General features: G+C 32.7%; 197 protein-coding genes, 7 tRNA genes, 1 rRNA gene and 4 pseudogenes (1 of these 209 running past the window's edge). 73 read left to right on the top strand and 136 right to left on the bottom strand.

What is annotated here, in order from left to right:
• The first annotated feature begins 462 nt into the window (after positions 1-462).
• Positions 463-597: a hypothetical protein gene (locus tag GKC53_05955; GenBank protein QRN41646.1), complete on the top strand. Its 135-nt coding sequence runs from the start codon at positions 463-465 to the stop codon at positions 595-597.
• 397 nt (positions 598-994) lie between these two features.
• On the opposite strand, the gene GKC53_05950 is transcribed toward GKC53_05955, so the two are convergent.
• The 10 genes from GKC53_05950 to GKC53_05905 form a co-directional block, all read right to left on the bottom strand.
• Positions 995-2,194 (bottom strand): hypothetical protein, encoded by a 1,200-nt coding sequence (locus GKC53_05950; protein QRN41645.1) that lies wholly within the window; start codon positions 2,192-2,194, stop codon positions 995-997.
• On the bottom strand, positions 2,185-2,526 hold the full coding sequence (locus GKC53_05945; GenBank protein QRN41644.1) for a hypothetical protein: 342 nt from the start codon (positions 2,524-2,526) through the stop codon (positions 2,185-2,187). The genes GKC53_05950 and GKC53_05945 overlap by 10 nt, the downstream gene beginning before the upstream one ends.
• Positions 2,527-3,172: 646 nt before the next feature.
• A tRNA-Ile gene (locus GKC53_05940) sits at positions 3,173-3,248 on the bottom strand.
• A 1,065-nt stretch (positions 3,249-4,313) separates the two neighbouring features.
• Positions 4,314-5,231, bottom strand: coding sequence for an ATP-binding cassette domain-containing protein (locus tag GKC53_05935; protein ID QRN41643.1), 918 nt, complete (start codon positions 5,229-5,231; stop codon positions 4,314-4,316).
• A gap of 89 nt (positions 5,232-5,320) precedes the next feature.
• Complete coding sequence (locus GKC53_05930) at positions 5,321-6,028, bottom strand: hypothetical protein (protein QRN41642.1); 708 nt, start codon at positions 6,026-6,028, stop codon at positions 5,321-5,323.
• Between the two features lie 512 nt (positions 6,029-6,540).
• Positions 6,541-7,314 (bottom strand): AAA family ATPase, encoded by a 774-nt coding sequence (locus GKC53_05925; GenBank protein ID QRN41641.1) that lies wholly within the window; start codon positions 7,312-7,314, stop codon positions 6,541-6,543.
• Positions 7,304-7,519, bottom strand: coding sequence for a hypothetical protein (locus GKC53_05920; protein ID QRN41640.1), 216 nt, complete (start codon positions 7,517-7,519; stop codon positions 7,304-7,306). Before GKC53_05920 ends, GKC53_05925 begins: the two co-directional genes overlap by 11 nt.
• Positions 7,520-8,371: 852 nt before the next feature.
• Positions 8,372-9,067: a hypothetical protein gene (locus GKC53_05915; GenBank protein ID QRN41639.1), complete on the bottom strand. Its 696-nt coding sequence runs from the start codon at positions 9,065-9,067 to the stop codon at positions 8,372-8,374.
• Positions 9,064-9,855, bottom strand: coding sequence for a hypothetical protein (locus GKC53_05910; protein QRN41638.1), 792 nt, complete (start codon positions 9,853-9,855; stop codon positions 9,064-9,066). Before GKC53_05910 ends, GKC53_05915 begins: the two co-directional genes overlap by 4 nt.
• A gap of 10 nt (positions 9,856-9,865) precedes the next feature.
• Positions 9,866-10,558: an ATP-binding cassette domain-containing protein gene (locus GKC53_05905; protein QRN41637.1), complete on the bottom strand. Its 693-nt coding sequence runs from the start codon at positions 10,556-10,558 to the stop codon at positions 9,866-9,868.
• Positions 10,559-10,642: 84 nt separating this feature from the next.
• On the opposite strand from GKC53_05905, the gene GKC53_05900 reads away from it, so the two are divergent.
• Positions 10,643-10,873, top strand: a complete 231-nt coding sequence (locus tag GKC53_05900) for a hypothetical protein (GenBank protein ID QRN41636.1) — start codon at positions 10,643-10,645, stop codon at positions 10,871-10,873.
• A gap of 327 nt (positions 10,874-11,200) precedes the next feature.
• Here GKC53_05900 and rpoD read toward each other — a convergent pair whose 3' ends face one another.
• The 10 genes from rpoD to speA all read right to left on the bottom strand — a co-directional run bounded on the left by rpoD (position 11,201) and on the right by speA (position 22,182).
• Positions 11,201-13,132: an RNA polymerase sigma factor RpoD gene (gene rpoD, locus GKC53_05895; protein ID QRN41635.1), complete on the bottom strand. Its 1,932-nt coding sequence runs from the start codon at positions 13,130-13,132 to the stop codon at positions 11,201-11,203.
• Between the two features lie 33 nt (positions 13,133-13,165).
• Entirely contained in the window at positions 13,166-14,929 is a 1,764-nt protein-coding gene (locus tag GKC53_05890) for a DNA primase (protein QRN41634.1), read from the bottom strand.
• Between the two features lie 527 nt (positions 14,930-15,456).
• Positions 15,457-15,669: a 30S ribosomal protein S21 gene (rpsU, locus tag GKC53_05885; GenBank protein ID QRN41633.1), complete on the bottom strand. Its 213-nt coding sequence runs from the start codon at positions 15,667-15,669 to the stop codon at positions 15,457-15,459.
• 170 nt (positions 15,670-15,839) lie between these two features.
• Positions 15,840-16,949 (bottom strand): glutamate 5-kinase, encoded by a 1,110-nt coding sequence (locus GKC53_05880; protein QRN41632.1) that lies wholly within the window; start codon positions 16,947-16,949, stop codon positions 15,840-15,842.
• A 301-nt stretch (positions 16,950-17,250) separates the two neighbouring features.
• Positions 17,251-17,616 (bottom strand): 50S ribosomal protein L19, encoded by a 366-nt coding sequence (rplS, locus tag GKC53_05875; GenBank protein ID QRN41631.1) that lies wholly within the window; start codon positions 17,614-17,616, stop codon positions 17,251-17,253.
• A gap of 24 nt (positions 17,617-17,640) precedes the next feature.
• On the bottom strand, positions 17,641-18,384 hold the full coding sequence (trmD, locus tag GKC53_05870) for a tRNA (guanosine(37)-N1)-methyltransferase TrmD (protein QRN41630.1): 744 nt from the start codon (positions 18,382-18,384) through the stop codon (positions 17,641-17,643).
• Positions 18,385-18,876, bottom strand: a complete 492-nt coding sequence (gene rimM / locus GKC53_05865; GenBank protein ID QRN41853.1) for a ribosome maturation factor RimM — start codon at positions 18,874-18,876, stop codon at positions 18,385-18,387.
• Between the two features lie 53 nt (positions 18,877-18,929).
• Positions 18,930-19,184, bottom strand: a complete 255-nt coding sequence (rpsP, locus tag GKC53_05860; protein ID QRN41629.1) for a 30S ribosomal protein S16 — start codon at positions 19,182-19,184, stop codon at positions 18,930-18,932.
• Between the two features lie 195 nt (positions 19,185-19,379).
• A complete protein-coding gene (speB, locus tag GKC53_05855; protein QRN41628.1) occupies positions 19,380-20,300 on the bottom strand; it encodes an agmatinase in 921 nt (306 codons plus the stop codon).
• Between the two features lies 1 nt (position 20,301).
• Positions 20,302-22,182, bottom strand: a complete 1,881-nt coding sequence (gene speA, locus GKC53_05850; GenBank protein QRN41852.1) for a biosynthetic arginine decarboxylase — start codon at positions 22,180-22,182, stop codon at positions 20,302-20,304.
• 679 nt (positions 22,183-22,861) lie between these two features.
• Between speA and GKC53_05845 the strand changes: the two are divergent.
• The 3 genes and pseudogenes from GKC53_05845 (at position 22,862) to GKC53_05835 (ending at position 25,209) form a co-directional block, all read left to right on the top strand.
• Positions 22,862-23,879 (top strand): annotated as a pseudogene (locus GKC53_05845) (aminodeoxychorismate synthase component I).
• A gap of 8 nt (positions 23,880-23,887) precedes the next feature.
• Entirely contained in the window at positions 23,888-24,475 is a 588-nt protein-coding gene (locus tag GKC53_05840) for a hypothetical protein (protein QRN41627.1), read from the top strand.
• 530 nt (positions 24,476-25,005) lie between these two features.
• Positions 25,006-25,209, top strand: coding sequence for a cold-shock protein (locus GKC53_05835; GenBank protein QRN41626.1), 204 nt, complete (start codon positions 25,006-25,008; stop codon positions 25,207-25,209).
• A 362-nt stretch (positions 25,210-25,571) separates the two neighbouring features.
• Here the strand turns inward: GKC53_05835 and GKC53_05830 are convergent, their stop codons facing one another.
• Positions 25,572-26,366 (bottom strand): inositol monophosphatase, encoded by a 795-nt coding sequence (locus GKC53_05830; protein ID QRN41625.1) that lies wholly within the window; start codon positions 26,364-26,366, stop codon positions 25,572-25,574.
• 79 nt (positions 26,367-26,445) lie between these two features.
• Between GKC53_05830 and GKC53_05825 the strand changes: the two genes are divergently transcribed.
• Positions 26,446-27,258, top strand: coding sequence for an RNA methyltransferase (locus GKC53_05825; protein ID QRN41851.1), 813 nt, complete (start codon positions 26,446-26,448; stop codon positions 27,256-27,258).
• On the opposite strand, the gene GKC53_05820 is transcribed toward GKC53_05825, so the two are convergent.
• Genes GKC53_05820 through GKC53_05810 form a run of 3 tightly spaced genes read right to left on the bottom strand, consistent with a single transcriptional unit; the run spans position 27,253 to position 28,598 of the window.
• Positions 27,253-27,900, bottom strand: a complete 648-nt coding sequence (locus tag GKC53_05820; protein QRN41624.1) for an aminoacyl-tRNA hydrolase — start codon at positions 27,898-27,900, stop codon at positions 27,253-27,255. The genes GKC53_05825 and GKC53_05820 overlap by 6 nt on opposite strands.
• Positions 27,887-28,177: an RnfH family protein gene (locus tag GKC53_05815; GenBank protein ID QRN41623.1), complete on the bottom strand. Its 291-nt coding sequence runs from the start codon at positions 28,175-28,177 to the stop codon at positions 27,887-27,889. The genes GKC53_05820 and GKC53_05815 overlap by 14 nt, the downstream gene beginning before the upstream one ends.
• Complete coding sequence (locus GKC53_05810; GenBank protein QRN41622.1) at positions 28,158-28,598, bottom strand: ubiquinone-binding protein; 441 nt, start codon at positions 28,596-28,598, stop codon at positions 28,158-28,160. The genes GKC53_05815 and GKC53_05810 overlap by 20 nt, the downstream gene beginning before the upstream one ends.
• 84 nt (positions 28,599-28,682) lie before the next feature.
• Here GKC53_05810 and GKC53_05805 point away from each other — a divergent pair, with 84 nt between their 5' ends.
• Complete coding sequence (locus GKC53_05805) at positions 28,683-29,225, top strand: DJ-1 family protein (protein ID QRN41850.1); 543 nt, start codon at positions 28,683-28,685, stop codon at positions 29,223-29,225.
• 73 nt (positions 29,226-29,298) lie between these two features.
• Here the strand turns inward: GKC53_05805 and secA are convergent, their stop codons facing one another.
• From secA to GKC53_05780, 5 genes are all read right to left on the bottom strand, one after another.
• A complete protein-coding gene (gene secA, locus GKC53_05800; GenBank protein QRN41621.1) occupies positions 29,299-32,073 on the bottom strand; it encodes a preprotein translocase subunit SecA in 2,775 nt (924 codons plus the stop codon).
• Between the two features lie 533 nt (positions 32,074-32,606).
• Positions 32,607-34,091, bottom strand: a complete 1,485-nt coding sequence (gene prpD, locus GKC53_05795) for a 2-methylcitrate dehydratase (protein QRN41620.1) — start codon at positions 34,089-34,091, stop codon at positions 32,607-32,609.
• A 9-nt stretch (positions 34,092-34,100) separates the two neighbouring features.
• On the bottom strand, positions 34,101-35,228 hold the full coding sequence (prpC, locus tag GKC53_05790; protein ID QRN41619.1) for a 2-methylcitrate synthase: 1,128 nt from the start codon (positions 35,226-35,228) through the stop codon (positions 34,101-34,103).
• An 18-nt stretch (positions 35,229-35,246) separates the two neighbouring features.
• A complete protein-coding gene (gene prpB, locus GKC53_05785; protein QRN41849.1) occupies positions 35,247-36,128 on the bottom strand; it encodes a methylisocitrate lyase in 882 nt (293 codons plus the stop codon).
• Between the two features lie 441 nt (positions 36,129-36,569).
• Positions 36,570-36,737, bottom strand: coding sequence for a hypothetical protein (locus GKC53_05780; protein ID QRN41618.1), 168 nt, complete (start codon positions 36,735-36,737; stop codon positions 36,570-36,572).
• A 186-nt stretch (positions 36,738-36,923) separates the two neighbouring features.
• Here GKC53_05780 and GKC53_05775 point away from each other — a divergent pair, with 186 nt between their 5' ends.
• The 5 genes from GKC53_05775 (at position 36,924) to GKC53_05755 (ending at position 40,989) form a co-directional block, all read left to right on the top strand.
• Positions 36,924-37,889 (top strand): nucleoside hydrolase, encoded by a 966-nt coding sequence (locus GKC53_05775; protein ID QRN41617.1) that lies wholly within the window; start codon positions 36,924-36,926, stop codon positions 37,887-37,889.
• A 3-nt stretch (positions 37,890-37,892) separates the two neighbouring features.
• A complete protein-coding gene (locus tag GKC53_05770; protein QRN41616.1) occupies positions 37,893-38,144 on the top strand; it encodes a DUF1289 domain-containing protein in 252 nt (83 codons plus the stop codon).
• A 3-nt stretch (positions 38,145-38,147) separates the two neighbouring features.
• Positions 38,148-39,161 (top strand): dTDP-glucose 4,6-dehydratase, encoded by a 1,014-nt coding sequence (gene rfbB, locus GKC53_05765; GenBank protein ID QRN41615.1) that lies wholly within the window; start codon positions 38,148-38,150, stop codon positions 39,159-39,161.
• On the top strand, positions 39,146-39,703 hold the full coding sequence (gene rfbC, locus GKC53_05760) for a dTDP-4-dehydrorhamnose 3,5-epimerase (GenBank protein ID QRN41614.1): 558 nt from the start codon (positions 39,146-39,148) through the stop codon (positions 39,701-39,703). The genes rfbB and rfbC overlap by 16 nt, the downstream gene beginning before the upstream one ends.
• Positions 39,704-40,164: 461 nt before the next feature.
• Complete coding sequence (locus GKC53_05755) at positions 40,165-40,989, top strand: UDP-glucose--undecaprenyl-phosphate glucose-1-phosphate transferase (GenBank protein QRN41613.1); 825 nt, start codon at positions 40,165-40,167, stop codon at positions 40,987-40,989.
• A gap of 4 nt (positions 40,990-40,993) precedes the next feature.
• Here the strand turns inward: GKC53_05755 and GKC53_05750 are convergent, their stop codons facing one another.
• Entirely contained in the window at positions 40,994-43,036 is a 2,043-nt protein-coding gene (locus GKC53_05750; GenBank protein QRN41612.1) for an NAD(P)-binding protein, read from the bottom strand.
• A gap of 533 nt (positions 43,037-43,569) precedes the next feature.
• On the opposite strand from GKC53_05750, the gene GKC53_05745 reads away from it, so the two are divergent.
• Positions 43,570-44,154 carry a hypothetical protein gene (locus GKC53_05745; GenBank protein QRN41611.1) on the top strand — a complete coding sequence of 195 codons (585 nt, stop codon included), beginning with the start codon at positions 43,570-43,572 and terminating at the stop codon, positions 44,152-44,154.
• Positions 44,155-44,419: 265 nt separating this feature from the next.
• On the opposite strand, the gene hemN is transcribed toward GKC53_05745, so the two are convergent.
• Positions 44,420-45,787, bottom strand: coding sequence for an oxygen-independent coproporphyrinogen III oxidase (gene hemN, locus GKC53_05740; protein ID QRN41848.1), 1,368 nt, complete (start codon positions 45,785-45,787; stop codon positions 44,420-44,422).
• A gap of 1,176 nt (positions 45,788-46,963) precedes the next feature.
• Here hemN and GKC53_05735 point away from each other — a divergent pair.
• The 3 genes from GKC53_05735 (at position 46,964) to GKC53_05725 (ending at position 50,466) form a co-directional block, all read left to right on the top strand.
• Positions 46,964-48,835 (top strand): 1-deoxy-D-xylulose-5-phosphate synthase, encoded by a 1,872-nt coding sequence (locus GKC53_05735; protein QRN41610.1) that lies wholly within the window; start codon positions 46,964-46,966, stop codon positions 48,833-48,835.
• A 129-nt stretch (positions 48,836-48,964) separates the two neighbouring features.
• Positions 48,965-49,264 (top strand): hypothetical protein, encoded by a 300-nt coding sequence (locus tag GKC53_05730; GenBank protein ID QRN41609.1) that lies wholly within the window; start codon positions 48,965-48,967, stop codon positions 49,262-49,264.
• 137 nt (positions 49,265-49,401) lie between these two features.
• Positions 49,402-50,466 (top strand): fructose-bisphosphate aldolase class II, encoded by a 1,065-nt coding sequence (locus tag GKC53_05725; GenBank protein ID QRN41608.1) that lies wholly within the window; start codon positions 49,402-49,404, stop codon positions 50,464-50,466.
• A gap of 53 nt (positions 50,467-50,519) precedes the next feature.
• On the opposite strand, the gene GKC53_05720 is transcribed toward GKC53_05725, so the two are convergent.
• Genes GKC53_05720 through xth form a run of 3 tightly spaced genes read right to left on the bottom strand, consistent with a single transcriptional unit; the run spans position 50,520 to position 53,938 of the window.
• A complete protein-coding gene (locus GKC53_05720; protein QRN41607.1) occupies positions 50,520-51,770 on the bottom strand; it encodes a tryptophan permease in 1,251 nt (416 codons plus the stop codon).
• A gap of 18 nt (positions 51,771-51,788) precedes the next feature.
• A complete protein-coding gene (radA, locus tag GKC53_05715; GenBank protein QRN41606.1) occupies positions 51,789-53,165 on the bottom strand; it encodes a DNA repair protein RadA in 1,377 nt (458 codons plus the stop codon).
• A gap of 2 nt (positions 53,166-53,167) precedes the next feature.
• Positions 53,168-53,938 carry an exodeoxyribonuclease III gene (gene xth, locus GKC53_05710; protein ID QRN41605.1) on the bottom strand — a complete coding sequence of 257 codons (771 nt, stop codon included), beginning with the start codon at positions 53,936-53,938 and terminating at the stop codon, positions 53,168-53,170.
• A gap of 58 nt (positions 53,939-53,996) precedes the next feature.
• Here xth and pyrE point away from each other — a divergent pair, with 58 nt between their 5' ends.
• Positions 53,997-54,638, top strand: a complete 642-nt coding sequence (pyrE, locus tag GKC53_05705) for an orotate phosphoribosyltransferase (GenBank protein ID QRN41604.1) — start codon at positions 53,997-53,999, stop codon at positions 54,636-54,638.
• Between the two features lie 248 nt (positions 54,639-54,886).
• Here the strand turns inward: pyrE and GKC53_05700 are convergent, their stop codons facing one another.
• The 8 genes from GKC53_05700 to GKC53_05665 all read right to left on the bottom strand — a co-directional run bounded on the left by GKC53_05700 (position 54,887) and on the right by GKC53_05665 (position 62,954).
• A complete protein-coding gene (locus tag GKC53_05700; protein ID QRN41603.1) occupies positions 54,887-55,885 on the bottom strand; it encodes a hypothetical protein in 999 nt (332 codons plus the stop codon).
• On the bottom strand, positions 55,882-56,418 hold the full coding sequence (locus GKC53_05695; protein QRN41602.1) for a hypothetical protein: 537 nt from the start codon (positions 56,416-56,418) through the stop codon (positions 55,882-55,884). Before GKC53_05695 ends, GKC53_05700 begins: the two co-directional genes overlap by 4 nt.
• A gap of 1 nt (position 56,419) precedes the next feature.
• Positions 56,420-57,034 carry an RNA polymerase sigma factor RpoE gene (gene rpoE / locus GKC53_05690; GenBank protein ID QRN41601.1) on the bottom strand — a complete coding sequence of 205 codons (615 nt, stop codon included), beginning with the start codon at positions 57,032-57,034 and terminating at the stop codon, positions 56,420-56,422.
• Positions 57,035-57,087: 53 nt separating this feature from the next.
• The gene (tilS, locus tag GKC53_05685) at positions 57,088-58,395 is read right to left on the bottom strand and encodes a tRNA lysidine(34) synthetase TilS (protein QRN41600.1); all 1,308 of its coding nucleotides are present in this window, start codon (positions 58,393-58,395) and stop codon (positions 57,088-57,090) included.
• Entirely contained in the window at positions 58,373-59,332 is a 960-nt protein-coding gene (locus GKC53_05680; protein QRN41599.1) for an acetyl-CoA carboxylase carboxyltransferase subunit alpha, read from the bottom strand. The genes tilS and GKC53_05680 overlap by 23 nt, the downstream gene beginning before the upstream one ends.
• Before the next feature lie 92 nt (positions 59,333-59,424).
• A complete protein-coding gene (locus tag GKC53_05675) occupies positions 59,425-60,873 on the bottom strand; it encodes an aldehyde dehydrogenase family protein (protein ID QRN41598.1) in 1,449 nt (482 codons plus the stop codon).
• Positions 60,874-61,872: 999 nt separating this feature from the next.
• Positions 61,873-62,247, bottom strand: a complete 375-nt coding sequence (locus GKC53_05670; protein QRN41847.1) for a biopolymer transporter ExbD — start codon at positions 62,245-62,247, stop codon at positions 61,873-61,875.
• Positions 62,248-62,288: 41 nt separating this feature from the next.
• Positions 62,289-62,954: a biopolymer transporter ExbB gene (locus tag GKC53_05665; protein QRN41597.1), complete on the bottom strand. Its 666-nt coding sequence runs from the start codon at positions 62,952-62,954 to the stop codon at positions 62,289-62,291.
• 538 nt (positions 62,955-63,492) lie between these two features.
• On the opposite strand from GKC53_05665, the gene tkt reads away from it, so the two are divergent.
• Both tkt and GKC53_05655 read left to right on the top strand, forming a co-directional pair.
• Positions 63,493-65,481, top strand: coding sequence for a transketolase (tkt, locus tag GKC53_05660; protein ID QRN41596.1), 1,989 nt, complete (start codon positions 63,493-63,495; stop codon positions 65,479-65,481).
• Between the two features lie 739 nt (positions 65,482-66,220).
• Positions 66,221-68,341, top strand: coding sequence for an autotransporter domain-containing protein (locus GKC53_05655; protein QRN41595.1), 2,121 nt, complete (start codon positions 66,221-66,223; stop codon positions 68,339-68,341).
• Between the two features lie 837 nt (positions 68,342-69,178).
• On the opposite strand, the gene GKC53_05650 is transcribed toward GKC53_05655, so the two are convergent.
• The 13 genes from GKC53_05650 to GKC53_05590 form a co-directional block, all read right to left on the bottom strand.
• Positions 69,179-69,850 carry a GNAT family N-acetyltransferase gene (locus GKC53_05650; GenBank protein QRN41846.1) on the bottom strand — a complete coding sequence of 224 codons (672 nt, stop codon included), beginning with the start codon at positions 69,848-69,850 and terminating at the stop codon, positions 69,179-69,181.
• A 76-nt stretch (positions 69,851-69,926) separates the two neighbouring features.
• Entirely contained in the window at positions 69,927-70,328 is a 402-nt protein-coding gene (locus GKC53_05645) for a hypothetical protein (GenBank protein ID QRN41594.1), read from the bottom strand.
• A gap of 380 nt (positions 70,329-70,708) precedes the next feature.
• Positions 70,709-71,119, bottom strand: a complete 411-nt coding sequence (locus GKC53_05640) for a hypothetical protein (GenBank protein ID QRN41593.1) — start codon at positions 71,117-71,119, stop codon at positions 70,709-70,711.
• Positions 71,120-71,446: 327 nt separating this feature from the next.
• Entirely contained in the window at positions 71,447-72,316 is an 870-nt protein-coding gene (locus GKC53_05635; GenBank protein QRN41592.1) for a transposase, read from the bottom strand.
• A tRNA-Lys gene (locus GKC53_05630) sits at positions 72,278-72,353 on the bottom strand. Before GKC53_05630 ends, GKC53_05635 begins: the two co-directional genes overlap by 39 nt.
• A gap of 25 nt (positions 72,354-72,378) precedes the next feature.
• The gene (recJ, locus tag GKC53_05625) at positions 72,379-74,082 is read right to left on the bottom strand and encodes a single-stranded-DNA-specific exonuclease RecJ (GenBank protein ID QRN41591.1); all 1,704 of its coding nucleotides are present in this window, start codon (positions 74,080-74,082) and stop codon (positions 72,379-72,381) included.
• Positions 74,082-75,104: a hypothetical protein gene (locus GKC53_05620; protein ID QRN41590.1), complete on the bottom strand. Its 1,023-nt coding sequence runs from the start codon at positions 75,102-75,104 to the stop codon at positions 74,082-74,084. The genes recJ and GKC53_05620 overlap by 1 nt, the downstream gene beginning before the upstream one ends.
• 6 nt (positions 75,105-75,110) lie before the next feature.
• On the bottom strand, positions 75,111-76,463 hold the full coding sequence (locus tag GKC53_05615) for an aldehyde dehydrogenase family protein (GenBank protein ID QRN41589.1): 1,353 nt from the start codon (positions 76,461-76,463) through the stop codon (positions 75,111-75,113).
• Between the two features lie 637 nt (positions 76,464-77,100).
• Positions 77,101-77,589, bottom strand: a complete 489-nt coding sequence (locus GKC53_05610; GenBank protein ID QRN41588.1) for a prokaryotic membrane lipolipid attachment site family protein — start codon at positions 77,587-77,589, stop codon at positions 77,101-77,103.
• 73 nt (positions 77,590-77,662) lie between these two features.
• Complete coding sequence (gene cysK / locus GKC53_05605) at positions 77,663-78,598, bottom strand: cysteine synthase A (GenBank protein QRN41587.1); 936 nt, start codon at positions 78,596-78,598, stop codon at positions 77,663-77,665.
• A gap of 203 nt (positions 78,599-78,801) precedes the next feature.
• Positions 78,802-79,209, bottom strand: coding sequence for a hypothetical protein (locus GKC53_05600; protein QRN41586.1), 408 nt, complete (start codon positions 79,207-79,209; stop codon positions 78,802-78,804).
• 154 nt (positions 79,210-79,363) lie between these two features.
• Positions 79,364-79,795 carry a hypothetical protein gene (locus GKC53_05595; protein QRN41585.1) on the bottom strand — a complete coding sequence of 144 codons (432 nt, stop codon included), beginning with the start codon at positions 79,793-79,795 and terminating at the stop codon, positions 79,364-79,366.
• 48 nt (positions 79,796-79,843) lie between these two features.
• Positions 79,844-80,278 carry a hypothetical protein gene (locus GKC53_05590; protein ID QRN41584.1) on the bottom strand — a complete coding sequence of 145 codons (435 nt, stop codon included), beginning with the start codon at positions 80,276-80,278 and terminating at the stop codon, positions 79,844-79,846.
• A 184-nt stretch (positions 80,279-80,462) separates the two neighbouring features.
• Here GKC53_05590 and gshA point away from each other — a divergent pair, with 184 nt between their 5' ends.
• The 4 genes from gshA to GKC53_05570 all read left to right on the top strand — a co-directional run bounded on the left by gshA (position 80,463) and on the right by GKC53_05570 (position 83,928).
• A complete protein-coding gene (gshA, locus tag GKC53_05585) occupies positions 80,463-81,812 on the top strand; it encodes a glutamate--cysteine ligase (GenBank protein ID QRN41583.1) in 1,350 nt (449 codons plus the stop codon).
• A gap of 12 nt (positions 81,813-81,824) precedes the next feature.
• Complete coding sequence (gene recO / locus GKC53_05580; protein QRN41582.1) at positions 81,825-82,568, top strand: DNA repair protein RecO; 744 nt, start codon at positions 81,825-81,827, stop codon at positions 82,566-82,568.
• Positions 82,569-82,618: 50 nt separating this feature from the next.
• Complete coding sequence (locus tag GKC53_05575) at positions 82,619-83,344, top strand: pyridoxine 5'-phosphate synthase (GenBank protein ID QRN41581.1); 726 nt, start codon at positions 82,619-82,621, stop codon at positions 83,342-83,344.
• Between the two features lie 155 nt (positions 83,345-83,499).
• Positions 83,500-83,928, top strand: a complete 429-nt coding sequence (locus tag GKC53_05570; GenBank protein ID QRN41580.1) for a DUF2147 domain-containing protein — start codon at positions 83,500-83,502, stop codon at positions 83,926-83,928.
• 92 nt (positions 83,929-84,020) lie between these two features.
• On the opposite strand, the gene groL is transcribed toward GKC53_05570, so the two are convergent.
• The 3 genes from groL to serB all read right to left on the bottom strand — a co-directional run bounded on the left by groL (position 84,021) and on the right by serB (position 87,336).
• Positions 84,021-85,670 (bottom strand): chaperonin GroEL, encoded by a 1,650-nt coding sequence (groL, locus tag GKC53_05565; GenBank protein ID QRN41579.1) that lies wholly within the window; start codon positions 85,668-85,670, stop codon positions 84,021-84,023.
• 46 nt (positions 85,671-85,716) lie between these two features.
• On the bottom strand, positions 85,717-86,004 hold the full coding sequence (locus GKC53_05560) for a co-chaperone GroES (protein ID QRN41578.1): 288 nt from the start codon (positions 86,002-86,004) through the stop codon (positions 85,717-85,719).
• 492 nt (positions 86,005-86,496) lie between these two features.
• A complete protein-coding gene (gene serB, locus GKC53_05555; GenBank protein QRN41577.1) occupies positions 86,497-87,336 on the bottom strand; it encodes a phosphoserine phosphatase SerB in 840 nt (279 codons plus the stop codon).
• A 190-nt stretch (positions 87,337-87,526) separates the two neighbouring features.
• Here serB and GKC53_05550 point away from each other — a divergent pair, with 190 nt between their 5' ends.
• Positions 87,527-88,369 carry a phosphatidylcholine/phosphatidylserine synthase gene (locus tag GKC53_05550; protein QRN41576.1) on the top strand — a complete coding sequence of 281 codons (843 nt, stop codon included), beginning with the start codon at positions 87,527-87,529 and terminating at the stop codon, positions 88,367-88,369.
• Between the two features lie 51 nt (positions 88,370-88,420).
• On the opposite strand, the gene dusA is transcribed toward GKC53_05550, so the two are convergent.
• Positions 88,421-89,407, bottom strand: coding sequence for a tRNA dihydrouridine(20/20a) synthase DusA (gene dusA, locus GKC53_05545; GenBank protein QRN41575.1), 987 nt, complete (start codon positions 89,405-89,407; stop codon positions 88,421-88,423).
• A 57-nt stretch (positions 89,408-89,464) separates the two neighbouring features.
• The gene (locus GKC53_05540; GenBank protein ID QRN41574.1) at positions 89,465-90,616 is read right to left on the bottom strand and encodes a methionine adenosyltransferase; all 1,152 of its coding nucleotides are present in this window, start codon (positions 90,614-90,616) and stop codon (positions 89,465-89,467) included.
• Positions 90,617-90,759: 143 nt separating this feature from the next.
• On the opposite strand from GKC53_05540, the gene GKC53_05535 reads away from it, so the two are divergent.
• The 6 genes from GKC53_05535 to GKC53_05510 all read left to right on the top strand — a co-directional run bounded on the left by GKC53_05535 (position 90,760) and on the right by GKC53_05510 (position 96,764).
• Positions 90,760-91,632, top strand: coding sequence for a lysophospholipid acyltransferase family protein (locus GKC53_05535; protein QRN41573.1), 873 nt, complete (start codon positions 90,760-90,762; stop codon positions 91,630-91,632).
• Positions 91,632-92,510, top strand: a complete 879-nt coding sequence (locus GKC53_05530) for a lipid A biosynthesis lauroyl acyltransferase (protein ID QRN41572.1) — start codon at positions 91,632-91,634, stop codon at positions 92,508-92,510. The genes GKC53_05535 and GKC53_05530 overlap by 1 nt, the downstream gene beginning before the upstream one ends.
• A 53-nt stretch (positions 92,511-92,563) precedes the next feature.
• Complete coding sequence (locus GKC53_05525; protein ID QRN41571.1) at positions 92,564-93,304, top strand: peptidoglycan DD-metalloendopeptidase family protein; 741 nt, start codon at positions 92,564-92,566, stop codon at positions 93,302-93,304.
• A 103-nt stretch (positions 93,305-93,407) separates the two neighbouring features.
• Positions 93,408-93,671 (top strand): 30S ribosomal protein S20, encoded by a 264-nt coding sequence (gene rpsT / locus GKC53_05520; GenBank protein QRN41570.1) that lies wholly within the window; start codon positions 93,408-93,410, stop codon positions 93,669-93,671.
• Between the two features lie 689 nt (positions 93,672-94,360).
• Positions 94,361-96,169, top strand: a complete 1,809-nt coding sequence (aspS, locus tag GKC53_05515) for an aspartate--tRNA ligase (protein ID QRN41845.1) — start codon at positions 94,361-94,363, stop codon at positions 96,167-96,169.
• Between the two features lie 43 nt (positions 96,170-96,212).
• Positions 96,213-96,764, top strand: a complete 552-nt coding sequence (locus GKC53_05510; GenBank protein ID QRN41569.1) for an oligoribonuclease — start codon at positions 96,213-96,215, stop codon at positions 96,762-96,764.
• 1,841 nt (positions 96,765-98,605) lie between these two features.
• Here GKC53_05510 and GKC53_05505 read toward each other — a convergent pair.
• The 3 genes and pseudogenes from GKC53_05505 to GKC53_05495 all read right to left on the bottom strand — a co-directional run bounded on the left by GKC53_05505 (position 98,606) and on the right by GKC53_05495 (position 101,189).
• Positions 98,606-99,400, bottom strand: coding sequence for a nucleotidyl transferase AbiEii/AbiGii toxin family protein (locus GKC53_05505; protein ID QRN41568.1), 795 nt, complete (start codon positions 99,398-99,400; stop codon positions 98,606-98,608).
• Complete coding sequence (locus GKC53_05500; protein ID QRN41567.1) at positions 99,373-99,837, bottom strand: hypothetical protein; 465 nt, start codon at positions 99,835-99,837, stop codon at positions 99,373-99,375. Before GKC53_05500 ends, GKC53_05505 begins: the two co-directional genes overlap by 28 nt.
• A gap of 123 nt (positions 99,838-99,960) precedes the next feature.
• A pseudogene (locus GKC53_05495) lies at positions 99,961-101,189 on the bottom strand (transposase).
• Positions 101,190-101,496: 307 nt separating this feature from the next.
• Here GKC53_05495 and GKC53_05490 point away from each other — a divergent pair.
• Together GKC53_05490 and GKC53_05485 are read left to right on the top strand one after the other, a co-directional pair.
• Positions 101,497-102,312: a RepB family plasmid replication initiator protein gene (locus tag GKC53_05490; GenBank protein ID QRN41566.1), complete on the top strand. Its 816-nt coding sequence runs from the start codon at positions 101,497-101,499 to the stop codon at positions 102,310-102,312.
• A gap of 393 nt (positions 102,313-102,705) precedes the next feature.
• Positions 102,706-102,924: a helix-turn-helix domain-containing protein gene (locus tag GKC53_05485; GenBank protein QRN41844.1), complete on the top strand. Its 219-nt coding sequence runs from the start codon at positions 102,706-102,708 to the stop codon at positions 102,922-102,924.
• Positions 102,925-103,926: 1,002 nt separating this feature from the next.
• Here the strand turns inward: GKC53_05485 and GKC53_05480 are convergent.
• From GKC53_05480 to GKC53_05425, 12 genes are read right to left on the bottom strand one after another with little or no spacing between them, the layout of a single operon-like run.
• Entirely contained in the window at positions 103,927-104,349 is a 423-nt protein-coding gene (locus GKC53_05480; protein ID QRN41565.1) for a hypothetical protein, read from the bottom strand.
• On the bottom strand, positions 104,339-106,090 hold the full coding sequence (locus tag GKC53_05475) for a TraM recognition domain-containing protein (GenBank protein ID QRN41564.1): 1,752 nt from the start codon (positions 106,088-106,090) through the stop codon (positions 104,339-104,341). The genes GKC53_05480 and GKC53_05475 overlap by 11 nt, the downstream gene beginning before the upstream one ends.
• Positions 106,056-107,078, bottom strand: coding sequence for a P-type DNA transfer ATPase VirB11 (gene virB11, locus GKC53_05470; GenBank protein ID QRN41563.1), 1,023 nt, complete (start codon positions 107,076-107,078; stop codon positions 106,056-106,058). The genes GKC53_05475 and virB11 overlap by 35 nt, the downstream gene beginning before the upstream one ends.
• The gene (locus GKC53_05465; GenBank protein ID QRN41562.1) at positions 107,059-108,501 is read right to left on the bottom strand and encodes a hypothetical protein; all 1,443 of its coding nucleotides are present in this window, start codon (positions 108,499-108,501) and stop codon (positions 107,059-107,061) included. Before GKC53_05465 ends, virB11 begins: the two co-directional genes overlap by 20 nt.
• Positions 108,491-109,387, bottom strand: coding sequence for a hypothetical protein (locus tag GKC53_05460; protein QRN41561.1), 897 nt, complete (start codon positions 109,385-109,387; stop codon positions 108,491-108,493). The genes GKC53_05465 and GKC53_05460 overlap by 11 nt, the downstream gene beginning before the upstream one ends.
• Positions 109,371-110,039 (bottom strand): type IV secretion system protein, encoded by a 669-nt coding sequence (locus GKC53_05455; protein QRN41560.1) that lies wholly within the window; start codon positions 110,037-110,039, stop codon positions 109,371-109,373. The genes GKC53_05460 and GKC53_05455 overlap by 17 nt, the downstream gene beginning before the upstream one ends.
• 20 nt (positions 110,040-110,059) lie before the next feature.
• Positions 110,060-111,037, bottom strand: a complete 978-nt coding sequence (locus GKC53_05450; protein QRN41559.1) for a hypothetical protein — start codon at positions 111,035-111,037, stop codon at positions 110,060-110,062.
• The gene (locus tag GKC53_05445) at positions 111,037-111,264 is read right to left on the bottom strand and encodes an EexN family lipoprotein (protein ID QRN41558.1); all 228 of its coding nucleotides are present in this window, start codon (positions 111,262-111,264) and stop codon (positions 111,037-111,039) included. Before GKC53_05445 ends, GKC53_05450 begins: the two co-directional genes overlap by 1 nt.
• A gap of 21 nt (positions 111,265-111,285) precedes the next feature.
• Positions 111,286-111,963 carry a hypothetical protein gene (locus GKC53_05440; GenBank protein QRN41557.1) on the bottom strand — a complete coding sequence of 226 codons (678 nt, stop codon included), beginning with the start codon at positions 111,961-111,963 and terminating at the stop codon, positions 111,286-111,288.
• The gene (locus GKC53_05435; protein QRN41556.1) at positions 111,963-114,812 is read right to left on the bottom strand and encodes a hypothetical protein; all 2,850 of its coding nucleotides are present in this window, start codon (positions 114,810-114,812) and stop codon (positions 111,963-111,965) included. The genes GKC53_05440 and GKC53_05435 overlap by 1 nt, the downstream gene beginning before the upstream one ends.
• A 1-nt stretch (position 114,813) precedes the next feature.
• On the bottom strand, positions 114,814-115,089 hold the full coding sequence (locus tag GKC53_05430) for a type IV secretion protein A (GenBank protein ID QRN41555.1): 276 nt from the start codon (positions 115,087-115,089) through the stop codon (positions 114,814-114,816).
• A 12-nt stretch (positions 115,090-115,101) separates the two neighbouring features.
• Positions 115,102-115,779, bottom strand: coding sequence for a transglycosylase SLT domain-containing protein (locus tag GKC53_05425; protein ID QRN41554.1), 678 nt, complete (start codon positions 115,777-115,779; stop codon positions 115,102-115,104).
• A gap of 2,731 nt (positions 115,780-118,510) precedes the next feature.
• On the opposite strand from GKC53_05425, the gene GKC53_05420 reads away from it, so the two are divergent.
• The 4 genes from GKC53_05420 (at position 118,511) to GKC53_05405 (ending at position 122,201) form a co-directional block, all read left to right on the top strand.
• Entirely contained in the window at positions 118,511-118,876 is a 366-nt protein-coding gene (locus GKC53_05420) for a hypothetical protein (protein QRN41553.1), read from the top strand.
• An 890-nt stretch (positions 118,877-119,766) separates the two neighbouring features.
• The gene (locus GKC53_05415) at positions 119,767-119,982 is read left to right on the top strand and encodes a hypothetical protein (GenBank protein ID QRN41552.1); all 216 of its coding nucleotides are present in this window, start codon (positions 119,767-119,769) and stop codon (positions 119,980-119,982) included.
• Entirely contained in the window at positions 119,972-120,805 is an 834-nt protein-coding gene (locus GKC53_05410; protein ID QRN41551.1) for an AAA family ATPase, read from the top strand. The genes GKC53_05415 and GKC53_05410 overlap by 11 nt, the downstream gene beginning before the upstream one ends.
• A 1,192-nt stretch (positions 120,806-121,997) precedes the next feature.
• Positions 121,998-122,201: a hypothetical protein gene (locus tag GKC53_05405; protein ID QRN41550.1), complete on the top strand. Its 204-nt coding sequence runs from the start codon at positions 121,998-122,000 to the stop codon at positions 122,199-122,201.
• Between the two features lie 1,061 nt (positions 122,202-123,262).
• Here the strand turns inward: GKC53_05405 and GKC53_05400 are convergent.
• Positions 123,263-124,690 carry a transposase gene (locus GKC53_05400; GenBank protein ID QRN41549.1) on the bottom strand — a complete coding sequence of 476 codons (1,428 nt, stop codon included), beginning with the start codon at positions 124,688-124,690 and terminating at the stop codon, positions 123,263-123,265.
• A gap of 44 nt (positions 124,691-124,734) precedes the next feature.
• Here GKC53_05400 and tnpA point away from each other — a divergent pair, with 44 nt between their 5' ends.
• Positions 124,735-125,172, top strand: a complete 438-nt coding sequence (tnpA, locus tag GKC53_05395) for an IS200/IS605 family transposase (protein ID QRN41548.1) — start codon at positions 124,735-124,737, stop codon at positions 125,170-125,172.
• A gap of 505 nt (positions 125,173-125,677) precedes the next feature.
• Here the strand turns inward: tnpA and GKC53_05390 are convergent.
• Positions 125,678-125,983 (bottom strand): hypothetical protein, encoded by a 306-nt coding sequence (locus GKC53_05390; GenBank protein ID QRN41547.1) that lies wholly within the window; start codon positions 125,981-125,983, stop codon positions 125,678-125,680.
• 69 nt (positions 125,984-126,052) lie between these two features.
• Positions 126,053-126,802: an Eco47II family restriction endonuclease gene (locus GKC53_05385; GenBank protein ID QRN41546.1), complete on the bottom strand. Its 750-nt coding sequence runs from the start codon at positions 126,800-126,802 to the stop codon at positions 126,053-126,055.
• A gap of 86 nt (positions 126,803-126,888) precedes the next feature.
• Between GKC53_05385 and dcm the strand changes: the two genes are divergently transcribed.
• Positions 126,889-128,121 (top strand): DNA (cytosine-5-)-methyltransferase, encoded by a 1,233-nt coding sequence (gene dcm, locus GKC53_05380; protein ID QRN41545.1) that lies wholly within the window; start codon positions 126,889-126,891, stop codon positions 128,119-128,121.
• Between the two features lie 828 nt (positions 128,122-128,949).
• Complete coding sequence (locus tag GKC53_05375; GenBank protein QRN41544.1) at positions 128,950-129,162, top strand: hypothetical protein; 213 nt, start codon at positions 128,950-128,952, stop codon at positions 129,160-129,162.
• A gap of 156 nt (positions 129,163-129,318) precedes the next feature.
• On the opposite strand, the gene GKC53_05370 is transcribed toward GKC53_05375, so the two are convergent.
• Both GKC53_05370 and GKC53_05365 read right to left on the bottom strand, forming a co-directional pair.
• The gene (locus tag GKC53_05370) at positions 129,319-130,149 is read right to left on the bottom strand and encodes a RepB family plasmid replication initiator protein (protein QRN41543.1); all 831 of its coding nucleotides are present in this window, start codon (positions 130,147-130,149) and stop codon (positions 129,319-129,321) included.
• A gap of 1,931 nt (positions 130,150-132,080) precedes the next feature.
• Entirely contained in the window at positions 132,081-132,398 is a 318-nt protein-coding gene (locus GKC53_05365; GenBank protein ID QRN41542.1) for a hypothetical protein, read from the bottom strand.
• 1,954 nt (positions 132,399-134,352) lie between these two features.
• Between GKC53_05365 and GKC53_05360 the strand changes: the two are divergent.
• The 3 genes and pseudogenes from GKC53_05360 (at position 134,353) to GKC53_05350 (ending at position 136,559) form a co-directional block, all read left to right on the top strand.
• Positions 134,353-134,740: pseudogene (locus GKC53_05360) on the top strand (transposase).
• Between the two features lie 185 nt (positions 134,741-134,925).
• Complete coding sequence (locus tag GKC53_05355) at positions 134,926-135,474, top strand: hypothetical protein (protein QRN41541.1); 549 nt, start codon at positions 134,926-134,928, stop codon at positions 135,472-135,474.
• Between the two features lie 107 nt (positions 135,475-135,581).
• Entirely contained in the window at positions 135,582-136,559 is a 978-nt protein-coding gene (locus GKC53_05350; GenBank protein ID QRN41540.1) for a relaxase/mobilization nuclease domain-containing protein, read from the top strand.
• A gap of 708 nt (positions 136,560-137,267) precedes the next feature.
• Here GKC53_05350 and GKC53_05345 read toward each other — a convergent pair.
• From GKC53_05345 to GKC53_05315, 7 genes are all read right to left on the bottom strand, one after another.
• A tRNA-Ile gene (locus GKC53_05345) sits at positions 137,268-137,344 on the bottom strand.
• Between the two features lie 62 nt (positions 137,345-137,406).
• Positions 137,407-138,953, bottom strand: a 16S ribosomal RNA gene (locus tag GKC53_05340).
• Positions 138,954-139,359: 406 nt separating this feature from the next.
• Entirely contained in the window at positions 139,360-140,283 is a 924-nt protein-coding gene (locus GKC53_05335) for a hypothetical protein (GenBank protein QRN41539.1), read from the bottom strand.
• Positions 140,284-140,387: 104 nt separating this feature from the next.
• Positions 140,388-140,918 carry a menaquinone-dependent protoporphyrinogen IX dehydrogenase gene (gene hemG, locus GKC53_05330; GenBank protein ID QRN41538.1) on the bottom strand — a complete coding sequence of 177 codons (531 nt, stop codon included), beginning with the start codon at positions 140,916-140,918 and terminating at the stop codon, positions 140,388-140,390.
• Between the two features lie 6 nt (positions 140,919-140,924).
• Entirely contained in the window at positions 140,925-141,749 is an 825-nt protein-coding gene (gene cysE, locus GKC53_05325) for a serine O-acetyltransferase (GenBank protein ID QRN41537.1), read from the bottom strand.
• 14 nt (positions 141,750-141,763) lie between these two features.
• Entirely contained in the window at positions 141,764-143,260 is a 1,497-nt protein-coding gene (locus tag GKC53_05320; protein QRN41536.1) for an Rne/Rng family ribonuclease, read from the bottom strand.
• Positions 143,261-143,337: 77 nt separating this feature from the next.
• Entirely contained in the window at positions 143,338-144,441 is a 1,104-nt protein-coding gene (locus GKC53_05315; GenBank protein QRN41535.1) for a D-alanyl-D-alanine endopeptidase, read from the bottom strand.
• A gap of 296 nt (positions 144,442-144,737) precedes the next feature.
• On the opposite strand from GKC53_05315, the gene GKC53_05310 reads away from it, so the two are divergent.
• Positions 144,738-145,922 (top strand): acetylornithine/succinylornithine family transaminase, encoded by a 1,185-nt coding sequence (locus GKC53_05310; protein QRN41534.1) that lies wholly within the window; start codon positions 144,738-144,740, stop codon positions 145,920-145,922.
• The gene (locus tag GKC53_05305; GenBank protein QRN41533.1) at positions 145,923-146,834 is read left to right on the top strand and encodes a ribokinase; all 912 of its coding nucleotides are present in this window, start codon (positions 145,923-145,925) and stop codon (positions 146,832-146,834) included.
• Here the strand turns inward: GKC53_05305 and GKC53_05300 are convergent.
• Positions 146,831-149,155 carry a TonB-dependent receptor gene (locus tag GKC53_05300; GenBank protein ID QRN41532.1) on the bottom strand — a complete coding sequence of 775 codons (2,325 nt, stop codon included), beginning with the start codon at positions 149,153-149,155 and terminating at the stop codon, positions 146,831-146,833. The two genes, GKC53_05305 and GKC53_05300, sit on opposite strands and share 4 nt — an antisense overlap.
• Positions 149,156-149,445: 290 nt before the next feature.
• Here GKC53_05300 and GKC53_05295 point away from each other — a divergent pair.
• From GKC53_05295 to infC, 3 genes and pseudogenes are all read left to right on the top strand, one after another.
• A tRNA-Val gene (locus GKC53_05295) sits at positions 149,446-149,522 on the top strand.
• Positions 149,523-149,662: 140 nt separating this feature from the next.
• A pseudogene (gene thrS, locus GKC53_05290) lies at positions 149,663-151,568 on the top strand (threonine--tRNA ligase).
• A gap of 17 nt (positions 151,569-151,585) precedes the next feature.
• Complete coding sequence (infC, locus tag GKC53_05285) at positions 151,586-152,110, top strand: translation initiation factor IF-3 (protein ID QRN41531.1); 525 nt, start codon at positions 151,586-151,588, stop codon at positions 152,108-152,110.
• A 72-nt stretch (positions 152,111-152,182) separates the two neighbouring features.
• Here infC and GKC53_05280 read toward each other — a convergent pair whose 3' ends face one another.
• The 6 genes from GKC53_05280 to lptF form a co-directional block, all read right to left on the bottom strand.
• Positions 152,183-152,503, bottom strand: coding sequence for a DUF4282 domain-containing protein (locus tag GKC53_05280; GenBank protein QRN41530.1), 321 nt, complete (start codon positions 152,501-152,503; stop codon positions 152,183-152,185).
• Positions 152,504-152,586: 83 nt separating this feature from the next.
• Positions 152,587-152,712 carry a 50S ribosomal protein L36 gene (gene rpmJ / locus GKC53_05275; protein QRN41529.1) on the bottom strand — a complete coding sequence of 42 codons (126 nt, stop codon included), beginning with the start codon at positions 152,710-152,712 and terminating at the stop codon, positions 152,587-152,589.
• Complete coding sequence (locus GKC53_05270; GenBank protein ID QRN41528.1) at positions 152,713-152,988, bottom strand: type B 50S ribosomal protein L31; 276 nt, start codon at positions 152,986-152,988, stop codon at positions 152,713-152,715.
• Between the two features lie 77 nt (positions 152,989-153,065).
• On the bottom strand, positions 153,066-154,283 hold the full coding sequence (locus GKC53_05265; protein QRN41527.1) for an aminotransferase class I/II-fold pyridoxal phosphate-dependent enzyme: 1,218 nt from the start codon (positions 154,281-154,283) through the stop codon (positions 153,066-153,068).
• Positions 154,284-155,139: 856 nt separating this feature from the next.
• Positions 155,140-156,228, bottom strand: a complete 1,089-nt coding sequence (gene lptG / locus GKC53_05260; GenBank protein ID QRN41526.1) for an LPS export ABC transporter permease LptG — start codon at positions 156,226-156,228, stop codon at positions 155,140-155,142.
• Complete coding sequence (gene lptF, locus GKC53_05255) at positions 156,229-157,344, bottom strand: LPS export ABC transporter permease LptF (protein ID QRN41525.1); 1,116 nt, start codon at positions 157,342-157,344, stop codon at positions 156,229-156,231.
• 294 nt (positions 157,345-157,638) lie between these two features.
• On the opposite strand from lptF, the gene GKC53_05250 reads away from it, so the two are divergent.
• Both GKC53_05250 and GKC53_05245 read left to right on the top strand, forming a co-directional pair.
• Entirely contained in the window at positions 157,639-158,880 is a 1,242-nt protein-coding gene (locus GKC53_05250; GenBank protein ID QRN41843.1) for a leucyl aminopeptidase, read from the top strand.
• Positions 158,880-159,320 carry a hypothetical protein gene (locus tag GKC53_05245; protein ID QRN41524.1) on the top strand — a complete coding sequence of 147 codons (441 nt, stop codon included), beginning with the start codon at positions 158,880-158,882 and terminating at the stop codon, positions 159,318-159,320. The genes GKC53_05250 and GKC53_05245 overlap by 1 nt, the downstream gene beginning before the upstream one ends.
• Before the next feature lie 216 nt (positions 159,321-159,536).
• Here the strand turns inward: GKC53_05245 and GKC53_05240 are convergent, their stop codons facing one another.
• From GKC53_05240 to GKC53_05215, 6 genes are all read right to left on the bottom strand, one after another.
• A complete protein-coding gene (locus tag GKC53_05240) occupies positions 159,537-160,406 on the bottom strand; it encodes a hypothetical protein (GenBank protein QRN41523.1) in 870 nt (289 codons plus the stop codon).
• A gap of 25 nt (positions 160,407-160,431) precedes the next feature.
• A complete protein-coding gene (locus tag GKC53_05235) occupies positions 160,432-160,707 on the bottom strand; it encodes a BolA/IbaG family iron-sulfur metabolism protein (protein ID QRN41522.1) in 276 nt (91 codons plus the stop codon).
• A 2-nt stretch (positions 160,708-160,709) separates the two neighbouring features.
• Positions 160,710-161,258: a septation protein A gene (locus GKC53_05230; GenBank protein ID QRN41521.1), complete on the bottom strand. Its 549-nt coding sequence runs from the start codon at positions 161,256-161,258 to the stop codon at positions 160,710-160,712.
• Positions 161,259-161,284: 26 nt separating this feature from the next.
• Complete coding sequence (gene gap, locus GKC53_05225) at positions 161,285-162,313, bottom strand: type I glyceraldehyde-3-phosphate dehydrogenase (protein ID QRN41520.1); 1,029 nt, start codon at positions 162,311-162,313, stop codon at positions 161,285-161,287.
• A 264-nt stretch (positions 162,314-162,577) separates the two neighbouring features.
• A complete protein-coding gene (locus tag GKC53_05220) occupies positions 162,578-163,285 on the bottom strand; it encodes a tetrapyrrole methylase (GenBank protein ID QRN41519.1) in 708 nt (235 codons plus the stop codon).
• 4 nt (positions 163,286-163,289) lie between these two features.
• Complete coding sequence (locus GKC53_05215; GenBank protein ID QRN41518.1) at positions 163,290-163,913, bottom strand: septum formation inhibitor Maf; 624 nt, start codon at positions 163,911-163,913, stop codon at positions 163,290-163,292.
• Between the two features lie 47 nt (positions 163,914-163,960).
• Here GKC53_05215 and GKC53_05210 point away from each other — a divergent pair, with 47 nt between their 5' ends.
• From GKC53_05210 to GKC53_05185, 6 genes are all read left to right on the top strand, one after another.
• Positions 163,961-164,455, top strand: a complete 495-nt coding sequence (locus tag GKC53_05210; GenBank protein ID QRN41517.1) for a DUF177 domain-containing protein — start codon at positions 163,961-163,963, stop codon at positions 164,453-164,455.
• A gap of 31 nt (positions 164,456-164,486) precedes the next feature.
• Positions 164,487-164,657: a 50S ribosomal protein L32 gene (gene rpmF, locus GKC53_05205; GenBank protein ID QRN41516.1), complete on the top strand. Its 171-nt coding sequence runs from the start codon at positions 164,487-164,489 to the stop codon at positions 164,655-164,657.
• 134 nt (positions 164,658-164,791) lie between these two features.
• Complete coding sequence (gene plsX, locus GKC53_05200; GenBank protein ID QRN41515.1) at positions 164,792-165,832, top strand: phosphate acyltransferase PlsX; 1,041 nt, start codon at positions 164,792-164,794, stop codon at positions 165,830-165,832.
• Complete coding sequence (locus GKC53_05195; protein QRN41514.1) at positions 165,829-166,248, top strand: DUF721 domain-containing protein; 420 nt, start codon at positions 165,829-165,831, stop codon at positions 166,246-166,248. Before plsX ends, GKC53_05195 begins: the two co-directional genes overlap by 4 nt.
• Before the next feature lie 26 nt (positions 166,249-166,274).
• On the top strand, positions 166,275-167,429 hold the full coding sequence (locus GKC53_05190) for an aminotransferase class V-fold PLP-dependent enzyme (GenBank protein ID QRN41513.1): 1,155 nt from the start codon (positions 166,275-166,277) through the stop codon (positions 167,427-167,429).
• Between the two features lie 674 nt (positions 167,430-168,103).
• Positions 168,104-168,736, top strand: coding sequence for an MBL fold metallo-hydrolase (locus tag GKC53_05185; GenBank protein QRN41512.1), 633 nt, complete (start codon positions 168,104-168,106; stop codon positions 168,734-168,736).
• On the opposite strand, the gene GKC53_05180 is transcribed toward GKC53_05185, so the two are convergent.
• On the bottom strand, positions 168,733-169,617 hold the full coding sequence (locus GKC53_05180; GenBank protein QRN41511.1) for an NAD(P)H-hydrate dehydratase: 885 nt from the start codon (positions 169,615-169,617) through the stop codon (positions 168,733-168,735). The two genes, GKC53_05185 and GKC53_05180, sit on opposite strands and share 4 nt — an antisense overlap.
• Positions 169,618-171,166: 1,549 nt before the next feature.
• On the opposite strand from GKC53_05180, the gene GKC53_05175 reads away from it, so the two are divergent.
• The gene (locus GKC53_05175) at positions 171,167-171,400 is read left to right on the top strand and encodes an EexN family lipoprotein (protein QRN41510.1); all 234 of its coding nucleotides are present in this window, start codon (positions 171,167-171,169) and stop codon (positions 171,398-171,400) included.
• A gap of 677 nt (positions 171,401-172,077) precedes the next feature.
• On the opposite strand, the gene GKC53_05170 is transcribed toward GKC53_05175, so the two are convergent.
• The 4 genes from GKC53_05170 to rlmJ form a co-directional block, all read right to left on the bottom strand.
• The gene (locus GKC53_05170; protein QRN41509.1) at positions 172,078-172,572 is read right to left on the bottom strand and encodes a peptidylprolyl isomerase; all 495 of its coding nucleotides are present in this window, start codon (positions 172,570-172,572) and stop codon (positions 172,078-172,080) included.
• Between the two features lie 51 nt (positions 172,573-172,623).
• The gene (locus tag GKC53_05165) at positions 172,624-173,175 is read right to left on the bottom strand and encodes a peptidylprolyl isomerase A (protein QRN41508.1); all 552 of its coding nucleotides are present in this window, start codon (positions 173,173-173,175) and stop codon (positions 172,624-172,626) included.
• Positions 173,172-174,167 (bottom strand): class 1 fructose-bisphosphatase, encoded by a 996-nt coding sequence (locus tag GKC53_05160; protein ID QRN41507.1) that lies wholly within the window; start codon positions 174,165-174,167, stop codon positions 173,172-173,174. Before GKC53_05160 ends, GKC53_05165 begins: the two co-directional genes overlap by 4 nt.
• Before the next feature lie 68 nt (positions 174,168-174,235).
• On the bottom strand, positions 174,236-175,072 hold the full coding sequence (gene rlmJ / locus GKC53_05155; protein QRN41506.1) for a 23S rRNA (adenine(2030)-N(6))-methyltransferase RlmJ: 837 nt from the start codon (positions 175,070-175,072) through the stop codon (positions 174,236-174,238).
• Between the two features lie 128 nt (positions 175,073-175,200).
• On the opposite strand from rlmJ, the gene GKC53_05150 reads away from it, so the two are divergent.
• Together GKC53_05150 and GKC53_05145 are read left to right on the top strand one after the other, a co-directional pair.
• Positions 175,201-177,399, top strand: coding sequence for an AAA family ATPase (locus GKC53_05150; protein QRN41505.1), 2,199 nt, complete (start codon positions 175,201-175,203; stop codon positions 177,397-177,399).
• Positions 177,400-177,911: 512 nt separating this feature from the next.
• On the top strand, positions 177,912-178,535 hold the full coding sequence (locus tag GKC53_05145) for a hypothetical protein (GenBank protein QRN41504.1): 624 nt from the start codon (positions 177,912-177,914) through the stop codon (positions 178,533-178,535).
• 714 nt (positions 178,536-179,249) lie between these two features.
• Here GKC53_05145 and GKC53_05140 read toward each other — a convergent pair.
• The 6 genes from GKC53_05140 to GKC53_05115 form a co-directional block, all read right to left on the bottom strand.
• Entirely contained in the window at positions 179,250-180,410 is a 1,161-nt protein-coding gene (locus GKC53_05140) for an alpha/beta fold hydrolase (protein QRN41503.1), read from the bottom strand.
• Between the two features lie 542 nt (positions 180,411-180,952).
• Complete coding sequence (locus GKC53_05135; protein QRN41502.1) at positions 180,953-182,173, bottom strand: aspartate kinase; 1,221 nt, start codon at positions 182,171-182,173, stop codon at positions 180,953-180,955.
• A 73-nt stretch (positions 182,174-182,246) separates the two neighbouring features.
• Positions 182,247-183,605, bottom strand: a complete 1,359-nt coding sequence (locus tag GKC53_05130) for a deoxyguanosinetriphosphate triphosphohydrolase (GenBank protein ID QRN41501.1) — start codon at positions 183,603-183,605, stop codon at positions 182,247-182,249.
• Between the two features lie 167 nt (positions 183,606-183,772).
• Positions 183,773-183,848, bottom strand: a tRNA-His gene (locus tag GKC53_05125).
• Between the two features lie 3 nt (positions 183,849-183,851).
• A tRNA-Arg gene (locus GKC53_05120) sits at positions 183,852-183,928 on the bottom strand.
• A 46-nt stretch (positions 183,929-183,974) separates the two neighbouring features.
• Positions 183,975-184,052, bottom strand: a tRNA-Pro gene (locus tag GKC53_05115).
• An 819-nt stretch (positions 184,053-184,871) separates the two neighbouring features.
• Here GKC53_05115 and GKC53_05110 point away from each other — a divergent pair.
• The 3 genes from GKC53_05110 to typA all read left to right on the top strand — a co-directional run bounded on the left by GKC53_05110 (position 184,872) and on the right by typA (position 188,274).
• On the top strand, positions 184,872-185,681 hold the full coding sequence (locus GKC53_05110; GenBank protein QRN41500.1) for a Dam family site-specific DNA-(adenine-N6)-methyltransferase: 810 nt from the start codon (positions 184,872-184,874) through the stop codon (positions 185,679-185,681).
• A gap of 7 nt (positions 185,682-185,688) precedes the next feature.
• Positions 185,689-185,880 carry a DNA mismatch repair protein gene (locus GKC53_05105; protein QRN41499.1) on the top strand — a complete coding sequence of 64 codons (192 nt, stop codon included), beginning with the start codon at positions 185,689-185,691 and terminating at the stop codon, positions 185,878-185,880.
• Positions 185,881-186,459: 579 nt separating this feature from the next.
• Complete coding sequence (gene typA, locus GKC53_05100; GenBank protein ID QRN41498.1) at positions 186,460-188,274, top strand: translational GTPase TypA; 1,815 nt, start codon at positions 186,460-186,462, stop codon at positions 188,272-188,274.
• Positions 188,275-188,308: 34 nt separating this feature from the next.
• Here typA and dmeF read toward each other — a convergent pair whose 3' ends face one another.
• The 6 genes from dmeF to GKC53_05070 form a co-directional block, all read right to left on the bottom strand.
• Positions 188,309-189,268 carry a CDF family Co(II)/Ni(II) efflux transporter DmeF gene (gene dmeF, locus GKC53_05095; protein QRN41497.1) on the bottom strand — a complete coding sequence of 320 codons (960 nt, stop codon included), beginning with the start codon at positions 189,266-189,268 and terminating at the stop codon, positions 188,309-188,311.
• Between the two features lie 23 nt (positions 189,269-189,291).
• Positions 189,292-190,374 (bottom strand): sn-glycerol-3-phosphate ABC transporter ATP-binding protein UgpC, encoded by a 1,083-nt coding sequence (gene ugpC / locus GKC53_05090; protein ID QRN41496.1) that lies wholly within the window; start codon positions 190,372-190,374, stop codon positions 189,292-189,294.
• A 2-nt stretch (positions 190,375-190,376) separates the two neighbouring features.
• On the bottom strand, positions 190,377-191,219 hold the full coding sequence (ugpE, locus tag GKC53_05085; GenBank protein ID QRN41495.1) for a sn-glycerol-3-phosphate ABC transporter permease UgpE: 843 nt from the start codon (positions 191,217-191,219) through the stop codon (positions 190,377-190,379).
• A 12-nt stretch (positions 191,220-191,231) separates the two neighbouring features.
• Entirely contained in the window at positions 191,232-192,116 is an 885-nt protein-coding gene (locus tag GKC53_05080; GenBank protein ID QRN41494.1) for an ABC transporter permease subunit, read from the bottom strand.
• 125 nt (positions 192,117-192,241) lie between these two features.
• Complete coding sequence (gene ugpB, locus GKC53_05075; protein QRN41493.1) at positions 192,242-193,585, bottom strand: sn-glycerol-3-phosphate ABC transporter substrate-binding protein UgpB; 1,344 nt, start codon at positions 193,583-193,585, stop codon at positions 192,242-192,244.
• Between the two features lie 78 nt (positions 193,586-193,663).
• The gene (locus GKC53_05070; GenBank protein ID QRN41492.1) at positions 193,664-194,446 is read right to left on the bottom strand and encodes a glycerophosphodiester phosphodiesterase; all 783 of its coding nucleotides are present in this window, start codon (positions 194,444-194,446) and stop codon (positions 193,664-193,666) included.
• Positions 194,447-195,380: 934 nt separating this feature from the next.
• Here GKC53_05070 and GKC53_05065 point away from each other — a divergent pair.
• Genes GKC53_05065 through GKC53_05055 form a run of 3 tightly spaced genes read left to right on the top strand, consistent with a single transcriptional unit; the run spans position 195,381 to position 197,298 of the window.
• Positions 195,381-195,917 carry an NUDIX domain-containing protein gene (locus tag GKC53_05065; protein ID QRN41491.1) on the top strand — a complete coding sequence of 179 codons (537 nt, stop codon included), beginning with the start codon at positions 195,381-195,383 and terminating at the stop codon, positions 195,915-195,917.
• A 21-nt stretch (positions 195,918-195,938) separates the two neighbouring features.
• Positions 195,939-196,481 carry a hypothetical protein gene (locus tag GKC53_05060; GenBank protein QRN41490.1) on the top strand — a complete coding sequence of 181 codons (543 nt, stop codon included), beginning with the start codon at positions 195,939-195,941 and terminating at the stop codon, positions 196,479-196,481.
• A 7-nt stretch (positions 196,482-196,488) separates the two neighbouring features.
• The gene (locus tag GKC53_05055) at positions 196,489-197,298 is read left to right on the top strand and encodes a TSUP family transporter (protein QRN41489.1); all 810 of its coding nucleotides are present in this window, start codon (positions 196,489-196,491) and stop codon (positions 197,296-197,298) included.
• Positions 197,299-197,305: 7 nt separating this feature from the next.
• Here the strand turns inward: GKC53_05055 and GKC53_05050 are convergent, their stop codons facing one another.
• Entirely contained in the window at positions 197,306-198,619 is a 1,314-nt protein-coding gene (locus GKC53_05050) for a homoserine dehydrogenase (GenBank protein QRN41488.1), read from the bottom strand.
• A gap of 103 nt (positions 198,620-198,722) precedes the next feature.
• On the opposite strand from GKC53_05050, the gene GKC53_05045 reads away from it, so the two are divergent.
• The 7 genes from GKC53_05045 to GKC53_05015 all read left to right on the top strand — a co-directional run bounded on the left by GKC53_05045 (position 198,723) and on the right by GKC53_05015 (position 203,856).
• A complete protein-coding gene (locus tag GKC53_05045; GenBank protein QRN41487.1) occupies positions 198,723-199,091 on the top strand; it encodes a rod shape-determining protein RodA in 369 nt (122 codons plus the stop codon).
• A gap of 107 nt (positions 199,092-199,198) precedes the next feature.
• Positions 199,199-199,873, top strand: coding sequence for a response regulator (locus GKC53_05040; GenBank protein ID QRN41486.1), 675 nt, complete (start codon positions 199,199-199,201; stop codon positions 199,871-199,873).
• Complete coding sequence (locus GKC53_05035; protein QRN41485.1) at positions 199,827-201,104, top strand: hypothetical protein; 1,278 nt, start codon at positions 199,827-199,829, stop codon at positions 201,102-201,104. The genes GKC53_05040 and GKC53_05035 overlap by 47 nt, the downstream gene beginning before the upstream one ends.
• 153 nt (positions 201,105-201,257) lie before the next feature.
• Positions 201,258-202,064: an alpha/beta fold hydrolase gene (locus GKC53_05030; GenBank protein QRN41484.1), complete on the top strand. Its 807-nt coding sequence runs from the start codon at positions 201,258-201,260 to the stop codon at positions 202,062-202,064.
• Between the two features lie 343 nt (positions 202,065-202,407).
• Positions 202,408-202,677: a cell division protein FtsB gene (locus GKC53_05025; GenBank protein QRN41483.1), complete on the top strand. Its 270-nt coding sequence runs from the start codon at positions 202,408-202,410 to the stop codon at positions 202,675-202,677.
• A gap of 167 nt (positions 202,678-202,844) precedes the next feature.
• Complete coding sequence (locus GKC53_05020; GenBank protein QRN41482.1) at positions 202,845-203,444, top strand: superoxide dismutase [Fe]; 600 nt, start codon at positions 202,845-202,847, stop codon at positions 203,442-203,444.
• A gap of 109 nt (positions 203,445-203,553) precedes the next feature.
• Positions 203,554-203,856, top strand: a complete 303-nt coding sequence (locus GKC53_05015; GenBank protein QRN41481.1) for a hypothetical protein — start codon at positions 203,554-203,556, stop codon at positions 203,854-203,856.
• A 53-nt stretch (positions 203,857-203,909) separates the two neighbouring features.
• Here GKC53_05015 and GKC53_05010 read toward each other — a convergent pair whose 3' ends face one another.
• The 6 genes from GKC53_05010 to GKC53_04985 form a co-directional block, all read right to left on the bottom strand.
• Positions 203,910-205,139, bottom strand: coding sequence for a tyrosine transporter TyrP (locus tag GKC53_05010; protein QRN41480.1), 1,230 nt, complete (start codon positions 205,137-205,139; stop codon positions 203,910-203,912).
• Between the two features lie 6 nt (positions 205,140-205,145).
• Positions 205,146-206,948: a M24 family metallopeptidase gene (locus GKC53_05005; protein ID QRN41479.1), complete on the bottom strand. Its 1,803-nt coding sequence runs from the start codon at positions 206,946-206,948 to the stop codon at positions 205,146-205,148.
• Between the two features lie 1,636 nt (positions 206,949-208,584).
• Entirely contained in the window at positions 208,585-209,655 is a 1,071-nt protein-coding gene (gene hemE, locus GKC53_05000) for a uroporphyrinogen decarboxylase (protein QRN41478.1), read from the bottom strand.
• Positions 209,622-210,293, bottom strand: coding sequence for a uroporphyrinogen-III synthase (locus GKC53_04995; protein QRN41477.1), 672 nt, complete (start codon positions 210,291-210,293; stop codon positions 209,622-209,624). Before GKC53_04995 ends, hemE begins: the two co-directional genes overlap by 34 nt.
• The gene (gene hemC, locus GKC53_04990; protein ID QRN41476.1) at positions 210,293-211,210 is read right to left on the bottom strand and encodes a hydroxymethylbilane synthase; all 918 of its coding nucleotides are present in this window, start codon (positions 211,208-211,210) and stop codon (positions 210,293-210,295) included. The genes GKC53_04995 and hemC overlap by 1 nt, the downstream gene beginning before the upstream one ends.
• 91 nt (positions 211,211-211,301) lie before the next feature.
• Complete coding sequence (locus GKC53_04985; GenBank protein ID QRN41475.1) at positions 211,302-211,592, bottom strand: hypothetical protein; 291 nt, start codon at positions 211,590-211,592, stop codon at positions 211,302-211,304.
• A gap of 1,894 nt (positions 211,593-213,486) precedes the next feature.
• On the opposite strand from GKC53_04985, the gene GKC53_04980 reads away from it, so the two are divergent.
• Both GKC53_04980 and GKC53_04975 read left to right on the top strand, forming a co-directional pair.
• The gene (locus tag GKC53_04980; GenBank protein QRN41474.1) at positions 213,487-215,271 is read left to right on the top strand and encodes an assimilatory sulfite reductase (NADPH) flavoprotein subunit; all 1,785 of its coding nucleotides are present in this window, start codon (positions 213,487-213,489) and stop codon (positions 215,269-215,271) included.
• A 627-nt stretch (positions 215,272-215,898) separates the two neighbouring features.
• A complete protein-coding gene (locus GKC53_04975) occupies positions 215,899-216,138 on the top strand; it encodes a hypothetical protein (protein ID QRN41842.1) in 240 nt (79 codons plus the stop codon).
• A gap of 225 nt (positions 216,139-216,363) precedes the next feature.
• Here GKC53_04975 and GKC53_04970 read toward each other — a convergent pair whose 3' ends face one another.
• From GKC53_04970 to rsmB, 12 genes are all read right to left on the bottom strand, one after another.
• Complete coding sequence (locus GKC53_04970; GenBank protein ID QRN41473.1) at positions 216,364-216,855, bottom strand: 2-C-methyl-D-erythritol 2,4-cyclodiphosphate synthase; 492 nt, start codon at positions 216,853-216,855, stop codon at positions 216,364-216,366.
• A complete protein-coding gene (locus tag GKC53_04965) occupies positions 216,852-217,601 on the bottom strand; it encodes a 2-C-methyl-D-erythritol 4-phosphate cytidylyltransferase (GenBank protein ID QRN41472.1) in 750 nt (249 codons plus the stop codon). Before GKC53_04965 ends, GKC53_04970 begins: the two co-directional genes overlap by 4 nt.
• Positions 217,591-218,289: a DNA polymerase III subunit epsilon gene (gene dnaQ, locus GKC53_04960; GenBank protein ID QRN41471.1), complete on the bottom strand. Its 699-nt coding sequence runs from the start codon at positions 218,287-218,289 to the stop codon at positions 217,591-217,593. Before dnaQ ends, GKC53_04965 begins: the two co-directional genes overlap by 11 nt.
• A gap of 221 nt (positions 218,290-218,510) precedes the next feature.
• Complete coding sequence (locus GKC53_04955; GenBank protein QRN41470.1) at positions 218,511-220,211, bottom strand: DUF945 family protein; 1,701 nt, start codon at positions 220,209-220,211, stop codon at positions 218,511-218,513.
• Positions 220,212-220,292: 81 nt separating this feature from the next.
• A complete protein-coding gene (locus tag GKC53_04950; protein QRN41469.1) occupies positions 220,293-221,399 on the bottom strand; it encodes a multifunctional CCA tRNA nucleotidyl transferase/2'3'-cyclic phosphodiesterase/2'nucleotidase/phosphatase in 1,107 nt (368 codons plus the stop codon).
• Positions 221,400-221,468: 69 nt separating this feature from the next.
• Complete coding sequence (gene htpX / locus GKC53_04945) at positions 221,469-222,326, bottom strand: protease HtpX (protein ID QRN41468.1); 858 nt, start codon at positions 222,324-222,326, stop codon at positions 221,469-221,471.
• A gap of 23 nt (positions 222,327-222,349) precedes the next feature.
• Positions 222,350-223,606, bottom strand: coding sequence for a glutamate-5-semialdehyde dehydrogenase (locus GKC53_04940; protein QRN41467.1), 1,257 nt, complete (start codon positions 223,604-223,606; stop codon positions 222,350-222,352).
• Positions 223,607-223,608: 2 nt separating this feature from the next.
• The gene (locus GKC53_04935) at positions 223,609-225,033 is read right to left on the bottom strand and encodes an MFS transporter (GenBank protein QRN41466.1); all 1,425 of its coding nucleotides are present in this window, start codon (positions 225,031-225,033) and stop codon (positions 223,609-223,611) included.
• A gap of 18 nt (positions 225,034-225,051) precedes the next feature.
• Positions 225,052-225,615, bottom strand: a complete 564-nt coding sequence (gene rsmD / locus GKC53_04930) for a 16S rRNA (guanine(966)-N(2))-methyltransferase RsmD (GenBank protein ID QRN41465.1) — start codon at positions 225,613-225,615, stop codon at positions 225,052-225,054.
• Between the two features lie 12 nt (positions 225,616-225,627).
• Positions 225,628-226,884 carry a response regulator gene (locus GKC53_04925; GenBank protein ID QRN41464.1) on the bottom strand — a complete coding sequence of 419 codons (1,257 nt, stop codon included), beginning with the start codon at positions 226,882-226,884 and terminating at the stop codon, positions 225,628-225,630.
• Between the two features lie 3 nt (positions 226,885-226,887).
• Positions 226,888-228,999: a HAMP domain-containing protein gene (locus GKC53_04920; GenBank protein QRN41463.1), complete on the bottom strand. Its 2,112-nt coding sequence runs from the start codon at positions 228,997-228,999 to the stop codon at positions 226,888-226,890.
• A gap of 522 nt (positions 229,000-229,521) precedes the next feature.
• Positions 229,522-230,686: the 3' portion of a 16S rRNA (cytosine(967)-C(5))-methyltransferase RsmB gene (rsmB, locus tag GKC53_04915; GenBank protein ID QRN41462.1), read on the bottom strand. It continues 128 nt past the right edge of the window; 1,165 of the gene's 1,293 nt are visible here — the last part of the coding sequence; its start codon lies off the right edge, out of view; it ends in the stop codon at positions 229,522-229,524.

Here is a 230,686-nt window from a genome sequence, read left to right as displayed (position 1 = left end):
TACGAATTAAATTGATTAGTTCTCTTCAGGATGTTGTAAAATGAATTATATCTATAAAGGTCAACACACATGGATATTTTTATTTACAAAAAATCACTATCTACTAAGTTATCCGGTCTTTAGACTCGGACTAGATAAAGCCGGAAAATTATTAGGAATTAAAAAATCACCATTTCGATTTCAAGATTTAAAAGTAAAAGTAAATAAATAGATAATGTAGAAAGAGAAAAAATTGCAAAATAAACTTAAGAATAAAAACACCCTACACTTTCTCAAAAATGGTGGGTCTGGTAGGAATCGAACCTACGACCAAGGGATTATGAGTCCAATCAATTTAGCTTTATAAACATAGATTGGAAGATTTCTACAAATAAATTAAAAGATTTATTTAACAAGAAAATAACTTTTGACCAACTAACAGAAAATGATGTATATCTTGAATATAAGCAAAAAGGTGTTGATATGAAAATGGGATTAGACATTTGTTCGCTTGCTTTAAAAAAACAAATTTCAAAAATTATATTATTCGCTGGAGATTCTGATGTTATACCCGCCGCTAAATTTTCTAGAAGAGAGGGTATAGATCCATTGGGATAAAATCATATCAGATGATTTATATGAACATATTGATGAGCTAAAAAAATATTTACCGTTTTACCCCTTAAACAAGTAAACTATTAACAATACTATCTCTAATAGATGACTTTCCAGAGCCACTAGCCCCCATAAAAAATATAGCGATAGGTTTAGTTGTCATGACAATAAATCTTCTCATATCCATGTTCTATATAGGCTGTGATTTCATTAATAGTATTCCCATCTTTATTACAAATAACAACCACTTTCCCATCAGGAAACAATTCTATAATTTCTTTTTTATCATTCATGGTAATTCTACTAGTATGTTTAAATTATTCTTCTAGCTTTGCATTAAAAATCTCTACCAAATTATCTGGGAAAATCTTTGTCTCCATATTTATCTCTTTCAAATACATTATCGTTCCATTCCCGTTTGAGGACTACGCTCCATGACAATAGTATTATCTTTACTCTCTATTTGCTTTCGCTGTTCTGTATAGAAATTAAGTAATGCTTTTGTTTTTAAATTAGGAGATAAATCCTTTGTTAAATCTTTAACCTCTTTTTCATATCCTAGAAAATTATTTTTCTCTAAATTACTAAGTTTATTGTATAAATTTTGATATTCTTTTTCAGCTTTATTGACCTGAAAAGAATCGGATAAGGCCACTTTCATTTCGTTACTAGATGAATTTAGAGACTCAACACTAGCTAACTCTCTAAACTCTGGATTAATTGTATAGCACCCTTTTTTATCCCACTTACCAACGTCCTTAAGCATGTAAAAATGCTTTCCTCCTGGTGCAATACTTAAAAATATCTTGTCATCAATTTTTCCATCTAAATAATCTTTAACAAGCTTATCACTTAATTTATCTCTAATTTCTTTACTATTCCCAAATTCTTTTAATTGTTCTAATTTATCCCAACCCTTTATTTGAGTGGACATATCCCAACCATCTAATTTTTTTATAACCAATTGAGTTTGATTGGGAAATCTTTTATTTATTTTATTTAATCCATCTGGTAGATTGCCTTGAATATTTGCCATAGCTGCAATAGAAGCACCACGTCCATAGGTTCTAATACGGTGATAGATATTATCCAATGCTTGCTCTGGTGGCCGATGTGCAACTACAATTTTGACTTTATACCCCTTATCCAACGCTTTTTGGATTTTATCAAAACCTCCATTTTCTGGATTGGATAATTGGCCTTCAAAAATCAATTTAACATTCTTTTTATCAATTTCCTCATCAATACTTTTTGTTTTACCTGCCCCTGGAATACCTGTAACAATGACAACTTTATTTTTATTTCCATCATCTTTGGCTAGGACCTCATCGTATTTTAATGAAGATAAACAAGCTGCCGAATTATGTACAGCATTATTATAATAAGCTCTACTGGCTTTACTTTGCGTAAATTCACTAAACAATTCTTTGAATTGATCTGAATTAACATACCTTCCGTTATAATCTTTCAAATCAGGGAGTTCGTCATAATCAGCTAAATATTTAGCTGGGTTGGCTTCAACTTGTTTAATAATCCTATCTTCCGTTTTATCAAGGTTCTTATCATTTGGGAAACCTCTTTTATTAATTTTTATTCCCATTTACTACCTACCAATTCATCCCAATCCAACCCAGCTTTTCTGTACTTTTCTTTTACTTCTTCTATGGGACGATGATACATCTTTGCTTCTCTAGCTTCTCTATACAAAGGCTCATATGCCATACGAATACTGTCCACATGATCTAAATGACTTACTATCTCATCTACTCTATTGTCGCTTTCTTCTGTATTTATAGGCAATGAACTATATACTTCTTCTTTTTGTTTTCTTAATCTAATTTGATAATCTGGATAACTTTCATCTTTTTCTTGAAAGTATTCTGGATATTCATAATCATCACGATTACTCGGTATTATAATTCTTTCTTTCATATCTGACTCCTTTCAAATATCAATTGAAATATTACTTAATTGGGATAAATAGCTTTAATTTTGATAAGCTATTCTGGTTTTGATGGGGCAATCCAAACCAAGACAAAGGAACCTCTCCAAAATGATAACTACATCCCACGCTTTAAATATAATCTAATACATCTTTGTATCTAGGCTTATCAAACCACTCAGAATTTAAAATATATAAATATCCAGCACACCACCCTATTTTGTGAACAAGCTTTGTATATTGCTTCCTCTTAGAATCACAAGTCTGCAATTTTTCATCAGTAGAGCCAGATACACTTTGAAATTTAATTTCAATTATAAACAATGTATTTCTAACTATAATAAATAGACCATCATCTGGTAATAATTTTGCAGAAAGATAATCCTTCCAGTTAATATTATATCTCTTTAGAAAATTATAGAATTTATGTTTTTGAAAACAATTTGCTACTAATTCATCATTAAAGAAAATTTTATAACATGGAAGCGAGAAAATGACAAGACACTAAGACACTATGTTAGAAATAGAAAAGGCAAACTAGTAGAGCCAAAATAAACATAAAAAAAATTTACAAAAAAAATAGAATAAATGTAGAACAACATTATTTTAGAAAAGAGTTAAATCTATTATTAACACTGGTGGGTCTGGTAGGGATCGAACCTACGACCAAGGGATTATGAGTCCCCTGCTCTAACCGCTGAGCTACAGACCCTTTTCTTTGAAAAGACTTGTATTCTATCACAGGTTATTTTTTTTTCAAAGGAGTAAGATCTGAAATTGTACTTAAATAATTATTAATCTTTAAAAATAAATGTAAAAATCCTTAGTATGTTTATCATTTTCTCCTACTTAAATCCACAAGCAACAAAGTAGAAGTCAATTGCATTGACAGTTCTCTTGACTCCCGTATTGAATGGAAACAACTAAATTTAACCATGATGAGTCTAGGACAGAATGATTTAATTTTTAGTCTTGTTTAGACATTTTAATTTACCTGTAAATCTATTACAACATACGTAACCGTATGATTTTTCTCTAATTTAAGTAGAGATTTGGTGAAGGCAATTTATCTAATATTGCCTATTCTCAAGTGTCTAAGCATGATTACTTTATTTCTCGCTTTTATTCGTGGAAAGAAATAAAATTATTTTTGACCAATTAAGAATTCTTTGTTCAATGGTGTTGAATGCCCCCACTCCTAAATTTTGTAATTTCCAGAATTCTCTAATTAGCGCCTGTATTTTGGTATACCTAAACTATATTCATCCATTGATATTTTTTGAAACTTATTAATAAAAAAAAATTCAAACGCTGTACTTGTTCAGTAAACTTTTACACTGACACAAAAAATTGCATAACTGTAAGTCAGGATATTCATTGTAGATAGAGATAAATAGAATTTTTAGAAAACAGTAATACCAATATGAAATGATAATAGGGAAATTCTAGGTTTTGTTCCCTAAAATTTAATGTTTAAAAAAACTAAATTTCATTCGAAAGATATTGATGAATATAATGTTTCTTCTTTATTTTCTTGGTTAATTGGATATACACAAGAAAAACCACAACATAAAAATTTTCTGACTCAGAAATAGGGGGGAACAATACAAGTGCTTTTGGTGAAAGATATTCAAGAAAACTAGAGATAACGTTAATGGAATAGTAGTTTTTTCCAGAAATGAATGGGAATCTAGTTATCAAATAATTAAATAACATGTTCTTTAAAAACAATAAATCTATTTATCTATTTCTAATATTAATATTCAACTAAAAAAATTCATAAATAAAATCTTGCTTGTTCAGAAAACATTTTATAATACTTACCCTTCTTAGCCATTAAATGTTCATGGTTTCCATACTCAATAATTTGTCCATTGTCCATCACTATCACATCATCAACAAATTTACAGACTGACATTCGGTGGCTAATAATAATAGAAGTTTTTTTCTTTGATTCTTCCAATATAAGATCAATTATATTCGCCTCTGATTGAGGATCTAATGCAGAGTTCGGTTCATCAAAAATTAATAAATCTGCTTTTTCTGCATGAAGTAGAACTCTAGCTAATGATAATTTCTGCCATTGCCCTATCGATAAATCATGTCCAGAAATCTCAAAAGATAAGACATCATCTAGTTTTCCCGACAAAAAGTCTAAATCAACTCTTGTTAAAAAACTATCGATATTTTCATACGCTGCATTGTCAAGTATCAAATTATCAGCAACAGATAGTGGAAATTTAGAGAAATCTTGAAACATTGCCAATATTTTAGGATATTTAATCTTCTTATTCCATAAAAATTGTCCTCCTGTTGGCTGATAAAAACCACATAGTAATTTTATTAAAGTAGATTTTCCTGCCCCATTATTTCCAACAATTGCTATGGATTGGTTATTAAGGATTTTGAAATTAAAATTATTAATCGAATCTCTATCTAAATCATTATATGAAAAACTAATATTTTCTAAGGAAACTAAAATATCATTATCAATAGTTTGATTCTTTATAACAGGAGTATTACTTTCCTGATTATTTACTAGCTCCATAAACGGTCTAACTTTATAAGCTATCCCTAATGCTTCACTATAATTCATAATGATGACAAAAACCCCATCTTTTAATGCATAAATACCACTTAAAATGAGCGTTGCTTTTTCTATATCTATCAAATTATTCATATATAGATTGAGCATGAAAAATATTGGTAAAATAAGCACCCCAAAAGAAAATAATGAGATTAACAATAAATAAATAATATTTTTTTTCTAATTGAAGTAACCTCTTAGAAATAAGACTTAAATGAATGTATCCATTTATATATCATTTTATTTTGCATTTTAAAAATTCTTATTTCTTTTGCAAATTCAGGTTGAGTTAACACTCTTTCATAAATACGCATACTACTAAATTCATTTTCATGCTTATCCATTACATCCCACGTTTGCTTTTGGGAAACAACACTAATGTATACAAATGGAACTAAAGACGCGAGAATAATAAAAGGTGCCCACCAAATAGACGTAGAAATCAAAATAACCAAAGGCAATAAATGAATAAACCCAAATATGACTGCCATCAATGATGGTATAGAGCTGTCTACTTCATCCCCAAAAAGTAAGGACATAGTTAATTGTTTTCTTTTTTCTTTATCTTCAAATATCGATAACCTATAAGGTAAAGATACAGACTCAAATATATTAGTTTTTACTGTTGACCAAATAATATCGTTTAATGTATCTGAGATGAAATTATTGATACTAGCCAATGTATTAGCAAACAAGCTAATAAAAACAAATAGAAAGGAAAATAAATATAGATTATTAAAATCTTGATGAGAAAGTTTTCCAATAATTAAAGCTGTCAAATATAAAATTAATGTTGGTGTAAACGATGATACGCTATTGACAATTAGCGATAGCCAAAAGATTAATTTTTCCCTATATGAAATACTATCATATATAAACTTAATTAAATGAAAAATATTTTTCATACTATTTCTATCGGTTTGTAAGTTAAAAAATTTCTTTTTTCATCATTATAGGTTAATGTAAACCTTGATTACTGTCATTCTAAGTATCTAGAAAAAATTGGTGATTTACCCCCAAGGCAAATTTTTATATGTTTCTTACAAGTCATTCAAGATTATGGTAGACATCATAAATTTTAGATTAACGATCAATAATAGAAAGGATTCAAAGAACTAAAATAACAATTCTCTGAAATCCTATGAATGAATAATTTTGAGTGTGAGCTATTCCGAGTATGACTAAATTTTAAATCATTTTCTAAAAAATAAACTCCTGACCCTAATTTAGGTTCATCAACTTTTTTCCACTAAAAATTACTCTTAACTTAACATTAAAATTTATATGGAAATACAACAAATAAAGTTAGTATTTTACAAATAAATATTTTTACATCAACAACATTAATTCACTTCTTTATCTCCAAATTTTTTTGAAACAAAAAAATCATTGATGGAATAATTCATTTTTTGCCAGATCAACTTTGTCTTCTTTCATTTGTTCTTTGGCACGCACTTATCCTTTCGACAAATTCTTGTTCTTTAGGGCTAAGTTGTCTAGATATTTCTTCATTGATAACTTCACTAGGCCTTCTTGCATCATCAGCTTTATAAATCATAATGAGCTGATTCAGATCTCTTCTAGTTGACATAGTAAAACTTTTGACTAATCCAGATTCTTTAATTTTATCTGCTGTTTTTGCTAAACCATTTAACATTTCTTGAAATTTCTCATTAATTACCACTCTACCAGGCAAACCAGATTCTTTCATTTTGTGATAACGATCAACAGTACTTGCTTTAGCAACATCCTTATGACACAAAACTATATGAGCATGTGTCTCATAACCCGCTTCCTTGAATTGTTTTAATCTATTGGCCGAAGCCTCATAATCTTTTAAAGTACCCTCAATAACGACGTTTTTTTTGTCTTTGACTACTTGTTCAGATATTTTTTTAATCATCGCTTTAGCAAAATCATTAGTTTTAAACACCCAATCATCACCATATTCTTCTTTAATCTCTGCAAATCTGGGGTGCCTCATTCTATAATTATCACCGATAATTACATAAGTATTTTCTAATGTGGGAACATAATTTGATTTACCAGAACCAGCTAACCCTCCTAAAACGGTGACTTTAGGATTTGTTTGAGATTTTATTTTATTATATTGACTGTCTTCTAAAATTTCTCTTGATATCTTATCTAATTCTTCTTCCAAAAAATCAGTAATATCTTTTTTATTTGTCATAAGGAACTCTCATCTTTCTAAGTATTTCTACTTCTTTGTAAAAATCCAAATCTTCAGCTTTAGAATATAAATAATTATATTCCATCTCTCCTGCTTCTTTTGCTAATCTTTTCGTTTCATCTGTTTGGATAGGAAATCTTCTAATAACTGCGGCAGTATAACTAGCTGCTTCTATTAAGACATCCCTTTCCATAATCGTAGCCATAACATTATCCTTCCTTTGTCTTGTTCACAGATTTATTAGCTTCGATTGAGCATTATACATTATTTATATTATAAATATATAACACGTATACTAGAATCGCCTAGTAAATCAAATTTATTGTACAAACGTTAAAAAAGTCATTTTTCGAAGTTTTTTTTGGATTATAAACAAAGAAATTACTATAACAAATTAAAAATATTAAAGAAATTTGTGGAAATACTTACTAACAAATGATAGTCAGTACACCCAATAAACACAACAATAGGAGAAAGTTGTAACCTATACCCCTAGAGAATCTCAATCTTTGTTGAATACTCGCAATATTTGTGTATAAAATATTGTTGAACTTCTTCAGTATTGGTGTTGGGATAATATAATCCCACTATCGTATTATTGGTTAAAGGAAATATCCAACATTGCTTTTTTAAAATTTCTTTGTCAGCATAGCCATGCTATCCACGCACTCAAATTAAATTCTGACTAAGTACCATTTTATCTCTAATGTCTTGTTTCTCTCTATCTCTAAGTTTGGATATGTTGACACAGGCCAATTTATTTTATCCTGAAATCCAGCATTAACTTTATCTTGTAGGGTATTAGTAACAAAGAAAATAATTGATAGTAATGAATCATGTATGAAACTCATTCCTACATAAATGGAAATTAGAAAAATTATATTTATATAAATACTCTCCCAAAAAGACTCTCAATTAGTTGGGAATTAATGCATGACAGGTGGAACTAGTCCTAGCATTAAGTAACCAATAATACACAACAATAATTCTTGTCTTGCGAAAGATTCAACTAGTTTTAATAGTGCGTATAAATTACTATATTTGACATATTATTTAATCATTTACCATCCCAGTTACTATACCATTTACTAATAACATAAAAAATAACACCAACGAACAATGTATAAAATCCAACTAGTATAAGCAACTCTGAATAATTATTTTCAAGATATATTTTTAAACCGAGAAATGAATATAAAAATGGAATATATTGTCTAATTTCTCCTACTGGTGTATTTAATCCATAGCAAAGAATAAAAGAAAGCAGTATAAAAGACAAGAAAATGCTTATAGCACTATTAAATCTAATGGCAACATATGAAAAACAAGGAATATAAATAATATTGAATAGTATCGTTAAGATTAGTAAAGTTATAGAGGTAGTGTAACTAATAATGCCATTAAATATAAAAAATATTAAATAGCTAGATAGTACACTTAAAATAAATATAAATAAAAAACACAAGGTAATAGAAAAAAACCATTTCGATCTATTAGGGATTTGTAATAATTTATTATAACTATCTGAATCTTCTTCAATCTGAAAATAGCGACCAATTAAAAAAGCAAGAAGCATTTCCACTAATACATTATTGTAAGTATAAAAGTCTATTGTTTCTCTAAAAATAAATTTCTTTTGATAGGAAAAATACCAGAGCATAAAACAGGAAAAAGAAATATTTGTTAACAAGATAACGGGAACTATCCATGTTTTATTGATTTTAAATATGAAGCTTACGATAAAGTTTTTCATAAAAATTGTTTTTTATAATGTAGAGTTGCTATATTAATAGCAAAAGCTATAAGAAAAAAAATAAATGACCCCATCATAGTCAAGTATAAAGAATACATATCTCCAATCTGACTGTAATGAATATCATTGATTTCCAATGGTATCCCATTAGGATGTATCCCCATCATAATCATAGCTATTTTTAACCCATATCCATGAGGAACCAGCCAAAACAGGTCAGATAGCACAGTATAAACTGAAACTATAATCAAAATAAGATATAATATAAAAACAATAATAACATTGAAGTATCTTAATAAAGTTATATTAATCTGTATCAAACATATTTGTGAAAAAAATATTAAACCAGCAGTCTCAATAATTATACGAAAATTAGATACTTGTCCTGTCGTTATATAGACCGAATAAATTGTAATCATGCTAAAAATCAAGGTACTAAGTGCAAAATAAAAAGTTAATACAATAGATTTTGCTATAAAATTAGTAATCAAATTCCAATTATTAGATAAGCAAGATTCTAAGTACCTGCTTTTTTTATCAATATTTAAATTAAAATAAGTACCAATTATGATAATTGAATGTGAAATAATCAATGGCCATAGATTAAAGAAAGAGGCTTGTCTAACAGGAATTATAATTCCATCACTTTCATATAAACCATTAGAATCATTGGCATGTAGAATTGATAGTAAAGTAAATAATAATAAAATAAAAGGAGTAGCTAGATATATATATCTAACAAAAGATCTTTTTGTTTTAAGAAATTCAATCTGTATTAATTGTTTCATAAAAGAACAGTTAGGTTTTTGTGTAATTAAAAAATATTTGCTTTAAATCATCGATAGAACTGAACTCCTGCTCATATACAATTTGTCCATGATGGATGATGCCAACCTTATCAGTAATATTTTCTAGTTCTGATAAAATATGACTGGAAATAATAATAGTTCTACCAGATTTAATTAGATGTTTTAAGAAGGATTTAATTTCTTCAACACCATAGGGATCTAATCCATTAAAAGGTTCGTCTAAAACTAATAATTGAGGTTCCTTAATTAGTGCAATAGCCAGGCCTAACCTTTGTTTCATCCCTAAAGAATAATTTTTAGCCTTATCTCTATTACTACTTGCTAAACCAACATCATCTAATACTTTAGGAATTCTGGAGAAATTAATATTTTCTTGCAAACAAATAATCTTTAAATTTTCTATAGCAGTTAAGTTATCATAAAATGAAGGCCCTTCAATTAGAGAACCAATATTTCTTAGAAACTCTCGTTTAAAAGGCACCCCATTATAATTTACTCTACCTGTGTATTTAACTATAATACCTGTGATTATTTTCATTAAAGTAGATTTACCAGCACCATTTATTCCCAACAAACTATAGCAAGACTGCTTTGGTACATTTATTGAAATATCTTTAAGAACTTTTTTACCATTGAAAGACTTTTCAATATTTTTTGTATCAATTAATAAATTACTACCCATGAAAATATAACCTCAGTAACTTAATAAACAAAAACGCTATGGAAAAAATATATACCCCTTCATCCTATTGTAGCATCCTATTATATGTTGAGCACACCGATTCTACCCAAAAATTATGAAACGGGACATTGTGATTTCAAACTATCTTCAATGAATGAAGCAATCCTAAAAGAATCTTTATTGATATCCAGTTTTGACTTGTATCATGAATTGAATAAAAATTTAACAAGAATGAACAAAAAGAAAGAATTAAGTATTGAAAAATATACCAATAGAATGACTACAAGATCCACTCCTTTTGGTATTTTTCTATGATTAAAGTTGAATAATTATATAAAATTGATCATAGTATAATTTAGAAGATAAAATTTCTGAAAAATTATCCTAACAGGAGATGTTACAAATAGAGTTCGTAATATTTTCAATTATTAAAATTGATGTTCTAAATTACATAACACATTCACTCGCTAAAGATTTTAGCAATTCTTTAGCACATTTATTCCCATTATTTAACGATCACTGTTATAGTTTACACTATGAATAAAAAATTTATAGTGGATACAGTTTTCGTTTTCATATCACAATCTTCAAAAAACAGTAAAAAAAAGACTCTTAAAGAGTCTTTTTTCTATTTCAAAAATTTTAATCATCTTTACAATCTAAAAAACCACGCAATAATTCACTACGAGTAGGGTGCCGCAGCTTACGTAATGCTTTGGCTTCAATTTGTCTAATTCGCTCACGTGTGACATCAAATTGCCTTCCCACCTCCTCCAAGGTATGGTCAGTATTCATTTCAATTCCGAAACGCATGCGCAAAACTTTCGCTTCTCTAGGTGTCAAGCTAGATAAGATTTCTCTCGTCACCTCTCTTAAACTTGAATACATTGCGGCCTCAGATGGTGCAACTGTATTTGTATCACCAATAAAATCACCAATATGCGAATCATCATCATCGCCAATAGGCGTTTCCATTGAAATTGGCTCCTTAGCAATTTTCATGATTTTACGTATTTTTTCTTCAGGCATCTCCATCATCTCAGCCAAAGTTGCTGAATCTGGGTCATTACCTGTTTTCTGTAAATATTGCCTAGACAAACGATTCATTTTATTAATTGTCTCAATCATATGTACAGGAATACGAATTGTTCTTGCCTGATCTGCAATAGAGCGTGTAATCGCCTGACGAATCCACCAAGTCGCATAAGTAGAGAATTTGTATCCACGACGATATTCAAATTTATCAACCGCTTTCATCAAACCAATATTACCTTCTTGAATCAAATCTAGAAACTGTAACCCTCGATTAGTATATTTTTTGGCAATCGAAATTACTAGCCTTAAATTAGCTTGAATCATCTCTTCTTTAGCATCATTAGTTTCTCTTTCACTTTTAGCTAAATCTCGACTAATCGCTTTTAATTCATCGATAGACAACATTGTTTCATCTTCAATAGCAATCAATTGATTTTGTAATTCTAAAATATTATGCTGGAATCGAGATAGCTCTTCTGCCCAACTGTTTCTCTTAGCAATTTCTTCATCAACCCAATTTAAGTCGGTAAAACGTCCTTTAAAATTCTCTATAACGTAAGCTCTGTTCATATTAATATGGTCAACACACAAATTTAAAATTTCAACCTCATATTGACGAACTAAATCTACCTTATCACGTAACCTTTGGCACAACGCCTCAATTTGTTTTGTCGTAAATCTGACTTTATATAATTCATTAGCAATATCATTCTGTATTTTTAAATACTTTTTGCTATCAGTTCCATTCTTTTTTAATGCTTTAACCATTTGGTTATACATTTTTTCTACAACAGTAAAATGCTCTAAGGTCGCAACTTTTAACTCTTCTAAGTTTTGTTCAGAGATAGATCCTCCAGCAGAAGAGGTATCATCTTCGTCATCAGACTCATCGACATTCTCAATATCAGTCACACTATGTAGATCATGTTCCTCTATTTCAGCTTCTGCTTGTGCTACTTCTATCTTGGTATCATCCGTGTTAATAATCCCTTCTACTACCTCATCTACTGCTAATTCATTATTTCTTATTTTTTCTGTCAAGGTTAATATTTCAGCTATAGAACTAGGACATGCACTGATCGATTCAATCATTTTTTTCAAAGCATTTTCAATTTTTTTTGCAATAACAATCTCATCATCTCGAGTTAATAAATCAACTTGCCCCATTTCTCGCATATACATACGCACAGGATCAGTTGTGCGACCAAATTCAGAATCCACACTAGATAATGCTACCTCGGTGACTGCGTCATCGTCAGTATCGGTTACTGTATTATCACTCATCAGTAATATTTCATCATCAGGTGCTGCTTCTGTTACCTGAATTCCTAACCCACTAATCATGCTAATGATATTGTCGACTTGTTCACTATCAATCACATCCTCCGGTAAACAATCATTAATTTCCGCAAAGGTGAGATAGCCTCTTTCTTTTCCTAAAACAACTAATTTGCTAACTTGGTTTCTTTTTTCCTCTGCCGATAACGATTGAAGCCTCGTTGTAGCATCAGAATCTAAAGGTTTATCGTTTTGTGCCATAATCTCTTCCAAATATTCAGTAAATGTTCATACCTATCGCACTAGTAAATACATCAATAATTGTTCTTCATCCTCACTTAAAGTACGATATTCCATTAAATCTTTAAGCTCATAAATTTCTCTTTCAACAATTTCTTTTTTTATTTTTGCAATGCCATATTTAAAATTTTCCTCTATGTTCATCATCTGAACGTCTTGACCATCTTTTTGTAAAGATTCCTGTAAAATCTCAGTAATCAAAATAGAAAATCTTGTATTCTTGAAAATTGCTTCTAACTGCACAGCATTCTTAATATTACTGTTCATTTTAATTGCATCTGACAATGCCAGTAAACACTGTACTTCTTCACTGTATTCCAAGTAATCAGGTAACTCTACATATGAGGCTAATTTCGGATTTATCAATAACCAGTTGAGCATTTTTTTATTATAAGACGTCACCTCTATCCTCTTTATTTGCTTGGCTGGAAATAATCCTTGCCTATATGATTTTAGTTGCTCAGCACGCTTTTCATATCCCATCAATTGGCTCAACTCATCTAGATTAATTTCTAACTGACTAGCCAAATCTTTCATCATCATAAATCTCAGAGAAGATACCTGTATCTGAGATAAAAGCTGTTTTGCTACTTTAATAATATCTGCTTTAACTTCTCCATACTGTAAATTTCTACCTGCAATTAAATGTTCAAGAAAATATTGAGACAAAGGAATCGCTTTTACATTGAGTAAATTTTCAAATGCTTCTTTTCCATATGATCTTACATATGAGTCTGGATCTTCTCCTTCTGGTAAAAAAATAAAGTACAGTATTTTGTCATCTCTCAAATACTCAAGGGCATTAGTTAACGCTCTCCAAGCTGCCTTACGTCCTGCTTCATCTCCATCAAAACAAAAATATATTTGGTTAGAAAATCTAAATAATAATCGAATATGTTGTCCAGTAGTCGCGGTGCCTAGTGTTGCAACTACATAATCAACTCCATATTGAGCCATCGAAATTGCATCCATATAACCTTCGACAACCACTACTTTTTTAGCAGCTCTAATTTTATTTTTGGCTTCGTATAAGCCATAAAGACATTGACTTTTGTTAAATAAAATGGTTTCAGGTGAGTTCAGATACTTAGGTTCTCCTTTATCCATAATTCTCCCACCAAATCCTATAACAGATCCTTCTATGTTTTTAATGGGGAACATGATCCTGTCTCTAAATTTTGGAACGAAGTCCTGATTCTTTTGAGATAACAAACCTCCTGCTACTAAATCAGTATAAATTCCAGAATTGGGAAAAATTTCATTTAGATAATTATAATTGGGGGCATAACCAATTTGATATTGATCAATAATTTCATGAGACAATCCTCTTTTATTAAGGTAATCAATCACATCATGGGATGTATGTCTCTTGGTCGAGAAATAATTACAAAGTTGCTGATTATACTCCTTCAATATATTCTCTTTGTTCTGATTTTCTTTACGCTGTTCAAAACTAAAATCACCTCTTACTTTAGGTACAGTTAAACCAACCAAGGAAGCTAGTTTTTCAATCGATTCAGGAAAATCTAATCCTACATAATTCATCATAAAACTGATTGCGTCACCATGTACACCACAACCAAAACAATGATAGAATTGTTTTTCTCTTGAGACATGAAATGATGGTGTTTTCTCATGATGAAAAGGACAACAAGCCACATAACTTGCACCTGCTTTTTTAAGTGGAACATATTGATCAATAATATCAACGATATCCACTCTACCTAATAATTCAACCTTGAATGCTGTAGGAATCATACTGATTGCAGACCCTCTCTAACCATTTGCCCTGTCAAAGACATATTGACGTACCCCCCACTAAAATATTTTTCAAAACGCTCATCACCTTACCCATATCAACCTAGTACCGATTAAAACCCATTATAATTTATTGTATTTTTCTTATTGGACTTTATTCTCATCATAATTGTTCTGGTAAATAAACTATGAACACTATTATTTCTTAAACTTCTTTCTGAACTAAACCTAGTCTTTTATCCTGGAGCACATTTGTTCGAATGCTTATTTTTATTTAATCATTTTATACATCAAACAATCATTAAAATAATTCCCTGATTCTACCTCTTACATTTTATTTGCAGGAAGAACATTCCTGCAGACAGTCTATCTGACTCTCATGTTTTTAAAAAGTAATTTTTTAATATCAGCAACTTCCTTTGACTATAGTACGAATAAAAAAAAGGAAACTCAAAAATAATCTGAATTTCCCTTTTTACCTACAAATATACTTTCTAAGTAGGACTAATGACCATCCATTAACCATCTTAATAATTTTTTTGAGGCAGTGATTGGCTACGTAATCTTTTTTGTAAGCGTTTCTGAGCTGCTGCTTTTTTACGTTTTCTTTCTGTTGTTGGCTTTTCATAAACTTCACGAGCTCTTAACTCTGTTAGTAACCCGGTTTTTTCAACAGAACGTTTAAAACGTCTCATTGCAACTTCAAATGGCTCATTTTCTTTAACACGTACGCTTGGCATAAACTATCACTCATCCTTTAATTAAAATTTCAAAAAACAATATTTATTTCAAAAAAATAATGCCTTCCATTATCACATAAAAATTATATGTGGTCAATAACACCTGCTTCAAACCTCAATCCATTTTCCCATCAATAGATTCAAGAATTTTTAAAACGACTTTCTCAAAGTTATTCAACAAATACCATATTATCTCTATGCACTAACTCTTCTTCAAAAATATATCCCAAAGAATCCTCTATTTGATAAGAAGTACAACCTAAAATTCTAAATACATCATTACTACCATAATTAATTAATCCTCTTGCCACCTCAGTTCCATGTAAATCTTTGATTGACACCACATCTCCTCTTTTAAAGTCTCCCTCAACTTTTACACACCCAACGGGTAACAAACTCTTTTCATGAGTCTCTAAAACTTTGGTCGCACCCTCATCAATGGTAATGATTCCTGCAGGAATTAACTGATCTTTAATCCATTGTTGCTTTGCATTCAATAAGGAAATATCAGGTTGGAAAACAGTGCCTATTTTTTCTCCATTTAAGATTCTAACAATAACAGAAGGGGTTCTACCTGAAGCAACAATAGTAGTGGCACCACTGGATGCTGCTCTTCTAGCTGCCTTAACTTTAGTTAACATTCCGCCAGTTCCAATGGTAGTTCCCGCACCTCCCGCCATCTGTTCCAACCCTGGATGAGTTACAGAAATATCATGGATCAATACCGCTCCTGGATTACTCCTCGGATCTGCATCATATAACCCATCTTGATCTGTTAAAATAACATAGGTTTCTGCATCTATTAAATTGGTGACTAGAGCCCCTAAGGTGTCATTATCTCCCAATTTAATTTCTTTAGTCACCACTGTATCATTTTCATTGACGATGGGAACCACATCATGCTTCAATAAAGTCAGTATCGTTGCTCTTGCATTCAAATAACGAGTACGATTTCTAATATCTTCATGTGTTAATAAGATTTGAGCTGTTACAATACCGAACTCTTTAAATATCTGTTGATATTTTTGAGCCAAGCCCATCTGACCAATAGCCGCCGCTGCCTGTAGTTCAGAAATTTTTTTCGGTCTTACTGACCAATTTAGCTGCTTTAACCCTTGTGCAATCGATCCACTCGAAACTAATACAACTTGATAACCCTGTTGTTTTAAAATAGCGATCTGTCCTGCCCATTCTATCAAACGAGCCGAATCAACTCCTACTCCATTATTAGTCACTAAAGAAGAACCAACCTTAATCACTATTTTTTTTTGTCCAAGCATGATATTTTCCCCAAAAGAAAAAGCCTCTCAATATCAAATGACCTTATAAACTACCCCCTATAAGCAGCAGCCATAGAGGGTCATATATGATCTGTACTAACATTAATTGGAATCTTCCCATCACACTGTATATGGTCTGGTCAATAACCTAGATAATATTCATGATATAAAATTAAATTTATAATTACCTATGGCATACAGAAAATTATTTCAAAACAATTTACACCATAATAATTTCCGTCCACATCTAAATTACCACTCCAATCGAGAACTCAGCCACATTTTGTAAAAACGTGTTAGATTATCTTTTGTTTGGTAATTTTTCTTTAATACGAGCAGCCTTACCAGTCAAACCACGTAAATAATACAGTTTCGCACGACGAACATCTCCACGACGCTTAACTTCAATTTTCTCTACTGTTGGCGCATATAGTTGAAAGGTTCTTTCCACACCTTCTCCACTTGAAATCTTACGTACTATGAAGGAACTATTTAATCCCCTGTTTCTTTTTGCAATAACGATACCCTCAAAAGCCTGAGAACGCTCACGAGTACCTTCTTTAAATCTAACCCAAACCACTACAGTATCTCCTGGATTAAATTCCGGTATGTCTTTATTCAAAAGAGCAATTTCTTCTTGTTCAATCTGTTCAATAATGTTACTCATTTTTTCACCTATTCTAATATGTACTTAATCTTGGCGCTCTTGCAAAATCTCTTCCAAGAGACAAGATTCCTCTGGGTTATTATTCCGTCCATCCAATAAGTCTGGACGTTTTTCTAAAGTTCGCATTAAGGACTGCTTCAGTCGCCAACGCTCAATATGAGCATGATGTCCCGACAACAAAACCTCTGGAACGACATAGCCATCAAATTCCACCGGCCTTGTATACTGAGGATAATCTAATAATCCGTTTACAAAAGAATCCTCCTGTGCTGAATTTAAATCACCTAACACACCGGGTAAGCATCTTAACACACTATCCATCAACAACATTGCTGGTAATTCACCACCAGAAACAACAAAATCTCCTACTGATATTTCCTCCGCCTTGGTTATGGATAAAAACCGCTCATCAATCCCTTCATAGCGGCCACACAATAAAACCAAATCATCTTCATGAGACAATTCTCTAACTTTGGCATAGTTTAATGGACAACCTTGAGGGCTTAAATAAATCAAGCGACAAGAAGCACTTTTCAGATTTTTCTTAGCGTGGTGATATGCTTTCAACAGTGGTTCTAGCCGCATCACCATACCTGAGCCACCACCAAAAGGTCTATCATCAATATAACCCATAGTATTACCAGAAAATTCTCGAGGATTAATAACCGAAAATTGCCATAACCCATTTGCTAATGCTCGAGATATAACACCATATTTCGTAATTGCAGAAAATACCTCTGGGAAAATACTAATCACTTGAATTTGCATTTAATAATCTAATTCCCAGTCAACACTTATCAAGTTCTTTTGCATATCCACTGATCGGATATAACCATCAACAAAAGGAATCAATATTGTTTTTTGCTGACTCCCTCCGGATACCACTAGCACATCATTAGCACCAGTTTCCATCAAACTAACTACTGTACCCACAATTTCATCACGGTGGTTGATAACCTGCATCCCTACTAAGTCAACCCAATAATATTCATTTTTTCCTACTGGCAAAAATTCCTCCCGAGGAATAGCAATAACAGAACCTCTTAATTTGTCCGCTGCCGTTCTATCATTCACTCCTTTTAATTTTACCTGAAGCCCATTAGTTGCTAAAAAACCATCCTCCAACTCAAATGAATGAAAGCCAAAATGTTCACTGCCAACATACCAAATAGGATATTGTAATAAACCATCTAATTCCTGGGTATTTGCCTTAACTCTCAACCAGCCCTTCACACCAACGGCTGATTTCAAGAATCCCATTTCGATTAAATCTAGAGCTTGACTCAAAATTATCCCTACTTTAACTTAATAAATTAAGCAGATTTGTTTTTATTATCCTTCTTAATCAATCTCTTAACTGAATCAGTCACTTGAGCACCTCGCTCGATCCAATAATTTAAACGATCTTTGTGAAGACACAAACTTTGCACATTTTCATTAGCAATAGGATTATAAAACCCAATTCTTTCAATAAAACGCCCATCGCGAGCATTCCTTGAATCTGCTACTACTACATTATAAAAAGGACGATGCTTCGCACCACCACGTGACATACGGATCACAACCATGATTATTCCTCAAAAAATTAAACTCAGTTTATCAAAACTAAACTTCCGATTGTAATTCATTTCACTAGAGGAAATCAAGATAATTCGGTAAGGTCAAAATAATTTATTATTTAAACTCACATCAATATTCTGAATTGCCTTAGATACTGATCTTATATAGAACACCTTATTTTTAATAAAATACAATACCCCGTCTTATTCCAATTTAGATGCTTGTAAGTACAACATTTCTAAAGCAATGGTTGCCGCAGCCAAGGCTGTAATATCACTTTGGTCATAGCTAGGTGCCACTTCTACAACATCCATACCGACAATATTTAAATCTTTTAATCCTCTTAGTATCTTAAGAATCTTATCTGTGCTCATACCACCACAAACAGGTGTTCCCGTTCCTGGTGCATAAGCTGGATCCAAACAATCAATGTCAAATGTTAAGTATACAGGCAATCCTTGAGTCACTTGTTTAACTTTTTGCACAATATCAATTACTGCCATATCATTTGCCCTAGGTGCTTCTAAAACCGTGTACCCCAAACTAAGATTATGTGCTGTACGTATCCCTATTTGAATTGAATGTTCAGGATCAATAAGACCTTCTTTCGGTGCACGATAGAACATCGTCCCATGATCATAAGCACTACCATTATCGTAAGTATCTGTATGTGCATCAAAATGTAATAAAGCCATCTGACCAAACTGTTTGAAATGCCCTCTTAGCAAAGGTAAAGTAATAAAATGATCCCCACCAAAACTCAACATTTTTTTACCACTTTGTAAAATTCGTGTTACATGTTGCTCTGTTTTATCACAAAATTCGGCATTATCTCCAAATGAAAAAGTTAAATCACCGACATCAATCACCTTTAAACGTTCTTTTAAATTAAAACTCCAAGGGAAACGCCTCCCTTCCCAAGCTAAGTTTACTGAAGCCCTACGAATTGCCTCAGGTCCAAATCTTGCCCCTGAACGACCAGAAGTTGCCACATCAAAGTTAAATCCTGTAATAACCCAATCAGCATCTATCTGATGTGGATTAAACACCAAAGGAAATCTTAAGAATCCAAAATTGTTGGACACTAAACTATTATCATATTCACCATATAATGTACTCAACATATCATTTTCCTTTTGATAAATAAGTATAACTTTCCAATCCTTCTTCTAAAGTTTTAAGATAATTAATTGCTTCAGTAGCTGTCAAATCAGAACTTTCAATTTGTTGTCGATAACGATGAATCAGCTGTTGTGGATCTAGATACACATATTGCAACATGTCAGAAACAATATCACCCTTCTCATAATCAACTATACTAATTTCCCCTGTATCTTCAATCACAATATCAACTGAGTGAGTATCTCCAAATAAATTATGCATATTACCCAGTATCTCTTGATATGCCCCCACCATAAAAAAACCAATCAATGGTGGTCTCTCAAGGTCATATTCTGGTATTGGCATAGTTTTAGCAATACCGTCACCATCAATAAATTGATCAACAATTCCATCTGAATCACAGGTAATATCCAGCAATAAAGCTCTTTTTTCTACAGGTTTATTCAATAACGTTAAGGGGCAAACAGGAAATAATTGATCAGTCCCCCAAATGTCAGGCAGCGATCTAAACAAAGAAAAATTAACATACATTTTATCTGCAAATCGCTCTTGTAAATTATCTATCAAACTTCGATGAGATCTATTTTTCTCACTCAAAGACTCTGAAACCTTATAGCAAATATTAATGTACAACTGCTCTGCCCAGGCTCTTTCTTCCAAATCAATGACACCTGCACTAAATTTATTTTGTACATCTAACAAATCAAATGTACCTTCGTTAATCCAACTTCTAGGCGAACGCCTCTCTTTAGATTCCAAAATCTCTTCCCATGTTTCCCATAAGCTATTTAATACCAATGGAGCATCTTCTTTAGGAGGTGCTATATCTTTAGGATGGAATCGTTCTGTTCCTATCACATTAGATACTAAAACCGCATGATGTGCCGTCACACCCCTGCCAGACTCCGTAATAATAGTAGGATGGGGTAAATGATGTTCTTCACAAGCCTGACCTATCCCCCACACAATTGTAGAGGCATATTCATTCAATCCATACTCAACCGAACAGTCAGATAAGGTGCGATTACCTTCATAATCAACGCCTAAACCACCCCCTACATCGAAACACTGAATATTAACACCCAATTTATGCAATTCCACGTAAAAACGAGCACTTTCATGTACACCAACTGCAATATCTCGAATACTGCTAATTTGTGACCCCAAGTGAAAATGCAATAACTGCAAAGAATCTAATTGATCTTTTTCCTTTAGTAAATTAACCAACGACAATATTTGAGTCGCAGACAACCCAAATTTTGATTGTTCTCCTCCTGATGACTGCCATTTCCCCTGCCCTTGAGAAGCCAATCTAGCTCTCACCCCCAATCTGGGTTTAACCCCTATTCTCTCTGCCTCTTCCAAAACTTTCTTAATTTCTGTCATTTTTTCTATCACTAAATAGACTTTATGACCTAGTTTTTCACCAATTAGAGCATAACGAATATAGTCTGTATCTTTATATCCATTACATACAATAACTGTTTTTGTAGAACCCGCATAAGCTAGAACAGCCAATAATTCTGCTTTAGAACCTGCCTCTAACCCAAGAGCTTGATTAGAATTAATCAATGACTCAACAACTCTTTTAGATTGATTGACCTTAATAGGGTAAACCAAAAAGTAATTATTTTGATAACCAAAATCCTCTCTTGCTTTTTTAAAAGCCATATTAATAGATTTTAAACGGTGTTGTAGAATCTGCGGAAAACAAACCAAAGTTGGTAACTGTAATCCTTTTTTGTGTTCTACTAGTTTTATGATATCTATTAGAGTAACTTTATTATTCGGATTTTCAGGATTAGGGCATACACAAATATTTCCATCATTATCTACCCCAAAATAATCCAAACCCCAATACTTAATACGACAAACATCCCACATTAGATCTGCCTGCCTTTCACAAGGAATAATATGCTTTTCTGAGTTTTTTATTATTTCCATTTATCTTCCTCTACCGACCAATTAGTCACAATCAAACAAAATTTTTTTATCAATACTTTCGAATTAAATTGAAAATTATCCAAGTACAATTCAGTTCATCTCTAATAAAGCAGCTAGATAACTACCCAATGTTATTATGAAAAATAAATTATTAATACCCAAATAATCCAAAGAAATCCCGAATAATACTCCTGAACAGTTAATCTTTTCAACTTAAAAATACATTTACTTTGATTCTTATTTTTTAGAAAAAATCCATGAAGAATAAAAAAAAGATGAGACTATAGTACTATCTTTTTTTAACAGGGAAATAATTAAACTCACACATAAAATTCAAGTAACCAAATAACTTAGTAACTTTTTTGCTCGAATCTAAATAAACCAATTCATCTCATTTTAAATATAATGCTTTAAGTTCTTCTACCCCATCTCTACCAACCAATCACCAATACTATTTCCTAATTTTAATATATTGACAGCTCTTCTATGCTATTATTGAGCGACCACAATTACAAAATTTCATTTATACCCTCTTAACTTTATGATGAGAAATTTTGGCTCATATGACAACATATCATAACACAACTAAAAATCGTATTGACTAACTCCATCTAACAACATGATAAAAAACCGAATTTTACCTCTTTCTAGAGAAGATTTAAAGAATCGTATTAACCTATATGGTAAAAATAGAATCCCTTTCTTTTTTATTATTAACTTCGCACAAGATGAGGGTTACTTCCTAGAATTTAACAATTTTTACAATTCTCAAATATTGTTTAGCTTTCCTTCTTTTTCCAATATCTCTAGTAATGCCTTTACCTTAACATGTCACAAAAATGACCAACGATTGGAAATCCAAAAAAAAAACTGACTATCAGACGTATTCTCACCAATTTCAATTAATCCAACGAGAATTATACAATGGTCACACCTTCTTAATTAATTTGACACAATCCACTTTGATTAGAAGCGAACTAACACTGCTAGAAATTTTTCATATAAGTCAGTCGAAGTACAAAGTATTACTTAAGGACAAATTTGTTAGCTTTTCCCCGGAAACTTTTATACAAATCAATCAATCAGGTAAAATAAGTACCTACCCTATGAAAGGAACCATTAACGCAGATATACCAAATGCGGAACAAATTCTCAAAATGGATAATAAAGAAATAGCTGAGCATCAAACAATTGTCGACCTCATGCGCAATGATCTTAATTCAGTAGCCAGAAAAATCACAGTAAATCGTTTTAGATATTTCGAACTGATAAAAACAGCTCAACGAAATATTTATCAGACTAGTTCAGAAATATCTGGGCAGTTACCTGATAATTACTTAACCCATTTAGGTGATATTATCTTTAAGCTACTTCCTGCGGGTTCTATATCTGGTGCTCCAAAAATTTCTACTGTCAACATTATTAATCAAGTTGAATCTCATGATAGGGGTTATTATACTGGCGTTGCAGGTTATTTTGATGGTACTAATCTGGATACTTGTGTCTTAATTCGTTTTATAGAACAACAAAAAAATCAATTATTCTATAAGAGTGGAGGTGGTATTACAGCTTATAGTGATCCCAAAAAAGAATATCAAGAATTGTTCGAAAAAATATATTTACCAGTTATCTTGTGAGATATCCTATGTTTATCGAAAGTATCAAAATACAAAATGGTCAAATATTACTTGAGGATCTGCATTTAAAAAGAATACAAAATACTCAACTTGAAACTTATGGCTTCATTTATATTAAAAATTTACAAATTAATGTTCCAGCAACATTTCAAGATAGTACAGTCAAATGTCGCCTGTACTACCATCAATCAATTACCAAAATAGAATTTGAAATTTATCAGCCAAAATTAATTCGAAATCTAAAGTTAGTTGAAGATAGTAACATCGATTACCATCTTAAATATGCCAATAGAAGCTACTTAAATAATTTAAAAGAAAAAAATTCTAACTATAGTGATATTATAATCACTCAAAATGGCTACCTTACAGATACTAGTTACACTAATATCATTTTATACGATGGATATCATTACCTCACCCCCGATACCTATCTACTAAATGGTATTCAAAGACAATACTTACTAGCTAATGGGCTTGTTCAAGAACAGAAAATTCACCGAAATACTTTACAAAATTTCCAAACTTTATTTTTAATTAATACCATGCTTTCGTGGCATAACAAAATACCTGTTCCTATCTCAAATATAGACTATTAATCATTCTTAGTTTACTGTTAACTACCTTTACTTTTTCCACCCCCCTGGGTATAGCTATTATTTTTTATCATTCTCACCCCATAGCCTTCATTGGGAATCTATGAATAACATTAACGATTGCAAATTGTTTTAATAATATAGACTTAAATTTCTGAATTCAAAATACCTACTCTCCAATAAATTAACAAAGTAGATTCTTTAATAAAATACTCATAGTCAAATTCATTGGTGTTATTCACCTTGATAATTAATACCCCATATCTCTACCAATTTTCCTCAATCTTAGCCCATGCTTGCCTATTCACTACAAGATAAATCCAGTAGAACTGATAAAAATTAATAGTATTAAATCAAATTTAATTTTTAAACTTTTGTATGTTTTTAGAAACAACTTTACAAATATATTGGACAAATATTATAAAACTTAGTAACAATATTCATAAAGTATGACATTATGTCCATTGAAGGAGTCAACCAAAGATGGGGCTCGTTCGTTTTTTATTTATTTTTTGAAGTTAGGAAAGTTAATAATGGCAACAGGTACAGTAAAATGGTTCAATGATACTAAAGGTTATGGTTTTATTACTCCGGATGAAGGCGGTGAAGATTTATTTGCTCACTTCTCTGCAATTAATATGGATGGGTTTAAGACTTTAAAAGAAGGTCAAAAGGTAACATTTGATGTAACCGAAGGATCTAAAGGCAAACAAGCCTCCAATATCCAAAGAGCTTGAGTCTCTATAAAATTCAGAAAACCGCAATTATTGCGGTTTTTTTATATTTCAATAAAATAACTATTGCTATCATTGTTTTTTAAGCTTAATTTTTAGTATTGAAGAATATTAATAATGATACTGTGAAGACAGGTATAGCTATTTGTTCTTAATTGATTTTAGAAAAGAGAAATAAAATCCACTTTATCACTACTCTTGAGCATTACTCCATTTTGACAGTCACCATTATGACTAAACAAATTTATAATGAAAAACTAAATAGTGTGATGCTTAAAGCTCTAACCTCTTATCCTAATCTAGATTAGAATCGCTATTTTGTTCTCATTATTGAACAAAAACGTAATCCATTATCACTAACCTTTCTATATTGATTTCAGATGAGGATCAATTACTTGTAACAATTGAGATAATACTTTAGGATTACCGGCAACGATATTGCCTGTATCTAACCAAGTCCCCTCTCCTTGCATATCTGTTACTAAGCCTCCAGCTTCTGTAACAATCAAAGCACCTGCAGCAATATCCCAAGGTTTTAAATTAAACTCAAAATAACCATCAAATCGACCAAGTGCCACATTACATAAATCTAAACAAGCAGCCCCTTCTCTTCGTACACCAGCAGTTCTAGCTAAAATATCTTGTAAAATAGTCAGGTATGTTGTCATCATAGATTGATCAACAACAGGAAAACCAGTACCAATCAAGCATTCATTCATCTGTGTTCTTTTAGAAACACGAATACGCTTATCATTTAAAAATGCACCTTTTCCTTTACTAGCAATATATAAATCATTTCGTTCAGGTGCAAAAATAATCGCATCTAATAAACTACCCCTATGCAGTAACGCCATTGAAATAGCATACTGAGGATGATGATGTAAATAATTAGTAGTGCCATCTAAAGGATCAATAATCCACTCAAATTCAGCTTCGTTATTCCCATGATAGCCTGTTTCTTCAGCCCTAATGCGATGTGTAGGAAAGGCTTCTAATAAACCCTCCACTATTATTTCTTCAGCTATTTTATCTACCTCAGAGACAAAATCATTAAAAGCTTTATTTTCTACTCGAATACTACTTAAATCATTAGCTGCGCGTAACATCATATTAGCGACTCGTCTTGCTATTTTTATGCCTGTATTAATATATGCGTCCATAATTTCCTCAATTTTAATTTCTAATCTGCTAGGTTGAGTTACAATACTCGTTTTTTTGAAAACAAGATTATACGCCATGATAACAAACAGAAAAACCAACTCTCTGCCTTCTTTGTTAAAAAATATTTATGTTATTCTGTGTCATACCAGTCATCCTGGTAATATCGGCTCTGCTGCCAGAGCAATGAAAACCATGGGGCTCTCTCAATTAATATTAGTATCTCCGAATATCATTGCGACTTCTCAAACACCTAATCCCCCCTTATTTGATAGAAACAATCCTGATACGTTTACTATTCCAGAAGAAAGCTTCATCTTGGCTTCAGGTGCTAAAGACATTTTGACTCAGGCACAATTTTTCTCTACATTGGATGAGGCAATTAAGCCAATGCATCTAACTTGCGCCCTAAGTAGTCGCAAAAGAGAAATATCAGCACCATTACAATCCCCTAGAGAAATAATGCCAGAAATTATTCAATTCGCACAAAATGAGCAAAAAATAGCTTTTATTTTTGGTTCTGAAACATTTGGACTCAACATTGAAGAGGTATCTTTATGTAATCGTTTAATTACTATTAATGGTAATCCTGATTATTTTTCTCTGAATTTAGCTCAAACTGTGCAGGTAGTTGCTTACGAACTTTTTAGCCAATTAAATCACCCTATAACTTCTTTAAAACAATATCCCAATTTATCTACTAGAAAGGAAGTTCTAGGTCTAGTAGAACATTTTGAAGTTACCATGCAAGAAATTGGTTTTTTTGAGAAACGTAACAAAAAACGTTTAATGAGACGTATACAGCGCATGATTGATAAAAGCAACATTGAGAAAGAAGAGATAGATATTCTAAGAGGCTTTCTTAACTTAGTCAGTCACAAGACCAAACTATAAAGAATGCAAGTGGCGCTGTGCGACTTCTAAATTGGCTTCTAGTATAGATTCTAGATTATCATGAATTCTCTCAATACAATGCTCGATCTTTACTTGATCTTCAATAGAAGGCCTTTTTAAAACATATTGAGGCACTTCCAGTTTCTTATTTCGAGAAGAATCAGGTATTTGCAAGCCAAATAAACTAGAATTAACAGTTTTTTGTCCCTCAACACAGTCTCTTGGATGACCTATACCTATTCTCAACCTATAATACGCGTTTGAACCTAGTTTAGCATCTATATCTTTTAACCCATTATGTCCCCCATGATTACCTCCTTTTTTTAATTTGATACGCCCAGGTTGTAGATCTAACTCATCATGAATAACTAAAATCTCCTCAGGTCTAATTTTAAAATAATTAGATACCACCCCAACCGCTTGTCCTGACAAATTCATAAAAGTATTAGGCTTCATTAAAATAATTTGATCACCTAGAAATTGAATTTTAGTTATCTCTGCAAGAAATTTTTTTTCCGCTTTAAAAAATACTCCCCTTTTCTTAGCAAGAACATCTAAAGTCAAAAAACCTATATTATGTCTAGTTAAGTCATATTCTGAACCTGGATTGCCTAAACCTACTATTAATCTAATTTTTACCATTTTTTTTCTCTAAACGAATACGACGGTTTTGTTTAGGATCTACCTTTAACGATCTATAAACCTCTATTCTATCTTCATTTTCTAGAACATAATCAATCGTCACACGATGCCCCCAAACACCTAAAGCTGTCATGTCTTCGAAATATTCAGGATAAATATTTTTTAAGTCCGTCTGTAATAAAGCCTGTTTAACCGTTGTGCCCTTATTGACCTCAAATCTTAATAAATGTTGCTTATCCTCTAATGCTAAAACTATTTCAATCCAAATTTTGGACATAACGACGATTTGCCTCTTTAATAAATGCGTCTACCAACGTAGACGAAATCATATGAAAAACAGGACCCAATACTCTAGAAATAAAATGATTAGTAAACTCATATTCTAAAATAAAATCGATCTGACAACCTAAGGTGCCCAAATCCAAAAATTTCCAATACCCATCCAAATACTTAAAAGGGCCATCTACCAGAACCATATGAATTTCTTGATTTTCAATATGCGTATTTTCTGTAGTAAAACTTTGTTTTATCATTAAATAATCCATATAGATTCTTGCTTCGACAATAAGATCCTTTTGTCTTAAAATTTCTGTCTTACTGCACCAAGGCAAAAAATCAGAATAATCTTCAATTCGGTAAACAAGTTGATACATATATTCAGCTGGATATTCCACTAAAACTGACTTTTTTATTTGCATTTAAAATCCATAACTAATATTTTATAAATTTTGTTATTATGCCATAATCCAATGATTGATTATATCAGTTTAAAGGAGACCATGATGAAAACAGCCCTTATTTTTCTTACAACTGGTTTTGAAGAAATAGAAGCTCTCTCACCCGTAGACATTTTAAGAAGAGGTGGTGTTGATGTTAAAACCGTTTCACTTGAAGCAGAAATACAGGTCATCGGCGCACATAATATCCCAGTAAAAGCAGATGTTTTTTTTGATGAAGTAAAAAATCAAGACGTGGATATGCTTATTTTACCAGGAGGTTCCACTCGCATTACTCAATTTTCTAATTTGAAAGAAAAAATTAGCACTTCACTTAATAAAGGGAATAGTGTAGCTGCCATCTGTGCTGCTCCTATGTTACTAGGTCAAATGGGACTTCTAAAAGACAAAAAGGCTACTTGTTATCCAGGTTTTGAATCCTATCTAGAAGGGGCAAACATTGTTGATAAACAGGTAGTTGTAGAAGGTAATATTATTACCGCCAAAGGGCCTGCTGTTGCTGTAGAATTTGCACTAACCCTATTAGAATATCTGACTGATAAAAATAATCGAGATAAGATTGCACGAGAAATTATCTATCAACAATGAACTAATTTAGTTAATTGGTTGATAAATTGACAATAAAAATGCACTCAATTGAGTGCATTTTTATTATTTAAAGTTAACTTAACTTACCATGACAATCCTTAAATCGCGCACCACCACCACACGGACAAGGATCATTTCTACCAATATAAATTTCCCCTCTTTCTGCTGCCATTAAAATAGACTCTAAATTTATATCAGCATCCTCTTGCGCCACATCTAAACTTGAAAAATCTGAAACTTCTGGCCTACTTAATTTTCTACTTAATATTTCAGCAGAATTAGTAGAGTTTTCTAAACTTGAAAAAGTATCAACATCCTGCTCAGTTTCTTCTTCTACTGGTTGAGGATTAATTTTTACTGCAATCAAATATTTAGCAATATTAAACTTAATGGTATACAAAAGATTCTCAAACAGAATAAAAGCCTCTCTTTGATACTCCTGTTTAGGGTTCTTTTGCCCATAGCCTCTTAATCCAATTCCTTGTCTTAAATGTTCCATAACAGATAAATGCTCACGCCAATTATGATCCAATACCGTTAACATAACTTGGCGCTCAAAATTAGTCATGACTTCATGACCAATCATATTTCGCTTCTGTTCATAATCTTGCTCTATGATTTCAAGTAAGCGATGCTTAATCTTTTCATCATCAAGATATTTATCCTCTCGTAGCCAATGGCTAACATCTATATCCAAATCAAATTCACTTTTTAAGTTTTGTTCCAGTGCAGGAATATCCCATTCTTCCTGCATAGATTCAACAGGAATATAATGATTCACTACTTTACCAATGACCTCAAATATAATTTCTTTGGTTTCATCATCTAAGTTATCATTATCTAATATGTCATTCCTCAAAACATAAATTACTTTACGTTGATCATTCGCCACATCGTCATACTCTAAAATCTGCTTACGAATATCAAAGTTACGCCCTTCGACCTTGCGTTGAGCACCTTCTATTTGCCTTGTTAAGAATTTATGTTCAATTGGTATTCCTCTTTCTGGTGCTAATTTATTTAATAATCCTGCAGCCCTATCTAAGGCAAAATATTTTAATAAACTATCTTCAAATGATAGAAAGAAACGACTTGAACCTGGATCCCCTTGACGACCTGAACGTCCTCTTAATTGATTATCAATTCTTCGACTATCATGGCGTTCTGTTCCAATAATATGCAATCCACCTGCCTTAATGACGGATTCATGTAATATGTTCCATTCATTTTGTAGTGCTTGAATTTTTCTTATTTTTTCATCTTCAGAAAGATTACTGTCCTTCTCAATTTCTTTAATATCAATAAAAATATTACCACCCAGAATAATATCAGTACCACGTCCCGCCATATTAGTTGAAACAGTTACCATTCCTGGTTTCCCTGCTTGAGCCACTACATAAGCCTCTTTTTCATGCTCTTTAGCATTTAGTACGTTGTGTGGAATATTAACTTTATCTAACAATCTAGAAACTAGCTCAGAACTTTCAATACTTGCAGTACCAACTAATACAGGCTGATTTTGATCGTGCCTTTCAATAATTTCTTGAATAACGGCCTCATATTTTTCTTCTGCTGTTTTGTACACCTGATCATCAAAATCTTTACGAATCATTTTACGATTGGTTGGAATAATGACTATTTCTAAATTATAAATAGTTTGAAATTCTGCCGCTTCAGTATCGGCTGTTCCAGTCATTCCTGACAATTTGTCATACAATCTAAAATAATTTTGGTATGTAATAGAAGCAAGTGTCTGATTTTCCTTATTAATAGTTAATCCTTCTTTGGCCTCAATTGCTTGATGCAACCCCTCTGACCACCGACGTCCACTCATTAAACGTCCTGTAAATTCATCTACAATAACAATTTCACCACTTTGAATTACATAATGCTGATCAAGAAAAAATAAAGTATGAGCTCTTAGTGCCGCCATTAAATTATGCATCAAAGAAACATTACTCAACGAGTATAGAGAACTGCCTTCAGTTAGGAGTCCCATTTCTGTTAGTATTTTTTCTGCTTTTTCGTGTCCTGACTCACTCAAGACAACTTGCTTGGTTTTACCATCAACCCAGTAATCACCTTCACCATCCTCAGTTTCTTGTGGTGTTAACATACCTGGTATCTTATCCATCACTTTATACAGATCAACATTATCATCAGCTGGACCTGAAATAATCAAAGGTGTTCTTGCTTCATCAATTAAGATTGAATCCACTTCATCGATAACAGCATAAGACAAATCACGTTGCACCCTATTTTCCTTACTAGGAACCATATTATCTCTTAGATAATCAAAACCAAACTCATTATTGGTTCCGTAAATCACATCTGATGCATATGCCTTTTTTTTATCCTCTTGTGACATTTGAGATAAATTCAAACCTACTGTCAATCCTAAAAACTCATACAAAGGTTGTAACGTGCTTGCATCACGAGAAGCTAAATAATCATTTACAGTAACAACATGAACGCCTTTCCCGGTTAAAGCATTCAAATAAACAGCTAAAGTTGCTACTAGAGTTTTACCTTCACCTGTTTTCATCTCTGCAACTTTACCTTGGTGCAAAGCTATTCCACCAATTAATTGAACATCAAAATGTCTCATGCCTAAAACCCTTACACTCGCTTCTCGGCATAATGCAAAAGCCTCAGGTAGAATTTTGTCTAAAGACTCCCCCCCAGATACTCTTTCCTTTAATTCAAGAGAGATCGCTTGCAGTTCCTCATCTGACTTTAACTGCATACCTGGTTCAAGTTCATTAATCTGTTTAACAATTTTTGAATATTGTTTCAAAATTCGTCCATTACGACTTCCAAAAATTTTTGTTCCAATATTAGCTAGCATGATTATTTACTATCCCATCAATGATGATTTTCTAAATTTTATTGTTTTAGAACCTTTAATACACTCTAAAATCTTTTTATTCTAACACACAATATTATAAGAATCGCACGATTTCTTTTATAATAAATTTTATTAAGCTATTATTTAATTATCTTTCTGACCCTTAATATAAAAATAGCCAATAGACAAAATACAAAGTTCTTAATAAAAACATCAATTTAAAGATATCAGGGAATTAGCCGAGTACCCCACGGTATCAACTAATATTGCCAATATTAACTCAACTTAATTTACTGATTTTTAAAAGGAATGTTCATTAAAATAATATAGTGGCATAACAACTAAGAAACTTAATAAAGGGTCAAGATAGTGTCTTTCTTAAATATATCGTAAATCCCAATTGTGGATTAATTACTTTTTCCATAATTGGTAAGAACTTTTTAAATAAATCTCTTTAAAAATCAATTCAATAAGTGAAAAGGATTTAATATCTAGGATGTCAAATCCTTTTTAACTTAAAACATCAATTTTCTTCACAAGACAAATAAATCAACGAATTGATTAACTTTTGCTGCTTGTAATTTTTTAGTATCCACGCATAAATCAAAAATTTGCTCACAACGTTGAGGCACAAATCTAGTTGCTAGATTATTTTTGAATTTTTCTTCTAATAAAGGAATTCCCGCCTGACGTCGACGACGATGCCCTATCGGGTATTCTACCTCTACTTTTGCAGTTGAAGTACCATCCTTAAAAAATACTTGTACCGCATTGGCAATCGAACGTTTATCAGATTCTAAGTATTCTTTGCTGTAACGAAGATCTTCTACAATCTCCATCTTTTCCCTTAATTCATCGATAATAGGATGACTTTGATGAAATTCATCTTCATAGTTGTCTGCCACCAAATTACCAAAAATCAAAGAAACTGCAGTCATGTATTGAATACAATGATCTCTATCTGCTGGATTGGCTAAAGGCCCCTCTTTTGAAATGATACGAATTGCTGATTCATGCGTCGTAATCATAATTTTTTCTATTTCATCGAATCTACCCTTAACTTCTGGATGTAATCTTACTGCGGCTTCACAAGCTGTTTGTGCATGAAATTCTGCAGGAAAGCTAATCTTAAATAAAATATTTTCCATAACATAATCTCTAAATGCTTGAGGCAGTGTAAACACTCTGTCCTTTTTATCCTTAGTTGCTAAGTCCTTATTAGTGTGACTAAATAAAATATCATAGAACCCCCATTGTGGTGCGGTCAGCACCCCAGGAATCCCCATCTCTCCTTTTAAAGCCACCATAGCCAGAAACACACCACGACTAGTTGCATCTCCCGCAGCCCAAGATTTACGTGAACCTGCATTTGGTGCATGTCGATAAGTACGCAAAGCAGAACCATCTACAAATGCATGTGATATTGCCGATAGTACTTGTTCTCTGTTGGCACCCAATAATTTTGCTGATACTGCAGTAGAAGCCACTCTTACCAATAAAACATGATCCAATCCAACTCGATTAAAAGAGTTTTCCAATGCCAGAATTCCCTGAATCTCATGCGCTTGAATCATTGACTCGAGAACTGTGCGCATCGTCAAAGCAGGTTTGCCTTCACTTAAGTTTTTTCTGGATAGATAATCTGATACTGCTAAAATAGCACCTAAATTATCAGAGGGGTGACCCCACTCCGCTGCCAACCAAGTATCGTTATAATCAAGCCAGCGCACAATACAACCGATATTCCAAGCAGCTCTTACAGGGTCTAGACTATAACTAGTACCTGGGACTCTAGCTCCATTGGGAACAATAGTACCTGCTACAATTGGACCAAGATGTTTGGTACATTCAGGAAATTTCAAAGCCAATAGTCCACAACCTAACGTATCCATTAAACAGTTCCTTGCCGTATCCAAGGCTTCTTTTGAAAAGTTAGGCTCTGCCAAAACATAATCCGTAATTTTTTGAATCACTTCATCATATTCTGGACGATTATTCATCTCTACATTACTCGACATTCTTTCTCCTTAACGATTTTTAAGTGGTTTAAAATCACGCAACTCATGACCTACATATTCTGCACTTGGTCTAATAATTCGATTACCTACTCTTTGCTCAAATACATGAGCCATCCAGCCAATTGATCGAGCACATACAAAAAGAGGAGTGAATAAACTAGTTGGGATGTGCATAAAATGATACGCGCTCGCATGATAGAAGTCCGCATTAGGGAATAATTTTTTCTCATCCCACATAACTTTTTCTATCATTTCTGAAATAGGATACAACGTTGTATCTCCTACCTCATCGGAAAGTTCTTTGGCCATCTTTTTGATGACTTCATTTCTTGGGTCAGAATTTTTATAAATTGCATGCCCAAACCCCATAATCAGCGCCTTCTTCTCAAGCTGTTTCAATACTCCCTCTCTAGCTTCTTCAACAGTCTTATATTCACTAATCATTTCCATAGCTGCCTCATTAGCACCTCCATGCAAAGGACCACGCAAGGAACCAATCGCCCCTGTGACACAAGAATACAAATCAGATAAAGTAGATGCACACACCCTTGCAGTAAAAGTAGAAGCATTAAATTCATGCTCTGCATATAAAATCAAAGAGCTATTCATCACCTTAGTATGTAATTTACTTGGTTTTTCATCTAACATCATGGCTAGTAAATGTCCTGCATAAGAAGTTTCTTCTGACTGACACAAAATACGTTTGCCAAAATGAGAAAATTGATACCAATAACATAAAATACTTGGCAATATTGCCAGTATTCTTATCGCTGTTCCTTCTTGATGGGAAAAATTTAATTCTGGTTCCATCGTTCCTAATGCAGATATCCCCGTTCTTAATACATCCATAGGATGACTACTGGCTGATAAATTTTCCAAAATTATTTTGAGCGCAAATGGGAGCTCTCTTTGATGCAGCAATTTTGTCTCAAAGTCTTTTAATTGTGCCTGGTTAGGCAATTCGCCAAACAACAATAAATAGGCTACCTCCTCAAATAAAGCATGTACTGCCAATTCTCGAACATCATACCCTCTATAAGTTAACCCCGCACCTTCCTTACCGACCGTACTCAAGGCAGTTTTCCCTGCAACTTGCCCTCTTAAACCAGCGCCTAACAAAACTTTTTTATCTGTCATAGTTTACAATCCTTTCAATTACTGATTTTTAACATACAACTCATCTAATTTATCTTCATAAGCTTGGTAATTTAGAAATTCGTACAACTCCTTACGTGTTTGCATAATATCGATCAAACCTTTTTGTGTGCCTTTTTCTCTTATTTCCCGATATACCTTTAAAGCGGCAGCATTCATTGCACGGTAAGCAGCACAACAATACAAAATAATATCCACATTCACTGAAGCCAGTTCATCTTTGGTGAATAATGGGGTATAACCAAATTCAGTAATATTAGCCAAAATAGGTACTTTTACTGCTTTTTTTACTTGCTGATACATAGATAGCTCAGTAATTGCTTCTGGAAAAATCATATCAGCACCTGCTTCTACATAAGCACAACATCTATCAATTGCCTGATTTAACCCTTCCGAAGCTAAGGCATCTGTCCGAGCCATAATTACAAATTTTTCATCTACTCTAGCATCCACCGCCGCTTTGATTCTATCCGTCATTTCTTCTTTAGAGGTAATTGCTTTATTTGGCCTATGACCACAACGTTTGTTTCCAGCTTGATCTTCAATATGTACCGCGGCCACCCCAGCTCTAATAAAAGATCGAATAGTTCGTGCAATATTAAAAGCACCTCCCCAACCGGTATCAATATCTACTAATATGGGTAATGAGGTTGCTTCTGCAATTCTTCTAGCATCTATTAAAACATCCTCCATGGTGCTAATACCTAAATCAGGTAAGCCAAGAGAATTGGCAGATACACCTCCACCTGAAATATACAGAGCTCTATAACCAACTGCTTCTGCTATTTTTGCTGTATAAGCTGTCATTGTTCCTACTACTTGTAATGGAGACTCTGTTTGAACCGCTTCTCGAAATTTTTGACCTGCGCTAATGACACTCATTGGATTTTTCTCCTTGTTCCCTTTGTCCGTAGAAATGCTGTAATACTTTATCTTGTGCTTCTTGTCTGTATCTTTCATTAGTAATTCTGCTAACTCACTGTATTTTTTTGTAATGACGCTACAATCCTATAATGTTCTCCAAATACTTGATCCTATAGTGTGAAACGGCCAATAATCTCTGGCAGTACATTCTTATCGTCAGTATTTCCTTACCAGAACTAATAATAACGGTAGTAAAAATCACAATCCTCTAATTTAAACAGGTACTACGCTCATCTGCAGTAATTTTCTCTGCTGCTAATCAACAGCCTGATCCCTCTAAGGAAGCTCCAATTTGATACAGTTGAACCAACTATTCCATTATCAGAGAACCTACCCAACCACCTACATGTAGAATACACACAACCAACTTTTGTCATACCAAACAGTCAATGACCTCTCTCAAAGTATCTCGGCTAATACCATAAATACCTGCAATTTCCTGTTCTGGAATTTAGCACCAAACTCTAAATCTCCTTGGATAATAGGATTCAGAACACCTAAATAGACTCGTCTTAAATGAGTCTCTGTATTGATTACAATTAACTTTTCTGATTTTGATTTATGCATAAAACCAATCAATACCCAATATTGTTGACAAAAACCATCAAGCTTATTCTCATGTAATATCCAAATGTAATTCTAGTAAGATCAAATTTTGTCATTTATCCTACAGAATCATTCATTCTAATTTAAATTAGAGTTATAATAGTTCTCTTTATGTTAAAGATTCATTAAAATAGACTGTTTTAAAATATGACCGATTCTTTTACTCAGCCTCCTAAGGTGATTATTGACACCGACCCTGGTATTGATGACTGTGCTGCCATTCTTTTTGCATTGGGTCTAGAAAAGATGGGATTACTCAAGTTGCTTGCATTAACTACTGTGGCAGGTAATGTTCCCTTAAAATACAGCCAAAAAAATGCTCGCATTATTTGTGACTGGGCACATAGAAGTGATATTCCTGTTTATGCAGGATCGGCGGAACCGATTATTAAACCACTAATTACAGCAGATGATGTACACGGTAGTACAGGTCTAGGAGATGCCACTTTACACGAACCATACACCCATTTACAAGAGCAATCAGCTATAACATTCTTAACCAACACCTTAGTTAACGCACCAAAAAATTCTATCACTTTATGTGCTATTGGCCCCTTAACGAATATTGCGCTTGCACTTAAAACTAACCCAGATTGCAAGCAAGGGATTAAAGAATTAGTCATTATGGGTGGTTCTTATTTAACATTGGGCAATATCACCCCAAATGCCGAATTCAATTTTTTTATAGATCCAATTGCAAGTAAAATCATTCTAGAATCTGAATTGCCTATACGTATATTCCCTTTAGATATCACACATAAAGTCTGTATTACCACCCCAAGAATAAATCAATTACGGCAATTACCCAATCAAAATGGTTCTAGAATTGCTAACTTACTACAAAATTATAGCCGTTATGATATTGAAAAATTAGGTTTAGAAGGAGGCTCATTACATGACCCTTGTACTATTGGCTATATTGCCAAACCAGATTTATTTACTGCTAAATCTATTTTTGCTGATATCGAAACCAATCATGGTTTAATGGAAGGAGCAATGCAAGTAGATTGGAATCAAAAATTAAATAAAAAGCCCAATGTTGATTGGTTTTATAAGGTAAAAACAGATGCTTTTTTTGATTTATTCACACAAGCCATATCGAGGCTTCCATAGTTTATGCAACAACTAGAACTTCTTGATATTCCTAGCCCCTGTCGACAAATTTGTGAAACTAATTCTAAAGGGTATTGTATTGGTTGCTTTCGTAATCGAGAGGAGCGGTTACGCTGGAATGAATTTTCTAATGAACAACGACGTATCGTCTTAAAGCGCTGTTATACAAGAAAACTTAAAGCAATAAGAGAGAAAAAAGCTGCTTTAGAGGTTGAAAATGAACAAATACCAAACCAAACTAGTTTTTTTGATTAAACCATGACTGTTCAATCAACTATTTTAATTACAGGAGGGGCTGGTTTCATTGGACGTCATGTAGTCGAGTATTTTGTACTTAACTATCCTAACTATCAATGTGTTATCCTAGATAGTCTCACTTATTCAGGTCATTTGAGAAATCTAGCGTCTATTGCACAGCAACCTAATTTTACTTTTATTCAAGCAGACATTAATGATTTCAAAACAATCCAATGCATCATTCACGATTATCAAATTCAAGGGGTGATCCATCTAGCTGCCGAAACACATGTTGATAATTCTATTCAATCCCCCATCCCCTTTGTACAAACCAATGTTCTGGGTACGGCTAATCTACTGGAGGCTTGTCGAAATTATTTAGAAAATTGTCCAACACCAAACTTCAAATACCTACAAATTTCGACTGATGAAGTATTTGGCAGTATTAATAAACCTTTATCTTTTGATGAACAAAGTATTTATCGACCTCGATCTCCTTACTCGGCCTCCAAAGCTTCAGCTGATCATGTGGTCATGTCCTATCACCACACTTATCAATTCCCCGCCATCATTTCCTACACAACTAATAATTATGGCCCATATCAGCATCCAGAAAAATTAATTCCCCATACCATAGCTAATGCTTTAGTTAAAAAACCTATCCCTATCTATGGTACTGGACAACAAATACGAAACTGGATTGCTGTTCCTGACCATGTCAGAGCTATTGATCTTATATTCCATCATGGCATTATCGGAGAAACATATGCTATTAGCGCACATAATGAATATTCTAATCTGGACGTCGTGACAAAAATTTGCCTTTATATGGAAAAAGAATTGGGTTGCCCAGCACATACCCTTATCAGTTTAATCACTCATGTCAAGGATAGACCAGGGCATGATTTTCGCTATGCTTTAAACTCAACTAAAATAGAAGAGACACTACACTGGCAACCTTTATTCGCTTTTGATGATTATTTAATATACACTATTAACTGGTATATCAATCATCCAGAATGGTTACAACAATGATAGAAAATACTAGCTTACCTGATTGTAAATTAATTACGCCCAATGTCCATAAGGATAACAGAGGATATTTTTTAGAAACTTTTAGACAAAATGACTATCTAAAAATTCTAAATTTTAATTTAGTACAAATTAATGAAAGTTTTTCCTATTATGGAGTTATCAGAGGCTTACATGCTCAAATAGAGCCTTTTGCCCAGACAAAAATCATACAAGTACTATCTGGAAAAATATTAGATGCCGTGGTAGACATCCGCCCAAATTCGATTACTTTTGGTAAAACTATGACAATTCTGATGAATGAACGCCAAAAACAGCAGCTTTTAATCCCAGAAGGTTTTTTACATGGTTATGCTGTATTATCGGAATGTGCCACTATACAATACTACGTTAACGCACCCTACTCTCCTAGCCATGAAATTGGTGTAAGGTATGACGATCCCCAATTAAATATTAATTGGATGATTTTACCAAGTGAACGTCACGTTTCTGATAAAGACCTAGCACTTCCCACATACCAACAATTAATCTCTCAAATTACTTGAAAGAAGTACCATATTAGGTTATAACTTGCAAAAAATAACGATTATTTTTATGAAATCAAATTTATCTTTATCTCAAAGTTTTAATTGGATTCATCAGATAATTTTGTTGCTCCTGTATATTTTTATCCCGGCACTTATTACTGGTAATCTAACCAATATTTTACAAAATAATTGGATTAGTATCCTAGTTATCTCGCTAACATTTATCTTTTTCAGGATTATACTTACAAAAATTGATTATTTGCCTACTTATCGAACAGCTATATATATTACGTTCACTGCTTGTATGTGGTTTATATTTGTATTAATGAGTTTTCACCTTCCTTACACACATCATTATATTGTATCGTGGAGTGTTATCATCTTATTAGTGATACTACTTGATACCTACATCAATAGCCAAAAAAAAATATCGAACAGGTTATATTCCCACCTATGATAAATACGATTTGAGATCTGTAATGACAAATAATGAATTTATACTTATTGAAGAACCAAATCTCCCTCCAGAGCCTATCAAATATCTGGTGGTAGACTTAAATCATCCTCAATTAAGTAATGAATGGCTAAGATTTATTTCTAATTGTAGTTCGCAAAACATTACTATAGTTGATGCTGAAAAACTTTTGGAAGTTTATACAGGTCGAGTGATAATTGATCGTTTAAATCAAAATGAACCAGGCATCCTACAACCTTCCTGTCTGTATAGCAAACTGAAACGCTTAATGGATATTGTCTGTGTTATTCTAATTTCACCTTTTCTTATTCCGATTTTATTAGCCACTATAGTTCTAATTAAACTAGAAAGTAAGGGACCTGCTATTTTCACTCAAAAAAGAGTAGGTTATAATGGAAAAGAGTTTAAGATATATAAACTAAGAAGTATGTATACAGATTCAGAAGTATGCGGTGCTCAGTTTGCATCTTTAGGTGATGAACGTGTAACACCTCTCGGTAGAATTATTCGTAAATTAAGAATTGATGAGCTGCCTCAGTTTTTGAATATTATTAAAGGGGACATGAGTTTAATTGGACCAAGACCTGAACAAAAAACATTTGTTGATCAATTTAAAGGAGAAATCCCTTTCTATGATTACCGCCATATCGTCAAACCAGGTATTTCGGGTTGGGCTCAGGTTAACCAAGGTTATGCATCCGGCATCGGTGAAACTTTCATCAAAATCGAATACGACTTATTCTACATCAAACATTTTTCACTTTCTTTAGATTTCCTAATTTTCCTCAAAACTATCAAAACCATCTTTACTGGTTTCGGTGCCCGATAACTAACTATTCAATCATTTCTACTACTTCCATTCCTTGCTTAATCGCCCTTTTGGCATCTAATTCCCCCGCAAAATCAGCACCACCGACTACATACACCTGAATACCTAGTGCCTTTAAGGGTTCTACTAAATTATTTACAGATATTTGTCCTGCGCATAATACAACATTATCCACAGACAATACCTGCGGTATTTTTGTCTTATCCAAAAAACTAATATGTAAGCCATCATCATCAATTTTGTTATATTGAACACCAGAAATTTGTTGAACTTTCTTCTTTATGATGGCGGCTTTGTGCACCCATCCTGTCGTTTTACCAAGTGTTTTGCCTTGACTTCCTGCTTTTCGCTGTAGCAAATACACCTCTCGACTTGAGGGTGTAACTACTGGGTTAGTGACAAATCCTGGTATTGTTAAGCTATGATCTATCCCCCATTCTTTTTCCCATTCTGGCAAATTCAAGGTAAGGGATTTATCTGTAGTTAGAAACTCGGCCACATCAAAGCCAATCCCGCCAGCACCAATAATTGCCACTCTTTTCCCCACTTTTTTTCTTCTCAAAACCGCATCAACATAAGTCATTACCATCGGATGATCAATCCCCTCAATATTAGGAATCCGTGGTTTCACTCCTGTGGCAACAATTATCACATCAAATCCTTGAGATTGAATGTCCTCTACTGTCACATGCGTGTTAAAATGGACTTTTATATGATTAACTTCCAACTGTCGCCTAAAATAACGTAATGACTCTTTAAATTCCTCTTTCCCCGGAATATTTGCAGCAATTAAAAATTGCCCTCCAATTGTGTCATTTGCTTCGAAAATTTCTACGTAATGTTTTTTCTCTGCAGCAGCAATAGCACTTGATAACCCCGCAGGACCTGCACCAATCACAGCCACCTTTTTAGGTTTTACACTATGGGTTAAAATCAAGGTAGTTTCTCTACCAGCTCTAGGATTTAATAAACAAGATACTTTTCTACCTACAAAAATATGATCCAAACATGCTTGATTACACGCAATACAGGTGTTAATCTCATCTGCTCTACCTGTTCTTGCCTTATTAGGAAATTCTGGATCTGCCAATAATGGCCTAGCCATAGATACTGCATCCACCAAACCTCTGGCTAAAATTTCTTCCGCTACATCAGGGGTATTAATGCGATTAGATGCAATTAGTGGAATGCTTACCTTATCTCTTAATCGTTCGGTAAAATGTACAAAAGCAGCCCTGGGAACTGAAGTGACTATAGTAGGTACTCTTGATTCATGCCAACCAATATCTGTATTAATCGCATTCACGCCTAATTCCTCTGCCTTTTTGGCCATGGTAATAATTTCATCCCATGTTTGGCCACCTGCAACCAAATCTGCTATAGACTGTCTTAAGATAACCATAAAATCATCGGGAACCTGTAACCTAATATTTTTAATAATTTCTACTAAAAATCTTTGTCTATTTTCTGTAGATCCCCCCCATTGATCAGTTCTATCATTGGTTCTTGGGCACAAAAATTGATTAATGAGATAACCTTCTCCACCCATAATTTCAACACCATCATAACCTGCTTTATGAGCTAATTTTGCTGCTTTGGCAAAACTACGAACTAAGTGTCTAACCATACCATCAGACGCTTTAATATGTTTAAATGGATGAATAGGTGATTTTTGCGATCCTGCCCCCACTTTAAATGGTGTCATACCATAGCGGCCAGCATGTAACAGTTGCAATACTATCTTACTATCAGATTCATGAACACTTTGAGTCACAAGTTTGTGATGACTTACATCTAAAAAGTTAGTCATTTTTCCATCAAAAGGTGCTAACAATCCAGTACGTGAAGGTGCAATACCTCCTGTTACAATCAAGCCAACCCCCCCTCTTGCTCGGGTAGCATAAAATGCTGCCAATTTACCAGCATCCTTCCTTCGAGCCTCTAAACCAGTATGCATAGAACCCATTACAATACGATTAACTATTTCGACACTGCCTATTTTTAAAGGTGAAAATAAACAAGGATAGTCAGTTAGATGATGATTCATATTTAATTTCCTTCCTTAGTGGATCCTCCCGCTCAGCTAATGCTATAGAGTAGCCTTTACACCCCATGTAGATTCATCTATACCTTTCGCTGCAACACCATTGCCTAATGGTATTATTGCAGGGGGGGGGGGACTCTCTACACACCTCACAGTCCCTGCGATATTGGCTAAAGCTAATATAATAAATACACAAATAATTCAAAAACAAAAAAAACCTTATTATAGTTCTTCGAATTACTTACTATCCATCCACCCCTAAGTTGGTACTATAGGCAAAGAATTCCGCAGTGTTTGTTAAACATACAAATTTTTATTTTATCCGGATAGTTATTAATTTAAATACTTTTGGAAAAGCTGTACGCATAGCATTATTACCAATAACAGTATTTTGGTTTTAAATACCAAAAAACTGTCTCCAAAAAAAACTGTATCTTTTTCCCAAATTTAGCAATAGAGACTTTATTTTAAAACACTGGTAGTGTGTAACAGTATTATAATCACTTTTTCATATTTGCATAATTTCAATCCCCGGTATGATAAATAAAAATACACCACTTGCCTTTGTTGATATTGAGACAACAGGTAGCCAATCTGCTCATCATGAAATCATAGAAATGGCTATTCTCAGAATAGATAACGAAAAAGTTACTGAATTCCAACACCTATTTAAGCCCAAAGAAGACATCCCTAATTTTATTCAAAAACTAACTGGGATTACTAATCAGAAAGTTGCTAATCAACCTGATATCAAGCTATACCTGGATGAGATTCAAGATATGTTGCGGGATGCTATTTTTATTGCTCACAACGTTACTTTTGATTTTAATTTTATTCAAGCTTTGTTTGCACGCAACCACCGTCATCTAGACAATATATTACTGTGTAGTTATCAATTAGCCAAACAACTTTATCCAGAAGACAAAAAGCATGGTATTGATTTTCTAGTACAAAAACATCATATTAACATCCCTAGTCGTCATCGTGCTTACGGGGATGCTTTAGCCATTTATCAGTTCTGGAATATTATCCATAAAGAATTTGACCCCACTGTACTACAAAAAAATATCAAGATGGCACTTAAAATAAAAAACTGCCAAGCAAAACAACTATACCAATGAATTATTTCATAAAAATAAGTATGTTCATCTTTTTCCTATCTATTAATTAACAAGGTGAATAAGGTCTCAAATAATGATGACATTCCATAGCTTATTATCTTAATTAATGAATACTCTTTTCTGCTCATTGGTATTTTGTAGGCACAATTTCAAATAACAAGCGAGAAGCTTAGAACCAATTTCTTCAGAAAATAACCCCAAAATCATTGATAAACTACCCATTAATCAGCTCAAAATATCTCCTACAATCGGTTAAGTCCCCTTATCAAATAGCTTTAGAAAATATTTGTTGCTTTGCTTTGGAATAAACATCAAAAGCCATGGCAATATGCCGAATCAGCAATCGACCCACTGGCATAACGGTAAATCCTTGTTCATTTAGTTCTAATAATCCATCCTCTGAAAAAGTTCGTAACTCTTCCAATTCTTCATAGAATTTATCTTTGAAATTAATATGATATTTTTTTTCATAATCTGCAAACTGCAATTGAAAATCACACACAATTTGTTTGATAATATCCCGACGCATGCAATCTTCTTCAGATAATTTGAATCCTCTTAGTAAGGCTGTTTCTTTCTGTTTGACTGCTTCATAGTATTGAGAAAGAATTTTCTCGTTCTGTGCATAAACATCCCCAATCATACTAATCGCAGAAACACCCAATCCAAGTAAATCACTTTCTCCCTGTGTAGTATACCCTTGGAAATTACGGTGTAATCGTCTTTCGTTTTGTAATATGGCCAATTCATCTGTTTTTTTAGCAAAATGATCCATACCAATAAACTGGTAATCGGAATTTTGAAAAAACTGAATTGTATCTTGAAACATTTCTAATTTTAATTCGGCATCAGGAATATCTTCAGCATTAATCATTTTATGTGCTTTAATTAAATTAGGTAGATAGGCAAAATTAAATACACTAATGCGATCAGGATCTAATTCTTTTACTTTTTCTAAAGTATGATGAAAACTATCCAACGTTTGCTTAGGCAAGCCATAAATTAAATCTACACTAATAGATTTAAATCCTAATTCTTTAGCATACTGCACTAACCCAAAAATCTGTCCTTCATCTTGTTCTCGATTGATTAAACGTTGTACCTCAATATTAAAATCTTGAATACCTATACTAATACGATTAAAGCCCAATGTTTTCAGATAATACAAATAAGTATTGTCGATTTTTCTAGGATCCATTTCCAAGCTAATTTCAGCCTCAGTATGCACATGGAAATAATTTTTTAACAGATCCATCAACCGACTGGCCTGAGCACAGGTTAGATAAGTAGGTGTCCCCCCGCCCCAATGTAATTGGGTTACTGTACGATTTTTAAATAAAGGTGCTCTTGCTTTAATTTCTCGTTCTAAAAAATCTAAATAAATATCTGCTTTTTCCTGATGGGTTGTCACCACCTTATTACATCCACAAAAATAACAAAGCTTATGACAAAATGGGATATGTACATATACCGATAAGTTTTTATCAGTATATTTTTGGAATGCCTGTAATAAATCTTGCTCTGACAGTTGTTGATCAAATTCTAGAGCAGTAGGGTACGAAGTATAACGAGGAGCTGGTTTATCGTACTTCGCAATTAATTCATGATCCCACAATACTTCATTGAATAGCATTACTTGATCGTCCTTAATTTTATTTTGACTGTATTCTACATAATTCAAATATATGTGATTAGTAAACCTCACTCTACGACTCATACTGAGTATTATTCCTATCACACTCAACAGACTACATCAGTTTGTTTAATCCCTTCTAGATTTTGTTTTCTATAATCCAATGATTAAGTAACTGTTTTTTAAGATATTTACGATTACTGATCGTAACTAGCTAAATTATCAATCAGATTTAATGAGCCAATCCAAATTGAGCCCTATATTGCCTCTAAAATAACGATGGCCAAGATTACTCCACCTCTCATCTAAAATACTCACAATAATTCATCATAAGTTGATAATCAATATTTAATGCTATCACTTCCAACTAGTATCAGATTATATACATTACAGAAACCAAAAGGTTTGTCAATAAAAGCTTTTTTTTGTTACTACCAATGGATTCTTGCTTTTATTTTAAGTGTCATTGTAACATAATAATCCATGTGATTGTATTGATTACAAATATTATGAAACAATGATATAAATTTGTATCATCTTGTGTTTTTAACCCCAGATATTATTTATGATTTAGCCTTAATAACTAAATATCGTTATTCATGATTACAATTACTTAGTCAAATTAACTATTGTATTCTTAGCACTTATATCGTACCCATATCCATCTAAGTTATTACCCTATAAATAGAAAACTTCACGCTGACTCGTTAAAAAATAATTTTTATGGCTAATTTATATAGCTCCCAAAAAATAATTATAAAGCTCTGACATTACCTTATAACATTACCTTATATTATATTCCATCTTTTCCAAATTACCTTATCAGCAAATAACAGTACCCAAGACACAATGTATCTACACAGTTTATTTCCTCTTAACAAAAAATACATATAACTTGAAACTAAAATGTATCTGAATATGGTTAAGATTAACCTATTTTTATAAAAAACTTATGTTTATTAAATAGTTAGTTATACACACAAAATTTAGTAGAATATTTATTGGTTTCAACTAACCTTCATACTGTAAGGTGACACGGCAGCGGGGGTAAATCATTATAAATAATAATTCTATGAGAATACGCTGACATGAGTTATCTCTTAATAAATTCTAACCAGTGATCTTTACCTATAAATCGTATAAAATAACAATATATCTTATAAAATAACCACATTAATAATAATGACCACACTACTTGAACAAATCAACTATCCATCTGATTTAAAAAAACTACCTAAGAATCAGCTTCCTAAGGTAGTAGAAGAGATTAGAGATTGTTTCATGCAAAATATCTCACAAACAGGTGGTCATTTTGCCAGTAACCTGGGAACTATTGAATTAACTGTAGCTTTACATTATGTTTTTGACACACCCAAAGACCACTTAATATGGGATGTAGGACATCAGGCTTATGTCCACAAATTACTAACTGGACGTAAGAACCAAATGCATACTATTAGACAATACCATGGCCTCTCTCCTTTTCCAAAAATTACCGAGTCTGAATATGATACTTTTGGTGTCGGACATTCTTCAACATCTATTAGTGCTGCTTTGGGTCTAGCTATTGCCGATCAACTAGATAAAAAAAACAACCATACAATTGCTGTTATTGGGGATGGTGCTATGACTGCAGGAATGGCTTTTGAAGCATTAAATAATGCAGGTGATAGAAATGACATTAATTTATTAGTAATTCTCAATGATAATGAAATGTCAATTTCTAATAATGTTGGTGCTTTACCAAAATACTTAGCTAGGAACCTTGTACAAGATTTTAAAGGATTTTTGAAAACTTTTAAAATAAAAACAAAACCTGTATTAGAAAAGATACCTCTAGCTATTAATACAGCCCAACATATTGAATCTAAATTTTCTGAAATTATGCATAACACTCGTTCAGGACTGTCGTTATTCAATGATTTTGGCTTTCATTATACCGGCGTTATAGATGGACATAATATTTTAGCATTAGTAGAAATTTTTGAATCTTTAAAACAGGAAAAAGGGCCTCAGTTATTACACATCCACACAAAAAAAGGACATGGTTTTACACCTGCAGAAAATGATCCTATTGGTTTTCATGCCATTGGAACATTCGATAAACAATCTCCTCCTTTAATCGCCAAATCAAGTTCCCAAATAACTTTTTCTAAAATTTTTGGGGATTGGATTATTGACCAAGCCACCCAAGATGATCGACTATTTGCAATCACCCCCGCTATGCGAGAAGGCTCTGGACTTGTCGAGTTTGAAAAAAAATTTCCTAAACGCTATTTTGATGTGGGGATCGCCGAACAACATGCAGTCACATTTGCCGCTGGCTTAGCCCTAGCTCACAAAAAACCAGTGGTTGCCATTTATTCCACTTTCCTACAAAGAGCTTATGACCAATTAATTCATGATGTTGCTATTCAAAATCTACCAGTTCTTTTTGCAATTGATAGAGCTGGTGTCGTTGGGGAAGATGGCCCTACTCATATTGGCGCTTATGATATTAGTTTTTTACGCTGTATTCCTAATATGACTGTTGCAACACCTTCCGATGAACTAGAATGTCGTTTGTTATTATCAACGTGTTATCAACAAAATACACCGAGTGCAGTTAGGTATCCAAGGGGCACAGGTACTGGTGTCACTGTTAGTCATACTCTAGAGACTTTATCTGTTGGGAAAGGAATTATTAGGCGAAGAGGTAAGAGAATTGCTATTCTTGCTTTTGGTACCATACTCCAATCCGCTATCCCTGTTGTTGAATCTTTAAATGCTACTTTAGCTGACATGCGTTTTGTAAAACCTATTGATGAAACACTTATTATAAAACTAGCTAACAGCCATGACTATTTAGTTACACTTGAGGAAAATGCCATACAAGGAGGTGCTGGATCTGCTGTTTTAGAGGTACTGGCAAAAAATAAAAATACTACTCCCGTACTCATTTTAGGCATTCCAGATAAAGTAACCGAACATGGTAATGCTAAAATTATTTTAAATGAAATAGGATTGAGTTCTGAAGGGATATTAAAAAGTATTCAAAATTTCATATAAAAATTGTGTATTAAAATTATTTTCTATATCCGTCAAACTCACCATACATCACATATTAACCAAATCTTTACCAATAGATGTGTTATTTTTAAAGAATTCATTCAAAATTCGAGAAAGAGATTAGCAACTATGAAAAATGTTAAGAAGGCTGTTTTGTCTACTACAATAGCTGTATTTGCTTTCACTTCAGTATTAGCAACACCAACTTATAATATAAATGACAATTATAGCCAAATACCAAAAGGTCAATACAATAAACATTACAATCCAAATAACAGTCAGCCTAATAATTACTACAACACTAATGGTAATTATCAAGAAGGTTACAACTACCCATATTATGATAACTCTGCTGGATTTGAACAGTTCTTTATCTTTGGATTCTTTACCACACTTATTGGAATGATGATAAAAATGATTACAGACTAATGTAATTTAGTTGCTCAAAGAGCAGGGGGCAATAAAGCTCCCTGCTCTTTTGTTGTCCTTGTAGATTTCACTTCAATATGGTTCATAATAAGATATAATGGCATCGATTAAACGAAAAATAATTAAGGAGAGTATACATGGCCTTGGTATCGATGCGACAACTACTCGATCATGCGGCAGACAATAATTACGGTTTACCTGCTTTTAATGTCAATAATCTTGAACAAATGCGTGCTATCATGGAGGCGGCCAATGAAGTTAATGCACCTGTTATTGTTCAAGCAAGTGCGGGTGCGAGAAAATATGCAGGTTCTCGCTTTCTTGCTCATCTAATTATGGCTGCAACTGAGGAATTTCCTCATATCCCTCTGGTCATGCACCAGGATCATGGATCCTCACCTATGGTCTGTCAGCAAGCCATCCAATTAGGTTTTAGTTCTGTTATGATGGATGGTAGTTTAAAAGAAGATGCCAAAACTCCATCTGATTATGACTATAATGTTAATGTGACTAAAACAGTTGTTAATTTTGCTCATGCGTGTGGTGTTTCTGTGGAGGGAGAAATTGGTTGTATTGGTAATATAGAAACAGGTCTAGCAGGAGAAGAAGATGGTGTCGGTGCTCAAGGTATATTGTCACGTGACAGATTATTAACTGATGTAGAGGAAGCTGCTCAGTTTGTTAAAGATACAGGCTTAGATGCTTTAGCAATTGCTATTGGTACTAGTCATGGAGCCTACAAATTTTCACGTCAACCTGATGGAGAAATTCTTAAGATTGATAGAATTAAAGAAATTCATCAAAGACTGCCTAACACTCATCTAGTCATGCATGGTTCTAGTTCTGTACCTCAAGAATGGCTAAAAATCATTAACGAGCATGGGGGGGAAATCCCCGAAACCTATGGTGTACCTGTTGAAGAAATTGTGGAAGGTATTAAAAATGGTGTACGTAAAGTTAATATTGATACAGACCTAAGATTAGCTAGTACTGGTGCTATTCGTCGTTATATGGCTAAACACCCAGCAGAATTTGATCCTAGAAAATATTTAAGTGAATCTAAAAATGCCATGAAAAGAATTTGCCTTGATCGCTATCTTGCCTTTGGTTGCGAAGGTCAAGCAGGTAAAATCAAAGCAATTTCATTAGAAAAAATGGCTCAACGCTATGCTAATGGTGAGTTAAAACAGATTATTAATTAATATAATATCTGTAGGCATAAAGATATGTTTATCTCTATGCCTCTTATGACTTATTAAAATTGCTCGACTAGATGAAACTGAACCATCAATAATGATATAATATTAATTATTCCGAAGCCTATTACCAAATAAATCATCCAGTTTCCCCCAAACACCCGATAATGATTAGATGATTGCTTTTGCCTGGATCGTTTCACCAACAAAGCGGGCACTATAACGGCCCACACAGAAGCTGCTAGGCCTACATAACCTATAGCAATAGTAAATCCAAATGGGAATATCATAGAAAAAATCAAGGGTGGCAAAAAAGTAACTATTCCTGCTATTAATCTGCCTAACCATGATTCTAACAAACCAAACAAATCCATAAAGTAATCAAATAACCCAAGGGATACCCCCAAAAATGAACTGGTTAAGGCTAAAAAACTAAAAAGTTGTCCAATATTTTTAAAAATATTTTTTTGTCCATTGATAGATTCTGATAGTAAATTAAGCATCTCTACCACTTCATCTGTTTGTCCATCTGCAATCCCTTGAAATAAAGATCTAGGGATATTACCATGTGCCGCTAATAGCCATAAAAAATACACAACCAATGCCAACATGACTCCAAAACAAATACTATATTTAACTTTCTTAGCATCTCCGTGAAAATACTTAACCAAACTCGGTACATTACCATGAAAACCAAATGAAGCTAAACATACAGGGAGTAGTATTGGTAAATATTGCCAGTAATCTAGTGAGAGAAGATTTTTAGGCTGACTACCAACTATCATATCAACATCAACATTTGGTAATGTTTCTAAAACTGTGAACCCAAAAGTGATAATTAATAAAATAACCAAAATTGTAGCAAACCTATCTACTAACTTGGTCGAAGCCCATATAAAAAATGCAAAAAATAAAGTAAATCCGACACTAATACCTATACGAACAATATTCACATCAATCTTTTTTATAGAGCTTTCAAAGTAATTTACAATCAAGGAAGAACCAGTGGTAATATAAGCATATATCAGTGTATATAAAACAAAAACAATACAAATACCCGTAACAAAATTCCATTTAGAGCCCAATATATCTTTAACAACAGTATTAAAACCAGTACCTTGTGGGTAGTGTAAGTTGACTTCTAAAATAAACAATCCAGATGTCATCATCACAAAAGCAGATAATACTAGTGAGACAGTTGATATATAAAACCATATTCCTGATCCTGCAATAGGAATCGCCAACATACCAGATCCTATAATAGTGGCAGCTATAATCATTATACCGCCTAAAAAATAGTTCTTTTTCATGATAATCCTTTCTTTAATCTATTCATCAGCAAGAGAATAATCAAGAGCTTCCTTTAAAGAAGTTGCTCCTAAAATTTTTAATCTAGGAAAACTATTACTTTTTTTCGGCATATTCGCTTTAGGAATAATTGCATACTGAAAACCTAGTTTTTCTGCTTCCCGTAATCTTTCTTGTCCTCTTTGTACCGGCCTAATTTCTCCCGATAAACCAATTTCTCCAAAGATAACTGTTCTATGCTTAAGTGGTTGATTTCTAAAGCTGGAGTAAATTGCTAATACTACTGCCAAATCAGCTGCTGGTTCTACAATTTTCACTCCACCCACTGCATTTAAAAAAACATCTTGATCAAAACAAGCAATACCAGCATGTTTATTTAAAACTGCTAATAACATGGCCAAACGATTTTGTTCTAAGCCTACTGTCAAACGCTTAGGATTAAACCCATGAGCTCGATCTACTAATGCCTGAATTTCAATTAGTAATGGACGAGAACCTTCCTGTGTAACCAATACACAAGAACCCGCTGTATCTTCTCTATAGGAAGATAAAAAAATCGCAGATGGATTAGAAACACCCACTAATCCAGACTCTAACATAGCAAATACACCTAATTCGTTCGCAGCACCAAATCTATTTTTGATAGAACGAATCATACGAAAGTTTGAATGTGTATCTCCTTCAAAGTATAAAACAGTATCCACCATATGTTCTAATACCCTAGGGCCTGCAATGGCGCCATCCTTAGTTACATGTCCTACTAATAAAATACAAATACCTGTTTGTTTTGCTAAACGTGTTAGTTGTGCCGCACATTCTCTAACTTGAGATACAGAACCAGGTGCTGAGCTAATATCATCTGAAAAAACAGTCTGAATCGAGTCAATAACCACAAAAGTAGGTCTATGCCGATCTAATTCCTGCAATATTTTATCTAAATTAATTTCAGCTAAAATTTTTACTCCAGAAACATTTAAACTCATTCTCTTAGCACGTAAAGAAACTTGATGTGTTGACTCTTCCCCCGAAACATATAAAACTGACTGTCCATTGCTGGCCAAAGAAGCTAGCACTTGTAAAAATAATGTAGATTTTCCAACACCAGGATCTCCTCCAAGAATAGTCACCCCTCCTAAAACCAAACCACCACCGAGTACCTGATCTAATTCTGACATTCCAATAGGAATTCTTTCTACCTCCTTAGAATCTACCTCCGAAAGTAACTGAATACCAGAATTGTCAGAGGCCCAAGATTTAAAACGAGAATTAGTATTGCCTTTTGCAACGGTGATTTCGGTCAAAGTATTCCATTTACCACAATGCGGACACTGTCCTTGCCACTTAGGACTTTCTCCCCCACAATGACTACATTGGTATAATAATTTTATTTTTGCCATGATTAATCCAACAGATAATTAATACTAAGTGGTGCATGATCTGAAAACTTAACCCCCTTATAAATAGAGGCATTCCTTGCTACGGTAGCTACATCTGGTGTTGTAATTTGATAATCAATTCTCCAACCAACATCTTTGGCATAGGCTTGTCCACGATTACTCCACCAAGTATAGCCAGGAATATCTGGATATAGTGTTCTCCAAATATCTACCCACCCCATTTTGAAAATTTTACTTAACCATTCTCTTTCCTCTGGTAAGAATCCTGAATTTTTTTGATTTGCCTTCCAATTTTTTAAATCAATATTTTGATGTGCAATATTCCAATCACCACAAATCAACATACTTTCATTATTCTTAATAACTCCTTGTAAAATATCTTGTAAATAATCCAAAAATACATATTTAAAGTCCTGACGCTCTTCTGAACTTGTACCCGAGGGTAAATATAAGGATACAATAGAAAAATGATCATAATCTGCACGTATGTATCGCCCTTCTCTATCAAATAATTCATTCCCTATCCCTATTTGAACTTGATTAGGTTCGCTTTTACTGTATATAGCAACCCCACTATAACCCCTTTTTTCAGCACAATGCCAAATTCTATGCATATGTAAAGGATTTTTATCATTCTCTGATAAATCTTGTTCTTGTACCTTTAGTTCCTGAAAACAAATAACATCAGGATCCTCTTGTTCTAAATAGTCCCAAATACCCTTCTTGGTAGCAGAACGGATACCATTCACATTAGCGGTAATAATTTTCTTCACTGCGATCCTTATAAAATAATGATAAAATAACCACAATTCTACTAGATAAAGGGGAAACATGTCAGACTTACAACAAACGTTTCTACAATTCGTAATTGATAAAAAAATTTTAAAATTTGGAGAATTTACTACTAAATTTGGTCGTCATTCTCCTTACTTTTTTAATGCTGGTTTATTCTATGATGGTGGTAGCCTATATCAAATTGCTCATTTTTATGCAGATACCATTATCAAGAATAATTTAGATTTTGATGTTTTATTTGGCCCTGCTTATAAGGGTATTGTACTAGCAGCAATCACCTGTATGGCACTAGCTGAAAAAAATATTAATAAACCTTTCGCTTATAATCGGAAAGAAGCCAAAGATCATGGTGAAAAAGGTATTTTAGTAGGCGCACCACTAAAAGGTAATGTTCTAATTATTGATGATGTTATCTCTGCAGGTACATCAATTCGTGAGTCTGTACAACTTATCCAAAAAGAAAATGCAAAGCCAGTGGGCGTCGTCCTTGCATTAGACCGTATGGAAAAAGGAATAAAGGATATATCCGCTGTGGAAGAAGTTAAACAAACCTATCAGATACCAGTTACAGCTATTGCCACATTTCAAGATTTACTACAGCTAATAACAGATAAACCAGAACTACAAAAATACCAAACTGCTATTAACGCCTATAGAGAGAAATATGGCACTATTTAATTGCCTTGCAAAATCATTACCTTTTACATTAGATATAAGCGATTAAAATATAATCAAATTTTTATTGTTAGAAGTATTCTAGATCTCACTTATACTCAACATTAGTACATGGCTATGAGAAATAACCCCTCAGATAATGGGTATTTATTGCCTGTTAACAAAGAAAAAATATGTAACAAACCAATACCCAAGTTAGTTAGTTAGTTTTTAAGAGCATACTTTAAATATTAGTCTTGAAATGAAAGATCTCAATCCTTAAAATTTGTACTAAAAATAAATTGCTTCATAGCTTTAAGTGGCATATCACCCACTAAAATAATTTTATATCTATCGTCCATATATTCTATTTGGTTAATTGGGCCATAAATATTCGCCTGTTTGATCTGTATTTTTGACTCTGGAGATTTACCAATATTCTTCATGTCAGTGCTCCCTTTAACATGACGAAGAAACAAAGATACATAGACCAGACCATTTGAAAGATAATAGTATCTAAAATTTTTATTTGTGTTATTTTTTTCTGAAATAATATAAAAATCTTCAGGTAAATTTGCAATAAAATCATCATTTATCTGCCCTTGTATATCCATTTTTTGGCTAAATGACATAGGATTAATAACAATATTATTGAATTTATATTTTTTTTGTGGTTGCAATTGTGAATCTGAAGGACGTTCATAGAAAATATTAGAGAATTTTATTTTCTCAACTTCTTGCCCTGTATGAATATCTTTATACACATATGTTAAAGGAAAATAATTTCTTTTGTCTGCACAAAAACCTATTGAATAATAATCCTTATTCGTTTTAGGAGATAACCAATACCATTGACAATTCTTATCTGCTACCTTGTCTTCAGTTCCTACATTTAATTGATATGTAGATCTTAAGATACTTGGATTACTTGGCAAAAAATTAGGATAGCGATTAAAATTAAAAAAATGTACCATCAACAAACCTTCTTTTGTATCGGCATACAAGTTCACATCTGAGTCAGTTTTAATAATCTCACCATCAGTATCGCCTAATGATACAATCTTCATCGTTGTATCACCGTGATCCTTTCTAAAAAATACTTGATATTGTTCTGATGATCGCCCACCATCACCTGAAACTTCTACTGTTCCAATAAAATCAGTCACTACCGCTGAAAAAGAGATTTGATCCAAGATATGCCAGATATCGTTTGCAAAAAAAACATTAGGAAGTAGAAATAAATAACTTAGTATAAAATTTCTTACCTTCATAGCACTGACCCACTATTTCGGCTCGGAAAGGAAACTCGAATAATACCGCCTGTATTACTTGAACTCTCATGTACTCGTAAAAAATCATTATCTAAAGAACGTTGTTGTCTAACGTATTCTACATCATCAATAACATCATATTTATTCCTATCAGACATAAAAGTAGTTATTGCTACTTTAGAATTCCCATTCAACAACATTGTGGCCATGGTATCGTAATCTGGCTTAAAAGAATCATTTTGGTTTAAGAACAATCCAACACCAACACCTAAAACAGTGATAGTAGCGACTAAAGATAATCCTATTTTGTAAACTTTCATAGATGATTTATTCAAAAATACTTGTTCCTCATCAATATTATTATGTTGTCTGTGGATATGTAACCCTAACCTGATAACATTATATTCTTCCCACTTTTGTTGACATTCAATATCCTCCAACAACAAATCTATTGCTTCTTGTATTTCTCTATCAGATAATAATGCATCATCCATCAGTGCAGATATCACTTCAAACTTTTCATTTTTTTTCATACTACCACCTTTGATTTTTTGATGTATCCAAAACAGGACGTAAATCTTTAGCTATTAATTCCCTTGCTCTAAATAACCTAGATCTAACCGTCCCTACTGGACAATTCATTCTTTCCGCAATTGCTTCATATGACAAACCTTCTATTTCTCGCAAATTAATCACAGCCTTTAAATCTTCTGGTAAATTTTCCACTGCTTCCCCAACTGTATGCAAAATTTCCTGATTGAGAAAAGCATTCTCAGGAGTATTATAATCGGGTGTTTGTTCTACCCCCCATGTTGCATCATCATCTTTGAAATCATTATCCAAGACTAAATACTTTTTTGAACCTGAGCTTAAATAATTCTTTGCAGTGTTAGCAGCAATTCGATACAACCATGTAAAAAAAGCACTTTCGCCTCTAAAATTCGGTAAAGCACGATATGCCTTAATAAAAGCCTCTTGCACAATATCCTGTATTTCATAATCATCTTTTAAAAATCGAGTCATCGCACCACTAAGTCTTCTTTGGTATTTAATAACTAACATATCAAAAGCCCTAGAATCTCCCTGTTGAGCTCTTTCGATTAATATCTGATCCACATTACCTTCTTTTTTATTTATGATATTTGTCATATTTTTTCTTGCTGTAAGCTGTTATTTTGATAACATGGTTTTTCTTTAGTTCCCTATTTTAAGTATAATTCCAAACTTTTTATATAGGGGACTACACCGTCATATTTTTGATATCGAACATCGACCCTCAAACCAACTACAATAACACACTCATCACTAGTATTTACAATAACTGGCCATTGAGAACGTATAAATCTTGGGATCTTACTCTTCTTTAGTAAATGCAATACTGATTGAACCCCAACTTCAGTTTGAATTGTATCATTTTTATTCATTGGACGTATAAACCAATCCCCATGAATAAAATCCTTACCAATTCCTCTTTTACATTCCCTCCAAGCAACATCGAGAGGTGAAAAATAGCTTGTTTGTAATTTTTGTTTTAATGTATTACTATCAGCCCATTCCCAAATTTTTTCATCATAACAATAAATTTTACCCTTAGGTAACTGCCATTCATAAAAATCACTAGGTTGACTATTCATCCAATCAATAAATGCATAAAGACTTTGTTGCCTGGGCACACCAAGATCATGCTCTTTTAAAAAACGGATTAAAGCTTCCCTAGCTCTACTTGGAGATAGTTTCATCAAAGATTTAACGCTTAATTTACCTTTATCTACACTATTTTTATAATCGTATAAAGCTAATTCATCTATTGTGTGCAAAGTCTCTTGTAAATTAACAATATTTTGTAAAATATGCTCATCAGCAAAATCAATTTTGCTATGGATTAATGGTAATAATTTCTTTCTAATCCAGTTTCTGGTATAGTCCTCACTGGCATTAGAAGGATCCTGTATATATTTTAAACACCAATTTATCGCATATTGCTCTATTTGGATCTTAGAACTAGATAATAAAGGCCTCCATAAGAAAATATTACTTGGCTTTAACTTCCTAACAACTGGCATGGATACCATACCTCTTAGCCCTCCACCCCTTAACATTGCAAGCAAAAACGTTTCTATTTGATCATCGCGGTGGTGAGCTAAAACGACTACTGATTGTTTTGATTTTTTAAAAACATCATATCGTTGCTCTCTAGCTTCAGCCTCAATTCCAAGGGGACTATTGATATTTACCTTGACATACTCAACCCGTAGAGGTACATTATAACCATGACAAATGGTCGTACAAAAATCAACCCACTCATTCGCTTGTGATTGTAATCCATGATGAATATGTACTGCCTTAAGTTTAAAATCATATTTTTGACTAAGTCTCCACATGATGTGAAACATCACAATGGAATCAATACCACCACTCAATCCAACTTCAAAAGAAAAATGATCAGGAAAATTTCCTAACCATGATCTTTCTACCACCTCAAATAAATCATTTTTCTGCGTATTTACCATGTAACGTTAATTTATTCATTCGCTCACTCAAAAGCACATCAATCTCCATTTTTCTTAGTTCCTGTAACTGCTCACTAAGTATGTCTGAAACATTCTGACATGCTGCACTAATATCCCTATGAGCTCCACCTGTTGGTTCAGAGATTATCTCGTCAATTAGTTCAAGTTGTTTCAAACGTTGGGAAGTAATACCTAAGGCAGAAGCAGCTTCTGCTGCTTTATCAGCCGTTTTCCATAAAATGGAAGCACATCCTTCGGGGGAAATCACTGAAAATGTTGCATATTCCAACATATTTACTTTATCTCCTACCCCAATGGCAAGTGCGCCACCAGAACCTCCTTCCCCGATCACAGTACATATAATTGGAACTTTTAACTGGGATAATACATATAAATTTCTGCCAATGGCCTCTGACTGACCTCTTTCCTCAGCACCAACACCTGGATAAGCACCTGGGGTATCTACAAAAGTAATCAACGGAATATTAAATTTTTCTGCCAACTGCATAAGACGTAAAGCTTTTCTATTTCCCTCAGGTTTAACCATTCCAAAGTTACGATAAATTTTCTCTTTAGTATCTCTTCCTTTTTGATGGCCAATAACCATAACAGACTGACCGTTGAATCGAGCTAATCCCCCGACCATAGCAGGATCATCTGAATACGAACGATCGCCATGTAACTCTTGAAAATCTTCAAATATCTCCTTAATCATATCTAAAGTATAAGGTCTCTGTGGATGTCTTGAGACTTGCCAAGTTTGCACAGGTGTCAAACCTGAATATATAGATCTTGTTAAATCTTCAACCTTTTTCTGAAGTCTTGCAATTTCTTCTGATATATCTACAGCTGAATCATCTTGCACCAATCTTAGTGCATCAATCTTACTCATTAATTCAGCAATAGGTTGTTCAAATTCCAAAAAAACTCTTTTCATGTACCGCTTCCCATATAACTACATCATAATTATTTTGAAATATTATAGTAACATAAAATTTAAATTATCTTTAAAAACTCTTACAACTGAGCTTATACACTCGTAAGCACAATACTTTTTAATTCAAGGTATTCTTCTATCCCATACTTAGAACCTTCTCTACCCTCTCCAGAATATTTAGCACCACCAAAAGGGACAGAGGCATAAGAAATACTCCCAGTATTAACACCTATCATCCCAAATTGTAGTTCTCTGGAAATACGAAATATTCTTGTGACATCTTTAGTAAACAAATATGCTGCCAATCCAGCATTGGTATGATTAGCCAATTCAAGAATTTCTTCTTCTTCGTCAAAAGTTAATATAGCAAGCACCGGACCAAATATTTCTTCATTAAAAATCGCCATATCTGATCTAATATCAATTAAAATCGTTGGCTCATAAAAACATGAGCCTAACTCAGATACCTGACCCCCTACAATCAATTCTGCACCATTTCGTATCGCATCTTGCACTAACCTATCGACTTTTTTAACAGCTACTTCATTAATCAAGGGGCCAATCTTTACATCTTGTACATAGGGATCCCCAATAATTAATTCTGAAACTGCCTGTTTAACTGCCTCGATAAACTGTGGAAAAATCTTTTTTTGTACCAACACACGATTTGCAGAAATACAGGTTTGTCCTGAATTTCTAAATTTTGCATGCATCAAACTATGGACTGCCTTTTCTAAGTTCGCATCATTGAAAATTATAAAAGGTGCATTGCCCCCCAATTCCATTGAAGTCCTTTTGTGTGTTGGTATACATTGTGCTTTTAAGACTTCACCAACTTTAGTCGATCCTGTAAAAGATATTTTGTGTACTAACGGACTAGAAGTTAAAAATTCACCTATTTTCTTAGCATCTCCAGTAATTATGTTAATAACCCCCTTAGGGAATCCTGCTACACATGCCAATTCTGCTAGTGCGAATGCAGACAAAGGGGTTTCCTCTGATGGTTTGGCAATAATAGTACATCCAGCAGCCAAGGCAGGAGCCATCTTTCTTGCAATCATTGCATTAGGGAAATTCCAGGGTGTAATCAAACCACAAACACCAACAGGTTCTTTAGTCACAAATATTCTATTATTCACACTTTTTCCTGGCAAAATATCCCCATTTATCCTTTTTGCTTCTTCTGCAAACCACTCTACATAAGATGCTCCATACCTTACTTCTTGTAAAGCTTCTTCAATAGGCTTACCTTGCTCATTACTCATGATTTGTGCTAAATCCGATTCATTAGCCATAATAAGACTGTACCATTTTCTCAGGAGAATGCTTCTTTCATCAGCAGCCAAATGTTTCCATGTTTCTATTGCTTTTGAGGCAGAACTTATTGCAAACGATATTTGTGTTTCTGAAACGGATGGAACACTCTCTATCAATTCACCATTAGAAGGATTAAATACTTTTATTCTATGTGCCCCATTTTCCACCCACTGGCCATTAATTAAACATTGGTTTTTTAAAAGAAATTGATTATTTAATTGCATGTATAACTCTATATCTTGAAAATTTTGCTGGATTTTTAGTATTAGTTAGAATTAATTTATTATATATCAAATAATAATCAAAACTAGACTTGAAATAGACTTGAAATAATGAATACAGAAAAATATTCTTAATAATAAATAGTTAATATAAATTTAGATAAATAAAAATGATTTTGAAAGAATAATCTCATTTTAAAATAGAGGCAAGTAAATAAATTATCAAAAGTGCATAGACAACACTCAAGCTCTACTACGTAAATGGTGCTAATAAAAATAGATAACTCAAAATAAAATAATAATTTTGATATCACAACCTTAAATCAAATTAAAAAAATTTTTGAAAAGGTCGGACTTTGTTAATTATTAGAATAACCATGTATTACTAATTAATATATATCATTCATATTCAAAAAGACACATTACCTCTGAATATACAGAATACAAAGCTATCATTTCAAATATATGGATTTTATCTAAATATTGATGAGAACATTTAAAGTACAAATCTAGTGTAAAAATTAGAATTTGCAGGGTTAAACTATCACAAAACTAAAGAAAGGTTTACGACATTCATTGATTGTATTTGATATTTATTTTTAGTTCTTACATAAATATGAAACAAAAACAGCACTAATTTATTTGTATTCAATATGTAATATCAGTTCATATCTAAAGATTTTTTTGATGCGTACATCTTAAATTATATCAGTAAATCTGAATAGTCAATTCGATATAAGACACAAGTAAAGTCTTAATCAATAACCTTTAAAGTAGTCACATCATTAAAGAAAAATAAATACTACCAAATAACTGTAAAACAACCGCCTCTTATTTTACAGAAAACTGTAACTATTTTTTAAATAAATAACAAAAATACCTAAATAAGCACTCTGCTCTCACACCTGCACAAACATGAGTTTTAGAGTGAGATCTTAAATACAAATGAAAATGAACGGAATATCTAACTTAAATCAAATTAGTTCAAGTCACAATTTTTTACTATTCCTGTTTAGTGACAAAACCTATTTTTTTGATGCCTGCTTTTTGTGCAGTCTCCAAAACTTCAATTACATATTTGTAATCAACTGTCTCATCTGCTGAAATAGCCAAAACAACATTCTGATTATTATGACTCTTTTCTTGTGCTAACGTCGAAAATTCCTCTGTTGAAATAGATGTATCATTCAAAAAATAATCCCCATGACGGTCAATTGACAATCTAAGAGGCTCCTCTGTCGAGTTACTTTGATCCTGTAAACTTGTACTAGGTAAATCAATTGAAATCGTATAAGTTAAAACAGGCATTGCTATCATAAAAGTGATTAGCAAAACTAATATTACATCAACCAATGGTGTTACATTAATCTGAGCCATTGGCTCACCATTTGGTTCATAATCATCATATAAAAACAAACTCATTTTAATTTTCCCTCACTCTCTATTTGAGTTCTAAGGTCATCAGCAAAGTGTCCTAGATCAATAGCTAACTTCTTGCTTTTTCTAACAAAAATATTGTAAAACATTACTGCAGGTACAGCTACAAATAAACCAAATGCAGTTGCTATTAATGCTTCTCCAATTGGAGAAGCCACTTCAGCAATAGAAACCTGGCCTGCTGTACCAATATTGATTAAAGCATGGTAGATACCAATAACTGTACCAAATAAACCAATAAATGGTGCCATAGAACCGATAGAAGCGAGAACTGTTAACCATGAGTCATAAGGTTGCATCTCCTTAATAATACCTTTTCTGATTTTTCTAGACAAAAATTCATCAAAACTAACTTGTTTTTGTAATTGTATTAGATTATTACCATAATATTCTTCTTTAGCACTCAAGATAGTCAACGCTAAATCAGGCATAGGTGCATACAATTCTTTAGCCTTATTGACTACACCGGCTAAATCGCTTGACTCACGAAACATACTCAAAAACTTTTTATTACCATGATTCGCCGAATAAAATTTCAAAAATTTTAATAGTGCAATCGACCAACTAATAACACTCATAATTAGTAATACCAATAATGTTATCATTAAAATAACGTCATTACTTTGAAAAACCTTTGCTATTCCCATTCCGGATTTCCTTCTATATCTATTTAAATTGTGTCAATTGATAGTTAATAACATACTAAAATTCGTTTTTCCATACTATGTTATATTGGCGTATCTCTTTAATAATATGTTGTAGCAGTCCGAATTTTGTCTAAAGAGAGATACTGACTTGGCTTCAAAATATTAAACCTTTTAACTTATCCTCATTTGTTTGCCTACTTCCACACTACTCACAAAATAATGTTGTTTAGCCCATGACAGGTAAACTTTTTGCCGAGTAACTTTCTAATTGCCTTTTGATAACTTAATTTCTTTACTAATCCCACCTGAACTAACATTATTATTTCTTATACATATCATCCATGAATTATAACCCAGACGTAATTTTTTTAATATGAAATATGAAATAAAACTAATTATCATTATCTTCTATGTACAAGCTTTTTTCAATTTTTTAAAAAAGCACTAATGAATTTTTAAAATAAGATAAGTATAATGCGAGTATTTAGAAATATAACCACTGCACTTTAAAATACCGTATCTTAAAAAAGGGGAAATCATGATGTCACCACTTGCCAATGCTGTTCGTTTTCTTTCGATTGATGCAATTCAAAAAGCTAACTCTGGTCACCCAGGTGCGCCAATGGGTATGGCAGAAATGGCAACTGTTTTGTGGACTAAACACCTTCAACATAATCCTGAAAATCCCAACTTTATCAATCGAGATCGTTTTATTTTGTCAAATGGACACGCTTCAATGTTACTTTACAGCGTACTACATCTAACAGGATATGATTTATCCATAGAAGATTTAAAACAGTTTAGACAATATAAAAGTAAAACACCAGGACATCCTGAATATGGTTATACTGATGGCGTAGAAACAACAACAGGACCACTAGGTCAAGGTATTGCTAATGCAGTTGGTTTTGCACTTGCAGAAAAAATATTAGCATCTGAATTTAATCAACCAAATTTTGATATCGTCAATCATCATACTTACGTATTCGTAGGGGATGGCTGTTTAATGGAAGGTATTTCTCATGAAGCTTGTTCTTTAGCTGGTACTTTAGGCCTAGGAAAACTTATTGTTTTATATGATGATAATAATATTTCTATTGATGGCAAAGTAGAGGGGTGGTTTACTGAAGATATCCCAATGCGTTTTGAAGCCTATAACTGGCAAGTAATTCCTAACGTTGATGGACACAATATGGAAGAGATAGATCAAGCAATTCAAGATGCAAAATCAAACACCTCACAACCTACTTTAATCTGTTGTAAAACAACGATAGGCAAAGGAGCCTCTTCAAAAGAAGGAAGTGAAAAAACTCACGGCTCACCATTAGGTGAAGAGGAAGTTAATAATACACGAAAAAAACTTAATTGGAATTATCTTCCCTTTGAAATTCCCCAAGAAATCTACGAGCAATGGAATGCTAAAGCCAAAGGTAAGCAACTAGAAGATCAATGGGATCATCTATTCAAAGAATATCGCCACAGGTACCCAAAATTAGCTCAAGAATTTGAACGTCGAATCGCAAGAAGGTTACCCGAAAATTATTTAACTTATGTGAATCAATGTATAAAACTTATATGTGACAAAAAAGAAAATATCGCTAGCCGTAAAGCTAGCCAAGAAAGTATTACATTATTAACTAAAATCCTGCCTGAATTAGTTGGTGGTTCTGCTGATTTAACACCATCTAATCTCACAAATTGGCCACAATCTGTGTCTATCACTAAAGACGATGGTGGCAACTATATCCATTACGGTGTACGTGAATTTGCTATGGTTGCTATTGTCAATGGCATATTCTTACATAGTGGTATTAGACCTTTTGGTGCTACTTTTTTGATGTTTAGTGAATATGCCAGAAATGCACTACGCATGGCTGCCTTGATGAAAATTGGATCAATTTTTGTATTTACTCACGATTCCATCGGTTTAGGAGAAGATGGACCAACACACCAACCTATTGAGCAAATAGCATCCTTAAGACTAATTCCTAATATTCAAGTATGGCGTCCTTGTGATAGCATCGAATCATTTATTGCTTGGTCTAATGCAATACAAACATTAGATAAACCTTCTGTTTTAATTTTCAGTCGTCAGAATTTACCTTATATCGAAAGAGATGATGAGCAAATAAATAATATATCTAAAGGAGGATACATTGTACACAGAAGTAATAATCCTCAAGTAATTATCATTGCCACAGGCTCTGAAGTTGGACTAGCACTAAAAGCACAATTAGAGTTAGCCAAACAAGAAATTAATGTTAATGTCGTTTCTATGCCTTCAACAAATATTTTTGATGAACAGGATAACGATTATAAACTTTCTATACTCCCTACTCATCTACCTAAAGTAGTTATTGAAGCCGGGGTAACTGATTTGTGGTATAAGTATATAGGTAGCAATGATAGAATCATAGGCATTAATTATTTTGGGGAATCTGCTCCTGCTGATATTTTGTTTGAAAAATTCAATTTTACAGTATCCCATGTTGTTAATACAATCTTAGATATTGTTAAGCTCAATTAAATTCAATTAATATTTGAGAGTTAGAGTTGTATTGCAGTAGAGATTAGTACAAAGTTGAAAAAATTATTTTTTGTTCTATTTGTCCTAATGGGATAAATATTCATGATAGATTATGAACTACTACAAAAATCCAAGGCAAGTCAGTTTGTTTCCAATGAGGCTAAAATGTAATTGATTTATCCTAAAAATGGATCAAAACCATTCGCTGAAATAAGCTGAAATAATTAGTAATTAATTATTCTAAGCTCTAACTCTCTGACCACTAAAGTATTTGCACTAATTTAGACAAATACAAAATTCCTATTGTCAAAATATAGAAAAATTGCAACAGTTAAATCATAATACGGATGGTAGATTATCTGTTCAAACTAGTCCTTTAATTACATAACATTTTGATTATTAGTAATTTTTTTATTTCTACCATTAACAAACCATTAAATTCTATGAATTTTTTAATAACGGAAACCACAAATATTATTTAAACTATGATAACCTTTTTCATCGGTTAATTATTTTAAAACATTAAACATTGACTTATCTTTTTCTCATGTATCAAATAGAAAGAACATATTGAATTTTTAGAAAAAATATTAATTAGTTAGATTTATTTTTATATTCTCCACGCCCTAAAGGACAGAATCTTACAGTGAAAATGATGTTTTATCACTAGATAATATTTAGTTTAACTATTGTGTTGTATCTTCTTATTCCTGGTATTTACTTTAAGGAATCAGCCCTTATGGATGTATTAATATTTGAACTAGCAAACTTAACAAGCCAAGCTAGTATATATGTAGATAGTAGTTACAATGACTTTTATGTTTTTGGAGATAGTTTGAATGATGCAAATCCAGCAACTAAAGCCGTTGGGGGTGGCATTTTCCCACCACAAAGCTATTACATTAGTATGTCACTATTTGGAAAGCCCATAACCGGTTATAAAACTGGGGGAAAGGTCATCGCCTTAAGCACTAGCCAAATCACTCAAGCCATATGGCCATTTGCTACTCTATCCAGTTTATACGAAAACCAAAATTATTTTCCAAAATCACAAATAGGAGAAAACAATCTTTATTACTTGGCAATCGGTAACAATGATGCTGTTATGAGTAATTTTGTTGTAGCTCCATTTCCTCAATTTGATACATTGGAATTTTCTAAAAATCTGATTGAGATCCGTAGTGAATACGCTAAAAACATGCTAGTCAAACTGGGGAATAACGGTAAAAATACTATCATCACCAGTAATTTAATACAAATAGATTTAACACCTTTGTTTCCTACTTTAAGAACTTTCCCACGTTGGGATCTCGTATCTTACATAGACGCTACCCTCCTAGGTAATCATACCCATTGGCGGGTTAACAGCACATATGAACTAATACAAGATTTCATCAATAGACCATTAGTTAGTGAAACTATTTATCAACTAGGACTGGTGACCGATTATAAACTACGTCGGTTAGCACAGCAATATCAAAAGCCCAATACGATGGATGGGGCAGAATATATTAAATACTTTAGGAATCATATGTATGATCAAAGTTTTGTTGGCTATATCATCAGTCCAATTTGGAATAGGATTCAAGAACATATTGCTAATGTAATCAGCCAATACACTTTAGATTACTCTAATGCTTTAATAAATAAATATTTTTCAACCCAAGAAAATATTGTATTTTTAGATTTTAGAACACTATTGTTAGAAATTTTTAACAAACCAGAAGAATTTGGTATTGATAATTTAACTATTCCACAATGTTCTAGTGGCATCTCTGCTTTGCCTGATTCTATTTGCAAAGTAGGCACTCATTATTTTTATGAAGATCAGAAATATCTATTTGGAGATTTAGTTCATCCAAGTGCTTACGCTCATCAAATGATAGGCAATTATATTCTTTCTGTATTAAGCGCTCCTGTATTCTTTAGCTCACTCATTAAACATGCAGAAAATAGTTCTGCCATTCGTCTACAACTAATCAGTTCCCAACTTAATCCTCTAAGATTTAATAGGGAGAATCTAAGTCTTGGATTTAGTAGTTTTGTAAATTACAACATATTTTTGGGAAAAATCACTATTCCACATCAAGGCGTCATAACAAAAAGTTATACTTCTAATTATTTAAACTTAGGCGGGGTAAATGTAATTGATAATGACAAAATATTAGGTGCTATCCTTAATATAGAATTCGGTAAAGCAAGACCCTATCAAAACTACCAATTTAGTCCCCACGGTATTGCCTTAGATGTTTTTTATCAAATTACTTTCAATAACAACCTATGGTTTAATTTTGATATTGCAAAAAGTTATCTAAAGGCAAAAAATATCGAAAGAACTATTGAATTTAGCCCTGGATTTAATCGAAAAGAGGAAGGAAGTGTTTCTATTAGCGGATTACATACCAACATAAAAACTGGGTATGACTTTGAAATTAATCAAAAACAATTTATCTCTCCTTATCTTGCTTATTCTGTCAACCATTATAAAAATAAAGGATATCAAGAGAAATCCAATCGAAGTACCGCCATGAAATTTGGTGCGTTAAAAATGAATCAAAATTATATTTCTATAGGATTACAATATCACTCTATTCAAGATAATATCACTTTCGGGGTTGATATTTCAGCCAAACATAATTTCTCAGATCAAAAAAAGAGAATTTCCTCTGGTTTAAAATCTGCTCCCAGAAATTTTGTTAGGACTGTTCAAATGGGTGATAAAAATTGGTATTTAGTTCAATGTAGCTTAAATAAAAAATTCAATCATGATTCACAACTTATTGTAGGTTCTAGTATTCAATATTCTAAAAGAGGGAAACAGAAATTTAACCTATCATTGGGTCTAAAAAGATACTTCTAGCGATTTCAAGAAAAGGGCTTCCTAAGCTCTAGACTCCCCAAATTACCACTCTTGAATATTTTTTTATTTTTCAGTTGAAAAAAATACCTATTACAAAGCCCGCCAAACTTATCTAGGTTAAGATGAAGAAAATAACTACCTTAATTAAACTGTTGCAACATTTCCAATTGACCTAAGATATATCTTAGGTAGTACTAGTACCTTAACCCCCTAATAAGAATCAATTGAGGCTAGCAAAGACCTCTACCCGACCGAAAGAATAAATTTTACAATCAATCTTGTGGTTGGCATAAGACATGTATTAATGAATGGTATTGATTCAAGATTGTTTACATGGGTATAACCCCTGGGGTGGATGTAACAATAATAGCCTAGTAATGAATACTCTTTAGCCTCTGCTACACAATAAGTCTTTATCCAATTTTCATTTTGATTGTTCTTTTAGTGCAAAATATTTCGACTCACACTCTCACATTCTAAAGAACCATTAGTGAACCACTTCCTCTAAGCTAACGCCATAGAGTGAGCTTTGTGCAACTCATATAGATTTTCATCTATACTATACCTTTTGCTACAGCACCATCACCTAATGGTATTATTGTAGGGATAACTCACACACATCGCAGTCCCTGCGATATTGGCCAAGGCTAACTATAACAAATACACAAATAATCTCAAAAACAAAAAAGACCATTGCAGTTCTTTGAAATACTTGCTATCCATTTCCACCTATAGCATCAGCCTAGGTGGATAATTCCAAAGTGTCTGTTAAATTAAACCATCCCTATTGATCATTACAAAACAAGCAAACAACCATTTACCATAATAAAATACTATTTATTTAGAATGGAAAGCTTTATTTTTTAAGCTATAATAAATACTATTTGATTTTTTTTTCCACTCATGAATCAATATGGAGAATATTTCCCCATCAATAAAACGACCTTTTTCAAAAAAATAATCCCGCAAAATACCTTCTGATTGCAATCCCACTTTTTCTAGTAATTTTCTAGAGGCCAAGTTATCAGGGAAAATAAAGGCTTCTATGCGATGAAGTCTTAACTTTTTAAATCCATATTTCTGTATTGCTATTATCGCCTCAGTCATATAACCTTGTTGCCAATAGTCCAGGTTTAATTCATAGCCGAGTTCTGCTCGACCATGTTTTTCTCTAAAATTATGATACCCACAAGTACCGATAACCTGATTATTTTCTTTTAAAACAATACCCCAACGAATAGCACTTTGTATATCATAGGCAGTATTCCACGTTCGGATCAAATCTTCTGCCTCTGATAAAGATTGAAAAGGAGCCAAATCGTAATATTCAGTCACCACATCTTGCGAAAAATATTCAAATAAGGCAGGTGCGTCTGCATAGGTAAGTCGTCTTAATGTCAGCCTTTTTGTTTCTATACAAGGAAAAGTGTTACTAAATCGACCATTAAAAATGAGTTCCCTTTTTGCTATATTAAAATTAGCAGCAAAAGACTTTATTTTCTTTCTCATCATTAAACAATAACATTAAACTTGTATTATCTACTAAATTAAGAGATAAAGAACCTATAAAATTAGCATGGACTATTCACAATGTTTTCACTGAATAAGTTTTATCCAAACTTTCATTAGCAGAAAGCTTTAATAGCCCGCTGATAATTCGGTATAATTGCCACACATACAAACCTATTAACAAAGGCACTCCAATCATAACAAAACACAAAAGCACAAAAACAATTGACCAACCTAGTACGTAAAAAAATAGCTTAACCTGATTATTAAAGTGGCTATAGTAAATGGTTCCCTTATATCTATCTTTTTGACAATACGCGATAATAAGACCAACAACAGAAGTTAAGATTGGAACCCCAATAAATAACGCATTGAGAAGATACAAAATATATACAGCATAAGCATACTTCTTTCCTTGTTCTGCATCATTGACGCGAACCGGTTCTAATTCTTGTTGATAATTATCATATTCTGCCATAAGATCCCCCATCAGTTCAGATACTAATTTATGTTCAAGGTTAGATGCATTATATATCAAAAGTTCCCTTGTGCACACAATACAATTTAATAATTTCATATGAACGCATAAAATAATTTGTCAGAATAGCACCTTAACTAATGATTAATCTCAATAATAATTTGAATTAAAGAAAATCAATAGTTGATAAAGATTCAATCGTATAACACAATATTTGTTTTTACATAAAACATGTATTGGTAAAATTCTTTTTGTTGTAGTTAAACCAGTCATTATTCTTTGAGTAATCTTTTCCCCAAAGTCCCTAATTGCTTCACAATTAGATTGAGTGTTTAAACAAAAAAATAAGACAAAAATTAGTATTAATTTTTTAATCATTTTTAATCCAGTTCTTTGAGGTCTGTAATGACTAGATGAATAGGATTGTATTCTCTCTCTTTTTTTGTCCTTGTTAGATTTAAAATTTTAAATTTGATTTCAACTAAAGAAGTTTCCTCTGACTCAATTTCTTTGTATTCCTCAATTGTGGGTGCTTTGGGTAAAACAATAGCAGATATACGAATTTGTGCGGTATTTTCATCAATGAAATTAATATCTTTTACTCTAGCCATTAAACCGTATTTATCTTTACGGGTAAATTCCTTTAAAAATTTTTTATAAAGATTTTTATACTGAGTCCACGCATTAGAATCACTCATCAAATACACTTTCTTTGATGCTTCATCTTCAATATGATTCCCTGTATACGTGTAAAACGCTCCTACATATTCTTTTAATTGTGCTTGTATCATATTTCTATGAATTGGGTTATTAATGTTAAAATTACCATTCAATTCATACGTTTCATTTGGATGACCTAGAAATGTCTCTCATCATCAATATAAATATCATCTGGAACTTTTGAATTATGACGATCAATTGATATTAATATGCCTAATGCAATTAAAATAAAAAATATAAACGATAAAAAATATAATTCCCCTTTTAATTTGTTAAACCCTATTCTTTCTTTTAATTGTTCAATTTTTAATTGCAATTTTTCTATCTTTTTTTTTGACGTCCTCCCCGCCCTAAAGGGCAGGGATTCCTACGGTGTTTAGCAGTATTGCTAACTCACTTCAGTGGGTTCCTGTTGCTGATGACCTTACTGCATCATTCACTTCACAGGCTAACCGGGCACGTCCTGCCCTTAATATATTTATCGCTCCAACCTCATCTGCATTTAATTTATATCCACATGCAACACATTCAAAGTTTGATTGCGTTTGACGGTTCTGTGCACTTATATGCCCGTATTTTGGGCAAGTACGACTGGTATTCTTAGGATTCACTGCTACTAAATGACCTCCTCGCCATAACAGTTTATAGTCCAGTTGCCTTCTAAATTCATACCATGATTGATCTAGGATAGAACGATTTAATCCCGATTTTTGCTTTACTCTTTTACCAGGATGAGTCATATCCCCCTTTGCAGACTTAGACATGTGACCGACCTGCAAATCTTCTACATACACAATGGCGTGGTTTTTGCTAATTTGAGCAGAGATTTGATGAAGGTAATGACGTCTAATATTGGCTATTCTCGAGTGTAAGCGTGATACTTTATTTTTTGCTTTTTTCCAGTTGTGACTCAATGGCGTCTTATGGCTCATTTGACATTGTAGCTTAGCTAACTGACGTTGTGCCGTTTTAAAACTATTGATAGGCTCAAAGTATTGACCGTTACTTAAGGTTGCAAAACGGGTAATCCCCATATCTATACCCACTTCATTACCTAATGGTATTGATGGTTCAACATCATATTCCGTTTGTATAGCAACATACCACTTTCCACACTTGTGACTAATGGTAACGTTGTTAATTGAACCAATGACATGACGACTATTACGGTATCTTACCCAGCCTACAAAAGAATAATGAAATAAATCCACCAAAAAGAAAGTATATCGTGGTGGGTCGTGAAGGACTCGAACCTTCGACCAACGGATTAAAAGTCCGCTGCTCTACCACCTGAGCTAACGACCCATAAAGACAGTGATTATAAGATATTTCATGTTTTATCGTCAAGTACTTTTTCCCAATAATCAATATACAGCTGTAATTCCTCATTTTGGCCCCATTCATTAACCACCAAACGATAAACCAAATTAACCTTTTGAGGCAAATAATCTTTACAATTAAATAACATAATCCCAAAATTTTGATTATCTTTCCTCACAATAGCCTTTAAATGACTGTGTTGACTACCAACCAATTTCTGGTTAATGACTTCAAAATGATCCGAAAATCTAGGTTCTTCAAAATCTTGCCCCCAAACCATTTGATTCAACTGTTTAGCTACTTGTAAGTTTAATTCTGATACTTCTAATGCACCATCTGTAAGAAAAACCTTATTTAACAAATTGGGATCTAACATTTCTTTGACCGTCTCTTCAAATATATTCTCAAATTTTGTCAGCTGGTCAATATGAATACTCAATCCAGCAGCCATTGCATGCCCTCCAAATTTCAAAATCAAGCCCGGATCTTTTCTGGAAACCAATGCCAAGGCATCTCTTAAATGAAACCCTGCAATAGAACGTCCAGAACCTTTGAGCTCATCCCCTTCTCCTTTGGCAAATACAATAGTTGGTAAATGATACTTTTCTTTTAATTTCCCTGCTACAAGGCCAATCACTCCTTGATGAAAATTTTCTGAATATTTAACAATAGATACTTGATCACCTTGTACATTAGAATTCAAATCCTCTTCAGTAATCTTAAGCATCTCTTTTTCAGTGTTCCTTCTCTGTTGATTTAACGTGTTTAATTGCAATGCATATTCATAAGCTTCTTGATAATCGTCAGATAACAGACAATTAATACTAGTAGTAATATCTTCCATCCTTCCAGCTGCATTAATTCTTGGCCCAAGAACAAATCCTAAATCCATGGTTTGAATTTTCTTGTTTTTTTTCCCTGCCACATCTAGTAAAGCCTGAATACCAAGACAATTTCTTTTAGTACGAATTCGTTGCAAACCATGATTGATCAGAATACGATTCACATGATCTAATTTAACGACATCCGCAACAGTACCTAAAGCAACTAAATCCAAAAATTGTGCTAAGTTAGGTTTTTGCCGATTATCAAAATAATTCAACTGCTCTAATTGACTTCTTACACCTACCATCACGTAAAAAACAACCCCTACCCCCGCTAAATTTTTAGAAGGAAATAAACAATCTTTTTGATTAGGATTAACAATCAAACAATTAGGCACTTCTTCTCCTGGTAAATGATGATCAGTGACTACCACTGTTATACCCTGATCTTGTGCATAGGCAATACTATTAATAGATGAAATACCATTATCTACTGTCATAATAATGTCTGCTTGCTTTGCTTTTGCTCTATCAACTAAATTATTAGACAACCCATAACCATCTTTTTCTCTAGATGGCACAATAAAATCAACCACTCCTCCCAGTGCATTAATACTTTTAATTGCCACAGCACAAGAAGTAGCACCATCTGCATCATAATCCCCCACTACAACAATTTTTTTGTGTCGAATAATTGCATCTGCCAATAATGCAGTTACTTCTCGCATATTTTTTAATAAATCAGGATGAGGTAGTAAATCGAGTTTTAGATCAACTTCTTTTTCTGTCAAAATATTTCTAGCAGCTAACAAACGCGCTATTAAAGCAGATTGACCTGCCTCAACTAATTTTTTTTCTAATTCTAGGTTTATTTTTCTTTTCCTAATCATCAGTCAATCCACAAGCCTTTATAAGTAAGCTTCTTAAATAGAGAAGGGAAAAATGTCTTTTGTTTTAGTTGGATAACACCACCTGATTGGCCATTGCTAATCAACTCAACTTTACTTACTATTTTATCATTTTGCATTTTCAAAATAGGCACCACAATATATTTTCCTAACCAAGAAAATCTTGTAGCGTATTCCTCCAAATTCAACATACAATTTGGTGCATATAATATATCTGAAAATAATACAACTGAACGATTATTTTTAACTAATTGGTAAACAGTGTCTGGTATTTCTTTTACATGAGTAGTACCTTTTGAGCTTAGCCAGTCTATATTTTTACTATTAACAATCACCTCAGAATCGGGATATTTAATTTGACTAGGAATATCATTCCAAAACCACACCCCATTGATTTGAAATTGAGATTTCTTCTTACGCCGTTGATTAACATCACAATTATGTAAAAACATTTGCATCTCAGATTGTAACAACTGAATTCTAGCACCATCTTTCCCAATTGCCTTGACTTGACCATCTACTAAATCAACTAAATTATAAGGACACGGTGAGTCAAACACCAAAGGTTCTGGGCTTTCCAATAACCATAAGTCTGGTCTTACAGGATGAAAATAATACTGCTCATGTTCATATAGAGCATTTAATTGTTCACATAAAATATTAGCTTCTGTATAGCTAATATTTAAAATCTCATTACCACACAAAACAGCCATTTGGTGCAGTCTCATATTTTGAAAAACTGGTGATATCATCGTAACATATTTACTCCGAATCTTGAGCCCAAGATCAAACTTGGCAAGTTGTAATGCTTTATCTAACAAAGAAATATTCAATACATATTGACTAAGCAGATCGCTGTATCGTAAAGATCTATTATTCTTGATACCCTTAGAATAAAATTGCTTGATCCAATCCTTGCTCAAATACTCCCCTATATCTTGTTGTAACCAATCTTGATTCCACTCTAAACCTGGGAATACCAGGGCTATATTAGGTTTTGACATTTTTACTTACCTTTGCCAATAACTTTTAATATTTACAAATTCAATTAAACCAAATTCTGATAGCTCTCGTCCATAGCCAGAATCCTTAATCCCACCAAAAGGCATACGTAAATCACTACTAGTATGTCGATTAATATATACTGAACCTACTTCTAAAAATTTTGCGTAATATTGTGCTAATGGAATATCTTGGGAATAAATAGATGCCCCCAATCCAAAGCGCGTATTATTGGCTACCTCAATTGCCTCATCTTTATTACCTACAGTCAAGATTGGCAATACTGGACCAAATACCTCATCAGTAACAACCAAACTATTTTGGGCAACATTTCCTAAAATAGTTGGTGGGTAAAAAATGGGATTATCCGGAATATATCCCCCTAAAAAACAATGAGCACCTTTTTTTAAGGCATCATCTACATAGATCTGCATATTGTATGATGCATGGTCTAAATGTAAAGGACCCATATGACTTGACTCTAACATCGGATTACCTAACATTATTTTTTTTGTTTCTTCAATTAAATACCCTGTAAATAATTCAACACAAGAATCCTCTACGATCACTCTTTTTGTAGCGTTACATGATTGACCTGCGTCACGAAACCGAGAATAACAAGCATCTTTAGCTGCTTGCTTTAAATTAGCATCACCAAAGACAATAAATGCATTACTACCACCAAGCTCTAACACAGTTTTTTTTAGATGCTGTCCAGCAATAGAAGCCAACAGTCGACCTGTCTTGACAGAGCCAGTAAATGCCAAACCTTGTGACCGCTCAATGGCCAATTCAATATCATCATCTTTTAAAAAAATATAATCAATGGGCAATTCAGGTAGGATTTGTGTAAAAAAAAATTCAGTGATTCGACCAACACTAGGAGCTGGTTTAATCAAGCATGCATTGCCCGCACATAAGGCAGGTATTGCAAATCTTAATATTTGCCAAATAGGATAATTCCAAGGCATGACTGCCAAAATCAGTCCAAGAGGCTCATAACATACCTGACTTAGACTCGCTTGAGTATCAACATCCTTAGGCAGCAACATTTGTTGTGCAATATTTGTATAATAGTCAACCAGATTAATTGTTTTTTCAACTTCTGCTTCACACTCTCTCAAACATCGACCTACTTCTTCACAAATCATTTTTGAATACAGTTTCTTCTGCCGTTTCAATTCTTCGGCAATAGAATTGATTAAATTCATCCGTTCATATAATGTCAAAGATATAAATTGTTTCCGACGATTTTCTAAATCTTCTGTTTTTTTGATTAAATCCTCAGAAGTGTTAAAAGCCCCTCTCCATATTTCTTCTTGTGTATAAATATTTTTTGCAATGTACTGACTTAATTTCATTTATTTTAACCAGTTAAATAAATTTTCTGTATTTAATAGTAAATCTTTTTCAGCTATTTCTGTTGTCAACGGTATTAGAATGATTTCCTTTTTGATAACCTCCATACCCCAAAGATTGGCTCTTACGATAAATGATAACACAATACCACATAGAAAAATTCCGAGGAATCATCTCACTATCTGAAACGAATTGAAAATTTCCACCATCTATTAAAGAAAAGATATCTAATTTCTCTTCATAAACTTGTCAAAATTCTAATAAAATTTTAAATCTATTATCAGGAAAGAAATCATCACTTTTCTATATTCTTCCCCCATTTGAAAAAATAACTATTACAAGGCATCCTTGCTCCACTGTTCTTTCAAAAATCAGCCAAACCATGTTTTTTGACATCCTGCATCAAATAGTCAATTTCTAAAATAGTGAAAGATGTTCAACAGCCAAATTAACTTGTTGCTTTTTGAAAATCGATGCACCACACAAAAATGGATACATAAATCACCAATAACATCAAATTCAGCCTCAGGTAATGTCACACTATATATCATTCAAATATTCACTAATTTTTGTAAAAAAATAAAATAAAAAACACATCATCTATTAGTATGATGTGTTTTAAAAACTATTTAATACCAACTATTTTAAATACGGCAACCCCATGGTTTCATTCAGAAAATTAGTAAATGCTGGATTTTTTGGTTTTTGTGAATCACTCATATTTTCCCAACGCTTCTGCCATCCCGCCAATGAGCTTTTGACTAAATTTTTAGACTGCGCATTACCAATTTTACCACTAGAACTATCAATAGCAGCATTCAGATAAGTTCTATACACATCATCATCCACTATATTACTACCTGCCACTTGGATACGATAAGTCCCCAGCTGACGAGCCGCCTCCACTTTGGTAAGTGTTCCCAAACCAATTTGTAATGCTAATCGTTCTGCTTCTGATTTAATTTTAGCCAAATCAGACCAATGACTATCTGCCAATTGATAAGGACCACTAACTATTGGCGCAGATTTTGAACCATAAGTATTCGCTGAATAATCTGGAGGTAAGGTCAAAACACAGCCTGACAAGGCCAAAGAAACTACTAATACAGAAATCAATTTTTTATTCATAAATACACTTATTATTGGATGGTTGAAGACTACACCAGATTACTACTTTTAACTAGTTTATGCAATAAAATTATTATATTAGAATATTTTCATATAGGGCAGTTGATAAATATCTCTCACCAAAATCTGGAATAACCACTATAATTCTCTTACCTTTATGCTCAGACTTTTTAGCCAACTCCAAGGCCGCATAAGTCGCAGCACCCGCTGAAATACCCGCTAATATTCCCTCTTGTGAAGCCAAATCCCGAGAAGTATTAAATGCATCATCATTCGATACCTTTATAATTTCATCATAAATTTCAGTATTCAATATCTTTGGGACAAACCCTGCACCAATCCCCTGAATAGGGTGAGCCCCTTTATCTCCTCCAGATAAAACAGGAGATGCTTGAGGTTCAACAGCAACAACCTTAATATTGGGATCTTTAGATTTTAAAACCTCCCCCACCCCAGTCAAAGTACCGCCCGTACCGACACCTGCAACAAAAATATCAACCATACCATCGGTGTCGCGCCAAATTTCCTCTGCTGTTGTGTTTCTGTGGATTTCAGGATTTGCTAAATTTTCAAACTGTTGTAGAATGATATGCGTATCAGGATTGGCCTCCACCAATGCCTTTGCCTTAGAAATAGCACCACTCATACCATCCGCCCCCGGCGTTAAAATTAATTCAGCACCATAAGCACGCATCAAAACTTTTCTTTCCCTGCTCATAGTCTCAGGCATAGTGATAATTAACCTATACCCTCTTGCTGCAGCTACCATTGCTAAGCCAATCCCTGTATTACCACTAGTAGGCTCAACCAACACCGAATCTTTATGAATTTTTCCTGATTTTTCTGCTGCGTCTATCATTGCTACAGCTATTCTGTCTTTTACACTGCTACTGGGATTAAAAAATTCTAATTTTGCTACTACCTCTGCTTGAAGTCCTTGAGTTAACCTATTTAACCTTACTAGAGGCGTTCTACCAATTAGTTCAGTAATATCTGATGCAATAGCCATACACTTAACCTTTCCAAATCATTACAATAAACGATATTTTTTATCAAATAAATAACAAATACCAATGATTATAGGTTACAGATTATAGATCTCTTTTATATTAAATGATACATGGTCAGTAGAATAATAATCTCTATGCATAACACTAAAAATTATAAAAAAAGCACCAACAATCTAAGGTGCCCTTTCAAATACATATCTAATTATTTGATTTCAGGATAAATTTTAGGCAAGTGCTGTACTAACAACGACAGAAATGCCTGAATCATAGCAGGATCAAACGTCTGCTCTGGTGTAGGCAAAACAATATCCATAATCAATTCACCATCTTCATTTTTATAGAATTTTAATATATCATTTTCCCTATTTAATTTGAAGATTTTCTCAGCCGAATTCTTTGCATTAACAACACTCACCTCTTTACCAAAGAAAGTACGGATAATAGTATATGGAGATTCATCTACTCCCACAATAATGTTATATTTATCATCACTCAGCTCAATTACTGAGCGAAAAATAGTAACATTATTACCCACTTCAGACACTTCGAAAGAATCTAATAACTTATTTTCTTTTAAAAAGTCTTTTAATAACTCTGCTTTCTTATTCATAACTCTATAATTCCCTATAATATTATATTATTTTAAAATCACCCGGTTAAGAATGATACGGAAATGTTATCATAAATCAACTTCTTTTCCTTAAAAAAAACAATAGTTTTAATAATTATTTTTTAAGTATTTAATTTTAAATAATTTATCAATATTATATTTGGTCAATTTTTTGATAAATAGAAGTTGCATAATCTGTAATCCACACCAAATAGCTATGTATAATTTTAGGTTCAAAAAATTGACTATGAGCAACGTACATCATATCCAATACAATACATTGACTAACTTCATCATGGTAAAATTTAAACAATGGGTATTGTTGATTTAACTGATTTAAGATTAGATTCATTTGAGCAACATCAATCTTCTGTTTATCCACCTGATCTTTAAAATTGACCCTTATTAAAATATTCTGAGAATCATCAATTAAAATAAAACTTTTCAATAATAACTCATCAGATAATCGCATATTGCAATAAAACAAAGTAGCATGTAAATCATTAGATAATTCTTTAATCACAAATGTATTAATATCTAAACTCTTTTCAATATATTTAATAAATTGTTGTGCTTTACTATTCATGTCTTGTTTCCCATTAATCCTCTTGTTTCCCATTAATCCCCTACCAGATTAAATTTTTACAGCATTCATAATGGAGTTATATATGTATCCCGCTTCTCGATTAATAATCCCAAGTGTAAAGTGTATTAAATTTGGATCAAACAAAACATCTGGGGTAGAATTAATCCAATCCATGATAACATTATTCTTTTCATCCAAAAAAAACTTAAATCCTTTATATTCAGTGTTCAATTGATTTAATTTTACTAATACATGTTCTTTATTTTGCACATTAATCAAGCCTTGTCCCAACCACATTCGGATAACTGTTTGCAAACCCTCTTCTAGGATCACTGCAACTTTCAAATATTGTCCGAGTACTTCAACCGAAGTATCAAAAAGTACAAAATTTCTACCTACCTCATTATGTTCTGAAATCGAAAAAGAATCTTGAATATTATGTTCTGTAATAAATTTATGAAAATTTTGTGCTTTTTTATTCATATATCTTACCTTTTTGTGAATATTCTCTATTCTATACGATAGTAATTAATATTTAAATAAAACAAAAATAATATTTAATAAATTCCAAAGAATAGACACAATAGATCAAACGTGATAAGTTCTATAAACAAATCTCAATTTATTCTACAATACTACCTATGATATTTTATAAAGGTTCAATGCCATGACCCAAAATTTTGATACTTCTCTCAATAAACTAACCCCATTAGAACAAGAATTATTAAACAAAAATACTAAAATAGAAGCATGGTTAAGAGATAAATGGTTACAGCATAAACCACCTTTTTATGGATCAGTAGACTTAAGAAATGCTGGCTATAAAATTTCACCTATTGATATGAATCTATTCCCAGGTGGCTTTAATAACCTTAATCAAAATTTTATGATGGGAGCTGTCATTGCTACCCAAGAGGCCGTATCCAGAATTTGTGCCGATGCTAAATCTTTATTAATTATCCCTGAAAATCATACAAGAAATACTTTTTATCTGGAAAATGTTTACACATTAAGCCAAATTTTAATTAAAGCTGGTTTTAAAATAAGAATAGGCACTATTAACCCAGAAATCAATGAAATAACTCAACTAAATACTATCAAAAATCACAAAATCAACGTAGAACCCATTATTCGTGAGAACAATAGACTATATCTTGAAGATGGCTTCAGTCCCTGCGCTATTATACTAAATAACGATTTATCAGCAGGAATCCCAAATTTATTAAAAAATCTAGACCAAGCTGTTACCCCACCTGTATTTGCTAGCTGGACTATTCGTACTAAATCAAGACATTTCTCTATTTTTGACAAAATTATGGGTGAGTTTTCCCAAGAAATTGGAATAGATCCTTGGTTAATTAATCCTTACTTCGATAATTGCTCTAATCTAGATTTTTCTAGTAAATTTGACAGTCAAGAATTAGTTGATAAAACTTCTGACTTATTAAAAAAAATACAACAGAAATACAATGAATATAGAATCAAAGATAAACCTTTTATTATTATAAAAGCAGACTCCGGAACTTATGGTATGGGTGTTATGACTGTAAAGTCACCGGAGGATATTCTATCATTAAATCGAAAAAATAGAAATAAAATGGCTACTGTCAAAGAAGGATTGGTAGTACATAATGTCATCTTACAAGAAGGTGTATACTCATACGAAAAAATAGAAAACTCGGTTGCAGAACCAGTAGTATATATGATTGATCGATTTGTTGTTGGTGGTTTCTACCGAGCACACGAGGGCAGGGCTAATAATGAAAACCTAAACGCTTCTGGTATGCGTTTTATTCCACTGTATGAAAATTTATCTACTGTGCAAGAGAATATCGACATTCTTAATCCAAAGCATCATTTTACACAATGGGATATACAGGCTCTTCCTGTTTTGGATAAATTAAATAGTGATAAGGCAAACAGATTCTATATCTATAGCATTATAGCACGTCTTTCATTACATGCTGCCTCAATTGAATTAGAAAGAGGAATTGATCAATTTAACAATCAAAACTGATTAATCATTGATATGGCAGAAACAATCCGAGTAAATCACCAAATAGGTTATTTACTCAATACTAGACCATGGAAAGAAAGCAGTCTCTTGATTGATATTTTCACTCAAGATTATGGCAAAAAAATACTTATTGCTAGAGGTGCTAGAAAAGCCACTTCTGCCCTGCGGGGTGTTCTCAATCCTTTTACACCTATTTCTTTTTCTTGGTTTGGAAAGAATAGTTTACTAACATTACACCAAGCCAGTTGGATTGGCGGTCAACCAATGCCTCAAGGAATAGCTCTTCTAAGTTCCTGGTATATCAACGAATTAGTATTTAAATTAGTCCCGCCTAATGATCCCCACCCTAAAATTTTTATTGGTTTAAAAACAAGTATGTTGGCTTTAGCCAACAATCAAGATCCCTCTTCTCAATTGAGAAAATTCGAATGGATACTTCTTAATGAATTAGGATTAGCTCCATCTATCTTAGTTGATATTTATGAAAATCCTATTAAAAAAAATCACTTTTACCAAGTTAAGTATGAATCTAATTTAATTCCCATATATTCTGAAAAACCACATATAGATCATTTTGTCACAGTATCTGGAGAAACATTGATTAATATTAATCGTGAAGACTATACATTAGAAAAAACAAGGCAAGAAGCAAGGGAGTTTTTTCAATATTTAATAGCACAGCACATTCCTAATCATCAAATTGTATCTAGCCACATCTTAAAACAACTATTTCAATCTACATTGTTAATAAATTAACTAACTCATGCTAGAATGATCGCATCAGCAACTGATGGACGGAACCCAATATGTTACTAGGTGTCAATATTGATCATATCGCAACATTGAGAAATGCTAGAGGTACAGTGTATCCATCTCCTGTCGAGGCTGCTCTTATTGCTGAAACATCAGGAGCCGATTATATTACAATGCACCTTAGAGAGGATAGACGGCACATTAAAGATCACGATGTTTTTGCCGTTAAGGAAAATATTAAAACTCGTTTAAATCTAGAGATGGCGTTGACTGATGAAATGCTAGAAAATGCAATAAGAGTTAAACCAGATGATGTATGTATCGTTCCTGAGAAAAGAGAGGAAATCACTACAGAAGGTGGACTAGACATTATTAAATATTATGATCAGATTAATTATTTTGTTTCTGTCTTATACGAAGAAGGTATTCGAGTATCTCTTTTCATTGATCCTGATATAGAACAAATCAAGGCGGCATCTTCCCTAAATGTACCTGTCATTGAGTTACATACTGGCACTTATGCCAATGCTAATTTTGACAATGCAAGAAAAGAATTACGTAAAATCGAGGATGCAGCCTATTTCGCTTCTGATTTAGGCATTCTGGTCAATGCTGGTCACGGTTTGAATATACATAACGTAGCCCCTATTGCTAAAATAATTCCTATCGGTGAATTAAATATAGGTCACTCTATTATTTCACAAGCTGTTTTTATTGGTCTAAATCATGCAGTTAAAGAGATGAAAGAATTAATGCATAAAGCAAGAACTACTGTCTAATTAAAAATATTATTAAACATACTCTAATACACATGATGTTAAAATATAAAAATAACAATAGAAAAAGAGACTTTACTTTTTTTGCCATACTTTTATAAAATTATTTTGATTTTTTATACTAATTTTTAGATTGATCAAATAAGAAAGGAACCACAATGAGTAAAAAAACATTATTATTACTGATGTTTTCTGCAATGGCTTTCACTCCTGCCGCCTCTATTGAAGGAAAATGGAAAACTATTGATGATAAAACAAATCAACCCAAAAGTATTGTTGAAATCACAAAATCTGGTAATACTTATGTTGGTAAAGTAGTAGAATTATTGCCAGCTGCAACCGTCACAATATGTGAAAAATGCTCAGGTGCTAATAAGAATAAACCCATCAAGGGAATGACCATTCTAACTGGTTTAACAAAGATTAATGACACCGATTATGAAAATGGCAAAGTATTTGACCCTGGAAGTGGTAATACTTACAGTGGTGCTGCCAAATTAACTCGCGATGGCAACACTCTTACACTAAGGGGCTATATAGGTTTTAAATTATTGGGTCGTAGCCAAACTTGGCAACGTGTTCAATAATCATTTGAAGATTTGTTTTATAGGTTTTTATAGGAATAAAAAACGGTGCTTTACTGCACCGTTTTTAATAGTATTTAGCACAAAGCGTGGAATTACATCATACCACCCATACCGCCCATGCCACCCATACCGCCCATACCACCCATGTCGGGTGCAGCTTTATCTTCTGGCAAATCGGTAATCATACAATCAGTTGTCAACATTAAACCTGCAACAGAAGCAGCGTGTTGTAATGCTGTACGAGTTACTTTTGCAGGATCTAATACCCCCATATCAAACATATCGCCATATTCCCCCGTAGAAGCATTATAGCCACTATTGCCATCGCTATTTAATACATTATTCACTACAACAGCTGGCTCTTCACCTGCATTGGCAACAATTTGACGCAATGGTGCTTCAACTGCCTTTAATACAATTTGAATACCTGCATTTTGTTCTGTATTATCACCCTCTAAATTAGCTACTGCTTGACGAGCACGCAATAAAGCAATACCACCTCCAGGAACAATACCTTCCTCAACTGCCGCACGTGTAGCGTGTAAAGCATCATCTACACGATCTTTTTTCTCTTTCATTTCTACTTCTGTGGCTGCACCAACTTTAATCACTGCCACACCACCTGCCAGTTTAGCAACACGTTCTTGTAATTTCTCTTTATCATAATCACTAGTAGCAGATTCTATTTGACTACGAATTTCAGTAACACGTGCATCAATATCAGCTTTATTACCAGCACCATCAATCACAGTAGTATTTTCTTTACCTATTTCTACTCTCTTAGCTTGACCCAATTGATCTAACTCTGCTTTCTCTAAAGATAATCCCACTTCTTCAGAGATAACAGTACCTCCAGTTAAAATAGCAATATCTTGTAGCATTGCTTTACGACGATCACCAAAACCAGGCGCCTTGACAGCTACTGTTTTTAAGATACCACGGATATTATTAACTACTAAAGTAGCCAAGGCTTCACCCTCAACATCTTCAGCAATAATTAAAAGAGGGCGACCTGATTTAGCTACATTTTCCAATACAGGTAACAACTCCCGAATGTTACTAATTTTCTTATCTGTTAACAAGATATAAGGATTGTCCAAAGCTGCAATCTGTTTTTCTGTATCTGTAATAAAATAAGGTGATAAATAACCACGATCAAACTGCATACCTTCTACAACTTCCAACTCATTCTCAAGAGATTTACCGTCTTCAACTGTAATCACACCTTCCTTACCTACTTTATCCATTGCTTCAGCAATAATATTTCCAATAGATTCATCAGAGTTAGCTGAAATCGCACCCACTTGTTGAATAGATTTATTATTTTCACAAGGTTTACTTATATTCTTAATTTCTGCTACCAAAGCAACAACAGCCTTATCAATCCCACGCTTTAAATCCATAGGATTCATTCCCGCTGCAACATACTTCATACCTTCTGTAATAATAGATTGAGCCAACACAGTTGCTGTTGTGGTTCCATCTCCTGCCACATCTGAAGTTTTAGAGGCCACTTGTTTAACCATTTGAGCACCCATGTTCTCAAATTTGTCTTTTAATTCCACTTCCTTGGCAACAGAAACGCCATCTTTGGTAATATTAGGGCCTCCAAATGCACGATCAATGACTACATTTCTACCCTTTGGTCCCAAAGTTACTTTTACTGCATCCGCCAATACATTCACACCAAACACCATCTTTTGGCGAGCGTCATTTCCAAATTGTATTTCTTTTGCTGACATATTTTTCTCCAAACTAAAATTTTATTTTGAATATTTAAATTATTGATTATTCTACAATAGCCAAAACGTCATCCTCACGTACTACATGGTATTCTTCACCATCAATCTTAACAGTTTGTCCACTGTACTTGCCAAATAATACTTTATCTCCTACCTTAACAGAAACAGCTTGAACGTTACCATTATCCAACGTCTTTCCAGGGCCAACTGCAATAACTTCGCCTATATCGGGTTTTTCAGCAGCCGCACCTGGTAAAACAATACCTGAATGCGTTTTTTCTTCTGCTTCAACACGTTTAATTACGATACGATCATGTAAAGGACAAATTGCCATAAAATATCTCCTAAATAAATAATAAAAATGTTTTATCTAAGTTAATTTAAACTTCTAATTTAAGCTATGAAGTGAGGACTAAAAACAATATTTCAAGAGTTAATGATTAATTTTTTTTATCTACAAAAATAATATAAAAAAATCAAATAATTAATCTACTACCATTAATCAGAGAACTATTTTACTTAGAGAAAACTAGATCAAACAAAATAATTCTACCTCAACACATTTATTACAGTGCAAGCATATTTAAAAAACAGTACGATATATACTGAAATAAAAATGACATTTTTATCAGATTTTTTATAATGACAATTTGATAAATTTCTAATATGAATGATGTTTGTTTTATTATACGATTTGTTAATGAGATTCAATATGCTTTAGATTCAATTTTAGTAATCAATATCCACAAGACTTTTTAAATTAAAGTAAAAAAATTAAAAATATCTCACGCTAAATTTAGGGAGATTATTCAGTTGTGTGATTTAATCAAATAAAACAATATCGAACAAAATCTAAGCCGTAAAAATCGATACAAAATGTTGCATACTCTTTAGTTTTGGGTTTTGCATGGTAGGCAAATGATATACCTGCTTCTTTCATCATTTCAATATCATTGGCACCATCACCCATAGCAACCACTTGATTTTTCTCTAATCCATATGCTTCCCTGTACTGTTTTAAATATTTTGCTTTTGCATTGGCATCTAATATTTCACCGACTATTTCCCCAGTTAAAATACCATTTTGAATTTCTAATATATTTGAAAATGCTGCTGTGAGCCTCAATGATTTGTACAAATAATCTGTAAAAAAGGTAAAGCCCCCTGAAATCAGAACAAACTTAATATCATTTTTCTGACATTCTTCTATTAAGAACTTGGCACCTTGTGTTAATTTCAAACGAGATTCTAATACATTTTTTAAATCTTGTTCTGTTAACCCTTTTAACAATTTAACCCTTTTCTTAAGTGAAGTTTCAAAATCAATTTTACCTTGCATCGCTTGCTGTGTAATTTGAAAAACTTCTTCCTTGATTCCTGCCATATCAGCAATCTCATCAATACACTCTATAGTGATCAAAGTGGAATCCATATCACTTACTATCAAACCTAAATCAGAAAACTTCTGTAATGGTAAAATTGCCCAATCAACTTTCCGCATAAGTAGCTCTTGTTTTATTAATTCTGGTAATTTAAAACTACCATCTACTATATATCTAACAACTTTATCTTTATTGTCATATTGCTCGAGACAACAACCCTTAAAGAGGACATCCAAACCACTTAAATTTTCACCTGCTAAAACAAAAAAATTACTATTACTCATGAAATGATCCTAATTTATTTTTAAAATTTATTCATAGTACAACAATATTTTACACCGATGCTATGAAAAGAGATTTTTTCTCTGTATAATTTACCGAAAGACAAGAGTTATCAAGAATTAAGGTTAGCTCATCAATCCACTACATACTTGCAATTCTTAATAATTTTCTGATCAAGAAAGAAATATAGATATGTCAAATCAAATTTATACTAACACACAGTACGCATGGGCATGGATCGCTCATCTATTTACATCTTTAGGCATCGTTGCCTGTGCCTTAGCAATGCTTGCATTATTTCAAAATGAACCCTCTTTATGTTTTTTCTGGTTGATTATTGCTTATATCATTGATGGTTTAGATGGTTCTCTGGCTAGGGCTGTTCATGTAGAGAGGCTCACTAATTATGATGGTTTCATTATGGACTCAATCATAGACTATACAAGTTATGTCTTTATACCTGTGTTTATTATTTATTTTTATGTGGATTACCCGCCTTATTTAAAATTATTCAGTATTTCATTAATATTGATAAGTTCCATGTATTTTTTCTTCAAAAATGACATGAAAACCCACGATTTTTATTTCAATGGCATTCCCACCATGTGGCAAATAATCGCAATTTACATGTATGTTTTAAGTCCCGAAATGCCTTGGACTAATTTCTTTGTAACAATTTTATTTTGTATTTTACAGAACGTAAATTTTAATTTTGTACACCCATTTAGAGTCAAACGGCTAAGATACTTGACTATTTTTATCACTCTACTTTGGACACTAACAAATCTAATTATAGTATTTAGTGAACCTAGTCACACCAATAAAGTATTCTCGTACATGAACATTAATGTTCCACCAAATGTAGATACTGAACATATCCTTATTAGGGATCATGCATGGGGGCGTTCAGTTTATGATTTACTACTGCCTTGGTACAACATTGTATTTGTACTTTGGTGTATTTGCCCTATTTATATTATGGGAATTAGCATATACCGCACCTATGAAAAAATAGTTGGTAAAGTTTCCCCTTGATCATATAAAATAAATGTAAGAAAAAGCACCCTTTAAAGGGTACTTTTTCTCTTATCGTTGCATGAGTTGATATGCTTCTAAAATCAACTCTGGACAGTTTTTACTTAATAATTCTGTATCAGATAACATCTGTCGCCAAATCTTAGCCCTAGGCTGACCATGAAACAAACCTAAATAATGCCTCACAATATTTTTCAACTTTAGTTCTGGATAACTTTCTAATTCTCTTTTTGTATACTCATACAATGCTTGGATTAAATCTCCAATAGCTATACCCGACTCACTGCCAAAAAAATATTCATCCCATTTTTGTAAAAACATAGGATGTTGATAAGCTTCCCTACCAATCATCACCCCATCAACATTTTCTAACTGCTCTTGAATTAATCCAAGTGTATTAATACCACCATTAATAATAATATTTACCCATGGAAAGTCTTTTTTTAATTGGTAAACATAATCATACTTCAAAGGAGGTATTTCTCTATTTTCCTTTGGTGAAAGCCCATTTAACCAGGCATTTCTAGCATGCACAATAAATGTTTTACATTGTGTATTTAACACAATATAGCCAACAAAATCTCTTAAAAATTCGTATGATTCTTCTTTATTAATTCCAACACGATGTTTTAAAGTTACTTCTATATCAGCACTGTCTTGCATTGATTTTAAGCAATCACATACTAACGTAACATCCTGCATTAAAGTAGCACCAAATGAACCCTTCTGAACTTTTGGACTGGGACAACCACAATTTAAATTCACTTCATCAAATCCAAAATTATAAGCAATTCTAGTAGCTTCTGCGAGCTGTTGGGGATCACTTCCACCCAACTGCACAGCAATAGGATGTTCCTCTTCTTTAAACTCTAAAAACTGCTCTTTATTTCCATAAACAATAGCACCCATATGAAGCATCTCTGTGTATAATCTAGCATGCTTAGTCAATAAACGGGCTAAATAACGATAATGCCTATCGGTCCAGTCTAACATTGGTGCTATAGAGATTCTATGTGAATGATAAATTGTATGTCCCATATACAAAAAAGAAATTCAAAACAGTTACATATATTTTCAGCAATTTGACTATTTTTCTCATCTTAACTTTTGGGCTATGTCCGTATTTTCCCAGGTGAAATCGGGGTCTTCCCTACCAAAATGTCCATAGTTAACTGTTTTAGCAAAAATGGGTCGTTGCAAATCTAACATATCTATAATACCCTTAGGCGTTAAATCAAAATTAGATTTTACTATTTCCAATATCTCTCCTTCAGATAATTGACTGGTTCCAAATGTATCTATTGATATAGAGTTAGGATTTGCCATACCAATAGTATAAGAAACTTGGATTTGGCATTGCTGAGCCAATCCTGCTGCTACAATATTTTTAGCAATATAACGACATGCATAAGAAGCAGAGCGATCTACCTTGGTTGAATCTTTACCTGAAAATGCACCACCGCCATGTGGAGCAGCCCCACCATATGTATCAACAATAATTTTACGCCCAGTTAAACCACAATCCCCCTTAGGTCCTCCAATAATAAATTGGCCTGTTGGATTAATATGATACTGAGTATTAGTCAACATTTCAGAGGGTAAAACAGGTTTAATAATTTCTTCCATCACCACTTCAATTAAATCTTTCCTGGAGACATCTCGAGTATGTTGGGTCGATAGTACAACTGTTTGAATCGATTTAGGTTGCCCTGTTTTTCCATCATATAGTGCTGTAATTTGTGATTTCGCATCAGGTTGCAACCACGGATATTTACCAGACTTTTTTAATTGTGATTGCCGTTCCATTAGTCGGTGAGCATAATAAATACAAAATGGCATTAAAGCAGGTGTTTCATCACAAGCATAACCAAACATCAAGCCCTGATCTCCTGCTCCTAAATTAGTATCCAACCCCGTTCCTTCATTAACGCCCAGTGCAATATCTGGTGATTGCTCATCATAACAAATCATCACAGCTGAATCATCGGCATTAAATCCCGAACCAAAAGAATTATATCCAATTTCTCTAACCGTCTTTCGGACTATTTCAGAATAATTAACACGAGCCACAGTGGATACTTCACCTGCCAATACTATCAGCCCTGTATTAACTAAAGTTTCTGCTGCAACACGCGCAGTCGGATCCTGCATTAAAACTGCATCTAGAATGCTATCTGAAATTTTATCCGCCACTTTATCTGGATGTCCTTCTGAGACTGATTCAGAAGTAAATAAATAATCACTCACTTTTTTTCCTTAAATTATTATTTTCCATATAATGATTTATCTAACTGTACCAACTCAACATCAGCTAAATAATACTCTTTCCTCTTAACACATTCATTTTTTGATATACTATTACCATATTCTTTCATTTCAAATTTTTCTCTATGCAGTACATCATACGATTTCTTTTCACTTTTCTAGGCTATTTTCCACTGCCTATTTTACATATTCTAGGAAACATCTTAGGTGATATTTTATACCTTTCCTCTCCAAGAATGAGACAAATAACTGCAACCAATCTTAGTAATTCGGAAATTATATCAGACTGCAATAAAATAAAAAGCTTTACAAGAAAAGTCATAAAAGAAACAGTAAAAACCAGCCTAGAACTGACCATTGCTCTTACTCGCCATCCTGAATATATCTCTTCACTATTTAAATATACTCAAGGTAGACAATATCTTACAAAAGCCCTCCAAGAACAAAAGGGGATCTTATTAATGACACCACACTTAGGTAGTTTCGATTTGGCAGGTCGATATTTAAGCGAAATAATCCCTTCTCCTGTTACAGGTATATTCAAGCCACCTAAGCAAAAATCATTGGTTCACATCATGGAACATGGCAGAGAAAGAAACAATGCCAAAGTTGCTACAGCAGATAAAAAAGGGGTTAGAAAAATTTACAAGTCTTTGAAGAATAAGGAAGCAGTTATTCTTCTACCAGATCAAGTACCAGAAAATGGAGAAGGTATTATGGCTACCTTTTTTAATTATCCTGCATATACCATGACTCTAGCAGCTAAACTTGCCAATAAGCCCAATATTATTCCTTTATTTTTTATTGGAGAACGTTTACCTTACGGTAAAGGATTCGTATTGCATATTTTCCCTTTAAAGAAACCCCTAACAAGTGATATTCGCCACAACACCCAACTCATTAATGATCAAATTGAAACACTAATTAAGCAATTTCCTGAACAGTATTTATTCAGTTACAATCGATATAAAATTCCCTCAGGTTGTGAAAATAAGTAATGAAAAAACTAATTTTATTATTATTCTACTTACTTCACTTTCTCCCCATATCAGTGTTGCATGCCATGGCTTGGATCATAGGAAATTTAGCTTATTGTTTTGCAAAAAAACGTAGAAAAATTGGGCAAATCAATTTAGCACTTTGTTTTCCTGAGCAATCATCTCTAGAAAGGAAACGAATTCTTAAAAAAAACTTTTACCATATTGCTTGCATGCTTTTAGAATATTCTATTTGTTGGTATTCACATCCTAAGCGTATCAAAAAATTAGTTAATTTTGAAAACTTTGAGATCTTGCAAAATTTATGTAAAGATAATATCCAGTTAACTATCTTATATCCTCATTTTTGTGCTTTAGAACTTGGTGCATTAAGATTAAATTTAGAATACCCTATCATCAGTGTTTTTACAGAACAAAAAGATCCTCAAATTAATCAACAAATATACAAAGGACGTATAAGATTTAATAATATTAACTCTGTACATTTAATTTGCAGAAACAATAAAATTATTTCAATAATCCATCAACTCAAAGAATCTACTGCTTTATTTCTGTACCTACCTGACCAAGATTTTGGTAGGAAAGACTCTGTTTTTGTCCCTTTTTTCAACATCCCAACAGCTACCACTACTGGAGTTTCTAGAATCAGTCAAATAACTAATAGAAAAGTATTGCCAGTTATTCCGATTCGCCACGGTAATAAAATCACGTTAAAAGTTCTACCATTAATAAACTCTATTCCTAGTTGTAATGCCATAGAAGATACCAAAGAAATCAGTTTACTGATTGAGAGGGTCATTCGTGAACATCCAGAACAATATTTTTGGCTACATAAACGTTTTAAAACTAGACCCAATAACGAAAATTCAGTATATTAGTTACATGATTTAATCATAATATTACAGATTGGGTGTATGTTAAGAGTGAAATTATGAAAGATAATCAAAAACTTCTATTCAAATTATTAGTTTTTTCCTTTATGACTGTATTTGTTGTTAGCTGTGGAACCAATAAGAAGGGAACTCCTATCCATATGGTTGCTCCTAATAATTCCTCCAACTCAAATAAAGCTACTGCTAAAGGTTATCATAGGGTACAAGCTGGAGAAAATCTGTTCCGAATTAGTTTAAAATACAATACAACTGTTGCCAACTTGGTTCACATAAATAATATATCAAATCCAAATCAAATCAATGTTGGAGATCTAATTAAAATTTCAAGAACGAGCAATACTAAACAACACAAACAAACAGCCACTTCTAAACCCAAACTAAATAAACCACTTGCTACTAATCAAGTTCTTACAGAGATGAATTTCTCCTGGCCGGTACATGGTATCGTAATAACTAATTTTAATGGTTCGACTAGCAAAGGGATTGATATTCATACTACCGCTTCTACACAAGTGAAAGCTGCTCAAAGTGGCAGGGTTGTTTATAATGACTATGTCCCTGGTTATGGAAATCTAATCTTAATTAGCCATAACGCTAATAACTCTATTCTAACTGCTTATGGCCATAATAAAAATGTTTTGATAAGACTGAATCAACAGGTTAAAAAAGGTCAGATTATTTCGACAGTTGGAATGAATGACAGCAATCAACACGTATTGCATTTTGAAATTCGCAACAACGGAAATGCTGTCAATCCAACACTCTACTTACCAAAATAATCAAAATATTAATATTCTCAATATAAATATTGGCATGTCTTGATTTCTCACAAAAAATATATTACAATCGCGCCTAAATTTATTTGGATTTGGAGAAACATTTATGGCAAATAGCGCCCAAGCTCGTAAGCGTGCTCGTCAGGCGGAAAAGCAACGTGCTCATAATGCTGGCTTGCGAACTGCTTTCCGCACTGCTGTGAAAAAGATCATGAAAGCAATTGAAACTGGTGATAAAGAATTAGCAAAGAATACATTTCGTGAATCAGTAAAAACAATTGATAGTGTGGCTGATAAAGGTATTTATCACAAAAATAAGGCAGCAAGACATAAAACTCGTCTATCAAGTAGAATCAAAAATATGGCTTAATCAGCCTCTAATCCAGTAAAAAACTCTGAACGCTCACTCACCTATGAACACTCTTCCCAGTTCGGGGTTTTTTCTGTTTTTCTAAAATATCAAGCCATTGCAAGATTTAGTACTAGTTCATCACTCATGACTATGGTACTGAAAATAATAATGATAGGAAATTTCTGTAAATAATTATCCCCAGCCTATACAGCTATCAATTATTCTACTGATGTTTTTTAATGGTTGCCGCAAATGAAAATAGAATTGATATAAAAAACAAAAATCAATTATGGTATTAATAAGATTTAGTACTTGAATTTGGTCACTAAGAGGCCATCACCTCATTCAAAAATTTGTCAAAGCAATTACGCACAAAAATGTTCAAAAATAATTTGAATCCTATTTCTTTGAACTAACTAACTTTAATGCCCTTCTCTCACTGGAGCATTCAATCTTAAGATAAAAATGAAAATAAACACTTTTGCCAAGTAATATTCTTTTAATAATCTAATTCTGTTATAATTTGTCATTAAAAAAATCGCCTAAGTTGGATAAAACGGTCTCTAAAGTTAGTGCTAAGATTGTTCTGGCAATCTATTATCTAAAATTAGGTTTCTGCAAATAAGGCCTACTAACTTAAAGTTATAGATCCTATTCAAAATATCGAACAATTTTTAAATTAAAATTAACTAAAGAGAGTTATAATGATGAGAACAAATTATTGTGGTTTGATTGATGAAAACTATTTAGAACAAACCGTCACTGTGAAAGGCTGGGTTCATAGGAGACGTGACCATGGTGGTATTATTTTTATCGATTTACGTGACAGAGAAGGTTTAGTACAAGTTGTCATTGATCCCAATACAAAGGAAGCCTTTAAATTAGCAGATAGTAGTCGTAATGAATATGTTCTCTCGATTACAGGCCAAGTTCGTAATCGTCCAGAAGGTACCATTAATGAAAATATGATTTCTGGTAAAATCGAAATTCTAGCCGAAGAAATTGAAATTTTAAACACAGCGAAGACCCCCCCTTTTCAAATTGATGAAGAAAATATTTCTGAAAATGTACGTTTGACAAACCGCGTTATAGATTTGCGACGTTTTCCCATGCAGAAAAATTTACGCTTACGTCATTTGATCACACAAACTACTCGTCGCCACCTAGATGATTTGGGTTTTATTGACATCGAAACACCAGTATTAACTCGCTCTACACCCGAAGGAGCTCGAGATTATTTAGTTCCTTCTCGTGTCAATCAAGGTTATTTTTATGCGTTACCCCAATCTCCACAATTATTTAAACAATTATTAATGGTGGCGGGATTTGACAGATATTACCAAATTACTAAATGTTTCCGTGATGAAGATTTAAGAGCAGACAGACAACCAGAATTTACTCAAATAGACCTGGAAGCTGCTTTTATAAACGAGGAAGATATTATGAATATCACAGAAGAGATGATTAAGAAAATCATCAAAAAGGTAGTCAATGTAGATATCAATGAAGTTCCTCGAATGGATTTTTCGACAGCTATGTTCTTATACGGCTCAGATAAACCAGATTTACGTATTGATCTAAAATTTACAGAACTCACAGATTCTATGAAAAATGAGGAATTCAAAGTATTTAGAGAAGCCGCCAACTTAACAAATGGTAGAGTGGTCGCATTAAGGGTTCCTAATGGTGCCCAATTATCTAGAAAGGAAATAGATGAATATACTAAATTTGTTGGTATTTATGGTGCTAAAGGCTTAGCTTATATCAAAGTACATGATATTACTAAAATAACCAATCAAGAAAATAGTGGCCTGCAATCCCCTATCGTCAAATTCTTATCTGAGGATAGTTTAAGGATCATTATACAAAAAACAGAAGCACAAAATGGTGATTTAATTTTCTTTGGTGCTGATAAAGCAAAAATTGTTAATGAAGCAATTGGTCAATTGAGAATTAAACTTGGTAAAGAGCATGGTAAAAAAAATGGTTATTTTACCCCAGGTTGGAAATTACTCTGGGTAACTGACTTCCCAATGTTTGAATACGACGAGGAAGAAAAACGTTATGTTGCCACACATCACCCTTTCACTTCTCCACAAAAAGGCCATGAGAATCTAATGGAAACTGAACCTGAGAAATGTTTATCTAGAGCTTATGATATCGTATTGAACGGTTGGGAATTAGGTGGTGGCTCAATCCGTATTCACGAGGCAAGTGTTCAAGAAAAAGTTTTTAAAGCACTCAACATATCGCCTCAAGAACAAGAAAATAAATTTGGTTTCTTATTAAAAAACCTGCAATATGGTGCGCCTCCTCATGGCGGTTTGGCTATTGGTCTAGATAGGCTAGCAACTTTGTTAACTGAATCAGAGTCTATCCGTGACGTAATTGCTTTCCCTAAAACACAAAAAGCACAATGTCTATTAACCAATGCGCCTAATCAAGTAGATAATCAACAATTACAAGAACTTGGTTTACGTTTAAGAAAAACAAATGAAGAATTAGCAAAATCTTAAGTCTAAAGTGACTTAGAGCTACCAATAAAAAGGTAATTAAAGTATGAAAAACGCATCAAATTTAGTGTGGCTTGATTTAGAAATGACGGGCTTGGATCCAGAGATTGAACGTATTATTGAAGCAGCCATTGTAGTCACCGATAAGGATCTAGTTATATTAGCCCAATCTCCTATTTACGTCATCCACCAAGATGATTCCATTTTAGATCGTATGGATGTATGGAATACTCAAACTCATACGCGAACAGGATTAGTGGATAGAGTCAGAGCTTCAAACTTAACTGAGAGAGAAGCTGAACAAGCCATGCTTGAATTTATTAAAGCATGGGTTCCAGCCACTCAAACACCTCTTTGTGGCAATACTATCCATCAAGATAGACGTTTCTTACAAAAATATATGCCCGAACTAGAAAGTTATTTTCATTATCGGAATATCGATGTTTCGACCATTAAAGAGTTAGTACGCCGTTGGAAACCAGAAATACTAAAAGGAATAGTCAAGAAAGGTGCACACCAAGCCTTAGAGGATATTATTGAAAGTATTGAGGAAATGAAATACTATCGTAAATATTTTTTCGATCTTTCTAAATCTTAATAAAGAATAACAAATAACTTTCATTAATAAACCATATCCGGGTTTTTTTCTCATTGATTATGTTAAGGAGTTGATATTCAATAAAAGTAAATACCTGGATATGAAGTTTATACAAGATCCGCCTTTTTATTTTATACAAGTCCAAAGGTTAATGTGTTAATTCCCAATTGAGATACGTCAGAAAATATTAAACTGTTTATTGCCGCTATGACTTTTAAAGAGGGAAAAACTTTCAGTCAAATATTCATCGGTGAATTAACTAGTTATGCTAAAAAAAGTTTTTACAGTTGCCTGTTACAAGGAAATGGAGAACTTAATTGACAATATATGAATGTCTGGAAAAATATAGAGGTTGATAAGAATTAAGCAAAGATAAATTATTTATTAGCAGATAACTTGATGTGTAACCATTGAGTATTATTTTACATGCTGATGCAGTTGTTATTTGTTACACGCCATGATGGATTTTTCCTGTATAAATATCCTCAAGTGCTTCCAATGTGAAATTTAGATAATCATTTATAGAAGCAACCCTTTTTCCTTCAATAATTGTTAACATCTCATCTGGTAATAAATATTCTTTGAAGTTACTATAGGTTCTGAACTTACTATTAAATCAAAACGCTCCAAACTAAATATTCTAGATGAATATGTTTTATCTGAGTTTTTATCATTTCTATTTTATATTTTTCCGAGACTTATCCTTCATTTAAAACAATACTTCAAGAAATACAGTTTTTACAATTTCACAGTATTGATACACAGCAAATTAAATATCCAATAGGTTATATTAAAGTTCATTAATCTGTTTTTATTGAAAGGTATCTATAATACGATAATATTTTTTAACTTTTATTCCCATGGGCACATAATTATCGTTAACATCTTTTATTCCTACTTTTTCAGCAGATTCTTTAGTTTTACCACTACCCTCTTACCATAAACGATATTCCCGTCCAAATACTCTGTCCCTTTTTCTAAAGATTATAGTGAGCATTTAGCTTCAGCCCACCATTAAGCATGGATGGTGTTTACAAAAACCAGACTTAATGTCAATAAATAAGACAAGAGACATTTCCTATCATTATGATTTATATTGTTATTTACTTAATTTTTAGATCTTGGATTATATTTTTTCTATTGGTCAATTAATCCTTGTTGACCAAACCCCATGAATAACGCCTACTCTACAAGCCTTAGGTTTCAGAGCGGGAGTATTCATGGAACAAGGGATTATTATTCAAAACACTCAAGGGAAAATTTTGAGAGATAGAAATATAGGGATGACAAAGTAGTTGTAAAACAGTCTACCTTGTGGATCTTGATAGAATTCAAACACCAATACAGCGACTTCCTTAGCTTTTTGGATTGTTTGATATTCTATTTTTCAACTGTCTTTTTGTTCTAATTTTTAATGGCTGATTCGATAAATTTATTCCTTTAGCCTTTCTCACAAGGATAGATAGCCCATTTTAAACTAGTGACTTAATATATCGATCTAATCGTAATAAACATTTGGTTTTGAGTTGATTGAAGTTCATCTAGGCATTCTGGCCTATTAAATATTCAGTACAATACGTTATTCGAAGCAATACTTTGAACCAACCTGATTTTTTCAGATGAGCTTTATTTATGTCTAGTGTTTAATAATATATTGAACAGTTTATATTATTTGTTTATCTTCTTTTTACTCTAACATTAACCATTAGCGTTTGTACTTCCGATTTTTTTTTACTCGTACAGCATAACGATTCAATATTGCTTCACCATTTATTTTCTAGTTGCATTTGCTAAATTAAAACCTGAACTATCCAAATCAAAATAAAAATTGGAATCAAAATCTATAAGTCTAAATCGTGATCGTCTTGAGATAGTGCAGACATTCTTCTTGAATGTGGTACAAGTTTCATCTTTTGAGTAGGTGGTTTTTTTTGCATTTTAGAGGAATATTTGGCCACTTGTAATTTTTCTGATAATTCATGAAGCTCAAGGGAAATTGTATCCACATCCATAATTTTGTTTAAGAGCGGATCGGCTTTGATATTTTCACTATATGCGTTGACTAATTGATCAGGATCTTGTGAGAAAGCTTTTAAACGCTCTAATATCGGAAGTGATAAACTATTACCATACGTTTTTGCAATAAAATGTAAATCAAATAAATCACGCCCTTTAGTTCGGGTATTTTCACCATCAAAGGCTGCATTTAATTTATCGTCGGCAATACGCTCAATGGAAGCAATACGAATACCATTTCGTTCAAAAATTTGTGCAGCAGGCGGTGGATTACGGTACGAAATTTCGATTTTTAGTGAATCTTTATGCCCCGTATCTCGCACATGATAGTTCACCATATAACGACTGACAGTATCTGTGTCTTTTTTTACATTAATATTATCAATCAGAATGTTGTGTGGTACAGAATTTTTAATTTTGCTGATAAGATTCAGCTTTTTATCAGAGTCAAAATCTAAATCTTCCGAAAAACGATTTAATCCATACCCCAAATAAAGAGCTGTACCACCTTTTAAAACAAGTGGCGTTTCAACAAGACTACGCAACACAGCACACATCAATCGTTCATGCTGTTTATTACGCTCGGTTAGTATTACATTATTGGGTTCTTGTGTTTCCATAATTGTAAATTCTCTCTCTCATAATCAGTTAAGTTGGACTCTAAGGCATCAATCAAAGTATAGACTGATCGTTTATCTTCATCACTTGGAAACCAATCATCAAGTATCACACACCCGATAGAGTTTGTTTTAAGTACAGCATAATAAAGATAATCAATGCAAGCTCGAGGATGATCTGCTACCCAAACAGGGGTATGTTTAGGATAATATCCCATGTCATTTAAACGTTGTGTGCCGTCAATAATCCCTTGTTGCCCCAATAGATGATGAGTGTTTTTAGGTTGATTTTTACCATAAAGATAAAACTCAAGCGGATAAGCATCTTGACTTAATGCAGCTGAACTATGCCAATCTCCTGTATTTTCGGGACTAATAATGTTTAAGGCAACAATACTACTGACGTAATGATCGGGATTAGTCGGAGGGATATAAAGCATTTTTACAATCTCATTTTTTCCATTAGCATCATTATAATAGGTTCATTATAATAGATTCATTGGCTAAAATATACGGATTAAAAATCAGCAATCATTTATCGGACAATTGACGTCCTCGCCGGCCTAAAGGGCAGGGATTCCTACGGTGTTTAGCAGTATTGCTAACTCACTTCGGTGGGTTCCTGTTGCTGATGACCTTACTGCATCATTCACTTCACAGGCTAACCGGGCACATCCTGCCCTTAATATATTTATCGCTCCAACCTCATCTGCATTTAATTTATATCCACATGCAACACATTCAAAGTTTGATTGCGTTTGACGGTTCTGTGCACTTATATGCCCGCATTTTGGGCAAGTACGACTGGTATTCTTAGGATTCACTGCTACTAAATGACCTCCTCGCCATAACAGTTTATAGTCCAGTTGCCTTCTAAATTCATACCATGATTGATCTAGCATAGAACGATTTAATCCAACGATTTAATCCCGATTTTTGCTTTACTCTTTTACCAGGATGAGTCATATCCCCCTTTGCAGACTTAGATATGTGACCAACCTGCAAATCTTCTACATACACAATGGCGTGGTTTTTGCTAATTTGAGCAGAGATTTGATGAAGGTAATGACGTCTAATATTGGCTATTCTCGAGTGTAAGCGTGATACTTTATTTTTTGCTTTTTTCCAGTTGTGACTCAATGGCGTCTTATGGCTCATTTGACATTGCAGTTTAGCTAACTGACGTTGTGCCGTTTTAAAACGATTGATAGGCTCAAAGTATTGACCGTTACTTAAGGTTGCAAAACGGGTAATCCCCATATCTATATACCCACTTCATTACCTAATGGTATTGGTAGTTCAACATCATATTCCGTTTGTATAGCAACATACCACTTTCCACACTTGTGACTAATGGTAACGTTTTTAATTGAACCAATGACATGACGACTATTACGGTATCTTACCCAGCCTATTTTGGGTAAATACAAACGGTTGTTACCTTGTTCTAGTTTTACACCTTGGGGAAATCTAAAGCTTTCTTCCAATCCCTTTTTCTTAAACTTAGGAAAACTAAAGAAATTCCGAAAAGAGGCTTCTAAATCTTTTAAGGATTGTTGTAATACTTGACTATGGCAATCTTTAAGCCATTTGAACTCATCTTTCCATTTAGGTAGTAAGCTCGATATTTTACTGTAGCAGAATTTGAAACCGTTATCAGCCTCATAGTGCTTATTCTGCCAATCTAAAGCATGATTAAATACAAAACAAGAACAACCACAAACTGCTTCATTTTGCGAATATGTTCACCATTAGGTATTAACTCAAATTTAAAATCTTTTTTGATTTGCATGTCTTGATTATACTAATGAACTATGAATAGTCAATAAGATAGCATAGACACTAAAAGACGGAATAACCACTTTGTGGTGACGCCTTATATCCCTGCCATGAAGGACGAGATCTTACGGCGAGCATGATAAATCTTTTTGTGATTTATCCACAAAAAATTACCTACTTTAGAATTTTCAATATTTTCAATATTATTAATGGGTTAACCCTTTTAATTTTAAGGGTTAAACTTAGACTGAATGTGACTAAAATATTAGGTAAACCTACAGTATAAATTACGACAAGATATTGTATAATGGTTACAGCATATGATTAAACGTCCTAAAACCTATATAGGTGTCTCGATGAAAAAAGAAAATAAATTAGAGCCATATACTTATCATAGTTCACAAATAGAAAATGCGGTACAGTCAAACTCCATTGTTCGTTCTGCTCAAGGGCTAACTATTGTGGAGAAACGTATTTTGTTAATGGCAATAGCAAAGACAAAAGGCTCAATAACAACACTAGAAATCCATGCTGAAGATTATGCTGAAACTTTTGACTTAGATGTTGCGGTGGCCTATACAGAGCTTAAAAAAGCATCGCTAGGATTTATGAAAAAACAATTCACACTAACAACCAATGAAGAATACAAAAACAAAATAAGAGAGGTTAAAACAACCTATAATTGGTTGTCATATGTGAAATATATCAAGGATAGTGGCATCCTAGAAATAAAGTTCAACTCAGATATCTACCCTATGTTATTTGAGTTGACTGGAAATTTCACGAAATATCAATTGAAACAAGCCTCCGCATTAAGATCAATTTACTCCGTCAGGTTATTAGAAATGTTTGAAAGCGTTGTTCAATCAAATGTGATACATAAAGACAAACAAGGAAATACAACGTCTACAACAAAAAGAGATAGCGGTTGTCTAAAAATCCATATTGATGACTTCAATCATGCCATGGAAACTCCCCGAAGCTATCACGAAAATTTTGCTGATTTGAAAAAACGAATCATAGAGCCCGCTATCAAAGAGTTAATAGAAAAATACGGTTGGGAAATAAAATATCGAACAATCAAAAAAGGTAGGAAAGTAGCTATGTTGGAGTTCAAATTCTATCAAGATATATAAGGGTATATATTTTAATAAATAAAGTGGAATTATCTACCTATAGCATCAGCTTATGATGGGGATGGATAGCAAGTGGGTCGAAGAACTACAGTGTTTTTTTAAAATGTAGTTTTTAGTACTTCTAATAGAACACATTCAAAGTTATAAACAAGAATACATGTTTCCAGTAGCATGATTTGAGATATTGATATATTTACTAGAATTATATTTGAATGCATATCAATCAATAAATGAATATGGTCACCACTCCCCCTTATTGGATTTATCAACTGTGATATCCCATTTTTAGATAAATTTTGCATTTTTACTAATATTTGATTAGTAAAATATTGATGGTATCACTTAGTGACTAACGCTAAATAATATTTAGTTTATAAATGTAGTGATAATGCGATTTATATTGTTTTTTTATTATTTATTGTAATTATTTGCTTATTTATCAAAAATACCATCATAAAAGCTTATAAATATCGAATATATTTTAAGACTGAACAAAAAGTCTTGATATCTAAAACTTCCGGTTGTGTACGTAAAGTTTATAGTCTGATGTTGGCAGAAAAAATTACAAATACAAGGTATAAAAGTAAAACTACTCACATCAGCAAATATTAAGTAAGAATTTTAGTTTTTGAAAGAAGTAAATAGTTTTAACACTCAATTGAATTTAGATTAAGCATATAAGAATTTTTTTAGACGATTATCCCAAAATAAAAATAAAAAAGAATTGGATCTCCCAAATTCAACATTAAATATAATCCAGTTCAAAATTATACTACCAATAATCAAAAGAGTTTTACTGCTATTGATGATAAATATCATAAACTACCTAAGTTCAAAACATTGATAAAAATTAGGTTATACCGTCAATTTGCAGGAAATATTAAACCACTATTAGCAAAAATTCTGCTGGTGAATATTATGCCAGTATTTTAGTAGATGAACCTAAAATATCACCTATACTGATTACTATCATTTTTTAATATACCTTAGATTAGATCTAGGTTAGACCTAATGAACAAAGACAATTGTGACGCAGAGAAAGGCAGGTAGTAAAAATAGAAACAAATAACGAATGTTGGTAGCCATTCTATATCAAAAAATAGATAATCAACGTAATGATTTTTTACAGAAGCTCATTTCATTACCAAGCTAGCTTATAATAACCAAATAATTAGTTTTGTTATTGAATATTTAAATGTAAAAGGAATGACTAAAAACCGTTATTTGTCTAAAAGTGTTAATGATTGTAAATCTAGGTTTATTCGTTATTTAGAATACAAATGTAAAGAATTAGGCAAGAATATCATCAAAGTGGATAGATTTTTACTAGTTCTAAAACTTGCAGTCGTTATCATTATAAATTAGAAAATCTATCAAGTGTTAAAAATTTAACTTGTCCTAATGTAACACAAAGCATGATGGAGATATCAATGTAGCCATAAAACATTATGGCATTAGCTTTAGCTGATATCACGGGGACAGATGTGTGTAAATATTTCCCCTGTAACAAATACCATTAGGTGATTAGTGTTGTAGCAAAAGGTATAGATGCAAAAATCTATATGAGTGGCACGAAGCTCCCTCTACAGCATTATTTTAGAGGGAGTGGGTCACTCAGAGATCGATTTCAACCGTATCTTCTTCTTTTTTATCATACTTTTCAAAAGTAATTTCTAGTGGCTGATCTTGGTAATTAACACTACACAACTTCTTACAATCAACCCCTATGGAAAGCAAATATTGATACATTTCTGTAACCTCATTTAAGTAGCCAGTAATGGTTATTTTGTCAGCGTGTTGAGCATAAAACCAATATTCTATCGCTTGATCCTCTTTGACATAAGGAACAAAAAATTTAAATGTTTTATTAAAGCTTTTAACAGGTAATTTTTGGACTTGATTATTTTGATAGTTACCTACCTCTTTAGTCGCGAGGGTTGATTTACCTGATACTGACCTTGCTTTCGGTGGGCTTATACTTGAACATGAGACAAGGATTATTGATGTCATCAATAAATAAATAAATTTAAAACGCATTCTTCACAAGCTCCTTTAATTTAATTTTAGTTTCCCCTCTTTGGAATGCTCTATCAAAGTCAGATTTATTCGGTTTTTCAATCTGCATTAAAGTAGGAGATACTTGTTTAAGTTTCCATAAAAGTTGTGGTACAGCAAAATAAAAGGCCTTATTACACTTAATTGGCTTACAATTTTCAATAAAAATAATTTCTTCCTCAAAAGGTAACTCTTTAATTTCTTGGGGAAGCATTAATGCTCTTCTTTGCTTAACCTCACTGAAATTTTTGTTAATATCTTTACTTGACCGGCTGACATTGTTATCTATCACATCTTGATAGCCTAATCTTTTGCTATATTCTTCTGCATCCGACTCCTCTTTGGGGGCATAAATTATTTGACAAGCATGATTCACCAATAAACTCTTCGCTCCTTCCTTACCATAACCCGCTGGCGGGGATTCCTCTAACTGGGAAATTCCTTGGAATATAGTAATCATGCGAAGATTATAGCCCGCTATGAATGCACAGCCTTTTTTTAAAATTTCAATTTGCCCAATTGAAGTGAATTCGTCCAACAATAAAACACAAGCATGTTTTAAACTTGGGTCTTGTTCTGGTAATTGACGGGTATTTTCCGTTAATAGTTGAGAAAAAAATAAATTGATTAAACTTTTGGCTTGCAATAATTCTTCCAATGTCAAGCCAATGTAAATAGTCATTTTCTTTTTACGAAGATTATTTAAATTAAAATCAGAGGCACTTGTATTTTCAGCAATAATATCCGAACCAAATAAGGCCAAAGGTACTTCAAAAGAACTTTTAATACTAGAACGGGTATTATCAGAAGTATTTAAATAACGTTCTATTCTTAATATCGCACCCTTTGGCAATACTACCTGTAATTTTACATTATCATAATATTCCTCAAAAGGCTCATTATTAATGATTGTTGAACACTCTAGGAGTGTAGAAATAGAATAGGGTGCTTTTAATAATCCTTTCTCAATGAGATCATGAAACAATAAAGCCAAGCCTACAAATAATTCTCTTGCTTGCATGACAAAATAATCATCACCACCCGTATTCACATAAATAATATTGGCTATAGCATTTAACTGGATATCCGCAACACCTGATGTAAAATCTACATAATCCAATGGATTGTATTTAGATGTCCCTTTTTTAAAGGGGGAAAACAAAAAAATATCTTGTCCCAACACTTCTTTTCTATATTTGGAGGTAATGGTAAAAGCTTCTAATTTTGGGATATCCATTACCACCATGGAATCTTCTTGTTCTAATAAATTAGGAATAACGATTCCAACCCCTTTACCGGAGCGGGTTGGTGCACCTAGGGCAACAAATTGTTGCCCAGAAAATCGTAATAATTTATTTTTATAAATACCAATAATGATTCCATTCTTTGCCTCTGTAAATTTTTTAACTTCTTTATCATTGGCAAATCGAGCATCACCATGGATATTCACTTTCTTTCTTCTTAAAGAGAAAAATACCAATGAACATACAATTAATACTGATCCAATAAAACTCTGCAAAAGGGATTTAAAAGTTAATGCATATTGAAATATGATTGATTTAATTAACAAAGTTAAATCATATTTTGTGATAGCTCTATACAGACCAAAATGATGATTAAGCAGAAAAATAAAGGGATATAGTAACACTGTGATGATTAAAACATAAACCACCAACAAAATGTTTTCTTTACGAAAAATTTTCTGATAAATCTCTGTCTTCATTTTTAAAATATATTTCCCTTATTAACCTTTTTTTATTTCTTACCACCATAGATAAAACTATATCGATGTTATTTTTTAATTCTGACAAAATAATATTATAAGGAATGGCAAGTCCTTGTGGGTGAGCGGTCACATAGTTACACATTTGACGAAAAGTTTCCGCTACTGAACTTGCATGTATCGAAGTGATAGATCCACTATGACCGCTCTTTAACACTTTTAAAAAGTCAAATGTCTCACCACCTCTTAATTCCGCTAATAAAATACGATCCGGTTTCATACGCATACAACACTTCAACAAAGACGATGCAGTGACAATATCTCCCTCTTTGGCTTCTGAGGGGTATAATAAATGAACATAATTTTTTTGTGTGACAAGATCCAACTCATGAGTATCTTCTATGGTTATAATTCTTTCCTCATTTGGAATTAAATCTACCAACATTTTCATATAGGTGGTTTTACCGGTTCCTGTTGCACCAGCAACAATAATATTTTTCTTTTTCTTGACCGCTAAGGCAATAAAATCATCCCAAAGGTTTTCTTTATACAAATGAATCAAATCATCATCTTGATCTATCGCTTGCCCAAAACGTTTCATCTCACTATATATCCCAGATGAAACGTAAAAACTTCGCGTAAATCGCTTAATATTAGGTTTTCTCACGGTTATAGATATTGTGCCAACCTCACAAGCAGGTGGTATGACTACTTGTACCCGTTCACCATTTAATAAAGTTGCTGATAATATTGGCTTAACTGTATTCACTCTATCTTTTTTAAACGATGCAATAGCACTAACTAAATGCTCACAACTCTCATAAGAAAAATCTATTTTTTCATAAAACCACTCTTGATTTCTCTCATAAAAAACCTCATTCGGACGATTAATGCATATCTCTGTGATATCTTCCTGATCCAACCACTTACCAAATGCTTTTCTAATATAATGGTTAAAACCAATATGTTTATCTAAATTGATCGCCATTAAACATACCTTTTTTTCTTAATGAGTAGACTTTTGAAAAATCCACATCTCTTGCTACAAAAATCCCTACCATATCCCCTTGATTTTTATATAAAGTAGGCTCTATATCCATTTGTTTGATTAAAATAGCATTCACTACATCTTTGCTTCTATCCTCTTTCTCTTTTTTATTATTTTGTTTTTTATGAAAAATTTTGTCTGACATACTTTCAGATGAATACGAAGCAAAGTCGGACAAAAAACTTACCAACAAAGCTGTACCAAAACGTTTGGAAAAATGCTCATCTACATAACCACCAATACCTGACTCACCCAATTCACCAGTTGCATTACTAGCGATATTGATATTGACGCCATTAGGCGTTCTAATCTCATTCCAGACTACAAAAATGCGTTCCTCACCAATTTTTAATTCACCTGACTCATACGTACCAAATACTTTGGAGCCTTTTTCAATAAGTAAAACATTTCCACTTGCTGAGTAGACATCATTAGGAATTACACAAGAGACCTCACCAGCAATCGTACTAATGATTCTTGTGCGTAAAGAACACGCAATAAAAGTACCTTTTTCTAAAGCTAAATCAGGATTAAAAGTAATCTTATCAGCCACTACTAAATCATAAGTATCATTAGAATACCTATCTTTAGAGAGTGCATTTTTCCTACTTAATGTTTTACCTGTAATATCAGAAGCCAATACATCATATGAATTTTCGTTATGCTCAGCATTAATGGTTAAAGAATTACCCCCACCCTCACTATTATTGGTTTGAGTACTAGAATTAGTAATACTAGAATAAGATTTAAGTAAGGCAAAATCAATTTCTTCTTTATCCTCAATATCCGTGAACTCATCTTTATCTATTTCTGGATTAATCTTTTTCCCTCTACTGAATGTATCAAAATGAGGTGAATTTGGTTTTTCATCCGTCGTCTCTTGTGAAAAAACTTCTTCTTTTTGGTTAAAATGTTCAAGTAACACATTTTTAATACCGTATTTGACAATAAAAACAATCAACATCACCAATAAAATGGATAGTAATATCCATTTAAGCCATGATTGGTTGATTTTATTGTTGGGTACTGAAGTTGGCGTAATCTTTTGAAATGAATCGTTAATAAGCGTTTCTTCTTTATCATCCTCATAAGGAATTTCCTGATAAATTTCCGATTCCTGTTCTACTTCTTCCGGCTTATATTCTATTTCCGGTTCTATTTCCGGCTCTGTTACCTGCTCCGGATCTGTTTGCTGTTCTTGCTCTAAAATATGTTTTTCCACCAATTCATCATAATGACTTAAATTTTCTTCTTCGGGGGTAAATTCTGAACCAAATAAGGTTTTCGCCTCATCATCTACCTCTTCCAAATCTAAAATATCGTTAATGCCCAATTCTTCTTGTTTTTTATCATTATCGCTCATTTAATACCCTTTCCACGTTAGGGGAGTTAGTATTTTGGTATTGGCTGAAATTCTTACCAAATCCTTTATTCAAAATACCTACTACTTTTTTACCACTTCTTAATACATAAGCAGGATTTGTGCCGTTAATTACCAATAATTTGTATTTCGCGTTATAATTTTTTATTACAGTGTTAACCAATATTTCCTGATTGTCATTTTGTAAAAATACTGATGGAATACTTTTTTCTTTCGTAAAACCTAGATAAGTATTAGTACCATCATCGTATACAAAAGACGGGGCAATATTTTTTGAATTTGAAGCAATCCTCGTTCTATAATTCCAATTCCTTGGAATTTGCAAAGCATTTAATGTCTTTTTAATCTCTTTGTTTTCACGTTCACGTTCTGCTAACGCTAATGCACGTTTTTTATTTCTAGCAATCTCTTGCGGATAATTAAATTTAACCACAAAGGCCGATTCTTGTATGGCATTTTCCGGTAAAGCAAATAAATCTATCACGTAAAAATTTTTATTGGTTTTAACCAATAAATTGGTATTCCAATAATTGTTTTTCAACAATTTTTCTGAATTAATACCTAGATCATTAGACGGTAAGATTGGTTTAAGATACAAAATATTACGATTGATTTGTATATCCCAACCATCATTAAACCCACTAACAGCAGACTCTATATCTTCCTCTTGGGCAAAAATTAATGAATTCACTCTACCTAAAGAAACTTTGACTACTGTCACATCTTGTTCGTTATAGGCTTGACTTTTAATTCTCACATCAAATCTTGACCCTTTGGGAATACTTTTACTCAATCCATAATTGGCTAAGAACACAGAAGTTAACAACAAGCATAAATATTTTTTGTTCATCTTATTGTGCCTCATCATCTATACGGTAATAATGCACCTTAAACCCTAATGGATTATCTAATCGGCTGACATTATCAACTATATTCGTTGTATCATAACGATAGGATAGATTAACTAAACTAGTTTTAAAATCAACTGTTTGTTTTTGAATATCTTTTTTTGCGATCTCTACACGAACGATTGCGGTTTTTGTACCATTACTATCTTTTAATGAAATAGAAATAATTCTCGGCTCAAGAACTACCTTATCACCATAAGTATTATCTCTTGACGTTTCACCAAAAAATATCTTTTGATAATCCTTAAAAATCTCTTCATCACTTAATACAGAGACTAAATTATAATCTCGTTGTAAGGTATCAAATACGTAACCTTCTCTAGCACGGATATATCTTGCGATATTGGCCTTATCCTCGGCTTCGGAAGGGGTGTATTCTTCGTGCGTTAAAGAACTAATCACCACCTGATTGCCGGTAGATTTATCCACTTGGATCACATAAGGAATCAATTCTTTTAAGGGCAACAAAACAATTAACGAAGAAGCCAGTAAAATATTAGACGCCATCGAAAACAGTAAAAACAAACGCAAGGAATTATGTCTTGCCTTAATTTGCTCTATTTGCGATTGTTCAAACGTTTCAGCTTGTTTTAAATAATCATTAATTTTCATACCCTTTTTATCCCTTTTTTTTATGTCTTACCAAAATAATCCTTAAACATTTTAACAAGTGGATTAACAATATATTTTTGACCTCTTCCACCCAACAAATTATCATCTACTTCCCTACTCGCCCACGCTGCACCTTTACCAGCTAATTTACCTGCACCCATAGTTCCTCTAATAGTCCCTCTAGCGGCTAAATTACCCGCTTTAGTGCCTATCGCACTAGCAATAGAATCTGCGGTTACACTCGATAAACTTGAGGATATTTCTTTTAAGACACCAATAATCTTGGCTATAAATAAACTTGCAATAAGCATGTTTAGTCCATGAACTATGGATTCCTTAGTACCTAAATTTAATTTATCAGTAAAATGAATAGCATTACCTATAATTAAATTTAAAAACACAAAATACAAAACTGAGGAAATCACAAGTTGCATCCAAGCATTAAACATGCCACGGATTACTTGGAAGGAGAGACAAAAGATAAATAATGGACTAATGGCTAATAGAAACTTTAAGGTAAATTCATTAACGATTAAAGGAATAGCTGTTATTACTGCAATAATAATAACAGATAGACTTTCTAATGCAAAAGTAAACAGTAATCCAAATCCATGACCAAGATCTCTTATAGATATTCTAGATTTTACCTCACCAAATTCTTTCTCTATACTATTAATCAAAGCATCCAAAGCCCCTAAAGCACTACTATCGCCAATACTCAAAGAGGATTTTAAGCCATCAACCACCGCATCAATTAGATTTAACCATTGTGGTTCAGTGGCAAAAGCATAAATAATAATCAAAGACCCTATTTTAAACACAGTATCCTTGATCGGTTCTTCGGTTTTCCCTGCCATAGCCAATAAGCCTTGACAGGTCATCCACAAAATACAACTAATAATAAAAACACTCATTACAAAAGAAATCATCTTACCGTGTTGCGATTGCAAACCCGTACGAAACATTAAATCAAATTGATTTTGTAATGAGACAAACATTATTTACCTCCAGTTAATTTTTTAAAATCTATTTCCACTTGTGCTTTTCTAGCTCTAGCACAATTGGTGCTATTATCTTGATCGTTAAAACTCATCTCAGAACATTCTTTTAATACTTTTTTCATAAGGGGCTCATCTTTCATAAATTCCTCTACGGTATATATTTTTTCTTTTGTAGAACAAGCTGTTAACGTACATATCACCAACAAAAAACTTATTTTTTTCATTATTTTTTTCCTTTCGTTTCGTTATTTATTACCAGTTAACTTTTTAAAATCAATCTCTACTTCTATTTTCCTAGCCAACTTTTCTATTCGTTCTTCATTTTGTCTGCGGAAGTTGTTACGCATGTCTTGTGCTTGTAACATAGCAAGGGTAGCATTGATTTGATTCGCATAATCCAACGCTTCCTTGGTATCTTTTGCCTTTTTTGAACCTTCTGCCAATATGTTTAATTTTTCGATTAATTGCTGGGTTTCTTTTAATATCTTATCTTGCTCGGTCATATTCCCAATTTCAAACACAAGTCTACCTTCGCACAATCTCTTCAATCTATCATCTCTTTTAGGGCAACTTTGTCCGATACCATGTCTTTGGAATATACGTCTAGTTTTTGGATCTAAACTCCCAAAACCTTGATCTAACAAGTTATCGACATTAGAAACCTCATCAATCAACGATTCAAACCCACCTTTAACTCGTTTAATTTCCGATAAAACCGTCTCAATATCCCTAACACCTGTTAACGATTTTAATTGCTCTTTCGCTGATTCTATTTGTTTTTGATGAAACTTAAATTGCTCATTCCATCTTTTCAAATACTCCAAAAACTGTGCATGTCTTTGTACTTGAGCTGGTCCATCTGTAAACGCCAATAAAGGGGAATAGGTAAAACATAATCCCAACAACAACACCACTTTTTTCATTAAGATCTCCTTATAAAATCATCTACCCACAATCGTGGATCTTTATAAATACCAACTTCCATTTGTTCCAAAACTTCAGAACTGTTTTTGGAAGTTGACAACAATTTTAAGTAATCACCTAACATTGAAAAATCTACATTCACAATAGTTGAGCTATTTCCTTTTTTAATTAACGCCCGACGACTAGAGCGATTAAAACTTTTAATTAATTGAAATTCCTTTTCAGAACAACCAAAATTCCGAGTTTTTTCTTTATCATCATCTGATGATTTGGTTCCACAATATTCTGCTTCTAGTGCGTCTTTGTTCGATAAAAATATTTTAGTTTCTGTTTGTTCTACAATCGCTGATGAAATCTCATTTTTAAGCACATCACTTGGTGATTGTGTCCCCGTGACAATAAAAGCATTTAATTTACGAATCGTTTTGAATTTATCAAACACAAATCCCGCAAAAATATCCCCTCTAATCCACTTCCAAAACTCATCAATAAACAATACAAATCTCTTTCCATCCATCAATAATTGGAAACGGTGTAATAAATAATAGGAAATAACATTGGTTACTTCTTTGTTATCCAAAAATTCAGTACCATCAAAACCATAATTAATAAAACGCTCATCAAATACTAATTCATCACATCTATTATCAAAAATCCAACCATATTTTTGGCCTTCCGTCCAAAGACTTAAACGATTAGATAGATCCCAAGCAATCTCTGTTGCATTACTTGAGGTTGACAAAAATTCTGCTAATCTAGTGACCCCAAAAATACGCTCTTCTTTGCTTAAATCCATTACAGAGGCAATCGCTTGGGTTAGTTCTCTAGTATGCTCACTAGTGAAAGTATTATCATTAAGCTGAATAATATATTTGAATAATACAAATAAGAATTCTCGATTCCCCTCATTATTCTCTAATTGAAAAGGATTAAACCCTGTGGGCTCTCCATTTTTAATTTTAAAATACTTACCACCCAATCCCTTAATACACGCTTCCCCACCATAATCTTTATCCAAAAACACAAAAATAGCTTTTTTATTCACTTCTTTTTGTGGAAAAGTATTCGGCAAAGCAAATCTTTGTAACAACACAAGCAAAAAACACATTAACAAAGTTTTACCGGAACCAATAGAACCATAGATTCCAGTATGTGCTACGGTCATCTGACCAAAATCATTACCAGGATTTTCTTCGTGAAAATTAAAGAAAAATGCTTCACCAAATGCATTTTGCAACAAAACAACCGCCTCCCCCCAAGCATTGCCAGTTGATTTCCCTCTATAAAATCCATGGAAATCAGAAAAATTAGCAAAATTTTTAGATGTTAAAACGGTTAAACGCGGTCGATAATTAACGTTAGCCGGCAATTGAGCAAAGAAAGCACTCGGTAAAGTAATATCGGAAAATGTTGCCACAACACCCAATTTTTGTAATGCGGTAACTACCTTATTAGCATTTTCTTGTAATTGTTCAAGTGTGTTCGCTCGGATGAAAAAAGTTGTATGACTTTTACCAACAGCAATATCACCCCCCGATAAATCATCTTGTAGAGCATTTAACGCTTCTTGTTGTGTAATTGCTTTGTCTCTACCAGACACAAGTCTTTTGGCTTGCTCTTCGATAATAGACAAACCTTTTTTATCATTAAGCAATGAAAAAGAATGCGTTGCCACAAAATCTACTTCAATTAAGTTTAAAATATCATACATTCCTGCATAAGAAATATTACCGTAATCCTTTATTTCAACCTCTCTAGCATAAGAATGATAATTAATCCCTTTTATTTCTAATATATCATTGCAAAAATGATAGCGTTTATCCCCTAACAAATTATAAATAGGCACACTGCCAAGTTGAATAATACGTCGCTCACCGGTTAATAAAAAGTGGATAAAGTTAACTGCATCCGAAGTAAGAACATCACCCTGTTCTCTCATTTTTAAAAGTTTTGTCCCCAAATACTTTCCATATTGGCTATCAAATGTCGATGATACTAATTTAATTAATTCTTCAAATTTTTTGATATATATATTTCTATTAGACACAACTTTTTTGTTGGATAAGAAATTCCTTTTCTCTATATTAGAAAGGGGTTGCCATACCATGGAAAAATATATTTTACTGTTCTTAAATCTTTTCTCTTTAATGAAAGAACCATATTTTTTGTATATGATATTGGCCAACCAATTCTCACTCATTTTATTAAAAGGTATCTTGATTGTTTCTTTGACTTTGTGATAGTAAAAAGTAACATTATCAGCATTTGCACCAACGGTCTTTATCATGTTTTGGATGAGATCGTTTTCATCATCCAAATCCCTATCAGAGGTAGTTAAAAAATCGATTCCATCTGTTTCCCAGATAACCATTAAAGAACCGTCTTTATTCATAATAATAGAATCTGTTACATGAGTAGAATAAGGTAAATGATTAGAAATATCGATTAAACCAGTATCATCTAAATTTGTTTTACTTTCTTTTGCTTTTTTCCTCCTAGAAACATTAGGTGAAAAAGTTAAACTTTTGAATTTTTTCTTGGCAGAACGCAAATCATTAAAATTATGAATTGGGGATTTATCACTCATAGGATTACTTCCAATGGTTTTAAATAGAAAAAAATATTTTAAATAAATATTATTAAAAACTTTGTCATCATTTTTAGAAATAACTTTTAAAATTAGAAAAATAGGTATTAATCCTATGGTATACAACCACTCTCCAGTAAAAACTACTAATAACAAAAAAACAGCAGAAGTTAAAAACAAAGGGGCAAAGGGTACACCAAACAACTGACCCGTCTTCCCCATCGCTTTATATATTGGATTAACTTTTATATTATTATTCATATCACTTTAGTAACATTGCACCAATTTCTGCCGCTCCCGCAATTAATGCGGCACCCATAATCCAACCAGAACAATCTCTAATGGACTCTTTGTTATACATAGTCTTAAACCCAGTAATCATAATAGCCGTCACCACCGCAACAATAGATACGGTATGTAAAGCCGTATTAAGATTTTCCAAGAATTTGTTAACTTTATTTAACCCTGCAGCTAAACAAAAATCACTTAACAAAAAACCTAAAACAACAAGATTTATTCTACTTATTACGTTATTCATTTACTTACTCCCTTATTTATTAAGTTTCGACACATATTTAATATTCATAAAATATGACTGACTCCCTTTATTACTTTTTTTTAAATTATTCTTTTTAATCTTTTTATTACCATCAATATATTTTTTGCCTTTAATTGATGGAATTTCTACCTCATATATATTTTTATTCGATACCTTTATTAAATTATTATGCACTCTTTCAACATAAGAACCAGAACGCCCCTCTTTAATATATCCAGATCTATTATTTCCAGAATAATAACAACTTAACATATCATTAGTATCTTTATATCTAACATAACATTCTTGCAAAATATGTTGCGAAATTCTTACATTAGTACACGGATCCAATAAATCGATACCAGAAACATTAAATCTCTTAAAATTAACCTTATTAATCTGCGCTATCCCCACTGAATAATTGTGTTGCTTTCGTTCAATATCTTTAATAATCTCGATAGCTGACAATTTATTTTTTGGGTTATGAGAAATAACATTTTTATTTGGTAGGATTTCCGCAATAGCATATGGATTAGTAGAGCTTTCCGTTTGTATCAATGAAGACATAGTATCTACATTAACTTTTGGAGAACACTCATGGATCAGCTCAAATAAGAACATATAATTTAAAAAATAGTTGAAGGTTAACTTATAGTTAATTCTATAATTAAATTTATAAAATGTAAACATTAATTTCTTAACGTAAACAATTATTTCCTAAATATGAAATATACATATTCGTCTCAATAATACATTATTGCATTTAATTATTTTACGTAAATACTTATTACATTTTTTTGATTCTATCTGGTACAATGAAAAATTTTAATTTGCCTTTTATTTGAATTGCCTACTGGGAAAAATTTACGTAAAATAAATAATAAAATTATATAGTTATATAACTAAATCAATAAAAAACTTGATCAAAATTAAGAAAAAATACAAAATAGCCAAGTGCAAAATAATAACATGAGAGGAGCAAAACGTTGGCCAATAATTCATTAAAAAACCAAATAGACACTTTGCGTAAAAAACTAGAAGAAAAAGAAAAATTTATACTGAAAGAGAAGAAAAAAAAACTAAGATTTTGATTAGAAAAATTAAACCTGAAATTTACCAGTTCAGGAGGATTTTTTCAGAGCTAAGTCAAGAGAAACAACAAAATATTATTCATTTTTTCGAACAAAATAAATTAGAAAATTTAAGAAAATTCTTATTCAGTGAGGAATAAATTATTCTATTTTACAGGAAAAGATCTCCTAAAAAAAAAATATCTACAATCTTATTGGTATTGGCATAAAATAAATTGTTATTGATTAATTTTTTGATAATTAAAGATTTTTTGACTAAGAGATAATAATTAGGGATTATAATTATAATAATAAAAATAGTTCATATTTTTTTTATACTCATAGTTTATTGTATTTCTTAGAGTATTGTTTATTTATCGACTTAGTCCAACAACACAAATTAGTAGAATGTGTTTGTACACAAAAATTGTTAATATAAGCTTAATTTAAATTTACAGCCAATTGTTTTATAATAAAAAATTATTTTTGATTAATTTTTGGGCAAGATTTTCGAGCAAAAAAATATTTCATATATAATCGCCTACTTAGAGTAACAATTTGGTGAATATGGATAGTAAATAATTAGAAAACTATAGGGGAGAAATAAGATCTACTGAATAGAGGTTTCCAAAAGATTGTTCTAGATGCTGACTAAATTCCTTACTTATCAATATACCAATAATAGTTTTTATTCTTAATGCAAATATAGATACAACCAATATTGTTGGGAAAACAACAGTCGGATTAGAATTAACTAGTACAAGGGTCGAATAGGGAGAGTTAGCATTGTTAAATGATAAAAATATTGGAGGGCTAAAAGCTTTGTGCTACAGATAAAATTGACAATTAATAAATTACAGACTGATCTAACATAATGTGTAAGGAATATATGTAAGGAATAGAAGCACTTTATAAAATAATATCAATCAATATACTCCTTAAATATAACCACAATTATATTGTCAAATACCGGACTGATACATGTATTGATTGAAACTGATATTTTGAAAATACTACCTAAAATTTCTGCTTATTTAAAATCGTTATCTTTAATCTTTGTATTTTTTTTGATAACCAACATTCCAGAAGTATTTGTTAAAAAATCTCTCTTTATTTTTCAAAGGTATAAGACTATACCACTCAATAATTAAAATGAACCTGACAATAGTCCCTTTAATAGATTATATTCTAAAAGCTTAAAATCTGACTTGCTTATATAAAGTATTTATTCATGTCAAGTAGTTAAGACTAACCCAGAAATTAAATAATAATTACCCATAATGATCGTTCAATGTCTGCATCCTATAATTTTACTTCTTTCTTTTGAATTTTTAGTATCCTTTTCTGAAAAAATTAATTAAGATAAGCTAGTTATAATGATCTAATGTTTTCCAAAAATATTTGATATCTCCATTTGACCAAATAGGTATATTAACTGATTCTATAATCAATAATTCTCTATTTTTAACATCTATTTTAGATAGATATAAATATTTAGAATAAGAACTATTACCTTTATTTTTACTTCCATTTTTTATTTGACAAATATATTTATACATAATTTTTTATTAAATTTTATTTTTATATAAATAATAACATGTAAATATAATATTTTTAATATTTAAATTAAATTTATAATAATTATTATTTTTAATTATTAATTTTATTAATATATATTTTTATATATATCAAAATATATCCCTATTACTATAGAAAATGTTTTATTAAATTAAAATTTATATTTCTTATAAAATTATTTTTTTATAAAAAACATAAAATTTTTACAATTTTTTAAATTTGAGAAAATATTTTTACAAAAATTAAATTTTATATTTTAATAATTAATTAATTTAGATTTATATATCACTTAATAAGAATAAATAGCGATTAGATTTTTTATATTTAATCAATATTAAATTTTATTAAATAACATAAAATGAATATAGATAATATCTTCATCTATTTTTTAGAAATGGATTATATGAAATATAAATTATTTATAATTTATATTTTATTTAAATTAATTTTATAATAAATAATATAATTTAATTTAAAATTAAATATGTATTTTTTTTATTATAAAAATGAATTAATAAAAATATTGAAAAAATATATTTTCTATTAATAAAAAAATATTTGATAATATATTTATATTTGAAATTTAATTAATTTAAGTTGAATTAAATGATAATCAAAAATGTTAAAATAAAGTTTTAAATAAACAATATTATATATTATTTAATATATTTTATTTAAGATTAAAGTATTAAAACATATAAATATAAAAAATATTATAAATAACTTAGTTATTAGCTTATCTTAATTAATTTTTTCAGAAAAAGGTGCTAAAAATGCAAAAGAAAGAAATAAATAAAAAGCAAAGAGTGAAAAAAGATTTAGATTATTACAAAAACTTAAAAAAAGACATTGAAAAACAAATAAAAATTTTAGCTACAAAAGAAAGTGTTAGAAAAAGAAAGGAACTCTATAAAAAACGATCTATTATTGGTAAGTACATGTTGGATTTATTTGATCTAGAGGATGAAACTATTGATAAGAAAAGTTTGGGAGATGTGTTTGAAGAATTTTTGTTATCACTTGATGAAACCGATAAATCATTATTCATAGAAATCAATGATGATACCCCTACACCAGTCAATACTTCAGTGCAAAACAAAAATCATAATGCTTATGATGACGAATTTTATGATGACTAGTGAATAGATATTTTTATAGGTTATACAAGAATATTAACGTTAAAAGCAAAAAAACAGAATCACAATAGTAGTTGATTACCCAAGAATACCGTAGGCAAGTAAGCACACAAAGTTTATCTGATTAATTAATATATATTTATCCTGTTTTACAATCTTTTATTTATCCAAAAATTGCCAGAACTATATTTTAGATCACTGGAAATTATTGCCTTAAAAAAAATGTATGGAGACCAGATTTTGCTTTCGTTGTTAACATTTCATCGACAATGCTAAAGTCAATAAAGATCATTATTTCCGTACATTTACTAAAAAACTACTCTCATTAACCGGACAGTTTACACCCATAGATCAAAAATACAGTCATTTTAAAATAGAACTAACTACTTGATTTAAAGAAGTTACTTCTCATATATTACATATTAAAGTGCACTTTTATGGAAACAAGCTTATAGTCGATTTTTTAATAGACTAGGTGGTCGACCCAAGCTAAAAAGGAAATCAGAGAGGCAACCGGTTTATTACCATTAAATTATTTAATTCACTGCTAATATCACTGCTAATACGTATTAAAACACTGATGAAGTGATTTACCATCTCACATTAGGCAATAAGAAGCTCCACCCTATTGGCGTATTAACATACGTTGCTCATCGTCCTCATCAGATACCTAAATCGATTACTATTTCGGTCATAGCAGGTAAATGCTATCTTTACTTTTATGCAGAGGGTAATCATCTATTACATATCTTTTTATTCACTAAACTTTCATAAAAATATTCTCATATTAATATTATATGTTACAATATGCACAAAGAGCCGGATTTTTAGTGGGTTCCCCCCCCTAAACTTGCACTTTTAATATCTTTATTTTATGAAAAAAGGAGAATAGGATGGCTACGTTTATAGAAAAAGAGGTATTAATCGAGGCAGCTAGTTATACTGCCGGAGTTATTAGAAGATTTCCTGGCCAAACAGATGAGACGAAGAGATTAGCAAAACAAGTAGGAGAGATGGGATATAATTACTTACATTCTAAAGCTGAAGATTTGGATTTTTACAAAGAAGTAGAAATACTTAGAAAGATGAGAGCTCCTTATGAAAAATAAAGAAAATATTACTCATTTTTCAGAAGAAGAATTAGATCAGGTATCAAAAGAGATTTTAGAAGAGAATCAATATACTGCAATAAAACCTCAAACAAATCCTAAAGTAACCGTTTTAGGAGGACTGGCTGGTTCTGGTAAATCAAATTATACTGATACCTTAGAAAATACTTATGTAATTGCCGGTGATAATTACAGAACGAGACACCCCAGATTTGCAGAGATTAAAGAACGATATGGCGATGATTGGGTGTTTAAAACTAATGATTTTGCTGGAGCAATGGTTAAAAAAATATCTGAACAAGTTGTTAAAGACAAAAAAAACGCCGTTATTGAGGGTACTTTTAGAACTTATGAGGCTCCGGCCAATACATTAAAACAATTCAAAGAAGCGGGTTATGAGACACATGCCCATATAGTTTTATGTCATAAGGATGTTGCTAAAGCAAGTACTGTTGATCGTTATTATACAATGAAAGAATCTGGTTTACCTGGCAGAGTGGTGACTAATGAGAAATTTCAAGAAATGTTAAATGGTTTAGCAAAAACAGCAGATAAAATTAAAGAGTCTGGACTGGTTAAAGATTTTACTATGTCCGCCAGAAGAGATCTGAATCAGCTCACTACGATTTATAAAGCTGATGATACAAGAAAGCCCAGTGAAGTTATCAACAAAGAAATATCTAGACAACTGAGCCCTAAAGAACAAGAATTTATCGAAAGGGTCAATAAACAACATGAACAACAACAAACGTTAAAAGCATTAGAAAAAATGAGAAAGAATCGAGAGTCTAATTTAAATAAAGATAGAGATTTATCCAGATAACATAAAAATATGTTATGCAGATATTACGATATTTTTTTATTTGTTGAGTTAGGATCATGATCTTATAAAGTTGTTAGCACAATTTCTGCCACTAGTTTTTCGTATAGATTTTGGAAAATAATACAATAAACTAGGTGGATATCCTGAATAAGTTAATAACAAATTGATTGACACCATGTTTTCTTTCTTAGCTAATGCCTAAGAGGATAAACTTGGTGTCAATTTATTCATAAACTTCTATTGGTTCTATTCCAAAATTAATATTTGAATTTTTACTCAATAATTGTATATTATGAAATAACGTAGTTAAATCATATTTCATAAAATAATTAAAAATTTTTCATTTTTAATATGGTATGTGCAATGATATAGCACCTATATGAGGTAATAATAACGGCGTACAGACGTAAGATATGTACCTTTTATTTTTTCTGCATTACCAGAGGTGATAACCTAACTGTCAAAATCAGTAATAGTTCTAATAAGGGAGGCTATAAAATCGAAGTTACTGTTACTACAGATGAGAGATCTAATAGCTACTGCTGGAGATATAGGATCTGGTGACTTCGGTTTATTTCTACTAATATTAAGGGTGGAAAAAATTTTAGAATATTAATATATGATGGAATAGATGGGGGAAAATACAAATATTTTAACACTATCCCATAGTGCTGAGTCTTGGGGAACAGAGATGATAAATGTAACTGGCATCTATTAAATTACTTGGGTCTCCCACTCTTACCTCATCATTCATTGTCATTTACCAGTATAATACTGGTTAATGCAAAACGCCAACTATCCTCTATAGATTTAAGCTATAGAATGAATTTCACGCAACTGATGATCATATCCAAAGTTTTCGCTATCATATTAGCTCAATATTTAATAATTGGTGAACCCTTTATGTATTAGATAACATAGCCAATTGTAATAGTTCGATATATTCTGCCACAACAAAAAATAACCTATATAATTCTTCAAGCTGTTTTATTATCTATTCCCACTAAGTGGTCACTATAGACAGAAAATGCCATAATTTTTATCGTAAAACCTTTGGCTAATGTCGTGTTATTGGGAATAAAACAATACTCATTATATTTGTTTACTATTTTTTTCATCCAATAATTAGAAAATATTTTGTATGCCTTAGAATGTATTTTTTAGAGAAATGTAAAATCTTGCACGAACAGTTATGATGATTAAGTTTTGTGTCATAACTACTATTGTATTTTATTTTTATAATATTCTAGTACAGGGTATATATTTACAACAAGAATCAAATAAAACACTGATTCTCCCCTCTTATTTAGAGCATAAACTTACAGTGAGGATTGTTAGTCAAGCAGAATTATTAGCTCAAAAATTAGCTGATACCCCTTACGATAAAGATTTATAAGATGATTACTCTAGCAATCATCACATCAGAAAAAGTGTTAATTTGCCTGCCAATTTAGTTGATAAAATTGAATTAATAGCTTTCAAGAATAAACGAAATAAAACAGACATTAAAACATTCAGTGGTGCTGTTGAAAAGGCATTAAATGATTATTTATATTTTAACGTCTTAATTATTAAATTTAGAAAAATTGTCATCTTTTATTTTTAGCATAAAATCATCACCCAATATCCAAAAATACATTTGAAAGTATTTTTTAGACACTAAAACGTATTTTTTGTTTTTTTACTAGAATTTAAGTACAATAAAATATATATCATTGATAGTGATTTTTTTGATTCCATGGATTACCGGTTCCCGTGTCGGATAATACTTTCGAGTCATCGTTTTTTCACCCAACTTCATATTTACTGCTAATACACATGAGCCCTTTTTCGAGCAGTGCTTGTTATATGTTTAGATTATAAATTAAAAAATATTCATTTTCGATTATTGATTCTACTGGATCAGAAAAATCCCAGAAAATTAAACAATTTGTTTGTTACATATGAAAATTCAAAAAATGTGTGCAATTATAACTGATAAAACTCTGATCTTATATCCATTTTTTTAAGATAGGATATCATTTTTAACCTTTTTGGTTCTAAAACTACAGAGTGAATACAAAAAAATATTTCAAAGAAAAATTTCGTGTACTTTGTTATATCTTGGGATCAATTATCAGCTTTTTTATTTAAAAAATTTTCTACCAGAGATTGCATTGATAATGAAATAGGGAATTTGTTTAGTACTTGAGTGGAATAACAGTTGATGACTTTAAGATGTAAGCAGATTTAATATGCACTACAATAGCATCAAAGACCTAAACTAGACTATTAGTGTTCCTAATGAGCTAGATGTTTATTAGACATCTCAACCAAATTAAATAACTTGGTCATAAAAAAGGTATAAAACATAAAGTAATCGTTTTAGCTGGTTTATAAGCCTATTCACAAATTGACAAAAATCATGGTATGAAGCAAGATCGAACAATAAGAAAATGAATACTCCCACTCTAAAGCCTATGGCTTGTAGAGTGGGTTTCCGAAGTCAACGACTATTGCACAATTGGGGTCTATCCCAAACTGTGGCTTACCAATCTCATTCGGCGTAGTTACCATTACTGGTAACGGTTCGGAGTAAACCGCCCCTACCTGTTTTTCTTTCTTTATCCTTTTCTTAGCTTTGGCTTGATATGTTCCCGATAAGATCATCTCAACTCCTCGTTTGGCAATCACTCGACTTGCGTTAACATCCGCATTAATAGCAAATCCACAGCTTTGGCAGACAAATTCGGATTGTGAACGCCGATTGTCAGAAGCAGTATAGCCACAATGACTACATGCCTGTGATGAATAGTGTGCCGGAACTTCTACCACCAGTTTATTGTTTCTAAGTGCTTTATATTTTGTCCATGTGTGTATCTTTCCCCACATAGACGCTAAGATACTTTTATTGAGACCTGCTTTTCTTCGTGCTCCATTATGGATATATTTGCCCGATTGATCTTGCTTGGGTTTGGGTTTTTTGGTCATATTGTTTATTTTAAGATCCTCAAAAACCACCAGCCTAACGCAAGGATCATTGCTTAGTGCATAACTCACTTTGTGTGCAAAATCTTTCCTTACTTCTCGAGCATATTCATAGGTTTTAGCTACCCTCATTTGGGCTTTCCACCCACTAGATCCTTTATGACGACGTGCCATTTTACGTTGCCAACGAATACGCAAACGTTCTTTTTTGTCTATTCTTTTAATTTGCTTTGGTAAAATATCAAAGTCATGCGATGTACTACAACAAATCGGCTTAACCACTCCTCTATCAATCCCAATAGTCACGTTTGCTAGTTCTTCTTTTGACCATTGCTTTAATTCTTCTGCTATCTCTTCCGGTTTGATTGATATTTGCTCATCTACATTACAAAATGAAAGATACCATTTACCTGATATGACCGAAATAGTAATCGATTTAGGGATATAATGTGGACGATGAGCAACATATGCTAATACACCAATGGGAAACTTCTTATTCCCTAATGTCAGCTGATAAGTTACTTCACCGGTATTTTCATCCGTATTAGCAATGAAATTAAATAACTCACCGGTAATATATACCGATTGCCTCCCAGATTTTCTTTTTATCTTAGGTCGACCACCTAGTCGATTAAAAAATCGACTATAAGCTTGTTTCCATAAAAACGCACCATTACGTAATATATGAGAAGGAACTTCTTTTAACCAAGGGGTTAGTTCCGTTTTAAAATGACTGTATTTTTGATCTATAGGTGCAAACTGTCCGGTTAATGCGAGTGATTTCTTAGCAAATGTACGGAAATAAAGATCTTCATTGACTTTAGCATTGTAAATGAAACGTTGACAACCTATCCATTGCAATAACAGTTTTTGTTGTGGCAATGTAGGGTAACAACGAAAGCAAAATCCGGTCTCCATGATATGCTATTATACACTTAAAACATTTAAGTAACATAAAAAAAATGGATAATAGATCAAGCTCACATGCTGTTTATAATATTAAGTTACATGTCGTCTTTGTTACCAAATACAGGCGTAAAGTACTTACTCATAACTTACTTGATTACTTAAAAGAAACCTTTGCTCAAATCCTTATGGCTTGGCGTTGTGAGTTAATCGAATTCGGGGGAGAGCCTGATCACGTTCATATGTTGATTAGTATCCATCCTGCTCTTAATCTATCGACATTGATTAATAACCTAAAGACAGCAAGTTCTCGTCGTGTTAGGAACCGATTTGCCGAACATTTAGGCCAATTCTATTGGAAGCCTGTGTTCTGGCATCGTGCTTATCTTGTTTCTTCGGTAGGAGGAGCTACATTAGAGGTAGTAAAAGCTTATGTTGAAAAACAAGGAACGGTTGAACATACTAGAAAAAAGAAAAAATCAAGGACGCCTTGACCCTTCTCTTGGCTAACGCCTAAGAGAGGGAATGCGGCGTCAATTTGGTCACTTAGTGGTAAATCCATGTTGGCAAGCAATTGTCAAGACACAATTACACCTCAACAATTAGCCTTGCGTTTTTTAATATTGAAGTTGAGTGATGGTTGAAAACAAAAGGTAGAAATATAATAAAACATAAAAATATAATAAAACATAATATTAAAAATCTATTGTAATCGAGACTTATTATTTGATACAGGCAATTTGGATATTTTCATTGAGCCCTTTGAGTTTTACATTTGCCTTGTGGGAAATTCACCTACCGTACTAAAACAAAATTAAATTTGTTGAGACTAACATCTATATGCAAGAATGCAAATATAGGAAAATGAGAGATATTTTGCTCACTAATCACTAATTTTTTCCCTTTTTCTCTCTTAAAATTATTGCTATCATACCCATCCATGAATCATGGGGCTTTATAGAAAGAATGGTAAATTACACCAATAATAAATCAACTAATTTATTTCTCAATATCTTGTTTTTTAGCAAATATTTTATTCATTATAATTTTATCTCTCTCTATTTTCTTATCCAAATAGTCAGATAAACTCTCTTTAAAATACTTGGAGAGGGCAATTTTTAATTCCGCATACTTATCCTTAGTGATATCGGCAGTTTTTAATTTCTCGACCACAAGACCTCGATATTCTAAATCTATCTCGAAAGCATTACCTTTATCCTTGTTCCAAGTCCCAATCTTTTTTAAAAAATTGAAATATTTCTGTTTGTCATTTGGTGTAAAAGTATGATCAGGAAGATTTTTCATTAATTCTTTAATTTCAATATCCTTTATTAGAAGATTAGTGTGCTGTGAATTAAGAGAGTTCTCAATTTTTTAAGCCTGAGATAACTCAATTTTTGGTTCTGGTTGTTGATTAACATATTCATTTACTCTGTTATTTTTGTAAATAAAATCGAATTCATCTTGAGCAACTACCTTCGAGATATCTCTTTCTTGTCCAAATTCCTCTTTAATAATTTCAGCAGTTATTCCAGGTAACATTTTATATAATTCCTCTAAGGCACTTGGATTTCCTGTAACTTTTTCATAAAAAGTTTTCCCATCAATTTGTCTGATTCTGTCATTCTCAGGTCGTCTAGAATTAGTTTTATTATCTGATGGTATAAATGGTTTGTCATAAAGTTTACCATTAGGTGGTAAAATCTCAACATAATACCCAATTGTATTTTCATCAGCAGATGATAAAGATTGTTCTAAGTCATCATAAATTGCTACTTTATGATTTCCTTTGGTTGTATTGTGTTTATTTTTTATTTCGGCAATAAAATTAGAACCTTTCAAATCAATAATCTTACCAACTCCTAAATCCTGTATACCATCAATAGTACCTAAAATCTTCTGATGTAATTCTCCAACTTTGTTTTGTAAGGTTTTTTGCGTTTGCCTTGTGAGTTCTCTTTCCTCCCACTCATCTTTTGAAAGATCTAAAATTGTACATTCGAGTACTTGAGAAAATACATCAATTGTATTTTGTCTGAGATCTTTTTTGCTACTCTCTGTACTAAGAGTTTCTTTGACTAATGAAATAATAATTTCCTTAATTTCTCTGCGGATAAATATCATTGTTTTATTCCATAAAAAGTACAGAGCCTGGTATTGTAAAAATTGTATAATTACTTACATCGGCTATAAAGTAAAGGTTTCCTTAAATGGATTTATTTTTCTCAGCAGAAACTATTGCTGATGTTCTTTCAGTATCAAAGCGTAATGTTATTAGTTGGGTTAATAACGGTAAGCTTGTGCCAGAACTTAACCCAGATAAATATCAAAAACCCTATACAAGAAAACAATTAGAAGTATTCCATGAGTTTAATCAAATGTTCAATTCTACATGGGATGAACAAATATCTATTAAACCAATTAGAGATTATAGCCTAATTGAACTTTTTGCTGGTGGAGGTGGGTTAGCTCTTGGTTTGGAAAAAGCTGGTTTTAAATCATTAATGTTAAATGAGCTTGAAAAAGCTCCTTGTGACACTCTTAAAACGAACAGACCCCATTGGAATGTAATTCATGAAGATATTTGCAATATTGATTTTACAAAATTTAAAGATAATGTCGATTTGTTGACTGGTGGTTTTCCATGCCAGCCTTTTTCTTACGCAGGGAAAAAGTTAGGGCTATATGATATTCGTGGAACACTTGTTTTTCAAATGCTTAGAGCAATTCAAGAAATTAGACCTAAGGTTTTCCTTATTGAAAACGTAAAAGGTCTAGAAAGTGATAATGGTGGAAAAACACTATTGATAATCATCGAATTTATCAAAGAATTGGGATATTCAATAATTGAAAAGCATGTTTATAAAACAATGATGTATAAAGTTCCTCAAAAACGAGAACGATTTATTCTAATTGGTGTTAGAAATGAGTTAGCTGACAAAGCAAAATTCGAACGGCCATCATATTTTAAAAAAATTGTCACCGTGAGAGATGCTTTGAAAAAAGGAATTTTATATGATTCAAATGTTCCAGATTCTCCAGGGCAAAAATACCCAGTACGAAAAGAAGAAATTATGTCTTGTGTACCTGAGGGGGGATACTGGCGAGATCTCCCATTGGAATTACAAATGGAATATATGAAAGGTAGTTTTTATTTAGGTGGTGGTAAAACAGGAATGGCTAGACGTTTATCTTGGGATAAACCATCTCTTACTTTAACCTGTGCACCAGCACAGAAGCAAACTGAACGTTGCCATCCAAGTGAAAACAGACCTTTAACAACAAGGGAGTATGCAAGGATTCAAACTTTCCCTGATGACTGGATTTTTAAAGGAACAATGACACAGATTTATAAACAAATTGGAAACGCCGTACCAGTCAATTTTGCAATCGCAATCGGAAAATCCATTGTAAAACTGTTAAATGATTTAGAAAAAAGATAACCAAAAAGACTTAAAAATCACTATATAAATAAACCAGATTTATCAACTAGGAAGTACTCTTTAAGTACAAACATAATGTAGCGATATTAATGCGTCCATCGATATCAGAAATGAAGTTATATTCATGTTACAGACGTATATAGAATCTCTAATAAGCTATTGCCTAAGAAGTGGGAAGCATCGCTGTTTACGGCGTGGCTATAGTTACAAACACATATAAAGTTAGTTCAAATTCAGAATTGATGTTATAAAAATATAAAAAATAATTAAAATTTAACCACTTCCTGAGTATCTATTTAATATAGATCAAGAGATAAACAAAATCTATAGAAGTTGAGGTAAAGAAAATACCATAGTAATAAAATAAGAAATAGAGATCAAACTATTGACACAATAACTAGAATTGACAAAAAACCTCTTGAAAAAAAATTTGCAGGAACAATCAGTTGGAAATAGAGTCATTATTATTAAAGGATAAAATAAGCACTGTAAAATGATATACTGGACAAAGTAGTGGCAAATTTTTAATTAAATTTAAAACATCTCACAATAAAATATATGCCATGTTAGGTTTGTTAGTTATTACTTGCAGAAAAGATGATCAATTAATAATTTTCTATAACTATTTGATTCTTTTCGTATGGATTAATTTTTTATCAAACTAAAAATGTTATAATATAATTTAACTAAGTTTTTGAGCCATAAGAATGGTGGCAATACTCATTAACTTTTATTATTGGATTTTTATATGATTCATTTTTTCAAAAAAAACATCTATGGTTGTAATGGTTTTGTTTTATTTTTCTTTATTTTTCATCGATGAGATGCATGACAAATGAAGGAAACAGTGTAAAAAAAAGTATCAATTCGAAAATAGAGCAAAATAGTGCTAGTGCTCTGAGTGAAAAACATTCGAAAAAATCTGGTGATGGTGTAAATGGTGGTAGTGGTTTTTTGTCTCCAGGAGCGTCTGGTAGTGATGATGGATGTGATGGTGGCTCTAGTTTTTATTCTCCTGGAAAAAGTTGTAAAAGTATTTAATATCCTTCTTACCATAAAAGTCAATTGTTCTACCCACCAAAGCCAAACACAAATAACAAAATTTAAATAGATCATAAAAAAAACAATTCATAATTCTTATTATTTTCTATAATAAGGGGGGCTTATTTGATCAAAAAAAAGAATGCTACATTTGATTTAAAACAATCTACCTTGAATATTTCGGGAGAATTCAAACTCCAACATGGCTACTTTCCTACCATTCTTGATCATGCGGTATTCTATTTTCCAATCGTATTTTTCCTCTAACTCTTTGATAACAGGTTCAATAATCCGCCTTTTAAGGTCTTTAAAACTCTCTCGGTAGCTTCGGGGTGTTTCCATGGCATGATTGAAGTCATCAATATGGATTTTTAGACAACCACCATCTCTTTTTGTTGTAGACGTTGTATTTCCTTGTTTGTCTTTATGTATCACATTTGATTGAACAACGCTTTCAAACATTTCTAATAACCTGACGGAGTAAATTGATCTTAATGCGGAGGCTTGTTTCAATTGATATTTCGTGAAATTTCCAGTCAACTCAAATAACATAGGGTAGATATCTGAGTTGAACTTTATTTCTAGGATGCCACTATCCTTGATATATTTCACATATGACAACCAATTATAGGTTGTTTTAACCTCTCTTATTTTGTTTTTGTATTCTTCATTGGTTGTTAGTGTGAATTGTTTTTTCATAAATCCTAGCGATGCTTTTTTAAGCTCTGTATAGGCCACCGCAACATCTAAGTCAAAAGTTTCAGCATAATCTTCAGCATGGATTTCTAGTGTTGTTATTGAGCCTTTTGTCTTTGCTATTGCCATTAACAAAATACGTTTCTCCACAATAGTTAGCCCTTGAGCAGAACGAACAATGGAGTTTGACTGTACCGCATTTTCTATTTGTGAACTATGATAAGTATATGGCTCTAATTTATTTTCTTTTTTCATCGAGACACCTATATAGGTTTTAGGACGTTTAATCATATGCTGTAACCATTATACAATATCTTGTCGTAATTTATACTGTAGGTTTACCTAATATTTTAGTCACATTCAGTCTAAGTTTAACCCTTAAAATTAAAAGGGTTAACCCATTAATAATATTGAAAATATTGAAAATTCTAAAGTAGGTAATTTTTTGTGGATAAATCACAAAAAGATCTACCGACATTCACAGGAAATTTAGTTGAACAAAAATATGGGTGGAAAATTGGTTAGAACAAAAAAAACGAGACCATATATTTAATTTCCATTAAACAAATTAATAACGATTTTTTTTGCCATAGATAAGGAAAAAGATGACTTACTACAAAAAAATACGATTTGATATAAAAGTTAGAAGTTTATAACTGACCCAGGCTATTAAGCCAAACTTTTTTTAGCCGAAAAAACAACCCCCACCCACTAAAGTGGGTTAATAGCAGAATCTCCATTTGACTCCTTTAATTATTAGACTGATTTACCGAAGTTTTAAGTAAATACTGAAAGGCGATCTAACCGCTTCGTGGTGACACTTTATACCCCCATCCATGCAGGATGGAAATTCACAATGAGGATAGGTCTATACTGCCACCTAGTATGTTTATCACATTCGCTTTAAACCCACATTCTGTCTTTAATATTAAGTTTTTTTAATTAATCTGATAATTAATCCGTTAATAGATCTATTTTCGTCCAGAGCCTTTTGTTTTAATTGGTTGTGTATTTTCTTACCTACATAAGCCCATAATATTGATTGAATATTAACATTTTTAATTATTTTTAAATTATCATTTTTTTAGTACTCTGTTTTAACAATATTTTGTGTAGGTGCTCTTGATAACTCCTAATTAATCTTATTATTCATGCGTAACATATATTAATCTCTTTAATAATTTTGTCCTGAATTTCAGTTTTTAAGAATTCTATTTCGGTTAATTTTAAATATACCATTGATTTTAGAAATATCTCAAAATCCTCTATCTTGTGTTGACATGTTTTGATTTTTGAGGTTGATTAAATCAATTCCCCTTCCAAAATAGTTTTTTAACCTTATGCATTAAATGTATTATTTCATAATAAATTAGTTCATAACTTATCGTTAATATCTAACATAAAATATCAGCCTAATGCAGACGACACCAGATTGATTCAGCAAAAAAACTCTTACACATAAATATACTGATTGGTGGAAATATGTTTGAGAAAAAACTTTTTTTAACGAACACTGCGGAATTATCCACCTAAGCTGATGCTATAGTTGGAGATGGATAGCAAGTAGTTCAAAGAACTATAATAGTCTTTGTTATTTTTAATTATTTGTGTATTTGTTATAATTAGCCTTAGCCGATATCGCAGAGACTGTGATGTGTGTCAAGAGTTCTCCTACAACAATACCATTAGGCTATAGTGTTGTAACGAAAGGTATAGATGAAAATCTATATGAGTCGCACGAAGCTCACCCTATAGCGTTAGCTTAGAGGGTGTGTTTCACTATTAAAAAACTCACAGGTTGTTATTTCGCAAGAAATATTAGAATTTCTAAAAAATCTTTCTATAGAGAATATTTTCAAAGATAATTTAAAAATTCTTAGTGATACGAATTGACTGAGAATTTACAAGCCAACTAATTGATTTTACCCAAAAATAAGGATAGACCATTTCTCACACATTGAGAATCTAATGATGGAGTGTATGGGTCATTATCATGATAGCTTTTAGAACACATTTTTGTTTCACTATATCTTTTCTTTATTCAACCAATATTTGGTGTACAAAATGGGATTTTGGGCTGTCTGTATTTTTTTATTGATTAATTTTTCAATCTTAATTTATCCGTAAATCAAAACAGTTAGTAATCACTTCTATCAAAATCATTGTAATATTGATTTCTTATCTTATTTGTATTTGAAAACAGGATAAGGATTAGAGTGAGATTATTCGTTTGAGTAGTAGGTAAATTCTTTTGCTTGTTTGGATATAATTTCCAAGGAGGAATTAATACAATCCTCTACAGATGCAAAAAAATGATTTTCATCTATATTGAAATCACTATCGTCTATCCAAAAAGACTCTGATACTCTAACATCCTCATTTGTTGTTACTAGGATTAAATCAAATACTTGTTTTTTACTTAAAGCAGAGAAGTATTGATTTTTATCATTTTTATATATATCTAGCTTGTAGTCCCAGGCGTTATGACCTAAATCTAAAAAAAACGTAATAGATTTAACTAATTCATTATACTCGATCATTATTTATCCAAACATAGGTGTTTATTTTTGATATACGTATTCAAAACAACGACAATTTTTTCTGACATGAGTTACTGGTCATTCTATCTATATCACGTTTTGCTTTGTTAAAATATCTAATGTGTTTTTGAACAAATTGGCGCCTTGACTATTCTCTTGGCTAACGTCTAAGAGAGGAAATGTGTCGTCAATTTGTTTAATTCTTAAATCTGAAGAAAGTTACTTAAGATAATTGAAAACTTTTTTAAAAATGTAATAGATTGGAATAGTAATTAAGAAAGTTAGAACCATCTATGCAAATAAATAAGCGAATATATTTAAATCATGTTGTCCCATATAAGCTCCAGAAGACATTACCCCTATAACAACAGAAATAATGAACGGCGGCATATCTACAGATTTTTTTCTTATCATATTTTGTCTACTCTTTCATAATGTGATCATCATATCTTTGTGGATTTAAATAACTTTTATAGACTTTATATTCTCTAAATGAAAAATTAAAGGAAATATTATCTTATGGTTTCCAACTATCTGGTATCACATTATCACGTATATGATTCCAAGAATCCTGACCCCAAAAGCTCCTCCAGTTACTGCTAGCTGTACCAGTAGTCCAAGGATTCTTTTATCGTTGTTGTTCCAATTCTTGCAATACCCCACCTACCCCAGCAACAATATTGTCTCCTACACCATCGCATTTAGAAAATAATAAAGACAAGAATAATGGTAACAATAAAGATACTGTTTTCTTCTATTTTTAAATTCCCTTAATTTAAACCAACTTAAAATAATCGAGACTAGTCATGAATATATTGACTAATAAAACTGACTATATATCCATTATGATTGTCCTACCTTAATTTAAAGCCTATGGTTTACAGAGTAGATCCCCGAAGTCAACGACCATAATACTATTGCGATCTATCCTGATGCACCAATTTCGCCCGATGTAGTTACTATTCCTGGTGACGTTCGGAATAAACCACCCCTTATATGCTGTTAATCATAACAAGTATATGTTGAACATACCAGGAAAAGAAAAAATAAAGCACTCCTTAAACATCTTTTGGTTAATGCCTAAGAGGAGAAATGTAGTGGCTTTTAATCCCTATCCCTCCACACTTTACACCACTAACAAAGTTCTCTCTTTTACCTCAATTTTTTCACTATTTATTGTGTATTTTTTACCACATATAACAAAAAAATTTATGGTGATTGGCCATCATTGTTAAAATTTTTCCCATTATTTTCACTTGACTTACGTTCTTCATTTGAGAAAGACATTAAATGTACATTTTTTTGAAAAAGAATGATAATTCGATCTAAAATCCTTTCTGTGTAGAGGTTTTTTACTTAACCAGTCTGGTGTCATCCGTACTAGGCTGATTTTTTATGTTACCTACTATCAACATTTTTAAAATGTTATCCACAGGACATATAATTTTTATTTAGAAATCAAAAAATAAAACCAACAAATGCTACTATTTGAAAATGAAAGAAAAAGTTTAAAAAATTTAAACCCAAATAAAGATATCATAAGATGAAAAATATTTATTATTGATACTCATGTCTTCAATTTTTGTGTCTTATAATGAGTCTGAAAACATTACGCTAACTCATTATGAAAACAATAACGTTCACAAAGTAGCTAATGATAGCAACTAACGAGATACTGAAAATTTTTTTAACTCTAAAGAGTATTAAGGAAATGAAGAATAAAACAAATGTATTGATAACAGTAATGACGATTTTGCCCAACTAAAAATTTGTACCGATTTAACCATTAAAAATATTAAAAAACATATCAATCAAAAATTAATAAGTCTTAAAAAATCCCCAGCAATTTTAAATACAAAATACAAAAAAAATAGTTAATAAATGCAATAAAGAGCTTGATGATAAAAGTCCTTCTCTAGAAAAAGAATTTTCTAATTTCAGATTATTACGCAATGAAGTGGGTATAGATATGGGGATTACCCGTTTTGCAACCTTAAGTAACGGTCAATACTTTGAGCCTATCAATCGTTTTAAAACGGCACAACGTCAGTTAGCTAAACTGCAATGTCAAATGAGCCATAAGACACCATTGAGTCACAACTGGAAAAAAGCAAAAAATAAAGTATCACGCTTACACTCGAGAATAGCCAATATTAGACGTCATTACCTTCATCAAATCTCTGCTCAAATTAGCAAAAACCACGCCATTGTGTATGTAGAAGATTTGCAGGTTGGTCACATGTCTAAGTCTGCAAAGGGGGATACGACTCATCATGGTAAAAGAGTAAAGCAAAAAATCGGGATTAAATCGTTCTATCCTAGATCAATCATGGTATGAATTTACATAAATTTTGTGATCTGACATAATTTTTACCTTGAACAAACTAAACATACAATTGCAAACAATATTTTTACTAGTTAAAATAAAAAAAAATAGTGATATTAAAATAAATTGGGGAATAGAACATAAATTATTTGTAAGATAAAAATTACATTTACATAATTACAGTATTGTTAGGAAATTAACATGAAAATAAATAAAGATATTAAAAAGACAGTTAGAATTAGTTATGATACCTACCAACAAATATGTCTATTAATAGAAAATAGGATGACCTATTCTAGATTTATAAATATTATTATTGACGATTTCTTAAATAATCAATCTAACATCGATAAATTGATTAAAAATAATGCAATATCATCAAATATTAATAAAATTTACAGAAAAACAATTTACTTAAACAATAAAGAGTTTGATTATTTAGCTACAATAAGTAAAAAAAATTACTTATCGGTTAATGCTCAAATAAGAAAAATATTAGCTTCTAATATTGATAAAAAAACATTATTAAATTTTGAGGAATTAAACACCTTAAATAATTTAAACAAACAATTAATTAAACTAGGTACAAATGTCGATTCTATCAGTAAATATTACAATAAACAAAAGTACGGGATAATTAATTTAAATGAATCACAAGAAGAATATTTAAAAAAATTATTAGATAAAACTAACTCTTTGTTACAAGAAACAAAGAATACAATAACTAAAATCAAGTTAAAATGCCTATAAAAATTGATGAATAATATCGTATTAAATATACCAAAAGATCTTTTGTCGTAGGAAACACTATAAAATACAAACAACCTACCAAGACTAAAGATAGGGTTGATTATTCAGTGGTGAAAATAACCTCTGGTGGAAAAGATTATAATGAAGTAGCAAACCATATTGACTATATTTCAAGGAATGGAAAAATTGATTTACATACCTCAGATAACAAAATATTAAGACGTAAATTTGAGACAATTAATGCTAAAAATGAAATGGGACTGTATAACGAAAAATTGTTGTATTGCAACAATGGAAAAAACAAAACAAGACAAACGTACAATATGATATTTTCATTAAAATGCATTGAAAAAGGATCAGAAGATATTTTGCTACAAGCAGTGGGAAAAACTTTAAAAGAACAGTTTCCTAATAACTATTTTGTTTATTCATTGCACATGGATACAGAACACCCACAGGTACATGTATGTTTAAATAAACAAGATCTCGAATTAAAAAAAAATATTGATTTGAATCCAGATATCTTACAAAAACTAAAGCATAATTTTTCTAAAGAATTAATTAACAATGGTATAAAAGTAAAATTGGAGCCGGAGCAAAGATCTTTATCTAAGAGACAGAAAAGAAGAGAAGAATACCAAAAAGAAGAATGGAAAATTAACGATGAGTACAAAAGACCTACTGGCGTATTTGAGTTAGTGGCACACGGTAAATCTCCTTATTTAAATGATAAAAAAAACAAAGAAAGCTATTTTGTATCCTACAAAACGTCAAAAGGTGAAATTAGGACTCTTTGGGGTAAAAATTTAGAAGGGGCTATTCAATATTCTAATGCACAGATAGGTGATGATATTCGTTTAAAACGAACTGTTATCGAGAATCAAAAACTAGCTAATTGGGAAATAGTGGTACATCAAACTGAACAACAAAGAAAAGAATTGGAAAAAGAAAAAGAGTTTAAATTAAAAGAATTGCAACACAAAAGACAATTAAATGAACAAAAAGGCTTTTGGGGTGCGATACAAAAATTAACTTTAGAACGAGAGTACAGAAAACAAATCACAAAGGAGAAAAAAGTTAAATGATAAAATATAAAAATACTTGATTTATAAGAGATTATTTTATCTGATTTTTGGTCAAAAAGAAATTTCCCTATCTCTCTTTGTTATATTTTCATTGTTAAAATTTATTTAAAAAATAGTTGATGGCATTTTCAAAAACCGACTCAAGATACCACTTGATAAACACATTCTATAAGCAATATATTTTTCGACACCAATAATCGACCCTTTATTACATTTTGATTTCTTAATGTCTACAAAAGTTTGAAAGTTAATAGTTTTAATAAAATAGCTTTATCTTTATAGTATATTTTCGGTTATCAGCAAAAGCCTATAATTTAACGATTGAGTGAGTTGTATAACTTTCTGATACCAAAACTTTTGCCTCAAAAATACCTGATGGAATAGCCGATGTTATAGCACTGCAAACACTGCCAATATCATTTTTCTATCACAATAGGTATAATTTTCCAACTTTACAAGATCTCACAACAGCAAATCTTTATAGCTCTCCACTTATTTCCCACAGAAAGCAAAAAGTTATCGGCTCTGTTACTTCCCCATAAACTAAATGTACAATACAAATTTTAAGAGATCTTAGAAAAGAAAAATAGTTAATGACATTAAATGGTAAACCCCATATCGACGGATCTTATCGCTATTACATTCATCCGAAAGATTTCTACCATAAACACGTTGATAGATATCAATAAAGATTTGTATTGATAGGATTGGTGGGTCTGGCAGGACTTGAACCTGCGACCCCACGCTTATCAAGCGTGTGCTCTAACCGGCTGAGCTACAAACCCATTAGCTTCTCAATCAACAACCAATTATCGATAAGTGTAAGTGCAATTTCCTCATATTCTCTAGAAAGGAGGTGATCCAGCCGCAGGTTCCCCTACGGCTACCTTGTTACGACTTCACCCCAGTCATGAAACATACCGTGGTAAGCGGACTCCTTGCGGTTATCCTACCCACTTCTGGCATCTCCCACTCCCATGGTGTGACGGGCGGTGTGTACAAGACCCGGGAACGTATTCACCGCGACATGCTGATCCGCGATTACTAGCGATTCCGACTTCATGTAGTCGAGTTGCAGACTACAATCCGGACTACGATAGGCTTTATGGGATTGGCTCCACCTCGCGGCTTAGCTACCCTCTGTACCTACCATTGTATGACGTGTGAAGCCCTGGTCTTAAGGGCCATGAGGACTTGACATCATCCCCACCTTCCTCCGGTTTATCACCGGCAGTCTCATTAGAGTGCTCAACTTAATGTTAGCAACTAATGACAAGGGTTGCGCTCGTTGCCGGACTTAACCGAACATCTCACGACACGAGCTGACGACAGCCATGCAGCACCTGTGTTATGGCTCCCGAAGGCACTCTTCTATCTCTAAAAGATCCCATACATGTCAAGACCAGGTAAGGTTTTTCGCGTTGCATCGAATTAATCCACATCATCCACCGCTTGTGCGGGTCCCCGTCAATTCCTTTGAGTTTTAATCTTGCGACCGTACTCCCCAGGCGGACAATTTCACGCGTTAGCTTCGCTACTAAGTCTTTCAAAACCCAACAGCTAATTGTCATCGTTTAGGGCGTGGACTACCAGGGTATCTAATCCTGTTTGCTCCCCACGCTTTCGAGCATGAACGTCAGTGTTATCCCAGGAGGCTGCCTTCGCCATCGGTATTCCTCCACATCTCTACGCATTTCACTGCTACACGTGGAATTCTACCTCCCTCTGACACACTCTAGTCACCCAGTTCCAAATGCACGTCCCAAGTTAAGCTCGGGGATTTCACATCTGGCTTAAGTAACCGTCTGCGCTCGCTTTACGCCCAGTAATTCCGATTAACGCTCGCACCCTACGTATTACCGCGGCTGCTGGCACGTAGTTAGCCGGTGCTTATTCTTTAGGTACCGTCAGCACTCTTGGCTATTAACCAAAAGCTTTTCTTCCCTAACAAAAGTACTTTACAACCCTAAGGCCTTCTTCATACACGCGGCATGGCTGGATCAGGGTTTCCCCCATTGTCCAAAATTCCCCACTGCTGCCTCCCGTAGGAGTCTGGGCCGTGTCTCAGTCCCAGTGTGGCGGATCATCCTCTCAGACCCGCTACAGATCATCGCCTTGGTAGGCCTTTACCCCACCAACTAGCTAATCTGACATCGGCCGCTCGAATAACACGAGGCCATATATGGTCCCCCGCTTTCCTCCTCAGAGCGTATGCGGTATTAGCTATCCTTTCGGATAGTTATCCCCCATTACTCGGCACGTTCCGATGCGTTACTCACCCGTTCGCCACTCGCCGACAAGAAAGCAAGCTTTCTCTCGCTGCCGTTCGACTTGCATGTGTAAAGCATGCCGCCAGCGTTCAATCTGAGCCAGGATCAAACTCTTATGTTCAATCTCTAACTTATTTTTTATTCTGGTCTAATTCTCAAAGTATTAACAGAATAGTTTCCTATCCTTCTCTTATACTTCTTCAAATCAGTGTGAGGCCAATTGCACTCACACTTATCGATAATCAATTGTCAAAGAACCAACTAATTCGTTTCAATTAGTGAAGACCGTAATTATATTTATCCTTCATTACTATGTCAACCATATTTCTGCCCTTTCTCTATGTTTATTTCAATTCCCATAAAAGAATTTCTATGGAAAACATTAGCATATAAGAATCTACAAATTGATTAATATTAAAATCAATACCCAACTAACACAATATGACGGAAATCCTAAGTACCCCCCCAATCAAAAATAACAAAGAATGTCCCAGTTTATCTGTCAGATTCCACTGCATTTAACTAGTCGATCAATTCATAAATTGCTTAATAAGCTCCATTCTCATCTGAGTGATCATATAATCTAACTCTTGATATCGATTAATTAGATCAACATTAGCTCGAGAAACTTGTCCCTTTTTTTGCTCTGCTATAATTTTATCTTTCTTTTTAATCATTTGTAGTTTAACCTGATATGATTCAATCAATTTATTTAAATAAGCATTAACGCTTACATCGGAAGAATTAATGACTCTCAAAGAATTAATTATATTATTATTAGCAGCAACCAAACCAGGAGTTGCTTTTTTATTGAACTGGGCTTCATTTTTAATCAAGGGATCACTCAATAATTTTTGCTGCAAAACACTAACCTCAACTAATTCATTATTTAAGACACTTTGAATATACATAAAATCTTTCAGTGCTCCAGTTGTCTCATTGGCATACTTCTGAGTCAAGAGAACTTCTTTTTCCATTGCTGAAGTATATGCCAATTGTACCTGCTTACTCAAAGAATCCAGTTTAGCCTTAGACTGAGAAGACAATTTTTTATTCTCTCGATATTCACTAGCCAGTTGTGCCTGATAAGAACTGATTTCTTCACTTAATTGCGCTAAATGAATCAGACTATCTAAATACACTTTAACTTCAGGATCAGTTAGCTTGGTTTTTCTTAAAGCATCTAAAGTGTTCTTATTAATTTGATTATATTTTGTTTCCACTTGTACTTGTTTAACTTGAGTATCAATAACTCCTAATGATTTTAAGTATTGATTAAAATCAACTTGACCAATGTCTTTAGTATAAATTACTTGTAAAAATTGCTTCTCAGGTTCTTTAGCTATCTGTGCAACCCTTTGCCCAGTAGTAGACAATGCATTAGAGTTAGAAGTAGAACAACCTCCTACTATAAACAACGACATCAATATCACAGCTAGAAAACTTTTCTTCATATCAACCTCTTTATATTCATTAACCTTAAAGCATTCTACAAGAATTCAATTAAAATGACAAAGAACAATTTTTTCAGTATGTTCTATACAAAATATTGAGTGCACTACAATATACAATGAGCAAATTCAGTAACTTCGTTCCAATTAGTATATTCTATTTTTTGGCTTGTATCTGTTTCTCCTCCGGTTAGTTTCATAATCAAACGAATAACTTGTTTATCCCAAAATCGATACATGGGGTAGTTAAGTTCACCTGCAAAAACAGCAACTAAACTAGGTTTCCAATTGGTTCTATCTAAAAACTTTCGCGTATAAATATTATGATAGGGATTATTTTTTCCCTCTTTGCGAGCCACTAAATTCACAGCATAAAAAGCAGTCTTCTTTTGATTTAAAATGTGTGCATACTTTTGACTCATTTTAAAAAGATTTTTATCAAACTTTCCATAACGAACAGATGCTCCCACCACAATAACATCACAACCTACCATTATCTCTCTCATTAAAGGATACTCTGCTAAATTAAAAAAATTTATCTCATATTTAGGATTCATGGTGATAAATTCACTTGCAATAAAATTTGCAATTTTCCTGGTATATCCAAATCGACTAGAAATAATAAAAGCAATTTTCATAATAACCTAAATAACAAAATCCATATCATAATCCAGTATTTGATTCATTTCTTTAGATGGCATGTTATTATCTGTAGAATCAATAATTCTGGCAGGGACGCCCACAACAGTCACATGAGGAGGTACATTCCTGGTGACCACACTACCAGCCCCTATTCTAGACCATTCTCCAATGATAATATTACCCAAAATTGACGCATTTGCACCAATCATGACCCCATCTCTAACTTTGGGATGCCTGTCACCCGTTTCTTTCCCCGACCCCCCTAAAGTAACGCCATGCAATAAAGAAATATCATTACCTAATACTGCAGTCTCTCCTATTACAAGACCTGTCCCATGATCACTCATAATGCCTTGACCAATAGTAGCACCTGGATGGATATCTACACCAAATACTTCAGAACTACGATTTTGTAAAAACAATGCCAAAGTTCTATGATTATTCTTCCATAACCATTGATTAATACGATGAGTTTGAATAGCATGAAACCCCTTATAGTACAGTAAAGGCATAGAATACTGATCACACGCAGGATCTCTTTGATAGTAAGCTAAAATATCTTCTTCAACTGCATTAATAATTTCCTTATTTTCCCTAAAACAATCTAAAAAAATTTCATTTAACGCACGAGGATCCATAATCTGACTAGATAGCCTACTGGATAAATGAAATGCGAGGACTTCTGCTAAATTAGAACTTCTTAAAACAGTTAAGTGTAAGAAACCAGCCAGTATAGGCTCGTCCAACACAGCTTGTTCGACTTCTGATAAAATATTTTCCCATAAATCCTGCCCATAAATTTTTTGTTTATCGTATGCATTATTCATATATTTATCCAGAGCTAAACTGCAAATAACTCATAATCTTCTCGCTCAAATTCATTTCCTACCACCAAAGTAATTTTAGTTTGCAATGCTTCACAAAGTCTTAGTAAAGGAAGTGACTCCTCATCTAATAAACACTCAATCACGTCTGACGATGCAACAACTTTAATAGATTGGTAACCAAATTTATTGACTTCATTATAAATCAAGTGCATTATCTCGTAACATACCGTCTGAATTGATTTAATGTAACCATACCCGCCACAGTGCATACATCTTTCTGTCAATGCATTTTTTAAACTACTTCTAGTACGTTTACGTGTTAATTCAACTAACCCTAAGGCAGTAAATCCATTTAATGTTACTTTTGTCTTATCAAAACTGAGGTAATAAGCTAATTCCTGCAAAACCTTTGCTCTATGTACCTTATCTTCCATATCAATAAAGTCAACAATAATAATCCCACCAATATTGCGTAATCTGAGCTCTCTTGCCACCACTTGACAAGCTTCTAAATTTGTTTGATAGATTGTCGACTGAAAATTATTAGCACCAACAAATCCCCCAGTATTAACGTCAATGGTTGTCATTGATTCTGTAGATTCTATAATTAAATAGCCACCTCCCTTTAGATCCACTCTAGGGTAAAGCGCTTTTTTATAATCAACATGATAAAAACTAAATAAATCAACCTCATTATTATTTTCAAAATAAAAAATTTTATTTAATACTATTGGACAATAGCTCTCTGCAAAACTACGCATCTCCTGAAAAGTTACCAATGAATCAACTAAAATTTTTTGAGTATTGGAACCCACAAAATCTCTTAATAATCGCAAAGCAAGACTCAAATCTTTAAAAATCAATGATGGTGAAGATCTCAATATACTCTGACTTTTTATTTCTTTCCAAAAACGATCTAAAAAAATCAAATCTGCCTCCAACTCTTCAACTGTAGCTTCTGATGCTTTTGTTCTAACAATAAAGCCACCTTGATGATTGTTAGGAATAATAGATTCAAGTTTTTTTCTTAGAATTGCTTTCTGCTCTTCTGTCTCAATACGCTGAGAAACTCCAATATGATTGTCTTGGGGTAAGAAAACAAGATGACGACCAACTAAAGAAATCTGGGTTGTTACACGAGCTCCTTTATTACCAATGGGCTCTTTAATCACTTGAACTAATATAGACTGCCCCTCAAAAATAATCTTTTCAATTCTTTGAGGATTCTCAGGACTAACTCGATTTTCAACCAAGTCAACAAAATGCAAAAAAGCTGCCCTCTCTAAACCAATATCCACAAAAGCACTTTGCATTCCTGGTAAAATTCGTTTAACTTTACCTAAATAGATATTGCCAACAGTGTTAAGAGAAAAATTCCTTTCAATATGGAATTCACATAGTTCATTATTTTCATAAAATGCTACCTTGGTTTCTTGTGGCATCACACTAACCAGAACACTTTCAGGAGGAGCTTCCAATCCTTTAGGTAAAGGAATCCCTTGCTGTAACATAATTTTTCCAATATTAAAATGTTTTGCCTTGCACACCACCACACAAACGATATGCAAGTCAAACAACTTTAATTATTTTAGTAATAGCGACCACCAAACACTTCTCTTACATGCTCTGCATCCGATACCCTAGAATAAGAACTCGGGGCACCTAAAAATACTAAGTATACATTATCATCACCAAACTTACTTTTTACTACCATACAGCGTCCAGCTTCTTTAATATACCCAGTTTTTTGTAGGCCTACATTCCATTGCCCATTCCTAACTAAAACATTAGAATTTCTATACGTCAACATTTTGCCATTCTTGGCTCTTACTTGAGTCTGTTGATCAGTTGTATAATAGCGGATTAAAGGATAACGGTCAGCTGCTTGAGCCATTCTCACAATATCATAGGCTGTTGATTTATTTCGAGGATCCAGCCCAGTTGGCTCATAAAAAATAGTATTAGTCATTCCCAACTGCCTAGCCTTCGCATTCATAGCGCTTACAAAAGCTGTTTTACCACCTGGATAGTTACGAGCTAAAGCATGAATTGCCCTATTTTCACTACTCATTAGCCCTATATGTAACAATTCTTGCCTCATCAAAGTCGTCCCTACCGCTAAACGACTCCCTGATTTTTTCAGTCTATCTACATCCTCATCCGTAATGGTAATTGGTGTTGACATGTTTTGCTTACTATCTAAAAATACCATTGCAGCCATTAATTTTGTGATAGAGGCTAAAGAAGTTTGAATATGAGGATTTTTTTGATACATTACCTCTCCCGTTCTATCATTAATAACAATAGCCGAACGAGAGTAAAGAGAAGAATCCAAATAATTGCCCCACCGAAAACCGCCTTCATCTTTATTATCAACAGTCAAAATCATTACTTCTTTTACACTTTTGCTACCCGGCCTTGGATTATCCACAATTGTTTGAATAATTTTTTCTAAGTCATCTACTTTTTTATTGTTGTTATTGAGTTTAGTTTTTGATTGAGAAATTTGTGTCATTTTGATCAGATCAGGCTGGGATCCTTCGGGTTTAATTGTGGCAGACTGAACCTTAATGTCGATTACTCTCTTTAAGGGATCATCAAAATCATTCGCAGTAGCGATACTAACAGAAAAAAACAAAATTAATGTTGAAAAAACTAGTCGTCTTAATTTCTTATTTTTTAATTCACCCATGACGAAATCCTTTTGTTAACCAACCCTATGCCATCAATTTACCGATCAATCTACGGTGTTATGTTCCAAAACAGTCCAAAAAACTTCCAAAAAATTTTGTTCCAAATGCAATAATATACACGTAATATATATCATTAATTTTCAATGAGATAAAGTATTTTATTGTTTTTTTGAATAAAATATTTATACTACGCGAATAGATTAATAAAAAACTTAAAATTTATTTATACATTAACTAATTGATTTAATTAAAATAAAAAACTTAACACCATAGTATTATTATAGGAATTATTACCATGAAAAACTATATTACACCCAATTTCAAATTTGCTGACATAATTCCTGTAAAAGCTCAGGGAAACACAGTTTGGGATCAAAATAATAAAGATTATATTGATCTGCTAGGCGGTATCGCCGTTAATGCTTTAGGACACTGCAATCCCGATTTAATTCAAACAATACATGAACAAGCAGACAAACTATGGCACATTTCCAATACCTTCACAACCACTCCTGCTCAGGAATTAGCAGAGAAGTTTGTTAAAAATACTTTTGCCGAAAAAGTATTCTTGGCTAATTCTGGTGCTGAAGCGAACGAAGCCGCTTTGAAGTTAGCCAGAAAATATGCTCATGATCATTTTGGTTGCAAAAAAAACAAAATTGTTTCGTGCCATAATAGTTTTCATGGTAGAACTTTATTGACAGTCACAGTTGGAGGACAAGAAAAATATCAATCAGGATTTGGCCCTTTACCACCATCGATTTATTATACTGAATTTAATAACATCGAAACCTTAAAAGACATACTAGATGATGAAACTTGTGCCTTTATAGTAGAACCAATACAAGGTGAAGGTGGCGTCTTACCAGCCCATCTTGAGTTTTTAAAAATTGCAAGGGAACTTTGTAATAAATATAACATTGCATTCATTCTAGACGAAATCCAGACAGGTATGGGTAGAACCGGAAGCCTTTTTGCCTACCAACAATATCAAATTACTCCTGATATCCTCACTTCAGCAAAAGCCTTAGGTTGCGGTCTCCCTATTGGAGCCATGCTCACTACTAATCAGTTTGCAGAATCTTTTACACCTGGCTCTCACGGTACCACTTTCGGAGGAAATCCATTAATATGTGCTGTTGCTAATACAGCCTTCGATATCATCAATTCGGAAAATACATTAAATAATGTGAAGAGACAACATGAATTCTTTAAAACCGAGTTAACCCAAATTGCATCTGAAACCGGTAAATTTAAATTAATTCGTGGGAAAGGTTTATTGATTGGTTGTGTACTGGCGGATAGGTTTTTAGGTCAAGCTGGCCAATTAGTTAATGAAGCTCTCAAAGCTGGCGTGATTGTCAACCAAGCGGGGACAAATGTTATTCGCATGACGCCTAGTTTAATTATTGATGATGAAGATAGGCAAAAAGGATTAAATCGATTTAAAAAAGCAGTAGAACAATGGATACCTGAATAAATGATACCAAAAGTTACGGTCATAGGTAGTGTAAATCTTGATATTACCATTCAAACCAATAAATTCCCTAATATAGGTGAAACTATAATTGCGGATCAGGTCAGTCGCTTTGCAGGTGGAAAAGGTGCTAATCAAGCTGTAGCAGCTAAACGTTTAGGTGCTGATGTAACTTTTATAGGTACTTTTGGAGACGATGAACCAGGTAATTTTTTAATAGATACCTTAAAAAAGGAGAATATTGATTTAACATTCAGTCAAATCACTAAATATCGTAATACAGGAACTGCCTATATTATTTCTTCCAATGGCGATAATCTAATTATCGTTGATTCCGGTGCAAACCAGTATATTACATGTGACTATATTAATTCGATTGAAAATATTTTACAGCAAAGTGACATCATTTTATTACAGCTAGAAATCCCATTAAATACAGTATGGCATATTTGTAACCTATCTTACCAATACAATATTCCTGTAATCTTAAACCCTGCACCTTCAGCCATAATACCCAAAGAAATATTACAGAAAGTCAGCGCTATTACACCTAATGAACATGAAATTTTAGAAATAATACATTCAGACTATCAAGTTCATTGTATAGAAAATGTTTTTGATTTACTTAAAGAAAAAATCATCATGACCAATGGCCAACATGGCGTCTTATACTATCAAAATAACACAATACAATCACAACCAGCCTACCAAGTGAATGTTTCCGATACAACAGGAGCGGGGGATGTTTTTAATGGTGCTCTAGCCACTTTCTGGCACCAAGGATTAGAAGAAGCTGTCACCCTAGCCAATGCAGCAGCCTCTCTCTCTGTCACAAAACTAGGAGCTCAAAGCGGATCCCCCACTTATCAAGAACTAAAGTATTTTTTACATCAATATCGTTATTCTAATGGCTAAAATGTCCATTTAGTTGACAAACTTATATTTCTTGCACTTCCTGGTAGGCTATTAAATGAACTCCTATACTTTGTATTAGTTATATTATTGAACTTTAAAACCAGCTGTACCTTACTATTTTCTCCAACCTTAGGAGAAATTCCGGCCGATAAATTCGCAGTTACCCAACCACCAAGTGGGGTCATTGGCTTATTTCCTCCTGGATTATTAGGGTTTAGCTCTGGAGCTAATGTTACTCGACTTGCACCTCTGACATAGACATCAACCCAAAATGGTATTCTCGACTCATTGTTATCATAGCGAACACCCATTTTTCCAGATAATTTGGGTGTATCTGTAGCATACGTTTCTCGATTAGCCAAAGTTTCTTTTCTCTTTATCCATGCCATATCTATATATGGTGTGACTTGAGAGTTAGGAATTAAATAACTTAAACCTAACTCCAAACCATAGGTTTTCGCTCTATCAGCATTTGCATAAATAGCACTAGGTCTAAATCTAGATACGTTAGAGCATAAAGGGTTGTCTCTACAACTTCTAAGTGATATATAATCCTTTGACTTGGTCAAAAAAAGTACGCCATCCAGACTTAAGTTAGAATGTGCATATCGAGCACCCAACTCAATATTTTTAGAAGTTTCTGATTTCAATCTCGGATTTGGTAAACTAGCTATGCCCCCTGCATCTGTACTAATAAATAATTGCATTAGATTAGGTGTAATATAGCCCTCTGAATAACCAATTCTAAAACTTGAATTGGGCACCCCTGTATAAACTAAACTTATCGCCTTCAATAATTTATTTTCTTTTACCCCTTTCTGGGTTACTCCATCACTAGAATGATTTAGTTTAGCTGCAATTTTATAGTAGCGTAAACCAGTTGTTAACTTAAGGGTATCTGACACCTGCCATTCATCTTGACCAAACAATGAAACTGTATTCATATTAGCGTTATATTGCCCCATATGTACTTTTTTAATTTCGTTAGGAATAAATTTTAGACGCAAATTACTTAAGGGTTTGGGAATGAAATCAGAAATAGTAATATTCGTCAGCTTATCACTCTCTAATCTGTCTGACAAATAGTTAATTCCCGCTATGACATAATGATTCCAAGGCAACTGAAAATCAATCTGAAATGTCCCACCATAATTGGTCAATTTATCATCAGAATAATTAGCGATAGAAAATTTTACAGGTTTTAATATAGGTGATAGACCACTAATAGCTCTAGGGATTATTCTTTCCACATAACCTGGGACATGCCCCTTAACAAATAACATCGTAAAATCATCAGTTTCAAAAATATTAGAATTAAGTGAGTTTTCAAATCCCCTTACAACAGTTTGGTAAAAAGTATCAAAATGAATTTTTTTCACTAAAGAATTAATATCTTCCCCGTCATAAAAAAAACCTATTTTCCGTTTATCTCGCTTAGGTAAATTAATATCAAAAGAATTAAGTGGCATAAATCCACTGTGCAAAATACCAGGCTCTCTCCAGTTTTCAGAACTTAACTTAGAAGATTCTAACTTCATCCTTATAAAGTGGTTTAAATTTTCCCCCAAAGTGTATCCGAAACTTAAATTAACTCCTTCTGATTTTCGTTTGGTATGCTCTAATCTAAGTGAATAAGCACTATAGCTACTTCTAGGAGTTTTAATCTCTTTATGATCTTCTTTATAAGCAGCCAAACGATAACCAAATTGATTGATTTGACCCAAAATGGCAGTATTCAAAAGCCAACCACCAGATTCACCATAATAAATCGAACCAATCTCTCCATTAATCGCCTTAACTCCACCGCCACTTTTAGTTGTAATATTAACTACTCCACCAATTGCTTTAGAACCATATAAAACTGAGGCTGGCCCATGTACAACCTCAATCGAATCTACTTCTGAAATATTCTCTAATATTGGTGTACCATAATTACTGTGATCAGTTAATTCCTGTCCATCAATTAATACTGTTACTCTTCTTGAATTCTCACCTCTAATCCTCACTCTTTTTGTTCCTGCACTATTTGAATCTGTCACCTCTATACCGGCAGTGCCATCCAACGCTTCAGCTACACTACTTACTGGATTATTATCTAACGTTCGTCGATTAATGACTGTGATGGTATGAGGATTATTCTTAACCATCCCTTTAGAACGTGTGCCTATGACAGTAATATCATCCAATTTAGTAACAGCTTTTTCTGACAGTTCATCTGCAATGATCAAAGCAGGACTAAGGCTAAGAAAAAGAACTGATAATTTTAATCGAGGTAAATTTTTCCTAGAATCTGAATATAAAAAATTTAATAATAATGACATAAAAACACCATTTGTTGTTTGATAATAATAATCAATAATATTAAATTACAATAATATTGACAATAACTAAACTTGATTTTAATGCAATATTAAAGTAAATAGTCAATAAAAATTAAAGTAAATATTCAATAGAAATATCCAGTTTACCTTTATCCTTAAAATACAACTAAGTATGTCTTATTATTGTTTATAAAAAATAATAAAAAATTAAAAATCCTTTAAATATTTTAGAATTTATATTTGCAAGCTTTCATTAATCTAGATAAAATTGGGCGTTCGGAAATAGATAGAGGCATGTAGCTCAGCTGGTTAGAGCATCACCTTGACATGGTGGGGGTCGTTGGTTCGAGTCCAATCATGCCTACCATTTGATTAATAAATCAAAACAAAATGACTACCACTATTGACACACTATTAAAATTAAAGATGTACTATCATAATACTGCTTGTATAATTTGTGATGACTGTATCGCATTGTAAAATTATTATAGGAATGGAACGATTAATATGCCTCAAATCACTTTGCCGGATGGCTCGATTAAAAGTTTTGACACACCTGTTACAATTACAAACTGTAGCTGAAACCATAGGAACAGGTCTGGCAAAAGCAACCATCGCGGGGAAAGTTGATCATCAATTAGTGGATTCGTCTTATTTAATCGAGAAGGATGCCAGTGTTAAGATCATCACAGTAAGTAGTGAGGAAGGATTAGAAATTATTCGACACTCCACTGCTCATTTACTAGCGTACGCAGTTCAATCATTATTTCCTGATGCTCAGGTAGCCATTGGACCAGTTATTGAAAACGGTTTTTATTACGATTTCTCTTATAAGCGCCCTTTCACACCGGAAGATCTGAAAAATATTGAAGCAAAAATGCATGAATTAAACAGGGAAAAACACCCAATAGAACGTTTACCGATAAATCGAAATGAGGCTATCAATTTTTTCTTAAACAAAGGTGAAAAATATAAAGCTGAAATTATCCAAGGTATCCCTGAAAATGAAGTATTGAGTCTTTATAAAATGGGAGATTTTATTGATTTATGTAAAGGCCCTCATGTTCCTAATACTAGCTTTTTAAAAGTCTTTAAATTGATGAAAGTAGCTGGTGCCTACTGGCGAGGAGACAGTAATAACGAAATGCTACAAAGAATCTATGGAACTGCTTGGATTACTAAAGAAGAACTTAAAGATTATTTATTCAAATTACAAGAAGCAGAAAAGAGAGATCATAGAAAATTAGGTAAAGAACTAGATTTATTTCACCTACAGGAAGAAGCGCCAGGTATGATTTTTTGGCATGCCAAAGGTTGGAATATTTGGCAAGAAATAGAACAATATCTAAGAAAAGAATTAAATCTGGCTAATTATCAAGAAGTTAAAACACCTATCATTATGGGTCGATCTCTATGGGAACACTCAGGACATTGGGATAATTATCAAGAAAATATGTTCATCACAGAATCTGAAAAAAGAGTATATGCCATTAAACCTATGAACTGCCCCGCTCATATAGAAATTTTCAAACGCAAGATTCACTCATATAGGGATCTCCCTCTAAGAATAGCCGAATTTGGAAGCTGCCACCGTAATGAACCTTCTGGTGCGTTGCATGGCTTGATGAGGGTAAGAGGCTTTATCCAAGATGATGCTCACATTTTTTGTACCGAAAATCAGATTGAATCAGAATTATTTAACTTTCACCAACTTTTAATGAAAATCTATAAAATTTTTGGTTTTGAGGATATAGCAGTCAAATTAAGCCTCAGGCCAGAAAAAAGGGCAGGTTCTGATGAAGTATGGGATAAAGCTGAACAAGATCTAAGAAATGCACTTACAGCCTGCAATGTAGAATGGGAAGAACTTGAGGGGGAAGGTGCTTTCTATGGCCCCAAGGTAGAATATCATATTAAAGATAGCATTGGACGCTCTTGGCAATGTGGTACTATTCAGTTAGACTTCGTCTTGCCCTCTCGATTAGGTGCAGAATATGTTACTGAACATAATGAAAAAGCCAATCCTATAATGTTACACAGGGCAATTATCGGTTCATTCGAAAGATTTATTGCCATATTAATAGAGCATTATGCAGGACAATTCCCCCTATGGCTATCTCCTGTACAAGTTGCAATCCTTAACATTACTGAAAATCAATCTGACTACTGCTATAAACTTAATGAAAAATTACAAAATATTGGCATTAGAACCACCTTAGATATCCGAAATGAGAAAATAGGGTTTAAAATACGCGAACAACATTTGCAAAAAATCCCATATATCGTCATTATAGGAGATAGAGAAAAAGAAAGTGATACAATTTCAGTACGCCATAAATCAAAAGAATTAGGCACCATGAAATCAGATGATTTTATTATAAGATTACAAACTGAAATTAAAAATTTTAACTAACTATTATAGGAGATTTTATCATCGCTCAAGAAAAGAAAACTCGTATTAACGATGAGATAACAGTAACAAATGTACGTTTAATTGATCAAAATGGACAACAAGTAGGCATTGTGCCCATCTCAAGTGCGCTCAATACTGCATATGACGCAGGTTTAGATCTGGTTGAAATATCTCCAACGGCTAAACCACCTGTATGTAGGATTATAGATTTTGGTAAATTCAAATATGAACAAGCTAAAAAAATGGATGAGGCCAAGAAAAAGCAAAAGCAAATTCAAATTAAAGAAATTAAATTTAGACCTAGTACTGATGAAGGTGATTACATTGTTAAATTAAGAAATATTAGAAGATTCATTAATGATGGCAATAAAGTAAAAGTAACACTCCGCTTTAGAGGTCGTGAAATGGCTCACCAACAACTAGGTTTACAATTACTGGATAGGGTAAAAGATGACTTACAAAATGAAATTACAGTCGAACAATATCCTAAACTTGAAGGTCGACAAATGGTTATGATGATCGCACCTCAAAAGAAAAAGTGACCCCTTACAGTGACAAAAAAATAGTGTGAATAAGATTCACACTATTTTCTATATTATCAATTTGTTCCTTAATTAATTAGTTTTATTATAATTGGTTTTATTATTGATTTCCCGCAAGTTTTGACGAATATCAAAAACAACCATAACAAATTCGGTTGCTATCCTAACAAATAAAAGACTTAACACCAATCTCCAAGTACCCCCCCACAAGGATGACAAAACCCCAAAAAAACCATCACTGCGCATGAGATCCTCATAAATCATCGAAATACCCATAAGTATGATAACCAGCACCCCAATATTAAACATGAAAGTTATAACAGAAGGAGTAATAAATTTATTAAATGAAAAAAAATTCCTAAGCTGAAAATCATTCCCTTGCTTATTAAGCATAACTTATTTCCCTTCTTTCATTGAATAAAAACAAACTGCAAGAACGTTTTCACTACAATCAAGTTGATTATCTTTTTAGGTGATTATCTTTGTCTTGCTTTAAATTTAGGATTACTCTTACAAATCACGTAAACCTTTCCACGACGGCGTACAACCTGACAATCACGATGACGTGTCTTAGCTGATTTTAAAGATGAAACTATTTGCATTTAACTACCTTTCTTTCTCAAAGATCCCATCATAGACTGATAGCGTTGATTAAATTTACTAGCACGACCTTCATTGTTGTATTCTCGCTGCTTACCCGTATAAACAGGGTGGGAAGCTGCCGAAGTATCCAACATAAAAACTGGATATTCATGACCATCTTCCCATTTCATTGTCTGATTAGTAGGGGTACAAGATGGAATGACCCAACCTTTATTAGCACCACTATCAAAAAACAGAACTTCTCTATAATTCTCTGGATGAATCCCGTCCTTCATTCCTATCTCCAACAACTTAAAAAATAAATAAGCCACGTATTATCACTTATCTCTCTATTAAAATCAATATAATTTTGCTAACTTTGTGAGTAACCTGATAAAAATCGTTCCAATTTTTTCATTGCTATCTCTAGCTGGTATGCATACGGCAAAGTAACTATCCTAAAATGATCCGGTTTATCCCAATTAAATCCACGCCCGTGTACGACTAAAACTTTTTCCTGTTGTAAAAAATCTAATACAAATTTTGCGTCATCAGTAATATTAAATTTTTTAATATCTATTTTAGGAAAACAGTACAATGCACCCATTTGTTTCACACAACTGATTCCCGGTATTTCATTCAATAAATTATAGACAATATTTCTTTGCTCCAATAATCTCCCACCTGGTAACACAAATTCATCAATACTTTGATAACCCCCAAGTGCTGTCTGAATACCTACTTGCATAGGAACATTCGCACACAAACGCATAGAGGAAAGTGTGTCTAAGCCCTCGATATAACCTCTAGCATGATTTTTGGGGCCATTAATAACCATCCATCCCTGTCTAAAACCAGCCAATCTATATGCTTTAGATAGCCCATTCATAGTTATCGTCAATAAGTCAGGTGCTAAAGCAGCTATATGATAATGAATCACACCATCGTAAATAATTTTTTCATAAATTTCATCTGAAAAAATAATAATACCACTCTTCCTCGCCACTTCTACAACTTCTAACAGCACCTCTTTACTATATACAGCACCCGTTGGATTGTTTGGATTAATAATAACGATTGCTTTAGTATTAGATGTAATCTTACTTTTTATATCTGCAATATCAGGATACCAGTTAGCTTCCTCATCACATAAATAGTATACAGCCTTCCCCCCAGCCAAATTAACTGCTGCAGTCCACAATGGATAATCAGGCCTAGGAATTAATACCTCATCCCCACTATTAAGCAAGCCTTGCATACACATCATAATTAGTTCGGAAACACCATTTCCAATATAAACATCATTAATATCAATAGAATGAAGGCCTTTGTTTTGATAATACTGCACTACTGCCTTTCTAGCCGAGTACAATCCTTTAGAATCACAATAACCCTGAGATTGTGATAAATTGTTAATAATATCCATCAATATCTCTTCAGGTGCATCGAATCCGAAAGGTGCGGGATTTCCTATATTTAGTTTCAGAATTTTATTACCTTCTTCCTCTAAACGACACGCCTCTTTGTGTACAGGCCCTCTTATTTCATAGCAAACATCTTGTAACTTATCTGATTTCGGAAAGTAGTCCATAGATAACACACTGAAAATAACTCATAATGCTTGATTGTACTCTAAATTTTTCTCTAAGTTAACAACCCTTATCAATTCTAGGCTACTACTATAACTCATTAACAAAATAGGATTAAATTATTCATTAAAATCACTATATCTGTTTACTAAATTAGCTGGACACTCATACTCTAAAAAAAAAGATAATTCAATTAGAGAACAATTAAAGACAAGGTTAGTGATATAAAAGATACTATCAAAAATCAAGTAGTAAAACTCAAAGAAAATTCTGGAAAAAGCTAAGAACAGTCAAACAAAATCATTAGCAATCCAAAATTCTCTCTATCTATAGAGAATAAATTAAGAAAAGACATTTTTAACAGTCAAAAGAAGACTAACAGTACAATAAACGATTACTTGCCATTCTTATGTACTCATCCTTGTACAGACACCAATACATATATCCTTTGCTCTTAATTCTTAAATAAGAATATTCCCAATGTGCTTGATCTATTGGACAAATGAAAACCACTAGTACCCGAAGATTATCAAAGAGTAATCATTGTCTTAGCTGAATACAATCTCTCCTTCATCCAATACGAGTGTTCCTCATGACAGTCAAATAAAAAATACCTGGAAAATAGTTAAACCTGATACCTTATTAATTACCTACCAATTCTACAAATGTCCTTTTTTAAACTCTTCTCTATTTTTAACCTATAAATTATTTTCTCACATCAAGAACATGTATTCATGTCAAACAAGCCAATCAGCATTTGGCCACTTCACTTCATCTGACAAATCATTAAAAATATCATTCCTACAGCTGTATTAAAAAAAATGGTTGTACCACTAACACTTCAATCATCTCTTTATATCATGTTCTAGTCATGTATCCCCTATCCTGGCAATATAAAACGGTAATTAGAACTCCCACAAATATAAGAGTTGGCAAGGCTGCAAACCAAATAGGATTAATATTGCTAATTTGAGTAAAAAAACCTAAAAATCTTATACTAAAAAAGTAAATAAATCCCACTAATAGACTCAATATAATTTTTAATCCAACATTTCTATGACGCCCCATAATAGGGGTAAAAATCAGAGCTATGAGAACCATAACTAACAGAGAAGAAGGGTAAAAAATTTTTTTCCACATTTCCACTTCATAATCAATTGTTTTCTGATGGTTTTTATTAAGATAATTTATATATTGCTGAAGATTTTGTACAGACATATTTTTCGGCTTGTTGACCAATATATTTAATAAGTCCAAATTAAAATTAGGCTTCCAAATCTCATCATTAGAAATAGTGCTACTAATCTCTCGATCTTGAAAAGTGACTGTGGAAACATCTTTTAATCTCCATGTATTGGAACCTTCATATTCCCCCATTTTAGAAAATTTAATATAGCCTAATTTTTTGTTATCGATTAGTTGGTAACGTAAAATATTTTTAAACGTATAGTCAGGTAATACCTCCCATAATTCAATTATCTCGTTATCTAACTTTAACCACACATTATATTTACCAAGCATATTGACGTTTGCGACTTTAGATCTTGCTATGATATGGTCTGTTATCTCCTCAGAAGGGGGCACCAAATACTCCCCCAATAATGCCAATAACATACCAGCTATCACTGAAAACCCTAATAAAATCCGAACAACTTTGAAAAGAGAAACCCCACTAGTGAGTATCACTACATATTCATTATTCCTAACCAATCTAGTTAGTGCAATAATCGCCCCAATCAAAACTGCAATAGGTGCTATTTGATAAACATAAACAGGTATTCGAATAAACATGTACTGTAAGGTCATGAAAAAATATTTTGATTCTTTAATAAAATCTCCACCTTTAAACAAAGTATCAAATAACCCATATAAAACAACCAAAACCAATAAAGAAGACAAAACAGCTTGAAATAAATTAGAAAAAAGATATCTAGAAAGCTTATTCACTTAAACAACCTCTTTTCTAAAAAATGTTCTTAAAAAACTAAGAAATCCAGCCTTAGGTGCCAGTCTATATTGAAGAAAGATCCAGGTGACAAACAACATAATACTATGAACAGTAAATAATCCAGGCCAGAACCCAATGATTTCTTTAGCAATCAAATTTCTCATTAAAATTAAGGCATTTTGATATATAAAAAATACGACAACGGCAATAATAATATTGTAATTTCTATTGACTCTTGGATTGTTATAAGCAAGAGGAATGGCAAATAAAGCCAATATAATAGCCATGATTGGGATTGATAAACGCCACATCAGCGTACTTTCTAATATAGGGTCTTTACTACTCAAAAGCATCTTACTAGGCAACCAATCCTTATGTGTCAACAAATCAATATCTTTTACCTCTGATTCGTTTGATTGCATAAAGTACTCTACCTTAGGCACAGTAAAGATACTAAAATCTACACGGTTTGGATACCCTAAATAACGATTTGCATCACGTAAAGTAATTTTAACATCACCACTATCCAAATCAATAGAGCCCCTTTTCGCTAATGTAATCTCAAATTTCCCAGAATTAGGATCTGCTATATGACTAAAAAATGACTGAAAATCATTAGTCTTAGGATCAAATTCTTCTACAAAAATGACCCCGTTGGGTACTGGCATAAAAACCCCCTGTTCTATGAAATCTAGACTAGGCTGCTTCCTAAGATATTCGGAATACTGAAAACTTTTGTCATTGATAAAAGGTACTAGATACAAGGTCAAGAATAGTAGAACTAACACAAAAGGTAAACTAAATAAAGAAATAGGAATAATCCATTTCTTTAAAGAAACCCCACTTGATAGCCAAACTATCATTTCACTATTGTGCCAATATCCTGTCAATACATTTAAAACACTAATATAACAAGTAACACACAACAGCAAAGGTAATAATGCAATGGTAGATACACTCATAACAGTGGCAAATAAATCAACACTTATCAACCCTCTTGCCACTTGACCCAATAAATTAACGAACTGGATAAAGAGTAAAATAATAAGCAAAATAGAAAATATACCAACAGAATTAATACTTAATTCTTTGATCACCTGTCTTTGATAAATCATCGTTTTAAATACTTTTTAAAATAATATTATACTGGATTTATGTTATCATTGTTCATTATCCGAATCATTTAAATATTTTAGAGAAGATAGATTATGAAATTTAACCTAACCAACATCCATAAGATCCCCAATAATTCTTCCTGTGGTCATTTATTCTTTATACAATCTCCAGTTAAACCAAGATCACTTGAACCGTTCAATTTAGCTGATTTCGAACCATTGTTGCAAAAAAAAAATGATGCCCCGGATTATTTTTTTAACACATACAATAATCATTGTCATTTAGCATTCTTAATGCTGGACAACTACCAAAAAAGTTTTGACTCCGAAAATGTATTTAAACCTTGCTTTGAATGGATAAAAGGTCAAGATAATTCATTTGTTTTTATACATTTTTTAGGATTAAGTCAAAAAATCATCCAGAATAGTATCGACTTTATTATTCGAACCTACTCCGATTTTAGTTATGAATTTAAATCATTAAAACAAAAAAGTGAAGATCCAAACACAGAAAAAGAAATATTTTTTGTGGTTGAGAATGAAGATATTTACAGAAAAACTTTATCTGATGCCATCATTGTCAATAATAATATAGCCCTAGCAAAGGACTTAGGTAATTTACCAAGCAATATTTGTACCCCCTCATATCTAGCCAACTTTGCTAAAAAAAAGGCTCAAGATCTAAATGTTACATGTCGAATTCATAATAAAGAAAGCATCAAGCAGTTAGGCATGCACTCATTCCTATCAGTTGCTAAAGGAAGCATAGAAGAACCCTATTTTATTGAATTAGAGTACCATGGAAAGGATGAAAATGGCACTAACCCTATTGTGCTAGTTGGGAAGGGTATCACCTTTGATAGTGGTGGTATTTCCTTAAAACCTTCAAAAAATATGGATGAAATGAAATATGACATGTGTGGTGCTGCGAGTGTACTATTAACATTCTTTGCTGCAATCGAATTAAAACTACCTGTTAATCTGGTTGCCTTAGTTCCAACTTGTGAGAACCTGCCCTCAGATAGGGCTATGAAACCTGGAGATATCGTACAAAGCCTAAAAGGGTTATCTATTGAAATTTTGAATACTGATGCAGAAGGTCGCCTAATCTTATGTGACGCTCTAACCTATGCAGAAAAATTTAAACCTCAGGCTGTCATTGATGTGGCAACGTTAACAGGTGCCTGCCTGGTTGCCTTAGGTCAAAATACAAATGGTATAATGGGTAGCGATCAAACCTTGATAGACAATTTATTAGTTGCTGCCCAAAATACCGGAGATAAAACCTGGCAATTACCTTTATGGGAAGAACACCAACAAGAATTAAAAAGTAATTTTGCGGACTTAGCCAATATTGGAGCTAGTGGTTATGCTGGCACGATTACTGCCGCAGCTTTTTTATCTCGTTTCATTGATGCAAAATATTCCTGGGCACATATCGATATTGCTGGTACTGCTTGGAAAACAGCTCCTCAGAAAGGGGCAACAGGTAGACCAATCAACCTATTAATAAACTTTTTAAAACATACAATTTGATGATCCCCGAAATTTATTTTTATATTAAAACTAAAAATAAACTAGTTACCCTTTGTCAGTTGTTACAAAAAATTTTGGAAACAACTGACCATCGGGTTATTATTCTTACTGAAGACAACCTCGAATTACAAGAAGAGTTATCTCATGAACTTTGGTCCATCTTTCCTGATAGTTTTTTAGCTAATGAAATTTTAGCTGGAGATTACCAGCAACCATTTGATACTCCTATATTAATCACTTCATCCTTAGATCGAACTCATGACAGTAATGACGCTCATATTCTAGTTGATTTAACCTTATCAATAAATAATAGTCATTTTTTTGAAAAAATTATTTTCCTTTTTGGAGTTAATGAAATGGAACTAAACATTGCTCGTGAGCTGTATAAGCACTATCAACAAAACAAATACCCAATAAAATATTTCGATATGTCTACATAAGATTAAGAGCAATAAATCATTTTAAGGAGAAAGATAACCTTCTCCCTATTTTTTTAAACCCATGTCTTCATTGATGTTTCTAAAAGCGAGTTATCATTCATACTTGTTTCTACATAGCCTAAAGTATTCACTGATTGTCTTTTCCCCCAATCTAGAATCCATCATATAAAAAGAGAGCGACTGATAAACATCAGTCGCTCTCTCTTGTTGGTCACCTTAGTAGATCTTTACTTTATAAAATTTATTCAACCGCTCAGATTCTTTTTGAAGCTTACTTTGAACCATAAGGGTCTTAATCGAATCCTTAACACTATTAAAACCAGGCATTGTTGCTGTCCTCTTATCAATAACACCAACTACTAAATAGTTACTACCGCTTTTCAAAGGTTTTTTAGTAAATTCACCTTTTTTTAGATTGTAAACAACCATATAGTAATCTGGCAATGCTGCTTGCATATCTTTCAGATTAATATAATAATCTTTGTGCTTCATATTAGAGTCAATAGTATTATATTGCTTGGCAACAGTTGAAAAAGAGACGCCCCTACTTAACTCAGATATGGCTTTTTGAGCAGTAGATAAATCCTTAGTTAAAATCTCCCCTATTTTTACTTCTTGACTTCCTTTATAAAAATCTGCCATTTTATCATAATTAGCTTTGACTTCTTTATCTGTTACTTGATTCTTTTTCATGAAATCTGAAGCATAAATATCAGCAAGTAAAACCTTTTTGTACGATTCAAAATCTTTCTCATATTTAGCACTATTAGTAATACCTTTTCTCTTGGCTTGTGCTTCTACCTCCTTTACTGCATCAATGTATGCCTTACTTTGATCCAATTTCAGCCTTGCACTCTCTTTGATAATGATTTCTCTAGAAATTAATTTTTGTAATACGTCATCTCTTAGTGCTTTATTATCCTTAATTTTCCCACCAGAATTTTTCATAATCAACTTAACTTCAACATCTACTTCTGAACTATCAATATTAGTACCGCCAACTGTTGCAACAGTCTTAGTAAATCCGACACTGGCACATGCTACTAACGTAAGAACTAACCACTTTTTATCCATCGTATTTCCCATAGTTCAAGCTTCTCCTAACTTTATTTTAATTATGATAGTCACGCCACTCTTTTATTGTCATTAATTTTAAACCAAGAGCATGAATCTGTGTTTTTAGTGCACTGGCAAACTTTTGATATATCAAACGATGTCTTTGTACCTTATCTAAATTTTGAAAATCATCTGACACCAAAATTAATTGATAATGAGCACCATTATTCACGTTTCCCGTATGCCCCCTATGATACAAGGAGTTGTCAATTAGTTCCCAATAAAATAGATCAATATCAGATAATATTTCTCTAACATCCTGTTCTGTCATAATTATTTTCGCCCATTTACTTCATCTTTGGGGAAATATTGATATAAGTATATGCCCTGTAATATTATAAACATTACAATCAATCCTGTGGCTCCAAATACTTTAAATGTAACCCATTGATCTATATCAAAAGTAAAAGCAACCCATAAGTTTAATATCCCCAAAAAAATAAAAAATAATATCCAAGCAGAGGTTAATCGATTCCAAATCAAAGTAGGTAACTGTATTTCTTGACCAAAAAGTCTCTGTAAAAAGTTTCTTTTTACTAACAATCCTCCACATAAAACAGTTGCAAAAGTCCAATATAAAACAGTTGGCTTCCATTTAATCCAGTTCTCATCATGTAAAATCAATGTCAACCCGCCAAAAACCAAAATGATTAGCAAATTGAGCATTTGCATCCCATGTAATTTCTTGTATTTTATCCAACAGATAATAACCTGAACAACACCACCAACAATGGCTACAGCAGTAGCCATAAAAATATCTTTTGTAATGTAGTAGATTCCAAAAAATAAAATTAAAACTAAAAAGTCTAGTAAAGCTTTCATATATCGTCAATTCATCTATTGTCTGGTCAATTAAATAAAGTCACTGGCATATCAAACATAGCTCTTGCCGTATTTAACATCTGACAACTAAACCCCCACTCATTATCATACCAAGCCAATACTTTAACAAAGTCTCCATTTGAAACTTTAGTTAACGTCTCATCAAAAATAGAAGCAGTAGTTGTATGATTAAAGTCACTTGAAACAAGAGATAAGGCATTATATCCTAGCACTCCTTTCAATTCATTTTCGGATGCCTGCTTTAAAATTTTATTAACTTCTTCAATACTAGTATCCCTAGCTGCCTGAAAAGATAAATCAACCAATGAAACGTTCATGGTTGGGACACGAACAGAAAAACCATCCAGTCTCCCTTGTAATTCTGGTAAGACTAATCCAAGCGCTTTGGCTGCACCTGTTTTTGTTGGAATCAAATTAGTCACAGCACTTCTGGCTCGACGTAAATCTTTATGTTTCACATCTAATAAAACTTGATCATTAGTAAAAGCATGAATAGTTGTCATCAACCCTTTGACAATTCCTAAACTTTCATGCAACGGTTTAGCAACTGGAGCCAAGCAATTAGTAGTACAAGATGCATTGGAAACAACCAACATGTCTGATTGTAAAACCTGATGATTAACGCCATAAACAACAGTTGCATCAACATCTGCTCCTCCAGGTGCTGAAATTAATACCTTTTTTGCACCTGAATCTAAATGAGCTCGACATCTGTCTTTACTAGTAAATGCACCAGTACACTCCATAACCAGATCAACTTCCAAATCTCTCCAAGGAAGCTCCGCAGGATCACGTGTTGCATAAAAAGGAATTTTGTCACCCTTAATATATAAGTGCCCATCATCATAATCAATATCTTGAGTAAAAAAACCATGTGTCGTGTCATATCGTGTCAAATGAGCATTTGTTTTTGTATCACCTAATGCATTAACAGCAACAATTTCAAACTGATCTCTCAAATTATATTCATAAATTGCCCTTAAAACTTGTCTTCCTATACGTCCATAACCATTAATTGCAATTTTCAAAACCATCTCTATCCTTCGTTTAAATTATTTTAAAACTATTCGAACCTATTCTAAGCTATTTTTATTTTCTTTGTGCAAAAATTTAAAAAATAAACTTAAAATTTCTTTAAAAACATAGGTATAAATTGTAAAAATTAAGTCTTAAGAATTAAAGAGTAATTTTAGATGTATTAGCCGAACTAATGAATCAATTTGATAATTTCCATCTCTGCACATCGCTAATGATAAAAAGCTATTCTATTTCTATATTCGAAATTTTCAACACACAGCTTAACCCAAAACAAATACACAAGGTTGTCTACTTATATTAGGGAACAATTTGACTTTTTTCCAATCTTGAATCGATCTACTCTGTATATTTTCTAATTCATAATCTGTTAAATTGATTGCTAGAGTCATCATTACATTATCAGGTAAATGCTCAATAAGAAACTCAAATAATGACTGATTTCGATAAGGTGTTTCAATAAATAATTGGGTTTCGTTAAAATCTTTTATCCGATGAAGCATTTCCTTGATAGATAACTCTCTTTCATGGTGATCTATGGGTAAATAACCTCTAAAAACAAATCGCTGCCCATTGGCACCAGACCCCATCAATGCCAATAAAATACTACTAGGGCCAACTAGTGGGACAACTTGAAAATTCATTTCATGTGCTAATCTCACCAACCAGGCGCCCGGATCAGCTATTGCTGGGCAACCAGCCTCACTCATCATCCCAATTCTCCCACCCTGATGCAAGAAATTAGCAAAAGTAATTTTATCTAATATTGTGTTCTTATCTAAAACCATCATCTCCAAATCTCTCAATGATTTTTCCATACCTAAAATTTTGAGATGTTTACGAGCAGTCTTAGCATTTTCCACCACAAAATAATCTAATCTTTTGACTAACTCAATATCTTCTGGCAAAAGACACAGCCGACAATTATCAGATAAGGGACTTGGAATCAAGTAAAGTATATGATCTTCCATCAGGTCATATTATACGAAAGCCTTCTTTGAGTAAAGCATCCACTAAAAAATACATGGGCAACCCTATAACTGCATTAGGATCTCTCGTATACATATTTTCAATAAGTATCATACCTAGCCCCTCACTTTTGATCCCACCAGCACAATACAAAGCATCAGGTTCTCTCCTTAAATACCTTTTAATCAAATCTAAAGGTAACGGCCTTATTTTAACGCTTGTTTTTTCAACATGAACATGTTGATTGCTCTTCTCTGTATTCAAAACACAAATACCAGAATAAATATCAATACATTTATCACCCATAAAATTAAGGTTAAATATTGCCCTTTGTTCAGTTAAAGGTTTACCCAACACTTTATTTTCACAAGCAACAACTTGATCTGACCCTATAATCAATGCATTAGGATATTTAAATTTTAGAGCTTGAGCTTTTTCAATTGATAATCTTTGAGAAAGGTTATCTGGCGTCTCATTCGGTAAAATAACCTCATCTACTCTAGAGTCCTCCACTTTAAAGTCAACTTCTAGTTGTTCTAATTGCCTCTTCTTAAACTTTGAAGTCGAAGCTAATATTAGTAGCATGTTATTTTTCATTGTATCAAAAAGCATATCGCTGGATATTGACATAAATAGTTAATGTATAATATTATAAAAAATTTACAATTACAAATAAAATGAAAACTAACTGGGTTATTGATGAGGTTGATGATTTTACTCGTAATAAAAAAGATTTAATTTTTAGCTGTAAAATTTCGGATTTGGGTAAACGAGTATCGTCTAGTGAATTTTTAGCATCTCTTGAAGAAAATGTTTACGGCAAAGTCAAAGGGACAATAGATGAACTAATGCGACCTAGGCTCAGGTTAGAAGTACGAGGTGATATAAAACTGATTTGTCAAATATGCTTAAAGCCTTTTAGTTTTCACGTGGATGAAAAAGTTGATTTAATCATTTTCAACAATGAAGAAGATTTAACAAAAGCGTTAAATGATGATTTCAATATAGAAGGCATTGTTAGTGACAACAATGCAATTGATCTTCTGCATTTAATTGAGGATCAAGTTATTCTGACAATACCCTTTTCACCCCAACATGAAGATTGTGAAAATGAATGTCTTGCAGAAATAAATAAGGATAAACCTAACCCTTTTAGGGTATTAAAAAATTAACCAAAAAATCAAATTTCGTAAGGAGTTTTAAATGGCTGTTCAACAAAATAAAAAATCCCCTTCTCGTAGAGGAATGCATCGCTCTCATGACTCATTAAAAACAATTCATTTGAGCGTTGATAGCAATACTGGAGAAGTACATCTACCACATCACATTTCACCTAATGGAATGTATAAAGGTAAAAAAGTAGTAAAAAAATAAATGCTAATCAAGATCGCTTTCTATTTTAATTGTAGAGATAAAAACTATTCGCTATAATGAAAATAAACAGCCCTAAATTCTAGGTTATGGTTGTTTTTGTTTTATTTTTTTATGATTAATAAGATTGAGTTTATATGGTTACATTATCAGTAGATGCGATGGGTGGTGATGCCGGTTTAGAGGTAACACTACCAGGCTGTAGATTGTTTTTGGAACAAGTTTCTGATGTTCATCTTATTTTGGTAGGGGATGAAACTAAAATTAAGCAAAAAATTAATCAGTACCGGTTACCTAAAGATAAAATCTGCATTCAACACGCATCTGAAGTTGTACAAATGGATGACAGCCCTCAGTCTGCATTAAAAAACAAAAAAGACTCTTCTATGAGAGTTGCAATCAACCTAGTAAAATCACAAAAAGCAAATGCTGCTGTATCTGCAGGCAATACAGGTGCTTTGATTGCTATATCAAAATATGTATTGAAAACGCTACCAGGTATCAGTCGCCCAGCCATTGCCAAGTTTCTGCCAGGATTTCAGGATCAAAAAGTACTTGCTCTTGATTTAGGTGCTAACATAGATTGTACTCCTGAATATCTACTACAGTTCGCCCTACTTGGTTCTGAACTTTACAAAGCAATGATCCCCAAAAATATAAACCCTAGAATCGGTCTAATGAATATCGGTAGTGAAGGAAATAAGGGGAATGAAGTGACTAAAAAAACTTTTGAATTACTCTCCAGAACCGAATTAAATTTTATTGGCAATGTGGAAGGTAATGATTTATTTACAGGTAAAACAGATATCATCATATGTGACGCCTTTGTAGGAAATATTATGCTAAAAACAATGGAAGGTTCTATGCATTTTGTTACTGCAGTACTCAAAAATGAATTCAACAAGAACCTTTTTTCCAAATTAGCTGCACTAGCTTCGATACCCATATTTAATAGAATTAAAAAAGAGTTGGATCCAAGATATTTTAATGGTGCTAACATACTAGGGTTGAATGGAATTGTAGTGAAAAGTCACGGGGGAACAGATGATTTTGGTTTTTCTTACGCCCTAAAAGAAGCTTATCAAGAAGCATTAACGATGAATATAGAAACTTTAAAACACTTTGTATCCACACAATTAGCAAAAATTTCTTTTGTGGAAGATACCTCATCATCATGAAACAAATAAATTTTGCTGACAATAATCAAATTATTCACCAACTCATTCAGAAACAAAAAATATTCAATCAAATTAAGGCTAAAATCCAACCCTTGTTGCCAGCTCATTTTCAGAATCATTTTAATGTAGTTGGTATTAATAATAATCAACTTAGCATTTACGCAGACAGCGGGCTAGTTAATAATTATCTAAAAATGAAAAAGGATGAAATCCTAAAGATTATTCATGAATGGCAAATACAAGATATAAAAATTAAAGTAAGAATTAAATATAACACTAACACAAAAAAAATTCCTGGACCTATCCTCTCTAATAACTGTCGTGACAAATTGTTAACTATTGCTAGCACAACAACTGATGAACAATTAAAAAAATTCTTGTTATCTATTGCTAATAAATATTGGGAGGAAGGATAATACAACACATTCAAAAGGAGTTACCTATGAACGAGAAAATAGCCACTAAAGTTATTCATTCCTCTTACATCCCCGAAGAACATAATCGTGCCCTAATGCCTCCGATTTATCAAAACAGTATGTTTAAAATGCATGAGATAGGAGAAAATATTCCTTTTCGTTATTCTCGTGTTAGCAATCCAACACGCTCTATTCTAGAGAATACAGTAGCTGATTTAGAAAAAGGCTGTGCTGCATTTGCTTTTAGTAGTGGCATTGCTGCTATTGATGCTATTTGGAGGTCTATTTTAATACCCGGTGATACTATTATTGTTACTGCTGATATTTATGGTGGTTCTTATGATTTGCTCACCCAAGTCTACCAAAATTGGGGAATCAATATTCTTTTTGCTGATTTAATAAATCCTGATCACCTACAAAAATTACTCTCTCAAAAAAAAGCCAAACTGGTTTGGCTGGAGACCCCTAGTAACCCTTTATTAAAAATATTAGATATCAAACAATTAGTAGATATTGCAAAAAAATACAATGTACTAGTTGGGATCGATAATACTTTTGCTACGCCTTATTTACAAAACCCTTTAGATTATGGTATTGATTTTATTGCACATTCAGCTACTAAATATTTATGCGGTCATTCAGATGTATTAATGGGAATGGCTGTCGTAAAAGATAAAAGATATGCAGAACTTATTAAAAATATTCAAATTAATACAGGTGGTATTGCAGGACCTGTGGACTGTTCTTTGGTACTAAGAGGCATTAAAACCTTAACCATTCGTATGGATAGACATCAAGAAAATGCTCAAATAATTGCTGAACGTTTGCTAAACCACACTAAAATCTCTCAAGTATATTATCCAGGCTTGACTCATCATCCTCAACACGAACTTGCAAAAAAACAAATGAGAGGATTTGGTGGTTTGGTATCCATTCGTCTTAAAACAGATAGTAGAGAAGAAGCTAATCGAGTTATTAAAAAATTTCAATTATTTCAAATGTCCTCCAGCCTAGGTGGCGTAGAAAGTCTGGTTAACCATTCTGCTAGTCAGTCTCATGGTGAAATGAGTACTGAAGTTAAAAATAATCTAGGTATCACTGAAGGATTACTACGACTCTCAATAGGTATTGAAGATGTTGAAGATATATGGCATGACTTAAAACAAGCATTAGACGAATAGAAAAAATTAACCGTATTCTTACATAATACTAATCATGTATATAGAAAAAACAGTTAAATGGCATTTAACAAAAATTGTAGAATACTCCATCTAAGGTGGTAATTTCTTAGATGGAGATAAAAATTAACTCAAATAACTACAGTAGCTCCTGTTTGTTTTTAAATAGTGCTTTTTCGATTTTTGTGTAAAATTACCCCTTAAGAATACCAGGGAAATTAAATTATATTAATAATATAAAAATACCTAGGCTATTTGGATGTGACATATGCAAAGTGGATCCTCCCCTGTCACGAAGCCAATTGAGTAATAGTGTACATCAAAAAATTCTGCATTGATCAGTACGGGGTGCATAAAATGAAATGCATAAGAAGTAATTTACCTAATAGGTACTAAACTACTATAAATACTCAACTTGTGTGTCAATAACTTCGAATCATTTAAAAGGTATGGCTTATATAATTCATAATGATTTTTGTGTATTAATATATATCCCGCCAAATAGCATATCTTATATTCCTAGTTTATTCACTGATAAATGAAATATACTTGAACAAACTATTAAGAGAAAAGTTTAAAATTACTAAATAGATATATCAATGCATTTATCCCTCTTGTTAGTCTGCACAATATCTGGCATGATTTATAACAGGATTCATATGATAAAGGATAAATTAATGGCATTAAAAGTCCACACTATACCTGTCACAAGTCTTATGCAAAATGCGACCATAGTATGGGATGAAGAAACTAAAGATTGTATTATCTCTGATATGGGAGGCAGTGTAGACAAATTTCTCTCATTCATTAAAGACAATCAGTTACATTTAAATGCCATTTGGCTAACCCATGGACATTTTGATCATATACAAGCAGTTGCAGAATTTTTGCATAAACAAACAGTTGATGTACTAGGCCCTCATCATGAAGATTCATTTTGGATTCAAGGCTTACCCACTGTACTAAAAAATTATGGCTTTCCTCTTAAAGAATCATTTACCCCAACCCGTTGGTTGAAAGAAGGAGATCAATTAAAGATAGGCCACTATCCTTTTATAGTTTTAGAAATTCCTGGTCACACACCTGGACATGTTGTCTTCTATTCAGAAAAAGCAAAATTATTGATTGCTGGGGATGTTTTATTTTTAGAATCTATAGGACGTACTGATCTACCTAAGGGCAATCATCAAGACTTAATAAAGAATATTAAAAATAAATTGTTAATATTACCCGAGGATACTACAGTCATTACCGGACATGGCCCTTATACCACAATAGGGCATGAGAAAAAATATAATCCTTTTTTTTAATAGTGATGATAAGTCAATTGATTCCTAACATCACGAACAGCATCTATAATTTCAGAAGCAGTTAAGCCAATAGGACCAATACGTTTAGATACCAGCCAATCTGCAGCCAAACCATGTAGAAAGACCCCAGCTTTTATACTTTCTGAAATCGGAAAACCTTGAGCTAACAGACTACCCAATATCCCCGATAAAACATCTCCAGTACCTGCTGTGGCTAGACCACTATTACCCGTTTGGTTAATATAAACAGAGTCATCTTTCAAACTATAAACAATAGTTTGATGTCCTTTTAAAATAACGTTTGCACAATATTGTTGTGCTATTTGATAAGCAGATTGTATGCGATCACTTTGTATCTTCTCGACCGTAGTATGTAATAGTCTCGCCGCTTCTAATGGGTGTGGTGTTAAAATATGTTGCGTTGCAGATAGCTGACAAGTTATTTCTCTTTTTGCCAGTAAATTCAGGGCATCCGCATCTAGCACTATAGGAATATTCCATCTCAATAGACTTTGTTGTAGTATTTGTTGTGCTAATAAGCTGTGCCCTAAACCACAGCCAACCACTGCTGCCTGTAACTGAATTTGTTTATTGAAATAGTCTTGATAATTTCTTATCATTATTTCCGGTGAATTGGCAATATAATCAATGGATTGTTTTTTTTCTGACACAAATCCTAAATACACTTTGCCACACCCCATCTTCAAAGCACTTTGTCCAGCTAGTACCAAAGCACCCTGCATTCCCTTACTACCACCTAAAATCACTAAACTCCCAAAAGTACCTTTATGTGAGTCCTCTGCTCGCTCTTTAAACACATTTGGGAATTCACTTTGAAGCCAGTTATGGTCAATTTTTTGAAAAAAAGTATATTGTCTCATTCAAAATATATCTTCTTGAAAAAATTTAAATTACAGTTCTTCCTCATCCACTCACTATCCCAATGATTAAATATCCTTTAAGTAGTTATTAGTATATACAGATTTTTTATTTTATATTCTGTCTTAAGATTATAAAGTAATATCTATACCATATGCATTCCTGAATACTCTAACACTATCATTTAATCAATTCTGAGAATAATCGTGGCACTTTAAACCTAAATCATCAAAAATATAAATTTAAAAAAATTGAATTTAAAATCTGCAATAATGGGATATATTGGAATTCTAAAATGACCATAACCGTAAATATTTATTAAAAATCAAAATACTACAATAATTTACAATGATAAAAAATACAAACATTACTGGTGTTTCAAAAATAGTTTCAATTCATCAAAAATCTTGGACGCATAGTCCTAGTGCACTAATAAAAAAAAAACAATAACCTATGATTGCCAATTTGGTCTTCTATATCTAATGATTACTTCAAGATTTTTTCAACTACCTAAAATTGTTGGAATATTAGTTCTGCTCAGGTACGGCAGCATATAAAATTTACTACATAAATAAATACTGAAACAAGTCACTAAAAAATTATGAAACACCATTAAATACTGAAAAAAAATCAGATATCCTAAAAAATGTAAGTACATTCAAAATATTTTAAAGGAAGTAAAAAATCTATTTAGATGTATTTAATTAATGAAATCAATGATATTAGTGAATACAAAAGTCATGTCAGAACATTCTTGTGACATTGAAAACATTAACAGCTAGGCAAAAAAATAGTCAAAACAGTTCATTCAAATGATTAATACAATATTACGAAATTCTCCATTTTAAATAGAAATCTAAATAAATCGAATAGTTACAATCACTATTGTGACTACATTACTTTTGTAATAGTTGTATTTTTATAATATCGATTGTAAATAATCAGCATATTGTGCTTTAAACTCATGTTGTATGAGAATAAAGTTCTATTATCCCCAGGTTATTGGGCATCAGTATGACTAACTCCAAGGTGTGACTGGGAAAATATTAATCTGCTCAAGACATTATGTTACAGAAATACATAACAATCTCAGAAAAAATAGTGGAATAATGGATAACTCAGCTTGGGAAATTCATTCATAAATTGATTTGAAAAAAATAACTAACTGGGAATAACTAATTCAGCAAAGGAAATTTATTTGTATTAGTTATATTGGAAGTAAGTAATTGCTCTCAATACAGACAAGTATACGTTATAAAATAATTTATGCAAGATAAAGCACTTATGAATAAATAACACATTATCAAAGAGTGTTTAGAAATAAGAATGAATGATCAACTTAACAGTATAATTGTACTAGAGCTAGGGGAATACAATCTGAGATTGATCTAAAAATAATAACTGGTGACAAACAATAAATGGTGAAATATTAATAATGTTTGTCTCTACGCCAATTTGACTCCATGTGTCATAAGGGCTTGCATCACAACATGACAAGATGATTTCTTTTACTGTTATAATGTAAAAAAAGTTCACTGGAAACTAATTTAAATGAAAGGAAAAAAAATGAAGAAACTGAGTCTTTTATTAATTATATGCGCATTAAGTTCTTGTTCTAAATCAGAAAAAATATATACTGTGGATGAATTTATGAATGATGAAGCACTTAGAGAAAAGACATTAAAGGAATGTGAAGATATGAGTATGGGCGATCAATTTAATAGCACCAATTGTCATAGAGCCCGGAAAGCAGAAAATAAAGTTAATATTAAAAACAATAAATAGAAATTCGGAGAGGATAAATAATTTTGTCTCGTTACAAAACTAATTTGATCATATTTTTTAAACAGACTTATGATCACCACGCGGCAAAATGATTTCTTTTGTTATAGTATCCTTATTATTAACGTTATTTTATTTTAGCGTTATTTTTGGGTGACCCCTGTCAAGGGCTACTAGCCATGACAGGCAAGCCCAAGGAACCGGTCAGGGATACAGTGTTTAAGATAGGTGCTTTGATTATTATTGATGTGGTTTCTATCGAATATCAATGGAAAGCCTTATTGACAGTATCGCCAACAGCTTAAAATGATCTTTAGGTATTGGAGCTAATACTTTAAGTGTGTTTATCAAAACTTTAAAAAATTAATTTAGAAATGTTCAATCCCACCTTCATATGTAACTTATTGATACGCAGGTTGTATTGATAAATTTTTACAGATTTTACCCATTATCCGTTATCAACATAACTGTGGTAACCGCGGTAGCCTTGATAGCTGATGAAGTTGTTTTGAAATTTTTATCAGCCGTGAATCTGTTCTTATCATTCCAATCCATTTGCAGAATGTTTAATGCATGGTTTCAATCCGTAGTTTAATAGGAATAAAAAACCAATAATTGTACTGATATTGATGCGTCCTCCCGCCCTAAAAGACGGGGAAGTCGGCGATAGAAACGGGTAGTTAAGCCAATTTTTCAGCTTTAGTAATCACAATTGGATCTAATGGAACATCGCTATGCATGCCATAATTCCCGGTCTTTTGTTGCCTAATCTGATCCACAACATCTTGGCCTGCTATTACCTTACCAAAAACACAATACCCCCAACCATTAGTATCAGGTGTTGTATAATTTAAAAAATTATTATCTTTAACATTAATAAAAAACTGTGCAGTCGCCGAATGAGGCTGTGCTGTTCTGGCCATCGCAACAGTATATTGATCATTTTTCAAACCATTATCAGCCTCATTTCTAATAGGATCTCTGGTTTTCTTCTGATTCATATCCTGATCAAACCCACCTCCCTGAATCATAAAATTATCAATCACACGATGAAATATCGTGCCATCATAAAAACCATTAGTCACATAATCTTCAAAGTTTTTTGCTGTCACAGGTGCTTTTTCATAATCAAGTTCTATGTCTATATCACCCAAATTAGTATACAATCTAATCATTTCATTTTCCTTTATTTCTATTTTCAATAAATTACCCAATTATCAGACTTATTATTTAGATAAAATTTGTACTGATAAAATTTTAATAGGCTTTTGTGGCACATCTTGGTAATAACCATAAGTACTTGTTGGAACTGCTTCAATCGCCCTGACAACATCCATCCCCTTAGTCACTTTGCCAAACACTGCATAACCAATATCATCACCATTCTTATAATTTAAAAAGTCATTATCTTTGGTATTAATAAAAAATTGAGAAGTTGCAGAGTTAGCTTCGTTGGTTCTGGCCATAGCAATAGTTCCTATATTATTTTTCAAACCATTCTTTGATTCATTAATAATCGGAGTATTAGTATTTTTTTGTACCATCTCTTGTGTAAAACCACCTCCTTGAATCATAAATCCTGGAATAACACGATGAAAAATCGTGTTGTTATAAAAATCTTTATTCACATACTCTAAGAAATTCTTCACAGAAATAGGCGCTTTTACATCATCCAACATTAATTCAATATCCCCCAGAGACGTTTTCATTAACACATTGACTTCCGCCATTGTCAAAACACTACATAACAATAAGCTTAATAAACTTAATCTTTTCATTTATTCCCTCTCTTTGAATTAATTATATGTAATTGTTGTGCAAAATCCACCTCTTCACTTGAACCTAATACAACCGGAACTCTCTGATGCAATTTTTGAGGTTTGATATCTAAAATATCAGAGGTCAAACTGCTTGCTTTTCCACCTGCAGCTTGTACAATAAAACTCATAGGATTCGCCTCATACAGTAATCTTAATTTGCCATTCTGGTTAGTTTGTCGACTATCTTTGGGATATAAAAAAATACCACCACGTCTTAAAATACGATGTACTTCGGCTACCATAGAAGCAACCCAACGCATATTGTAATTTTTCTGTCTTTCTCCTTCTTTTCCTTGCAACAAACCATGAATATATTGTTGCATAGGTTGTTCCCAATATCTTTGGTTAGACATATTAATTGCAAATTCTTGGGTTTGTTTAGGAATAGACACTACTTGGGTATTCGGGATAAAGTCTTGCTTATCATTTAAAGTAAACATCAATACCTCTCGCCCAAAACTTAGTACTAGTATACTTTGAGGCCCATACAACACGTAACCTGCTGCTATTTGCTCTTTGCCTGCTTGTAAAAAATGTTTTTCTTCTAATTTTTCATTTGATTTTTTTAAAATAGAAAAAATAGTGCCAATTGAAATATTAACGTCAGTATTAGAAGAACCATCCAAAGGATCAAATAAGACTAAGTAGTTTTGTTCAGAATTTAGACATATAAAATTATCTTCTTCTTCTGATGCGATGCCCGCTATTTTCTCATTGTTTGATAATTGCTCAACTAAAATTTGATTAGCCAAAACATCCAATTTTTTTTGTTGTTCTCCCTGAATATTCCCTGTTCCTGCCTCACCTAAAATACCTGATAAATCACCTAATCGAACTTGATTGCTAATTTTCACACAGGCTCCAACTATAGTTTCCACAACTGAAATTAATGCTAAAGATATATTATTTTTTTGAGCATAATCTGACAAATAAGATGCAAAGATCTTCACGTAAGCTGTCTCCTCGATAAAATAGGGGTTGATTTTAACACAAAATCAACAACTCTTTATCTTGTCTCTTATAACAATCCAGAATCTAAAATAAAATGTGCTGTTTCACTCTGTTTTAATAACGATACCATTTGAGGCAATACAGTACTTAATTGATTTTTCAGGATAAATGGCGGATTTATAATCCACATTCCACTACCATACATACCAGTATCATTATCAACATCTGCTACTATTAATTCTACTTGTATGTACTTAGCACTAATATTAGATAGAGACTTTATCATCGATCGATGCCTTTGTCGTGCTAACAATGGGTACCATATTAAATAACAACCTGTACTAAACTTTTTATATGCCTGATCTACTGTTTTAGGGATCTGTAGATAATCTGTTTTCACTTCATAAGAAGGATCTATCATTATTATCGCCCGCCTGACTTTAGGCGGAAGTAAAGATAAAAGACCTTGCAATCCGTCTGAATAAAATAATTTTATATTCTGATGTGTATCAAGAGACATATTACTTTCTAAAACAGAAAAATCACTAGGATGTAATTCGTACAAATAAAGTGATTCATTTTTAGGTATTATTGTTTTTGCAAGATATGATGAACCTGGGTATTGTTGCCGAGACACAAAATAAGCTAAAAAATTTTTAAATGCTAATAAACTCTTATCTACTTCTAAATCAGAATTAAATAGTTTCAAAACACCTTCTTCATATTCCTGAGTTTTTCTTGCCTGATCTGAATTAATAGCATACAAACCGGCACCTGCATGAGTGTCAATATAGGAAAATGGTTTATTTTTATTGACAAAATATGAAATGGTTTCAAACAGGCAATAATGTTTTAATATATCTGCATGGTTCCCAGCATGAAAGGCGTGTCGATAGCTAAGCATGTAATATAATCTTCAATTAAAAGTCATCCAATTTAGTTATTTTATATTCTATACAATTTGTGTATCATTAGCAGTGAGTTGGTTTAATTCGTCTATACAACAAATCATTAGGACTAAATTTAATTTCTATGAACCCAATTGAGTCTCCACTCTTACAATCTCTCAATCCTGAACAATTAGCAGCTGTGACCTATCCAAATAATCAGTCCTTACTTGTTTTAGCCGGCGCTGGTAGTGGCAAAACCCGGGTTCTTACTTCTCGAATTATCTGGTTACTTGCCACTAAACAAAGTTTACCACAAAACATTTTAGCCGTAACATTTACCAATAAAGCAGCCAAAGAAATGCGTTCACGGATTCAAGGCATATTACCTTACTCAATTCAAGATATGTGGGTAGGTACTTTTCATAGTTTATGTCATCGGATTTTACGACGCTATCACGAGATAGCTCAATTACAAAAAAATTTTCAAATTATTGACACACAGGATCAATTATCTATTATCAAACGTATTTTAAAAAATAACTCTACCATTGATAATAGTATTACTCCCAAAGACCTAGTAAATTATATCAATAATAATAAAGAACAAGGTTATAGAAGCATCAATCCAGTTCTAATGACTCATCATCAATATGATTTGCTTAACTCGTATTATGCTATTTACGAACAGACTTGTCATCGTGAAAATTTGGTTGATTTTACAGAACTCTTGTTACGTTGCGTTGAAACACTTCAAAATAGTACCTTATTGCAAGAGTCTCTACAACGTCGTTTCCAACACATTTTAGTTGATGAATTTCAAGATACCAATAATTTGCAATATCAATGGTTAAAATTAATTACTGGAAATCATGCAAGTATTTTTGCTGTAGGCGACGATGACCAAAGTATCTACTCATTTCGCGGTGCCAATGTCAAAAATATGCAGTATCTAATTCAAGACTTCAAAATTATACAATCGATCAAATTAGAGCAAAATTACCGCTCTACCCAAACAATATTGGATGCAGCCAATGAATTAATCGCACATAATACAGATAGGATTGGAAAAAAACTTAGAAGTGTCCAAAAACAAGGGGAACTTATCAAATATAATCGGACTTATTCTGAACTAGAAGAAAGCCAATTTGTTTTAGAGGAAATCAAATCTCATCACCGAAACGGTGAGTCTTATAGTTCTATGGCTATTTTATATCGCAATAATGCACAATCAAGAATTATTGAACAAAGTTTATTTAATGCCGGTATTCCCTATAAAGTTTATGGCGGCTTACGTTTTTATGAGCGAGAAGAAATCAAACATGCTCTGGCCTATCTAAGATTATTAGTAAACCCTGAGGATGATCATTCTCTACTTAGAGTTATTAACTTCCCAAATCGAGGCATAGGCCACAAGAGTATTGAAAATTTACAGACTAAAGCTGCAGAAATACAAGACTCCCTATGGAACGTTTTATTACAAGAAAAAAGTAAAAATAAGAATATAGCTAGTTTTTATCACATTATTTGTGACTTACGTGAGCAGATAGATCAATTATCTTTCTCTGATTTAATCAATGAACTAATACATAAATCAGGACTGATTCAATATTATCAACAAAAAAAAGGTGACTTCCAAAATAAAATTGATAACTTACATGAATTAGTTAATGCAACTTATACTTTTGACGATCAAGATATTGAACAAATATTTTCTGACACACCCCAAGCAATTAGTGTGAAAGATAAAATTACAGCTTTCTTATCAAATGCCAGTTTAGAAGCAGGGGAACGAAACTCTCAATCTTCCAATGACCCTTCGGATTATGTACAATTAATGACAGTCCATTCTGCTAAAGGATTAGAATTTGATACAGTATTTTTAATTGCAATGGAAGAAGGTTTATTTCCTAGTGGATACTCACTTAATCATCATGACAGTCTAGAAGAAGAGCGTCGCCTTATGTACGTTGCGACTACTCGAGCAAAAAAAAACTTATATCTAAGTTCTGTCTATGAACGTTATCATCAAGGCAGAAAAAATATTGCCCTACAATCTCGTTTTATTAACGAAATACCAGAACATTTAATTCATCACCTATCTGCTAAAGATAACACCCCCTTAGTCTCTACGCCATTGCAAGGTAGAAAGAATAATGTATCACTCACAGATAAAGAAAATGAACCCTATACTTTAGGTATGATGGTCAAACATCCAAGTTTTGGCGTTGGTGTAATTATTAACCGGCAAAAAAAATCTCATTCTTATGTATTAACCATTAATTTTGGTCAATATGGACTCAAAATCCTAGATTCTAGTCTTGCCAAACTAGAAGCCATTTAGCACTTGATCACCTTGATAATTATCATTCCGATACAAATCCCAATCCACTAAAATAAAGTTGTGGTTTCCATGCCTACAGCTTCTATTGGATTAATAATTTTTGGTACAAGCAACATTCCAAATACTGAACCGTCTATTATTTTAAACCAATATCAAATTATTCATGCTCTTTACCATCGTCAATACACCACATAACGATGATACCTAAATAACTACTTTGCGGTTTTATGCCTTATATCTCTCCCTTCGTCAAGAGATTATCTTATGTATAGCAAATAAGCTAAAGAGGCTCGATCTGAATAGGGAATAAAAGTTAAAAATCAGACAATAATTTTAAAGATCTACTTCCTAGAAATAATCTATTTTATTATTTACATTATTTTTTATGCTAGAATTCCCTCTGTATATATGTATACTGACAAGGTAATGTCTTTTTTATGAAACTACTTACTAATCTAGTATAAATAGTTCGTTAATTATAATCACTAAAAGAATTTCATTAGGAGAGACGTATGAGGAGAGATGATTTCAATAATAACAATGATTATTTAAACCCAGATGTGGAAAAAAAATATCCTTTAGATGTAGAAACAGGTGATAGTTCTTTTCAAAAAGAACCAATTACCGCTGAAGAAAAACAATTAACTCGTGCGGAAAAAAGAAAATTAGAGAAAACAGAGGAAGAACAACAAGATGTGTTAGCGAAACAAAAAAAATTCCGTCAACAACAAGCTATACTTAAAGAAGAACGACGCATTAAAAAGCAAAAGGAAAAAGAAGCTAAGAAACAAAAGAAAGTGGAAAAAAGAAAATCCCCTGTTCCAATTTATAAATGGATTTTTGTCATTGTGCTACTATTCATCCCAATAATTAATATTTTCTTCATTATTTATTGGGGATTTTTTTCTGATTGGGTTAATAAAAATATTAGAAACTATGTTCTATCTATCCTTATCCTATTTATCATCATTGTTCCTTTATCAATAATAGGTTATATCAATTCCGACCGAATAGACCCCCAATTATTACAGATCTTGACCAATTTCTTTGATGCCATGTACGATCTATCAAATGAACTATTTCGTCAACTCAGACAGTTGTTTTCTCAAATCAATACGATAAAGCAATCACACTAGAACGAACAAAAATTCTTAATAAAGTAGTAATTGGGTATTTAGCGGCATTAAGAAACTTACATCTAAAACATTATTGAAATAACAAATATTTGAATATAGGTTCGGATAAAGCGTATAAAAGCCGAACGAACTAGAATATGAATACTCCTTAGATGAATACTCCTTATATTTAAAATTCAAAGCCAAATACTTGCAACTGGTGAGAAAGTCCTTATTTCCCATGAGGAAGATCAAAAGATACATGATAGTTTCTATGTCTAGCTGACAGCATAGGTTTTTCAGTTCAAAACTGAAACATGACATAAAGTAAAATGCTTCATATTGAATATCTTAAGTATGCTGGACGTATTGATTTGACTACTTGTCAAGCTAACGAATTATATTACATTAACTTCCTTAAAGGATAAGGTAATTATTTTAAAGGGATGTTAGCTCTTAATAATAAACTTGAGACAAAGCATAAAACTAAAAGATTGGTTGGATTACTTGAAGAATTTACCAAAGAACAAGAGTATGAGATTGAAGAACAAATATCATTTTTCTAAGATGTAAAGTTACATCTTAAATAGTGTTGAACAAATTAACACCGCATTCCCCCCCCTCTCTAACGCCTAAGAGGGGAATGTCATGCCAATTTGTTCAGTGGCTATATTTAAGGGTTCTATATCTTAATCACTTTTTATCAGATCTCACATTGCAACGAGTCAAAATCACTTATTGAACATTATTTTTATCTGATAGAGTATTACATACATTATGAGGAGGTTCTTGATTAAATCTTTTCCTTATCCAGTCTACAGCTCTAGGAACACCAGCCATACTAAGATGACCGCCATTATAAATAACTTCCTCCACAACATCACCTACACTACACAACTTAGTAACATAATCTTTACTCCATCGATCTATGATTACTGCATCCTTTGAACCTCTAATCAACATTAAAGGTGTATCCACCCTAACATGCGGCAAATTTTGTTCTTTATAATACGAAACAGCAACTTCTAACGCTTTATCAGAAGGATGAAGAGTCCATTTGTTTGAAATAGGAATCATTTTCACTATATCGAATAGGCATACAAGATCTTCCCCAGAATCTTTAGGAACTGCCGAAGAACTAAAAAAATCCTTATAATGAATATCAGAATGGCTACGAACAATAGGCGAAACCACATAAGGTAATAAGAAATATTGGACAGTAGAAGAGATTTTTTTACTCAATATATCGTTAATCATTTCATCAAAATTAACAAGTGCTGCATATAAAACCAAACCAACTAAATTAAGCTGAGGGAAATAACTTTTTCTCATTTCGGTCGCGCTTAGAGCAGCATGTCCACCCTGTGAATACCCCAAAAATACAACTGGGGTTTCTATATCTATTTTTTGCAATTTCATGGCCGCCAATATAGCATCTAACAAATCTTTACCTGATTCCTTTGCATTAAAATAAAAATGTGTAGCATTGGTTTGTCCCAACCCCCTATAATTGGGCATAACTATTGTATAGCCCTCTTTCAACAAAGGATTGATGAATCCTTTGTGCAAAAATAAAGGGAAAGTCTTATCAACACTACAAGCCACATCAACACCAATAGTTCCATGAGCAAGAACGACCAATTTACTATTAGGTTTATCTGGTAACAATATTAAACTAGAAGCAACCACTGACCCTGTATCGCCTTCGGTTGTATACTGATAATAAATGATCTTTTTTATATTATGAATAAAAACAGGCGCACTATATTCACTACTTGATACAACCTCCCCACGAGTCGTCTTCGGTACGTCTGAATATTGGTGGATAGTACTGGTTTTAACAGAAGAACAGGAAGCTATCAGGCAACTTAATAACATTAATATAATAAATTTCATATATGATTCACTTTAAATGATGATGATTAATAGAATATATAGCTATTTTTAGAACAAACATTCAGCACCCTCTATTGTACTGGTCTTTCCTTAATGATGTACATAATAATTTACTTTTTTCTAATAAATAAAACATGATCAAAAAATTCGCAAAGCATTATCTTGTCTTAACCGTTAAAAATTGGTTTACATCTTCAACTACATAGCAAATAATAAGTACCAATTTAATAATACCTTTCACTATTAAAAATATGAATAACAATAGGTTATGATCTACACCAAACATATCATTTTATTTTTATTACTACCTAAATCTAGTATTTTGGGACAACCTTAATTCATTACCGTTCATAGGCAATGACTATCATAGTCTAGATAAAGAACAAGGCTCTAGATCAAACCAATGAGAAAAAATGTACTCTGTAACTTTTTTGCTAAAACCAAAGGATACTCTTAGCACAATAATTGATCAATAAATCAATAATAAAAAAAATCCCAGGGACAACCTTCTCCCTTGGGATTCTTGCATTTTTCTCGTGACTTTATTTATCTAATTGAAAAGCTTGATGCAGAACACGAGTAGCTAATTCTAAATACTTTTCATCAATCAGTACTGAAACTTTAATTTCTGATGTTGCGATCATTTTAATATTGATATTTTCATTTGCTAGAGCTTTAAAAATTCGAGAAGCCACTCCAGAATGAGAGCGCATACCCAAACCAACTACAGAAACTTTTACTACTGTGCCATCTCCATCAATAGTCTTAGCATGAATTTTATCTTGTTCTGTATTTAAAACCTCAAGTGCATTCTGATAATCATTTCTAGGCACTGTAAATGAAAAATCAGTTGTATCATTTTCACCAACATTTTGAATAATCATATCAACCTCAATATTAGCGTCGGCAATAGCCCCCAAAATATTATATGCAATCCCTGGCTTGTCGGGAACACCTCTCACATTTATTCTAGCTTGATTTCTATCAAATGCAATTCCTGAAACGACCACATGCTCCATATTTTTATCCTCTTCAAATGTAATTAATGTCCCCTCACAATCATCTTTTAAGCTACTTAATACTCTCAAACGAACATGATATTTACCAGCAAATTCAACAGAACGAATCTGTAAGACTTTTGAACCTAATGAAGATAATTCAAGCATTTCTTCAAAAGTAATTTTATTTAGTCTTTTAGCTTCCGGTACTACTCTAGGATCGGTGGTATAAACACCATCTACATCCGTATAAATCTGACATTCATCTGCCTTTAGTTTAGCTGCCAATGCAACAGCGGACGTATCAGAACCTCCTCTGCCCAAAGTGGTAATATCGCCATATCTATCCACACCTTGAAAACCAGCTACTACAATCACCTTTCCATCTTTTAAATCCTGTTTTAGCTTAACATCATTGATATCTTCAATACGTGCCTTGGTATGCACATGGTTGGTACTAACAGGTATTTGCCATCCAGTATAACTTTTGGCACGAATACCTATCGCTTCTAAGGCCATACACAATAAACCGATAGTCACTTGTTCGCCTGTCGATAACACAACATCTAACTCTCTTTGATTAGGTTGTGCTTGTATCGCTTCAGCTAAAGAAACCAAACGATTTGTTTCACCACTCATCGCTGAAACTACTACTACTACGTCATCTCCCTGTTGTTTAAATTTAGCAATTCGCTTAGCAACATTTTGTATGCGCTCAACTGAACCAACTGAAGTACCGCCATATTTTTGAACAATCAATGCCATCTTCTTATCCTAATGGTATATCTAATATTTTAAATCTCGGATTATTACAAATTGTGATTAAAAGGTAAAGTATTTACTTAATCATCCCAATACCAGAAACTTCTCTAGCCATTTTTGCAGCAGCATTATCAGTCAATCCGCCAACAAAATCCAACACTTTCATATAAGCGGTATATAAGGAATCAGTTTCCAAGATAGGATCCTCTTTTAATAATTTTAAAGCCAATCGGTGTTGACTATTGATTTCCTGTTTATTCTGTAGCTTTACGTATTCGTATGTGGCAGGAATCAGTAAAGACAAAATAGACCCTAAACAAGGAAATCCTGCTATCTCAGTCATCAACTTATTGGGATGCATAAAAATTTTATCTCGAGCTAGTTGTTTAGCATTTTTAATCGCCTCACTGACCTCCGAACGACAAACTGATAACAAATCTTTAGCTTGAAAGTCCCCTTGCATAATTTCCTGTCTATATTTAAAAAAGGTATGAGCAACATTATCGATTGCACATCCTATAGCTTTACCCCTTAGCATACGACAATACTGCATAGACGTTAGTTTTCGATCTCGAGTTATATTTTCTTTATGCAGAATAGGTTTCAAAATCTTTTCTACGTCCTTTTCTGTTAATACTCCTATCTCAACTGCATCTTCTAAATCTAAAATTGCATAACAAATATCATCTGATGCCTCCATTAAATAAGATAAAGGATGTCTTAGCCACGTATTATCTGAAATCTGTTCAATACCTAGCTCTTTAAAAACATGATGCATCAAATGTAATTCTGTCTGATAAATATTAAACTTAGTACGTCCTTGAGGTGCACTACTGGTCCATGGATACTTGATTAAGCTCCCAATCGAAGCAGCAGTTAATCTCATTCCTCCAGAACTTTTATACATTTCCAAACTGGTAACAATTCTAACCGTATGGGCATTTCCTTCATAAGTTTGTAAATCATTAATTTCCTGTTGGGACATACCTAACAGATACCTAGCATTATCAGAACTACGAAACCACGCCCTTAAAGCTTCCTCACCTATATGACCAAAGGGAGGATTACCCATATCATGAGCTAAACAAGCAACCTGTACTATTGATCCAATATCCATAGGCTTAATTGAATCTGGTAATTCATTCTCAATCATTAGCATTAGCCCAAGTTGATTCCCGATACTTCGTCCCACACTTGCCACTTCAACACTGTGCGTTAACCGATTGTGTGTATAGTCACTTTCAGAAAAAGGATGTACTTGCGTCTTACGACCTAAACGTCTAAAGCTACCGGAAAAAACTACTCTATCGTAATCAATTAAAAAACCAGAACGTGAATTATTGACAGCCTCTCTACTAGAGTCCGTATAAACTTTTACGACCTTACCATTGCTGATTTTAAAACGCTGTGTACTTAATAATTGAGTCCATTTCACGATAAAAAATCCACAACTATGAAATACACTTAGCTTACCAGAATTTATTAGTTTTACAAAAAAAAAAATACCATGAGCAGAATAGTCAGGTTTTCAGAATAGTATCATAATCCCTCCCTGTTAATACTAACAGTTAAAAAGACATGAGATAGATAATGATAAAAAAATGGGGTGACTGATGGGGATCGAACCCACGACAACCGGAATCACAATCCGGGGCTCTACCAACTGAGCTACAGCCACCACTGGTACGCCCGACAGGAGTCGAACCTGTAACCCCCGCCTTAGAAGGGCGGTGCTCTATCCAGTTGAGCTACGGGCGCTCATCAATTTTTCTGTTTTCAGATTTTTCTGTTTTCAGATAAAAAATGGTCGGGGCGGTGGGATTCGAACTCACGACCCTCTGGTCCCAAACCAGATGCGCTAACCAGACTGCGCTACGCCCCGATGACTTATTGAATGAAGAATTATAGCCTTTATGATTAAATTGTCAACAACATTTTGCTATTGAGTTAACTTTTTTTCGATATATAACTCACAAATAATAGACTAACCAATCTAACTACATTAATTGAAAGATGATTAATGTCGGCTTAGAATATGATAAATAACTAACCGATAAAAAGAAAAATTAATGTCCTCCTACATTCCTATAAAATTGGCAATTCTGTGAGATACATTATAGTATTTATTCTTGTGAAACGCTCAAAATCGCTAGTTTTGGCCTTTAGATGTGGTACATTCTCAACATTCCACCCTCAACTTAAAACGCGTTTTAAAGTCCTTTAAAAGCATGTTTGGCTATATAACTCGATATGTATATCAGTAGAAAATCTATCGAATATTCTCGATAATTCAATTCTATCCCCCATACATAGCTAATACCACTTTAATATGGAGTGAATTAGAAAAAATTAATCCTCCCCCCCCCTCATAATTTTTACCACAAAAAAAAACCTCATATTGTCATGGGGGAAAGGGATAATGTAATGTTGTAAACATTACATAATTTAATATTAGCTTAGGATAAAAGGAGTGGTATTTTCAAAAACAAAACATTCACATCCTATTCTTTCCCCATTTCTTTTACGAGAATCGAATTTTATGAATATTATGGTTAATATAAAATAAGCTATACGAAATGGAAATAATTTTTTTCTGGTACAATTTATAAAGTTAAGAATGATTCCTATTGTTCTTCCATTTACTAAAAACTAACATGATATTTATTGAATCAACTTTATTAAGAGAGCATAATTCACGATAATGTCTAAGCCTTTTTTAAAGTGGGCTGGCGGTAAAGCTAAACTTGTTCAATTCATTGAAGAACATATGCCTATTTCTAATAGAAAACGCTTAATAGAGCCATTTTCAGGGAGTGGTGCAGTTACATTAGGTGTTGAATTTGAAAGTTATGTGTTATCTGACGCCAATGCTGATTTAATTAATTTATTTGAAGCATTAAAAACTGAAAAAAAAGACTTTATTGACTACGCTCAATCATTTTTTACTCCCCATAATAACCAAGAAATACAGTTCTATGAGTTGAGAACACAGTTTAATCAATCACAAGATAAGCTAGAAAGATCCGCTTTATTCATGTATTTAAATAGACACGCTTACAATGGATTATGTCGCTATAACAGTAAAGGACTCTTTAACGTACCTTTTGGTCGATATAAAACAGTTTACTTTCCAAAAAGTGAAATGGAACATTTTATCCACAAATCAGGTAGAATCGAACTAATGTATGCTCACTTTGAAGAGACATTTTCAATAGCCCAATCTAATGATTTAATTTATTGTGATCCTCCGTATGTGCCGCTATCTGAAACTGCCTATTTTACAAGCTATTCACAAGGTGGATTTAACCAAAATCAACAACAAAAACTTGCTAAGTTAGCCGAATTAACAGCAAAGAAAACAAAAGGTATATTAATCTCAAACCATGATACAGAAGTAACTAGAAAATTGTATAAAGGTGCCAATATTAAAACAATATCTGTTCAACGCAATATATCATCTAAAGGCAGTAAAAGAATAAAAGTTAACGAGCTACTAGCGATTTTTAAGTAAGGTGAGTATGGAACGTAAAGAAGCAATAGAAAGAATGCAAACATTGAAAGATAGAAATTTGCATGAGCTTTCTTTAGAGTATAAAGTAATAGTTTTAAACCCATCAGGCAAAGTAAATAAAGGCTGGGCTGGTCATGGAATAGAGAGATTTTTAGAACTTCCTATTAATTCAGCACAATCACCAAACTTTGCATCATAGGAATTGAAATCCCTATTGAAGATCCTAAAAAATAGGAAACTCACTTTCAAAGGAACAATGACCATTACCATAATAGATCCAGTTAATATTTGTCAAAAAGAATGTGAATGTAGTCATTTACTGTCCAAACTTAGAGAAGCAGTAGTCGTTACCAGGATTGTCGGCACCGATTACAGCCAACCTAGCTATATACATGTATTACAGAATTCGATCTTGAAAAGGGGACAAAACTTTATGAAGTATAGTTAAACGTGACTATGATATGGTCAGAAATACTATATATTTGTATATATTCCTATATTATTTAACTAGTTGTCTCTCCTTATACCCCTTATAAGATTGAAACCAAAAAAAATATATTTTTTAATCTCTCTACCATTCAGGTAAGTTCTCTGATAGTAATTCACTAAATCAAGTTTTAAATATAAAAATTATTCATCCTAAAAAAATGGTAATAAATATAAAGTAAGAGTGTTATAATGATAAGTTGTACTTTTCACGATAGAATTTTTATAAAAAAATTACCTGAATAATTAATTCTGTTTACCTTACAAATGAAATAATATTGAATATAAAATCATGACAAAAAAAATTCGTAATATCGCAATCATTGCTCACGTTGACCATGGGAAAACCACTCTTATTGATCAACTACTAAAACAATCGGGTACTTTCAGAGACAATCAACATGTTGATGAACGTATTATGGACAACAACGATATCGAAAAAGAAAGAGGTATCACAATACTAGCTAAAAATACAGCTATTGAATATCAAGGCTACCATATCAACATTGTTGACACACCTGGGCATGCTGACTTTGGTGGAGAAGTAGAACGAGTATTGGGCATGGTTGATTGTGTTGTATTATTGATAGACGCTCAAGAAGGCCCTATGCCTCAAACGCGTTTTGTCACTAAAAAGGCACTTTCTCTAGGATTAAAACCAATTGTAGTTGTTAATAAAATCGATAAACCCGGAGCGCGAATTAATTGGGCAATTGATCAAACGTTTGATCTCTTTGATAACTTAGGCGCCACAGAAGAACAGTTGGATTTCCCAATTGTGTATGCTTCAGGTTTAGATGGCTATGCTAAAAACAACTTACAAGATAACAGCTCTGATATGCATCCTCTTTTTGCCGCCATTTTAAAGCACACCCCAGAACCCCAAGGTTCTAGCGAAAAACCATTACAGCTACAAATTTCTCAATTGGATTACTCAGCTTATACAGGTCGCTTAGGAATTGGACGTATTTTAAACGGCAAAATTAAACCTGGACAAAATGTTGTTGTTATGAATGATGATGAAGTGGTTACCCAAGGCAAAATTAACCAATTACTGGGATTTAAAGGTTTAGATAGAGTACCTTTAGAAGAAGCAGAATCTGGAGATATTGTAATTATTTCAGGTTTAGAAGAGATAGGTATCGGGGTAACCATTTGTGATAAAGAAAACCCTATTGGGCTTCCTGTGATCAGTATTGATCAACCAACATTAACCATGGATTTTATGGTCAACACCTCTCCATACGCTGGACTGGAAGGAAAATTCGTCACCAGTCGTCAAATTAGGGATCGCTTAATGAAAGAAACCTTAACTAATGTTGCTCTTAGAGTGGAAGAAACTGCTGATGCTGATATATTTAGGGTGTCTGGTCGTGGAGAATTGCACCTTACAATCCTGATTGAAAATATGAGACGTGAAGGTTATGAATTAGCTGTTGGTAAGCCAAGAGTTCTATACAAAGATATTGAGGGTCAAAAATATGAACCCTACGAGAATTTGACCATAGATGTCGAAGATAACCATCAAGGTTCAGTGATGGAAGCCATTGGCAAACGTAAAGGTGAGTTGGTCAATATGGAAAGTGACGGCAATGGTAGAACTAGATTAGATTACTATATCCCTGCTAGAGGTCTGATTGGTTTCCAAAATGATTTTATGACTTTAACCAAAGGAACTGGTTTAATGTCACACGTATTTGATGATTATGGCCCTGTAAAAACAGACTTACCTAGTCGTCAAAATGGGGTATTAATTTCTCAAGAACAAGGTGAGGCAGTGGCTTATGCATTATGGAATTTGGAAGATCGTGGTCGTATGTTTATCAGCCCTGGAGAAAAAGTTTACGAAGGTATGATTATTGGTATTCATTCTCGTGACAATGATTTGGTAGTTAACCCACTAAAAGGTAAGAAATTAACTAATATTAGAGCTTCAGGTACGGATGAAGCGGTAAGATTGACAACCCCTATAAAACTAACCCTAGAAAGTGCTGTTGAATTTATCGATAGTGACGAATTAGTCGAAATTACACCAAAAAATATTCGTTTAAGAAAACGCTATCTTACAGAATTAGAAAGAAGACGACATCATAATAAAACAGAATAAGATCCTACTAGGATCTTATTCTGTTTTATTTTCTTTATAACGCTCTAATTTCAATAACTGGGTGATATACCCCTTCTATTTGCTCAAGCATCGATCGATATCTACTACTTGAATCTTGATCAACTGAAGAACCTATGATTGCCACTACAACATATGATTTAGGCCCAACAGACCAAATATGAAGATCCATGATATGAGCTTGAGGGTTAACTGTTTTAATGCTATCTACTACCTGTTTTTTTATGCCTGAGCCACTTTCTTTATCCAATAAAACAGAACCTGAATTCTTTAACAAGCCTACACTCCATTTAAGAATCACCATGGAAGCTATTAAGCCAATCATAGGATCTAACCAATCCCATCCCCATATCCATGCTATAAAAATACCAAGTAAAGCTGCTACCGAAGTCGCACTATCTGCCACGACATGGATAATCGCTGCTTTAAAATTATTATCATAACTATTTAAATCAATGTTATTTCTATTTTCTGAATGTGAACAATGATCATGAATTCCATGAGTATGTTCATTTTCCGGATTACGTAGCAATATAAATATCGAAAATAAATTTACTAATAAACCAATAAAAGCAACCATGACCGCTTCTTCATAAAGCATTTGCACAGGATGAAATAAGCGACTAACAGATTCCCATATCATAAAAGCAATAGTAGCCATCAACAAAATAGAGCTAGTATAAGCGACTAAATCATTGATTTTTCCACTACCCCAAGTAAAACTTCTATCATCCGCATATTTCCTGGTTAGATAGTAGGCTAAAGTTGCTAAACCTAAAGCCAAAGCATGCCCCCCCATATGCACCCCATCCGCCAGGAGAGCCATAGAACCTGACCAAACACCTACAATAATCTCTGCTATCATGGTTACCACAATTATGACAGTAACTAATTTAGTTTTTTTCTCTTCTTGATATATAGAATGATTACCAAAATCATGTTGAATAGTTCGATCTGAAGTATTGTTCGAGTCCATAATAAAACCTGACCTTCCAGTTCCTAATAAATTCTTTTCCCTGTCTCTCTTGAAAACCAACGCAGATTAATATCATTGTCAACCCAGAACTTAATTCGTTCTCCTACCTCATGATGATGATTCATATGTTTTATTGGGTGCGACATAACATATCTTGCATTATTATTATTAGAAACCAGATGAAATAACTTCTCAGATCCTAATGACTCAATCATTTCAATCTCCATTGGCAAACCACTACCATCTACTACTAAGTGCTCAGGACGGATACCAAGGTAAACCTCTTTCCCCAAAATATCTTTTTTTCTATTTTCTCTATTTAATTGGATTTTGTAATCAAAACCAATTAATTCACCTGAAGTACTCACAGTGACTGGAAATAAATTCATGGGTGGAGACCCCATAAAATCAGCTACAAAATAGGAAGCTGGATCATTAAATATTTCATCAGGAGTGCCTATTTGCTCTATATTACCTTTATTTAAAACAATAATTCTATCAGCCAAAGTCATTGCTTCAACCTGATCATGAGTTACATACAAACTAGTAACTTTTAATTGACGTTGGAGCTTTTTAATCTCTAAACGCATTTGTACCCGAAGTTTCGCATCTAAATTTGACAATGGCTCATCGAATAAAAAAATCTTAGGATCACGAACAATCGCCCTACCCATGGCCACTCTTTGCCGTTGGCCACCAGACAGTTGTTTAGGCTTTCGATCCAATAAATCTTGTAGTCCGAGCATTGTAGCAACGTCATATACGCGCTGTTTAATTTCAGCTTTAGGTATTTTAGCAATCTTTAAGCCGTAAGATATATTTTGAAATACTGTCATATGAGGGTAAAGAGCATAATTTTGAAACACCATAGAAATGTCCCGCTCAGAAGGCTCTAACTGGTTTACAACTCGTCCACATATTCTTACCTCCCCTTCAGTCACTTCTTCAAGACCGGCAATCATTCTCATTAAAGTCGACTTACCGCAACCCGATGGCCCGACAATCACAACAAATTCGCCATCTTCAATCTTGACATTAAAATTTCTCATGGCTTCATAGCCGTCTGGATACTTTTTTTGTACATTAATCAACTCTAAGCTAGCCATACTTATTTTTCCGTATCTATTAAACCTTTTACAAACCACTTTTGTAATACCAAAACTACAATAGTTGGTATTACTAGAGCAATCATAGCAGTTGCCATTACAACCCCCCAATCTACAGTACTATCAGTTGTCCCTATCATTAATTTAATGCCCACAACTATGGTCGACATTTCTTCTGTTGTCTTCATCAACAATGGCCACAAATACTGATTCCAACCATAAGTAAACTGTATCACAAACAGTGCTGCAATACTGGTTTTGGAAAGAGGGATTAAAATATCAAAAAAGAACCTCATTGGCCCTGCACCATCAACTCTTGCTGCTTCTACCAACTCATGGGGAACTGTCATAAAAAATTGTCGAAATAAAAAAGTAGCTGTAGCGGATGCAATCAACGGTAAAATGATTCCTGAATAAGTATTAATAAGATTGAATTTAGTAACAATATCATAAGTAGGTGAAATTCGAACCTCCACTGGTATCATTAAAGTGATAAAAATCAAGCCAAAGATTGTTTTCCTAAGAGGAAATCTAAAATAAACCAATGCAAAGGCCGCCAATAATGACAGAATAATCTTTCCCAAAGCAACCCCCATTGCCACTATAAAACTCACCTGTAGCATTCTATTGACAGAAGCTCCCCCTGTTATGCCTTCTGTAAGAGCTGTACTATAATTTTGCCACATATTTCCACCAGGCAACAAAGACATCGGTGCATCTTTAATATCTATTGATGCTTGTGTAGAAGCAATAAATGCCACATAAATAGGGAATACAATAACAATAACCCCAAGAATTAAAATGATATGACTTAAGATATTAAAGACAGGGCGATTTTCTACCATAGTTGTTCCAATTTAATAATGGATTTTCTTCTCTATGTACTTAAACTGTATAAACGTTAGAGTTATAATAATTAACATTAGGATAACAGATTGAGCACCAGATGAACCATAATTATTTTCCTGAAATGCTACCTTATACACCCGATAAACTAAAATATTAGTCATATTTCCGGGGCCTCCTTGAGTCGTCATATCTATAATGGGGAAAGTTTCAAAGAATGCATAAATAATATTCATAATAAATAAAAAAAATGTTGTTGGTGCTAATAAAGGAATAATGATATCCTTAAACCGTCTCCAAGGACCGGCACCGTCAATTGCTGAAGCTTCAATAACAGATTGAGGAATAGATTGTAATCCTGCCAAAAAAAATAAAAAATTATAGGATACTTGGATCCAAACAGCAGAAATGGTGGCCAAAGCTAGTGCGTGAGTAGAATTAAGTAATGGGTTCCAAGGAATACCAAAATAATCTCTTAACATAAAGGCCAAAATACCAACTGAAGGAGAAAAAATAAAATTCATTAAGGCGCCAACAACTGCTGGTGCTATAGCATAAGGTATGATTAAAAAAGTCCGATAAAATAACTTACCTTTTAAGACATTATCAGCCATTAACGCCAATAATAATGCAATACCTAAACCAATTAACGTAACTAGGGTTGAAAAAACAACCGTTACTACGATGGATTGATAATAAGCCTCATCTAAAAAGAGAGCTGCATAATTGGCCAGCCCAACAAAGCTTGGATTTCGACCAAAGTTATCCGTAACAAAGAAAGAACTCCAAATGCTTTGCCCTGCTGGTAAGAAGAAAAAAACCAATACAATAATCAATTGAGGGATAATTAATAAATAAGGAAGTATCTTATGATTAAAAACATTTTTTTCTTGCATTAATTAATAAATCCCATAATTTTCGTTACCAAATACATATTTTTGCACCATCTCCTCGTAAAGTCAGTTGCTGACATACAGAACTCCATAATTTATGAGAAAGCACAATGATGTTACTATAATTTTTAAAACGATTGGTGATTTTTTTCGAATTCTTCCAATTTTTTATTAGCTTTTTCTTGCATATGGCTCAAAGCTTCTTGTGGTGTTAGCTTATAATCAAAAACCTTTTCCATTTCTGCCTGTTCAATATCACGTATGGCCGGTAAATTACCCAAACGGATTCCCAGTTTCTTACCATTTGGATTAGAATTTAAATATTGAATTGGCACCTCCGCATCCGGGTTACTATCGTAATAACCTTGCTCTTTGGTTAAAGCATAAGCCGCCTTAGTAACAGGAACATAACCAGTTTTTTGATGCCACTGTGCCATAACTTTAGGAGAGGATAAATACTTTAAAAATTTTGCAATACTTCTGTATTTAGCTTCAGACTTACCGTTAAATACCCAAAGAGAAGCACCACCAATAATACCCGTTTGAGGAGCACCTTCAATAGAAGCATAATAAGGTATTGTAGCGACACCAAATGAGAACTTACTATTCGCTTTTATATCAGAGTAATTACCAGAACTATCTAACAACATAGCACACTGTTCGGTAGTAAACAACTCATTAGCTCTATCCCCTCGCCCTCCATAAACAAAGCTCCTATCTTTAGACATTTCACTTAAATCAGTTAAAATCCTGACATAATAGGGATAATCAAAAGAAATACGTGCATCTATCCCACCAAAGCCATTATTTTTATTTGCATAGGGAGTATTATTTCTTGCGGAACCAGTTTCCAATAAAATCCATGCTGGCCATGTAACAGTTACTCCACAATTTACCCCTGAGTTCTTATTAGTAACCAACTGCTTAGCTATTTCTTGTACTTCCTCAAATGTTTTAGGAGGTCTATTAGGATCTAACCCTATGTTTCTGAAAGCGTCTTTATTATAGTAAAAAACAGCAGTAGAACTATTAAATGGCATAGAAACTAAACGACCATTATTATCTGAATAATAAGCAGCTACAGCATCCACAAAATCAGAAGAATTGAATGGGATGCCCACTTCTTCCATCAGCTGACTAACTGGCTTAATGATATTACCTGAATACATCATTGTAGCAGTTCCTACTTCAAAGACTTGCAGTATGTCAGGAGCATTATTAGAACGAACAGCAGCAATACCCGCATTTAAGGCATCATCATAACTACCCTTATTAATAGCTTTAACTTTAATATCCGGATTTGCCTGATTAAAATCATCGATAATGGCATTTAACTCGTTACCTAATCCACCACTAAAAGAATGCCAAAAAACAATTTCATTATTGGATGACTTCCCTCCATCACCACAAGCATAAAGAGCAGCCAAACTGGAAAATAAAACTACACCTAATTTAATTTTTTTTAAAAACATTTAATATCCCTTCTAACTATTGCGTGTGAATTGTACGTTATGTGATTATAGCAAACCATATGTGACAAAAAATTATCCTCATTCTATTATTTGAAAACTTTGATCAATTAGATCAGTAATCACACCATCAACCCCCCATGAGATGAGCTCTTTTGCTCTATCTAAGTCATTGACTGTCCATGCCAAAACTGCATACCCTTCTTTTCTAATCTTAGAAATTCTAGATTCAGTCAGATCTTTTTCAGGTACGTGTAACGAAATACATTGCAATGTTTTTAGTTGGTTAATAATTTCTGTATCACTATCCCATTTTTCAATCAATAATCCCCTTAGACTATCTGGATATATTTCTTTTAGTTTTTGTAAGACATCTAAAGAAAATGAAGAAAATAACGGGGGAATAAGACTATTTTGCCAGAACTCAATAGTATCTTTAGCTACTATCTCTGCTGTACATATTTCTCTACCCAAACAAGGTTTTATTTCAACATTACTAGCAATATTATTACACACACAAAAATCAGCAATTTCTTTCAGACTCGGTACATAAGCAGGTTGATAATGTGGATAGTTAGTACCTACATCAATACGAGTAATTTCTTCTAACAATAAATCTTTTACTTGAACATCAACTCCAGCGACTCTCTTTAAATCATCATCGTGAATAACAACAGATTGATTATCTTTGGTTATTTTCACATCAAATTCTACACCTATAAAACCAGATTCATACCCCAATTCAAATCCTTTTAGGGTGTTTTCAGGTGCAACGTTACCCCCACCTCGATGTGCTATCCATCGAGGATACAGCCAATTTTCAAGACTTATATCATGCTTATTCATGATTAGTATTTCCTTCATCCTTCATAATTAAGTTACAATGATTCTAAATTCAATAGAACGGATAAAATGTTATCATTTTTATTGTTATCTTAATATTAATTTTTAATCTATACCAAAATCAGAATACATAAACTTCATAAGTCAACTATCTTGTCTTTAACATAACATTGAACCCCTATGGACAAATTAATTACTTTTTCACCAAGAAAACTTTGTAAAACAACAAATAGCAGTTTCTCATGTATGATACTGGATAAGAAAAGAGGCTAAATCAATACTACTTACATTCTGAAACTAAATCATAGCTTTTACAAGACTTATTCTCTAAACTTCTGAATTCGTTATTCATGATCTTGTAAAGCAGTATTTTTGTTATCTACAACGGTGGAGGATACCATCAATACTAACTTATTCTCATATTTTAGAAACTAATACATTTATTGCTTGAAAATATTTTCATTTTAGCCAAAATACAGACACTTTTATCCCATATCCAGAGACATTGATCTTACCTCTATTTCTTTGGTTTTATATTGTCAATAGCTTCTTGCTCATGACGACTTAATCGCAGAATCTCTCGATCACGCCCTTCATTACCATTTGATGGTTTTTAATGTTATCAAAAGTATCACTCTTAATCACTTTACTGGCTAATTAAAATAATCCAGTTTTGAGTATACGGCTAAAATAAGTAGAATTATGTTGCTACATGTAGTGTTTAAACTTTACTTTAAAATATTCTTACTTAAAATACAGAAACTTTCAAAAATATCAGGATCTCCAAAAATTGATATCCTGTACATAACATCCAATATTCTTAATTAGGGAAATAATAGCCCAGGTATTATGGTATTATTTTTGAGATTTTTTCAATATTTTTATGATTGATTAGCCATCCTATTCCCTAATAAAATAAACTATAATGACAATTTGCAACAATTAAGGATCAATAATGGATTTAACTGAAAGAAAAATATCTAGTGATCTCATATATGAAAGTAACTTTGTTAAAATATCCCGAGATAAAATTCAACTACCCAATGGTAACAATAGTTATAGAATAGTCATTAATCATCCGGGAGCTGTATGCATTCTTGCAACAACTAAGGACAATAAAGTAATTTTAGTCAAGCAGTTTCGTTATGCTGTTGGCGAAGCTTTGCTAGAAATCCCTGCCGGCAAGTTAGATGTTCAAGGCGAAGATCCTGCCAAATGCGCTATGCGAGAGTTAGCGGAAGAAACGCCTTATACTGCCAAGAGTGTTACATTGTTACAGACATTCTATAGTGCGCCTGGTTTTTGTGATGAAAAAATGTATTTATACCAAGCTCATGATGTACAGAAGAACAGCCAACTCAAGCCAGATCCTGATGAAATATTGGAAACTATTTTGTTATCCAGAGAAGAAGTAAAAAATTCAATAGCTCAGATGAAAATCAAAGATGCCAAAACACTTATTGCATTAAATTACTGGCTATCTGAAAAATAATTTCATGTGTTTAAATATATTATGAAAAATAATTTATTGAAAGAAATTGTTATATACCATAGCATCCCAAAAATTTTGGTTGGTTTAATTAAGCCTTTTGTGATTTTAATTCTAACTTGTATTTTATTGCTTCACCCAAACTTGGAAAATTATTACTATAATATAAGCATTATGAGCATCGGTTTAATGATTATTGTTATTTGCTTTTACCACTTTTTTCAAGCAATCAATGCCATAATCAAAAATCAAAAAAACTATTTAGTGATGAATAGCAACGGATTAGTACTTTACTCTGATTCGGCACCCAATTTTCAAGTTAAGTGGCAAGATATCCAAGCAATGCACTCTATTATAAACTTTGATAAGTTTGTTTTCGAAACAGACTTATTTTTTCCAGTCAATAAAATAGGGAAATATGAAATAATGTACCCTACCAAATCACTTAATAAAAATAGCTCTTATTGCAATATCGTTGTCTCAGGAAAATACTTAAATATTCATATCAAGGAATTAGAATATATTTTAGAAACTAATATCCCCAAAAAAACAAATATAGGACATTGAAAATATCATGGAGCTACAAGATCTTCTACTTATCATACCCATTGCCAGTATTGCAGGGTTTCTATCTGGGCTATTGGGTATAGGAGGTGGGTTGTTAACAATACCTATTATTGCCTATATGCTAAGAAGTAATTTTGGCGATATCGAATATTTACAGCAAACAGCTATTGGTACCTCTTTTGCTATAATGGTACTAACTGCCTTATCAAGTGCGGTAACACATAATAGAAATGGCAACATCAATTGGAACATTGTCAAAAAAATGACTTTTCCTATTATACTAGGCACCGCTTTAGGTGCTTTCATCAGCCCATATATTCGTAGTGATTATCTACAAATTTTATTCATCTTATTCATTTACTATGTCGCGATTAAATCTATTATTAACTTAAAAAACCAAAATCAAGTAATAAGGGAGCTTACTAGTTCTAAAATAAAATTAGCAGGGTTAGGCACAGGCTTACTATCTAGCTGGCTAGGTATAGGGGGTGGTTCTATATTCGTACCTTTTTTTTTGCATTATAATATTGATATTAAAAAAAGTTTAGGCACTTCAGCCGCCTTAGGGTTTCCGATCGCTTTAGTTGGTGTCATGATATACATCGTTGCTGGTCTAGAATACACTAGTATCCTTCCAAAACATAGTCTAGGATTTATGTACTGGCCTTACTTTATGGGACTTGCAATACCCACAATAATTTTTGCTCCTTTAGGGGCAAAGGCAAATGCTATTAGCAATCCTAAATTACTTAAAGTATTTTTTGTACTGCTACTTCTAACTATTGGAACCAAAATGATGTGTGATCTAATACATTGATTTTTGATTATTGATGAAACGACTCCATACGAATCATAGTAACACTACCCACCATAGCTTCTAAAAATTCTATCTGTGCCATAACCTTTTTTATATTATGTTCAATAGTCAGATGTGTCAGAATAATAATTTCTGCTATACCTTCATTAAAATCAGACTTCTGCATCATTACTTCAATAGAAACATCATGCTCAACAAATATTTTAGTCAATGCCGATAAAACACCTAATTGATCTTTTACTACCACCCTTAAATAATAAGAACTATTAATATCATTAATACAAACAAAAGGTAGTTCCCTAACTTCACTAGGCAAATGGGAAAGATGTGGTACCACAGGATATTTTAACTGGTTAATTAACTCACGAGATAAGTCTATTAAATCAGCTACTACCGCACTAGCAGTCGATAACGAACCCGCTCCTGCACCATAATATAAAGACTTACCTAACATATCTGAATTTACATACACTGCATTCATCACACCATTAACACTAGCAATTAACCGATCCTCTGGAATTAAAGTTGGATGCACCCTTAATTCAATCCCTTTATCTGTCCTTTTGGTAATTCCCAGTAATTTAACTTGATATCCTAATTCATTGGCATACATAATATCTCTACTTTTTAAATGGCTAATTCCTTCTAAGTAACAATGACTAAAATCAATTGGAATACCAAAAGCCAAAGCAGCCATAATTGTAATTTTATGTCCTGCATCATGACCTTCTATATCAAAGGTTGGGTCAGACTCTGCGTAACCTAATTTTTGAGCTTGTCCCAATGCCGATTCAAAATCCTCACTGTTGTCTTTCATCTGAGTTAGGATAAAATTACTCGTCCCATTAATAATACCTGCAATCCATTGAATATTATTGGCTACTAATCCTTCTCTTAGCACTTTAATAATTGGAATACCACCAGCTACCGCCGCTTCAAATCTAACTGTCACTTGATTGGCTTCAGCAACTGAAAAAATTTCATTACCATATTCTGCTAAAAGCTTTTTATTGGCAGTAATGATATGTTTGCCGTTTTCAATAGCTTGCAAGACTAAATCTCTTGCTACGGTACTCCCACCAATCAACTCTATAACAATATCTATCTCTGGGTGTTGCACTACATCAAAAACATTATCTGTAATAATAGTATCTGCCGGACAAACTTTTCGAGCATTTTGTACATTTTTGCAAGCAACCATAAAAATACGAAATTCAGCCCCTAATTTCTTTTGGATTTCAAGTTTATTTTGAATTAAAATCCCAATAGTTCCCTTACCAACAGTCCCTACACCCATGATGCCAATATTAATTGGTGCCATAATTACCTCAAATTAAAGTATTTTAATGATAGGCTCCAGATTATACTCTTTTGTCAAATAATTTAAACTAGAATACAATGTTAATTATTGATAGGAACAATTTATGGAAATAGAAATTACTAACTCAGATGATTATCCTGTGTGGATCGATAGCTACCAACATGGAAAAATTATTATCAACAACATGACCTATACTCAACCAATATTCATTCGGGATAAGCATATTCAGATAGTCAATAAATCATTCCAAGAGCTAACGATAGATGATTTACTAATAACATCTGAATCAAAACCTGAAATTATTATTCTGGGCACAGGAGAAAAACAAATATTTTTACCCGGCAAATTACAAGTTGAACTTTATCAAAATGGCTTACGTGTTGACACTATGAACACAGCCTCTGCCACACATACGCTGAATCTGCTAATCGCAGATAATAGAAGAGTTTGGGCTTGGCTATGGCCATTCTAATTTAATTTTTTAACCATATATTAACCTATTTTGTTATATTGTTCAGCGTGCTCGTGTAATTAAGTTTGATAATTCAAAAATTTAGTCACATATCATAAGGAACAAAAATGCTTGATATACTATTGATAGAAGATAATATAGATCTGGCGAACACTTTCATTGATTATTTGAGTCTTCAAAAAATTAATGTTGATTATGCCCCTAGTGCGGAAATTGCTTTTAACCTAGTACAAGAGCATGATTATCAATGTTTGCTTCTAGATATTAGTTTACCTGGTATCAATGGCTACCAGTTTTGCCACAAAATCAGATCCCTTGGTAAAGATGTTTCTATCTTGATGGTAACAGCTAAAGACCAACTGCACCATAAATTAAAAGGATTTGATGCTGGTGCAGATGACTTTTTGGTTAAGCCTGTAGCCTTGGAGGAGTTGGTGGCTCGCATCAAAGTACTAGCTAACCGAAAAAGTGGACAGGTAAAAACCTTAAAATTTGGTACTATGGTTATGGATTTTAACACTCATCAATGTACTGTAAATGACCAAATTTTTAACTTAACGCCTACTGGTTGGAAAATTATGGAAATTTTGTTAAGAAAAGCACCTGATACTGTGAGTCGTTCAGAAATAGAAAATTTCTTATGGGGAGATTTACTGCCTAATAGTAATAGTTTAAAAGTTCACTTACACAAACTAAGACAAACTTTAGATCAAATCACTGATTGTGATATCCAACTTGAAACAGTTCCAAACTATGGCCTCAGACTTAATCAATTATCTTAAAAGTAAAAATGTCAGTCTAAAAACATGGTTCATCATTTCTATCCTAATTGCCTTTTCCGTAGTTATTATTAGCTATAGCTTGTTGGCAACTCACTTCTTGTTTCAAGGGATGAAGGAGATCATTTCTTATGATATTCAAAATATTGCCATAAATGAAGGCCCCTCAAAAATATACTACGTTTCTGATAGCTGGCAACAACAACCAGAGGAGTTACGCTCTGCTATGCCCTCAGAACCTGATACCACTAATCATTTATATCGTATAAATATACCTAAAAATAATAATACGGAAAATATTTCTTCCTGGATTGTATACAAATTCCAGAATGATTTAAAAACAAAATATGTAAGCTTTGTCAATAGCCCAGGTGCTGACTTATCTAATTATAGGCTACTTGCCCCTACTAGAGTAGCTATTTTATTGGGATCAACAGCTGTTATTCTATTATTATTTATCTTTTTTATGCTATGGTTTCTTTTCAAAACAATGGATAGACCTATATCGGCCTTAAAGAATTGGGCTAATTCATTGAATATAAAAAATTTAAATAACCCTATTCCAAATTTCATTTACCCTGAGTTAAATGATTTTGCTGAATTATTACACCATAATATGAAAGCTATTAGTCTGGTCAATGAACGTGAGCGACAATTTTTGTCTTATACATCCCATGAATTAAGAACGCCTCTGAGTATTATTGTCTCTAACACAGAGATTTTAAAGTATGTTCTCAAGCAATGTGAAATTAATGATAATCCTAAACTCCAACAAGCTATTATCCGTTTAGAAAAGTATACTCATCAAATGCAAGGAATAACACAGGCTATTTTATGGCTTGATAGAGGTTCTGAGTCAATTAATATTGAATCTGTTCAATTAGATCAATTAGTAGAAGAGGTAATCCAACAAAATATTTCTAACATTCAAAACAATCCCAACATACAACTGAAGATCGTTTCCGAACCTAGCACTATTAAAACCTATTACTTCCCTGTACAAATCGTCCTAAATAACATCATTAAGAATACTTTCCAACATACTTTATCAGGAAATATTAATATTCGTTTAACCCCCAAGTTTCTCGAGGTTGAAAATGCCCTAACTGAAAGGAAATATGGATTTGGTGTGGGTTTAGAATTAACAAAAAAACTAGTTGACAAACTGGGCTTTAATTATATTATCAAAGAGAGCGATGACAAATTTTACTGTAAACTGGTTTTTAACCAATAGGATTTATGATTGATTCTAGTGGTGTTAATTGACTACTGACCGCAAGGATCTGGTCTTACGACGAAACGATGAGATTGTTTCTATATACTCACAAATTGAAGTTCTAAAATCCATTTAAATCAGTATAATGTTTAACTTAAAATAATTTTACTGATGAATATGAAAAAAGATATTTACACACCCCATGGTTTGATTGAAACATATATCGATGGGGAAGGAACCCCTATTCTTTTCATTCACGGAACAGGTGGCAATGCTATGAGTAATTGGTCTGAGTTAATCAGAACACTTAGATCAAAAACTGATTGGCTCTATATAAGACCTAACCTCCCGGGTTCTGGAAGAACGCCTAATAGCAAAGAAGATCTAAACCTAAAAATTATCAATGCCCAAATAATATCTATATTAAATGAACTAAAAATTGAAGAAGTCCATGTTATTGGTTTTTCTCTAGGTGCAAGTATTGCTTTGTATCTTGCTGGAACCCATCCTGAACGATTTTTATCGGTTACTTCTATTGGAGGATTTATTAATTCAGAAGCACCTAGCATGCAACTTAAACTTAAATTATGGCAAGATATAATTAATATTGACTATAAAATGGCTTCCCAAACATTATGTTTAGATATTTTTGGTAGTACTTTCCTAATGAAATTAGGTAATAAAATGTTAAATGAGTTAGTCAAAAGTATAGAAATAGGTACTAATTGGGATGGCATGTTGAGCCAAATTAAACTAGATTTAACCATTAATATTACCTCTGCCTTAAATAGCATCACACAACCTGTATTAATACTTACTGGTACCGAAGACCAAATAATTCCTTACGAATATGCCAACCAACTTTATCACCGACTACCTCAATCAAAATTGATCCAAATAAACACAGGACATGCTAGTGTATTAGAACGACCTGTAGAAGTAGCTAATTTATTAGTAGACTTCATTAAAAGCCAATAAATTTTGTAGTTACATGCAAATACTTAAATCGAACTCTCTTAAATAAAAATTAGGTTTATTGCTGACAAAAAAAGTTGTAGCTCGTAAAGATACACTAGATCTTCAACAAAAAGTTAACTTTTGTTTTAAGATGATAAAACTTGATGAGTTATAAGTCCAAGATACTTGTAAATAATCACAATACTCCTTGTACAAAAAAATCAGCAGAGGTATCTCCTAATTCATCCAGAACAAATGTTAGTGAATTTTTTTAGCTACCGTTTGGTTAAAAATTTTTGACCCTATACTCACAGATGAACTTGAGTTAGAATAATACATACTCGCAATCAAATAAAATTATTTTATGAAATTCATTACTTCATTTCTTTTACTCTGCCTTACTTTATTACAGTACAACATCTGGACAGGCAAAGGTGGTTGGAAAGATTTTTCTTCTATTGGCAGTGAGTTGGCTAAATTAGAAGAAAAAAATAAGGCACTACAAGTTCGCAATGATGCTATGCAAGCTGAAATAAATGATTTAAAAAGTGGCAGCGATGCTATTGCGGAAACTGCTCGTAAAGATTTAGGCTTTATTAATAGTAATGAAATTTATTACCAAATAATCCCATAGAGATAACAATAAGTTTAACCCCTAAAATACATTATCAGAATGTCATCTAAATTATTTTAATTTATTCATTAAATAAAATTAATAGATTAAACCTGTACCTCAGGTTAAAGTTTTGTATACTGTCCATCAAAAATAAAATACTAATTCATAAATTTAAGGAGCAAATTATGTCTTTTGAATTACCAAAACTTCCATACGAAAAAAATGCGTTAGAACCCCATATCTCTGAAGAAACTATCAACTATCACTATGGTAAACATCATCAAACTTATGTGAATAATTTGAATAACCTGTTAGCTGACAACAAAGACTATGCTAATTTATGTTTAGAAGAAATCATTCAAAAAGCTCCTGCAGGTGGTCTCTTTAATAATTCAGCTCAAGTTTGGAATCATACTTTCTACTGGAATTGCTTGTCACCAAACGGTGGCGGGAGACCAACCGGGATGTTACTCGAAGCCCTAGAAAAAAATTTTGGTTCTTTCGATTCTTTTGTAGAAGAATTCACCAAACAAGCTACTGCTAATTTCGGTTCTGGCTGGACTTGGCTAGTTAAAAAAGCTGATGGTTCTCTCACTATTGTTAATACAAGCAATGCAGATACCCCTATTAAAGATAAATCTCTCACCCCAATACTAACAGTAGATATTTGGGAACATGCTTACTATATTGATTATAAAAATGCTCGTCCTGAATATTTAAAACACTTTTGGGAATTGGTTAATTGGGAATTTGCTAGTGAAAATCTAGGACAAATTGCTAGCTAGTGACCTTTCAAATAAAGTAAACAAGAGAAGCTCATCTTCTCTTGTTTCACCGAACTTTTATTGAATTTCTCTCTCTAACACATGGTTATTAACTAAAATGGATAAATTAATGTTAATAAAAAAATGTTTATCAGTTCTGCTGTTATCCTGTTTATCGCTATTTGCTTATGCCTATGATGATGACATTGATATTATAAATATGGTTAAAGAATGCAATAATGATAAAAAGCTTGATCAGTGTATTAAAGTAGCAGAATACTATGAGAGTAGGAAACAAATAGACTTAGCTTACAAATTTTATAAAAAAGCATGTTTAATAGACGATCAGGCAAAATCAAATAATACTTATGTGTGTGCTATCTCCAGAACCTTAGAAAATAATTTTCCTAAGGATCTATTCAAATCAAATTGATATTTCCCCGCTCTAAAGCATGGAGACCTCAGTAAAACAAATAGGTCATATGGTCAACCAATTTTGGGTAAATAATCTAAGAAAACAAGTATTTGTATACCTATAATCAAACATCCAGCCAAAAATACAGCCAATAAACCAATATTCCCGCCTTTGACTCTGTAATTTCCTAATTGATATGGGGTTATCTTTCTTTCTTGCCAAACCATCAGTGAAGGAATAACTAAAGTCATTAGAGAAAAGGCAATTGCTGCAAACCCTAGTGCTTTTAAAAACCCTTTAGGATAAAAAGCGACAAAAAGTACAGGGATAAAAAAAGTAATTATGGTAGCAGTTAAGCGCCCTAAAATTTGCTCATTGATTTTCAAACCAGTAGAAATATAATCAAAAGCACCTAAAGACACCCCCAAAAATGATGTTAATATGGCAAGCAAAACAAAAACTTTAACTCCAATCTCAATATAGGGATTACCTAATAATTGACGAATCGTCAAGGAAATGCTATCAACACCTCCTCCCGCCCGGATAATACCATTTAAAGTTGCACTGTCTAAACTCCCTAAAATAACCAACATCCAAAAAACATAAACAATTAAAGGAATGACACTACCGATGATCATCACTTTTCTAACTTTTGACCGATTGCCTTCTAAATATATTTCTAAACTCTGGATACATGTATGGAATCCAAAAGCAGTAAAAATCAAAGGCAATGACACCAAAACAACAAAATTACTATCGGGCAAACTATCTAGATTCCCTACCCTAACAAATGATAACATGGAAAATAAAATTAAGATCAATACACTAATTTTTAATGTAAACAACAACTTATTAAGTATATCAACTTTATTCGTCCCTAACACCAAAAAAATAGCCAATATTCCAATCATCAAAATTGAATAAATATAGCCAGGAATATGGTTATCAAAATACAGTCCACCTATTACTTGAAATAACTCACCACCACCTGCGATATAAGCCGCTATTAAAGCAAACATCATAGTCAACATACTGACCAGTAAAATAATTTTACCTGGTTTCCCTAGATAGTACTCAGCAATTTGTGTTGGGGTATGGCAAGGTGAATGATACTGATATAATTCAACCATTAGCAAAGCCGAGTAACACATCAGACCCCACATCATCAATAAAATAAGGGTAGAAGTAATAAACCCAACACCAGATAACACAATCGGCATTGCTACCATACCACCGCCAATAGCAGTACCCGACACGATAAATACACTACCCAATATTTTATTATTCTTAAACATATTCATTCCTATCTAAATTACTTGAGTTGCCCATTCTAACCACGCCCTCTCATCCGAATTAAGGTACTTAAATAGCGTATTTCTCACTTTATCGTGATAACGATTTAACCAACTTTTTTCAGTTTCTGTTAGTGCGTATGCTGTAATTAAGCGTCGATCAATTGGACAAAGAGTAAGTACATCAAAAAATAAAAACTTTCCATATTCGTCCTCGTTAGGGGGCCGATGTGCTACTGATGCAGCTAAATTTTCAATACGTATCCCCCACTTACCAGGACGATATAAACCTGGCTCAATAGAAGTAACCATACCCTCATAGACCTTGGTTTTCTCGCTGACATTAGAATAACAAGATAATACCTGAGGACCTTCGTGTACATTTAAAAAATAACCCACACCATGTCCTGTCCCATGTCCAAAATCAAGATGTTCTTGCCATAGTGGCGCTCTTGCCATTACATCTAACAAGGGCATGGGTATTCCCTCAGGATAGATCAAATTCGCCATCGCAATATGCGATTTTAAAACCAAAGTAAAATCTCTTTTTTGAGCTCCTGTCACCTGATTAATAGCAACCACCCGCGTAATATCGGTTGTCCCATTTAAATATTGCCCCCCTGAATCAACCAATAAAACACCATTTCCTTTAAGTAAAGAATAGCTGTCTTTGGTCGCCGCATAATGAGGTAAGGCACTATTAGCATTAAATCCTGCAATAGTATTAAAACTTAATGATACAAAGTTATCTTGTTTTTTTCTTCGATTACTTAACTCCTCATCAATATCTAATTCTGAAATAATTTTCTTATCTTGTATGGTTTTATCTAACCAACAGAAAAATTGACACAGGGCGATACCATCTTGCAACATTGCTTCCTTGATATGTTTTAATTCTAATGGTGTTTTTTTAGATTTTAGTAATGTACTGGGGTTCATCGCAACATCTAATTGTGTTGTATGTTTTTTCTTAACCAATGTACCGTATGCTACTTTATGTTCATCTATTAGAAGTTTAGCATAATCCAATTTAGCAATAGCCTCATTCACATGAGCATAATCTAGTACTTTAATTTCTTGACTATTTAAGTAATGACTTATTTGAGTATCCATTTTTTTGGTGTCAATAAATAGAATTACTTCATCCGAAGTAATTAATAAATGGGAGAGAAAAACAGGATTATAATCCACATCAGATCCACGTAAATTAGTGATCCATGCAATATCATCCAAACTAGAGATCAAATGATAATCTACTTTTCTATCTCGCATCAATTTCCTAAGTGTGACTATTTTTTCCTGACAGGTTAAAGATACAAATGGTGATCCGTGTATATAAATCGGGTTATTGGGGAGAGCAGGTCTATCATGCCAGACTGATTGAATGATATCTTCATCAAGTCTTAAATCAATACCCTTATGATCAACTTTTTGTTTTAGTGTGATATAGTCAGCATAAGAAAGCGTATTACCATCTATACCAATACTTTGTGTTTTGCTTAGTTCTTGCAGTAACCAATCCCAATGAGTCTGACTTTGTTTAGTTTGTCTAAATAATTTAATCAACGTGCCTGATAATTGTTTTTCTGCCTGCTCCCAATAACGACTATCTGTCCAAACACCTGCTTTATCTTTAGTAACTACCAGAACCCCTGCCGAACCTGTAAATCCTGATAAATACTCCCTTGTTTTCCAATAACCTGGAATATATTCTGATAAATGGGGATCAGAAGTTAATGACACCCATGCATCCATCTCTCTAATTTTCATAATTTCTCGTAATTGTTCTAAACGAGATAGAATGGTATTATTTTGCATATGGGATACCTTATTATTTAACCTTACCAGTATAACGTATTTGAGCTTATTCTCTAATTATTTTATTAATATTCCTAGCCACATGATGCTATTTTGGTTATTAATTCGATACAATATAAAATTACCAGGACATTTTCATGAAAGACTCACAAAATTTTTCTTTAATTATTTTTCTATTGTTATAATTTCATTGGTTATAGTTTCCCTATACCAACCTAAGTGGTTTATTTGGATCAATTCTTTATCTCAAATTCATTAGCTTGTATTATTATATTTTTCAGTAGTTATCTATTAGTAAAATGATTTTAAATTCCATTCGAAGGAGTGCCATTATCTTAGTATCTCGGTATATATTTTACTTTTAGTGGCACTAATTTTGATTTATTTAAACATTTAAACCGAACAAAGAAATTGCTACTGGTTTAACTAGAAGCTGTTACCCCGTGGGAACACAACTTCTAATTATGACCTATCTGGCCGAGGAATGATATATCATATTGTCTGTCTGTACAACTACTATTTCAACACTACCTGTACCTATCATGTATATCTTTTCTATTACCTTTAATTTACATACCAATGGATTAAAATTTCAGTACTCAACTTATTTACTACTAGTTTGGTTGTTATTCTTCCTGTATCAAATAAGTTTTTTGATTAAGGATGACTTTTAAAGAAAAATCTTTGAGAATAAGGTATTGTGGGTCATCAATATCGATTATACTAATTGGTATGTACTATTTACTACAGGTTTAAATGCTCAACTGTATTACAAATACAAACTAAGTATTATAGGTTTAGTGATTACATAATTTTATTGGTCTATCATTAGGTCATGCCTTTAACCCATTATTTAATGTCACCCACTATGACTCAAAGGCCGTTGCTATTAAAACAGGCATGCAAAAATTAGAGATTGGCTAGTTTTTGATTACCCTGTAATTTTCGTCACCATTACCCACACCACCAGGCACTTTATTAGTATTCGACACAATATTTCCGATTCTATCTTAGTGAATTATTAGGAGAAATAAAGGGTCCACTTATCATTATCATTCGAAAAATTACCCCTCATAAGTGTAATGATATCTCACTTGATCACTTTATTCTTTGCGGTTGTAAAAATTATTTATCAAATATTTTGATCAATCATGCACAAATACATATTACTCAACAAGAGTTACTTCTATTTATTTAATTTATATTCTACACTACTTGATTAATCTCATTATTTACCAGTAAAAATAAAAATCTTATCAATATTGTCTTGGGGAAAGAGGCTTATATACATGAAGTTAATTCTCACCACCTCAAAAATCGTAAATTATGGGTGTTCTTATCCTATTTTTAATCTTAAAAATAATTATTTTCAACAATAACGCAATGATTGAATATTCTTACAACCCTAAAGGATAAGATAGTACGGATAAACTCATAAAAAAAAGCTGAACTAAAAACTTAACGAGCAAACTCTAATACCATTCAAAGTTAACAAAAAAAAATGTAAAACATTCATGAAGAAAAGCTTGTATTCTAATGATAATGATATACCGTTTAACATAATGAGGGAGTTCAAAATTACCAATAAATAAAAAGTAAAAAGAGGGACAATATTCTATTCTTCTCTTTGTGTGCCTTAATTTTCATATTGATAAATTTTTACTGCATCAACAAAAGCTTTAGCATGTGAAACTGGGACATTCGGTAAAATACCATGCCCCAAATTAGCAATATAATTTTTCCCTGAAAATGATTGAATCATATGCTTTACTGCTCTTTGAATATCCTCAACTGGGGAAAGTAACCTTGCAGGATCAAAATTTCCTTGGAGCACAATTTTATTCTCTGTTAATTGTCTCGCAATATGAGGGGGACAAGTCCAATCAATGCCTAATGCGGAAACAGGACTTTTTGCCATTTCTTGCAAAGCAAACCAACAACCTTTGGCAAATACAATAACTTTAGTTATGCTAGATAATTCATTAACTATCTGTTGAATGTAAGGCCATGAAAATAACATATAATCATCCAAGGAAAGCATTCCTCCCCAAGAGTCAAAAATCTGTACCACATCCACACCTGCTTTAACTTGTGCCTTTAGATAAGCAATAGTTGTATCTGTGATCTTTTGTAGCAAGGTATGTGCTAAACATGGATTACTAAAACAAAATCCCTTGGCAATATCAAAATTTTTAGATCCTTTTCCTTCTACTGTATAACATAATATTGTCCAAGGAGATCCTGCAAAGCCGATTAAAGGAACTCGCCCTTTTAATTTTTCATTGGTTAACACAATGCCGTCCAACACATATCTTAAGGTTTCATACACATTAGGAATAATCACTTTTTGCACATCTTCTTGGGTACGAATTGGAGCGTCCAACCATGGGCCTTGATTATCCTTCATCACAAATGGAATATTCATGGCTTGGGGCACTACTAGTATATCTGAAAACAAAATAGCAGCATCTACACCAATGATATCTACAGGTTGGACTGTGATTTCTGCCACTAATTCTGGTGTACGACAGCGAGTAAAAAAATCATATTTTTCACGTATTGCTCTAAATTCAGGTAGATACCGTCCTGCCTGACGCATCATCCATACGGGTGGGCGTGAAACTGTCTCATGATTTAAAACTTTTAATAAAATGTCATTTTTAATGGTTTGATTCACACTACATTCCCCCTCATCTGATTGGCACATAACATCAAAGTTTCTTTTCTACTAGGATAAGAAGGCAGTATAGGTACAACCTTACTGCCAACGGCTCTTGCTGTGGTCTCTCCAATACAAAATACTTGCTTGCCTTGCAAAGAATTATTTTGATGAAAACTATTGACTGCAGAGGGACTAAAAAACACAACTGCATCATAATTTTCTTGAATAGACCGTGAAGTCAATACAGTTTCATAAACTTGAATTTCTTGGAAATGAATATCAGCATTGAGCATATAGTCAACTAAAATATTACTACGTAAGTTACCAGTTAGAAATAAAACAAAACTTTTGTAGTCTTGTTGTAAGAAATCAATGATATCTCTAGCATAGTCTGCCACACACTTGACCTGCCAAGCATTTTTCTCCAATAAGCTTTTGGTTTGTCGTCCCACACAAATTACAGGATACTCTTTTAACTCCTCAAGACTAGGATTGATTAGCATACTTTTAACTGCATTCTGGCTAGTAATCAACAAATAATTAGGTTTTGTATCAGGTATTTTAAAATCAATAATTTTTGTACTAATCATTGATACTTCTAAATAGTCTATTTGATGTCGTTCAAGAATTTCTTTTTCTTCATTATTTAATACTTGAGTAATTAGAACCTTCTTTTTAGTCATTATCGTAAATAACCTCTAATCTCTTGCATAATTTCTTCACCCCCAGTTTTTAGGACTTCTTCTGCCATATTCTTGCCCAATGAATAAGCCCGCACTAAAGGAATAGTAACATCAATGACAACTTTTTTACGTCCATCTAATGAAAATAAACCTCCCCTAAAAGAAGCTAAGTCTTTATCAATAGTCATCAAAGCACCTATCGGTGCTGCACACCCTCCCTCAAGTGCTCTTAAAAAAGCACGTTCTTGTGAGACACAAAAAATTGTCTGATCATCATTTAGACATTGTACCAAATCAAGTATTGATTCATCATTTTCTCGAGAGAGTACAACAATCGCCCCTTGAGCCGGTGCTGGAATCATCCAATCTAATTCAAGATAATGAACGGGCAAACAACTCAATCGTTCTAATCCCACCTTGGCAAAAATGGCACCTTGCACGTTATCATTCGCATATAAACTATCCAGTCTTTTTTGTAAATTGCCCCTTAAATTCACTATTGTATGTTCAGGATAGTGAGCCAACCATTGTGCTTGTCGACGCAAACTTCCTGTTGCAACAGTCATGGGCTGATTAAAATCAATTTCTCCCTTAAACACTAAAATATCCAGCACTTCTCCTCGTTTCAAAACTGCTGCTTGTGTTAAACCTGAGGTTAATACAGTTGGCACATCTTTCATTGAATGAACAGCAAGATCAATCTGATCTTCTAACAGTGCCTGGTCGAGTGCTTTAGTAAACACACCAATTTCAGACATTTTATAAATGGGTTTCTTTAAGTCTAAATCACCAACAGATTGAATGTATACCAACTCACAGGTAATATTATTTTTTTCTAATTTTTGTTTCACCAGATTGGCTTGCCATAAAGCCAACTGACTACTTCTTGTACCTATCCTAATTATTTGGGTACCCATAATATTTCAATATACAATACGACTAAAACTGGCATTATACCTCTAAATCTATGATTTAATACTCTGTCTTTTTAAGAAACCCCTCTAAAAATTATTTCTCAGCAAACCAATCTAATCGGTTATGTAGTTCTACTGTTTCACCAATCAACATAATCGATGGAGATACCACCTGTTGTACTAACTTCAACGCAACTACTTTTCCTGTAATAACTATTGGATTAGGCAAAGTGCCTTGACTAATAACCACAGGTGTTGTCTTACTCCATCCATATAAAATTAATTTTTTAGCAATATACTTAACTTGTAGAATGATCATATATACTGCTAAAGTTTGACGGGGAAATGCCAATAATTTCCAATTTAAATATTTTGGAGGCTTCACCAAATGTTCTACAATATAAAGTGACCGTTTTAGTATAATCTCGGTGTATTAATGGAATCCCCATTAAATAATAGTTCCTATATAACTACAGGAAATAACTTGATATGGAATATTGTTTTCCATTAAAACCTGTAGTGTTGTGCATCCTCACCAAAACACCAAGGGATCCCCCCCCTCTTTAAACGTACTATTTTTTACCCTGATGGGTACTGAACAATAATTCGTTAATATTTTTTGTATGGTAGTCTCCTAATCATTTTACACAAAAATATTTTTGATATATTCACGCAATAAATTCAATATCTTATCTGAAATAAAAATACTACACAGTACAATATCTGCACACTGAGCGCCTACAAAGGTTTTTAAAGTGAATAATCCATCCAGAACCTATATTTTCTTCTGAGTTTGCTCCAAAAATTTTTTCAAATATTGTTATACTTTTTTTGTCTTTATTTCCAAGTAATCAATCAAACTAACTCACAAATCAATGTTCCCAAAATTCTCTAATTAATTTTGCATCTTATAAGGTTTGATTAACTAAGCTCCGATACTGATCTATTATTTTTTCAATATCACCAATATGTTGCGGTATCTGTAATTTAAGCTGATGACATAGATGTCTTGATAACACAAGTAAAGTCACTTCTGTTCCAATAGCTTTACACAGGACTACTCTCTAGATACAGTTGGCAAGGTAGATCTATGTAACCATTGATTGTCTAACATTGATTAATTTGTACTTTCCCCCCTTATTGCCTACCGATAAAATGATTTAATTTTGGATCATTGCTCAATTAAGTCAATAAATACATACAATCTAACTGTATTGTATTGATTATTTAGCCAACCACATCACTCACCCCTCATAGATCCAAGTGAGAATAACTTCTTTAATAGCTCTAGCTATGTGAGAAACCAAAAAATGATCACTGAATTAGCCAATCAATTTTCAATTTTTCTCTCAACTACCCAACTACCACCTATGACTAAAACAAGTTTATTTTTTGGCTGGAAATTAGGTGTGACTTTTACTTATGTTCGGAATAACTAATTCTATATCTATTAGATGTCATTTATTTATGAGTTTTTATCTTGGATACAAATATTATTCTAAAAAAAGACGGGATTATAACAAAAGAGATGAACCAAAACTACTGGAGAATACCACAGCCTAGTGTAAAAGATCGGCAAAATTATTTGATAAAATCAAGACCCTTAAGCAACAGTTTAACTGATATTACTTATATCCACACTAAACTAGCATCCTGTCTTGCCTTGGAAGATACTCCCTTAACTGATTTAGTTACCAAATTAACCCTACTGATTATGGCTTTTCTTTGAAAACAAAAAAACCACATGCAGAAACCTTAACTTAACTTTAATTCCTAAAAATGAGAGAGTTTATCATATCCGTATTGGGCTTTACGCACCACATCAAATAGAAGTAAAGCGTGATCAGATTTTACGTATCAGTTCAATTACACAAAAAGTGTTGTTTTCTTCATCTCATTAATGATACTTGGCTAACAGAACAAATTAGAGGAATAATCAGTCATTAGAGAACAGCTAGAATTTGAATGAAGAATACTATTCATTGCAATTGCCAAATTTAATTTAAATTTTTGATTGGATAATTTAAAATATGCACCTATATTCAGGAGAACCAAATACCTTTTAAGCCACTTTCCCTAAAAGGTTACCCTAGTATTGAATGTGAACCTTGTATTAAGCCTGTTCAAAAAAAATGAAGATATTCTTGCTGGTCGTTGGTGGTGGAAAAGCAAGAATAACAAACAGTGTACCTCACATCAGAAAATGTAAAGGATAATATCAATCACAGAAATACACAACCAACATTATGATTAATACCTTAGATTTTTTAGGGGTTCTAATGCAAAATTTTCCTATTACCCCACAACTGTTGCAAGATCAATTATCTAGTATTCAACCAACTTGGTTGTCTGGCTATGCACGGACTAAAAGTCAGACAACCAATAATGAAGTAGTGGTGACTAGTGTTTCTAATAAAATACCTACTAAAAGCATTACTGTCTTATCTGCCAGTCAAACAGGTAATGCAAGAAGTGTCGCCGAACGATTACTAACAGCATTGATCGAGACAAAACTATCTGCGCGCTTAATTGCTACAGGTGATTATAAAATTAAAGATATTGGCAATGAGAATATCCTATTATTAATCTCTTCTACTCAAGGAGAGGGCGAGCCTCCTGAAGAAGCGATTCCTTTATTCAAATTCTTATGCAGTAAACAAGCCCCTGATTTATCCCAGGTAAAATATGCTGTTCTTGCCTTGGGTGACAGCTCTTATCCTGAATTTTGCCGGGCAGGGCGATTATTTGATACTAAACTAGCAGATCTGGGTGCTACTAGAATTCTTGATCGGGTAGATTGTGATATTGATTTTGAAACACCATCTGTTCATTGGATTAAAAATATTGTACAAACACTCGTTACACTCATTCCACAAAACAATACTATTGTTGGAACAGCGTCTGTTGTTACCTCTACAAGAGACCCAATTATTCATAATGGCACCATCTATACCAAAGAAGAACCTTATACGGCCACTTTAGCTCTACGCCAGAAAATCACTTCATACAATGCTAATAAGGATGTACAACATATTGAAATCGATATTAGTGATTCGAATATGGTCTACCAAGCAGGTGACTCTCTAGGTGTTTGGTTTAAGAATGATCCACAGTTAGTGGATGAAATCTTGGAAATTTGCCATTTATCCGGCGAGGAGATGGTTAAACTAGAAGATAGAATAACGACAGTTAAAATTCGTCATGCCCTATTAGAACTAGATGAAATTACACAAAACTCTCCTCAATTCATAAAAGGACTGGCCGCTCTATCACTAGACGAAGAATTGCTACATATTGCCAATGATCCAGTCATCATACAAGATTTGGTAGGTACAACCTCCATTGTTAACATGCTCAAAAAATATCCTGCAAATATTTATGCACAGACATTGCATAATTTCTTACGTCCTCTGACTCCCCGTTTTTATTCAATTGCATCTTCACAATTAGAGGTAAAAGATAAAGTTCATCTGACTGTTGGCGTAGTTCGTTTTGAACGTGAAGGTAGGATTTATACGGGCGGTGCTTCTGGTTTTCTTGGTGAAAGACTCAGAGAAGGAGATAAACTAAAAATTTTTGTCGAAACTAATCATAAGTTTAGATTGCCAAACAACTCTAGCGTACCCATTATTATGATTGCTTCAGGAACAGGTATTGCCCCTTTTAGAGCCTTCATGCAAGAACGAAAAAATACAAATGCCACTGGCCAAAATTGGCTTATCTTTGGTAATCAAAAAGTTACCGATGATTTTCTTTATCAAGTAGAATGGCAAAACTGGTACAAACAAGGCTTATTAAATAAGATATCTTTGGCATGGTCACGTCAAAGGTTAAATAAAGTCTATGTACAACATAAACTAGAACAAGAAGCAGAAACACTATGGCGATGGCTACAAAAAGGAGCTCATATCTATGTTTGCGGTGCAGCTAATACAATGGCTAAAGATGTCGAACAAAAACTATTACAAATAATTCAAGATAAAGGATATCTCACAGAAGATGACGCAGAAGAATACCTTAATGAATTACGTATGACGGATCGCTATCAAAGAGATGTTTATTGATCCCAAGGAATATAATACATGTATTAAAAATCCCAGAACTAAAATCGCCTAATACCCCATTGACAATGAATACTTAAAAATTGAAAGTAATTTTTTAAAAAGAATTATTATAGAAAATTCAAAAAATCCTTTAACAGGCAGCTGTACACAAGACAATTTTCAAACTATTCCATGGCATATACGAACAGAATGATAGACACATCCAAGTAGAGAGACAAAAACAAAAACTACAGCCTCTTAAAAACGTTGCACTACGATGCCGCTTGCCTGATGGGGTTCATCAATCCTACAAATGGTTAGGTACTGATCAATGTCCCCTCAGAATATAATGATATCACTGTATTCGTTTAACCAATCACCAAACACCTCAATTGTATGACCTCATATAAAAAATAATATCAAGCCGATGTACCAATGGTTGTCTCATTTAGACCTATATTCTTTGGTGATAGCAAGTCGTGTTAACTGAAATGTTCTTTACATCTCTTAATCTCATAGAGTTCAAAGCCCACCATAAACCTATTTCGGCCAAAAAAAAATCTTTCAGTATTTATTACATTATATCCATGCTTATACTAAAGTACGGTTAGACAGCCAAAAATAATTTACTACTGAACTGGATAGAGGATAGTCTATTCTAGGAAACTTTTACCTCAGAAATTTAAAATTACAGTTTGTATTCCGCCACTTAATAATAATGTTCATATACATGCTAACGATTTAAAATTTTATCCATTAAAGAAGATGATGAGATTGAGTTGGTTTCAATTTACTGTGGTTGGTAGTAGATTATCCACTGAGTATGGTAACAAAGGGCTTTATCTTAATACCACCCTTAATACCACCATTTTAGAAAAAACACCATAAAAAGTCATACTGAAATATTGCTAAAAACTATATTGCACAATTATGAAGTGATAAAAATCATGAAGTTGGCACACATAACTATTAGGGTCTAGGAATCCAGATATTTTAAAATGTAATAGTCAATTCCCAGAAATAAAAACCATTCATGCCCCCCTATGGCATGACTAGGATATCACCCAACAAAATTTTTTACCAATGAAGTATTTTTGATCCAATATGTCAACGTTAAACGTTATCGGCTTTTTTTAGCATAATGACTGCTTGAGCTTCTATCGCTTCCTGATTACCTAAATAACCTAACTGTTCATTTGTTTTGGCTTTAATACTGATCCTATCGAGGGGTAAATCTAAGATATTGGCTATATTCTCACACATAGTATCAATATAGGGTCTTAATTTTGGATGTTCTGCAATAATGGTACTATCAATATTGACTATATGCCAACCCAGTTTCTGAACCATTTGGTAACTATCTTTTAATAATTCAACACTACTGGTATTTTTAAAAGCAGGATCGGTATCTGGGTAAAAACTACCAATATCTCCTAACGCAAGAGCACCTAGTAGAGCATCAATCATAGCATGCAATAAAACATCAGCATCTGAGTGCCCTTTTAAACCTTTTTGAAAAGGAATCTCTATCCCAGCTAAAATTAACTTCCTTGATTCCACCAGCTGGTGTACATCATAACCTTGTCCTATACGATACATATTTATTCACTCTTATTACTTAATAAATATTCTGCATAATGCATATCTTGTAGTGTTGTAATTTTGAAATTCCTAGTATCAGAATTTACAATTAATACTGGTTTTCCAATGACCTCCAATAATGAAGCTTCATCAGTTATTTTATCTAACTCAGACACTTGCTCATAAGCTTTCAGTAAGTCTTTTAATAAAAACATCTGTGGTGTCTGTGCCAACCATAAATAGTCACGATTCAAGGTTGCTTGAATATATTTATATTTACCCACTTTTTTGACCGTATCCATAACTCTTTGCGCTAAAATAGCACCTTGCTGTCCTACATGCACGGTTTTAATCAGTTGATACAGATATTCATGTGGCAAACAACAGCGAACTGCATCATGAACCAATATCCAATCGTGCTCTTCAACTAAATTTTCTCTCTTTAAATACTCTAAAGCATTACGTACAGTATGAGCTCTGGACACTCCCCCCAGTGTTAAAATCCGCCATGAAAATTCACAAGCATCTTCTTGATGCAGCAGTAAGCTTAAAAAATCTTTATACTGAATTTTAATTTCTGTAAAAATTTCATCTGTTGGTGACAATACAATATAAATTGCCTCTATTTGAGGAATAGATAAACATTGCAAGGTATGTAACAAAACAGGTATTTTATGAATACAAACATATTGTTTGGGCATAGAAGCACCAAATCGAGTACCAACCCCTGCTGCAGGAATTAGAGCAATAGTACGTTGCTTATTCTTCATAACGATAAATAGGAAGACAAGTTCGGCTTAATTCATCTAAATAAGCCTCGTGTAATTTATTTTCATCCCCTGAAGCCATTAATACTTTAAACTTATTTTGGTTATAATCAATATGAAAATTTTGTTGATTCCCTCCATCTAAATCACTATTTAAATCAATATCCAAAGTAAATTGATTATGCGTCATAGCCAAATAAACCTGAGCTAATAAATCACAATCAACTAAAGCACCGTGCAATACACGTTTACTGCGATCGATTTCTAAGCGTTCACACAAAGCATCTAATGAATTACGTTTACCTGGATATTTTCTTTTCGCTTCCACCAAAGTGTCAATCACATTATTAGTAATTTCCTCAACAGGTGCCAAACCTATTTTAGAAAATTCCATATTTAAAAACCCAATATCAAAAGGAGCATTATGAATAATTAACTCTGAATCACGTAAAAAGTCATGTATCTCTTGACCCACTTCCGCAAATTTGGGCTTACCCTCTAAGTCTGAGAGCCTCAGCCCATGAATCTTACTAGCTTCTTCATTAATATCACATTCAGGGTAGATATAAAAATGGCATTGCCTCCCAGTTAAACGCCTCGAAATCATTTCTAGGCCAGCAAATTCAATAATTCTATCTCCTGCGTGAACATACAGACCTGTTGTTTCTGTATCAATAATAATCTGTCTCATTATTTCCACTTCTTTTACAAATTAATTATATTTTAAAACAAATAATTACAAAAAATAACTCAATTGATAATAATTATTGTTTGCATTTGATTCATTTTTCATTTATCATGAGCACAAGTTTAAATCTTTTAAAGCAATTGTCTTTTTTAGTTATTTTAAAGATTTGGTAGTGGTTTGTGTTCCTTATTAGCACCTCTTTTTTGGGAGGTGCATTTTTTTATCTACCTAGAAAATAGCTCCAAATTTTGGGATGTATCGTGATTTTCTTTCTTATTAGCATCTCCACCATCTAAGGAACCAGGTAATGAAGGTGACTCGTCTGTTATTGCATTATCACGAGGTAAAATTTCTTCTTGTAATAATTTTTCATCCTCTTCTGAATAAATATTATCAATATCCATTTCATTTTTCTGATATTCTATCCCATTCAGATACATTCTTCCCTGTTCTAATCTAACTGAACCAGAAATAATACCATTGACGAAATTGATGTAATTCATAGAAGCATAACTATTAATAAATCCCTTAACCAAATATTTTGTTGCTTGTAAAACATTCTTCATGTCTTGTTCACTAATCACTTCTTGATCTGTAATTAACAAACTAATTACTTGATTCTCTAATATATTAACTACTAAATTCTCAGGTAACGAATAATCAAAACCAGCTTTTGATTTATGAAGCAATGCATTAAAATCAGATAAGTCACTAACATTCAAGCCTTCAAATTTCATACTACCGACCACCCTGACATCCCCATCAGGTGTTCTTAGAGAAATTTGCTTAATGTTAAATTCAGGGTTAGCAGTAAACAAACCCGAAGCTGGTCCTCGAATATAAGCCAATAATTTATCCTGCCATTCATCTAACCTTAGTGGTTGATTGGTTAAATCTGCCAAATAGTCTTTTAATAATTTAAGCGATGGGCCATGAATATGATCAGCAGAAATCTTAAAAATTAAAGGACCATAAGCATCATTATTTAAATTAAACAAATTTACTGATAATTCACCTTCCATTTTTACTAAATCATTTTCTTGTGTAATATCTGTCCTTAACAAGAATTGATTAATTTTCAAATCAGATACTTCAAATGATAATTTAGGATCAAATATTGTATTCAGTTTAATGTTCAAAGAAGCACCCAACATATCTGATAAATTCAAGTTTACTTTATCATCTAACTTAGTACTTACCACCAATTTATCAAATGTAAGTTCAATCAAACCTGTATCAATAGAACTTTGATTAGGATAGTTTGTCGACTTATAATTCAATCCAGAAAGAACCACTCCTCCTTTATCTGCTAATTTCATGTAGAATTTAGGAATATTGATATTCCAAGTATGTTCTCTATAATTTCGTTTATAATCCAATTGACCCCGAAGTCCATCAAATTTAATTTGAATACCTGACAATTCTTCGTACTTCATTGTATTTAAAGAAAAGTCTAAAGTGCCTGCCCCATTTAACTGAATCATATCCTCTATTTTAAATGGATTCTTCACACTAAAAAATTTAATAATTTCTTTCTCCGCCTCTTTTTCAAAATGGACATCTGTCGTTGCATATGCCCTTAAAAAAAGCTTATTCACAAATGGCCCATGTTTAACAGTAGTATGAAAGGTAATTGGTTGTGTTAATACTTTTTTTAAAACTTCAGGAAATCGATCAATACGAATTACCTTTAATATATCATTGGCGATAGATACTTTAGCCATAGCTTTAGACTTAAACCATCCCCGATCATAATGGTACTCATCCACCTTAAACAGTTTACTATCAGAAAGAACTGCAATTTCGTTGTTAATAGACTCTTCTGCTTTAATCCCCAAATAATAAGCTAAGCCTATATAAGCCAATACAAAAATGATAACAATCGTCAATAAAGTAGCTAAAAATCTAGTGAAAAACCCCATCATTATCAATTCTTTCTATATATATCTTTAAATGTCATTATTCTCTATCGTATCAAGAAAAAAATCAAATAAAACTTCCATGCATTATAGCAAAGCTTCTATTTGTTTTAATCTTGCACCTCTGATAGCTTTCTGAACATCTAATCCTACTTTACCTATGATAAGTTTGCTGATATCTAATGATTGAATCTTTTGAAATATATTATCCAAATTATATTCAAACAAATCAGATTGGATATTTAAATAATTTTTGATTCGTTTTAAAAGAGACAGCATATTTTCAAAACGCTCGGGATGACGAAATGCATCCCCTAACTCAAACAACATTAAAATAGTTTCTGATTTAAATTCAGATACTTCCCTACACAATTTCAAAATACAATAAAAAGTCATCACATAATGAACTATTTTTTTAGGAACTTTTAATAAAACAAGAAACTCTCTGATTTTCGTTTCTGATCGAAAGAAGATAAGTATACTAACCAAACGCTGGGATAAGTCAATATTCATCAAATGATCTGGGTTTAACATATTTTTAATGGCCTTCTTATTCATCTCAAATGCAAAATGAAGCTCTGGAAAAATACTTTTCATTACCCCCGTTTCAAATAAAAATAATAACATCTCATAAGGATATTTCTCAGATAATCCTTTAGAAAACTCCTGCCAAATTCTTTCTTTGGTCAATGAATTTATCTCTCCTGATTCAACCATGATTTCAACCAAATGCCTAGTTTCGGGATGCACTTGAAAACACAATCTAGCAATAAATCTAGCCAAGCGTAATATACGTAATGGATCTTCACTGAAAGCAGGACTTACATGTCGTAAAATCTTATTATTTAAATCTTCACGACCTTGATAAGGATCAATGATATTGCCATTACTATCCATAGCCATGGCATTAATCGTTAAGTCTCTACGCAATAAATCCTCATTCAAAGAAATAGACGATCCAGTATAAAATGTAAACCCATGATAACCTCGGGCAACTTTCTTTTCAGTACGTGCCAAAGCATATTCCTCCTTAGTGTCAGGATGAATAAATACTGGAAAAGATTTACCCACAGGCTTAAACCCCAAGCCAATCATCTCTTCAATTGTAGAACCAACAACAACCCAATCCTTATCCTCACTATTAGTTCCTAATAAATAATCTCTAACCGCACCCCCAACTAAATATACTTCCATTCTAATCCTAAAACCTAAAAAAAAACACACCTTTAAAGTGTGTTTATTATATTAAAATTTTGATAAATATTAAATTTTCTTTAACCCCTGCAAAGCTAATATTCTATTTTCAATAGAAGGATGAGTTGAAAATATAGAGTCTTTACTTCCTGTAATACCAAAGGCATTTATTTCTCTAGGTAACGGTTGTTGTTGGGTTACTCTATCTAATTTTCTCAACGAAGCTATCATTTTAGATGCACCAACGTGTCGGGCAGAACCCACATCAGCACGGTACTCCCTACGTCTGCTATACCACATCAAAATTAAACTCGCTAATAATCCAAACAAAATTTGCAAAACGATGACCACAGCGATATAAGCAGAACCACCCAACTCAAAGCGTTCCTCAACAATATTCGCAATAATTCTAGAGAAGAATACAACAAAAGTATTCAAAACACCTTGCATCAAAGTCATTGTTACCATATCACCATTGCCAATATGAGCAATTTCATGACCTAACACACCCTTTACCTCATCTCTAGTCATCATATTTAATAATCCACTACTAACTGCTACCAAAGAACGATTTTTAGTCGGACCTGTTGCAAAAGCATTTGGGTCGTTGGAATGATAAATAGCTACTTGAGGTGTTTTGAATCCCCATTCTTGAGATAAACAAGCAACAGTATTCACTAACCATTGTTCTTCTTCCGTTTGAGGTACTTCAATAATACGACCGTCCACCGAACGCAAGGCCATCCAACGAGATATCCATAATGAAATAACAGAACCAGTGAACCCTATAATAATTGAAAAAACTAATAAACCACCCATACTAGCTGTATCAATTGGCACACCTGCTAGTTGCACAACAAATAAAACTAACGATGTCATTGCAATAACAGCAATATTTATCATTAAATAATAAAATATTCTTTTCATAACTTAACTCCTTAATAATCAATCTAATTCCTAATTTGTCCAGAGCCCAATACAATCCATTTCTCTGAAGTCAATCCTAGCAGTCCAACTGGACCACGAGCATGTAGTTTGTCTGTAGAAATTCCTATTTCAGCACCCAACCCATATTCAAACCCATCAGCAAATCTTGTAGACGCATTAACCATAACACTGGCTGAATCAACTTCTCGTAAAAATTGTCTCGAATGTCCATAACTTGTAGTAACAATAGCATCTGTATGATGACTACCATAATAATTAATGTGCTCAATTGCTGCCTCCAAATCTGAAACTATTTTAATTGACAGTATTGGTGCTAAATATTCAGTATGCCAATCATCTTCTGTCGCTAGATTAATTCCAGGCAGTACCCTTAGAGTTTTCTCACATCCTCTTAGTTCAACTTTTTTAGATTGAAATTCTTTTTCCAATAATGGTAAGATCTGACCCGCTATTTTTTCATGTACCAATAAAGTCTCTAATGTATTGCATGTTCCATACCGAGATGTCTTAGCATTTATTGATATTTCAATGGCTTGTTGTACATCTATTTCATCATCTAAATAAATATGACAAATACCATCTAAATGTTTAATCACAGGAATTCTTGCCTCATTAGAAATTCTTCGTACTAAACTTTTACCCCCTCTTGGGATAATCACATCAATTAAACCACTGGCTTGTAGCATTTCCCCAACCAACTCTCTGTCCGTATCTTCAACAAATGCTAGAATAGTATCAGGCAAACTATTTTTAGCAAGCGCTGTACGAATACAATGAGCTATTGCTTTATTACTATTAATCACTTCCGATCCACCACGCAAAATACTAGCATTACCTGATTTAAAACATAATGCAAAAGCATCTAAAGTCACATTCGGTCGAGACTCATAAATAATCCCAATAACCCCCAATGGAACTCTCATTTTCCCTACTAAAATACCTGATGGTTGATAGTGAAAATCATTCATCTCGCCAATAGGATCGGGTAACATTATAATTTTTTCCAAACTTGCAATCATTCCATCAATAGCGCTATCATCCATCATTAGACGATCAACCAAAGCAGAATCTAAATTTTTTTGTATAGCTACTTCTAAATCCAGTTTATTTGCCTTTTTTAAGTTATTTCTATTTTTTTCTAATACTTCGGCAATGCTCTGCAAAACATTATTTTTTTGTTTAGACTCTAATTGAGCCAATAAAGAGGCAGATCGCTTTGCCTGTTGAGCAATATTCCTAATATATTCTTTTGCATTCATATCTAACTCACTTTATACTCTGTTTTTGTTTCAATATATTGCTTAGTTCTTCCATTCCATGGTGCTGTCTTAAATAATATTAATATACCCGGAATGGCCAAAAAGAAACAAGTCCAAAAAAAATAATAATACCCATAGCCATAATTATATTCATAATATTCAACCAAAAATCCAGCAAAACCACCAATAAACGATCTTGGTATTGTCGCAATTGCGGATAACAAAGAAATTTGAGTTGCTGCATACATCGGATTAACCTCTCTAGCCATGAAAGAAACAAAAGCAGCGGTTCCCAACCCGATACCAAAATATTCATAAGCCACAACTATAGCTAAATAAATTTGTTCTTTCATCGTTATTTCGAAAAATTTCCCAAAAGAGGCCAACCAAACAAATCCCAAAATAGAGGTAATTTGTACCAGTCCAAAGCCCCATAACGCTCTATTAATCCCAATTTTAAGCATTAAAAGACCGCCAACAACCCCCCCTATGACGGAAGCAGATATTTGAGCATACTTAGCAATGCTGCCTATTACAGTACGAGAATAGCCAATATCGTAGTAAAAAATACTAGATAAAGAAACTGCTAAACTATCCCCCAATTTATACAAAATAAAAAAAGCAATAATAAAGCAAAGATTCCTAAACCCTTTACGTTCCCAATATTCAACTAAAGGATCAACTAACATATTTTGGAAACTCTTCGATTTTATTGCTATCTTACTCGGTTCTTCTGCAATAAATACCATAAATATGCCTACAAACATAAACAGTGCAGTAATAATGAATATCTGAGGCCAAGGCATTAAATCAGATAAAATTAAAGATAACGAACCAGGCACTAGTATTGCCAATCGATAAATAGTCACATAAATAGAGTTTCCTAATCCTAATTCCTCATCAGTCAAAATCTCACGTCTAAATGCATCAATTGACACATCTTGGGTTGCAGAAAAAAAAGTAAGTAGTAGAGAAAGCACAATTACATAAAACATTTCTGTACTTGGATTTACCCAAGCATATGCCATCATGGTAAACATTAAAGCTATCTGAGTCACTAACATCCAACCTCTTCTACCACCAATAGATAAAGGTGAATATCTGTCTAATAATGGTGCCCATAAAAATTTTAGGGTATAGGGAAGTTGTAATAAACTAAACATACCTATATTTTTCAAATCAATGGAGGGCGCAATTAAATAAGGACTACTAGAAAAAAAATAAATGTATGTATACAATAAATCCTCTTTTAAAGAAGCAACATTAGATCCAAGCATACTAAACCAATCAAAGAAGTTCACAAATACGAGCTCAGAACGCAACCAAACTGGTAATAAATTTAAAAAGAAAAACAAAGGCATTCCAGATGAAAATCCAGACAATGCACAAATAATCATTTTTCTAACTTGTTCTTTTTTGATATCCATAGTTTTCAATATTTATTTTTATGCCAAAGATAAGCAAATGAGATAATAATAACTTTTACCACTTTTTCCCTGTCTAAGTATCTCAAAATTTTCAGGAAAATCAATTAAATGCCCTGCCTCTATATAAGCAACACCTTGATTTTTTAAATGATAGGGTAATAAATACAACAATTGATCCCACTCATCCCAAACATAAGGAGGATCCAAAAAAATCACATCAAATTTTTCTTCTATATTTTTTAAATAACAAAGTGCATTTTGTTGTATAGGATGTACATCAAATAATTCTAAATTTTTACGATTATCTTTGATTGCCCGATAAGCTTCCCGATCACTTTCTACCGCTACAACATAATTAGCCCCTCTAGAAGCTGATTCAAAAGCAAAAACACCAGAACCCGCAAATAAATCTAGTACTTTCTGATCAGTCAAATACTGTCCTAACCAATTAAAAACTTTTTCCCTAATCATATCTGGCGTAGGCCTTAACGCTCCCGTATCCGGAAATTTAACCCACCTTGAGCGATGACTCCCCGCTATAATGCGCACTTTATTATGATGCTTAGTTTTTTTCTTATGCATAGGCTAACTAGGCTATTTTTTCTTAGAGAAATTAACACCTAATTGTTTTAATTTACGATAAAGATGTGTTCTTTCTAAGCCCACACGTTGCGCCACTCGACTCATATTATTATTTTCTTGTCTAATGTGGTACTCAAAATAACTTCTTTCTACTTCTTCTCTGAGCTCACGTAAGGGCTGATCAAAATTAAAGCCCATATCTCCTTGATATTCCTTTTTGAATTGCTCTAACAGCGAAGTAACCTGATTGGCATCAACTAGTCCTTCCTTTGCGTTGAGTGCTAAATTTTTGACTACATGTTTCAATTGTTCGATATTTCCTGGCCAATCATATTGTGTCAATACATTTAAGGCTGCTGAATTAAACTTAACTATCTTAACTTGTTTACTTTCAACTAGCTGTGTCAAAATATTATTAATTAAAAAAAACAAATCAGATAGTTGTTCTCTTAATGGCGGAATCGTTACAACAGAATCAGAAAGTTCTTCAATAAATTGCAAATCAAATTCTGCATCAGAGTAAATACTTTCTAAGGGTTTACATAAATAGCCAATGAATCTGGTATTAAATTGATCTCTTTTTTGAATCGCACTTAACAACTGACTTTGTGTTTTTTGACTATACTGAGAAATATCCCCCAAATAAACGATCCCATTTCTCGCAGTCTTTAGCCAATCTGATTTATACTCTAACCAATTTTCTGATTTATTGGGGATAACCCAAGGATCATTATCATTTTGGAAAAAACGAGCCACAATTTCAAAGGGAGAACCTACCTCTCCACTTAACAAAATATTATTCTGAGTTTTTGATATATATTTTAATTCACTAACTAATTCCTGAATCTTCTCACTTTTACCAAGCTTACTCAAAGATAGAACATTTGAAGCTTGAATAGCACTGTGCTTAATAGCGTACCTGACTGTTTCAAGTAATTTTTGCATGGGAATAGGTTTTTCAAGATAATTAAGGGCTCCTATTTTCGTTGCTTCTACCGCTGTATCGATACTACCATGTCCACTCATCATTATCACAGGCATATCTAACAAACCATTTTGAGACCATTCTTTTAACAAAGTAATCCCATCACAATCAGGCATCCAAATATCCAGTAATACCATTGCAGGTCTCACTTTTTCTCTCAATCCTCTGGCAACATTTGCATTTTCTGCCGTAGTAACAGTGTAGCCCTCGTCCTGTAGTATTTCTGATAATAAATCACGAATACCCACTTCGTCATCGACAATCAATATATCTGTACTTCTCATTATTCACCCATTAATACTTAATGTTATTTTGACATACGCGCCAACACTATCTTTTCTATTAGATAAAGTGACCCTTCCACCATGCTCTTCGATAATTTTTTTTACAACAGCTAACCCTAGCCCTGTGCCGTCCATTTTATCTGTGACATATGGTTCAAAAGCATGCTGAATCATATACTGGCTAAAAGATTTTCCATTATTATATATAATTAAAATAGCTTCTCCATTAATTCTTTCACTGTGTATAATAACCTCTGGATGCTCATCTTCCCTTGCTGCTTCTAATGCATTCTTCAGTATATTATGTAGTACTTGTCGGATAGAAGTACTATCAACCTGTACAATTAACTCTATATTACTTAAATTTGCAACAAATGTACAATCTACCCCTTCATATAATAATAAAACTTCTCTCACCAACTCATTTAAATCAATTTGAACTAAATTTAATGTCACTGATCTAGCGTAATTTCTAAAGCTTTCGACCATTTCTTTTAAAGCTGCTACTTGTTTCACAATTGTGTCAGTTGATTTTTTCAATATCTGAGCATCTGTCTCATCTAATTTAGAGGCCAATTTAAATTGAACCCTTTCTGCAGATAACTGAATGGGCGTTAGCGGATTTTTAATCTCATGAGCTAATCTTCTTGCAACTTCACCCCATGCTGCTTCTTTTTGAGCTGTGACCAATTTAGTCACATCATCGAAAACCAGGACTGACCCCTTTCCACCCTCTAATTCTGCAACTCGACCAAGCAACACTTGTATACTATCGTTAACACTATATTGAAATTCCAAAGATTTACCATCTGGTTGTTTTAGTAGCTGATGTATAAATGCTTTCAAAAAGCTAATTTGTATATCATCATTAGGCCAATCTTGCCAAGGTTCCTCTAAATAAGGCTCCAAAGAAAACTTAAGAATATTTTCTACACTAGTATTATAAGTCTTAACATAACCATATGAATCTAAAGTAATAACACCTGTTGTTAAGTGAAGTAATACACTTTCAAAATATTTTCGTGCCTCTTGTTGCTTACGATATAAATTTTTATAATTCCTTCTTGCCAATTGAAGTTGTTCAGTCATGTAATTAAACTCTTCACAAAGTTGACCCAATTCGTCATCCCTAGCAATTAAATTTTTCTTAGAAAAATCACCCATCGAAATAGCACTCGTTGAATCCGATAAAACAATCAAGGGTTCAACAAATTTCCTAGAAAAGAAAAATGCGGCTAATAAAGCCGTAAAAATCGATAACAAAGTAGAAACCAACAACGTTAAAATAAAAATAGTTTGTAAGCCTTCTTTCTGGTAAGTCAACTCTGCATAGTTCTGATTAGCCGCTTTAATAAGTTGTACGTCAGAAGCAATATTACCTGGTACTTTCTTTCTAAAAAATAAAATATATTCATTATTTTCATTGGGATAAATGTGTAAAAAAACTTCAGAATATAACTTATCATCTATTAAAGTCGTATCTGTATAAATGGTATTATTTGAAATCATCGGCCAATCTAATTCCGCAAAATAAGGCCAAGGCAGTTTACTTGGATTATTCCCAATTTTTAATATACTTCCAAATCGATCCATGACTAACACCTGATCGAATTTACTCAGATCAATTGAAATACTCGGAAAAATGTTTGCAAAAGACTGACCCATCGAAAGCCCATACTTAATTTTTAACCCCGCTAATTGAGCATCTGAAGTCATACGTGTAGAGAAATTATCCAAAGCCACCCTAGATAAACTTAAACTCCTATCCAAGGCCTCTCTTGTTCCATCACCGAACCAAGAATTAATACTGTGTAAAATAAACTGAGTAGAAACTGCAAACAAAAACAAACCAGGTAGCACTGCAACCAAAGTAAATCTTTTAATCATAGATTCAGATAATTTGGCACCATAAACCCTGTTCTTAACATCTTGTTTCAATTTCCAAAATTGTTTACCAAGAACAAATAATAAAGAAAAAATGATTAAAACATTAAACCCTAAGAGAATCCAAAAATACTCAGAAAGCTTGCTGGTAACCCCTGTTGCAACTGAAAGCATGTATAAGGTAATACCTGACAAAACCAGTAAAAAAAGTAATATATTCCTTAATCTCATAATTATGGATCATTCTCTATAATGTTAATGACAAACTACCCATTACCAATTCTATCCTTTGTAACAAGACTTTCTGACCGAATAAAGTTTAGGCATGCCCCTAAAGCTCATTTCTAGTTTAACTCTTACTTGCAACTTTTGTCCCAACTTAAATTGGAAAATAATAAATTATTCTGTTCTATATAAAACTAGAAAGCTATCCTAAAACTTTTATAGTATATCCCCTATTAAAGCCATCTTAAAGCTCTGCTAGCACAACAATATCAACAAAATGAAATTATCATGCACATGCCACATATAATATTTAGCCACCTCCATATGCCGCCTGCTTGACGCTATCCCAACCTAAAATAGAACTCTACTGTGTCTAGCAATTGCACTAATTCACTTCGGTGGGCTCCTAACAGGGTAACTGAGCATGTTCAGCACCTAGCAGGTTATCAACCTCATCTACGCTTGATATCCATCACAATAAATTGATCGACTACCTATCAAAAAAAATATAAAATAATTAAGAAACAACTAGTCCTTTTTCACCAGAGCATAGTAAAATCCATCTTTATCCTTATTGGGTAAGATTTGCAACTGTTGCATTAAACTGGCATCAGGGTTTCTAGATAAAAACTTCAAAATCTGATCTTGATTTTCTTCACGAAAAATTGAGCAAGTTGCAATTAACATTTTACCTTGACTTCTCAAACACTTCCACAAATTATCAATCAATTTTTCATGAGATTTTGCCATATTATTAGCATCAGCTAATTGTCGCAACCATTTAATATCAGGATTTCTTTTAACGACTCCTGATGCAGTACATGGGATATCTGCTAAGATATAATCAAAATATCGTCCATCCCACCATGTTTCTAATTTTCCGGCATCAGCACATTTTAACTGAGCAGATAAATTTAATCTTTTTAGGTTATCTTCAACCTTTTTTAGTCTCTCAAGACTAATATCCAATGCCAATAATTCACAATTAGCATACTCTAATAAATGCCCTGTTTTCCCACCAGGTGCGGCACAAGCATCCAACACATAAGCGTCATCTGTAACTTCTAATAAAGGAACTGCTTGCTGTGCACCCCAATCTTGCACAGAAACATAACCATCAAAAAAATAAGGAATTTTAGTAACAGGTATTGGCTTGATAAGACATATGGCAAATTGATCCCACTGTACTGCTTCAATGGATTCTTCCCTTAAAATATTCAAATAATCTGATGTCTCTATTTTCCTTGCATTCACTCTTAATGTCAGAGGCGGATGTGTTTGATACGCTGAAAATATGTCTATTGATTGCCCGGGATAGTCATTAATAATTTTATTTACCCACCAGTGGGGTAAATTATAGAGAGCCTCAATATTATCATTTGGAATCAATAAATTATTAGGTCTACCTCTTAGGTGATTTCTTAAAACAGCATTAACTAACTTCTTATATTTACCCTGATACTTCTTAGCAGCTAAATTAACTGCTTCATTGACTACAGCATACTCTGCGGCTCTCGTATAGTTTAATTGATACAAAGCAACCAATAGTAACAAATAAATTTCAATTTCTTTTAATGTTGTTTTTAAATAACAATTTACCCAATAATCCAACAATTTATAATATCTTAGCACTCCATAACTAATATCTTTAATAACAGGGATCTCTTTTAATGAATTTTCAAAAAAAACACAT

The sequence above is a fragment of the Neisseriaceae bacterium genome (assembly GCA_016864895.1).
Lineage (GTDB): Bacteria > Pseudomonadota > Gammaproteobacteria > Burkholderiales > Neisseriaceae > QFNR01.
Note: the sequence above shows the minus strand (reverse complement) of the source record. Positions and strands in the feature narration are given on the sequence as shown.

Coding starts and splice junctions, on each gene's coding strand:
- GKC53_05955 (QRN41646.1), top strand. CDS start 463: ATGAAAATGGGATTAGACATTTGTTCGCTTGCTTTAAAAAAACAAATT.
- GKC53_05950 (QRN41645.1), bottom strand. CDS start 2,194: ATGGGAATAAAAATTAATAAAAGAGGTTTCCCAAATGATAAGAACCTT.
- GKC53_05945 (QRN41644.1), bottom strand. CDS start 2,526: ATGAAAGAAAGAATTATAATACCGAGTAATCGTGATGATTATGAATAT.
- GKC53_05935 (QRN41643.1), bottom strand. CDS start 5,231: ATGCTCAATCTATATATGAATAATTTGATAGATATAGAAAAAGCAACG.
- GKC53_05930 (QRN41642.1), bottom strand. CDS start 6,028: ATGAAAAATATTTTTCATTTAATTAAGTTTATATATGATAGTATTTCA.
- GKC53_05925 (QRN41641.1), bottom strand. CDS start 7,314: ATGACAAATAAAAAAGATATTACTGATTTTTTGGAAGAAGAATTAGAT.
- GKC53_05920 (QRN41640.1), bottom strand. CDS start 7,519: ATGGCTACGATTATGGAAAGGGATGTCTTAATAGAAGCAGCTAGTTAT.
- GKC53_05915 (QRN41639.1), bottom strand. CDS start 9,067: ATGAAAAACTTTATCGTAAGCTTCATATTTAAAATCAATAAAACATGG.
- GKC53_05910 (QRN41638.1), bottom strand. CDS start 9,855: ATGAAACAATTAATACAGATTGAATTTCTTAAAACAAAAAGATCTTTT.
- GKC53_05905 (QRN41637.1), bottom strand. CDS start 10,558: ATGGGTAGTAATTTATTAATTGATACAAAAAATATTGAAAAGTCTTTC.
- GKC53_05900 (QRN41636.1), top strand. CDS start 10,643: ATGTTGAGCACACCGATTCTACCCAAAAATTATGAAACGGGACATTGT.
- rpoD (QRN41635.1), bottom strand. CDS start 13,132: ATGGCACAAAACGATAAACCTTTAGATTCTGATGCTACAACGAGGCTT.
- GKC53_05890 (QRN41634.1), bottom strand. CDS start 14,929: ATGATTCCTACAGCATTCAAGGTTGAATTATTAGGTAGAGTGGATATC.
- rpsU (QRN41633.1), bottom strand. CDS start 15,669: ATGCCAAGCGTACGTGTTAAAGAAAATGAGCCATTTGAAGTTGCAATG.
- GKC53_05880 (QRN41632.1), bottom strand. CDS start 16,949: ATGCTTGGACAAAAAAAAATAGTGATTAAGGTTGGTTCTTCTTTAGTG.
- rplS (QRN41631.1), bottom strand. CDS start 17,616: ATGAGTAACATTATTGAACAGATTGAACAAGAAGAAATTGCTCTTTTG.
- trmD (QRN41630.1), bottom strand. CDS start 18,384: ATGCAAATTCAAGTGATTAGTATTTTCCCAGAGGTATTTTCTGCAATT.
- rimM (QRN41853.1), bottom strand. CDS start 18,876: ATGGGATTCTTGAAATCAGCCGTTGGTGTGAAGGGCTGGTTGAGAGTT.
- rpsP (QRN41629.1), bottom strand. CDS start 19,184: ATGGTTGTGATCCGTATGTCACGTGGTGGTGCGAAGCATCGTCCTTTT.
- speB (QRN41628.1), bottom strand. CDS start 20,300: ATGTTGAGTACATTATATGGTGAATATGATAATAGTTTAGTGTCCAAC.
- speA (QRN41852.1), bottom strand. CDS start 22,182: ATGTGGGATGTTTGTCGTATTAAGTATTGGGGTTTGGATTATTTTGGG.
- GKC53_05840 (QRN41627.1), top strand. CDS start 23,888: ATGTTTATCGAAAGTATCAAAATACAAAATGGTCAAATATTACTTGAG.
- GKC53_05835 (QRN41626.1), top strand. CDS start 25,006: ATGGCAACAGGTACAGTAAAATGGTTCAATGATACTAAAGGTTATGGT.
- GKC53_05830 (QRN41625.1), bottom strand. CDS start 26,366: ATGGACGCATATATTAATACAGGCATAAAAATAGCAAGACGAGTCGCT.
- GKC53_05820 (QRN41624.1), bottom strand. CDS start 27,900: ATGGTAAAAATTAGATTAATAGTAGGTTTAGGCAATCCAGGTTCAGAA.
- GKC53_05815 (QRN41623.1), bottom strand. CDS start 28,177: ATGTCCAAAATTTGGATTGAAATAGTTTTAGCATTAGAGGATAAGCAA.
- GKC53_05810 (QRN41622.1), bottom strand. CDS start 28,598: ATGCAAATAAAAAAGTCAGTTTTAGTGGAATATCCAGCTGAATATATG.
- GKC53_05805 (QRN41850.1), top strand. CDS start 28,683: ATGAAAACAGCCCTTATTTTTCTTACAACTGGTTTTGAAGAAATAGAA.
- secA (QRN41621.1), bottom strand. CDS start 32,073: ATGCTAGCTAATATTGGAACAAAAATTTTTGGAAGTCGTAATGGACGA.
- prpD (QRN41620.1), bottom strand. CDS start 34,091: ATGTCGAGTAATGTAGAGATGAATAATCGTCCAGAATATGATGAAGTG.
- prpC (QRN41619.1), bottom strand. CDS start 35,228: ATGACAGATAAAAAAGTTTTGTTAGGCGCTGGTTTAAGAGGGCAAGTT.
- prpB (QRN41849.1), bottom strand. CDS start 36,128: ATGAGTGTCATTAGCGCAGGTCAAAAATTTCGAGAAGCGGTTCAAACA.
- GKC53_05780 (QRN41618.1), bottom strand. CDS start 36,737: ATGCATAAATCAAAATCAGAAAAGTTAATTGTAATCAATACAGAGACT.
- GKC53_05775 (QRN41617.1), top strand. CDS start 36,924: ATGACCGATTCTTTTACTCAGCCTCCTAAGGTGATTATTGACACCGAC.
- GKC53_05770 (QRN41616.1), top strand. CDS start 37,893: ATGCAACAACTAGAACTTCTTGATATTCCTAGCCCCTGTCGACAAATT.
- rfbB (QRN41615.1), top strand. CDS start 38,148: ATGACTGTTCAATCAACTATTTTAATTACAGGAGGGGCTGGTTTCATT.
- rfbC (QRN41614.1), top strand. CDS start 39,146: ATGGTTACAACAATGATAGAAAATACTAGCTTACCTGATTGTAAATTA.
- GKC53_05755 (QRN41613.1), top strand. CDS start 40,165: ATGACAAATAATGAATTTATACTTATTGAAGAACCAAATCTCCCTCCA.
- GKC53_05750 (QRN41612.1), bottom strand. CDS start 43,036: ATGAATCATCATCTAACTGACTATCCTTGTTTATTTTCACCTTTAAAA.
- GKC53_05745 (QRN41611.1), top strand. CDS start 43,570: ATGATAAATAAAAATACACCACTTGCCTTTGTTGATATTGAGACAACA.
- hemN (QRN41848.1), bottom strand. CDS start 45,787: ATGCTATTCAATGAAGTATTGTGGGATCATGAATTAATTGCGAAGTAC.
- GKC53_05730 (QRN41609.1), top strand. CDS start 48,965: ATGAAAAATGTTAAGAAGGCTGTTTTGTCTACTACAATAGCTGTATTT.
- GKC53_05725 (QRN41608.1), top strand. CDS start 49,402: ATGGCCTTGGTATCGATGCGACAACTACTCGATCATGCGGCAGACAAT.
- GKC53_05720 (QRN41607.1), bottom strand. CDS start 51,770: ATGAAAAAGAACTATTTTTTAGGCGGTATAATGATTATAGCTGCCACT.
- radA (QRN41606.1), bottom strand. CDS start 53,165: ATGGCAAAAATAAAATTATTATACCAATGTAGTCATTGTGGGGGAGAA.
- pyrE (QRN41604.1), top strand. CDS start 53,997: ATGTCAGACTTACAACAAACGTTTCTACAATTCGTAATTGATAAAAAA.
- GKC53_05700 (QRN41603.1), bottom strand. CDS start 55,885: ATGAAGGTAAGAAATTTTATACTAAGTTATTTATTTCTACTTCCTAAT.
- GKC53_05695 (QRN41602.1), bottom strand. CDS start 56,418: ATGAAAAAAAATGAAAAGTTTGAAGTGATATCTGCACTGATGGATGAT.
- rpoE (QRN41601.1), bottom strand. CDS start 57,034: ATGACAAATATCATAAATAAAAAAGAAGGTAATGTGGATCAGATATTA.
- tilS (QRN41600.1), bottom strand. CDS start 58,395: ATGGTAAATACGCAGAAAAATGATTTATTTGAGGTGGTAGAAAGATCA.
- GKC53_05680 (QRN41599.1), bottom strand. CDS start 59,332: ATGAAAAGAGTTTTTTTGGAATTTGAACAACCTATTGCTGAATTAATG.
- GKC53_05675 (QRN41598.1), bottom strand. CDS start 60,873: ATGCAATTAAATAATCAATTTCTTTTAAAAAACCAATGTTTAATTAAT.
- GKC53_05670 (QRN41847.1), bottom strand. CDS start 62,247: ATGGCTCAGATTAATGTAACACCATTGGTTGATGTAATATTAGTTTTG.
- GKC53_05665 (QRN41597.1), bottom strand. CDS start 62,954: ATGGGAATAGCAAAGGTTTTTCAAAGTAATGACGTTATTTTAATGATA.
- tkt (QRN41596.1), top strand. CDS start 63,493: ATGATGTCACCACTTGCCAATGCTGTTCGTTTTCTTTCGATTGATGCA.
- GKC53_05655 (QRN41595.1), top strand. CDS start 66,221: ATGGATGTATTAATATTTGAACTAGCAAACTTAACAAGCCAAGCTAGT.
- GKC53_05650 (QRN41846.1), bottom strand. CDS start 69,850: ATGAGAAAGAAAATAAAGTCTTTTGCTGCTAATTTTAATATAGCAAAA.
- GKC53_05645 (QRN41594.1), bottom strand. CDS start 70,328: ATGGCAGAATATGATAATTATCAACAAGAATTAGAACCGGTTCGCGTC.
- GKC53_05640 (QRN41593.1), bottom strand. CDS start 71,119: ATGATACAAGCACAATTAAAAGAATATGTAGGAGCGTTTTACACGTAT.
- recJ (QRN41591.1), bottom strand. CDS start 74,082: ATGATTAGGAAAAGAAAAATAAACCTAGAATTAGAAAAAAAATTAGTT.
- GKC53_05620 (QRN41590.1), bottom strand. CDS start 75,104: ATGTCAAAACCTAATATAGCCCTGGTATTCCCAGGTTTAGAGTGGAAT.
- GKC53_05615 (QRN41589.1), bottom strand. CDS start 76,463: ATGAAATTAAGTCAGTACATTGCAAAAAATATTTATACACAAGAAGAA.
- GKC53_05610 (QRN41588.1), bottom strand. CDS start 77,589: ATGAATAAAAAATTGATTTCTGTATTAGTAGTTTCTTTGGCCTTGTCA.
- cysK (QRN41587.1), bottom strand. CDS start 78,598: ATGGCTATTGCATCAGATATTACTGAACTAATTGGTAGAACGCCTCTA.
- GKC53_05600 (QRN41586.1), bottom strand. CDS start 79,209: ATGAATAAGAAAGCAGAGTTATTAAAAGACTTTTTAAAAGAAAATAAG.
- GKC53_05595 (QRN41585.1), bottom strand. CDS start 79,795: ATGAATAGTAAAGCACAACAATTTATTAAATATATTGAAAAGAGTTTA.
- GKC53_05590 (QRN41584.1), bottom strand. CDS start 80,278: ATGAATAAAAAAGCACAAAATTTTCATAAATTTATTACAGAACATAAT.
- gshA (QRN41583.1), top strand. CDS start 80,463: ATGACCCAAAATTTTGATACTTCTCTCAATAAACTAACCCCATTAGAA.
- recO (QRN41582.1), top strand. CDS start 81,825: ATGGCAGAAACAATCCGAGTAAATCACCAAATAGGTTATTTACTCAAT.
- GKC53_05575 (QRN41581.1), top strand. CDS start 82,619: ATGTTACTAGGTGTCAATATTGATCATATCGCAACATTGAGAAATGCT.
- GKC53_05570 (QRN41580.1), top strand. CDS start 83,500: ATGAGTAAAAAAACATTATTATTACTGATGTTTTCTGCAATGGCTTTC.
- groL (QRN41579.1), bottom strand. CDS start 85,670: ATGTCAGCAAAAGAAATACAATTTGGAAATGACGCTCGCCAAAAGATG.
- GKC53_05560 (QRN41578.1), bottom strand. CDS start 86,004: ATGGCAATTTGTCCTTTACATGATCGTATCGTAATTAAACGTGTTGAA.
- serB (QRN41577.1), bottom strand. CDS start 87,336: ATGAGTAATAGTAATTTTTTTGTTTTAGCAGGTGAAAATTTAAGTGGT.
- GKC53_05550 (QRN41576.1), top strand. CDS start 87,527: ATGTCAAATCAAATTTATACTAACACACAGTACGCATGGGCATGGATC.
- dusA (QRN41575.1), bottom strand. CDS start 89,407: ATGGGACATACAATTTATCATTCACATAGAATCTCTATAGCACCAATG.
- GKC53_05535 (QRN41573.1), top strand. CDS start 90,760: ATGCAGTACATCATACGATTTCTTTTCACTTTTCTAGGCTATTTTCCA.
- GKC53_05530 (QRN41572.1), top strand. CDS start 91,632: ATGAAAAAACTAATTTTATTATTATTCTACTTACTTCACTTTCTCCCC.
- GKC53_05525 (QRN41571.1), top strand. CDS start 92,564: ATGAAAGATAATCAAAAACTTCTATTCAAATTATTAGTTTTTTCCTTT.
- rpsT (QRN41570.1), top strand. CDS start 93,408: ATGGCAAATAGCGCCCAAGCTCGTAAGCGTGCTCGTCAGGCGGAAAAG.
- aspS (QRN41845.1), top strand. CDS start 94,361: ATGAGAACAAATTATTGTGGTTTGATTGATGAAAACTATTTAGAACAA.
- GKC53_05510 (QRN41569.1), top strand. CDS start 96,213: ATGAAAAACGCATCAAATTTAGTGTGGCTTGATTTAGAAATGACGGGC.
- GKC53_05505 (QRN41568.1), bottom strand. CDS start 99,400: ATGGAAACACAAGAACCCAATAATGTAATACTAACCGAGCGTAATAAA.
- GKC53_05500 (QRN41567.1), bottom strand. CDS start 99,837: ATGCTTTATATCCCTCCGACTAATCCCGATCATTACGTCAGTAGTATT.
- GKC53_05490 (QRN41566.1), top strand. CDS start 101,497: ATGATTAAACGTCCTAAAACCTATATAGGTGTCTCGATGAAAAAAGAA.
- GKC53_05480 (QRN41565.1), bottom strand. CDS start 104,349: ATGCGTTTTAAATTTATTTATTTATTGATGACATCAATAATCCTTGTC.
- GKC53_05475 (QRN41564.1), bottom strand. CDS start 106,090: ATGAAGACAGAGATTTATCAGAAAATTTTTCGTAAAGAAAACATTTTG.
- virB11 (QRN41563.1), bottom strand. CDS start 107,078: ATGGCGATCAATTTAGATAAACATATTGGTTTTAACCATTATATTAGA.
- GKC53_05465 (QRN41562.1), bottom strand. CDS start 108,501: ATGAGCGATAATGATAAAAAACAAGAAGAATTGGGCATTAACGATATT.
- GKC53_05460 (QRN41561.1), bottom strand. CDS start 109,387: ATGATGAGGCACAATAAGATGAACAAAAAATATTTATGCTTGTTGTTA.
- GKC53_05455 (QRN41560.1), bottom strand. CDS start 110,039: ATGAAAATTAATGATTATTTAAAACAAGCTGAAACGTTTGAACAATCG.
- GKC53_05450 (QRN41559.1), bottom strand. CDS start 111,037: ATGTTTGTCTCATTACAAAATCAATTTGATTTAATGTTTCGTACGGGT.
- GKC53_05445 (QRN41558.1), bottom strand. CDS start 111,264: ATGAAAAAAATAAGTTTTTTGTTGGTGATATGTACGTTAACAGCTTGT.
- GKC53_05440 (QRN41557.1), bottom strand. CDS start 111,963: ATGAAAAAAGTGGTGTTGTTGTTGGGATTATGTTTTACCTATTCCCCT.
- GKC53_05435 (QRN41556.1), bottom strand. CDS start 114,812: ATGAATAATAATATAAAAGTTAATCCAATATATAAAGCGATGGGGAAG.
- GKC53_05430 (QRN41555.1), bottom strand. CDS start 115,089: ATGAATAACGTAATAAGTAGAATAAATCTTGTTGTTTTAGGTTTTTTG.
- GKC53_05425 (QRN41554.1), bottom strand. CDS start 115,779: ATGTTTACATTTTATAAATTTAATTATAGAATTAACTATAAGTTAACC.
- GKC53_05420 (QRN41553.1), top strand. CDS start 118,511: ATGCAAAAGAAAGAAATAAATAAAAAGCAAAGAGTGAAAAAAGATTTA.
- GKC53_05415 (QRN41552.1), top strand. CDS start 119,767: ATGGCTACGTTTATAGAAAAAGAGGTATTAATCGAGGCAGCTAGTTAT.
- GKC53_05410 (QRN41551.1), top strand. CDS start 119,972: ATGAAAAATAAAGAAAATATTACTCATTTTTCAGAAGAAGAATTAGAT.
- GKC53_05405 (QRN41550.1), top strand. CDS start 121,998: ATGATGATTAAGTTTTGTGTCATAACTACTATTGTATTTTATTTTTAT.
- GKC53_05400 (QRN41549.1), bottom strand. CDS start 124,690: ATGGAGACCGGATTTTGCTTTCGTTGTTACCCTACATTGCCACAACAA.
- tnpA (QRN41548.1), top strand. CDS start 124,735: ATGGATAATAGATCAAGCTCACATGCTGTTTATAATATTAAGTTACAT.
- GKC53_05390 (QRN41547.1), bottom strand. CDS start 125,983: ATGAAAAATCTTCCTGATCATACTTTTACACCAAATGACAAACAGAAA.
- GKC53_05385 (QRN41546.1), bottom strand. CDS start 126,802: ATGATATTTATCCGCAGAGAAATTAAGGAAATTATTATTTCATTAGTC.
- dcm (QRN41545.1), top strand. CDS start 126,889: ATGGATTTATTTTTCTCAGCAGAAACTATTGCTGATGTTCTTTCAGTA.
- GKC53_05375 (QRN41544.1), top strand. CDS start 128,950: ATGACAAATGAAGGAAACAGTGTAAAAAAAAGTATCAATTCGAAAATA.
- GKC53_05370 (QRN41543.1), bottom strand. CDS start 130,149: ATGATTAAACGTCCTAAAACCTATATAGGTGTCTCGATGAAAAAAGAA.
- GKC53_05365 (QRN41542.1), bottom strand. CDS start 132,398: ATGATCGAGTATAATGAATTAGTTAAATCTATTACGTTTTTTTTAGAT.
- GKC53_05355 (QRN41541.1), top strand. CDS start 134,926: ATGAAAATAAATAAAGATATTAAAAAGACAGTTAGAATTAGTTATGAT.
- GKC53_05335 (QRN41539.1), bottom strand. CDS start 140,283: ATGAAGAAAAGTTTTCTAGCTGTGATATTGATGTCGTTGTTTATAGTA.
- hemG (QRN41538.1), bottom strand. CDS start 140,918: ATGAAAATTGCTTTTATTATTTCTAGTCGATTTGGATATACCAGGAAA.
- cysE (QRN41537.1), bottom strand. CDS start 141,749: ATGAATAATGCATACGATAAACAAAAAATTTATGGGCAGGATTTATGG.
- GKC53_05320 (QRN41536.1), bottom strand. CDS start 143,260: ATGTTACAGCAAGGGATTCCTTTACCTAAAGGATTGGAAGCTCCTCCT.
- GKC53_05315 (QRN41535.1), bottom strand. CDS start 144,441: ATGGGTGAATTAAAAAATAAGAAATTAAGACGACTAGTTTTTTCAACA.
- GKC53_05310 (QRN41534.1), top strand. CDS start 144,738: ATGAAAAACTATATTACACCCAATTTCAAATTTGCTGACATAATTCCT.
- GKC53_05305 (QRN41533.1), top strand. CDS start 145,923: ATGATACCAAAAGTTACGGTCATAGGTAGTGTAAATCTTGATATTACC.
- GKC53_05300 (QRN41532.1), bottom strand. CDS start 149,155: ATGTCATTATTATTAAATTTTTTATATTCAGATTCTAGGAAAAATTTA.
- GKC53_05280 (QRN41530.1), bottom strand. CDS start 152,503: ATGCTTAATAAGCAAGGGAATGATTTTCAGCTTAGGAATTTTTTTTCA.
- rpmJ (QRN41529.1), bottom strand. CDS start 152,712: ATGCAAATAGTTTCATCTTTAAAATCAGCTAAGACACGTCATCGTGAT.
- GKC53_05270 (QRN41528.1), bottom strand. CDS start 152,988: ATGAAGGACGGGATTCATCCAGAGAATTATAGAGAAGTTCTGTTTTTT.
- GKC53_05265 (QRN41527.1), bottom strand. CDS start 154,283: ATGGACTACTTTCCGAAATCAGATAAGTTACAAGATGTTTGCTATGAA.
- lptF (QRN41525.1), bottom strand. CDS start 157,344: ATGATTTATCAAAGACAGGTGATCAAAGAATTAAGTATTAATTCTGTT.
- GKC53_05250 (QRN41843.1), top strand. CDS start 157,639: ATGCTGGACAACTACCAAAAAAGTTTTGACTCCGAAAATGTATTTAAA.
- GKC53_05245 (QRN41524.1), top strand. CDS start 158,880: ATGATCCCCGAAATTTATTTTTATATTAAAACTAAAAATAAACTAGTT.
- GKC53_05240 (QRN41523.1), bottom strand. CDS start 160,406: ATGGGAAATACGATGGATAAAAAGTGGTTAGTTCTTACGTTAGTAGCA.
- GKC53_05235 (QRN41522.1), bottom strand. CDS start 160,707: ATGACAGAACAGGATGTTAGAGAAATATTATCTGATATTGATCTATTT.
- GKC53_05230 (QRN41521.1), bottom strand. CDS start 161,258: ATGAAAGCTTTACTAGACTTTTTAGTTTTAATTTTATTTTTTGGAATC.
- gap (QRN41520.1), bottom strand. CDS start 162,313: ATGGTTTTGAAAATTGCAATTAATGGTTATGGACGTATAGGAAGACAA.
- GKC53_05220 (QRN41519.1), bottom strand. CDS start 163,285: ATGGAAGATCATATACTTTACTTGATTCCAAGTCCCTTATCTGATAAT.
- GKC53_05215 (QRN41518.1), bottom strand. CDS start 163,913: ATGTCAATATCCAGCGATATGCTTTTTGATACAATGAAAAATAACATG.
- GKC53_05210 (QRN41517.1), top strand. CDS start 163,961: ATGAAAACTAACTGGGTTATTGATGAGGTTGATGATTTTACTCGTAAT.
- rpmF (QRN41516.1), top strand. CDS start 164,487: ATGGCTGTTCAACAAAATAAAAAATCCCCTTCTCGTAGAGGAATGCAT.
- plsX (QRN41515.1), top strand. CDS start 164,792: ATGGTTACATTATCAGTAGATGCGATGGGTGGTGATGCCGGTTTAGAG.
- GKC53_05195 (QRN41514.1), top strand. CDS start 165,829: ATGAAACAAATAAATTTTGCTGACAATAATCAAATTATTCACCAACTC.
- GKC53_05190 (QRN41513.1), top strand. CDS start 166,275: ATGAACGAGAAAATAGCCACTAAAGTTATTCATTCCTCTTACATCCCC.
- GKC53_05185 (QRN41512.1), top strand. CDS start 168,104: ATGGCATTAAAAGTCCACACTATACCTGTCACAAGTCTTATGCAAAAT.
- GKC53_05180 (QRN41511.1), bottom strand. CDS start 169,617: ATGAGACAATATACTTTTTTTCAAAAAATTGACCATAACTGGCTTCAA.
- GKC53_05175 (QRN41510.1), top strand. CDS start 171,167: ATGAAAGGAAAAAAAATGAAGAAACTGAGTCTTTTATTAATTATATGC.
- GKC53_05170 (QRN41509.1), bottom strand. CDS start 172,572: ATGATTAGATTGTATACTAATTTGGGTGATATAGACATAGAACTTGAT.
- GKC53_05165 (QRN41508.1), bottom strand. CDS start 173,175: ATGAAAAGATTAAGTTTATTAAGCTTATTGTTATGTAGTGTTTTGACA.
- rlmJ (QRN41506.1), bottom strand. CDS start 175,072: ATGCTTAGCTATCGACACGCCTTTCATGCTGGGAACCATGCAGATATA.
- GKC53_05150 (QRN41505.1), top strand. CDS start 175,201: ATGAACCCAATTGAGTCTCCACTCTTACAATCTCTCAATCCTGAACAA.
- GKC53_05145 (QRN41504.1), top strand. CDS start 177,912: ATGAGGAGAGATGATTTCAATAATAACAATGATTATTTAAACCCAGAT.
- GKC53_05140 (QRN41503.1), bottom strand. CDS start 180,410: ATGAAATTTATTATATTAATGTTATTAAGTTGCCTGATAGCTTCCTGT.
- GKC53_05135 (QRN41502.1), bottom strand. CDS start 182,173: ATGGCATTGATTGTTCAAAAATATGGCGGTACTTCAGTTGGTTCAGTT.
- GKC53_05110 (QRN41500.1), top strand. CDS start 184,872: ATGTCTAAGCCTTTTTTAAAGTGGGCTGGCGGTAAAGCTAAACTTGTT.
- GKC53_05105 (QRN41499.1), top strand. CDS start 185,689: ATGGAACGTAAAGAAGCAATAGAAAGAATGCAAACATTGAAAGATAGA.
- typA (QRN41498.1), top strand. CDS start 186,460: ATGACAAAAAAAATTCGTAATATCGCAATCATTGCTCACGTTGACCAT.
- dmeF (QRN41497.1), bottom strand. CDS start 189,268: ATGGACTCGAACAATACTTCAGATCGAACTATTCAACATGATTTTGGT.
- ugpC (QRN41496.1), bottom strand. CDS start 190,374: ATGGCTAGCTTAGAGTTGATTAATGTACAAAAAAAGTATCCAGACGGC.
- ugpE (QRN41495.1), bottom strand. CDS start 191,219: ATGGTAGAAAATCGCCCTGTCTTTAATATCTTAAGTCATATCATTTTA.
- GKC53_05080 (QRN41494.1), bottom strand. CDS start 192,116: ATGCAAGAAAAAAATGTTTTTAATCATAAGATACTTCCTTATTTATTA.
- ugpB (QRN41493.1), bottom strand. CDS start 193,585: ATGTTTTTAAAAAAAATTAAATTAGGTGTAGTTTTATTTTCCAGTTTG.
- GKC53_05070 (QRN41492.1), bottom strand. CDS start 194,446: ATGAAGGAAATACTAATCATGAATAAGCATGATATAAGTCTTGAAAAT.
- GKC53_05065 (QRN41491.1), top strand. CDS start 195,381: ATGGATTTAACTGAAAGAAAAATATCTAGTGATCTCATATATGAAAGT.
- GKC53_05060 (QRN41490.1), top strand. CDS start 195,939: ATGAAAAATAATTTATTGAAAGAAATTGTTATATACCATAGCATCCCA.
- GKC53_05055 (QRN41489.1), top strand. CDS start 196,489: ATGGAGCTACAAGATCTTCTACTTATCATACCCATTGCCAGTATTGCA.
- GKC53_05050 (QRN41488.1), bottom strand. CDS start 198,619: ATGGCACCAATTAATATTGGCATCATGGGTGTAGGGACTGTTGGTAAG.
- GKC53_05045 (QRN41487.1), top strand. CDS start 198,723: ATGGAAATAGAAATTACTAACTCAGATGATTATCCTGTGTGGATCGAT.
- GKC53_05040 (QRN41486.1), top strand. CDS start 199,199: ATGCTTGATATACTATTGATAGAAGATAATATAGATCTGGCGAACACT.
- GKC53_05030 (QRN41484.1), top strand. CDS start 201,258: ATGAATATGAAAAAAGATATTTACACACCCCATGGTTTGATTGAAACA.
- GKC53_05025 (QRN41483.1), top strand. CDS start 202,408: ATGAAATTCATTACTTCATTTCTTTTACTCTGCCTTACTTTATTACAG.
- GKC53_05020 (QRN41482.1), top strand. CDS start 202,845: ATGTCTTTTGAATTACCAAAACTTCCATACGAAAAAAATGCGTTAGAA.
- GKC53_05015 (QRN41481.1), top strand. CDS start 203,554: ATGTTAATAAAAAAATGTTTATCAGTTCTGCTGTTATCCTGTTTATCG.
- GKC53_05010 (QRN41480.1), bottom strand. CDS start 205,139: ATGAATATGTTTAAGAATAATAAAATATTGGGTAGTGTATTTATCGTG.
- GKC53_05005 (QRN41479.1), bottom strand. CDS start 206,948: ATGCAAAATAATACCATTCTATCTCGTTTAGAACAATTACGAGAAATT.
- hemE (QRN41478.1), bottom strand. CDS start 209,655: ATGTGCCAATCAGATGAGGGGGAATGTAGTGTGAATCAAACCATTAAA.
- GKC53_04995 (QRN41477.1), bottom strand. CDS start 210,293: ATGACTAAAAAGAAGGTTCTAATTACTCAAGTATTAAATAATGAAGAA.
- hemC (QRN41476.1), bottom strand. CDS start 211,210: ATGGGTACCCAAATAATTAGGATAGGTACAAGAAGTAGTCAGTTGGCT.
- GKC53_04980 (QRN41474.1), top strand. CDS start 213,487: ATGCAAAATTTTCCTATTACCCCACAACTGTTGCAAGATCAATTATCT.
- GKC53_04965 (QRN41472.1), bottom strand. CDS start 217,601: ATGAAGAATAAGCAACGTACTATTGCTCTAATTCCTGCAGCAGGGGTT.
- dnaQ (QRN41471.1), bottom strand. CDS start 218,289: ATGAGACAGATTATTATTGATACAGAAACAACAGGTCTGTATGTTCAC.
- GKC53_04955 (QRN41470.1), bottom strand. CDS start 220,211: ATGATGGGGTTTTTCACTAGATTTTTAGCTACTTTATTGACGATTGTT.
- GKC53_04950 (QRN41469.1), bottom strand. CDS start 221,399: ATGGAAGTATATTTAGTTGGGGGTGCGGTTAGAGATTATTTATTAGGA.
- htpX (QRN41468.1), bottom strand. CDS start 222,326: ATGAAAAGAATATTTTATTATTTAATGATAAATATTGCTGTTATTGCA.
- GKC53_04940 (QRN41467.1), bottom strand. CDS start 223,606: ATGAATGCAAAAGAATATATTAGGAATATTGCTCAACAGGCAAAGCGA.
- GKC53_04935 (QRN41466.1), bottom strand. CDS start 225,033: ATGGATATCAAAAAAGAACAAGTTAGAAAAATGATTATTTGTGCATTG.
- rsmD (QRN41465.1), bottom strand. CDS start 225,615: ATGCATAAGAAAAAAACTAAGCATCATAATAAAGTGCGCATTATAGCG.
- GKC53_04925 (QRN41464.1), bottom strand. CDS start 226,884: ATGAGAAGTACAGATATATTGATTGTCGATGACGAAGTGGGTATTCGT.
- GKC53_04920 (QRN41463.1), bottom strand. CDS start 228,999: ATGAGATTAAGGAATATATTACTTTTTTTACTGGTTTTGTCAGGTATT.